The following is a 182757-nucleotide window of genomic DNA, read 5'->3' on the forward strand; positions in this document are numbered from 1 at the left end:
CATAATGGAGCGAAACAGGAGGTAACAAAAGTTAAAATTTAAGGGCGGTGACGCTCAACTAGATAATGTAACAAAAACAATAAACGGTAGCGGTGTTTGATAAGGAGGTGGTTGAAAATCGCCCTCAAATTTTAGCAAAACCGTTAGCGTTCATTAGGTACAGTCAAGGCACATAGTTTACAAAGTTAAAGGCACATGGTTTACACTTTTTAGGTTCTAATTTCAGAGGCCATTAATAAAATGACCTCTGTTAGCATTTAAGGAGTAATCCTCTCATTCCACAACTCATCAAAAGGAACAAGCATATCTTTCCAGTGTTTGAACAAATAAATTTTCGACAAATCCCAGCTTTCCCCCTGACCAGTATCAGGAATATAAGCCAATACAGTTAAAATTCTAGGTTTGATAATAACATCTTCCGGTATAAATTCCACCATAGCCCCGGAAGGTTGAGTATAAGTAGTCATGCCACCGGAAGTCGTTTCAGTGTCAGTAATGGTAGCCCCAACAGTCCAGTAAGCCCATTTGCCAGTCATGTTGGAGCCAAAAAGATCAGTTCCCAGTGGCCAGTAAGCCACCCTCATGTATTTTCTAATACCGTCAACCAAAATTGGAATAGCTTGATTCCCGCCTCGTGGTGTTAATTCAATATCAGTTCCGGCAGCCGATACATTAAAATCAAAATCTTTCAGTAAGAACATATTAACTTTATGCCCGATTTGCAAAGCCGGAATAGACAATTGCCCCAAATAATTTTTATCAATTGTGTATTTGTCAACGGGTATTTCAGGTGTAATATTAATACGCTCTTCCGCTGGGGCAATTGCTTTTTTGTATATGTTATGCAGTACTAATTTTGAAGCATCCGTATTGTTGATGTCATCAGGAATTGGCAATTTGATAACAGACAAAAGAACATCATTAACAGGGTCTAGGCTAGTTAAGTCCGGAAACTTACCAAGTCCAACTTTGTAGGCAAATTTGTCACTAGCATCACTTACAAGACTTGAATAAAAAGCAACATACATGGTTTTGCCTTGAATCATATTAGCCCAAACATTAATAGCCACAGCTGTATTTTTGATTCTAAATGTACGGTCATTACCATAAAGCTTTGCTGGAATATCAGCATGCTGGTTAGGATCAGGATAGATTTTAATTTGCTTTACAACTGAACTGTATTCCGCTTTCATGGTGAAGTCCTGCATAATCTTGATATGACTGTAATTTTCCAAAGCTGGAATCACTCGCAATTTATCATCCAAAATAGGCTCAACGGTTAGGCCATCCGGAGGTGTACCTTCAGTTGAAATTCTTTCTTCGGCTGGGGCAAGGCAATTTTTCCAAAGCTTATAAATTCTGAAATCCTCTGCTTTTACGCTCCCTGCTACTCTTGGAACTTTAAGCGATACCACAAGCAAAGGAAATTGAGTTGCCGTTGCTGGGTCTTCTCGTCTTCTTGCATCAAATCCAAAAGAGTCACCGCCATAAGTAACCCAGCCATTAACAGCTGCATCCTTGTCCGCTGCAATCTTAAAACCATAAGTCCAGCGATAAATCTTACCTGCTTCCGCTCCTGATGTTGTTGCAAGGTCAATGGTCGGGCTACCTACGCCAATGTATTTAATACCGTCGGTAGTTTGAACAGGAATATTTTTCATTAATGCACCGCCATTGTTTTTTAACTGCAATTTTACCCCATCCTTGCCTTCAATTTTTTGAACTTCATAGTCAAAGTCTTCCAGCAAAAAACCGTTTATCAATGGGTTATGATGTTCCGGAATATGCACGAAATTATGAGAGTCTTTTGCAATTGTAACGCCGTCATAATAATCGGCAGTTTTCAAAGAGTGCTTCCAGTGTTCAATGATTTCAGCCGTTGAAGGGTCGAAAGTTCCATCAGCTTTTTTTAAGACTTTCAGCTGGGCAATCACATGTTTTCCAATGTACAAGCTGTTTTCGTCTACTTCCATAAAGTCAGTAGCTTCTGGTTGGTGAACGCAAGTTATTCCATAATCACTTGTCCAGGCATCCTCAAATGTGGAATAAATAACAAAATACTGAATTGTATCTTCTGGGGGTGTTTGTGAGTTCACGTAACAATCTGCCATATTCATGAATTTGTAACCTCCGGATGTATACACAGGAATGAATTTTTTATCGTAGTTTTTCCTGTGATTTGGTTGCAACATGAAGGAAGCGCCCAAGTAAGTTGGAACGAAATAAAAGTCTTCTTCCAGTTTCCAATTGTGCGGTAAAGTTCGCATTGCACGAAAATCTTTTGGAATGGAAGTGTCTAGTTTCTCTTTTTCCAGCAAATCAAAAGTGTCATTTTCCTTATCATACTTGTAAATCGCCCAGCCGCTTGTAATGTTCGGATCGCCGGATGCATCAGTTACTTTGATTTCCTGACCATTTGCAAAGTCTTTCTTTGCAGCATCACGATCAGCAATATTGTCAAATACCAAGTACTGTTGCTTTTTAGCAGGTTTACTTATCCTCATTTTCAATTAGTTTTTTAGTGAATACATTGTAAATCTTGTCACATGAATTGTATCTGTTCTTTTCACACTGGGCATTACCGCCACGTTCAACTTGAATCACCATAGAGCTATCATACTCACTCATGATCCCACCTCTGGCAGTACCGTTGGTAGTGCTTTGAAAAATGCAAAGCCAAATCACATTCGGGTACTTTTCAATCAATCTCATGAAATCCTCCTGAGCAACATTCTTTAATTTTCCCCAGCTGTCCACGGCAATAAAATCATATTTCTTGCAATAGTTTTCCAGCTCTTCGATGCTATTTGAACTACTAACGGCCACATGCTTTTTAGCTTCGGGTGAGATGTAAGAAAGATATTTGCCAAACAATTCAGATTCCGGCGATACCTCCAAAGAAAGAAACAAGCCGTTTAATTTTTCCAGAGCAAAGAGGTTGATCATCTGGCATAACAAACGGGTTTTTCCAGCCCCTTTCTCCCCACGAAGCACAATAGCAAATTGTTTTCTTTCATACCCACCCAGAAACTTACCCAGCTGACCTTTTAAGGTTGAGATATGAGAACTCGGTTTCCAATCGGCCAGACTGGTAAGTGTCTTTTTCTGTGAATGACCCATTAAAGTCAATTGCTTTGCTTTCTGTACTTTCTTGCCCGTAGATTTAGGCTTTTTGGTTTCTACTTTTTTTTTACTCTTTTCTTCTTTGGCTCTGTTACTCATGGATTTTGGCACAAGTTTAGAAAGATCAATTCCATCCAAAAGATAATCGGCAGCATCACAAGCATATCCATAAGCTTCGATAAGGTTCTTGTCCACATCACCTTTAGCCCTGCTCAACCAACCCTTTAGGTAGGTAATCCCATTTTGACGATTGTATTTTAAACCCAATTCAGAACAAATGATCATAGCACCCATTTCGGCAACTAATTCCTCATTTGGATAATCCAAAGTAGCAGAAACGCCCAATTTTCCACGCCCCAAACGTTTTGGATTCATTGTACTGTGTGTAATCTCATGAAATAGGGTAGAGTAATATTCAGCAACTTTCTTGAATTGCTTGATATTTACCATGTGAATGGACTCATTATTAAAATTCAGCGCACTGTGGGTATAGTAACAACGATCAGCCTGATCCGTTAAGATTTTGGGAACACGTTTCTTTTTTACCAGTTCTTTAAGAAAGTTCTCAACGTACTGGTTGAATTCATTGTCTTTAAAAAACACCTGTTTGAAAGCTGGCTTTTTAATTCCTTCGCAATAATCAATATTGACTGCACGATGTAATTTTGGAAGCATCCAGTCCGGTTTACGAGGAGTTTTGTCTTCCTTGTCCTTAAACATTGGAATGTATGAAAGAACAGAAATTACCTTTGATTTATTAAGCAGTTTGCCACCCTTATCTTTCAAAGCTGCCATGGTAATGAAATAAGGGCTTTTCCCTGCATTTCTTTCCATGGTCAGAATGTTTGTACTGTTCTTGTACAAACGACCAGTGATATTTCTAAACCCACTTAGAACAATACCGGATTCACTAAAAACCAAGCCAGCTTTCCAAGGCTTTTCCCACTTGGTAAAAAGGAAGGTTTTAATATCACTGATCAGCTCCACTTTAAATTTTTCTCGGTCATCTTTCCAGCCGTCCAGATTGGATTCAAACAAGCCCTTCAGAATTTCACTAGGCCTGAGTTTTGTAAAGATTTTTGCTTTTCCTTTTGGGGAACCAGCCTTTTTTCGAACCGATTTCCTTGCTGTGCTTTGTAAAATATATCCTAACATGGTTTAATTGAATAGTTTGTTAAAGAATCCTTTCTTTTTCGATTCATCCTTTTTGTTATCCTGTTGTTGATCGCTTTCAGCATCGATAGAGATAACACCGCCTTTTTTGGCATTCAAATCCTTAATCTCAATTGTAGTTTGTTGAGCCGGAAGTTGGTTTTTGGCGTACTTGTAGCCAATGGCCATACCAAAACCAAGTCCGGTAGTAAAAAGAAGGATTGCTGAAAGAACTGTTATTTTTCGTCTAAGCATGATTTTTAATTTGATTGTTTAGAAAACTGCTCACTTGCTATCCCTATTCCAATGGTTCCGGCAAGCAAGACCAATTGTTTAATAAATTCTATGTTTGCCTTTAGCAATCCGCTCATGATAACGGAAACGACAAGCAAGAATAGAATTTGTCTTTTGAAGCTGGGGCGTCCCTTCACATCGGTAAAGGTTGAACGAAGCCAGCTTTTCTTTTGGGATTTTTCCATAGTTGAGTCTGTAGGTTATGATTTTAATATCCGCTTTGATGTCGGCAAGTTCAAGTAACAAGCGTTGCTGAGTTCGATAGTTCTGGATTAATCCGGCAAAGCAAATACAGATCAGAAATACCAAAACAGTATGCTCCTTAGAGAAAAAGCCCTTTATTTCAGGAGTCGTCATTGGTATTTAGTTTTTGGTCAAAAAAAACAGAGAGATACCAACAATGGTCAATAAGCCAAGAGAAACTCCGGCACTCGGTAAATACTCTTTCATGGTATTAAGGCGATTGCTCCACACCTGAGCAAAAGCAGGTTGATTCTGCGCCTCTTTCTTTAAAAACACCTCCCTGTTTTTATGTAGCAATTGAGCCAAATTGCTTTGATCATGTTTGGCAATAGCCGCCAAAGATTTTGCACCTATCACACCATCCACTAGTAAAGATTCTCCCAATTGATTCAAAATTGCTTGAAGTGTTTTCACCGCTCTGCCTTTACCGGAATTCACTGCATAATCAAAAAGCTGATTGGCCAAGGCTTGATCCAAAGCCGAACAATGCAATTTGTCCCAGAACTCACGAGTGTAAAAAGTCTTTACATACTCATTTAGCTTTGGAAAAATCTGATTGGTTTTAAGGTTTCCGTATCTTCTTTGTTTGTCGATATATGGCCACCCAATCCAAGTTGAATGAAACTTTCTGGAAATACCAGCATAAGTCTCACCACCTTTATCTTTTGGGTGGTTCGCATAACCGCCTTCTAAAGCACTGGTTATGCCGTATGAAATATTGAATACCGCCATAAGTCTAAATCGTTACTCCGATTTTGGAAAGAATGGCTTTAGCCTTGATCATTTCCTTATTATCTAATTCATTGTAAAGCTCTGCAACCAGTGTTCTTTTTCTTGGCATACCATACTCACGACCCACCAAAAGCCAATCAGCACTGTTCTTTAAAACAGACAGGTTGCTGTAAATTTGCTCCTCATACGTTCCGGGGTATTCCATAGCATCCAGTAAAGCTTGTGCAATCCCTTTTGCTTTAGCAATCCCAATGGTAGGAGTGATTCCCACCTTGTTAATTTCCTGATCGATTTGACTTTTTACCTTGGTTTCTGCGGCCTTTCTTTCCTCTTCACTTTTTGCCCCCGTAAACCAGCTGATTGTATCTTTCATGCCGGAATACATTTTGTATCCCATAAATAGCACACCAGCAAAGAGTGCTAAGCCCCCAATGTTGACTGCCATTTTTTGGTTCTTGTCAAGGCTTTTGTATTTTTTAGCTCCTGTTTCGGTAACGGTTTTAACAACTGCGGCCTGTGGTAAGATTCCTAACATAGCGCACGATATTTATAAGCTGTTTTCAATAGCTTGTTAATGTCCTTTCCTGATTTTTGGAAATGCTCAATAATTCTTAATGACTGATCATTTAAGGGCTTTCCGAATGTTTCCAAAAGCTCTTCTTTCTCTTTAGGAGAATATGTTTTTTTCTCTTTTTTATCTGGCATGGTTTAAGCGTTTTTAATAACTACAGTGTTGTATTCTTTCAAGGCTTGCAAGTCTCTGTCTTCATGCTGAGAAATAAGGAACAAACCTTGATGCTTTTCAATTTGAGTAGCCAATAATTCAACATCGAAAATGGCTTCTTCTAAAATTCCGTTGATCTCTAAACTTTCATCCATCTTTAGAGGGTATCCAATCTTACTTGAATCATGGTGATAGATGTAGGCAATATCATTTGTGGAGTTGGTAATGATCAAAGATTTTGAAGCCGGAACACTGACCTCTTTTCGGCGTCCGCATTCAACAATCTTTTGAATGTCATCGAATAATCTTATCATGTTTTTTATGGATTTGCTAATAAATAAAAAAGCCCCTTTTGTAAGCTGAACCAGCAGACAAAAGGAGCTTTTATAATCAATTACAAGTGAGTTACAGTTCTACTTCTTACATGTGAAAACCAAAGCCCCTTTAACATCTGCGCCGGAAGTAAATGAGATTACTACACGTACAGCGTTGTTTACAATTGGTTGGTTCATTGAAATTTCCTCACGGCCAGTGCCGATTTTGTAATATTCCAAAGGAACTGAATCAATAAAAGTTTCCTTACCGTCGTGGCTTCTGATTTCAACATCCATGTTATTTGCCCCATGAGCACCCACAAAAGAAACACCAATAATTTCGGTGTAATCTTCAAAGGATACTACCTCATTGGAGGTAGCATCTGGGTCTGCGGCTTGCTTGTTGATGTTGTAAACAAACCTTCGCATTATCCTCTATTTTCCGAAATTTTGTAACCAACAAATGCAACCTCAATTACACAATTTCCGGCAGCATCCAAGATGTTCAGCTCAGGGTTAATTACTTGAGAAGGAGGAATGACAAAGGGGCTAACATGGTAAGCCATTTGATCCGGTTTATCGTCTCCGGCAACTTCTGGTGACATGTGACGAAGCAAAGCTTTCATTTTCTCTTCACCACCAACTTTGATAGACAATTCAGAGTTGAACAAAGCGCCATCAGCCTGAGAGCCGATAGAAAACTCTTGCCTACTCATTTCGCTTTCATTGGCCAATGGAGCACCCAAAGAGGCAGTAGAAATTAAGATTCCGGTCACAAGGAAAGCAGTGCCGCTTGTTAATTTTGCAGAATCAATGTTACGAACACCATCTTTTTCTGCATCCTGTGGTTTGATAAGTTGTTGAATTCCTGATTTGCCGGAAAGTTCCTTTCTCAACCACAACATGTCTTTTTCAATGCGAGCGTTTGCCACATTAAAATTTACTTTTTGGTTTTCCTTAGCGATCATTCTAACCGCTTTCTTTTCTTCTAATGCTTTAATTAATTGCATGATATAGGTTTTAAATATTATTTACCGATTTAATTTGTCTAAGAGGTAAAACTTAGTTTACCTCAGTTGACACAACTTCCTGAACCTCGTCGTCTTCGTATTCTACAAAGTCATCCTTAATTTCTGGGTCACGTAAAGCAGCCAAGGCATTTACTTCGAACTCATTTTCCTCCAATTCAATTGCCTCTTCGTCATAAAGGTCACCTCCTTCCAAAGCAGCCATGGCAGTCGTACCATGAAGAGCCGGAATAAAACCTTTGTCTTCACCTTTGGCAAAAGGAGTCATTGCAGAAAGAGCCCCAGCAGTTGCAAAGCCAGCTGCAATGCTTTTGTAGTTGTTAGGAAGTTTCAATGCACCCACAATACCGACGCCAGCAATACCAGCACCAATGGCAACTTCTTTTATTTTCCTTTTTTTCGGGTCGGTTTCCTCATTTACTTTTAAAGCCTTTTTTCCTGCTACGACTACCATTCTACCAGCCATAACACCGCCCACGGTTTTAGCGGTTTCGATTAAAACCGCAGTAGTTTGATTTTTTCTCATTACTTACTTTTTTTAGAATTATCCTTTTTATCCTGATTAGCACTCCAAAGCAGGCCACCACCAATAAGAACCATTGCACCAATGGCAAAAGGATTCATACCAGCCTTGTTTACCTTTTGATCTGCAAACTCAGCACTTGTAGTAATTGCATTGCCTGAGTTTGAGCTTTGTGCAAAAGGCTTGTTTTGATCCGGTAACCTGTGCTCTTTGCTTGGCAAAGGTGATTTGCTTCCAGAACCCTTGTACTTTCCGTACTCCTTGTTGAAAATCACCAGATTGTTTTCAGCCTTTGCCTTTTTTTGAATCAGCCTTGCCTTTTTCTCTGGGTCAGTTTCATTTTCAATTCGTTTGGATAGGTTGTCAATCCTTTTCTTTTTCAACTTTGTAATAAAGTCACCAAGTCCAAGCGAGCTTAAAAGTTTCAGAATCGGCTTCAAAATCAGCATTGCTTTTGCAAGTATTCCTTTGGAAGCACCAGCGGCAACAACAGGAGCAACACCCAATTCACCTTTTAGCTGAACTTGATTTGCAATATCCTTGTGAATTAGTTTCAAGAAAGCCAGTCGTTCTTTTTCAAATCTGGACATCTTCTTAGGTGTATGCTTTTGCTGAGCAAGCAACAATCTGCGGCGTCTTTCTGCGGCAGCTCTTCTGCGTCTGCGACGTCTTCTGCGTCTACGTCCGTCCAATTCTCCCAAATTTCCATGTAAAGACATGCTAGGTAAATCAGCTTTTTTGGCAGTCTTTTGCCAAGCAGAAGCAAGCACCTTTCTAAGCTTACTTTCCCGACCACCTAAGAAGCGGTATTTTTTAGCAAACTTGGCATAAGCACGTTTTGATTTCTCCCAAGCACTTTTTTCAATTCCTAACTGTTCAGCCTGCGCTAAAGTTAAAAGGCCATAACCCATTTTCAGGGCAAGATTGTTGGCATTTTTAGAGATTCTGGCACGAAGCACGGCACGAATGGCAATGTTGATCGGATTGATCTTCATCATGAACTTCCCGATTTTCTTCAACTTCTTTCTAGCCCAGCGTCCTACGTTGCGAACGCCCTTCTTGATTGCCTTAAAGCCCTTTTTGATTTTACGACGAAGCTTTTTAAAGAGTCCTTCCAGAGTGCCAAGCAAACCAACCGTGTTTCCTTCCTGATCAACTATACCATTCAAAGGAGAAAGGTTTGCAGTTTCCCAACCGGAACCATCCTCTAACTTAATGATGATACCCTCCAAGCTTTCACCATACAAAAGAGCATTTAAAGCACTTTGCATGTGCTTCCAGTAAGAAAGACCAAATCCCAGAGCATGAAATTTTTCAGGCTCTTTTTGGTATTCGCTTAAAGTGGTTGATAGCTGAGCAATTCCCATTTTTTTAAGGGCATTTTCTTCCTGTTGCAGTAGAGCTGAACCAATACCGTTGAGCTCCTGTGTGCTGTCAATCACTTCAATTTCGGCGTCGTATTGTTCGGCGCTATCGTGAAGCGACTGCAAAGCACCTAAACCTTCTACCGTATCAGGACTAGCCCCATAACCTGCTAAAGTTTCAATTTGCATTTGCGTATCTTTTTTAGATGTGTATTGCGCTTCACAATTGAAGCGATGTAATACGGTATCAATGCAAACATGATCAGAAACGATGTACACATGTGAAAAAGGCTTACCCTCATATCCGGCGATTCTGATTGTATAAGGAATTCCCAAACAATACAGAAGAGAACCAATAAAAATACTATGGTCGTCACAATCAGAAGGAGTATTTGGTTTTACCCTGTTCAACCAAATTCTGGCAGGAGTGCTTAATTGTTCAATACCCTTTTTGTCGTTTTTGTACTGTATGTGATTGAATACAAAATCCCAGATAGCCTTAAGAGTTTGAAATCGGGTAGCTTTTTGAAGAAAAGCCGCTAAATCCTTAACCTGTGCATGGTGGTTTTTAATGATTTCACACATGATTCTTACGGTATCTTCCACGCCGCCTTCGGTAAAAGAGCTGGTAAAACTTACTGTTTTGGTATCAATCAAATGAGAAAATTCAACACCAGACCTAACAGGTCTAACACCTTGGCCTATTTCTTCACCTTTTGTAGTTCGGAAAACTACGCCCCTCTGTGGGTGATATGTTTTAAAGACGGTTTCCATGCTTAAAACTTGAAAAGGTTGGTTAATAACGATGCAGGGTTGCTAACTACTTTAGCAACATCTTGCCATGTTTTCGATATGTCGATTTTGATTCTTGGTGCATTAACACCGCTAATTTTCAGATTGTCTACATACAAGGCAAGTTGAGCGCCCTGTAGGTCTTTGGCTTGAACTAGTTTTGCAATATGGTCAAGCTGGATGATGAAGGTGTAAGCAATCGACGTTTTTGAATTGGCCAGTACTTCTTTGTTAGGATATTCAATAGGGGTGTAGCCAAGGCTAATTTTCTGCCCTTTGTTATCCAAAACCAGATTAATTCGGTAGGTGTCAAGAGTAGCTGCAAAAGGAGTACGGTTCGATAACTCAATAGAACCCTTAAGTTTTACAGCCCCTCTTTTGATATCTACACTTACACGGGGAAAGTCCTTTGGAGCAAAGCCAAGCTTTGTACCCAGATAAGTTTGAGTTTTTTCCTCAATCTTATTCACTCCCTTACTTACCAACTCACCTAACTGTTTGCGATAAAATAGAGCAGCTAAAGCGCCGCCGATTAAGATTACATGTCCTGTCTTCATGTTTCAAACATATAGGCTAATATGCTGGAATCCCAGTGTATGCAACACCTTGATACAGTTTGACACATATTGAAACATATTCCATTTTTAAAGGGGAAAGCTAAGTAGTTAAACCAGCTTTTAAACCACTTACACCCCCAGATAAGAGCATAAAAAAAAGGGGTAACCATACAGGCTACCCCTTTAAAATTATATAGCTTACCATTTACGGCAAGTCATCCTCTTCATTCGTGCTGTTTTCAGCCTGCATGTATGCTGCTAAAGAGCCAAATATTTGCATTTGCTCAGCATGACTTTTTGAAAACAGGAAATATAGCATTTGCACTAAGTATTGTTGGGCATCGGTTTCCATTTTTCTGACTTCCTGAATGATCTGTTTTTCAGTAATACTCAATGTTTCTTCCATACCACCAAGGGCACTGTCTTTACTTGGGATTAAGTTATTGGCCAAAGCACCCAAAGCACCTTGAATTGCAGGCATGGCAGTAATGGCATTTACAGTTTCTTTTACTGTGTTTGTGTTGGCATTTTGCAGCTCTCTTTGGTGGGTGTTGTGCAAGTCTTCAATTTTATCCTTTAGCCTTTGGATTTCAAAGTCTTTACTTAGGTTGCTGGTTTCAAGTTGTTTGATCTGGCTTTCATATCCTTCTTTCAGGTTTAAAACCGTATCAAATTTATCCTTTTCAAGCTCCCTTATTTCTGTGAATCCATACAAGGAATTTGGGGTGTTATGGGGTGATACCAGCATGTGCTGGGTGGCTTTTTCAATTTTTCTTTCGTCGGCTCTTCTGTTTTTTGCCCGTCCGGCGCAAGTTTTGGAGCAATACTTGCTGTCAGATCGGCGGCCTATAATTGGTCTTCCGCATTCTAAGCATTCCATACTATCTATTTTGATTAATAACTTAAATTCTAACCACTAAAAAAATCTTAAGTAGTTTATCTGGGGTAAAGTTATTTTAAAAGAGGGTTGGAATTTGTTGCGAAGTGTTTCAAGATGATTCAAGATGAAGCAGGGTAAATGTAGTTTAATATTCTCGTTCTTTCCCCTGAGCTTTCCCCTAAAAAACAAAAGCCCCTGAAAATCAGGAGCTTTATCTGTTTTAGTGCGGAGAGAGAGGGATTCGAACCCCCGGTACGTTGCCGTACAATGGTTTTCAAGACCACCGCATTCGACCACTCTGCCATCTCTCCAGTATTTTTGTGAGCTTTGTTTGCTCTGTCATCTCTTGTGATAACGGGTGCAAATGTATGACAAAATTTATTCGCTACCAAACATTTTTTTGTAATAAATTCGAATTATTTTCGAAAGGCTTGATGTTCAGATAAATTAATTTTTCTAGCCGTGCAGATCCAATTCGTTTAGCATGTAAAGAGAGTGCTCAACAGTCTTAAAAATTTCCGAACAATACTCATTTACTGCCTTCGGACTGCCTGGCATTGCATAAACCAGGGTTTGATCCATTACACCTGCAATTCCCCGACTGACCAGTGCATTTGGCTTTTCCATGCCATATTTTACCCTAATCAGCTCCATAATACCCGGAATTTCTTTGCTAATGTGCTTTTTAACAACTTCTGGCGTTATATCTCGTGGACCAATACCTGTACCGCCAGTTGTAAAAACAATATCGTATTTCTCTTGTTTTGCCTGTTCAAGCAGTTTCGAAAGTTCCTCTTCCTGGTCAGGAATAATGTGTTTATCGATGGAGTAATGACGATTTCTCGATTTGTAGAAATCTTCGCATAGTTTTTCAGCAAGGGGACCACTTTTATCCATATACTCACCTCTTGAAGCTCTGTCGCTAAGGGTAATAATCATGGTTTTAATCACTCGTGGATGGTAAGTGAAAACATCACCAGATTTCAAAGTTCCATCTTTTATCACCCTGCAAAAAATACCTTCTTTGGGCATAACACAATTTCCAACCTCTCTAAAAATATTACAATTGTCGCCATGACATTTTTTCCCAATCTGGGTTACCTCAAGTTCAATTCCTCCATAAGTAAATCGATCGAGTGGGGCAGTGTGGTGTAGTAGAATTCCTTCGGTTGTGATATTTTCTGCAAACTCGCCAAAATTTATTTTTCGCTTCGCTTCTTCCGAAAACTTGTCGATACTCTCCTTAGCCAATAAACTTACCTGCCTGTGCCAATTGCCCGAATGAGCATCTTTATCCACACCTTTCGAATTCAGAAGAATCGATTCCACTGGTTTTTTAATCGTTCCTTTCTTTTCAGAAATGTTTACCGATAATACTTTTACCTCTTTCTTACTCATAGCTAAAAATTATTTCAGGTCAGTTTTTGTTTTGTCCAAAAGTGTAATGCCTTCAATCTTCATGTTTTTGTCAACTGCTTTACACATGTCATAAATGGTTAAAAGGGCTACACTTGCAGCAGTAAGCGCTTCCATTTCTACGCCAGTCTGTCCAATACATTTTACCCTAGTACTGGCAATTACACCATCATCCACTACAGTACATTTTACTTCGGCTTTTGTAATTTGTAAGCTGTGGCACAGGGGAATTAAATCACTTGTTTTTTTAGCGGCCTGAATGCCGGCAATTTCGGCAACGGTAAGAACATCACCTTTTTTTAGGTCGTTTTCTTTTATCAGCCTTATGGTTTCCTGCTCCAACAAGATTTTACCACTTGCTTTGGCTTCCCTAACTTGAGGAGGCTTGTGCCCAACATCCACCATATTGGCTTTTCCTTCTTTATCGATATGACTAAATTTTCCCATGCTAAATTCTTGTTACAGGCGTTTGGTTCTAACCGCCGATCCCGTAAAAACTACCTTTTTTGTTTTTGCTTCCCGTTTCAGGTTTCTGGTTTATCGATTCATTTATGGCTTTTTTTGCACCCAGTTTTTTCAAATCATATTCGCTCTGATTAAACAAGCAGGGTTTAACCTTACCATTCGCTGTTAACCTTATTCGGTTACATTCCTGACAATTGCCTCCTTTACCACCTTCTACTATCGAGAATTCTCCCGTTGCCAAATCCATTTGCCTGATAAATCGAAGGTCAAGACCTTTGTTTTCACAGTACTTTCTCAAAGCTTCCAGGTCATCCAAATCGGAATCGGGCATTCTTACACAATTGATTTTAACTGGCTGAAGTCCTGAATTTATGGCAGCATCAATCCCTTTAAATACATCTTTTATATTGCCAAGGCGAGTAAGAGATTTGTACTTTTCGGCATTCATGGTATCCAGGCTAATATTCACTCTCATCAATCCGGCTTCATGCAATTGTTCGGCATATTTTTCCAGGAGAATACCATTTGTTGTCATGGCCAAATCTTCAATGCCCGGCAATTGAGCAATCTTTTTTACCAATTCAACAATTCCCTTTCTCACCAAAGGTTCCCCTCCGGTTAGTCTCACTTTCGTGATTCCTGTTGCAATGGCCTCTTTCACGAAATCAACAATCTCTTCGAAGCTCAAGACCTCTTCATGTGCAATCAAATCGATCCCATCTTCAGGCATGCAATAGGTACAACGAAGGTTGCAACGGTCGGTTACAGATATTCGTAAGTAATTGATATTTCGTTTATAATTGTCTAACATGAACAAATTCTCCTTCCATAAATTCATCAACTTCTCTTGGAACAGCCATAATACCATTCGCAAAGGTAAATGCATTGATATGTGCCGAACCATGATAATCGATAGGAACAACTCTGTTGTTGGCATTAAAACGAACAGGGATAAACTCCAGCCTGTCAGTTCTCTTGCGTTTGTACGCTTGCGCAATTGGCATACGAACCATTGGAGCATTGTAATCGTGACCCATCAATCTAAAAAGTAGAGGTTTGCCCAGCAATTCGAACTGAACGAATGAAGAAACCGGGTTGCCAGGCATTGCAAAAACATATTGGCCGTTTTTTGCAGCAAAAACAGTATGCTTTCCTGGTTTAACCGCCAATGTATGGAACCAAATATTAAAACCAAGTTCTTTTAAAATTTGTGGTACATAGTCGTAATCGCCTACCGAAACACCTCCCGAGATGATTAAAATATCATTCTCTGCCAGGCATTTTTCCATGGTTTTTTTTGTGGCTTCTTTCGAGTCTTCTATGATTCCATAATAATTACCCTCAATACCCATTTTCTGTAACTGAGCCTGTAATTGCCAGGAATTTACATTTCTGATTTGTGAAGTATCCGGTTTTTGCTGTGGTTCAACCAATTCGCTTCCGGTTGCAAAAGTCGCAACATTTGGCTTTTTGTAAACCAAAGGATTGGTACATCCCACCATTGCCAAAACCGAAACGTGTTGCGATTTTAATCTCGTTCCTTTTTTCAGAACCACTTCATTTTCCTCAATATCTTCACCCTTTATGCAGATGTTAGATTTGGTATTCTCTTTCGTAAATCGAATTTGATTTCCTTCAACCTCTTCGGTATGTTCAACCATGATTACCGTGTCGGCACCTTCAGGAACCATGGCTCCGGTCATGATTTTCGAACATTGTTTCTCACCCACTTTTTGGGTAGGAGCCGATCCTGCTGCAATCACTTCCAACACTTCAAGATCATCATTCAAATTCTCTTTTTTACAAGCATAACCATCCATAGCCGATTTGTTAAATGGCGGAATGGCCATATCCGAGTGCACATCTTCAGCCAATACACGATTTAAACACTCCGAAATATCAATGTGTTCTTTCTCAAGTTTTCGTGTTGCGTGTTTTACAGTTTTTAAAGCTTCGTGAAACGTAATCATATTGCTAATTCTTTATTACCCATTTTTGATTAGAAAATTCGATGTTTTTTGGGTCAAAATTGAATTGTTCACCATCAAATTCAATATTTACATCTGCCAATTTTCTGTAATCAATGGTTTGGGGCTTTAGTTTTTTATTGTTTTTATTCTCTATCATTAAAAATAAACCAGGTTTCAGGATATTTCTTAATCCTCCCGATTCTATAATTACCGGGCCAAGGGATGAAATCATATTATCCAATAAATCCAGTACCTCCTTAAGTTTATCATCTTTGGCCTGTATATAATACACTTCTTTTGCTCCGGCACTTAAAAGTCTATTACTGTCTTTCGATCCTTCCTCTTTGTACTCTTTGATGATTTGGTAATCATCTGTTTTTTTAATAAAAATAGTGTCGGCAGGCAGTTCATGAAAGTGTGGGCATATCTTAATTCCAACTACATCAAATTTCGATTTTAACGATTCGATGAGTCGGCAGGCAAATAAAGTTTTGCCAACATTCTGACCATTTCCGGCCAATAGTATGATATGCTCCCTCTTTTTCGACATAAAAAACCTCCAAATCTGTGCAGAATTGGAGGCGAATGTCTTAGGTTGGATAGAATATGCTATACAATGGCAAAGTATAAGTCTTCCATCTGCAACCTTAATCACAATAAGTCTCCTTTCCAATTTTTGGACTGTATCCTGCGGGAGGCAAATTCGTTTCCCAATTTACCCATCGGTTTATAAATCATACATTTTTAGAATTGCTTAGACTTTATAAACTCGGAGCTAATTTCATTAAGCAAGGTAAAGATATTAATATTAACGAATCTACAAATGTGCATGTATGTCTAATGTAATAAAATTGAAATGCTATCGTTTGCATCAATTCTTGTTTAAGAGCTTGAAATGCTTGCAAAGTGATGCTTTTACATTTCTAATTGTTCAGTTTTTAAATTTCAATACCTTCGAAATTCTGGCTTATTTATATTTAGTTTTATTAAAAAATGACTTTATTTATCTGATTAATCAGTCAAAATCAATGTAGATGGGACAACACAATCACAAGCATAGCCATGATCATGGTCATCTGAAAGGTAGAAATTTAGGAATAGCCATATTATTAAATATTGCCATTACGGTTTCCCAGGTAGTTGGTGGTTTTATCTCGGGTAGTTTGGCCTTGTTATCGGATGCATTGCACAATTTCTCAGACGTATTGGCTTTACTGATTAGTTGGTTTGCCAGCAAATTGTCACAACGAAAACAGACCGCACGTCAGACCTTTGGGTACAAAAGAGCAGAGATTCTGGCTGCCTTAATTAATGCGGTGTCTTTAATCGTAATTGCTTTTTTCCTGCTAAAAGAGGCAGTGATCAGATTGAGAGAACCTCAGGAAATTCAATCTGGTGTAGTGATGATACTTGGAGGGCTTTCGATCGTATTAAATGGCTTAAGTGTATTGCTGGTCATGAAAGATGCCAAAAACAACATCAATATGCGTTCGGCTTACCTTCACTTGCTTACGGATATGGTTTCATCGGTGGCCGTGGTTTTGGGCGGACTGGCCATGTATTTGTGGGAAATTTCGTGGATCGATAGCATTTTAACAATTGCCATTGCATTGTATTTGGTTTATTCGAGTTGGGGATTAATCGTGGAAAGTGTTCGAATCATCATGCAATTTGCGCCCGTGCATGTAAACCTTGAGGAGATCCAGGAAAAGGTAATTGCCATAGAAGAGGTAAATAATATTCACCATGTGCATGTTTGGCAATTGGATGACAAGCAGATCAATTTTGAGGCTCACATTAGTTTTATTCAAGATTTGCCCTTGAGCGAAGTGAATAAAGTATTGCATAAGATTGAGCACCTTCTTCACGATGATTTTGAGATCAATCATGTTACTCTACAACCTGAAATCAATGGATATTGCAAGGATGATAGCCTGGTAAAACAAGAAAAACCGCATTCACATGAATAAGCTGGTTTTGATTAAATATCCCATCAAAACCAGATCAATTGTAACAATATTTTGAATTGAACTCAACTTAATCGAAAGAGCTCATTAAATCCATAGGCTTTTCTAAAAGTGTTTGTGCACCATTTTCCAAAAGCTCTTCCATGTCTCTGAATCCCCAGAGAACGCCTACTGCATGCATGCCTGAATTTTGAGCAGTGGCCATATCAACTCCCGAATCGCCAATGTACATGAGTTCTGAAGGATCAATACCCATTTTTTCGCTAATCAGGATTGCACCTTTTGGATCTGGTTTTCTTGGAATATCACCGCCAGCTCCTAGCACATATTCCAATTTCCAATCCGCCAATAATACTTCTACTACTTTTTGAGTTAACTCATTTGCCTTATTGGAGAATACCGAGATTTTAATTCCTTTTTCGCTTAAAGCATTTAAAAGATCTTTAATACCCGGATATAGACAAGTTTTTACAATGCAGTTTTCATCATAAACGCTCATCATCCTATCAAAACTCTTTTCGATTTCTTCTACACTTCTGTTTTCGAGTGGTAAGGATTTTTCTACCAAACTACGTACACCTCTTCCCACAAAGGTCTTATATGTTGTGTAATCGTGGGTCGGAAAATTATTTTCTTCTAAAACCTGATTCATTGAATCAGCAATGTCTTCGATAGAATTGGCCAATGTGCCATCAAGGTCAAAAATAACTCCTTTAATCATAATTTGAATTTAGATTTTTAGATTCAAGTTCATTACAAAGATATCAATACAATTGAAAGATTGATGTGGATTGCATAGAAAAGCCGGTATGTTTACGATACCGGCTTTATTTTCTATAGCTTATTATTTCACAATTGATCGAAGTTCAGCATTGTAATCGACTAAAATATCGTACCACTCATCCAGCATGTTTTGCCAACTCCCTTTTCCATAAAGCTTTTCAAATTCTTTTTGGAATCCGATGTCTTGCGACCAGGCGTCATAGCTATCGAAATTCCATACAATGCCAACATCAGCACTCTTAGGAGTATGCAAAGGATTATTAAACACAAGAAAGGCAACACCTAAACTCTTCGATGTTTTCATTAACTTTTCGGCAATTGCATTGAACCTGTAATATTGACCCCTTTTTAAATCGATGGCCCAGGCTTCATAGTGCTTCGAATTAATAACCAAATCCATTCCGAAGGAAAGCTTCTCATTAAAATTCCACAAGCTTACCGCTCCATATTTTTCTACCAGTGGATCGATGTTTTTCTCCCAATCTTCATGATGACCATTCTCTTTTTGCGGACGAGTATCCAAAGCTGCGTAAGTGGTTGGTCCCATAATCCAAACGTACCAACCTGCCTTCTCTCCATAATCAACTTTTCTTAATCCGGCTACATAGTCGCCTTTAGGGTGAAACTTATCATTATGAGCCTTAATGGCTTTTTCAAATTTATCAGACATTCCACGTTTTGGCAGAATGTAAACACTTTCTACCACCTGGGTTTTCTTCTCCTCTTTTTCCTGTCCAAAAACGGCAAATGTGCAAAGCAGTGCCAATCCCAGGACTAAAATCCTCTTTTTCATGATAAATATGTTTTTAGTGAATAAGTGCAAATTTACAATAATTATTTGGAATGAGTCTAATTAAGATTTTTTAAACAGGTGATAATCAATGGTGTAGAGAGGTGGATCTTGAAGGGTTTAGATCGAGCTTTTGGTCTTGACCTGAAAAGCAATAATTCCATTAAAAGAAGAGATTGTTGAGATTCTTTGTTTTTCTAAGTATTTGGTAATGAAAAAATATCTATATTTGGAACTCACAACGAAGCGTAGAATTGAATAATGCATAACAGTACAAACATAGCTATGATGAACATGCCAATTATTGGTATGGGCGGTGCTATGGGCATTATTACCACCACAACAACTACAACTACGGGGACCCTTTAGGGGTCTATTTTATTACATATCGCCAAAGGTGGGTATTTACATACTCAAAAGTACAAAAGAATATTTCGCACATGATAATTTAATATGTTGTAAATTCATTCTTGCAATGTTTTATGTGCTTAGTATCAGATAACTATAACCATTATATAATCATTGATGATTGAATCAACATTTGTAGGGAGAGAAGATCATCAAAAGAAAAGAAAAAAATGAAAGTTTTAAAATTTGGAGGAAGCTCGGTAGCCAATGCAGAAAGCTGTAATCGGGTAAGAGAAATCGTAAAAAAGAACCATAAAAGTCGTAAGCAAGTTGTAGTTGTGTCGGCTTTGGGCGGTGTTACCGATGAACTGGAGCGATGTATTGGTCTGGCTGGTCAGAGAAATAAAGAGTACGAAAATGTACTTATGGCTATTAAGGCAAGACATCTGAATATGATTCAGGAATTGGAACTGGCAGCTGAACATGGGGAAAAGGTAAATCGAAAGTTCGATGAAATTTCGGAGGTGTTACAAGGAGTATATTTATTGGAAGACATTTCGGAAAAAGCCCGAAACACAGTTCTGGGCACAGGGGAATTGTTGTCGTCAGAAATGATATCAGAATTTTTTAGTAATTCTGGTATGAACACTGTTTGTTATGATTCAAGAGATTTTATTAAAACCCAGAATGGAAAAGGTGTTTATTTAAATGCGAAGCAAACAAATCAAAACTTACAGAAAGTAAAAAGTTCGGAATTTGATATCGCTGTTTTTCCAGGATTTATTGCTTCTGGTCAGAAGGGAGAAATGACTTTGTTAGGGCGCGGTGGTTCAGATTATACCGCATCCATTTTAGCTGCTGGTTTAGAATGTTCACAACTGGAAATCTGGACCGATGTAAGTGGCATGTATACGGCCGACCCTCGTTTTGTTTCCCAGGCTTCTCCAATCAAAAGAATGTCTTTCCAGGAAGCCATGGAGCTGTCCCATTTTGGTGCCAAGGTGATCTATCCTCCAACCTTAATTCCGGTTGTTCAAAACCAGATTGATGTTAGGATCAAAAACACCTTTGCTCCCGAAGAGGAAGGAACCTTAATAAGTAAAACTCCTGGAGAGGAGCGATCTGTTGTTAGAGGATTGTCTTCGGTTAATAATATTAACCTCTTTACCCTTTCAGGAAATGGTGTAATCGGAATTAGTGGTTTTGCATCCAGGTTTTTTACCAGTTTGGCACAAAGTAAAATTAACGTGGTATTAATTACCCAGGCTTCTTCCGAGCATAGTATTAGTGTAGGAATTCATAGAGATGATACAGAACAGGCAGTTGAAGCACTTCGCGATGAGTTCGAAATGGAAATCAGTATGAATCTTGTGAATGAACCTGCTGTAGAAGAAAATTTATCGATTGTTGCAGTTGTGGGAGAAGACATGGGCTTCACCCCGGGAATTTCTGGAAAAGTGTTTAGTGTTCTTGGCAAAAATGGTGTTAATATACGTGCCATGGCCCAGGGAGGAAACGAAATGAACCTGACTTTCATGGTGCCTACAAGAGATATCAAGAAGGTATTGAATGTGATACATGAAGAATTTTTTGATTCTACCTATAAAAAAGTGAACCTGTACATTGCCGGTGTAGGTAATGTTGGGGGGAAATTACTGGAATTTATCAAAAACCAGTATGAACATTTGCTGGAAGAAAAAGGGCTTCAACTGATTGTAAGAGCCGTTACCAACTCAAGAAAAATGTATTTTGCAGAAGATGAGGATTTGTTGCAGGATTGGGAGAATAAACTCAAGCAATCAGATACAAAAGCCGACCTGAAAGAGTTTGTTCGACTTATGGATCAATCCAATCTTCGAAACAGGATTTTTGTTGATATCACGGCAAGTGAGCAAGTAAGCGAAGTATATGAGAGTATCCTGAACTCTACAGTTGCGATTGTAGCCTGTAATAAAATTGCTGCATCGTCCAATTACGATAACTACAAGAGCATAAAGGCAGCCGCCAAAAAACACAATGTCGAGTTTATGTTCGAAAGTAATGTTGGTGCCGGATTACCAGTGATTAGTACGATAAACAGCCTGGTAAATACAGGTGATGAAATCGTGGGGATAGATGCTGTTGTTTCGGGCAGTTTGAATTTTATCATGAACGAATTTAATAAAGGCCGTTCATTTGTTGAGGCCGTGCGAATGGCAATGGAGCAAGGGTTTACCGAACCCGATCCAAAAATCGATTTGAGCGGAATGGATGTTTTGAGGAAACTGTTGATACTTTCCCGCGAGGCTGGCTATCATTTAGAAGAGGATGAAGTGGAACACCAGCCAATGATACCTGAGTCTTGTCTGCAGGGAAGTTCTGCAGAAGACCTGCTGAAAGACCTTGAGGCCAATAACGATCATTTTGAGGCCTGGCGAAAGGTAATGAAAGAGAAAAATATTAGATATCGATATATCGCTTCATTCAAAGATGGAAGAGCCAATGTAAGTTTGAAAGAGGTAAGTCCTGACCATCCATTTTACGATATTCATGGTAAGGATAATGTGATTTCTTTAAGTACAAAATGGTACGACGATCAGCCTTTAATTATTAAGGGAGCTGGTGCAGGGGCAGAGGTTACGGCATCAGGGATTTTTGGTGATATCATTAGAATTAGCAGAAATTAATTGAGAAGTAAGATGGACAATAATTCAGTAAACTATCCTGAGGATAGTAATCATGAAAATCAGGTAAAAATGTTAGATGAAGTAAAGGTGTTTGCCCCAGGAAGTGTTTCAAACGTAGGCTGTGGCTTCGATATATTAGGATTTGCCATCGATGGTGTTGGCGATGAAATGATCCTTAAAAAGAATGATAAAAACGAGATTGTGATTTTCCCCGTAAATGGATACGAAAATTTACCAACCGACCCCAAAAAGAATGTAGCAGGAGTTGCGATTCAAGCTCTTTTGGACGATTTGGGTAGCGATCAGGGATTTGACATTGAGATTGTAAAAAATATTAAGCCAGGTAGTGGAATTGGATCGAGCGCTGCCAGTGCTGCCGGAGCAGTAGTTGCAGCGAATGAACTATTGGGCAGTCCGTATTCGCGAATGCAATTGGTCGATTTTGCCATGATTGGTGAAGAGGTAGCTTCAGGCGATATTCATGCCGATAATGTGGCTCCTGCAACTTTAGGTGGATTCTGCCTGATTCGTGGATACAATCCTTTGGATGTGATACATATCAATCCTCCAAAAGATTTATGGTGCGTAGTGATTCACCCACAAATTGAGATCAAAACAAAAGAGTCGAGAGAGCTGCTTTCTCCCGAAATCCCGCTGAAAAAGGCAATACGTCAATGGGGAAATGTAGCAGGATTAATGTCTGGATTGTATACCTCCGACTATGAATTAATTGGCAGATCCCTGGAAGACCATATTGTTGAACCACAAAGAAAAGTACTAATTCCCGAATTTGATGAGTTGAAACTCTCTGTGATGGAAGCAGGGGCATTGGGCTGTAGTATTTCAGGATCGGGACCATCGGTTTTTGCCTTAACCAATGGAAAAGAAACAGCCGATGTGGTTGCCGGTGCAATGGATGTGGTATTTAAACGAACCGATCTGGAGTATAAGATTTATGTTTCGAAAGTGAGTGATGAAGGAGTGAAAATTTTGTAAGTGAGAAAGAATGAATTACTATAGTACAAACAACAAAGAGCTTCGATATAGCTTTAAAGAAGCAGTAATCAAAGGTCTTTCGCCGGATAAAGGATTGTTTTTTCCTGTTGCCATTCCAAAATTAGATGAACAGTTCTTCCGTGAATTGCCATGGAAAAGCATCGCTGAAATCGGATTTGAAGTAGCCAAACACTTTGTTGGTGATGATATCAACGAAAGTGATTTGAAAAAGATTTGTGATGAAGTATTTAATTTTCCAATACCTCTGGTAAAAGTAGAAGAGGGAGTGTATAGCCTTGAGCTTTTTCACGGACCAACCTGTGCTTTTAAAGATGTTGGCGCACGTTTTATGAGTCGCTGCCTTAGTGCCTTTGCAAAGCAAAATAAAGAAGAGGTAAGGATATTGGTAGCTACATCCGGAGATACAGGTAGTGCCGTTGCAAATGGATTTTTAGGAGTAGAAGGCGTAAGCGTGATTATTCTGTATCCGAAAGGAAAAGTGAGTAAGATTCAGGAGCAACAACTCACCACAATGGGGCAGAATATTAAAGCCCTGGAGGTTGAAGGAACTTTTGATGACTGCCAGGCTTTGGTTAAAACCGCTTTCGCGGATAAGGATCTGAACCAGAAAATGAATCTTACATCAGCCAACTCCATTAACATTGCACGTTTGTTGCCGCAGAGCTTTTATTATTTCTATGCACTGGGCCAGCTCAATGAAAAAAGCAGAGAGGTAATTGTTTCGGTACCAAGTGGAAATTATGGCAACCTTACCGGTGGATTACTCGCCAAACAAATGGGCTTACCCATAGAAAGTTTTGTTGCGTCAGCCAATAGAAATAAAATTGTGCCCGATTACCTGGATCATGGCAAGTACGAACCCAAAGCATCGGTACAAACCATTTCAAATGCTATGGATGTAGGAGCACCTAGTAATTTTGCCAGGATGATGGAGATTTACCAGGAGAACCATTCCGATATTATTGAAGATATTAAAGGAGCCTGGTTTAGTGATGATGAGACAAAAGAGGTGATGAAAGATGTGTATGAGAGAGAAGCTTATATTCTTGATCCGCATGGAGCAGTAGGCTATTTAGGCTTAAAAAAGTACTTGAATAAAGAGAAACAGGTTGGGATATTTTTAGAGACAGCACACCCGGCAAAATTCAAGGAAACGGTAGAAAGTGTCATAAAAAAGGAGGTAAGTGTACCAAAATACCTGTTAGAATGTCTAAAAAAGAAAAAAAATAGCAGGGTCATTTCTAAATATTTTGATGACTTTAAAAATTTCCTCCTAAATGAATGAAATTAAACAAGAAACCAAGCAATTGAGCTTGGTTTTTTTACGGGAATCTTGCAAGTTGAAATTTAACTTTGTTTGCTTGAATTGAAAAATGTTAAAAATGAGTGATTTTTGTAAAATGCTGAAAATAAACAGTTAATGATATGTTTATTAGAGATCTGATTTAAATGATTCATTTTGCGAAATGTTTGTCGTAAATACAATTTGGTTAAATTGAAATGTAGAATAAATACTTTTATGATTCAATTATATTTTCTGTAGATAAGGTATATTCTAGGGTTTAAAAAATTATAGCCTATTATTATGTACAGATTATAAAAAGTCAAAATTTCTTATTTTTTCCTAAACGAAATTTGCAAACGTCTAGAAATCCTTTATATTTGTATAGAAATCAAATTTAAAAGCATTTTTTAACCCTAAAATTTTATAAAGTTATGAACAAAGCTCAATTAATTGATGCAATTGCTAGCAAGGCTGGTTTAACTAAAGCTGATTCTAAAAAAGCATTAGACGCTTTTATTGAAACTACTACTGAAGCATTAAAAGGCGATGATAGAGTAGCTCTTGTTGGATTCGGTTCATTCTCTGTATCTAAGCGTGACGCTAGAACTGGTAGAAACCCACAAACTGGTAAGCCAATCAATATTCCTGCAAAAAAGGTTATTAAATTTAAGGCTGGTTCAGAATTAGCAGACTCAGTACAATAAATATATTGTAAGTCAGATGAAATTAGGGGGGTAATTATATACCTCCTTTTTTTATACCATAATTTTTACAAATGGATAAGGAATTACTTCAACGATCAATTCAATTTTTAGAAGATTTTACAACAGAGAACAGAATTAATCTGATTGATAAAAATATAGCTGACCGAACCCGATATATCACTGTGGTTTTAGAGAATATTTTTCAACCTCAGAATGCGAGTGCTGTGATTCGTTCTTGCGATTGTTTCGGGATTCAGGATTTACATGTAATTGAAAACACCAATGAGTATACGCTCAACCCTGATGTGGTAATGGGAGCATCCAAATGGGTGGATTTGCACCGTTACAACGAAACAGAGGATAACACCCTGGATACAATAAAGAGCCTAAAAGAGAAAGGATATCGAATTGTTGCAACCACTCCCCACACAAATGATGTTCTTTTGCCAGATTTTGATCTGTCCAAAGGAAAAGCAGCCTTCTTTTTTGGAACAGAGCTTACCGGTTTGTCTGATGTAGTAATGGAACACGCCGATGAATTTGTGAAAATACCCATGTATGGCTTCACCGAAAGCTTTAACATTTCGGTATCGGCGGCTCTTGTATTAAATCACCTGGCAACCGATATAAGAAGAACAAAGGTAAACTGGCAGCTTACAGAACAAGAAAAAATGGAATTGAAGTTGGAATGGCTAAAAAAATCGGTTAAAAAAGGAGATATCTTGCTGAGTGAACAGCATAAACGATGGAAAATAGAATGAAAATAAAGCTTAAATTTTGAGCAAATTAATGGCTGATTAATATTTTCATTAAATATTTCGGAAATGGTAAAAAGATTATTATTTTTGATGAAGACATTATTACAGTAGATAAAGAAAATTTATTCGCTTATACCTGACATTAAAATAAGACCACTATATGAATTGTGTTGTAATAGATGATGATAAGCTTTCTAGAAAAGTTGTAGAGAGCTATATTGAAAGAACAGATTTCCTGACTTTGGGAGCATCTTATCCAAGTGCAATCGATGCAATTAATAATATCAAAAAGAACGAACCCGTTGATTTGATATTTTTGGATATTGAAATGCCGGAAATGAGCGGTATGGAATTCCTAAATAGTTTGAACACAACACCTCAGATTATTATTATTTCATCGAAAGAGCAATATGCTTTGGAGGCATTCGAATACGATGTTACTGATTATTTACTAAAACCAATTAGTTACAGCCGTTTCTTTAAAGCTGTTAACAAGGCAAATAAACGTTATAAAAACAGCGAAGGGTTTATACAGGATAAGAATGAGATCTTTATCAAGAGTAACTCATCGCTTGTTAGACTAAATTATGACGATATTTTGTGGATTGAAGCCCTTGAAAATTATGTGGTTGTAAATACTTACCAGGAAAAATATACGATTCACTTTACCATGAAGGCGATTGAGGAAAAAATGCCAGCGGCACGATTCTCAAGAATTCATCGCTCTTACATAGTAAATCTTAGTAAAATTGAAATGATTGAGGACAATTCGGTAGTAATTGAGACCGATGGAGGACCAAAGTCTATTCCAATTGGAAAATCATATCGCGATAAATTAATGGGAGATATCAATTTAATGACCCGATAGTTTTCTTTTAGCAGGATTTTTGTGAATTTTGTATTCAATAAAAATTCTGCATATGATTACCAATAGACAATTATTTCAACAGCATGTTGCTACAACTTCTGATTTTCCAATTTCCTTGGAAATAGAAAGAGCAGAAGGAATATATATGTACGACCCGGACGGGAAGCCTTATTTGGACCTCGTTTCGGGCGTTTCTGTTAGTAACCTTGGACATGGTCACCCAAAGGTGCGTCAAGCCATAAAAGACCAGGTTGATAAATACATGCACTTAATGGTGTATGGCGAATTTATCGAAAGTCCACAGGTTCAGCTTGCCAAATTGCTTGCCGACAATCTTCCTGAAAATTTAAATTCGGTATACTTCGTAAACTCGGGTAGCGAGGCGAACGAAGGAGCTCTTAAACTAGCTAAAAGATATACCGGAAGATCTGAAATCATTCATTTTACCAGGGCTTATCATGGAAGTACACATGGCGCATTAAGCGTTTTGTGCGACGAGGAAATGAAAAACGCTTTTCGTCCATTGTTGCCAGATGTTAGAATGATTGAATTCGGAAATGACTTGGATTTGGAGCAGATTACCGAGCGTACAGCTTGTGTAATTTTAGAGCCTATCCAATCGGAAGGGGGAATGATTATTCCTTCGAAAGAATACATTCAGGCATTGAGAGCCCGTTGTACAGAAAAAGGTGCTTTGCTTATTTTCGATGAGGTTCAGATGGGTTTTGGCCGAACCGGAAAATTATTCGCTTTTGAACATTTCGATGTCGTACCTGATATTTTATGCCTTGCCAAAGCAATGGGTGGAGGAATGCCAGTTGGAGCCTTTATCTCCGATAAAAAAATACTGGATTCGTTCAAGACTAATCCAATGTTAGGGCACATTACCACTTTTGGAGGGCACCCGGTTTGCTGTGCAGCAGCTAAAGCAGCTTTGGAAGTATTACTTGAGGAAAATCTCATAGATGATGTTCAGCGAAAAGGAGAACTATTTGTTGATCTTTTGAAAGATCATCCTTTGGTAAAAGGTTTCCGTCAGTTAGGACTATTTGTGGCCGTAGTAGTGGAATCAAAAGAAATCATGCTTGAAATTATGAAAGAAGCCCATGAACTGGGAGTGGTGATGGATGCCTTTCTTTTCTGCGATGATGCCTATCGAATTGCACCACCATTGAACATTACGGACGAAGAGATTCATCATGCTTCAAAATTATTAATTCAAGCTATGGATAAGGTAAACCAGTAATATGAAAATTGCCTGCACATTATATTTGCTATTGAGTTTTGTGATCGGTTCATATGCCCAGTTGAGCGAATCTGAAAACAAAATATATGCTCGTTTCGATGCTTTGCTTGAAGCAGAATCGGACTCCACGAAAATTCTAATTAATAAAGGCATTGAACGTGAAATGATCAATGCTTTGTCTCAAGAGGGGAGTTTTGAATATCCATTTGCCAAACTTAAGCATATGGGTAAAATTAGCTCACCCGATGGAAAATTTAGAATTTACAATTGGAACTGTGTTCTCTCTGATGGTTCATATAAATATTATGGACTGATCCAGTATAAGGATCGATCTGACCTAAAAGTGAAGGCACTGCAAGATAGGACAACTGCCAATATGTTTTCATCATACCCTGCCGAAAACTGGCCTGGAGCCTTGTACTATAAAATTATTCCCTTTAAATCGAAGGGAAACTCAAGCTATCTGTTGTTGGCCTGGGATGGTAACAATGTATCCAGCAATAAGAAAATTATTGAGGTTCTTGCTTTCGAAAAATCGGGAATCGTTTTTGGGAAACCAGTTATTTCGTGGCGAGGTAAAATGTTGAACAGGGTAATTTTTGAATATGCCAAACAGGCAAGAATGAGCATCGATTACCAGGAAAAAGACAAAAGACTGGTATTCGATCATTTGGCACCATCTTCACCAAAATACCAAAATCAGTTTGAATATTATGGTCCAGATTTTACCCACGATGCTTTACTGTTGCAAAAAGGAATTTGGGTGTTGGAAGAAAATATAGACGTAAGAAACAAGTAATTATGAGTGATTCATTTATATATCAAACGGAACAATTTGCTGATGTAAAAATTTTGCGATACCAGGTTCCTAATTTTGAGCAGCTTAGTCTACAACAAAAGAAGTTAATCTACTTTTTGGCAGAAGCAGCAAGATGTGGGCGCGATATCCTGTTCGATCAGAACAATAAGTATAATCTTAGAATCAGGCGAACATTGGAAGCCATCATGAAATCATATGATGGAGATCGAAAATCGGAAGACTTTGCAAAGTTTTTGGTCTATACCAAAAGAGTATGGTTCTCTAATGGAATTCATCACCATTATTCGATGGATAAGTTTATGCCTGAATTTGATGAGGAATTTTTTGGTGAAATGTTGGCAAATACCGATCCGGAATTGTTGCCATTAGAGCCGGGAGAGGATGTTGTAAGTTTGATGAACACATTGCTGCCAGTCATTTTTGAAGAGGATATTGAAGCAAAACGAGTGGTCTTAAATCCTGATATGGATTTGATTGCCGACTCGGCAAACAACTATTACGAAGGAGTGAACCAGCAAGAGGTAGAAGATTTTTATTCAAATGCTGATAAGGGAGATCCTGAACGACCATTGTCGATTGGATTAAATTCCAAACTGGTTAAAGAGAATGGAAGCTTATGTGAAAAGGTTTGGAAGATTGGTGGGATGTACTCCTCAGCAATTGAAAAAGTTGTGTTCTGGCTAGAAAAGGCCATTGCTGTAGCAGATAGCGATCTGCAAAAAGAATCGCTCATTAAACTCGTGGAATTCTATAAAACAGGAGATTTAAAAACCTTCGATGAATATTCAATACTTTGGGTGAAGGATTTGGATGCCCATGTTGATGTTGTAAACGGATTTATTGAGGTTTACGGTGATGCACTTGCCTTTAAGGCTAGTTGGGAATCGGTGGTAAATTTTAAAGATATTGAAGCAACCAAACGTACGGAAATCATTTCTGATTATGCGCAATGGTTCGAAGACAATTCACCTGTTGACGATAGATTTAAAAAGGATGAGGTAAAAGGTGTAAGTGCAAAAGTAATTACCGTTGCCATGCTTGGTGGCGATTGTCATCCGGCAACACCAATTGGTATCAATCTTCCAAATGCTGAATGGATTCGTAAAGAGCATGGAAGTAAATCGGTTACCATCGATAATATTACTCATGCTTATCATCAATCGTCGCTTAAAAGTGGCATGTTGGAAGAGTTTGCATATAGCAAAGAAGAAATAACAAGGGCAAAAGAACATGGATACCTGGGAGGAAATTTGCATACCGATTTGCACGAATGTTTGGGACATGGTTCAGGGCAATTACTGGCAGGAGTAGGAATGGATGCTTTAAAAAATTATCATTCTACTTTGGAAGAGGCCAGGGCTGATTTGTTTGCCTTGTACTATATGATGGATCCTAAAATGGTAGAGATTGGATTAATGCCTAATTTGGATGTTGCCAAAGCAGAGTATGACGGATACATCAGAAACGGATTAATGACCCAACTGACCCGAATTGAATTGGGCAAAGACATTGAAGAGTCGCACATGCGAAACCGACAGTTGATTGCCAAATGGGTGTTCGAAAGAGGAGAAGATGCAATAGAGAAGGTGGTGAATGAAAACAAAACTTTCTTTGTAGTGAAAGACTATCAAAAACTGAGAGCGCTGTTTGGTGAATTGCTTGGCGAAGTACAACGCATCAAATCGGAAGGAGATTTTGAAGCTGGTAAAGCATTGGTGGAAGATTACGCTGTAAAAGTGGATGCTGATCTGCATAAAGAAGTAAAAGAGCGGTTCGAGAAACTGAAATTGGCTGCTTATGCAGGTTTTATTAACCCGGATTACCATCCGCTAGTTGAAAATGACGAAATTATAGATGTTGAAATTTCGTATCCAATGAGTTTCGCAGAGCAGATGTTACATTACAGTGAAAAGTACTCATTCCTGCCAAATGTAAATTAAGCTGTGCTTTAACTAAATATTAGGAAATAGATAACAAAATTGAGGTCGAAAAGACCTCTTTTTTTTGTAATTTTATGATCTATGAAAAAAATCCTGACCTTTCTTCTATTGGTGCTGAACTTACAAGGCATCGCACAAGACTATTCCATTGAATTTCAAGACCAAAATATTCCTTCGACATCAACTTTCAGAGCGATACATGTATTCAATGATTCATGCATCTGGCTGGGAGGAACTCATGGCAATTACTGCTTCACCAATAATGGTGGCAAAGAATGGAAGAAAGCTGTTGTGCCAGGAGCTGAAAAATTGGACTTTCGCGATTTGCATGTATTCTCAAAAGACCATGTTGTGCTTATGAGTTGTGGGAATGGATTGGACTCTAGAATTTATGTCACAAAAAATGGGGGAGAAAGCTGGAGTTTAAGCCATCAAAATACATTTGAAAAAGCATTTTACAATGGAATTGATTTTTGGGATGAGCAAAATGGAATTCTCACCAGTGATGCCATTGATTCTAAACCATACATTCTGATTACTGAGAATGCTGGTGAAAGCTGGGATAGATTAAAACCTCAATTTATTCCTGATTTGAAAGAGGGAGAATATGCCTTTGCTGCCAGCGGTACAGGAATTGTTACGCGTGGCGTTGGTGAAGTGTGGATCGCTACAGGAGGAATGCATTCTCGAATTTTTTATTCTGCAGACAAAGGTCAGAATTGGGAAGTTTTCGAAACTCCTATTATTCAAGGTACTTCAACCGAAGGGATCTATTCATTTTTTATTGATGACAAGAACAGAGCAGTTTGTGTGGGTGGCAACTACAAAGAAATAAACGAATGCAAAGGCAATGTGATTCTATCGACAGATTCAGGCAAGTCCTGGAAACTGGCAGATGGAGAAGAAAGTGTTGCTTTTAAAGAATGTGTTCACCAGCTTGAAAAGAATGTATGGATTGCTACCGGACCAAGTGGAACGGCCATTTCTAGAGATAATGGAGAGAATTGGAAAGAAATCGATAAAAGAGCTTTTCATACGATGGATTATGATGCAAAGAGTAAAACAGGTTTTTTGGCTGGAGACCAGGGATTAGTTGTGAAGTTTCACCTAAAAAATAAAGAATTGTAAGAGCCAAAATCCAGGCGCTTATTGAATTTGAAAAAACGATCAAAACAGAATATAATGAAAAGAAAAGTAATGATTGGTATGTTCGGCTTGTTGGTTTCGTTTACAAGCGTTGCGCAAGATATGGATTATACCAAAAAACTGGTAGAAAAATTAAGCTCGAAAGAATTTCACGGACGTGGATATGTGAATAAAGGTGATAGTATTGCTGCAGCATACTTATCGAACGAAATGAAAAGTATAAAGCTAAAGGGCATGACTGAGAATTATTATCAGCCATACTCGATTTCGGTGAATACTTTTGCAAAAAATACCAGTTTATCTCTGGATGGAAAGGAATTACAACCAGCTAGCGAATATGTTGTGAATCCAAATGCAAAGCCAGGAAAAGGAGAAGCTAAATTGACCTGGATTACCAAGGATATTTTAACCAATTCTTATGCGCTTGGTACCTTCATGAAGAAAGATCATTCCAACTCTTTTTTAGCCATCGATTCAACTGGACTGAATAATCCGGAGCTGTATAATTTTGCCCAGGCCATGATGAAAAAGAATGTATTTGATGCAAAAGGTATGGTTCTGATCAATGGAAAATTAAAATATTCTGCAAAGAACAAACTTGTTGATTTTACCACCTTACTGGTTAAAACAGATGTGATTAGTCCTGAGGTAAAAACCATTCAGTACGATATTGAAAGCAAGTTTATTGAAGATTATAAAACACAAAACCTGGTGGGTTATATTCCTGGACAGACAGATACTTGTATCATGTTTACCGCTCACTACGATCATTTGGGCTATTATGGCGACAGTATGTATCCGGGAGCCAACGATAATGCAAGTGGTGTTGCCATGGTGATGAATTTGGCAAAATATTTCAAAGCAAAAAAGAAGAAACCTCACTATACCTTGGTTTTTGCACTATTTAGTGCCGAAGAAGCTGGCTTGTTAGGATCAAGACATTATGTGGCGAACCCGATATTTCCTTTAGAACAAACAAAAATGGTTCTTAATTTCGATATGGTAGCTACAGGAGAAAAAGGAATATTTGTGATCAATGGAAATATGGTTCCTAAAGAGATGGATAAATTTCATGCCATTAATAAGGAAAAAGACTATGTATTCAAGATGTTTGGAACAGGAGAATCTTCTTCTTCCGATCATGCTCCATTTCACGATAAAGGTGTGAAAGCAGTGTTTTTCTATACCCACAGTGATAATGCCGATTATCATGAAACTACGGATACCGCCGACAAATTATCTTACAAACAATTTGAAGGGATCTTTAAATTGGTAAGAGATTACGCGGAGATGAAATAAGTTTTGAATACTGATTTCAGGTGAGAATATCAATTCATATATAGAATAAAACCCCTTAGACTTTTACGCTTAAGGGGTTTTATATTGCTAGATATTTTTTAATTGAAATTCAGGATTAAAAATTAAATTTCAATTTTACTCCTGTATCCCGATGGTGTTTCCCATCGAAGCTCCAAACTACCTCAACATCCAACATTAGGAAAATTTGAGATAATCCGTAGCCAACTTCCCAGTAGTTTTTCTTGTTTTTATGACTTAGGTAGTTCACAAATAGTCTTTCCTGAATGGCAAGAGAATTATTCAAAACAGGCAGACGTTTCAATAAAAAACGATCCGATTCAAATTGAGCATGTGCTTCCAGATAATCTTCATTGGTAGAATGCTGGTAGTAATCCAATAATCTGAATGTACTTAGTCCGCCATCCAACATTACTGTGGGTTTACTGGTGTTGAAATGCTTGAAATCAGAAAAGTGCATCTTGTCTTTTTTCAGAAATGTTCCAGCTTTAACAATGTAGGATAAACGATCGTTAAAACCGGTTTCAATCTCCTGTTTTACCGAAAACTGCAGTAAAGAATAATCCGCATCAGAGTCAAGAACATCCTTAAATCCTTGTTTGTACTTAATTGCAAAGGTTGGTTGCTGGTGAAAGTAAGTCATTCGCTTTACACCTTTCTGAATAAAGTACCTGTGGCGAGGAGTGAACTCCAACGAAGCAGCAAAACTCACACTTTTGCTATCCTGAACCAGTAAAGGATCAACCCCTTCAGGGATATTTGAAGTATAGTCTTTATCGTCAGGATCGGTAATGTAAAAAGAATTGGTATTGAACAATTGTTTTCGATTGGCATATTCTAAAGCAGTAGATAAGCGTAAGCCATTTGCGATATCGGTATTGTGCCAAAGGCTTACAAAATTCTTATCATACAATTTCATGTAATTGTCCTTAAAGTGTAACGAACTTATTGCATTTAGCAACGGATCAATCCCAGTTTGTTCGTTAAAGTCTACAGCCTTGCTGCCCAATTTAAAACCCAGGTAGGAACGTTTTAATCCATTGTAACGATAAACACCGCCCAAAATAAAATCGAGATGTTCGCGCGAAAAGGCATACTTTAATTCGGAGTTCATGTTAAAATAATGGCCAAGTGTATCGCTTTTGGTATACGAAAAAGGAGCTGCGAAGGTAAATCCCTGAACGGTGTTATATGATATTTTATCCAAACTTAACAAGCCCGGGGTTGATAAACGTGAATTCGACTCTTTGTAGCTATAAGTTTTTCCAAAAAGAATGTGCTTGAATTTAAATTTTCTGTTGGCAATTCTTACAGAGTCCTTGTATTCAGGACTATTTCTTACAATTTCGATGGAATCTTTCTTCTCAAAACTGATTTTTTCATCTTCCGAAAGTGGAATTGGTCTCATTTCGGCCCAGTACAAGGAATCTTTGTCTTTTGCATCCTTTGCCATTTTTACCTTCTCAATCTTAATCTCTAAGGGCTCTTTTACTTTCTCCTTTTTCGGTTTTTCGGTGTCTTTCTCCATCAGGCGGGCCAGTTTTCGCATATCGGAATTGTTCATATCGTCTTTCTCCAGCAAATTCTGAATTTCAACCTTGCGTTTCTGTTCTTTCGCCGATAGAATTTTTGATTCTTGCTTTCCCAAACCTGCCACCTGGGCTTCTTCCTGTTTTTTCGAAATATCAAGTTTTTTCAAATAATCATGGTCCAAATCTGGGTTTAAAGTAATCTCATAATCCTTAATCGAGGCTACATACATTCCTTCCAAACCAAAGCCCATGCCTTTAAATTTGATGTGGAAATCGAAACTTACGGGCATCCAGACTTCCTCTTTAACAGGTGCATAAAGCTGGTGCATATGAACATCGGTCATGGGAAGATTAAGTTTTAAATCGGCAGAGTGAATGTTCCAGTAGTTCTCCGCAATATTTAAGTAACCTCTAAATAAATCTTTCCCTTTTCTTTTTGGAGTAACCTTAATTTTGTTGATCATGCGTCCCTGGTCCTCAAAAACAGATTCCAGTTCGAAACGGTATACGGCAAAAGCTGTTTTGTCTAGAGGAGAGATGAATCCTTCATCTTTTGTATTGTATAAATTGGCAGTGATAAACTGCATGGGATCAGCTTGCTCACCCAATCCCGATGAACGAATTGAAATCACTTCCTCTTTCACTTTATCTGGCAATTCGAAATGAATTTTTGAAATATTTTCGGTTACGAAAGTCTTGTTGGGTGTAATGCCTTCCTTAGCCAGTTGCTTTTTTAGTAATCGTGGAACGCTGGTTACTTTGCCCGAACCTTTCAGGTAAACCATATTGTTGTACTGGCTAACCTGTTTTGTGTAGTAATCGCCCATAGCAATGGCTTTACGCATTACGTAGTAGGCTGGATCTTCGCCACTGGCCAATACTTTTACCTCTTTTAACTGATAGGTTTGTGGCGCAAGGGCCACATCCATTGTCAGGTCATTTTCAGTCATTTCAACCACTACTGCTTTGGTCTGATATCCAAGATAACGGTAATGTAGGTTCCATGATCCTTTTGCCAGATCCATATGGTATTCACCATCAACATTAGAGGTTGTACCTGTAGCCAATTCTTGAATATAGATATTGGCAAATGGAATGGGTTTACCTTCCAGATCGGTAATTTTCCCGCTGATTTGTTGAGAATATCCCGATAAGGAAACCAGGAATAAGAGAATAAAGGTGTAGAATTTTGTCATGTTTGGTTTTGTTTAATAAAAGTGTGACGGCTTTGTATTGAATTTAGTTACACATTAATTGTTGTGTTGTGAACAATATGCAGTGTGTTGTGCGGCGTGAATTTATGAAAAGCCTTATTTTTTATTAAACCGTTTAAGAAGTTTTATGTTTTTTTAACAAGGTGACTCCGTCTGATTTTCAGGAAAAAATAATGATGCAAACAGCGAGAAATACCACTCCAACTTGTTTTTTGCAGAAGCATGAATAGTAGAGGGTGTAATTTCTAATCGACTTGAATATTTGTAAGGTTACAAAATGAATTTTTTGCATGTTTTAAACAGATAAACTGACAATTTTCTGCACTTTTTTCACCTTTCCTGTCTTAATGTCATAAATGCAGTATTGGCATAGGCTTTGACTAAAAGGAATCGTGAAATTGAAAATTAATCTTTAAAAACAATATAAATATGTCAACAGGAAAAATTGGTGTTACCAGTAACGATCTGTTTCCAATTATTAAGAAATTTTTGTACTCAGATCACGATATCTTTTTGAGAGAGATTGTATCGAATGCAGTAGATGCAACGCAAAAGTTGAAAACCTTATCTTCAACTGGCGAATTCAAAGGGGAATTAGGTGACCTGACTGTTCGTGTGAACGTGGATAAAGAAGCCAAAACCATTACCATTTCGGATAAGGGTATTGGGATGACCCAGGAAGAAATTGAAAAATATATCAACCAAATTGCTTTTTCGGGAGCCGAAGAGTTTCTTGACAAATACAAGGATCAGGCAAATGCAATTATTGGTCACTTCGGATTAGGTTTCTATTCTTCATTTATGGTATCCGATAAGGTAGATATTGTAACCCTTTCTCACAAAGAAGGTGCAAAAGCTGTAAAATGGAGCTGCGAAGGAAATCCTGAATATACTTTGGAAGAGGTTGAAAAGGCAGAAAGAGGTACCGACATTGTAATGCACATTTCGGAAGAGGAGAAAGACTTTTTGGAAGAAAGCCGCTTACAGGAATTGTTGAACAAGTACTGTAAATTCTTGCCTATCGAGATTGCTTTCGGTAAAAAGAAGGAATGGAAAGATGGCAAGGAAGAGCAGACCGACGAAGACAATGTAATTAATGATACTAATCCTGCATGGACTAAGAAACCAGCTGATTTGAAAGAAGAAGATTATGGTGATTTCTATCGTCAGCTGTACCCAATGGGTGAAGATCCATTGTTCCATATTCACCTGAATGTTGATTACCCTTTCAACCTAACAGGTATTCTTTACTTCCCAAAAATTAAAAACAGCGTAGAGATTCAGAAAAACAAAATCCAATTGTACTGTAACCAGGTTTTCGTAACCGATTCGGTAGAAGGAATTGTACCTGAATTCTTGACCTTACTGCACGGTGTTATCGATTCACCGGATATTCCATTGAACGTTTCTCGTTCTTACCTTCAGTCTGATGGAAATGTGAAGAAAATTTCGAATCACATTACCAAAAAAGTGGCTGACAGCTTAATGGATATCTTCAAGAAAGATCGTACTGAATTTGAAAGCAAGTGGGATGATCTTCGCATGTTCGTTGAATACGGAATGTTAACAGAAGAGAAATTCTTCGACAGAGCTAAAAAATTCTTCTTGATCAAAAATACTGAAGGAAAGTATTTCACTTTGGAAGAGTACGAAGCAATCATTAAGGAGAATCAAACAGATAAAGACAACAACATTATTAACCTTTACGCAACCGATATGGATGCCCAGTTCTCTTATGTTGAGGCTGCCAAAGCAAAAGGGTATGATGTATTGTTGATGGATAGCCAGTTGGATAACCACATTATCAATCACCTGGAACAAAAAGAAACCAACAAGAAATACGTTCGTGTAGATTCTGATGTGGTTGACAAGTTGATCCAGAAGGATGAAGTGAAAGAATCGAAATTATCGGAAGAAGAAAAAACAGATTTAATTCCTGTTTTCAACTCCCAGTTGCCAACCGAAGGTGTGAATTATATGGTGACTTTCGAATCGTTAGGAGAGGAAGCACAGCCATTAATGATTACGCAGGCCGAGTTCATGCGTCGTATGAAAGATATGGCTGCTATGAATGCAGGAATGGGATTCTATGGCGAAATGCCGGATTCGTATAACCTGGTGGTAAATACCGATCACGAATTGGTGGCAACCATCTTAAAAGACAAAGACGCGAAGCTAAACGATAAATTGTCAGAGGTTTCGACAAAACTAACTCCACTTTTTGAAGAAAGAGATGCTTTGGAAGCTTTGAAGAAAGACAAAAAAGAAGAAGAAGTTCCTCAGGAAGAAAAAGATAAAATGGCTGATATTCAGAAGCAAATAACTGAAGTGAATGCCGAAAAAGAAGGCTTACTACAGGAGTTTGGTAAAGACAACCAGTTGGTAAAACAATTGATCGACCTTGCACTTTTGGCCAATAACATGCTAAAAGGAGAGGAACTTGCTAAATTTGTGAAACGTAGCGTTCAGATGATTAAATAATCAAATTCATCATATAAAATGAAAGCCGGACAGTCATGTTCGGCTTTTTTTGTGCATAAAAATCAAAATAAACTTAACTGGTTAAGTAAAAAATGATATATTTGCTTAACCAGTTAAGTAAATATTATGGAGAGAGATTTTTTAAAAGAATTGGAATTTTTGGGTGTTACCGCTCGCCTAAAAAGGTTAAGTGATAACCTGAGCTACAGCATTAAAGACTTGTATCAGCAAAAAGATTTGGATATAGAACCAAGCTGGCATTTGGTTATCCTGTTGTTGAAAAAACAGGAGAGCAGCACCATGTCCGAAATTGCAGATTTGCTTCAACTATCGCAGGCTGCTGCAACCAAAATGTTGAATAAAATGATTCAAAAGGGCTATCTTATTTCGGTAAGGGATGAGAAAGACAATCGAAAGAAAATGATTCAGCTTTCGGATAAGGCCAAGCTAGAACTTCCCAAATTTGAGAAAGTGTGGAATGCAGGCCAGAGTTCAATTCGGGACATATTACAATCCAATACAGATTTTCTTAATAATCTTTCTGATTTTGAAGACAAGCTAAAAGAGAAAAGCTTTCAACAGAGAGCACTGGAACATTTATAAAGAATAAAATCAAAACCCAAAATATTTAAATAATGAGTTTGATAGGAAATACACCCCTGGTAAAACTGCAAAATATTGTAGATAAGGACTGTGCAGATATTTACGTGAAATACGAAGCAGCAAATCCCACAGGAAGCATGAAAGACCGTATGGCTCTTTCGATGATTAATGGTGCCGAAAAGCGCGGGGACTTAAAACCAGGCGGCAGAGTAGTAGAATATACCGGGGGAAGCACCGGCAGTTCTTTGGCCATGGTTTGTGCAATGAGAGGTTACAAGGCTCACTTTGTTTCGTCGAACGGATTTTCGGAAGAAAAACTTCAAACCATGCGAGCTTTTGGAGCTACTGTAGAAATTATACATGCCGAAAATGGAATTCTTACCGCTGATGTTATCAACCAAATGATTGCAAGGGCCAAGGAGCTGATAAACGAACCCAATACTTTCTGGCCCGACCAGGTAAACAACATCGACAACAAATTGGGATATCATGGCATGGCAAAAGAAATGATTCAAGAGCTGGGAAGCGATATCGATGAATTTGTAATGGCCGCAGGTGGTGGAGGCTGTATTTCGGGGAATTCGGAAGTTTTAAAAGAGCAGATCCCGACTTTGCGAACCATTGCCGTTGAACCTTTTTACGTTAGAAACATATCGGGAGGCGATACCAGTGGGAAACACCGTTTGGAAGGAATCGGTTTGTCTTTTGTTCCTACCATTCTGCGAAAAGACTTGATTGATGAAGTGATCCCGGTGAAGGATGAAGATGCCTACCGAATAGCCAACGAACTGGCAAAAAAAGAAGGCATTTTTGGAGGGGTAACCTCGGGAGCTAATGTTTGGGCTGCACTGCAAAGGGCAAAAGAACTGGGTCCCGGTAAAAAGATAGTTACTGTAATTATTGATTCCGGTCTTAGATACCTAAATGGCGATTTGTATAAGTAATAAATTCCAATAAAAAAGCCGACTAACAAAACAGTAGTCGGCTTTCCTAAGCTTATTTCTTCTTGTATTTATTTCTCTTCTTTTGATTTCTTTTTTGAGCTTCCAATTGTTTCAATCGGCCTTTCGAACCCGAAGGTGTTTTCATGTTTTTGGCTTTTTTCTGATGGAAAGCACCTGTATCTCTTCTTACCGTATTTTTTACCTTGATATTGCGGGTTTGTTTCTTTTCATCTTCCAGGAGTTGGGAGGTAATTTCAACATCCATTGGTACCGATTCCAATGAAACAGGTTTGCGGATCAGCTCCTCAATCTTTTCCATTAATTCCTCTTCACCCTCATTTACAAAACTAATTGCCGTACCTTCTTTTTCGGCCCGTCCGGTTCTACCCACACGGTGAACATACTCCACGTAGTTGGTCGGGATGTCGAAGTTGATTACATGACTCACATCTTCAATATCGATACCACGAGCGGCAACATCCGACGATACCATTACCCTTGCTCTTCCTTCTTTAAAAGCATTCAAAGCATTAATACGGGTATTCTGAGCTTTGTTTGAGTGGATAACACTCAACTCCTCGCCCAGGAAATCTTCAAGCCTGTCAACAATTCTGTCGGCATTCTTTTTGGTTTCGGTAAACACCATCACCTTGTTAAATTCCTCTTTGTCTTCCAAAAGGTATTTTAAGAGGTTTACCTTACTTAAAATGTTTGGAACACGATATTGAACCTGGTGAATGTTTTTTACAGTTGTAGCCTGAGGTGCAACTTCAACTCTTTCTGGCAGGAACAAGAAATCGTCCGACATTTTTGCAACTGTATCCGAAAAAGTTGCCGAGAACAACAGGTTTTGATGTTTTTCAGGCAATATATCGAAAATGGCATTCAGCTGAGGCATAAAACCAAGATCCATCATCTTGTCTGCTTCATCAATTACCAAAGTTTTTACCAAGGTCATTTTCAACACACGAGTCATGTAAATATCCATTAAACGACCCGGTGTAGCTACCAAAATGTCAACACCTTCATACACTTTTTCTTTTTGTGTATTGATATTTACACCACCATAAATGCCCAATGCACGAATGTCCATGTAAGGCGTTAACAACTCGATGGTTTCACAAACCTGTAAAACCAATTCTCGGGTTGGCACCACAATTAATGCACGGGGATCCATTCCTTTGGCATAATTCAATTTCATCAATATCGGCATCAAATAAGCCAGAGTCTTTCCTGTACCTGTTTGTGCAATACCAATAATATCTTTTCCCGAACGAACAGGAGCGAATACCTGATGTTGAATTTCAGTAGGTTTTTCAAATCCGGCTTCATCCAAAGCCATTCTGATTTGCTTGCTTAATTTGATATCGTCAAATGAAATCATTGCTCAATTTTTTAAAAAGTTCCGCAAAAATAGGGATTTTTTAGTGAATGAGAGTATTTGTTCTTTAGTAAATGTACGTTTAGTCACACGAACTGGTAAAGAACAGCTTAGTTCCAAATGCTACCAACTTCTTCTTTCAAGAGAGAAATTGTTTTTTCTATTTGAGGATTTTGAATCTGCATGTGCGATTCGATAACTGCTTTGCTCAAGCCTAGAGAAGAATCGTCGGGTAGCAATTGCGAACCTTCAGAATTGATCAATTGCAGAATGCTTTCTTTAGCCGCTTTTATCTCTTTCCATAGCTTGGCAGTAACATATACTTGTTGAGATAAGTTGTGTTCGAATTCAGTTCTGATGGCAGCGATTAATTTTTGTTGCAACTGCTGGTTGCTCATGCCAGCTACATTTTCCCTAACGATTAATGATTCAGGATGTATGCGCTCCAGGAAAATGATCAAGCGTTCGTAAGCTTGCAATCGAATTGGGGTAATTTCCTTCTGATTGTTCAGAAATAACTCCTGTTTTCTTTTTTGATCATCTTTTCTAAAAAAAGCTTTAATTACAAAGTAAGCAGTTGCAAAAACCACTAGCGATGGTAAAATGTATTTTACTATTTCCAGAACACCTGTCATTTTTTTGGGCTTTAATGTTAAAAATTCGATTTTATTACATGTCCTATATGTTTAAAAACAGTATCTTTACATGCTGTAAACAAATGCATGAAAAACCACTGTATTTGTTTGCAGGGGGGACATTTTTTTTAACAAAAGTATTAACCAAATTTTTAAATCCCTAAATTAAATTTAGAATGTTGAAAGTTTCGGACCGTATTGCAGCAATGGAATTGTCTCCAACGCTGGCAATGTCACAGAAAAGTAGAGAAATGAAAGCTCAGGGAATCGATGTGATTAACCTGAGTGTTGGTGAACCTGATTTTGACACCCCTGATCACATCAAGAAAGCTGCACAGCAAGCAATCGATGATAATTATTCACATTATTCACCGGTTCCAGGATTTCTTGAGTTGCGTCAGGCTGTTGTAAATAAGCTAAAACGTGAGAACGATTTAGATTACACGGCAGATCAGATTGTAGTTTCAAACGGAGCGAAACAGTCAATTGCCAATGCTATGATGAGCATTGTGAACAAAGGAGATGAGGTAATCATCCCATCGCCATTTTGGGTAAGCTACAGCGAAATTGTAAAACTTGCCGAAGGAACAAGCATTTATATTCCAACCAGTATTGAGCAGGATTTTAAAATCACTCCTGAGCAATTGGAAAAGGCGATTACTCCTAAGACAAAGGCATTCTTGTTTAGCTCGCCAAGTAATCCGACAGGAAGTTTGTACTCGAAAGAAGAACTACGTGCCCTGGCTGATGTTTTTGCAAAGTATCCGGATATTGTAATCATGTCTGATGAAATTTACGAACACATCAATTATGTGGGAGCCCACGAAAGTATGGCACAGTTTACCGATATGAAAGACCGTGTTGTTGTGATCAATGGTGTTTCGAAAGGATACGCCATGACAGGATGGAGAATAGGCTATATTGCAGCTCCATTATGGATTGCAAAGGCATGTGGTAAACTACAGGGTCAGATGACTTCAGGCGCTTCGTCTATTGCACAAATGGCTTCGGTAGCTGCTCTTGATGGAGATCAGTCGAGTGTTGTATCCATGAGAACAGCCTTTAAAAAGAGAAGAGATTTGGCTCTTGCACAGCTAAAAGAAGTACCTGGCTTCGAGATTCGTGAACCTAAGGGCGCTTTCTACCTGTTTCCGCAGGTGAGCCAACTGTTTGGAAAATCGAACGGAAGTGTATGCATTAATAATGCAACAGATTTAAGTTTGTATTTGTTGGAATCGGCAAATGTTGCAACCGTAACTGGTGAAGCCTTTGGTGCTCCTGAATGTTTGCGTTTATCTTATGCAACCAGCGAAGAACAAATGGCAGAGGCAATTCGCAGAATTAAATCGGCGATTGAGAAATTGAAATAAGATCTTAAGCATATATGATGAAGCCAGTACATTTTGTACTGGCTTTTTTTGTGTCAATAATCAATTGTTAAAAAATCATAAAAAATAAAATGATAGGTAGGGAAAAGCATGAGTGAATAGGTTTACTTATAAACGACAATCATGAAAATCAAAAACTTATCAGGCTTAATTCTTGTCTTACTGACATGTAATTTGTTAAGTGCACAAAATGTTTATCATTCTTATGATAGACCTAAGGAAAGCGATAAAATCGATCTGAAAACCACAAGAGAGGTATCTAAAAGTGACAATTTTGAAGTAGGATTTCACTATGGTCCTGCATGGACATCGGGCCATACTAAGGATTTTGCCAAAAAAGGAAATTCGTTTAGCATGCACCTGGGAGCCAATAATGGCAATGTATATTTCGGCACCGAATTAAGCATTACCAGTTGGAAAAACTACCAGGATGTTCCCGAGGCCAAGGAATTGAACTTTAACGAAACTAATTTTTTGTGGTTGGTTCAAACCAAACTCTTTTTAGGGGAAGGTGATGTGCAGCCTTATATTGGTTGTGGTACCGACCTTATAAGTTTTGGTGAATCAATCCTAACTGCCAATGAAGAAGAGGATGATGGATATTATTCAAGCTACGATGATGAACCTAAAAATTACAATGCCTGGTTTGTTCCGAGTTTTGGGATAAGATGGAAAATGGGGAAGGATGTAAGTGGCAATGTTGGTTTGAGTGCCGACTTATCCGGAAACTACAGTTATACACGTTTACAGCTTGGCCTGGTATTTTAATTTTATGCATATGATTTCTACAAAAACTGTCTTATTACTGATTTTCTTAGCAATATTTTCAATTCCAGCAAAATCGCAGGAGAACTATTACCAATACTCTAAACCCAAAAGTAAAGCAAAAGTAGATCTTGATTTAATCACCGAGTTTGAAATTGGTTTTCATGCAGGACCCAACTGGACCGTTGGTTCGGCTTCTAAAATTGCACAGGCTGGGCATGTGTACAGTTTAAACTTCGGGTGGAACAACAGTAAGTTTTATGGCGGAACAGAATTTAACCTTAAGTTTTGGGATCAGATATTAGATGAAGATAAGGCTGCTGATGTAGACTTCACTCAGAAACAATTCCTATGGCTTGTGCATATGAAATGGTATATAACCAGAGGAGAGGTGCAACCATTTATAGGTATTGGAACCGATTTATTATCCATTGTGAATGAAATTTTCGATTATGACTACGATGATGATGACCGATATCATTACCATAACAGGGATTACAAAAAAGACAGGGTTCTAAACTATAATGCCTGGTTTGTACCAACAGCAGGAGTTCGTTTTAAGCTAAGAAAACACATGTTTGTTGAACTGAGTTCAAGCTTTGATATATCTGATAATTACAATTCGGTAAGGGGACAGGTTGGCTTCATTTTTCAGCCACAGTTTTAATCTCACTTGCATTGTGGCATAAAAAAACTCCCCCAAAGTTGGAGGAGTTCTTATATCTGTTATCGCTTGTGATTACGAATACAATTCTTTTAAGCGTTTGGCCATACCATCGGCTAAAGCTTCACATTGGTCGAAATCTTCTTGTCCAGGAGCACACAATGCTTCAGGAGTAACTTCGATGGTTTCCCATTTGATGTTTTCAGCAAATTTGTTCAATCGCTTCAGGCCACCGCCTCCCCACGATTTAGATCCGAATACACCAAGAACATGATCTTTAACGCCCATGTGCTCTAATTCGTTGATTAATGTTTCCATGGTTGGGAACACATCGCCATTGTATGCACAGCTACCTAAAATTACACCACGGAATCTGAAGATATCATTAATGATGTAAGAAGGGTGAGTTTTAGAAGAATCGTGAATACGGATTTTTTTGATTCCTTTCTTTACCAAATGGCGAGCAATATTATCTGCCATTTTTTCGGTATTACCATACATCGAAGAGTAAACAATTACACAACCTTCGTCGGTTTTGTACTGACTCCACTTGTCGTATTTGGCAACAATATCAGCAATATGAGTTCTCCAGATCGGACCGTGAGTTGCACAGATCATTTTGATCTCAAGACCACCTAATTTTTTCAATGCATTTTGAGTTGGACGACCATATTTTCCAACAATATTTGAATAGTAACGGCTAATTTCTTCTTCCAGGTAATCCAAATCCAGTTCATCATCGAAAATACCACCGTCAAGCGTACCAAAAGCACCAAAGGCATCACCCGAGAATAAGATTCCGTTGTTCGATTCGAATGTTACCATAGTTTCTGGCCAGTGTAACATCGGAACCATATAGAAGTTTAGTTTGTGCTCTCCCAAATCAATGCTGTCGCCTTCTCTTACTTCCATCAAATTGTCTTTTACGCCATAAAAACGCTCCAACATTGGGAAAGTTTTTTTGTTACCAACAATTTTCATTTCAGGATAGCGCTCAACCAGGGAACGGATAGAACCAGAATGATCAGGTTCCATGTGATTAACAATTAGGTAATCAGCTTTACGGCCATCAAGTACTTCCTCAATATTGTCAAGGTACTCGTCCATGGTTCCTTTTTCAACAGTATCAACAATGGCTACCTTCTCATCTACAATTACATATGAGTTATAAGCAACACCCTTTGGCAATGGCCAGTAGTTCTCAAAAATGTGGGTTCTACGGTCATTTGTTCCTACCCAATAAATCTTCTCAGTAATGTTGTTCTTATTGTGCATTTCTTATTGTTTTGAAATATTTTGCATTTTCAGACTTTAAAATCTTTTTGAAAATCGTATTGTTCCGAAAATCAAAAAGTTGAAAGCGTGGCTTTTCTCCTGATATAAAAACAAATAAAGAGAAGCCTTGTTTTCAGGGCACAAAATTAAGAATTAATTTTTTTCTGAAATCAGAAAACTACATGTTATTGAAATAAAAATGACCTATTGTTGTAGAAGTCTGATAAGTTGTTGTCTATTCAGGATTTTAATTTCTCTTCGATGTGTTTCAATTAAACCTTCTTGTTCCATCTCTTTCAAGCTGCGGGCAAAGGAAGGTCGGGTTACCCCGAAAAACTGAGCCATCTCCGATTGTGATTTGGGCAAAGTAACCTGAACCTTATCCGGAGCAGCAAGTTTTAAAATGTAGTTCGCCAATTTTCCTTTAATGGTTTTAAAATTCAGGAACATGAGTTTGTTGGCCAGGAACTGACTTCGATTTGAAATCAGGTTCAGATAATTGATCAGGAACACCTTGTTCTTTTGAAACAAATCGACCACAGATTCTTTTGCCAAAGAGAAGATTTCCACATCCTCATTTGCTGTAACGTTTACCGGAAACTGATTTCTTTGTCCAAATAAAAAGGCAGAGGCAATGGGATAGGGAGCCATAATATCCTCAATTTTAATGCTCTTACCCGAAGGGTCAAGCATTTCTCCTTTCACACTTCCTTTCATTACAATCATTAAATGTTCACAACGATCTTCACGAAAGGCCACCATATCACCTTTTGAGTATTTCTTAATTTTATACTGAGCATCCTGTAAGAGAGATTCCATTTCTGATGGAGAAATGCCTCTAAATACAGGTGATTGAGAGAGCTGTTCAAATAGCATTTTGTTGTTTTCAGTTAATATTTTCTCAATGATACGGGTTTCCTCTTAATCTTCAAAAAATAAAAGAGGCTTTTGTCTTTTTATTGCCTGAAAGTAAATAGGGAGATTGAACTATGCAATCTCCCTATTTTGTCTATACCATCTTTAATAAATTTCGTTTGAAACTGATTACCGATATGATGGTAAGTACTGCTCCAATTCCGAGAAGAATTAACATTTTAGGCAGAATATCGATGAGAGGCAATTGCCTCCAGAAAATATCAAAGAAGCCTTCCATGGCCCAATAATTGACCGAAACTACCGCCAGTTTTTTCATGATAGCAGGCATAAAAAACAATGGCATCATACTTCCTCCAATGGCCGATATCACAAGAATAATAAGGGTTGATAAACTCTCTACCTGTTTTCTGCTTTTGCATATCGAGGCCATAAATATTCCAAAACTTGAACAGGCAATTGCTGCGCAAAGAATCATGAGAATAAGTGCTGGTAGATTGATAAAAATATCCAACCCTAAAACCAACCAGGAATAAAGAAACATTACAGTTAATTGCAAGACAGCCATAAACAGGGTAGATAACATTTTGCCATATAAAATTCCCGAAGGTCTCACCGGTGCGATTAATAAACGTCGGAATGTACCATCTTCTTTTTCTTTTAATAAGGAAGCTCCACTGGCCGATACACTAAAGAGCAACATCATAATAGCGATACCCGCAATGGCTTGTACCAATCCGAGGTTGCCATCCTTTTTCTCTCCAACCAAGGCCGTCATAGGAAGTTCAGAGTTTTCCTCAATTTCCGATTGCTCGTTCGAATTGCTGAACCCATCAAACTGTTCAGCCACCTGCGACTGAATGTCTTCGATTTCAGAATTAGAAAGGTCTGGATTTTTTTCTTTGATCCAGGTATTCACCTTTCCTTTAATGCCTTTTTGCATGGTAATTCCGAAAAGGTTTGACCACAAAGCTTGTTGCAATAAACCCATTTCGATCTCTTTGGCTTCATCGTAGAACAATTCCATTGGGATTTTATTACCTGCCTCAACTGAGTCCTGGAATCCTTTGTACAGGACCAGTACAGCTGTTCTTTTCCCTTTTTTAATCAGGCTTTCGGCTTCAGCAAAGCTTTTAGCTTCCAGTTTTAGCCCTTCTTCGGCATCTAATGTGGTGAAAACCTCATTCGAAAGCTCAGTCTTGTCTTCATCGGTAAATAGCAGGTTAATGGCTTTCGATTTTTCTGATTTTCCAATTCCACCATACATCAATGCGAAAATGGTAATTAAAGCAATTGGGAGCAATAGCGATAAAAATACCGCAGTTTTATCTTTGAAATATTGCTTGATATCTTTTAATGCGATTGTAAACATGTTCTTTGGTTTTGGGTTGAATTAAAATTAGTCGCGCAATGATTTGCCTGTTAACTCCAGAAAGATGCTTTCCAAACTCAAGCTTCTGATATCTACCTTATCGAGCAGAAGTTCCGATTTAGAACAGAGCTGAATTAACTCGGGCAACTCGGCATTGGCCTGCGATGATGACAGAATCAAATGATCTTCATTCAAAAGAAGTTGGCCTTTGTAGCGATCAGTCAGTTGATCTAACTTATTTTTATTGGGATTGGAATATTTCAAATGAATTTCTTCTTTAATAGAAGAGTTGGTTTTTAGCTCATCCAAGCTTCCTTCTGCAATAATTTTTCCTTCATCAATAATTCCAATTCTGTCGCACAAGCGTTCTGCTTCTTCCATATAATGTGTGGTATAAATCATGGTCAGTCCACGGGAATGCAGTTCTTCAATTACCTCAAAAATTAAGTTTCTACTTTGCGGATCGATGCCTACAGTCGGTTCATCCATAAAGACTATTTTAGGATCGTGCAGCAAGGCGGCGGCAATATTAATTCTTCGTTTCATACCGCCAGAGTAGGTTTTTATTTTGTGGTTTTTTCTATCGGCAAGCCCTAAGAATTCCAACAATTCATCGCTCTTTTTTTGCAGGTTTTTACCTTTAATTCCATATAAAGTTCCCCAAAATTTAAGATTCTCCGTAGCAGATAAATCATCGTATAATGCGATTTCCTGTGGCACAACGCCGATCAGTTTTTTACACTCAGCAAGATTTTGATATAGGTTTTTGCCTTCGTAGAAAATTTCACCATTATCGGGTTTTAACAGTGAACTTAGTATGCTAATGGTCGTTGTTTTACCAGCGCCATTGGGGCCCAGCATACCATATAATTCTCCTTTTTCAATTGATAAATTTACATCGGAAAGCGCTGTAAGCTCTTTGTATGATTTTGTGAGGTTTTTTGCAAGAAGCATATCGGTTGTGTATGGTTTATGAAAAACTAATTTACACAACTTAAATAGAAATATAAAATGATTTTATGATTTATCTGAGGAGCGCTACATTTCCTTTTTTGAGCATTTTTTTACCATCATTATAAGTTACTTCGAGCACATAAATATAAACGTCAATATCTTGAAGTTCACCTTTGAAAAAACCATCCCAGCCTACATTGCTACTTTTACTTTCGAATATTTTTTGTCCAAGACGGTTGTAAATCACCAAAGTGGCATCTTTAAAGTTGCTGCCATGAATGAAAAGCTTGTCGTTGTGCCCATCGCCGTTAGGAGAAAAAGCTTTAGGCAGACCTACAAATGGATAATCTTCCAGAAAGCCTACTTCGATAGTATCCTGAGCGGTACAATTGTGTTCGTTGGTTACTTTTACCCAATACTGCCCCTCTGTACTTACCTTTATTTTTTGAGTGATTTCGCCCGTAGACCAGGTATAAAAACAATTTGGTGTACCTGCATCCAAAACAATTCCTTCATTGGGATATGATACCAGATCCTGGCCAAGATTCACGATGGGAACATTTTTCGTGCTTAGATGAATACAGTCCGATTCTGTATTTCCATTTGCATCGCTAACTTCCAGGCAGTATTCACCTTGCTGTTTCAGATAGGTTTCTGGTGCATCGCTATCTATTCCAATCCATTTGTAGCTTAATGGAGCTACCGGATTTCCTTCAAGTTGTACGCTAACATAAACCGAATCGCCTTTGCAAATGCTCTGATCCTCGCCAAGAAAAACACCAAATTTTTGACCTTTTTTATAGTCGATATACAAGGTATCTTTGTTAGAACAACCATATTGATCGGAAACTTCAACAACATATATTCCACCACTTTTGGCTTCAATGCTTTGGCTGATTGCGCCATTGTTCCAAATGTAACTTGCGCCCGGATTTTCAGCATCCAGAATGGCGGTTTCCCCTTCCCAAAGAACCAAATCAGGACCAAGGTCGACAATAGGATTTGGATGATACTGCACACTTGTATTTGCTGTTTTCGAAAAACCATCGGGATCTGTCACTTTTACCCAAAACTCTCCCGGATTTTCTATGGTAATTTCTTCATCTGCCGACCCGGTATTCCATTTAAAAGTATATTCCTGATTGATGGATAGACCAGGACTCAAAGTCATTTTCTCATTGCCACACATGTGAATGACCTCAGGCAGTTCTATTTTGAAAATTTCATCTTTTAACTTGGCTTTAAACTCTTTCTTTGCAGAACAACCATATGCCGATGTTTTAATAACGGAATAGTTGCCCGATTCAGAAATTGTGTTGATGGCTTTTGTACTTCCATCCGACCATAAGTAGGTGCAATTTTCTTCGAAGATATCTATGGTGTGCTCCTTGTCTTCCAGAATAAGCAAATCATCGATAGGAATTGTCGGTGCGTTATGAACTTTTACATCAATCGAGGAATGCACCACTTGATTATCGGCCAAATCGGTTACGGTCAACTCATACTTGCCACTTTCATTTACAGTGATCGATTTGCTGGTTTCTCCATTGCTCCACAGATAAGAATAATTCGATGGCAAATCAATTTCTGGAATCAATTCACAGGATTCCCCTACACAGATATTTTTTACTTCTCCCAGATCAACACGAAAGCTTTTCACAATTTCTATACCTGCATAAATGGTATCGCTGTTGCACCCAAATGCATCTGTTTCGATCAATTTGAAAAATCTGCTGCCTTCATCCTCAGACCATTGAATTTTTAGATCAAGCTTTTTTTTGCTGGCTTCAATTTTACTCTTGTTCTCAACCATTTTTGCACCTTTGGGCAGAATAATATCATAAGAGGAATTTTTACCTATTTGGGCACTATAGTTTTGCGTGGAACTGCTCTTGGCCTTATGAAAATAATCGTCGATTTCAGGACCAGGTAGAGGCAAAAGCTGAATGGTGGCTGAGTTGGCATCATCGGGAATTAGGAGAGGAGTTAAATCTTCCAACCAGGCTTGTTTCAGTTCAATGGTATAATCCTGAATTTTTCCACTTAGGTTTCTTAGGAAGAGTGAAATTTCGTATTCTGAAAATTCTATGGCCTGATTGCTGTTTAGAACCATAGCCGGACTATTATTGATCGAATAACTCACATACCACTTTTTATTTTCAGGACCTTTTATCAGGATATTGATTTCCTGCACAGGCAATATTTCCCCATTGGTTGCTGAGCAATACATCGGCTCATAATCGGCAACAATTTTAACGACATCTCTTTCGTCATCATCATCCTGTGCAAATAAAGAAACAGGCAAAAGTAATGCAATAAAGATGATGGATATCTTCGATAAGAACTGGGGTAATATGTGGTGTAAACTTGCCATAGGCGACAATATTTTCTTATCAACAAGAAAATTTTTCTATAAGTTTTCGATATAAATATACTTCAAAATTATCAATCGACGAAGCTTAGTCAATAATTTAAATTGATTCGTCATTAAAAATAATACGTTAATCCGAATAGTTTGTTTTTAGAATCAATGGAATTTTAGAAAGATTTGACTAAAAAAATGCATAGTGTAACATCGGTTACAATTTATTTTTCTTTGAGCATCTACATTTGCAATAGAAAATCAATAAAAATCGGTTTCACAATGGAGAATCAATATTTTAAGACCACAGATAGTTTGCTTGATATTTGTACACAATATCCTGAAACAGTAAAAATTTTTGTTTCGAACGGATTCAAGCAATTAGAGGATGAAAAGAAAAGAGCTCTTTTTGGAAAATCTCTTTCTTTGGAGATGGCTTTGAAAATGAAGAAGTTGAATGTGGATACTTTTACTGCTTTATTGGTAGAAGGTATTGATTCAAACAGAGGACAGGTTGATGGTGATTTGAATCAGAAAACAAAAGAAAAGAAAGAGGATTCAGTTCATGTACAAGGATTATTACCTTGTCCGGTAAGAGTGCCTCTTGTAGAAGGAATTGATTCATTTATTGCTGATTACGAAAAGAAATACAAAAACGAGATTGTATACGATTTAAAGGCAGCATCGATGGGATTGGATTGGTTAATTGACGATGTAATTAACCAGGAAAATACAGATAACCTGGCCGATATTTTTATCTCTGCTGGTTTCGATTTGTTCTTCGATGAGAAGCTGATGGGGAAATTCAAGAAACAAGGAGTTTTTAAGGATAGCACAGGTTTTGAGCGATTAAACAAGGATTTTGATAATGAGGAGATTTCTCTTAAAGATCCGGAAGGGCACTATTCAATGATTGGAGTTGTACCGGCGGTTTTCCTTGTAAATAAAGATGAATTGGGCGACCGACCAGTGCCTCGCACATGGGCAGATATTTTCAAGCCTGAATTTAAAAGAAGTGTAAGTTTACCAATTAGCGATTTCGACTTGTTCAACTCTATGTTGCTACATATTTATAAAGCATATGGTGAAGAAGGCGTAAGAGGTTTAGGAGCATGTTTGCTTGAAAGTATGCACCCTTCGCAAATGGTAAAATCACATACCAAGAAAAACGAGAAGCCAGCCATTACCATTATGCCTTATTTCTTTACAAAAATGGTGAAACAGGGTGGACCAATGATCGCAGTTTGGCCGGAAGATGGAGCTATTATCAGCCCAATTTTCATGCTTACTAAGAAGGACAGGCTTGAAAAAACACAACCAGTAATTGATTTCTTTGCCTCGGAAGGTGTAGGCGAGATTCTTTCTCACCAGGGATTATTCCCAAGTATCAATCCGAATGTGGATAACAAGCTGCCAAAAGAAAACAAATTTATGTGGTTGGGTTGGGACTATATCAACACCAATGATATTGGTTCTCTGATTACAAAATGCGATGCCATTTTTAAGAAATCGATTCGTGATGAATCCTTTGCCAATATGGGGCCATTGAATTATACGCCTGGCAATTAAAAGAATGCTTAATTAATTTATTATTTTCGATTTAAACAACACAACATATGAACTTAGTTACAGTATCAGGACCTCCTTCATCAGGAAAAACAGCAGTAATTCTTAAAACCATCGATTCTTTCCAGAAACGTGGTTTGGAAGTAGGAGTCGTAAAATTCGATTGTCTTTATACCGACGATGATATTTTATACGAGAAAGCAGGAGTTAAAGTAAAGAAAGGATTGTCTGGATCTCTTTGTCCTGATCATTACTTTGTAAGTAATATCGAAGAGGTAACCCAGTGGGGGATCAAAGAAGGCCTGGATATTTTAATTACCGAAAGTGCGGGATTGTGTAACCGTTGTTCTCCTTACGTGAAAAGTGTTACCGCCGTTTGTGTAATCGATAACCTAAGCGGTATCAATACACCTAAGAAAATTGGTCCAATGTTGAAATCTGCCGATATCGTAATCATTACCAAAGGTGATATTGTTTCGCAGGCCGAACGTGAGGTTTTTGCATCGAGAGTAAATACGGTAAACCCTGGAGCAAGCATTATGCATGTAAACGGATTAACCGGACAGGGAGCTTACGAGTTAAGTACATTGTTGTACGACGAAAAAGTTGAGGTGAAAACATTGGTTGGTGAAAAACTTCGATTCTCAATGCCATCGGCTCTTTGTTCATACTGTTTGGGTGAAACCAGAATTGGTGAAAGTTACCAAATGGGTAATGTTCGAAAAATTGACATGGAAGAGAAAAAGAAAAGAAGCTAGCACTTAAAAACAAACACAGAATGATTACAATTCAAGATATACAACAAAAGACAATAGCCGATTTATTTGAGCAGTATCCTTTTCTTCCTGGATTTTTTGAGGAAAATACCTTGGAAGTAGATGGACAAATCAACGAAAAGTTAGATGATTTTCTGAACATTTTAGATGATGAAGAGGAGAAAGAAAATCGTGCAATGGATAAAGCGCAGGTGATGGAGTCGATGGCCGAATACATTACACAAATGCTGGCCTTTCTTGGCGAAGATGAGGACGAAGGAGTAAACAGCATTACCCTTTTGCCAGGAACCAATAAATCGGGCGAAAAGGAAGAGTTCGAAGAGTTAACCATTAATAAAAGTGAGATTGTTTGTATAGTTGGTCCTACAGGATCGGGAAAAAGTAGATTATTGGCCGATATCGAATGGGTAGCACAGAATGATACGCCAACATCCAGAACCATTTTGGTGAATGGTGAAGAGGGCGATAAAAAATGGCGTGTTACTTCGGGACACAAATTGGTTGCTCAGTTATCGCAGAACATGAACTTCGTAATGGACCTTTCGGTTTATGAGTTTATTGAATTGCATGCACAGAGCCGATTGGTTGAAGATGTGGAAGGTGTAATTCAAAAGATTTTTGAACAGGCAAATAACCTGGCTGGTGAAAAATTCTCACTGGATACGCCTATTACCAGTTTAAGTGGTGGTCAGTCGAGAGCCTTAATGATTGCAGATACAGCTATTCTAAGTAAATCTCCAATTATCTTGATTGATGAAATTGAGAATGCAGGTATCGACCGTAAAAAAGCATTGGAGCTATTGGTAGGAGAAGAAAAAATTGTATTAATGGCAACTCACGATCCAATTTTGGCATTGATGGGCGATCGAAGAATCGTGATCAAAAACGGTGGAATTCATAAGGTAATTGACACCAGTGGAGACGAGCAAAACCTTCTTTCGGAGCTGGAAAGAATGGACAATGTAATTCAGAACATGAGAACCCGTCTTCGCCACGGAGAAATTATCCGACAGGAAGATATCGGATTCTAATAAAATAAGAGTAAAATAATTCAAACGAATAAGGATTCTGGCTGAATGTTGAGAAGGCCATGAACCATTGACTAACTAATCAGGAGGAAATAATTATGCATGACGGATGCGCAGGAAGTTTTGAGAACGGAAAACAAGTAGTTGATAAAATTAGAATGATGGGTTTTGCTCAGCAATTGATGCCAATGCCTATGGAGATTGAGTGTCAGGGTTGTAAAGAAACTTTTACCATGGAAGAGTTCGAAGGACATTGTCCTAAGTGCGACATGGTACACGGTGTAACACCTTGTCACGCATTCGATCCGAATAACATTATGGCTGCTGGTATCGGTTACTAAGAATTGGATTAAAATATTGTCACGGGACTTGAACCGTGCTGAATTCCCAACAGACTGTTCTGTTGGGATTTTTTGTGCCAGGAAATTCGTAAATTAGGTCGCATTATTCATGAACAATTCGAAAAAAAATGAACCTTAATTTAGTAGACCAACTTACATTATTGGCCCTGGATGATGAAAAAGGGAGTTTTGTTGCAGATAGTTTTTCATTTGCCTATGGCCTTGCCGGAGCAATCATTCTGGAACTTTCTTTACAGGACAGAATAGAAATTGTTGGCAAAAAAATAAAAGTAAGATCAAAAGAATCTTGTAATAATGCATTGTTGGATTATTTCCTGGATAAAATGAGTAATTCCAAAAAAGAAAGATCCATTCAAACCTGGGTAGAAAACATTGGGGAAAAAGTTTCATACATCAAAGAAGAAACAGTTGACAAGCTAATTCTGGAAGGCATTTTAAGAAGGGAAGAAAAAAAGATTTTATGGATTTTTTCTGTAGATAAATTCCCGGCTGAAAATGCTAAGCCGGAAAACCTGCTAAGAAAACGCCTGAATCATATTCTGCTAAACGATAAGGACGTAAATATGCATGAAATTATGCTGATTAGTTTAATTGACATGTGTGAGCTAAACAATGAAGTTTATGGCAAGCAGAGAGCCAAAGAGTACAAGAAAAAAATAAAAGCAATAATAGAGAAAGGACAGTTGAGCTCAGAAATTGGAAAGGCAGTAAAAGAAATACACGATGCATTAATGGCTGTTATTGTAGTTTTAATTACCACTACTGCTGTCACAACAAGCATAAGTTCTTAATATTCACTTTATTTATAAGCCTGATTTTCGTAAATTGAATATCAATTCACTAGAATCAGGCTATGAAAACAGAAAATATATCAACAGGAATTAACCTACGGGTAATTTTAATTTTTCTGATAACCTCAATATCAGTTTTATTCTTCCTTTTTTATATTGACGAAGGCTATTATTCAATTGCCTGGATGAGGGAACCATTTGCCTATATCGTATTTATGATTTACCTGATCCCTACTTTTCTGTGTCAATTGCTGATTTATATTGTACTTTTGAGGGTGAATATTGCGACGGGAAGAACTGTTCTGAGTATTATTCTAGGCCTATTTTTAGGAATCTCTTTGGTTGTGTCGGCATTCTATATATTCTAGAAATTTATTACACATTATTCATTGCAAATTGTTCATTATCCACTGCCTCTTCTTATCTTCACAATCCTATTTTAAAGAATGTGAATATGAATAAAGAGCAGATCATAAATCAAACCGAAGAGTTTGTTAAGAAAACATTGGCCAATGCTGAAGGAGGCCACGATTGGTGGCACATTTACCGTGTTTGGAAAACAGCTAAACATTTGGCGCAAGATGAAAAAGTAGATCTGTTTGTAGTAGAACTTGGTGCTTTGCTTCATGATATTGCCGACTCGAAATTTCACAATGGCGATGAAAGTGTTGGACCTAAAAAAGCAAGAGAATTCTTATGCTCTGTTCAGGTTGATGAAGAGGTGATTGTGCATGTTGAGCAAATCATCAGTAACATTTCCTTTAAGGGAGGAAAAGAGGCTCAAAAATTCAAATCGCCAGAATTGGATGTGATACAGGATGCCGACCGTATGGACGCCATTGGAGCAATTGGAATTGCACGAACCTTTAATTATGGCGGACATAAAATGCGTGAAATTTACAATCCGGAAATTGAACCGAATTTAAACATGAGCAAAGAGGAATACAAAAATTCTACAGCTCCTACCATTAATCATTTCTACGAAAAATTACTACTGCTAAAAGATAGAATGAATACACAGGCAGGAAAAGAAATGGCTGAGCAACGACATGAGTTTATGGAAAAGTATCTCAAGCAATTTTATGCTGAATGGGAAGGTGAGTTGTAAAAATAACTGGAATGTCTAAAAAAAATGAGGTAGCATTTGTGCTGCCTTTCTTTTTATCAAGAATAAATAGATATGTAAAATACAAACCACAAAATAATTATCATATTATTTTGATATGCTTTACTTGTTTTATAGTTTTACCAGCGAAACTTTATCCTTTTGATTGACTTAAAGATTGAATGGAAATGACATTTTTCACTTTACAAGATGCTTTAAGTTATAGGAATATTAACCTTTTTAATGATTGTTTCATGATGAGTTTAAGATTGAAAATGAAGTATTGCTTCGCGGTGATGATTCTTGCATTTCTTTTTATTTTAGCCAGTTGTTCAGAATCTAAACAAAAAAATATTCAACCCAATATTATCATATTTCTGGTCGATGATATGGGAATTATGGATACATCACTTCCCTTTCTTACAGACTCATTGGGGCATCCCCAAAAATACCCTCTGAATGAATACTACAGGACACCCAATATGGAAAAACTGGGTGAACAGGGAATCAGGTTTAATAACTTTTATGCCCATTCGGTATGTTCACCTTCGCGCACTACTATAATGACAGGACAGAATTCTGCCCGGCACCGAGTGACCAATTGGATTAACTCTGAAAATAACAACCGGGGAGAATATGGGCCTGCCAATTGGAATTGGAAAGGACTTGATAAATCAATGATAACGCTTCCGAAAGTATTACAGCAAGCGGGTTATAAAACAATTCATGTTGGAAAAGCGCATTTCGGTCCATTTGGGAGTGAAGGAGAAGATCCATTGAACCTGGGCTTCGATGTAAATATTGCAGGCTGTTCTATTGGGAAACCAGGGAGTTACCTTGGAATCGAGGCATTTGGACACAGCGGGGGAAACAAAAAAAGAGCGGTACCGGGATTAGAAAAATACCATGGCAAGGATATTTTTTTAACAGAAGCCTTAACTCGTGAAGCCAATTTGGCAATATCAAAAGCCAAAGAGGAAGGAAAACCGTTCTTCCTGCATATGTCACACTATGCAGTGCATGCTCCATTTTATTCAGACCCACGATTTGCCGAAAACTATAAAGATTCTGGTAAATCAGTTAAAGCTCAGGCTTATGCAACATTAATAGAAGGAGTCGATAAATCTTTAGGAGACATCATTCAGCATGTGAAAGAGCTTGGATTAGGAGAAAACACTCTTATCTTGTTTTTGGGAGATAATGGTTCAGATGCTCCTCTTCCAATTAAGAATAACTATAGTAGCTCACTACCTTTAAAAGGAAAAAAGGCTGAGCACTGGGAAGGAGGGATGCGGGTTCCCTTTATGGCTTCCTGGATAACACCGGATAATGACGAAAATTGTCAAAAAAAAATACCCATTTCGAATAATATTATTCAGGAACAAATGGCCTCTATTATGGATATTTTCCCAAGTCTTTGTTATGCAGCAAATATTGATTTACCAGCAGATTATATCATAGATGGTTTCAATCTTAAAACTCAGTTTGCCGGTACAAAAAACAATAATCGTAATGAACTTTTTCTAAATCATTATCCGCACAAGCATCGTAGTAGTTATTTTAGTAGTTTGGTACAATCGGAATGGAAAGTGGTTTACCATTTTCAACCAGGCGAAAAGCCTGAATATGAATTGTTCAACCTTAAAGTTGATCCGTTTGAAACGAATAACCTGGCAAAGAATGAACCAAAAGAGCTGAGAAGGATGATGAAAGCTTTAGCAACAGAACTGGAAAGAAAAGGTGCACTGCTGCCCCAAAGAGATGAAAAGTTATTGGAGCTGAAAATGCCATGATAAAACAAGAGATTAAGGATAGAATGACGAAATTATTAGCATTGATGCTATTCATGTTTATTGCTATATCTGTAAAGGCAGTGGATGTAAAAGGACAAATAATTACAGGTAAAGACACAATGAATGTAATGCTTAAAATACCTGTAAATATGATTTCTCAAGAGCCTGCATATAAAAAACTTCAAAACAGTGTAAGATATATCACAGAGAACGGACAAAAGAAAAAATTAAAACCAGATATGGCCGATGAAATCAAGTTTAAATTTGGTTTTGATACCATACGAATGGTATCGGTTCCTGATCCGGTTGGAGGAAGTCATAATGGGTACTTTGACTATTATATTTTTCTTAGGATTCTTGTTGATGGGAAAATTAAATTGTATTTGCATCCGTCATCAAAAGTAAGTTTCGGACCTGTTGCCAGCATTTCATCCAATTTTGGTGTAGGGGTAAATACAGTTCAATATGCTAAGATTGAGGGCGGAGTAATCTATTTGAAAAAGGATGACGAAGACTTGAAGTTGGTCGCTAATTTTGGTAGAAATAAAATGAAGAATTATTTTTCTGATTGTCCGGAACTGGTTCAAAAAATTGAATCGAAAGAATTTAAAAGCAAGGATATTATTCAAATCGTTCAGTATTATAATTCTCATTGTACAGATTAATTTTTTTCCATTAGCCAATATTTCACTTCAAATTATTTATCATGAAAATTAAAAACAAACTAATCATCTCACCTTTATTTATCGCATTAGGAATCTTGTCGAAACTTCTCTTAAAAAATGGGTACATCCTTATTGATGAGGAGATCATGAACTTTTTTGCAGGCTTCTTTTTAGGAGTTGGAATAGGATTCTTGATAGAAAGTATATGGTCTAGGTTCAGCAAGAAGAGAGAAGCATAAAAGCAAATGAGGCAATTTTTTGTCTCGTTTTTTATGATTTGAATTTTACTGGGAACTAAACTATATTTGATCTAATCATTAATCTATAAAGCTGGAAATTACAAGATATCACACCATTTCAAGCTAAGCTTAAACGAAATTATAATGTTGAAAACAAGATTACTAAATTGCCTGCTTTTATTGGCTTTTTGCTCGAACAGTATTTTAGGAACGGCACAAGGATTATCAAGTGAAAAAATCGACTCCCTGGCCAATAAAACATTGGAAATGTTTCCGCTTGCCGGATTTGCCGTATCAGTCGTTCATAATGGTGAAGTTGTTCATGCTAAAGGATATGGAGTTCGATCCATTAAAACCCAGGAGCCAGTTGATAAGAATACCTTGTTCGCCATAGCCTCCAACAGTAAATCTTTTACTGCTGCTGCTATGGCCATATTGGTTGATGAGGGAAAGCTGTCGTGGAAAGATAAAGTGGTAGATCACATTCCTGAGTTTACCATGTACAATTCCTATGTACGCGATAATTTTACAGTGGAAGATTTGTTGTGTCACCGAAGTGGTTTAGGACTGGGAGCAGGAGATCTAATGATTTTCCCTGATGGCAGCGACTTTACCGTTGATGATATCCTAGAGAGTTTTCAACATCAGAAACCTGTATCTGCATTTCGTACCAAATACGATTACGACAACTTACTTTACATCGTAGCAGGTGAAATTGTGCAAAGAATTAGCGGCATGAGCTGGTCCGAATTTGTGGAAAATAGAATCATGAAACCACTTCAAATGAAAGCTTCAGCAGGATCATTCAAAAGAATTCAAAATGCCAATAACATTGCATTGCCACACTCTTCGGAATATGGCGATTTGGAAATCGTTGATGCTTATACCAACCCTTTAATGGACGCTGCCGGTGGTATCTACTCCAGTGTGAACGATTTGAGCAAATGGTTGATGATGCACCTAAACAAGGGCAAATATGGTGAAGATCAGGAATTATTTTCCGTGAAAAATCAGAACTACATGTGGAAAGCACACACCATGCTTAACTTTTCAGCCAGGGGAGGTGGAAAATACAAAAACCATTATAAGGCTTACGGTTTAGGTTGGGTAATAGAAGACCATAATGGCTATACCATCATTAGTCATACTGGCGGATTGCCAGGTATGTTATCGAAAACCGTACTCATCCCCGAATTGAATGTGGGAATTGCAGTTTTGACCAATACTTTGCCTGGCGGATATGCTTACCACATGATTCCACAGGCCATTATTGATTCTTACATCGAAGCCGAACCTACCGATTGGAATGCTTTTGCCAAAAAACGATTATCAGGAACTCAACACGAGGTTGATTCTGTGGTAAATGCAGTGTGGAAAACGGTGGATTTTGCAAAAGATAAAACCATTGAGAATTCGGATTACATTGGAATGTATAAAGACAATTGGTTTGGTAAAATGGAGGTGTACGAAAAGGACGGAGAACTTTGGATTCGCTCGCTGCGATCGCCTAAATTAACCGGTCCAATGTACTATTACAAAGCCAATAGCTTTGCTGTAAAATGGGCTTATCGCGATATGAATTGCGATGCCTTTGCCATTTTTGCTTTAGATGAAGAAGGCAAGGCACAAGGCCTTAAAATGAAAGGAATTTCTCCGAATATCGACTTTAGTTTCGACTTTCAGGATCTGGATTTAAAAAGGGTAGATTGAATAAAATGAAAATATCAACATTAAGAGTCACGAGAAATTGTGGCTCTTTTTTTCATTTTATGAGTGCTAAACACCTGTTGACTTTTGCAGATATTCTCCTTACATTATTTCAAATCGAATGGCTTTTCCCAATAATAACCTCTCTTTAGGTAGCAAACACAGTAAGATGAATAACAAACAACCCAAATGTCATGAAAAGCGTCGTTCTAATAACAATTTTAATGCTTTGTTGCATTATGGCCTATACGCAGGTAAACCAGGCAAAGAAAAAAACATATTACAAAACCTGGGTAAAATTATACAACGATAACAAACCTGGCGGACTCCTTTACCAGGTAACTGATACCTCTATTCTTATAACTGATTCTTTCGAATTTGATGAACTGCATTTTGAAGCAACACAAAATTTGAACAACCTGATTTATTACGACATTCGATTTATTGAATTAAAGCGAAAAAAATCGGCAGGACAAGCCGCTTTGATTGGAGCGCTTTCGGGTTTGGTGATCGGTGGAATACTTGGTTTTGCCGATGGAGATGACGATGGAGGAATTATCAGCTTTACGGCAGGAGAAAAAGCCTTAATTGGCGGTGGAATGGGCGCGATTACCGGTGCAGGTTTAGGAGTAATGCTTAGTTCTTTTAAATTCAGAATTCCCATAAATGGAAAAAAGCGACAATTGGATAGAAATCGTAAACGTCTGGAGCGCTTTTCGATTCAAAACCCGTAAAAACGTTTACATGTAAATTTTAGAAATCTCCTGCAAAAGGCAAACAAACTTTACAGAATGAAATTTTGATATGCCTGAAATAATTTAAAAATTAGCAAATGATATTTTTAAAGCAGTATATGGGTACATAAAACACGAAAATGAAGCACCAAAACCTGATCATTCTATTCTTGTTCCTTTTGTGGAATACTTACCAGTTAAATGCACAAAATAAGGTAGCCATAAGCATTGATGATGCGCCAAATACAAGAATCTTTCAAAGCGACCATTACCAATCGCATTTTTTAAACGCGATTGATTCTTTAGAGCTCCCGGTAACGGTATTTATCAACGAGCGATTGATTTACAATAGAGATTCTGTCAATAGGAATTTTGCTTTGCTCAACAGGTGGGTAAGTAGCAAAAATACGATTGTTGGGAATCATACATTTAGTCATCCACGTTATTCTGCGGTTGGATTCGAGAAATTTCGAGAAGATGTTTTGAAAGGAGAAAGTATCATTCGGGAATTGACTAAAAATTACAAAAAGAAGCTGGAACACTTTCGTTTTCCTTACAATGATATGGGAGCCGATTCTCTGCAACATGTTCAGATGGATAGCCTTTTGAGTTCATTAAATTATCGTATTACACCATTTACGATAGAAAGTTCTGATTGGATGTTTAATTGGGTGTATGAATATTATCTAAGGCAGAAGCAATACGAAAAAGCAAAGCATATTGGTGAACTTTATGTATCCAAAACCATAGCGTATTTTCACTTTTACGATTCATTAAGTGTAGAAAAGTACAATCGAAAAGTCAAACAGATCTATCTGTGTCACGATAACAGTATAAACCGTGATTATTTTATTGCGCTTGTTTCAGAATTAAAAGCCCTGGAATACGAGTTCATCAGTTTGGATGAGGCTTTAGAAGATGAAATTTACGCTCAAAAGAATAATTATTACCGAAAATGGGGCATTTCGTGGTTGTACCGTTGGATGGATTCGCAGAAGGAGAGAGTGCGTTGGATGAAAATGGAACCTGATATGAAAGAAATTCAAAATCTTTACAATAACTTGAATCAGAAAAATAAAACGTACTGATTTATTTTTGCCAGCTTAAATCTGTAACTAGCACTTCGTCAATTAAATAGAATAAAAACCAACAGCATGAATACACAAGATCAAAATCAATTCGAAAAAGCAAATGGTCCAAACTATATTGATGGATTTGTACTGCCAATTGCACGAGAGCATTTGATCGATTATAAAACTGTTGCCGAAAAAGTAGCTGACATTTGGAAGGAGCATGGAGCCATTGCCTACTTCGAATATGTAGGTGATGATTTAGAACTCGAGGGAACTAGATCATTTGCTGAGCTTGTAGATGTCGAAGATGATGAAGTAATCATTTTTGGTTGGGTGGTTTTCGCATCGCGTGAAGCACGAAACCTGGCCAATCAAAAAGTAGCAGCCGACCCAAGAATGAACGACCTGATAGCCCCATTGTGCGATCCATCAAGAATGATTTTCGATGCTTCGAGAATGCTGTATGGTGGATTTCAGCCCTTAATTTTTAAATAAAACACCAAGTCTCATCAAAAAAGGTGGATATGGAAGATCTAAACCATAGCATCCTGGTCTTTCTCGACTATTTTTTCCTGGTATTTCATACCATCTATTGCTTGTTTGCTGTGTTTGGATGGATTTGGCGAAAAACAAGATTGTTACATTTGTTAACCTGCTTATTCACTCTATTTTCATGGTTGATTATTGGCATTTGGTATGGTTTGGGCTATTGCTTTTTAACCGATTTACATTGGGAAGTTCGAATGGCCCTTAACGATCCTCCACATTCAAATTCATACATTCATTTTCTAATCAGGGAAACAATTGGCCTTGATTTGTCTGTGTCTTTTGTGAATCAGGCTGTTATCCTTATATTTTCAGCTTGCTTTCTTCTTTCAATATGCTTAAATTTAATAGAGTACAAGAAAAGAAAGCATAAAGGTATGATGTGAAGTAGTACACGAGCAAAATTCTTATGTTTTGATACAGCCAGAATTTTGATCTTTCAAACCACAAATTAACCAGAGCCAAGTCTTTGCTAAGAGCCTAATTCCTTGAGTTTTTGTGAATGAGATTACATGGTATTAATAAGATCAGTTCTAAAATTCCTGTATACATTCAATTCCGATTTGTAATTTCTTTCGAGATCCAATTAAACTTGAATACATGAAAATACTCGCCATAATGCCTTTTTTCCAGGAGCTGTTGATTTTAATGGTAGTGATCTGGGCTTTTTCTGTACTTCTGCGTAAGATTGGAATACCAACAATTATGGGTGAGCTGGTGGCTGGAATTTTAATTGGTCCGGCAGTACTGGGGCTTATAGAGCCAAACGAAATTATCGAAGTGCTTTCACAATTGGGCATATTCTTTATCCTTTTGCATGCGGGTGTAGAAACCAATCCTCGCGAGTTTGTTAGCGCCCTGAAAAAATCTTTTGGCATTGCATTTATTGGCGCTTTATTTCCCTTCATAACTTCTATGAGCATCGCCTTGCTGTTTGGATACTCTCTTAAAACAGCACTTTTTGTTGGTATCAGTTTAACTGCAACTGCGGTGGTGGTAACCTTAAAAATACTACAGGATCTGAACCTTAGCAATACACGTTTGGCAAGGGTAATTGTAGCCTCTTGTATTATTGATGATTTGCTGTCTTTAATCTGTTTCAGTCTGATTTTATCTGTTGTGAAAAGTGAAAATATCAGTGTAACCTCCCTGGTTTTGATTGCTGTAAAATCAACTTTGTTTTTTGTAGTAACTATTGTGGCAGGCTATTATCTATACCCATTGTTTAAACGTCCGTTCCAGCACAGTAGTGGCAAAGGATTTACTTTCTTGCTGATATTGGGATTGGTTTTCGGACTGTTTGCAGAACTGATTGGTCTGCACATGATTTTAGGTGCCTACCTGGCCGGCTTATTCTTTCGCGAAGAGGTGGCTAACAAGGAACTGGTTAAAAAGGTAGAAGATCGATTGTACGCAATTGCCTACTCATTTTTAGGACCTATTTTTTTTATATCTCTTGGCTTTCACATCACCTTCGACGCTTTTACAATTGAGGGGATCTTTTTATTAATGTCGCTGGTTATTGGAGTAATTATTATACAAATTTTTAGTGCTGGTTCAATGGCAAAACTGGCACAATTTTCAACTGTCGAATCTGTTACCATAGGAATTGGAATGACAGGTAGGGCTGAAATGGCTTTTATTCTTGCTGCAATTGGTCAAAAATTGCAAATTCTTGATAATAACCTTTTTTCAATCATTGTATTTTCAACCTTCTTGCTAAACTTCTTTGCAACATTCGGATTAAAATATTGTGCAGGCGTGATTAAACGAACACAAGCGAAACAATTTAAAATGGAGATGTAATGCACCTTTCCTTATTGTTGTTATTCTTCTGATCCGAAGGGGAAAATGCAAGAAATGTGATCGTAAATATGATACACTCATTTTGAATTTTACGAATCAAAAGACTTACTGTCGGCGCTGTAATCAACTTATCAGTAAGAGAAATAGTATCGCTAAAAACGTTTCAGCAGGTATTTGTATCGTAATTGAAACAGAGCCGAACATACAATCAAACTTACGGGAAAGCCAAACCAGATGCCCACAGCACCAAAGCCCCATTCAAATGCCGACAAATAGCTAAATGGCAATGATATCAGGAAATACGAAATAAAAGTGATGATTACAGGTATTCTGGCATCGGCAAAACCTCTCAAACTTCCTGCCAGTACAATCTGAATGCCATCTACCAATTGAAAAATACTACAAACAATTAGCATTTGTGCTGCCAGTTGAATTACTGTGTGGTTTGTTGTAAACATGAGCGGAAGAATATTTCTACCACCAATAAAAATAAGAACTAAAAGGCCGCAGTACAAGTACATAAGATTCATCGCAGTTTTGGTTGCCCTGATAATTCCTTCTTTATTTTTCTCACCCTTGTAATGACTTACGCGTATGGTAGTTCCTGCTCCCAATCCCTGGTAAATCATAAAGCCAAGTGTTGAAAGTGTAATGGCAATTTGGTGAGCTGCCATACCAATTTCGCTCACCCAACCCATCATGATGGCACAGAGTCCGAATGCACTGGCTTCCATAACAATTTGCCCACCTAAAGGAATTCCCAGCTTTACAATTTTAAGGCATTTATTCCAGGAATATGAGCTATTTCGACGAAGTGAATTAAACAGTTGAAATTTTTTATTTTTATAAAAGAGAAACAAAAAGGATATGGCCATAAATACCCTGGATATCAGTGTTCCAACGCCAGCACCGAGGAGTCCTAATTCAGGCAGCCCTAATTTCCCATACATAAACAAGTAGTTGGCAATAACATTAATTGCATTGGCCCAAAGCATGATCTTCATGGCCGTTTTGGTATCTCCAATACCTTCAGCAAACTGCTTAAAACCATAAAATATCATCATAGGTACAACCGAAACGATTAATATGGCCAGGTAATCTTGCGATGCTTGCAGAATACTTTCCGGCTGACCCATAAATGGAATTAGCAGGTACAATATCAGTAAGATAACAGCTAACACAACACCCATGAAGGTGTTAGCAAGTATTCCATTTTTTACCCACGATCCAATGGAACTGTATTTTTTTTCGCCCCAATTTTTACCAATTAAGGGTGTAAGAGCAAATGAATAGCCCATTCCAAATATCAAAACCAGGCTGAATAAAGTATTTGTAAAAGATGCTGCAGCAAAAGGAGTTGTTCCCAACTGACCAATCATGACATTGTCGATTAATCCGACAGTGATTTGTCCTGCCTGGGCAATAATTACAGGTATACTTAGCGAAAGTGTCTTTTTATATTCATCGGAATGTTGTTCCCAAAATTTCATAGCAAGCTCGTGTTGAATGTTCTAATACAATAAACTTGCATCGGATTGTTGAATTGAGCCGATGGGATAATTTTATATTAGAATTGTTGTTTTCGATTTCTGCCTGCAAATATATTTCGGTCAAAAGGCAAATTGCTTTACATTTGTTAAGTCCGAATCAAAAAATGTTTTTATGAGAAATGTGATTGCTGCAATCGATCGGTACTATAAATTGTCGGAGCAGAGCAAAGGATTAATTTTAAAAGAACTGGAAGAATTTCGCCTAAAGAAGGGAGAGGTGCTGATACATGAAAACATTCGCTCTCCCTATTTGTATTTTATTGAAAATGGGGCAGTAAAGAATGATTATATCGATGAAAAGGGGAACAAAAAAGCAGTTTGGTTTGGTTTTGAGGGCAACATCTGTTTTTCGTTGAATTCTTATATCAATATGAATTACATTCATGAAACCACTGAACTGATTGAGGACAGCTTGTTTTACAGGGTAAAAATTAGCCATGTAAAAGCATTGTATCAGCAGCATTGCGACTGGGCCAATTGGGGACGCTGTTTTATTGAAAGTGTTTTTGTAAATACGGTACACGAATTGGATGAGTTTAAATCCTTAACAACAAAAGAAAAATACATTAAATTGATTGAAGGAAACCAAAATGTAAAAGACAGAGTTCCTTTAAAGGATATAGCTTCTTATTTGGGCGTATCGCCTGTAACCATTAGTCGATTAAGAAAAGAATTGGGTGCTTAAAAGCCATTCATTACAAAGAAGATTATTATGAATTCCACCTATCACATATTAAATGGAGATTGCCTGAAAGAGATGTTTCCAAAATCCCTTAAGGGAGAATTGATTGTTGCTCGTGAATGTTTGGTTGATGGTGATGTGGAAGGTGAAAGCCTTGATGATTTACTTGAAGTTCGGGCAAAATTCATTTGCAGTAAATACCCGGTTTTTAGTGAGGAAGAGTATCAGCAGGGAACTTCAATTGAGATTAAAAAGATACTTAAAGCTGCTGAGGAAGATGAAGTGAATTTATGGTTCGAGGATGATTTGTTTTGCCAGGTAAATTTTTGGTTTTGCCTGAATCTTTTGTTTGAAAATGGCAAAATGGAGAAGATTTTTCTCGTTCGTCCAAATCAAGGAAACGAATACAACTTCGGCAAAATGAGTGAACAGGAATTGATTTTAGCTCATGGGAATAAAATTTTGATAGATGCAGACTCATTGAAGCTGATGGCCTACCTCTGGCGACATTATCAAAAACAGGAATGGATAGCTATGCATGAGATTGGTAGAATTGTGCAGAAGCGTTTCCCATTTATTCTGCCAGCTGTAAATGCACAAATTGATCGTTTGTCAAAGGGAAGTTTTGAAGGCAGGCCAAAGGAGAGTTTAAAGAAAATCATGGCTGAATTGCAAACTAATGAATTTGGACCGATTTTCAGAGAATTCTGCAAGCGTGAAGAAATCTATGGGTTTGGCGATTTTCAGGTTCGTTCCTTACTTCAAGAAATAGAAAGAGACTCTTAACTCCTTTATGTCCAGAGTTATTATTATCGATATCGAAAGAAATATTCAAAAAAATATCTTCATCAAACCAAAACATAGCTTTGTCAAGTGCAAACAATTTAAGTGAATCCTTGACTGATAAGTGGCGTATCAATATCCAGACACTGCTACTTAAATTGACTATGAAGAATTGTTGGGAAATAATGAAGTGTGGACGGCAAGAGAATGGAGAGAATGTTGATGAGTTGGGAATATGCCCAGCCGCACTTCCCAACGAATTCGAAGGTGTTCATAATGGCATAGCCTGCGGGCGTTTTTGTTGGACCATCACTGGAACCTTATGCCATGGTAAAGCAAGTGGAACATTCGCACAAAAATTTGTGAGCTGTGTGGAGTGTACATTCTTTAAATACGTGCAGGATGAGGAGGGACGCAACTTTCATGTAACTCCTAAGCAAGCCAAAGAGAACAACAGAAACTACGTACTTCAAAATAACATGCAAAGAGATAAAAAGAAGTAATCTTTCTTTTTATCTCTTTTATTTTGTGTGTAATTTTTATTTCCTGGTAAAAATCCAGGAACCAATTATCGCTGTAAAAGGAGCTACCAGCACTAGTCCAAAACTTCCAACCAGGGTATGCAAAATTTCGCCTGAAACATAGTTTAGGTTCAGGATATTGATCATTGGAGTTCCCTGGGCAATAAACACCATTAACAAGGCTGAAAAACCTCCCGAGTAGGCCAACAGCAAAGTAGTGGTCATGGTTCCAACTACGGCTTTTCCTACTGCAAATCCTGATTTGCGAAGCTCTTTACGGCTGATATTTTGATTGGCCTGGTACACTTCTGCTTGCGATGCTGCAATATCCATCGAAATATCCATCACTGCCCCCGATGAAGAGATGAAAATCCCGGCAAGGAAAATTTCGGTAAGATTTAAATAATTGTAACCCGAGTATAACAGCGTTTCGGAAAAGGGTTTAATGGCTCCATGAATATTAAATAATGTACCAAACAAAATGGCCATGATACAGGTTACTGCAACGCCACTCATTGCCCCCAAAAAGGCGCTTACACCTTTCTTGTTTGTGCCGGCTACCAAAAATATGATTACCGATGTTAGCAGGGCAACAATTGCCAATGATAGTGGGATAGGAGCATAGCCTTTTAGTAAACCCGGAAGAAGGAGTTTCCAAATTGCAATTCCGGCAAATAGAAAGGAGAGCATGGCTTTTATTCCTGTCCAGCCTGCAAATGCCACCAGAAAAATTACAAAAAGAGCCAAAAGGAAAGCCTCCAGCCTAATTCGATAATGATCGACCACCGAAGCGCTGATAATTTGAGAATTGTCTTTATTTAAATTGAGTACTGTAAGGGTTTTGTCTTTTGGCAGAAAGAATTTATCGAACTCCATTCGGCCCACCAATTGATTGAAGGCAGTAAGTTCTTCTCCTTTGAATTTACCATTAAGTATCCTGATTTTCAGACTTTGCGTTCCCGTTTTGATAATGCCCGTTTCTACAATTAAACTGTTATCGGTTTCCAAAACCAAAGCCCTAACCCGTTCAGTATTCTTATCGGTTTGTGTTTCGAAACCATTGGGCAAGAGTACAATTACAGTGCTCAGTATGATAAGCAGAACAATAAGTATAAGGTCTGATTTTTCTGGTAGCTTGAATCTAAACATGTGCTAAAGTTAGAAAGATATTGAATATTTAAAGGGCATTGTATCAGGGAAAAATGCAAAATACAATTAAACTCTTACTTGTAAAAAAGCCCCGCAATTGCGAGGCTTGTAAATTATCTTTTTTCAATCAGTTTAATCAGGTTCTTAGGAACGTCGGTATTGTCGAAAAAGCCTGTAAACAAATCAGCTCCTACACCAATGGAACGAATTGGAATTGGTGCTGCTGTATGCGAGAAGGATGTCCAGCCAATACCAGCTTTTTGCGATAAAATATGACATGCAGTAATCGTAAAAGGATCGTAACTACCATATAGCAAGTAGAACTGATCAGACTTTTTCATTGCCTTGTTATAGTTCATGCTTTTTTCGAATGCATTTTGAAGTTGCTGCATTTCAAACTCGCTTAGTTCTAATCCTTTTTCTGCATCGCCTAATCCGAAATGCTTTTTCACCAAAGCCAAACCGTCGTCCAACTTGTACTTTCCTTCTTTTTTCTTTTTGTACTTGGCAATGATTTCTGAGAAGTTTTCGTATGAAATGTTCTGGTGTTGAAGCAAGGCAAATGCCGATTCGTAATGATTTCCAGCAAATCCCATAGCCATACCACCAGTTTCGTGGTCGCCGGCAACTAGAATCAAAGTCTCCTCAGGATGTTTTTTATAGAAATCGAGAGCTACTGCAACAGCATTGTCGAATTGTAAGACTTCCTGAATTACAGTAGCAGCATCGTTGGCATGACAAGCCCAGTCAATTTTTCCACCTTCTACCATCATGAAGAAGCCTTTTGGGTTATCCAGTAATTCGATTCCTTTTTTGGTAAAATCGGCAAGAGAAATATCCGATTTTCCTTTCTGATCGATAAAGTAAGGAAGCGAATTTCCACCAGCCATTTTTGGAGCGATACTGATAATTTTATCATCCCCCTTTTTAAGGGCTTTGAATTCTTTCACAGTATTGGTAAATCGATAACCTCTCGATTCGGCAATTTTTATCGAATTGCTTTCCTTCTTTTCCAAAACAACATCACCACCCATTCCAAAGTTTGCCATTGTATTTTTTTGATCAATTTTGCCATCACCTTCAGGATGTTTAAAGCCACCTCCCGCAAAGTAATTAAAACCACTTTTGCTTAGGTCAAGACTGATATTGTAATACATGCTTCGGCTTGGTTGGTGAGCGTAAAAAGAGGCAGGAGTTGCGTGATCGATAGAAACCGAAGAAACAATTCCTACTTTATAATCTTTCTCTTTTGCCAATTCTGCAATGGTTTTTAAAGGGGTCTGACGTTTGGCATCCATTCCTACCGTACTAATTGATGTTTTAATACCAGTAGATAAGGCTGTTCCCGCTGCCGCTGATCCTGTAATAAAACGATCGGTAGCATAAGTGGTATAAAAACCTTGCTTCGGTAAAGTGTTCAGCTTTAACTTTTGAATGCCATTTGTGTTATTAATGGCCGCAAGGTATGCCTCGGCAGTATTGGCTTGCGATAGGCCCATTCCATCTCCAATAAAATAGAAGATGTATTTTGGAGCCGATCCCTTGTAATTGTCTCTTTCGCTTGGTTGTGCAAAAACACTGCTAATTCCAAATGCTAACGCTAGAATAAAGCAAATGGTGATTGGTTTTAATCGTATCATGATTTTGGTATAATTTTTTCCAAATCTATAAAAAAAACATTTATCTAAAATGATTTTAAATAGTAAAAATGCTTAAATCTATCTTAGATTTTTATTTCATTTTTTCAATGCTCTGCTGATTCTTTTGGTTGAAGAAATTTTTCCCTTCAGGAGAATACAAGAAGTCCACATAATCTTTAAAATATGCAATTACTTTGTCACGAACTACCTTCATGGTAGAGTTCAGAAGCTTGTTCTCCTCGGTAAATCCTTCGGGAAGAATGGCCACAGCTGTTGGTAACCAGCGGTGTGGGAACATATCTTCATATTTGCCACCTGCTTTGTATTCATTCAATTCGGCTTGCAGCATTTCCAAAGCGGCTTTCTGCCCTTCTTCGCTATCAGCCGAAAGGCTTTGCTCTTTTAATCTTGAAGCGATTGCTGCTTTGTTTGGAACAATTAAAGCGATGGTATAAGGATCCTGATTGTTGTACAAGATACACTGATCCATGAGAGGAGATTGATCAACAAATGCTTCTTCAATTCCTTCGGGACTGAATTTTTCACCATCATTGGCAATCAGCAAAGATTTGAATCGTCCTAAAACATATAGGAAACCATCCTTATCCATATAACCCATATCGCCAGTATGTAACCATCCATCTTTCAGTGTTTCTTCCGAAGCTTTTTCATTTTTCCAGTAACCTTTCATCACGTTACCACCCTTAATTACAATCTCACCTTTTTCTCCAACAGGAAGGGAATCTCCTTCATCATTGCAGATATTCAGATCCATATTGCTTACCAAAAATCCTGAAGAGCCCAGCTTGTGCTTGTGGTGAGCGTTAGATGAGATAATTGGAGATGCTTCCGATAATCCGTATCCCTGGTACATAGGGATGCCAATGGCATAAAAGAATTTCTGCAATTCAATGTCAAGAAGTGCACCACCTCCTACAAAGAATTTTAGATTGCCACCAAAATTTTCCCTGATTTTCGAAAACAATATTTTATCATAGATCATGTACATAGGTTTCAGAAACATGCGGCTTCCTTTTCCTTTGTTCCATCCATGATCGTTGTATTTATAGGCCAGGTTTAAAGCTTTGTTAAACAATCGCTCTACTTTTGGCCCTTTTGCTTTAATTCCTTTTTCGATATTTTTCTTGAAATTCTTTGCCAGTGCAGGTACACTCATTAAAATATGAGGTTTAATTTCCTTGATATTTTTAGGAATATTTTTCAAGGCCTCCATAGGAGAATTTCCTTGTTGCACCGCAGCAATGGATGCTCCCTTAAGCATAAAACTGTATATGCCGGCAGTATGAGCAAAAGAGTGATCCCAAGGCAAAATCAGTAAAGTTCTGTAATGCTCTGGAATATGCATCAAACTCGATGATTGAATAACGTTGCTGGTGTAATTGTTATGCGTTAGAATAATTCCTTTAGGATCGGCAGTTGTACCCGATGTATAGGAAATATTTGCATTGTCATTGGCTTCAATCTTGTTCTGAATTTTTCTTAGCTCTTTTTGATCATCTTCCGATAAGGATTCGCCAAGTTTTAAAATCTCCGAAAGGTAAACCTCTTTCTCTTCCAGTTTTACACTCTCATCAATTACAATCACTTTCTCAAGACTTTCCAGTTCATCCTTTATCAATCTTACTTTTTCGATGTGATTTTTCGAAACAATAACATACCTTGCTTCCGAGTGAATCAATCTAAATTTAAGTTCGTTTTGAGCATCAAGCTTTACCGAAAGAGGAACATTAACTGCACCGGTAAACAAAATTCCAAGCTCAGAAAGAACCCAGGCATTTCGCCCTTCCGATAAAAGTCCAATACGATCGCCTTTCTGAATGCCTGAAGCATACAAACCTGCAGCAAGTTTCAGTACCTGATCATATAAATTGCCATAGGAAAGCGATTCGAATTTTTTGCCATTGTGTTCCCATAAATACGGGTTGTTACCGTATTTTTTTACACTTTCTTCAAAAAGTTGAATGATTGTATTCATCGATATATTGTGTATGTCTGATGTGTAATTTAGTAAGAAAGCCAAAAGTAATTGATTCGTGGTGCCAAAGCAAATTAAACAATTTAAAAATTTATAAAGAATCAATAGAAAATGGCAATTCGTAAAAGCATGTTTAAAAAGCTGATATTTCTTCTTGTTTTTACTTTCGCAAATATCTATTTTGAAGCCGATTAAAAAAAGATGAGACTGGAAAATAGGACCTTATGAGTTCACCCAAAATTAATTCCGAATTGTCTATAAAATAAAAGGAAACAAAAAATAACAAAAAACAACAAAAAACAACAAAAAACAACAAAAAACAACAAAAACTAACCTTAACCCAATGAGTAGTTTAGAAAAATATTTCAAGAAATTTCGTAAAAATACGGTAGGTTATGATGCCTGCTTTTACTCGCCGTATGGTAAGCAGAAGATTGTTTATGCCGATTGGATAGCCAGTGGCAGACTATATGGTCCGCTGGAAAAGAAGATGTTAAAGGAATTTGGGCCTTATGTGGCAAATACACATACCGAGACCAACGAAACAGGAACTTTAATGACTCAATCCTATCATCGAGCGCAGGAGTTGATTAAGAAACACGTAAATGCAGGTCCAGATGATGTAATTATTCACGCAGGATTTGGGATGACGGCTGTAGTGAATAAACTACAGAGAATTTTAGGACTGAAAGGTTGCGGATTAATCGGAAAATATCAGTGCCAAAAGGAGAGAGAAAAGCCGGTCGTGTTTATTACTCACATGGAGCATCATTCAAACCAAACATCATGGTACGAAACCAATGTTGATGTAGTGGTAGTTCCTCCTGGAGAAGGTCTGACTATTAGTCTCGACAACCTACGTGCTGAACTGGAGAAATATAAGGATCGTGAAATGAAAATTGGTTCATTTACAGCCTGTTCGAATGTTACTGGAATTGTAACACCATATCACGAAATGTCAAAAATCATGCACGAATATGGTGGCATCTGTTTAATCGATTTTGCAGCTTCGGCTCCATATGTTGATATTGATATGCACCCTGAAGACCCTATGATGAAACTGGATGGTGTTTTCTTCTCGCCACATAAATTTCTTGGCGGACCAGGTTCATCGGGCGTAATGATTTTTGATTCGAAACTATACAATTGCGAGGTGCCTGATAACCCTGGTGGAGGAACGGTTGACTGGACCAACCCATGGGGAAAATACAAGTTTGTAGACAATATTGAAGCGAGGGAAGATGGTGGAACTCCAGGGTTTTTACAAGCCATTCGCACAGCACTGGCCATTGAGGTTAAAAACCAAATGGGAACCAAAAATATTGCAGACCGCGAGGAAGAGCTTTTGGAGTTGGCATTTACAAAACTAAAGAATGTAAAAGATGTACATATTCTTGCTGATAATGTGCAAAAGCGATTGGGTATTCTATCATTCTACGTAGAATACATTCACTACAATTTATTGGTGAAATTATTGAACGATCGATTTGGAATCCAGGTAAGAGGAGGTTGTGCGTGTGCTGGAACATACGGTCACTACTTGTTGGAGGTAAGCCAGGAACAATCGGATGCCATTACCAATGAAATTACTTCAGGTGATTTATCGCACAAACCAGGTTGGGTACGCTGGTCGTTACATCCTACAACTACCAATAAGGAGGTGCTATACTTTATCGATTCTTTAGAGAAAGTAATTGAAAACTTCGAAGAATGGAAACAAGATTATACCTACAACCGCAAAGTAAATGAGTTCTATTACAGCGGTAATAAAAATGCAAAAAAGCAAATTGAGGTGAACGGATTGTTCAGCTTGTAAAATATTGAATGCTTATCTGATAAATCGTTTTCTTCGATTTCTCGGATAAGCATTTTTTGTGCCCTTTTTTATCCTGTAAAAGCCAATCGATAATTAAATAACTCAGAATAAGATATGCTTATTCAATAGATTAAGCAGAATGATAAATGTACTTCATACAACATCATCAATCATCTTTTACTTTCCAGACTGATTTAGCAATTTATTAACCTCCACATGGCTTTTCAGCTGTAAATATTTTTATATTTTTGGCCCGATTTTAACCAATTGAAAAATAAGGTGTACGATATTATTGGAGACATTCACGGAGAGGCGGAAACACTAAGAAAACTGTTAGTTTCGTTGGGATATACAAAGAAAGGGGAGGGATATTCTCATTCTGAAAGAAAAGCGGTATTTGTAGGCGATTTTTTAGATAGAGGACCAGATAATTTTGCAACATTAGAAATTGTGGAGCGAATGGTAAATGCTGGAAATGCGTATGCAGTTTTGGGCAATCATGAACTCAATGTGATTTCTTACTACACAAAGTACGAGAATGGAGAATATCTGCGCGAGCATAATGCAAAGAACAGAGCAGGAATAAAAAGCTCTTATGAAGAGTTTAAAACGGATAAAGCAAAACGAAAGTATTACCTAAAGTGGCTTCGCACATTGCCGCTATTTCTGGAACTTGATGAGTTTAGGGTTGTACATGCAGCCTGGGACGATAAGGCGGTGGCATTACTAAAGAAGGAAAACCCTGAAAATAGATTAAGCAAAAAATTTCTACGACGTGTTTTTTCGGAACGCGGAGAGCTATTCAAAGCCATGCTGCTCATTTTAAAAGGTCGTGAGTTCAAGATGCCCGAAGATATGATTTTGAAAGATGGACATGGTTTTAAGCGAATGGCGTACAGAATTAAATGGTGGGAGCCAATAAATGGACAAACATTTGAGGAAATTTCTTTGGGGAATAAGTTCAGTTTACCTAATTACACCATACCCCAGGAACTTTGCTTTGATATTCCACTGTATCCATTCAATGAAAAACCAGTATTTTTTGGTCATTACTGTTTAAATGATAAAGCGGGAGTAATTCGTGAGAACTTGTGCTGTGTGGATGGATGCATTGCCGATGGAGGTGTAATGCTTGCTTACAGATGGGAGAGTGGAAAGCTCGATCAAAATAATATTGTGCAGGTGGAAAAGGCAAGGCTAGAAACAATGGTTGAGTAAATAATTGTTGAGCGCAAGTGAAAAAAACAAGATGGATTTTTAGCTAAATTTTATTGATGATGATAAAAGATGTGAAAAGAAATTCTTCCATTTACGGTAGCACACTTATCCATCCTTCACTTTTCTCTTTCAAATATTTTTATATTTTTGATATAGATTAACCAATCAGACGAAGACGTGTACGATATAATAGGAGACATTCACGGAGAGGCGGAAACACTTAAAAAGCTACTAAAATCCTTAGGTTACAACGATAGTGAAGAGGGATTTTTTCATCCCGAAAGGAAAGCTGTTTTTGTTGGAGATTTTGTAGATAGAGGTCCACAAATATTTGAGACCCTTAAAATTGTGAAGAAAATGGTTACATCAAACAATGCCTACGCGGTTGTTGGTAATCATGAACTGAATGTATTGGCTTACTATACCAAAGATGAAGATGGTGCTTATCTTCGCGACCATAATCTGAAGAATAAAACTCAGATCAAGAAAACTTACGAAGAGTTTAAAATTGATAAGGAAAAACGCAAGAAGTATTTAAAATGGCTTAGAACGCTTCCAATTTTCCTGGAGTTGGATGGATTTAGAGTTGTGCATGCCTCATGGGATGATAAGGCAGTTGAACTTATTAGAAGGGAGAACCCGGAAAATAGGTTGAGCAAAAAGTTTTTACGCAGAATTTATTTCGAACGTGGCGAAGTTTTTAACGCTCTGATGCTTTTATTAAAAGGTCGTGAGTTCAATATGCCAGACGATATGGTATTAAAAGATGGATATGGCTTTAAGCGTTCGGCCTACAGAATAAAGTGGTGGGAACCAATGCAAGGAAAAAGCTTTAATGACATATCCTTTGGGAATAAGTTTAAATTGCCATCGTACACCATTCCAATTGAACTGTGCTACGATATTCCTTTGTACCCGGAAAGTGACTTGCCCGTGTTTTTTGGTCATTACTGCTTAAATGAAAAGGCTGGAGTAATCAGGAATAACTTGTGTTGTGTTGATGGTTGCATTGCAAATGGTGGCGTAATGATTGCTTACCGTTGGGACAATAAAAAGCTCGACCAATCGAATTTAATTCGTATCGAAAAAGTTAAAAAGGTAGAAGCTTTCTAAACTTGCTTCTTTTCAGAAATTGGATTGGGTTTTTAGATCGAATTCAGATTTATAGCTTTAATTTTTTGGCGTAGATTAGGAATAGAATGCCAGAAAATGATAGTGGAATTAAAATGAGAAAAACTGCCCAACTCATGGTGTCGAGAAATCCATACAATGCAATGGCAACACTACAAAGTACCATGATGTATCCACCAATTTTAATCTTCCAAAAGGACAATAAAAAACCTGTACCATAGAGCATTGCAAGAGCATAGAAAACAAAAATCCATAATTCTGTATATTCCGATTTGGTATCCAGAATTTCAATAAACTCGGGAACCATAAAGAGCAGAAAGACTCCTGTAATTAGGAATCCAATAATCCTGGCGATAATGAGAAAGAATCGCGAAGGATGGTCCTGATAATTCATTCTTCTTTCCATAGTTTCACGGACTTGCTATGAGAAATAACTATACTACGCTAAGCATAATTAAATGTAAGCAATTGAGCAGATAATGTCAAGAAGAAATATTTAACAAGAAATTATTGGGCAATATGTCCAAACCCTTCATCTTGTATTTTTATAGAATGTTTGTAATTTCGCCAAAGCAAAAAGTAAAAATCTATGGAAAAAATAAAGGTAATTGGTTTCGATGCGGATGATACACTTTGGGTAAATGAACCCTATTTTCGTGAAACCGAAATGAAATTCTGTGAACTGTTAACCAATGGAATGAGCCTAGATGAAGTTACCAAAGAGCTTTTTGCAATTGAAATTGGAAATATTCCATTGTATGGATATGGAACCAAGGCATTTATTTTATCTATGCTCGAAACAGGACTGAAAATTACCAATGGTAATCTATCATCAGAGAAGGTAAAAGCGATTCTTGAACTGGGAAAAGAGCAAATTAATAAACCAGTTGAGCTGATTGATGGAGTAGAAGAAGTTTTAAAAGAATTGTTCGGAAAGTACCGATTGATTGTTGCCACCAAAGGTGATTTGCTCGACCAGGAGAGGAAATTGAAAAAATCAGGATTGCTAAAGTATTTTCACCATATCGAAGTGATGAGCGACAAGCAAGTGGCTGATTACGAAAAACTAATCAAGCACCTTGATATCAGTCCGGAAGAATTTTTAATGGTTGGAAACTCCTTAAAGTCGGATATTATGCCAGTTTTACAATTGGGTTGCAAGGCGGTGCATGTGCCTTTTCATACCACCTGGGAGCACGAGCAGTTGAGCGAAGAAGAGATTGAAAACACAGATTTTCACAAAATCGATTCCATCAAGGAGCTTCTTACTTTCGTGTAATGCTCAGGATTCTTATCCGATCAATTAACATTTGACCATTGTCCTTTTGTGCTTGAATTTTTTTGGCAACACTCATCCCCTTTATTACTTTTCCAAAGGCAGCAAAACCTTGACCATCAGGATTTCTTTTGCCTCCATAATCGAGGGCAGATTGGTCGCCAATACAGATGAAAAATTCGCTAGATGCTGAGCCAGGTTCCAACCTGGCCATAGAAATTACACCATTGGTGTGCAAGATTCCTGTTTCTTTTGTTGTTTCATGCTTTATTCTTGGTAAGGCATCAACGATAGAATCATGAAACAGACCTCCTTGTATTACCTCAATTTTGATCTTACTCTGAGCCTGATTGTCCATTCGAACCACCCTGTAAAAGCAGGCATTATCAAAAACACCTTTGTCTACATTCTGTAAAAAATGAGATGCCGTAATGGGAGCCTTATCTTCAAAAATTTCTAACTCCATATCACCAAAGCTGGTAGAAATAATCACAATCGGATTTTGGGAGCTACAACCAATTATCGTTAGCAATAATGCGATAAGGATAGAACTGCTCTTTTTCATGATCTCGTTGCTTTAAATTAAACCTCTCGATTTTAACTCCAGGTATTTATTCAAACTGTTAATTGTCAAATCTTTTGGATCGGTTAATATGGCATGAATTCCATACTTCTCCAATTCTTTTACAATTAATTTTTTGTCGTAAAGAAACTTCTCACCAATGGTTTTTACGTAGATATCCTCGATACTTTCGCTTGGTTTTTTAATCATTTCCCTAATTTCGGAATTGCTAAAAAAGACCACTACCAGCAAATGATCTTTCGCCAGGCCTTGAAGATAGGGAAGTTGTCTCTTCATAGAGTCCAGACTTTCAAAATTGGTGTAGAGCATCAGTAAACTTCGGCTACGAACATAGTGTTTCACCGATGTATATAAGAGTTCATAATTTGGCTCAGGAAAATCGGTTTCCTGATTGTAAAGCACCTCCATAATTTTTTTCACCTGTGTTCTACGTCCTCCCGCCGGGATATTGGCATGAACATTTTTACCAAAGCAAAGCAAACCGGCCTTATCGTGTTTAATTACAGCCGTATTCGAAATTACCAAACTGGTATTTATGGCATAGTCTAACAAACTAAGTCCGTTAAATGGCATTTTCATGGATCTCCCACAATCAATAATCGAATAAACAGGTTGAGCTTTTTCATCCTGGTATTGATTCACCATAATCTGCGACTTACGGGCCGTAGCTTTCCAGTTAATGGTGCGGTAATCGTCACCTTTTACATATTCACGAATCTGGTCGAATTCCATCTGGTGACCAATTCGTCGAATCTTTTTTACACCAAAATCAGTTAATCGGTTTGATATTGCCATCAACTCGTACTGGCGCATCTGCATGTAAGATGGATAACAAGGAACCATCTGGGAAGTGCCAATTTTATATCTTCTTTTGATCAGATTCAGAAAGGAGCTTACATATACATTTAGCACTCCAAAATGATATTCACCTCGATTTACGGGTCTCAAGTTATAATTAACCTGCTTTTCTTCACCAGGTTTAATAGACAGTAAGTAGTTAAAATCCCTCTTCTGAAACTGAATTGGAATTTCATCAATAAGGGTAACACTTACCGTAAAATTGTAATTGTGTTGAATACTGATTTGAATTGGGTTTTCATCTCCGTTCGATAGTTTTTCAGGGCAAGATCTTTGAGCCTGTACACCTTCTTTAATTCGATAGAGCAGGAAAAAATCGAAACCAATGGCAACAACAAAGAGCAAACAGGATATTTTGGCAATGCCATAAAAGATTGGGAAAAAGAATCCCAATACCGATGTTACGGCAATTGCAGTAATTACCCAATAAAAAATTGAATGTAAGTATATGGATTTTACAAATTTCATTATCGTGGGATTTCGATACCTTCCAAAATGTGTTGAATGATTTCTTTCGCTTTAATTCCTTCCATCTCCTTTTCAGGAGTAAGAATCAATCGGTGATGTAATACAGGAGCAACAATGGTTTTGATATCGTCCGGAGTTACAAAATCGCGACCGCGAATGGCAGCAAATGCTTTAGCTGCGGTCATAACCGAAACGGAAGCCCTTGGCGATGCACCCAGAATAATTCCCGGATGATTACGGGTGTTCTGCACAATTTGAACGATGTATTTTCTTAAATTTTCATTGGTATGAATGGACTGAACCCTTTTCTGCATCTCTTTGATCTGATCAGCAGAAATCACCTTGTTGATCACCTGGGTTTCAGAAGCACCCCTTCTTTCATGCTTTGTTTCAAGGATGTTAAGCTCTTCTTCTTCGCTTGGATATTCAAATTCCACTTTCATCAGGAATCGATCGAGTTGAGCTTCCGGCAAACGGTAAGTTCCTTCCTGTTCAATTGGGTTTTGAGTGGCCAATACCCAAAATGGTTCATCCATTTTATAGCTGGTTCCGTCAATACTTACCTGGTACTCTTCCATTACTTCGAACAAAGCAGCCTGAGTTTTTGCAGGAGCACGGTTAATCTCATCAATCAAAATAATGTTTGAGAAAATAGGTCCCTGGTTGAACTCAAATTCCGATTTGCTCATGTTAAAAATCGTTGTACCCAATACATCAGAAGGCATTAAATCTGGTGTAAACTGAATTCTCGAAAAATCAGAACTAATGGCCTTAGCCAAAAGTTTGGCCGACAGTGTTTTTGCAATTCCAGGAACACCCTCAATTAAAATATGCCCTTTTGAGAATAGGCCCACAAGAAGCAACTCGATATTTTTTTCTTGCCCAACAATTACTTTTTGAATCTCAAATTTAATTTGGTTAATCAACTGATTTAATTCACCTAAATCAATTCTGTTTTCGAACTGTGTATTGTTTTCCATATTCTGATTTATTCTTAGTTACAATTTTTATAGATGTACTCAATTTTTGAATGGAAATCTTCCAATCCTTCCTGAGTTAAATGTGTTAAACTTTCTATAGAACTCGATTGTTCCAGTAGCATTAGCAAGGTTTTTTCAGGTAAACCCGAACGGCTACTTAGTTCTTTGATATTATTTCTCTTAAAATCGATATGATATCTTGATCGAATATATTCTTTGAAATACTTGAATTTTTTAACCGCGATATCTTTATGATTTTTTCGGGTGTAATACAAGGTTCCCAGGGTTTGAATAAAATCAAGAGATGTATTTCGCAGAGGCTTTACAACAGGTACAATTCTTTCTTGTCTTTTTCCTTGAAAAATCAGCAAGAAAATAAGACAGATCAATAAAAGATAAATACCCAATTTCAAAGGGGGATGAGTTAATAAGTACCTAATTGGGGAACTTGTTCTCAATAAACGAGTTGGTTTATAGTATTCATCCCAAACCACTGCATTGTTAGGCAAATAACTAAATGCTCCTGCAATGTAATCGGCATTATTATCGGCCAAAACATTATAGTTTGTAAATGCCAATGGCTGACAGCTAAAGAATACATTTCCTTTGCCAAACTTCTTCTTTACAAACTGAATGTTTTTTTCCTGATCTCTTCCCAACACAACAATACTGTCTTTGTGAAACTGATCGATGGAAATCATATCGAAAGCCTTCTCGAATTTGTAAGTTTTCTTGTAGGCTATTTTTCTGTTTTCGAAGCTCTGAATGCGTTTTGTTTTTTTGAGGTTTTCGAATAGCACAGTAGGCGTAATACTTATTCCAAGCGTGTCTGCCAGGGCAAAACTTATCGAAGATGCTGCAATAAAAATCTGGTTGCCTTCCTCGGCCAGCTTAATCAAGCGATCTACATCCCAATCCTTCATGTCCAGGCTGTTGGTAATGTAAATGTAATTTTTAGGCGGAAGGATAAGCTCCTCCCGCGGATAATTAAAAACCGGAACGCTTTGTACTTCAATTTCCTTGTTTGGAAACAATTCTTCTTTCATCAGATCCATAATCAGGTAGGACCCGAAAGGTCGTTTATCGTCGGCATTAAAATTCTGGGTCCAGTCAATGGGTCTTGGAGCAAAGAGCTCCACAAGAAACAGCAATATTAATATTGCGATAAACGGATAGGTTGATTTTGGAATATTGTACTTCATCTGTTTTTATTCGTTTCTTGTTTGAAAAGATGCATTGAACTGTTCAAAATCCTTACCAATAGAAGCATACTCTTCTTTCACGATTGGGAAATTTCCATACCAAACGGCCTCGTACAAATTGCTCAGTTCGTTGAAAACAGTTTTTACTTTACTATCGTTTATTTCGTTGATGTAATCGTAATTTGTTTTTTCAACTTTCCAATTGATAAAATTGTTTTTGCTTAGCGATTTTAATGTGCTTAAAAACTGGTAACGAACGGCAAGTCGATATTCACCAGAACTTACAGCTTTCTGAATTTGCTCCTCCCAATTTACACTTTCAGGATTCAGTTCATCGGCAAAAGGAATGCTTATCACTTTCTGATGTGGACGAAAAATTCCACTGGCATTGCTTTTGGCAATTACAATTATCAGGAAAATAAGTATTCCAGCTCCAATGATATAGCGCATAAACCATACAGCACCTAGGCCTTTGGATATGATTGAAATCCAACGGGCAAAAAGCAAACGAAGTTTTTCGAAAAAACCTATGTTTTTTACCTCGGAGTATTCGTAATTGAAATCTTTTTGCTGTCGATAACTCTCAATTCTGCCTTGGGAGATCTCCTTTTTATGAATCTCGATTTGCCCTTGATCTAAAATCAAAGTATCTGCCTGGCTGTTATTATCAGCAAGGAGTTTGCTTCCCTGCAGAAACAGAAATGCAAAAATCAATAGTACTATTTTAAACGAACTACTCATCTTTACCAACAGTTTCCAGGTCTTTTAATAATGCCGGGCTCTGTCTTCTTTCAATTAAGTTAAAGTATACCAGTGCGATTGCAGTTAAAGGCAAAATTTGAATTAATGCATATCCCAAAGCCTGAAAAATCGAAAACAGAATTGTGATTGATTTGCTGATTGTCATTGTATCGCCAGTGCTTGCAAATATTGCTGTTACCATAGTATAGATTGTAGATGGCAATTGAAATGCAAAGTTTAAGGCAGAGCTAACCAAACCCATTACAAAAAGGAAAGCAAAAACATTCCACCAGTTGTTTTTAATCAGGTTAAAACAACCACTAATGGCATCGCCTACTGATTCTTCTTCGAAGACGATAATCGGAATCACCAAACTCACACAAATACTAATATAAATTCCAGGAATAACCAGGAGAATTAAACCTAAAACGATAATGATACCTGCTAAAATAAGCGCACCCAGAATTTTCGGAATATCAGCAAGCATCGCCTTTCCAACTTCGTTTAGCTCAAAATTGTTAGCCCCTTTGTCGCGATATAATTTTATATACTCCATCATAAAGGCCATAGTAACGGTATATGATAGCAACAAGAAAAAGTAGGACGCAATGGTTGAATAGATGATAACAGATGATGAATAATCTGTTTCAAATGAGTTGCCACTCGTAATTGGTAGTAAGGTCTCATATTGCAGTAATCCCAAAACAACACCATGTAATAATCCAAAAGGCAAAACATAGTAAAACATTCCTCTTAGTATGTTTTTATAATTGTATTTAATAAAAAGAAATGTGTCGGTGAAGAGTTGTCCAAAATCTCTTACTTTCTCTAGTTTAAAATTTTCTGTAGTCATTGTTGAATAATAGGGTTTATTTGTTTTGATTCTTATACACTTTAATTGGATGAAGCACGAAATACCATATAATAAAGGCAAATGAGCTTAAGATAATGGTCCAGCTTAAAACCATTGGCATATCGGTATGTCGGGTTACATAGCCTTCCAGAAATCCGGCTACAACGAATATTGGAAATATCCCGGCAATGATTTTAACACCCTTGCGAACCCCGATTTGAATGGAGGTTTTTCTGGGTAAGCTACCGGTAAAAATTAAGGAGTTACCCAAAACCATACCTGCCGCACCGGCAATAATAATAACTGATATTTCCAATGCTCCATGGATCCAGATTACCCTTGTGGATTCCCAAAACAGATCGTGCCGAACAAAGAAATAGGTGAAACTTCCCAGCATAACTCCATTCGAAAATAAGATATAACCTGTGCCAAATGCTGTAAAAATTCCAAACACAAAGGCCAAAATCGAAACCCTTACATTGTTTACGGTAATGCCAAGAAACATGGAGGTCTGACCATGTTGCTTGTATACAGCCATAGGATCGTTTTTCTTGATATTGTCAAGAGTCATATTCACATAGTCATCGCCAAGAATTGTACGCACAAAAGCCTGATCGCCGCGCGAAGAAATCACTCCGATTAATACCGATACGAAGAAGATAAGAAAGGCATACAATAATTGCTTTCTTGCTTCAAATAAAGTCAGAGGCAAATCCAATGTCCAAAACTTTTTAAACGCTCCTTTCTTCACCTTTCTGTTCTTGTAAATTTGTTGGTGAACCCGCATACTCAATTGGTTAAGGTATGCTGTGGTTGCCGAATTTGGATAGAAAGTTCTGGAGTATGATAAGTCATCGGTAAGCTGAATGTACAAATTCGCCAAGGTATCTGGATTGCTTGCCGATGGATGGTTGATTAAGTGCTCAAATTTCTCCCATTTATCCTTATTTCGATTAAGGAATACAATTTCTTTCATAGATTTTAGGGCCCGTGTTCTGTGTTAGTTTGCTAAAGTTATTTTAAATAGTTTAATAAACAAATGAAGAATACTGATAATTTAAAGAGGTAAAATATAATGAACAGAATAACAATAAGATAGAATAAGTGTTTAATAATATGCATGTTCAAATTTTTATCTTTTGTTCCTGATCGGTATATTCGTTTTTTATTAAACAGAACTAAGAATGTCAAAAATAGGAATTGAAACCACACAAAATGTACAGTTAAACTTCCCACTTGCAAGTGTTGGTGAAAGAATCGCAGCCTATCTTCTGGATAGTTTATTTATGGGAGTTTTTGCAATGTTTATTTTTATGATCTTTGCTGTATTGGGCGAACCTTACGTATTCATTTTACTCCTGACGATTCCCATATTAGTTTATACCCTGGTGTTCGAAACTTTTATGAACGGTCAAACACCAGGAAAACGAATCATGAAAATAAAAGTTTGTAGAGTAGATGGCGACTCTCCTGCCTTTTGGCACTATTTAATTCGTTGGATGTTTCGATTGGTGGATATCAGTTTAACCAATGGAGTGGCTGCAATACTAACCATTGTTATTGGTGAAAAAGGTCAGCGTATTGGAGATATTTTGGCGAAAACAACCGTTGTGAAAACCAACCACACCGTAAAACTTACTCATACAATTTTATCTGAGGTTCCAGACAACTACCAATTGGTATTTCCCGAATCACGAAAAATTGTGGATAAGGATGTTGAGCTTTTCAAGAAAGTGATTCAGCAGCTGAAAACCATGGATGATCATGTAGAGAAATTAACCTTTGGCTTAAAGGCAAGAGGGAAGGTGATGCAACAGTTGGGCATTAAAACAGAAATGCCACCTGAGCAGTTCTTCCAAACCTTAATCGATGATTTTAACTTTCTGCATAAAAACATATAAATCAGTTCAAATCGGCAAAATTAATTTTTTGTCGATTTTTTTTGCGTCCATTTTTCTATTTCTGCGTCTACACAGTTGAGATTAAAAATTAATGTTGAAAAAGAAAAAGCAAGACTATGAATAATGAATGTTGCGGATCACAATTGTATCATACAGGAGTATGTTGTAACGAAGATGAGGTGAATGCCGAATTGGTAAACCAGGTAATGAATGCACCAGAAGAGAAGCCGTTGAAAGATTGTGCATGCCAAGGACTTGGACCATGTCAATGTCCTCCGGAAAGCAAACAAGAAGATGCATTTGAAGATCGTTTCAAAGACATGAAATATGTGGTTGAAGCATGCGGTTGCGGTGAGGGCTGCGGCTGCTAAACAACTGAAATATATTTGCATTATCTATTCAGGATAACCACTACTAATTAATTTTCACAAGACCATTTATTTATTGCTTCGCACAAGTAGCAATAGGTAGATGGTTTTTTATTTAGAACGAATACAGATAATTGATTTAAAATTTTTATTTTTGCTCTCATTAGTTTAATTTAAGGTTAATGGTAGAGCGCATCTGGAGAACATATCACAAACAACTGCTTTCTTTTATTCAGAAAAGAGTGTCCGATCCTGTCTTGGCCGAAGATATCCTGCAAGAGGTATTTATCAAGATTCACAGCAAGATTGACAGTTTACAGGAAGGCAAAAAGATAAAAGCCTGGCTGTTCCAGATTACCAGGAATACCATTATCGATTATTATCGAAAATCGAATAAAAATGAAGGTTTTGATACTCAGAACCTGGATTTGGAAGATGAGAACAATGCCGAGGCAATGGCGGATATTCAGTCTTGTATTGTACCTATGATAAAATCACTGCCCGACGATTACCGCGATGCCCTATTATTGAGTGAACTCAATGGATTAAGTCAGAAAGAACTTTCCGAAAAACTTCAAATTTCATACTCGGCGGCCAAATCGAGAGTGCAGCGTGGCCGTAGCATGCTAAAAGAGGCATTGAGCCAGTGCTGTAGTTTCGAAAAAGACTCAAAAGGCCGCATTATCGACTATGAAAAGAAGGTATCTAGTTGCGACAATTGCAGGGAAAATTAAAAAGCCATTAGCTATAGAACTAATGGCTTTTGTAGATATTAATATCTGTTATAGAATCGTCTGAGTTCCTGTGTCAGGTCGGTGTAAATTGGTTTGGTAAACTCAACAAACATATCCTGGTGCGGTGGCGGAAGAATTGGCTCATGTTCGCAAATTTCCAACTCTTCTTTGCTTAAGGCTCTCTCGTCACCGTTAAAATGTCCCCATTCGTGAAACCAGTTGAACTGGCCTCCAAAATGCTTATCGTTGATAATTTTTTGATTGCCAAACTCAATGACTTTCAAGGAAAGTAAACCTTTCGAAATTACTTCTCTTTTGTGGATGTGTAATTTGGCTTTTACCTTATTGTATACCTTAATTTTCTCTCCGGTTTTTAGAGTGGTGCTTCCTACCTCAACACTATCGGCACTAACTACTTCTTTCTCGTAATTGGTGTCGTGGGTTTCTCCAACAACAAAATCTTCAAATCCCATTGAAATGATATGATCGGGATATTCAAGTTTTTCCAGTTCGGCTTGTTTGGGTGTGTAGAATCGAACAAATCGTCTCTTAATATTGTGAAAAAGGTATTGCGTAACCTGATCCTGAAAGAATTCAGAACTTAATTTGTATTTCTGAGAATTTACAGGGATGTGTTCGATGATTACCTTCAGTGTAGCCATGAATTCAGCCTCTTCCAATTTGTGTTGCACATCCTTATAGTTGGGTACAAAAGCATTGGCTTTCTGAAAATGATTGTATGCATTGATCCCATCTTGTCGACCCCCTTTTTCCATTGCAAGTAGTCCTGCCTGGTAACATTCGGGTGCTGCCATGCGTTTTGCCTCTTCTAATTCATACTGATATGATTTAGGGTTAGGAATCAAGCGAATCGCTGCCGGACACCTGTTAATATCATTGTACATGCGATTTAGCAATTGGTATTTATCTACCGACTTTGTGTTTTTAAAAGGATCGGCCGAAGCTTGTAAGTTGTTAATTTCTCGCTCGTACCATTGTACAGCCAAAGGATAGCTCGAAAGTAAGGTTTCCTGTGCCTTTACTTTATCAGGATTTGATCTTAATCTGTCAACCGCTTTGCTTACAGCTGTAAAATAATTTCCTTGTTGCAAGGCTTTCTCGCCCGAACTACAAGCCGATAAGCTAACAACAAGTATCAATAAAATGTAGTGTAAAGTTTTTTTCATGTTTGGTGGTTTTTATCAAAGGCAAATTTAGACTAGTACTACGACAATGCCATAAGATTGTTTCTATTTATTTGCCAATTTTGTTTAGAAAACTTAAACAAATAGCGAGCCACTTTTTTCATTGGCATTTTCTGTAATCAAATCTTAACATTCGATTGTGGATGATTACAATTTCTTAACTCCATATAAAATACATTTTATCATTTCGTAAACTTGCCTGTGAAATAACTTAACAAGCCTGGCCTACTTTTGCTTATAATCAAGTTGATAACTTATGGCAAAAAACAAACGAAAGGTTGAAGTTGTAGTATTATCCGATATTCATCTGGGAACAATAGGATGCAGGGCCGAAGAGCTGTTGAAATACCTCAATTCAATACAACCTAAAAAACTAATACTGAATGGTGATATTGTTGATATTTGGCAATTTAAGAAAAGATATTGGCCGAAATCTCACATGCGAATCATCAAACATATTACATCTCTCTTATCGAAAGGTGTTCCGGTTTATTACGTTACAGGAAATCATGATGAACTTTTGAGGAAATTTGAGGGATTTTCGCTGGGTAAGCTACAAATTGTGAATAAACTGATTTTAAATCTGAATGGAAAAAAAGCCTGGATATTTCATGGCGACGTATTTGATGTTACCATGCAATATGCAAAATGGCTAACCAAATTGGGATCGATAGGTTACGATTTGCTAATCATGATTAATTCTGTGGTGAATTACTTTGCAAAACTAATGGGACGAGAAAAAGTTTCTCTATCTCGTAAGATTAAAAATAGTGTAAAATCAGCAGTAAAATACATCAATAGTTTTGAGCAAACAGCTGCCGAAATTGCTATTGATAAAGGTTACGATTATGTGGTTTGCGGCCATATTCATCATCCTGAATACAAAGAAATTAAATCCAAAAATGGTTCGACATGCTACCTGAATTCTGGTGATTGGATCGAAAGTTTAAGTGCTTTGGAGTATCATAAGGGTGAGTGGAGTATTTATGAATATCACCAGGATCAGAATGCCAAAACGGTAGAGCCAGACCTTGAAAGTTATAAGCTGGACGATAGTGAAAAAATCTTCAAAGAAATGCTTGTGGATTTTACATCGATGTCTGAAAAAACACTTTCGGTTTAATAAGGGATAGACTTGTTAAAATGGCAAAATGATTAGAAACTAAGAATTGATTGAAAATTATTAATGAAGATTTTATACGGAATTCAAGGAACGGGAAACGGCCATTTAAGCCGTGCCATAGAATTAATACCTCACTTTCAGAAAGAAGCCGAAGTGGATATTTTAATATCTGGCTTACATCACGATTTGGAATTTCACCATCCTGTTAAATACAAAAAGCAAGGTCTGGGATTTTTCTTTGGTAAAAATGGTGGCATTGATATTTGGAAAACCATCAGGAAATTTAATGTAATTCGTTTTATCAGGGATATCAGAACTTTGCCTGTTGAAGATTACGATCTGGTGATTAGCGATTTCGAGCCTGTTACTTCATGGGCCTGCAAGCTCAGAAAAGTATTTTGTTTGGGTTTGAGCCACCAATCGGCCATGCTAAACTCGAGAACACCAATGCCTGAAAAAATTGAATTCCTGGGTTACCAGGTGTTGAAAAACTATGCGCCTTGCAATCACAATGTAAGTTTTCACTTTAAGGAGTACGGACACAATATGTTTACACCGGTAATCAGGAGAGAAATTCGATTATTGGAGCCTGAAAACAATGGGTATTATCTTGTTTATTTGCCGGCATATTCCGATGAGAAATTGATTTCGGTGCTCTCGCATTTTCCAAATTGTAAATGGGTGGTATTTTCGAAACACAGCAAAAGCAAATACATTTCAGAAAATGTAGAAATCAATCCGGTAAACGGAGAGGCTTTTATTAAAGGTTTAAAAGATTGTGCAGGTGTACTTTGCGGTGCAGGATTTGAAACACCAGCCGAAAGTTTGTTCCTTGGCAAGAAGCTAGCCGTGATTCCAATGAAAAATCAGTTCGAACAAGTTTGTAATGCGCATGCATTAAAGGAATTAGGGATTCCGGTTATCGAAGATTTGGAGGCAGATGGTCCGGCAAAAATTAAGGAGTGGATCAATGGTGGTAAAACAATGGATAAAGTAAACTATCCGGACAATGCCAGGTCGGTGATCGAATTTTTAATGCACCATTATACGGGTCAGCAAAAGCCCGACTAATTTAGTTCAGACTTGTTGTTCATGGGCAATTGTTGTATTTTAATCTGATCACTAGAAAACAACATTATGTCTGAATTTATTAATAACAATGCAGCTCGCATTGATTCGCTTTTTCAATTCTGTCTTGACCTGATTAATGGGGAAAATGGTAAAGATCTAATCGCCACTCACCAGGAAGCGATTGATCATTTGTGTCCCAATGATATTATCCAGGTGGTTCACAGATTGGTTGAGGAAGATTTGTCAATGGATGCGTTAAAAATAGGCATCAACAAATCCTTGAATGTCTTTCACAATGCCATTATGGCTCATGAAAAACCAGGATTGGAAGCCAATCATTTTCTGGGAATTTTAATGAGGGAAAATCGTGAGTTGGAAAAACGACTGGTATCTATCAAGCCATTGGTCAAGTCATTTAACAAAGCTCAGAATGAAGAGGAACTAAAGAAAGATTTGCTGGCAATTCGTGATAAAATTGAAGAGTTTGCAGAATTCGATAAACACTATTCCCGAAAAGAGAACATCTTCTTTCCTTATTTCGAAAATCAGTATCCAGAGTACAAATGTTTGGGTGTAATGTGGTCCATTCACGATGATATCAGGCGCATTCGTAAAGAATTATTGCTGGCTCTTGATTCCAATCAATCCGATTTAAAACGGATTAACAAGTTAATAGGAGATCTGTTCTTTCTGATGTATACCATTATTTTCAGGGAAGAATACCTATTATTTCCTGTGGCATTGAATGCTGTTTCATCCGATATGTGGGATGAAATGAATAAGCAAAGTGTCGAAGTTGGCTTTAGTTTTATCGATCCTCCGGTTTTTTCGCACAAGCAAAAGGGAAAGACATCCAATTCATTTACATTCGAAGGAGAAGAGCTCGATGCAAGCCAATTGGGCAATACATTACTGAATTTTGATACCGGACTAATGACTTTAGATCAGGCGATGATGCTTCTAAACCATCTTCCGGTTGATATTACCATGATTGATGAAAACGACCGCGTTAGATTCTTTTCCAACCCGAAAGATCGATTCTTTACCCGTTCCAAAGCAATTATTGGCAGAACAGTTCAGAATTGTCATCCACCCGAAAGTGTTCATATTGTTGATGAACTGCTGAAAGCTTTTAAATCCGGAGCAAAAGATAGCGAACCTTTCTGGATTCAAATGCAAGGAAGGTTCATCCTAATTCAATATTTCGCTTTGCGCGATGATGAGGGAAATTATAAAGGTTGTATTGAAGTGAGCCAGGATTTAACCGACCTGAAAAAACTGGAAGGAGAGAAGAGGTTGATGGAGTAAAAAGATTTATATTGGATCAAATAGAAAGCCCTGGAAGAGAATCAACCAGGGCTTTATGTATTTTATTGAATGTGATTTTACAATCTGCTCATAAATTTTACCGGATCGATAATGTAGCGAATGTGAAAAGCAGAGCCAATGGTTCCCTCTTCGTCAGCAGCTTCGATTTCGAAACTCAATTTTTTACCATCCACTTTAACCAATTTGGCAGTGCATGTTATTTTTGCACCAAGCTTGCTTGCTTTAATGTGTTTGGTGTCAATTTGAATTCCTACCGAATCCATTCCTTCTTCAAGATCGGCATCGATGCACGCTACTGCAGTTCCTTCCATAAAGGCAACCATTGCAGGCGTTGCGTAAACGTCTAATTTACCAGATCCGTGATATTTTGCTGTATTTTTTTCGCCAACAATCATCTCTTGTGTGGCAGTTAATCCTTCTTGTAAAGCCATCTGTTTTTTTATTTAAAATTCTGATGTAAAATGGAATTCCAGGTTCGGGTAGTTCGATTGTGCCATCTGTAGCATGTAGCCCGAATCGGCAAGGAAAACATCTCTGCCATGTTTGTCTTTAGCCATGTACTGATATTTTGCCTTCTTGAATTCTTTCAACTGTTCTTCATCCTCAGTTTTAATCCAACATGCTTTGTGCAGTTGTATTGGTTCCCAACGACAGGATGCACTGTACTCGTGTAGCAAACGATACTCGATCACTTCGAACTGAAGTGCACCAACAGTTCCGATAACCTTTCTACCATTGAACTGAGAAACAAATAACTGTGCAACACCTTCATCCATTAACTGGTCGATTCCTTTTGCCAATTGTTTGGATTTCATCGGATCGGCATTCTCAATGTATTTAAACAGCTCGGGAGAGAAGCTAGGAATCCCTTTGAAATTGATTTTTTCTCCCTCGGTTAAGGTATCACCAATTTTGAAGTTACCCGTATCGTGCAAACCAATAATATCGCCTGGGAAGGCTTCTTCAACAATTGATTTTTTCTCAGCCATAAATGCTGTTGGGCTCGAGAATTTCAATTTTTTGCCATTTCTAACATGCAGATATGGTTTGTTTCTTTTAAAGGTTCCCGAAACAATCTTCACAAAGGCAATTCTGTCTCGGTGGTTTGGATCCATATTTGCATGGATTTTAAACACAAAACCAGAGAATTTTTCTTCTTCAGGTTCAATCACTCTTTCAACCGTCTGACATGGCAGTGGAGATGGAGCAACCTTAATAAATACATCCAGAAGTTCACGTACACCAAAATTATTCAAGGCAGAACCAAAGAATACTGGTGCAATTTTCGCATCCAGGTAATCCTGAACATCAAATTCAGGATAAACTCCCGATACCAAATCCAACTCTTCTCGAAGTACCTCGGCATCTTCTCCAATGTACTCTTCCAATTTCGGATTGGAGATGTCATCAAAGTCGATACTTTCTTCCACAGTTTGAGTGGCTGGTGTAAACAAGCTTAAATTCTTGTGATAGATATTGTAAACACCCTTAAAGTCAGGCCCCATATTAATTGGCCAGCTTAAAGGATTCACGCTTAGTTGTAGTTCTTTTTCAATTTCATCAAGCAAATCAAAAGCATCCTTACCCAGGCGGTCCATTTTGTTAATGAATACGATAACTGGAGTTTTACGCATTCTACAAACCTTCATTAATTTCCTGGTTTGTGCCTCAACCCCTTTGGCAACGTCAATTACAATAATTACACTATCGCATGCAGTTAAAGTACGGTAGGTATCTTCGGCAAAATCCTGGTGACCTGGTGTATCAAGGATGTTGATTTTATGTCCTTTGTATTCAAATCCCATTACCGATGTAGCAACCGAAATCCCTCTCTGTCGCTCGATTTCCATAAAGTCAGACGTTGCCGTCTTCTTAATCTTGTTCGATTTCACTGCTCCGGCAACATGAATTGCACCACCAAAAAGTAGCAATTTCTCTGTCAATGTCGTTTTACCAGCATCCGGGTGTGAAATAATTCCGAACGTTCGGCGTCTTTTAATCTCTTCTTTGAACCCCATTTATAGAATTGAATTTACTTTCTAAAATTTAGCTTGCAAAAGTAATAATTTAAACCGATAACTTATGTCACAAATGATGCTTAAAACTCGATTTTATCTTCTAAATCGTTAAGCAAGGCAATGAAGTAGTTTTGCAGCATATTTCTTGACTCCAGAAAATTGAATCTTTTTCTTATCTTCACGCTTCCAAATTTTAAAAATACAGTTGCATGAAAAGGATCGGATTACTTTCTGATACACATGGCCACCTCGACGAGGTAGCCTTAAAACATTTAAAAGACTGTGATGAAATTTGGCATGCTGGTGATATCGGAAATATCGAAACTGCAGATCGTCTTGCTCAAATCGCACCTCTGCTTGCCGTCCATGGCAATATTGATGGACAAGATGTTCGTTCGATCTATTCGAAACACCAACGATTTTTTTGTGAAGAGGTTGATGTATGGATCACGCACATAGGAGGATATCCGAAAAGGTATGATGGCAATGTGAAGCCCGAAATTTTTAGGAATCCACCTGCACTTTTTATCTCAGGACACTCTCACATTTTAAAAGTCGTGTATGATAAGGAATTAAACTTACTGCATATTAATCCTGGCGCAGCCGGATTACAGGGATTTCATAAGGTACAGACACTTGTGAAATTTCAGATCGATGGTAAGGAAATTAAAGACCTTCAGGTGGTCGAATTTGGATCAAAGGGAAGATCCATCTAAAGGATAAAATCCAAAACCTGAAAATCAGATTTATTAAGGGGGAATTTTCTTGGTGTACTAAAATTGTGCCAAAGGTGGAAAATTTCATTTTTCTTAAACAAGAAATTCGCCGTCATCTTTTTAAAATACCAAGTTTTTGTTATATTTAGATATCTAAATTTGACTGTATTTAACAGTCTCTTATTGTTTCTGAGAGATGCTAAAATATTGAGATTTAGAAATATCAGCATTCGAGGATATGTATTAAAAATACATATAAAAAGATCGGGAAATCCGAAAATACTAATCCGCATTTCTGGATTTTCCTGCTTCCGATGCTAAAAGACCAAAATTTGAAATAAAAATTAATCAAAAATTCAATTGACATGCTGTTTGATTTTGACTTAATAAAATCTGTTTACGAGAAGATGCCCGAAAGGGTAAACCATGCCAGAAAAGTTCTTGGCAAACCTCTTACTTTGAGTGAAAAAATATTGTACTCTCACCTTTCTGTTGAAGAAAAAGGAGAGAAGTTTAATCGAGGAGAAGATTATGTGAATTTTGCACCAGATCGAGTTGCAATGCAGGATGCTACTGCTCAAATGGCTTTGCTTCAGTTTATGAATGCAGGTAAGGCAAAAGTAGCTGTTCCTTCTACGGTTCATTGCGATCACTTGATTCAGGCATCAATTGGCGCAGAAAAAGATTTGGCAGAAGCCAAAGATCAAAATAATGAAGTATACAACTTCCTTGAATCAGTATCGAATAAATATGGTATTGGTTTCTGGAAACCAGGAGCAGGTATTATTCACCAGGTGGTATTGGAAAATTATGCATTCCCTGGCGGGATGATGATTGGTACCGATTCGCACACTGTAAATGCAGGTGGTTTGGGTATGGTAGCCATTGGAGTTGGTGGAGCCGATGCAGTAGATGTAATGGCCGGAATGCCCTGGGAACTGAAAATGCCTAAATTGATTGGGGTAAAACTTACTGGTAAGTTAAGTGGTTGGGTTTCTCCAAAAGATGTAATTCTGAAAGTAGCAGGTATTCTAACAGTAAAAGGTGGAACAGGTGCCATTGTTGAGTATTTTGGCGAAGGTGCCGATGCCATGTCATGTACAGGTAAAGGAACCATTTGTAATATGGGTGCTGAGATTGGAGCGACAACTTCAATTTTTGGTTACGACCAGAACATGAGCAACTATTTACGTCATACCGAACGTGCACAGGTTGCCGATTTGGCCGATGAGGTTATGGACTACCTGAGATCGGATGAAGAGGTGTATCAAAATCCTGAAAAATACTACGATCAGTTAATCGAAATTAACCTTTCGGAGATTCAGCCATATATTAATGGTCCGTTTACGCCTGATTTGGCTCACGAATTATCAAGTTTTGCAAAAGCTGTTAAGGAGAACGATTATCCTCAGACTTTGGAAGTTGGTTTGATTGGATCTTGTACCAATTCATCTTACGAAGATTTATCGAGAGCTGCATCACTAGCCAAGCAGGCAAAAGATAAAAACCTGAAAGTTAAAGCAGAATTTGTGGTAACACCTGGTTCGGAGCTGGTAAGATATACAACCGAAAGAGATGGAATCCTGAAAGAGTTTGAAGATATTGGAGGTGTGATTATGGCGAACGCTTGTGGCCCTTGTATAGGTCAATGGAAACGCCACACCGATGATCCAACAAGAAAGAACTCAATTATTACCTCTTTCAACAGAAATTTTGCCAAGCGTAACGATGGAAATCCAAATACACATGGATTTGTAGCTTCTCCAGAATTGGTAACAGCTATGGCCATTGCTGGTGATTTGTGTTTCAATCCAATGACCGATAAATTAATTAACGAAGATGGAGTGGAGGTCATGTTAGACGAACCAACAGGATTGGAATTCCCACCAAATGGTTTCGACATGAAGGATTCGGGTTACCTGGCTCCTCAGGCTAATGGTTCTGAGGTGACTGTTGATGTAAAATCAGACTCGGAACGCCTTCAGTTACTTGCTCCATTTGGAGAATGGAATGGTAAAGATTACAAAGGCCTAAAGCTTTTAATTAAAGCCAAAGGAAAATGTACTACCGACCACATTTCGATGGCAGGACCTTGGTTAAGATTCCGTGGACATTTGGACAACATTTCGAACAATATGCTGATTGGAGCTGTTAATTACTTTAACGAAGAGACCAATTCTATTTTTAATCCTGTAAACGGTGAATACAATGAAGTGCCTGCAACAGCACGAGCATTAAAAGCCGAAGGAATTGGATCTATCGTTGTTGGTGATGAAAACTATGGGGAAGGATCATCAAGAGAGCACGCAGCAATGGAGCCACGTCACTTAGGAGTAAAGGCAGTGATTGTAAGATCATTTGCCCGAATCCATGAAACTAATCTGAAAAAACAAGGAATGTTGGCTTTAACATTTGCCGATAAGGCTGATTACGATAAAATTCAGGAGAAAGACCAGGTTGATATTATCGGTTTAACCGAATTTACTCCTGGAAAACCATTGAATCTTGTTGTGACTCATGAAGATGGTAGTACAGATAATATTGTGGCTAACCATTCTTATAATGATGTACAGATAGAATGGTTTAAAGCTGGAAGTGCTTTGAATTTGATCAGAAAACAGAACAACTAAAACAATAAACATTGCGTAACCCTGGAATCAATCACCCCGCTTGGTTCCAACTCTAAAGTTTAGACTATATGAAGAAAACATTAAAACAAACTTTGTCTGAAAAGATTGAAGAACACAGACCAAGGACAAAACGCCTGTTAAAAGAGTATGGAGATGTGGTTGTAGATAATGTAACCGTATCCCAGGTGATTGGAGGAATGAGGGGATTGAAATCACTTGTTACTGATATTTCTTATCTGGACCCTGAAGAAGGAATTAGATACAGAGGATATACATTGGGAGAAGTAATTGATAGCTTACCAAAACCTAAAGGCGGAAGTATGCCTTATGTTGAGGGATTGTTTTACCTGCTTTTAACTGGAGATTTTCCAAACCAGGAAGAGGTAATGCAAGTGGTTGACGAATTTAGCAAGAGAAGAATTGTACCAAGATATGTATACGAGGTAATTGATTCTTTCCCATGTTGTAGCCATCCAATGGCCATTTTCTCGACCGCTATTCTTACTTTGAATCGCGAATCGGTTTTCAATCGACAATATCATGCTGGATTGAATAAGAAAGACTATTGGGAAGCTACTTATGAGGATGCTTTGAACCTTTTGGCAAAATTGCCAGAGATTGCTTCTTACATTTACAATAAGCTTTACCGTCAGGGACCAAGAATTCAATCGAATCCAAATTTGGATATGGGTGGTAATTTCGCTCATATGATGGGAATCGACAAGCCTTACGATGATGTTTCTAGGTTGCATTTTATCATTCACAGTGATCACGAAAGTGGTAATGTAAGTGCACATACAGGGCATTTGGTGGCAAGTTCGCTGTCTGATATCTATTTGTCGATCTCAGCAATGATTAACGGTTTGGCTGGACCATTACATGGATTGGCCAACCAGGAAGTGCTAAGATGGTTGCAGGATGTAATGGACAAAATGGGTAATAAAGTACCAACCGAAGATGAGATGAAACAATTCGTTTGGGATACGCTTAATTCAGGTCAGGTGATTCCTGGTTTCGGTCATGCGGTACTTCGTAAAACAGATCCTCGTTACATGCTTCAGCGTGAGTTTAGTTTGAAAAATTTACCAGATGATCCAATTTTTAAATATGCCGATTTGTTGTATAATGTTGTACCACCAATTTTGAAAGAGCATGGTAAGGCGAAGAATCCTTGGCCAAATGTCGATGCACAATCGGGTGTAATCCAATGGCATTATGGAGTAACAGAATACGACTTTTATACGGTATTGTTTGGAATTGGACGAGCAATTGGTATTTGTGCCAATATTATTTGGGACAGAGCTTTAGGTTACCCGCTTGAAAGACCAAAATCGATTACTACTGATATGCTTGAAAAAATTGCAGGCATTAAAAAAGAAGTAGTGGAAGCTGAAAAAAGTTAAACGATTATAATGATTAAAGAAAGCTGATTTCGAGTATTCGATTTCAGCTTTTTTTGTTTGCAGAAGGATGTATATAAAAAGAAACTGTAAAAAAGTCTGGTGACAACTTTTTTACAGTTTCGAAGCAAAAACTAACAATATGGAAAAGTTCCAATAAATACTTTTTAAATGGAATGGGAAAAATACTTCAAATCCTACTAAACTCTAACCCTTTACCTAAACTACGTAGGATCTGAAGTATATTCGCAGTTGAAAATTAAACTACACTCTCTTCACTCTCACAATAATTGTATGGCTGTTATTGTGATTTCCCTTTCACATTACAAATATGGCTTCTTTTATCATGGGAAAATAGATTGGATTTACCCAAACTGCAGTGTTTATATACTCAAAAAGCAATGGGTATTTTACGCCATATCTCACATAAAAACATTAAAAGTTTAGTATGCTAGGATGGGGGTAAGAAAAAAGCCAATCTTTATCGATTGGCTTTCTGTTATTTATGATTCTGTTTTAATCAGAACACTTTTAATCTCTGTTTCGAGCTTTTCCAGATCTTGTGACACCTGGTTTTTCATATCCTGGTACTTGTCTGAAAACTTTTGCGAAAGACCTTTGTAGTAATCTACACCACTTAGAAGATTTTTCTTAAACCCTTCCAGCGATTTGATTTGCTTCGGAATTGGATTCTTAATATCAGATACCTGTTCTTTCAGGTAATCGTAATACAAATTCAATTCTTTAATAAACATGTGAGGTCTGTCCTTGCGCTCAATTAAATTGGTACGATTGTAAATATGATCAATCATCTCCTTAAGTTTCACCTTTTTGGTAAAGTATGCAAGGTTTGGCCCCGGACAAATCGATACGCCATCACCATCTTTTTTCGTATCAATATCATTTACCAAATAGGATGCTGTCGACAAGCCCTTACACAAACAAGTTTTTTGAAGTAAAAGGTTGATCTCTTTTTCAAGTTCCTCTTTTGGAAGGTTCTGCTCTCTTAAATGAGCCAGTTTCAATTTTTGATACTGACGAGATGCGGTACAAATCGGTTCTTTCGTGAACTCCGTGTTTGCTATCATGTAGCGTTTTGTGCACGGACTACCAGGTTTGTTTTGTTTTAATCGATCCCATACATCGGCATCTCGGGTATTGCTGTTCAAATTGTTAAAACGAACACCAAGCGGAGAGGCATGACTTAAGGATAGATCTTCTTCATCAGCTTTCTCAAGCAATGAGAGTGTTTTTTCATCCACATCACAAGCTTCAGGAACCATCAGGAATGGTGATCCCCAACCAATGGAGTCCAGGTTGTACTGTTGCATCAGGAACTCGTGCTCTTCTGCTGTGCCAACACCACCCTGGGCTGTAACCTTAATGCTTAGAGGTTCAGAAGGAACTATCTTTCCTTTTTCTTTTAGCGAATCTAACAGAATAGGATTCAGACTGTCTCTTAGTTCATCTCTTTTTTCTTTGAATTCCTGCAGAATTGGACCCATAAGAAAACCATCGGTGGCAAATGCATGTCCACCACAGTTTAGTCCAGATTCAATTCGATACTCCGAAATCCAGATTCCTTTTTTGGCAAGAAAACGTCCCTGAATTAAAGCCGATCTGTAATCGCTTACTTTCAGAACGATTTTTTTCTTGATGTATCCGTTTTCATCCGGATAGAAATCATCGAACTGCTCAAGGTAGCCATACAAACGTGGGTTCATTCCTGCTGAAAGGACCATGGAGCTCTCCAGGTTACTCATCGCAAATCCGCGAAGAGCTGCATGGGCATCATTGAATTCAACTGGTAAATCTTCACCTTCGTATTGGTTTCCCTTGTCTAATTTGGTCATGATATTTACATCAATCGACCCAAGAGGAAGGTTATTGCTTAACCATTCTTTTGCTTCTTTCACATAAGGATTGTCAGCAAATTTTTCTTTAAACTCTTTCTTTACTTCCGAAAAGTCTGGAAGCAATTCAAGGTATTCTTCAATCTCTTTTCCTTTATCCTGAATGGATTCTTTAAGATTTTCAAACTTCTCCTTCACCAAATTATCTAATAAATTCAGATAAGATGTAATTCTTTCTGCACGAAAATCTTTGGTCTTTTCTGTAATGGGCTTAAAAGGAAGGCTTAACTTCTTACAGTACATTTCCCGCATTTTTTCAACGAGAACATCATCTACAATCGATACCACTGAAGAAATTCCCAAATGAGCCACTTTAACAGGCGTATCCACTGTAAATCCTGTCCCCATAACAGGAATGTGGAAACTATGTCCTAAAATTTTACTCATGAATTGTTTTTATTGATTTAATGATACTATATCAATGCAATAGATTGATTTTTTTATCGTGTGGCAAGTTAGATCAAATAGCCATCAAATCAAAGACAATTCTAGAGAATTTGCTTTATATTAAAGTCTGGATTGATAAAAGTTGAATAAGGATTAATCTGGTGTTTTTCAAAAAAATAATTAAACTCTAAAATAGTTGGAATTGCTGGGATTTATTCTCCTGATCGATTCCTTCGATACGAAGCAGTATTGCTTTGTTTTCTAAACCGCCTGCATAGCCTGTCAGTTTTCCGTTTTTACCAATTACCCTGTGACATGGCACAACAATTGGAATGGGATTTTTGGAATTGGCCATTCCAACTGCCCTGCATGCATTTGGTTTCTCAATCTTGTTTGCAATGTCCTGGTACGATCTCAACTCTCCAAATGGGATTTGTTCCAATTGCTTCCAGATCTGTTTTTGAAAAACGGTTCCATCGGGGTCCAGATTCAAGCTGAAGCTTGTCCGTTTCTTCTCAAAGTATTCGTTGAGTTGAGTTTTAACCTGTACCAGTTTCGATGCTTCCTGCTGCCAATCATCCGAAATGTTTTCCAGGTCAATATGTTCTTCAAACAAAATCTTCTTTAAGCCTTTATCGCTTGTCAGAAGCAGAAGTTTACCAATAGGAGAGGAGATAATATCGTAATACAACATGCGCGAAATTTAAGAATATTAATTGCTCGTTAAGCCTTTAATTACAACAGATGAGATAAAACATCCAAAGAGTGGAGGCATATAAGATATGGTGCCTACATTCGATTTTTTATTTCTGCTCTCATCCAAAATTACGGCATCTTTCGATACATCTTCAGGCGAGAAAACAACCTGTACACCTTTGTACACGCCCAATTTATGTAGGCGTTTACGAAGCATACGTGCCAATTTGCAATTGTAAGATTTAGAGATATCGGCAATCTGAATTTTACTTGGGTCCATTTTTCCTCCTGCACCCATAGCGCTTACGATTTTCAGGTTATTTTGCAGGCTGTGATAGATTAAAAATATTTTTGGCGCCAAGGTGTCAATTGCATCCACCACATAATCGTAATCATCCTCTTTCAGGACTTCAATCATTCTTTCGTCTTTCAGGTATTCATTCAGAATTCTTAGTTCCATATTAGGATTGATATCCAAAAGTCGAGCACCCATGATTTCCGCTTTGTCTTTATTTACATTAGATGTTGTAGCCGGCAATTGCCTGTTTATATTCGATGTATCAATTGTATCTCCATCCACAATGGTCATTTTTCCAACTCCGGCTCTGCAAATCTGCTCTGCTGCATAGGCACCAACACCACCCAAACCAACTACCAGTACATGTGAATTTTTTAGTTTTTCAAGTTTCTCACTGCCCATTAACAAATGGGTTCTGCTCAACCATTCTTCACTCATAATCTTAAAAACACTTAATATAGTTTAATAGCATTTGCTTTTTCAATGCTTCAATTTCAATTTTTTTTATTGTTGCAGCCTTTGTATAAATTTCCTTTACGGATATTTCTTTATCATCGGTTTCCAGGAAGATTTTATCCAGCGGAAGCTGTTCAAACACCCTTTGAAGTTTTTCATTTCGAAGTAGGGCTTCTCCAAACGTAAGGTAAAATCCATGCTTCAGGAATGTTTCGGCTAGCTGTAAGTTTTTATTAAAGCCATGAAATATCCAGGAAGTTCCCGTGTCATGATTTTTTTTGATTCTCAGGATTTCCTCATGTGCTTTAACACAATGTATAATCACTGGTTTTTGTAGAATCATTGCTGCCTGAAGCTGATCGAGAAATACTTTTTCCTGTATATCCATAGGAGTTGTAATTGCTTTGTCAAGACCAATTTCACCTATGGCAGAAGGATTTACATTTGAGATGCATTCTTCAAGATGTTTCTTTGCCGAATCAAATTGTAACTTTTCAATATCCCAGGGATGAATACCTATCGAAAAAGCTTGATCTGCTTTTAAGTTCGCTTGAGAATCATTTGTATCAATATTAAGTACAGAAATGATTTCCTGATCAGCAATTAACTGGTGTGTATGAATATCTATGTAAGGAATTGATGACATTAGCATGATTTAATAAGCCCAAAAATACGAATATTGAATGGTAAGCCAAATTTCTATGTTTGGCTTTGCAAATCTTTCTTTTTATAATCGTTTCATATCTCGAATCTTGGAAATAACAAAGATGAAATTTCGTCAAAATTATTTGAAAAAAACACTGAAACCCTTGCTTAATGGCAGATTCTTGTTTACTTTGCAAATAGAAACAGAACGTTCTTTACATAGAAGATAAAAGCATTCCGCATTAATTAGCGATTGTTAAACTCAACAGTTATCACATACCGAGAAAGCAACATGCTTGCAAAAGCAGGCCCCAACCTTCGGGTTGCTTCGGCACAGGGGAAACTTGACCAAGCAGGCACTCAAATCCTGTCGTACAGGAGTTTAAAATCCCAATAATTAATGCGGTTTTTTTATGCCCTTTTGTGTAATCGTACTAAAATGTATTGCTTTCTACTTGTTTTAGCATATAAGTTGTGCCCGTCTCTTCAAACTTGGGTTCCAAAACTTCCCAACAAATTAGTTTTACAAGAATTCTTTCGGCTTTATATCGGCTAATTTTTGCCAGTTTGAAAAATTGATTCAGGCTAATACTCTCATTATTTTTTAGGTAATCCAGGAGCATTTTCTCAGTTTCGGTGTAAACCAAATATGTTCCGGTAGGTTTCGATTTGCGTTTCCAAACCTCCAGAAGAATTCTATTGGCCAGTTTGTTTTCATCATCTTTGCGCAAATAGGCCAGCCATTTCCCATCTTCACTTTGGGCATAGTGGGGCATATCCTCTGAGGGCTGAATGGTGATTTCCAGTACATTTTTTCCATTCACTGTCCACACCTTACTCTCAAATTCGATTTTTGGTTTGGAGTACATTTCGGCAGCGGCTTGAATCATATGGAACTCCTCATTTACCTGCGCTCCCGCAATTTTACCATTGTCTTTCACACCAATCAGCAGTCTGCCACCATCGGTATTGGCAAAAGCCGATAACGATTTGGCAATTTTTCGTGAATCGGTAATGCAGAATTTAAAATCCTGCTGCTGATGCTCTCCTTCACGAATCAGTTTTTCTATATAGTGAACCATAATCAAAAACTTTAACGGTTCGTAATATCTCTTATCTCTATTCGAAAATTATCCGAAAATAATTTTCATTTCGCAACGTTGACAGTTAAATTCCAGCCTGTAGCGGTTTCTATTATCCACCAAAAATAGTGCCTGATTTTGCTTCTTACCAGTTTTGGTTTCCTTATGGCACATCCCAAATTCATGTCGTAAACAATGTTTGGTGGTCATGATGGCTTTTCCTGAATGATTTTTTTGCAGCTCAAAGCCTTTCTCAATTTTTTCAACCCCACATTTGTGATAAAATTCTTCTGCCTTGCAGTTTACCACATTACCCATATATGAAAGTTGCTTTGCAGGATATGGAGGATGTGCAATCAATGGTCTGCTTTCTTCTACTTTTGAAGTTTCTATCCTGGTTTGAGTCAATTGTTCCAGGCATTGTCTGCGCAAATCATTCAATACTTTTGCCTGTATAAATGGAACCTGCTCTGTATTGATATCAACCTGATTGATTTCATAAATGGAATCGCCACTTTTCTGAAGCTGTTTTTGAATGTTATTGAAAGCAAGTTCTTCATTTTTAGCAGCCTCGAAGTGCTCATTAATTTGAATGCTTGCAGACATTTCATCTTCATCTATTGCCGTAAGATTCAGGCCTCCATCGAAAATATCCAGAAAGAACTCTACACCAATCTTTCTAATTGATTTATCTTTTTTCAAAAGCTTCGCAAACTCATGATCGTTATTACGAAAAAGAGCAACTCCTTTTTGCAGCATACTCATATCATTAGGGAATACCTTATTCCCTTGTACACCATTTACCTGAAATCCTTTTAATAACTTGTTCTTATTGAAGAAGCAAAGCCCATCTCCATTGTGCAGTTTGAATTTGCTATCTACAACAATATGGTCCTTTTTAACTTCCCTGATTTTGCCAATTTCTTTCCCCATAGATTTTGGCGTATAGAAATTCGCAATCTCCGGAATTCTTCCAGTGAAGAAATAGGAGGTATAGCCTCGGTTGAATGTAATCTCAGGATCGGCTTTAAAACCCGGCTTTACTGAGCCAGATGAGGCAGCTTCGAATTCTCTTTTCTTATAAAAGATTCGATCTAAAGATTTGCGGTAGTAGTTCGTTACATTTTTTAGGTATGAACTGTCTTTTAAACGTCCTTCTATTTTTAAAGAACAAATACCAGCATCAACAATCTCTTCCAGGTGATCCGACAGATTCAAATCTTTTAAGGAAAGCAGGTGTTTGTCTTTGGCAATTACTTTTCCTTCCTCGTCTACCAAATCATATCTCATGCGACAAGCCTGGCTGCATTCACCACGATTGGCCGAACGTCCACCAATGGCATGCGAAAAGTAACACTGTCCGCTTAATGAAACACAAAGTGCCCCGTGCACAAAATACTCCAGTTCTACATTGGTGTGTTTTCTAATATTTTTAATCTCTTCAAGTGATAGCTCTCTTGCCAGGATAATTCTCTTGAAACCAACTTTTTCCAGAAACTGAATTCTGTCCAAATCGTAATTGTGAGTTTGTGTGCTGGCATGCAGTTCGATTGGTGGCAGATCCATTTCCAATATTCCCATATCCTGAACAATCAAAGCATCGGCCCCCAAATCATACAATTTATGAATCAGTTGTTCTGCCTCTTTTAATTCGTGGTCGTACAGAATGGTATTCATGGTAATAAATACCTTGGCCCAGTATTGGTGTGCATACTCAATCAGTTTACCAATATCTTCCAAAGTATTCCCGGCAGCAGATCGTGCACCAAACTTCGGTGCTCCTATATATACGGCATCGGCTCCATAATTAATTGCAGCAATTCCTGTTTCCAGGTTTTTTGCAGGAGCCAATAGTTCAATTTTCTTCATTGTTTCGCTAATTTCAAACGAAGATACAAAGCAATGTTGAAAGCGCTCAACAATCTTCATGCTTATTTGTTTCTTCTAGTAAAATACTTCTCTTAGAAATTCATTTTAAGGATTTTTTAAGAAAACTTTTTTCAGACGCATCGTTCTTATTTATATCTTGTATAAATAAAAATAATAAAAGAATATGACTAAAAATACATTGCTCAGCAATTTCTCTATGGGAGATTTACAGCTGAAAAACAGAATGGTAATGGCTCCAATGACCAGGAACAGGGCCGGTGAAGGTAATGTGCCAACACCTTTAATGGCGGAGTACTACAAGCAGCGCTCTGGTGCAGGTCTTATCATTACCGAAGCCAGCCAAATATCTCCGCAAGGAATGGGATACCCGGCTACTCCAGGAATTCATACCTCGCAGCAAGTTGATGGATGGAAATTAATCACCAACGCGGTTCATGATCAAGGTGGAAAAATCTTTATCCAGCTTTGGCATGTGGGAAGAATTTCTCATCCCGATTTTCATGGAGGAGATTTGCCTGTGGCTCCATCGGCCATTCAACCGGCCGGACAAGCCTTCACTTATGAGGGGCTGAAAGACTTTGTCAAGCCAAGGGCATTGGAAAATATTGAAATCAAGGCAATTGTGAATGATTACAAGCAAGCAGCTCAAAATGCCAAAGATGCAGGTTTCGATGGCATCGAATTACATGCAGCCAATGGTTATTTAATTGATCAGTTCCTGGTCGACAGAACCAATCAGCGAGATGATGAATATGGTGGGAGTGTTGAGAACCGTGCTCGCTTCCTTTTTGAAGTGCTTGATGCTGTGAATGAAGTTTGGCCAAAGAATAGAATTGGTATTCGATTATCGCCCAGCGGTTTGTTTAACGATATGGGTGACTCTAACCCAATGAGCATATTCACTTATGTGATTGAGAAATTAAATGCCTACGAACTGGCCTATTTGCATTTGATTGAACCGCTGATGCCAATCGATGAACATCCGCAATTAATACCGAATGTAATAGATGTTTACGGAGACTTGTACAGCGGAGTAAGAATGGCCAATGGTGGTTTTACAAAAGATTCGGGTAACCTGGCCATTGCTGATGAGAAAACAGAACTGGTTTCCTACGGCGTTCCGTACCTGGCCAATCCTGATCTTGAAAAGAGATTTGAATTGAATGCAGAGCTCAATACTGCCAAGCAGGATACATTTTATGGTGGCAATGAAGTGGGATATACCGATTATCCTTCTTTATAATCAGAGATATAAGGAGGCAGCGTCATGAATTTGACGCTGCTTTTTCTTTTAATTGCTTTAGCGCCTTGTCAAAAGTTTGAATGAGTTCTTCAATGGGCTCTATGCCAACCGAAATTCGAATCATTTTCCAATTGATATTTTTCTCCTGTAAAAACTGTCGTCCTTCACTTGTGCTTATCAAGTCATAATGAGCAAGGTAAAAATAAGGCATCACCAATGTAAACTCAGTTCCTAAACTCGGACCTTTTGCTAACTCCAGTGCATCGTAAAATGCTTCTATACCAGTATTGAATTCGATGGAGATCAGACCAGCATAATTTTCTTCTTTTTTCTCAAGTTTTGTATAGTTGGCCTTGTTAGTGGCATTGTGCGACCAATTAACCTTTGAAATTAAAGGGTGGGTTTCGAAATACAACGCCAACTGAACTGTATTGCTTCTGATGCGTTCCACTCGCTCTTTGAATCCATTAATCTCAAATGCCAGTCGTTCCGCATCTTTGATATACATTGGATTCTGAAAAGCTAAAAGATCCAAATTATTTCGATTGACCCACTTCGATAAAGGGTTGGGAACAACTACTCCAGACATCACATCTGCCATTCCTGAGGCAAACTTTGTGAGACTCTCCACCGCATAATCGCAGTGAGCCAGGTAGTTTAAGTTGATACAAGTTCCAATGGTACCATCAACCACCAAAGGAATATCCAGTTTTCTTAATTTTTCATAGATCAGGGGAAGATCGGGCGTATTTAAAATCGGATTTGTGGGCATTTCAGTAAATATGGCTGCAATTTGTCCGTTATTTTGGCCCACATATTTTAGTAACGATTCGGTATCAAATACAGATACTATTTCGAATTTTTCATCAGCATATTTTGATAAAATTTGCATGGTATCGGTGTACAACCATCCAAACTGAATAAAAATGGGTGCATTGCGAGAAGCTTGAACCTTTTGCAATGATCGAAAGAGTGAATATATGGCATTCATACCACAGGAAAAGAGGTAAACTGCATCTGATTTTGAGATTTCGAATGACTCCCGAACCACCTTTTTGATGTGATTTTCGGGCTCAATGCGAAAGCTGACTTCAGGGCTTAACTCAGACAGCTCCGAATGATCGTACAGAAACTGTTCCAGCTGGCGAGTAAAACTTTTGTAGCCGGTGTGCTGAACAAATGCCTTCACTTCATCAACTTTATTCTTGTTTATCGCGACAGCAAAGAGATTTCCCAGCGAGTACTCTTTAAAATCTATCAGCTTACAGTTTTGAATCATTTCATTTTTGGCAATGGCATTTGGAAGCAGGACAATTTCCTGCTGAAGGGGAATGGAAAAATGAGAACGAAACAGTTTGATGGCTTTGACTTCCAAAGGATGCTGAAAAAACCTTGGATAACCCGATTCCATGCATTCCCGCCAATTGTTTTGATTTTCCTCGTAGGATATAACATCAGAGATTCGTGGTAAACTAACCGATATGGCATGAATGTTATCCGGTGGAATTGACTTGCCACATTCGATATTTCCATAGATGTTCTGCTTCATAGTTTTTCTCCAGTCCTTAGTTTTTGTTATGTATGGATCAATGGATTAAAAATAATAAAAGATGTGTAAATCTTAAAAGGAGAGTGAAAAATATCACCATTCAACATCCAATAGTAAATTTGTCCCATAAAAAAAGAGCCGGTTAAGGCTCTTCAGTTTAATGGTTTATCTCGATGGAATATTCAGCAGTGAAAGTATCCTGAGGACTTAGCCTTTGCAATAATTCTTTACTTGAAAATTCCCGATTCGTATCGGCGCGATCTGCAATTCCTATCCAAGGTTCAATGCATACATATGGCGCATGTGCTTTGGCCCATAATCCCAGGTATGGAAATCCATCGAATTTTACCTTCAGTTCAAAATCTGATTTTTTACATTTTAAACTGACTGATGAGGATTTTAAATTCTTTAATATTAGTGCATCATTGGCAAAGATTTCTGGGTGGAGCTTAATGATTTTCGAATCGTTTAGAATCTGTTTGCCTTCTGAAGCGATTAAGCCACCATCTGATAAGTTCCAGGTGTTTAGAGTTTCCTTTTGGTCAAATTCCAGATAATAGTCAGTGTAATCTTCTCCCTCATGCAATTGACAGTTGAATGCAGGATGTCCACCAAGGTTGAATAGCATTTCACCTTCGCCAGTATTGCTTATTTCATGAACTAATTTTAGTTTATTGCCTGCGAGTATGAAATGGATCTTAAACTCAAATTCAAATGGATAAACTTTCCTGGTGTTCTCGTTCGATTGCAGTATAAATATCAGGCGATCTTCTTTCTGTTCAAAGAGTTTTACATCGGTATTGTTGCGAATAAAACCATGTTTCGGCATGGCGTATTCTTTTCCTTCATGGATAAAAGCATTGTCCTTTAAACAACCAATAATTGGGAATAGGTTAGGAGCGTGGCTACCCCAAATATCAGGATTTGCCTGCCAAATGTATTCACTTCCATTTAGCATGGATTCTATGCTGCAAAGTTCTGCTCCTTTTTCCAGAACTGTAACTTTTAGGTGATCATTTTGGATTGTATATTTCATTTAAGATCAGTTTTTAATGGTAATTCTTTTTTCTTTAATTGCTCAAGCCGCAAAGGCTCATCCTTTTTCCATTGATGAAAAAGGATGCAAAATCCCGATAGCTATCGTGGACTAGAGCCTGTAAGCTCAAACTACTTATTGCTAATAAACTTTAAGTGCGGCGGGAGGATCTTCGAACAAAGTTCTCAGCTATCCCGTCTTACTAAAACTTTATTACGCAAAAGCATCTTGACCTTCCAATGCTCACATGGCCGTAACAATACAGTAGGCATTCATAATTTATCAATTCTTTGTAAAAACGTTTAAATAAACCTGTTACATTTTGCACAGAAAGGAATTAATTTTATTGTAGCTGTATTGGTTTGCAATTTGGCAATATAAAAAAAGCTGCTAGTAAAACTAACAGCATATATTTTAATTTGAAAGTGTTTTTTAGATCATTTCAACATCTTCCTTTTTTAGCCAGCCTTTATTCCCATCACTTAGCTGAATATTCAACCAGTCGCCAAGTTGTTCCGTTACTTTTACCTTGGTGCCTTCATGTAAAAGGAAAAGTTCTGTTCCACTTACATCAGGGGATCCCTTAATGGTAACGCTTGGGCTAAAGATAATTGCGTATTCACGATTTGTAATTTCATCGGTTTTAATAGAAGCGAAAGAGTAGCTTAAAACACTAAGTAATAAACAAACTCCCGCAAAGAAGAAGCCAAGCTTTTTTAAACCAACTTTATTGCTGTACAAATAGAAACATGCAAAAAGCAGACAAAGGAAGAACAATCCAATTGATAGGTATGACCATAAATCTGCGGAAACAGCATTTCTAATGCCCGAAACCCATCTTTTAACGAACAACTCAGGTAGCACTTCCAGTTTGTCTAAAACATGTGCCTGAGCCATTTTTAAATTGTACTGAATGTCTTCATCTTCCGGAGAAAGTAACTTTGCTCTTTCATAGTTTAAAATGGCAGGAGCAATCTCACCCGTTTTGTAGTATGAATTGGCAAGGTTAAAGTAGATCTCAGGAGCTTCGATATGGGTTTCCAGAACGAACTCGTACGATTTAATAGCCTTTTCGTATTCTCCTTTTTGGTAAAATTCATTTGCTTCACGAATTGGATTGTCCTGAGCCTGGGCTGCAGAAACAACAAGTAAAGCAATTAGGATATATAGTAATTTCTTCATTTCTCTTCGAATTAATTAGATGCTCTTTTCCAATTTGGTAATTGTATCCATTGTTTTTTTATACAATTCATCCATTTCAGATGATCCGGTAGAAGGAGCATAGCGTGCAAATTCACATGTGTCCAGAATGTTTAGGAAGTTCTGGGTCAGCTCTTGATCCACATTCTTTCCATGCAGAATTTCTGTAATATTTTCCTTGTTCAAATTGGCCAGCGGAAGGTTTAACTTATCGGAAGTATAACCCCAAATCGCTTTTAGAATCTCGTCGTAAAATTCCTCTTTCTTCTGAGCTTTTAGACTTGCCGAAGCCGCTTTCAACCTCTTCATGGCTACACGATTGGCACGTTTGTTTTTTACGCGTGCTACATCAGCATTCTCTCTGATTCTTTTTCTGTTGAAAACAAATGCGAGAATAAAAACCAAAAATGGTACTAAGTAAGCAAGATAAAAATTAGTAGTTCCAAAGAAAATTTGACCTTTCAATCTTGGTGTAAAGTCGTTGGTTTTAATAAAACGAATGTCTTTGCCAATGAATTTCACATCTTCTTTCGAAAAGGAACTGATCACTGCACTGCTTGCATCGCCACTTCCTTTTCCAACTTTAATATCGAATTTTGGAGTTGATCGGGTACGATAAATACCAGCTTTCGGATCAAAGTAACTAAAGTCAACCGGAGGGATTTCATAATTTCCACCGTGACGAGGAATAATTAAATACTCGAAGGTAGTTGAGCCAGTCATCCCTTTTGCAGTACTCTTAATGTCTTGTTTGGTAGTTGGATCATACACTTCAAAATCTGCAGGGAAATCGAATTCCGGAGGATTAATCAGCTTTAAGTTACCATTACCAGATACTTTTACCTTAAGTGCTATCGCATCGTTTGCCTGAACCGAGTCTTTGTCGATGGTAGTTGTCAATCTGAAACTTCCCACTGCACCATCGAAACTGGCAGGTTTGTTTGCCGGAAACTCCTTTACTCGAATGGTAACTGGTTTACTTTTTCGTGGCACCCTAATGTCCTGGTAATTGTCAAAGAAATCGTCGAAGAAGCCCCTGTTGCCACTTGCCGATCTGCGCTGACGAATGATACATTCCAATTCGAAGGGATCGATGGTAATATTACCCGTATGCTGCGGAAATAAAATTAATTTACGAATGGTGCCAACATTATAAATTGTGCCATTTACATTTTCTCTTTGCAATGAGATTTGTCCCGGCGTTGGTATTTCCTGACTTAAAAATCCATTGAAGGAAGGAAATTTAGAATCGCCAAAACCTGCAATGTTTAGCCTGGTATAAACTTTAATTGTTGCAACAACATGTTCGCCCATGTATACGCTCTTGCGATCAACATTCACCTTTACAAACAAATTGGCTTGAGTAATTTTTGTTGCTGTAGCCTGGTTTGATTGTCCGCTCTGGGTGTTTTGAGGTTTTTCGTTTGCTTTCACCACTTCGATGCTTACCGAATTGGAGTTAAACTCATAACCTTTTACCTTTATTTTGGCTGGATTTACAGTAAACTTTCCTTCTTTTTCTGCCAATAACACGTATGTATATGTGTATTTGGTCGCCGAAGTCCATTTCCCGTTAATGTATTGTGAGCTCGAATTTCGAGAAGTCGATGGGCCCATCAGTACTCTAAAACCTGTAAGTGAAGGAAGCTGAATGTCTTTGGCTTTTTCGTTTACCGTGTAAACCAATCGAAATTGTTCGCCAACTTCAACTACACGAGGTGCTGCTGCCGTAAATTTAACTTCTTCTGCAAATGAGTTGGAAGTTATGAATAGTGTCGCTAATAGTAAGAAAAATATTTTCTTCATCCGTAATATTCTGTTTTTCAGATGTATTTCTTTTGTTTGTTCTTTGGGTTATTTATCGCACAAATGTACTGATAAATCGCCATTATAGGTCAAGATTTAAAAATCAATTACCAATCCTTTTTGATTTTCGTTTTTTTCGCCTTCATGGCTTTAGCCTTGGCTTTCTGAACCTTTTCCTGAACTTTCTTCTCATCGTTTTCCAAAGCTTCTAACAGGCGCTGAGCATCTTCCTTCGAAATTTTTGGCTGCTGTTGCTGCTGTTTATCCTTATCACCTTTGTCTTGCTGATCTTTGTTCTGATCCTGGTCCTTTTTATCCTGATTTTTCTTGTCTTGATCCTTTTTGTCTTGATCTTTTTTATCTTGATCCTTCTTGTCCTGATCCTTCTTGTCCTGGTCTTTTTTATCCTGATCTTTCTGGTCCTGGTTTTGATCCTTATTCTGATCTTGTTTTTTCTGCTCTTCTTCCTGTTTCTTTTTCATTTGGCGAGCATATTCCAGGTTGTATTTGGTCTCCTGCGAATTTGGATTGTAACGCAACGATTGCTTGTAAGCCTCAATACTCTCATCAATCTTTTTACTCTCCAGCAAGGTATTTCCCATATTGTGGAAGAGGTGGCCCAGTTTTTCAGGATCTTTCTCGTTCACAGCCAAAGTTTGGAATTGCTTTAAAGCTTCCTCATACTTTTTCTGCTTGTACAATGCATCACCCAGGTTAAATCCGGCTTCGTAAGAGTTTACTTTCTTATCGAGAGCTTTGCGATACTCAACCTCCGAATTTTCAAATTTCTCTCCCTCAAACAGTTCATTCCCCGAGCGAATAAACTTTCTTTCCTTTTGGGCAAATGCCTCCATGCTTAGAAGACAAATCATGCAAATGAATAACAATAGTACTTTTTTCATAAGTTGGGATTTGTATCGTTCTACTTCGATGGATTAAATATATTAATGTCTTTTAAATGACGGTTCTTACGTTCCAATACAAGGAATTCAATGAACAAGAGCAACAAGCCAATGGCCAAAAAGATTTGAAACTTCTCGTCGTAAGCTGTATAAACCCTTGCTTCCAGTTCGGTTTTATCCATTTTATTAATCTCTCTGAATAAAACGTTTAAACCCGTTGTTGTGTTGTTGGCAATTACGGCTTTTCCACCTCCGGCGGTAGCAATTTCCTCAACCATCTGCTGATCCAGTTTCGAAATCACAATGTTTCCATCGTCATCGCGTCTGAAATCGCTCGATCCGGCTCTTACCGGAATAGGAGCACCCTCGGGCAATCCCATGGCAATGGTATGAACGGCAATGCCCATTTCTTTGGCCATACTTGCCGCAGATACTGCATCGTCTTCATGGTTTTCACCATCGGTAATTACAATTATGGCCTTGCTTGCTTCGCTATCGGGAGTAAAACTTCGGGTTGCCAAGCTAATAGCCGAACCAATTGCAGTTCCCTGTATAGGGACGATATCGGTACTTATCGACGACAAAAAAAGTTTTGCCGAAGCATAATCGGTTGTAATTGGCAACTGGGTATAGGCTTCACCAGCAAATACAATCAAGCCCACCTTATCGTTGTTAAGCTTGTCAACCATTTTCGAAATGGCACGTTTGGCACGTTCCAGTCGGTTGGGTTGAATGTCCTGGGCCATCATCGAGTTGGAAACATCCAAAGCAATGATTACCTCAACACCTTTTCTCTGTATTTTTTGAAGCTTTGAGCCAAATTGTGGACCTGCTACTCCAATAATGATAAAGCTTAAGGCCAATATCAGTATTGAAAATTTATAAACAGGTCGGGTAAAAGAAGCATAGGGCATCAACTGGGAGATAATATTCATCTCACCAAATTTTTGCAGCGCCTTCTTCTTTATAACATGGCTTACCCAGTACAATACCACCAATACGGGTATCAGTACGAATAAGTATAGAAATTCAGGATGATCGAAACGAAACTGATCCATTTATCAACGATTTTCGGTTTATCAAATAATTACAATTAAGGAATGTTCCTTAAAACAGAATTGCGTAATGCAATTTCTAACAGCAAAAACAATGCCCCAAGCATGGCAAAAAGCAAGAACTCTTCGCTTTTGGTGCTGTATTGTTTTACTTCAATTTTACTCTTTTCAAGCTGGTCAATTTCAGCATAAATAGCTTTCAGCTTGTTGTTGTCGGTAGCACGGAAATATTGTCCGCCAGTCATTTCTGCAATCTCTTTTAGTACCGACTCGTCAAATTTCACCGGCATGTTTCTCATGCTGATTCCAAAAGCAGTTTGCACAGGATATGGCGCAGTTCCTCTGGTTCCAATACCAATGGTATATACACGAATGCCAAAAGATTTTGCCAGCTCTGCCGCTGTTAATGGTGCTATCTCACCTCGGTTGTTGTCACCATCGGTAAGCAGAATTACCACTCTCGATTTTGATTCGCTGTCTTTCAATCGGTTCACAGCATTGGCCAAACCAAGTCCTATTGCAGTACCATCTTCAATCATTCCGCTCTGAATATCCTTAAACAGGTTAATCAGTACGGCATGGTCGGTTGTCAATGGACACTGCGTGAAACTCTCACCACTAAAAATTACCAAACCGATTTTATCTTCCGGGCGACCGGTAATAAATTGGGTTGCCACTTCTTTGGCAGCTTCCAGGCGATCGGGCTCAAAGTCACGAGCCAACATACTGCTCGAAATATCCAGCGACATTACAATATCGATTCCTTCGGTAATGGTATCCTGGAATTTATTGCTCGACTGCGGACGAGCCAGTGCTATAACGATAAATGCTATTGCCAAAACACGAAATACAATCAGCGCATGGCGCAAATAGTATTTATAGGTTTTGGGAGCAGCATTAAAACTTTTTACAGTAGAAACCTGAATACTTGCATGTGCATTTTTGTCCTTCAGAATGTACCATGCAATTAATGGCACCAAAAGTAACAACAGGTAGAAATATTCCGGATTTGCAAATTGTATAGAACTCATAGTCTATTGTTTCAATGTTTACTTGTTATCCTCAGATTTTTCTTCTTGTTCCGATTCTTCGCTTTTCTCTTCTTCCTTCTCGATCAAAATTGTCGATTCAACAATTTGGTAAGCATATTTCATGCTTCTTTCGTTTTCGTTAGGAAGCGGTTGGAATTTTGCGAATTTTGCCAAATCGGCACGTTCAAGAACCTCTCTAAGGGTAGCATGCCATTCATTATTTACTTCAACCGAACTCACAGCATCAAGAATCTCATCGGTAGTCGATTCCTGAGTCGACATGTTGTATCTCTCATCAAGATAAGTTCGAATGGTATCGGTAATATCAGAATGGAACTGTTTTACTTTTCCTCCTTGCCACAGCTTTTGCTGTTTAATTTCGTCCAGTTTTTTCAGCGCGGTAACATGGGCTGGTTCAATGGGTTTCGAAACGGCAAACAATGGCTGATCCTTTTGGCGGAATCTGAAATACCAGATCAAAAATACGATCAGGGCAAGTACCAGCAAGCTACTCAAAATCCAGGGAGCAAGCTCTGCAAAGGAAATTGGTGTTTGAATTGGCATCACGATATCGAAATTTCCCTTTGTGGTATCGATTTGCATGGTTTTAACCCCCAATAACAAGGTATCGGTGCGCAGAATCTGGTTTACGCTGCCATACACCTGAAACTCGAAAGGTTTCAGTTTGTACACACCACCATCGAAAGAGGTAATCGTGTAGTTTTTATCCACCTTAATGGTTCCATCATCATTGGCAGTTGTATCCTGCGGAAATTGTTTGATAATTTCCACTCCATTTACAATGCTATCCGAAAAAACCGGGAATCCAATTTTCAAGCCTTTCGGCTGATCAACCGAAAGTTTCAGATTGATCTGATCGCCAATTACAATGACATTGGTATCTAGTTTTACCCCGTAATTTATTCCTCCATCGTTCTGAGCAATAGAAGGCTGAGAAACAAGTACAGATGCAAACAACAATGTTAAAGCAAAAGCCTTTGTTAGGAATGTAATATGTTTTTTTATTTGATTTGCCATAGTTCTCAGTTACCTGATTTTAAAATGGTATTAATGTCCTCGGCGTTGGAATAAATTAATCAGCGATCTTACGTAATCCTGATCGGTTCTGATGTTTGCCACATCAACTCCCGAACGCTTAAAAACTTCGGTGGTATTTTCTTCTTGCTTGCGCCACCACCCGGCGTATCTGTCGCGAACCTTTTTGTTCGATGTATCTACCCAGGAATATTCTCCCGTTTCGGCATCTTTAATTTTTATCAGGCCAATGGAAGGAAGTTCCATTTCGCGCTGATCGTAAATTTTAAGCGCCACCACATCGTGCTTTTTGTTCGCAATGGTCAAGGCATTTTCGAAGTCATTATCGATAAAGTCTGATATCACGAAAGTGGTACATCTTTTTTTAATGGCATTGGTAAGGTAACGCAATGCATTGCTGATATTGGTACTTCTGTGTTCAGGCTGAAAATCGATTAACTCGCGAATAATTCTCAGAATATGTGTTTTCCCTTTTTTAGGAGGGATAAATTTCTCGATGGTATCCGAAAAGAAAATCACACCAATTTTATCGTTGTTCTGAATGGCCGAGAAAGCCAAAACAGCTGCAATTTCGGTAATCTGATTTTTCTTCAGCTTCGACATCGTACCAAACTCCCGGCTACCACTTACATCAATCATCAGCATTACAGTAAGCTCACGTTCCTCTTCGAACAACTTTACGTAAGGATGATTGTAGCGCGCCGTAACATTCCAGTCGATGTTTCGGATATCGTCTCCATACTGATATTCGCGAACCTCGGCGAAAGTCATACCTCGACCCTTAAAGGCAGAGTGATATTCCCCTGCAAAAATATTGCGGGAAAGTCCCCTGGTTTTGATCTCGATTTGCCTTACGCGTTTTAATAATTCACTAGTTTCCATAGTTCAATTAAGAATGAATAATTATTAATTGCTAATTACTAATTGATAATTGGTACTACGGTACTTCAACAGTATTTAGGATTTCGCTAATGATATTTTCGCTGGTAATGTTATTTGCTTCTGCTTCGTAAGTCAAACCAATTCTGTGGCGCAATACGTCGTGGCAAACGGCACGAATATCTTCAGGAATTACGTAACCTCTGCGCTTGATGAATGCATAAGCCTTAGCAGCGGATGCCAAAGAGATACTTGCACGTGGCGATCCACCAAATGCGATCATATCCTTGTATTTCTCCAATCCGTAATCGGCTGGGAAACGTGTAGCGAAAATAATATCTACAATGTATTTTTCAATCTTCTCATCCATATAAACATCTTTCACCACATCGCGTGCTTTAATGATATCTTCTGGCTTTAAGATTTGTGATGCTTTTGGGAATGCCTTCAAAAGATTCTGACGCATGATTAATTGCTCTTCCTCTTTTTTAGGATAGTTGATTACCACTTTCAGCATAAAACGGTCAACCTGTGCTTCAGGAAGCGGGTAGGTACCTTCTTGCTCAATCGGGTTTTGGGTTGCCATTACAAGGAATGGTTCCTCCAATTTATAGGTATTGTCCCCAATTGTGATCTGACGTTCCTGCATGGCCTCAAGCAAAGCAGCCTGAACCTTGGCAGGAGCACGGTTGATCTCATCGGCAAGGATGAAGTTGGCAAAGATTGGTCCTTTCTTCACTACGAATTCCTCTTTCTTCTGGCTGTAGATCATTGTACCCAATAAATCGGCAGGCAAAAGGTCCGGAGTAAACTGAATACGACTGAAATCAGCATCGATAGTAGTTGAAAGTGTGTTAATGGCAAGTGTTTTTGCCAAACCAGGAACCCCTTCCAGTAAGATGTGACCATTGGAAAGCATACCAATTAAAAGGCTTTCAACCAGGTGTTTCTGACCAACAATAACTTTGTTCATCTCCATAGAAATCATATCCACAAAAGAACTTTCTCTTTGGATACGTTCATTTAGCTCTTTGATATCAACAGTTTGGATCATAGAAATATTTATTTTTTACTTTAATTTTTACATAAAATGCTTCGGTTTCCCGAAAAACCTCTACAAAGATAAATTTTTGATGATTTTATAAAAGGTCGAGGCAGTTAAAAAGTGTTAATGCTTTTAAAGCAGCGAGTTTCATGCTTCAAGAATCAAGCTTCAAAAATGGAGCATGGGCTTTTCAGGTTTGGCTCTCTTTCACTCTTGCAGTTTATTATTATTTTTGTGGCAGACATAGAAAAACACTACGATTTGAACAAGCGATATTTTATCAGGTTAAGCTATAAAGGCACCAATTACCATGGATGGCAAATACAGCCCAACGCCATTACTGTGCAGGAGGTATTGAACAAAGCCCTGTCGACCCTATTAAATGCTGAAATTAATGTGGTGGGATGCGGTAGAACCGATACCGGTGTTCATGCCAGCGACTTTTATGCCCATTTCGATGTAGATGAGCAAGTGAGTTTTGATTGTGATAAACTGAGTTTTCGTTTGAATCGTTTTCTTCCACATGATATTGCCATAAAACAAACTTTCCAGGTAAATACCGAGGCACATACCCGTTTTGATGCCACTGCAAGAACTTACCACTATTTTATCAGCAAGGAGAAGAATCCTTTCCGATTGGAATCGCACTGGAAAGTGCCTTACGAGCTTGACGTACAAAAAATGAATGAGGCGGCTCAAATTCTATTCGAATACGAAGATTTTACCAGTTTTAGTAAACTGCACACCGATGTAAAAACCAATAATTGTAAAATCTACCATGCAGAATGGAAAGAGTCTGATGATGAATTGGTATTTACGGTAAAGGCCGATCGTTTTCTTCGCAATATGGTTCGTGCCATTGTGGGTACTCTTGTTGAAGTAGGGCGAGGTAAAATAAATGTAAACGATTTTCGTAAGGTAATCGAAAGTAAAAACCGCTCCAATGCGGGTACTTCTGTTCCTGGACATGGCTTGTTTTTGGCAGAGATTGATTACCCGGAGTCGATTAGGGAGATTTAGTTTTATTCCTCTTGATTTTGCCTGTTTTTGAGGGGCTTTTGCCACGAAATTAAAATCATATTCTTAGAAGTGGTAGCCCTCAAGCCGGACGGGCTATTCTTTTGTCATTATCACAAAAGAATCAAAAAGACTAGACAACAAAAATTTTGTTACCCATTACGATTCGAATTCTAAACAGAATAATATTCACTCGTACCTCGTTCATGGAATTCTGTTCTTAACGACTTCTTCATCTATGGGTGCCCAACAAATTTTTGAATGTCGTTGGGACAATGCAAACTTTTATCTTGAGATTTTGCCTGAAAGGCAATTTTCTTTCTTGCCCAGGGCAAATGAGCGAAGCGAGTGTCACCCTGGGTAAAGTCGACCACCGAAAATCGTCGCAACTGGCTGCTTTTATTATTGTGCTTATTTGCATGCGACAGAAGCATCAAAAGTCTAAAAGTCGAAAAGTCTTGAAGAGAAAAACTGCCAAGATTTGATGCTTCCGCTAATTCAGGACTGCTCACTGCAGAAAGCTTATTATTCATTATTAATTGATCATTGTTAATTGCCAATGCTTACTTTTTAGCAAAGGTGTACTATTCTTTATTTAGATTGATATATATCAACGATAAATTAAATATATATTAAAGTATTAAATAATGCATATGAAAAAATGATATGATATATATCAAAACAACGAAAGGTCATTATTCTTTTCCCTGGAAATAAGCTGAAATAATCTAACTCTTAGGCATTAGTTTTTACACAAACCCAAATCTGTCTTACGAAATTTGTTTTTTCATTTTTGCGAACACTACAATGGTCGGATACTTTGAAGCCTGCTTTATCAATAGCTTCACTAATGTTGGTGGTAGATACAATCACCATTTGATTGGCAATTTTGGCCGATGATTCGATGATATGAGCAATGGTATTTTCGTCGGCATAGCTAAACAAATTGTAGGGCAAATCGATAATGGCAGCATCGTAACGTTTTTCGATGTCTTTGATATCAGAACGATAAACGGTGGTTTCGTAATTGAAATGTGCCAGGTTTGCGCGCGCTTGTCGACAAACTTTCCAGTTGATATCGCAGCCTTCGATGTGCTTTCCTGCATAACATGCTTCCAGCATAATGGTGCCAACACCGCAACAAGCATCAAGTAATTTGCTTTCGTTGCCGGATTTTCCAGCCATATTTACCAGGGCTTTTGCAATATTAATGTTGATGGAATTGCTGTATGAGAATGGTTTTTTGTTATGCTTTTCCCATGAAAAATCGTTCTTAAGTAACGTGCCAAAATACCAGGTGTTTTCGTGAAAACAAATGGCATAGGTGGTTTTGGGTTTGTAATATTCAGGAATCCCATCGATGTTGTAGCCTACATCTCTCAGCTTGTCCAGCCTGTCCTTGTAACGGGTTCGGTCACCATTAAGCACTACATATTCTACTTTGAATTCGTCTACGCAGATCTTTTCAGATTTGATTTTCTCAATCAAATCCAGGTAGTTTTCGGAAGATAGGTGTACATCCAATCTTTTCCTGATGAAAGCACTGCAGGAAGGTTCGACCTTTACATCCGAAATTAGCACTTTGTCTTTCTCTTCCTGCTTGAACAAATATTTGGATTCGAGTTTACAAAGTTCACTTTCGTGATGATCGTAGATATAAGTATATATGTAATTGCTTGTTTGCATCTTCGCTATCAATAGTCTAAATGTTGGCCGGGTATCTTAGAATTTTCCTCCCTGATTTTACAGGCTGAACCTATTTTATACAACGCCCCGAAATTATCAAAACCGCATTAATTAACAAAAACAAACCTGCTTAAAGTGAGAATCAGTTTTAAACCATTTGTAAGATTGGTAGTCATAGCATCAGAACGTAAAATAAATTGTACATCATGAAGAAATTGCTATTGACCTTTGCCTGTTTGCTACTGGTTTTCGGAAGCAGTCTGTTTGCCCAGGATTTCCAGGGAAAAGCCTATTACGAAAGTAAAACCACCATTGATATGGATTTTGGTGGAAGACAGATTCCTGAAGATCGAAAGAAGATGATACTGGAACGTATGAAACAGATGAGCGAGAGAACCTACATTTTAAGTTTTAACCGAACAGAATCGATCTACAAACAAGAAGAGAAGTTGGAGCAGCCCGGAATGGGACAGGGCCGCGGAGGAATGCGCATGGGCATGATGATGGGCGGTGGTGAAGACTACTATAAGAATGTAAAGTCGGGAAAATATGCCGTATCGAAAGATTTATTTGGCAAGATATTTTTGGTGAACGACAGTTTGCCAAAGCTGGAATGGCAAATGCAGGCCGAAACCAAAAAGATTGGGAATTATACAGCTTATAAGGCAACTGCAATAAAGCATGTGGTTGAGCCAAATATGCGTGCTGTTTTTCAACGACCGGGCCGAGGACAGGAAAATGAAAATAAGGAGTCAGAGATGATTGAGAAAGAGATCGAAATCGTAGCCTGGTATTGTCCGGAGATTCCTGTGAACCAAGGGCCGGGAGAGTATTGGGGCTTGCCGGGTTTAATCATGGAATTGAACGATGGTAGAACAAGTATCCTATGCTCAAAAATTGTATTGAACCCCAAAGAGAAGATAGAAATTAAAGAGCCAGGCAAAGGAAAAGAAGTGAGCCAGGCTGAATATGATGAGATATCTCGCAAGAAAATGAAAGAGATGCGCGAGAATTTCAGAAGCATGCGTCCGGTTAGGGGAGGAAGATAATCTATCAGTGAACAGTTATCAGTGAAAACTGAATTCGCTGAAAGCCTTAAAATAGAAGAACCCACTACCTCATTTTAAATCGAAAGTAAATTGAATATCATGAAGAAATACTTTTTCATATTGCTAATGCTATGCGCTGGCCTGAGCAGTTTTGCGCAGGAAGATGTAAACCTAAAGGGTATTGTGACCGACGACTCGGGCAAAGCCATCGAAATGGCAAATGTTATTGCGGTGAATACGGAAACCAACTTGTTGGAATCGTACTGTGTTACCAATCATAGCGGTTTGTATAAGGTGAAACTAAAATCGGGTTCGGTATACAATATCAAAATCAGTTTTATTGGTTTTGGAGCCAAAGAATTTCGATACGAGGCTACAGAGGAAGATGGAAATCAGGATGTAAGCATGTCGGAAGAAAACAGCCTGTTGAACGAGGTAGATGTAACTTATACCATGCCTGTAATGGTAAAAGGTGATACCATTGTTTACGATACCGATTCGTTTACCACGGGTACCGAGCGCAAACTAAAGGATGTTCTGGTTTCGCTTCCAGGTGTTGAAATGAATGATGACGGACAAATAGAAGTGGAAGGAAAACAGGTACAGAAAGTAATGGTAGAAGGAAAGGATTTTTTTGATGGAGATTCGAAGATTGCAGCAGATAATATCCCTGCCGATGCCGTAAGCAAGGTTGAGGTGTTGAGAAATTTCAATGATATTGGCCAGATGCAAGGTTTAACCAACGATGAAGACAATATCGCCCTAAATATCCGCCTGAAGAAAGGAAAAGATAAATTTTGGTTCGGAGAAATTACTGCGGGTGCTGGTCCCGATGAAAAGTATTTGGCTCATCCAAAACTGTTTTATTACAGTCCGAAATTCAGTTTAAACCTGATTACCGATGCCAATAATATTGGAGAAGTGCCATTTACACGAAGAGATTTCATGAATTTTAGCGGGGGATTTAGAAATTTTAATCCAGGTGGAGGAAGCTCAATTGGTGTTGGTTCTAATTCGCTAGGCATTTCGACCGCGCAAAACAACAGGGCAAAAGATATCGATACCAAATTTGCCGCCTTGAATTTTAGCTACGAATTAAAGGATAACTGGGATATTGGTGGTTTTGGAATCTATTCCTATACGGGAACTTTGATGGAGACTGAGCAGGTTACGACCTACGAGTTGGAAGACAATCAATCGCAGGTTGAGAAAAGTATCAGCAAAAATGATCAGGAGGTAAACCTTGGCTTGTTCAAATTCAACTCGGTTTACAAACCCAATGCAAATTTTCAGTTCGATTACGATATTTTCGTGAAACAATCGGATGATGACGAGGAGGAAGAAGTGTTGTCGACCGTGAATGATGAATCGGACAGAATATACCAGCTGAAGCAACAGAAGCCACTTACTTTACAGCAAAGTGCAAACATATATTACACGGCCAGCGAAAAACATATTTTTGCTTTCGAGGGACAACATCTGTATCAGAACGAAGATCCTTATTACAATTCTGTGCGCGATGAGTTTGCCTTTACAAGCCTATTTCCGGTTGATAACTCGGTAAGCCTGTACAATATAAGCCAGGACAAGCGTATTATTACCAATAAGCTGGATGCGAAACTGGATTATTACCTGGTTACCGGCGATAAGAGCAACTTACAGTTTACGCTTGGAACAACTCAAAATCACCAGAATTACGATACTGGAATTTTCCAGACACTAGACGATAATAGCAAACTGGAAATGGAAGGAGAAGAGTTTGAGAACGATGTGAAGTTTAATGTTTCGGACCTGTTTTTCGGATTTCATTACAAACTGAAAGCAGGGATGTTTACCTTTAATCCTGGTGTAACCATTCACCAGTACGAAACCAAAAGTACGCAGCACAGCAAGAAGGTGAAGGATAACTTAACTTCGGTATTGCCTGATATTTATGTGAACATGCAGTTGAAAAAATCGGAGAACTTGCGATTCAACTATCGAATTACCAGGACCTTTACCGATGTGTCGAAATATGCCGAAGCCTTTGTGCTGAATAATTACAATTCGGTGTACAGTGGGAATCCTGAATTGGAGAGCTCGTTAAAACACAATGTCTCCCTGAATTTCTTCAGTTTTAACATGTTTAACTTCACACACATGTTTGCCAATATTAGTTATACCAAGAGTATCGAGGGATTTAAGAACAATGTAATTCCAATGGGCATTAACCAGGTGAGTTCAACTATTAATTCCGATTTATCAGATGAATCATTGAGTGTGAATACACGTTATCAGCGTACTTTTAAGAATTTTAAAGTTTCGGCAAAGGCAAATGTTTCCTGGAGCGAGAGCAACAACCTTGTGAATTCTGAACCAACAAAATCCGAATCGATTAATCAGAATTATACAGGTTCTATCGGTACCAATTTTAAGAATGCACCCAACATTGAATTGGGCTACAAATACAGCATTAACCAGTACGACAGGGGAGCCATTAGTTCTACTTACTATACCAAGCGTCCGTTTGCCAGTTTGGATATGGCATTCTTGAAGAATTTTACCCTTACCGCCGAGTACGATTTTTATTCGTATACCGATAGGGAAAAGACCATAGAAAATGAATACAGCTTTTTGGAAGCAGATTTATTGTACCGTAAGAAGGACAGCAAATGGGAGTTTGGTATTAAGGGCAAGAATTTGCTGAACAATGATTCATTGGATCGAAACAGCGAGAATAACTTCTCCTTTACAAGTTCGACCTACTACATTCAACCTAGATATGTGTTGTTTACTGTGAAGTATGATATTTAATTACGAATTTAAAATTACGAATTACGATTGCATATTTCCATGTCGTAATTCGTAATTGTATTCTATTTTGCGTTCCAGATTTCCCAGTTTTTTTCCGCCTGCAGATGAAGCATTTTCAAACCATTGTGCGTTTTTGCTCCCTGTTCTGCACCTTTTTTCATGAACAAGGTTTCGGCCGGATTGTACACCAAATCGTACAAGAAGTGCTTTTCGCCAAGGTGTTTGTAAGGAATACACGGACAAGTATCTTCTTTTGGAAATGTTCCCAGTGGAGAACAATTGATAATTAGTTTAAAGTACTGGATAATTTCCTTTGTCAATTGATCGTAGGTAAACTGATTGGGTTGAGCTTTTCTGCTCACAAATCGGTATTCAATGCCTAAATCTTCTAAACCACCGGCAATGGCTTTAGATGCACCACCGGTACCAAGAATCAAGGCTTTCGGACGCTTTTCGCCAATAAACTCTTTTAAAGATTCCTGGAAACCATAAATATCGGTGTTGAAACCTTTAAGCCTGGTGTGTTCCCCATTTTTGATAATCTGAACAGAATTTACTGCACCTAGTTTTTCAGCCAATGGGTCTATCTCATCCAAAAAGGGAATGACTTCTTCCTTGTAAGGAATGGTAACACAAAAGCCTTTCAGTTCGGTCTTTTCTTTCAAAGTTTTAGGCAGTTCCTGAATTGAAGGGAGCTCGAAATTCAGAAACTCTGCTTCTACTTGCAATTGATCAAATTTCTCCTCAAAATACTTTTTCGAAAAGGAATGTCCCAAAGGATATCCAAGAATGCCGTATGTGTTCATTGTGCTTTGTTAGGTTAGTGCTTGTTGATTATTTTGACTTTTCGGGAGCGTATTTCTCCATAATCCAAATTAGTAAGAATCCTGCAACTGCCAAAATCAAAGCAATGTAAACTTGTGAATCCTGGTTGAATAATGTCTCAAATTTTCCAGGAAGGATATTGTTTTGATCCAATGGTTTCTCAACACCATGTCGATCGATATAGCTTGAAACGGTCTCTTTCCAGGGCCATACTTTGTTCAGTGATCCAATCATAAAGCCTGAAAGCAATGCTATGGTCATGTTGTGGTACTTTCGCAGCAACCAGCTCAAAAGATGAGAGAAGCTTAAAATTCCAATTCCTGCACCCATTGCTACTACTGCAATTACATCAATTTTAAAGCTGCTCAGGGCGCTTAAAATATGATTGTACGATCCCAAAAGAACCAGGATAAATGCTCCCGAAATTCCCGGAAGAATCATGGCACAAATGGCCAGTGCGCCAGAAATAAACATGAACCAATAACTTGTCGGACTTTCGGCTGGGGCAATTTCTGTAATCATGTAAGAAATGGCGGTCCCAATAATCAGGGCAAGGATGGTTCTTATTTTCCATTCGGTAATTTTCTTGGCTATGACAATTGCCGAAGCTACAATCAGGCCGAAAAAGAAGGACCATATTAGAATGGGCTGTTGTTCCAGAAGGTATCTTACCAGTTTGGCCAGGGAAAGGATGCTAATTGCAATTCCCGAAATCAATGCCAAAAGGAAGTTGCCATTGATGGCTTTCCAAAAATCTTTCAACTTAAATTGAAAAAGAAGCTTTACCGAACTTAGGTTAACCGATTTAATGGTATTGATTAACTCTTCGTAAATTCCGGTAATAAAAGCGATGGTTCCACCCGAAACTCCAGGTACCACATCAGCAGCTCCCATTCCCATTCCTTTTAGGGCAATAAGAACATAATCTTTAATTTTTCTAGACATAATTGTGTAAGCTTGAAAGTAAGTCTGAATGTATTTTTTTAAGCGGAATAGGCCGCAATAATCTTCTTGAAAGTTGAATTGTCTTCCAATTCAGGAAACTGAAGATAGATCTCCTTTAGGTTGTCGATATCGATATCAGAAGCCTTTTTGATGTAATGCTCGGTAGCATTTAAATCGCCTGAAAGCATGTAGTATGCTGCCAGGTTATTGATGATTTGTGGAGAATCCGGATTGTACCCAAGGCTTTCCAATAGTACATCAATGGCAGTTTCTACTTTTTCGTTCTGGTGATAAAATTCGGCCAGTGTAATCGAGAAGGTAGGATCGTACGGATCCAAATCGATGGCTTCACGAAATGCTCTAACAGCTCGTTGCGGTGTTTCAGACCTTGAGTAGGCCGATGCCAGTGCGAACCAGTAATCAGGATTGGTATCATCCAACTTCTTGGCTTTTTCGAGGTATACCAAACTTTCATCAATCTTATCCTGGTACATTAAAATCAATCCCATTCCAAACCATGGGTCTGGCAATTCTTCATTGGTTTTAATGGCTGTTTCGTAGTAGTTCAATGCCTGGTCGTACTCATTTAATTTTTCGAAGCACTCACCAATATAGGAGTAGGTTGATGCATGATCGTCCTCAAACTCCAGGTATTCGATATAGTATTTTATGGCTTCTTCAAATTTACCAGAATTGGCCAGTGCGTTGGCCATATTAAAATAGGCCTTGCTGTGTTGCGGATTTATAGCTAATGCAAAATCGTAAGCTTCCATTGCTTTTTCGAAGTTCGAAAGTCGATTGTATACAATTCCGATATTGTACCAGGCATTGTCCGAAAAAGGATTGATGTCGAGGAATTTGGTGTAGGTTTCGATGCTTTGTTCATCGAGGCCTAATTTTTCGTAACAATATCCCAATTCAAAAAGAACTTCCGAATCATCTGCGTTAAGTCTTAAAGCTTCCTCGAGGTAACCAATTGCCAAATCGAATTGTCCAAGTTGTTCAAAGGCCATGGCGATTCTAAAGAGTAAATCTTCCCTGTTTTCATGATCTTTTGTAAGCGCTTCGTCGAATTGTTTTTTGGCACTTTTATGCTTGCCCATCAGGTTATAGATATTGCCTTTTAAAAGCCAAATTTCTTTGTTCGACGATTCGATTCCCTGAACTTTGTTGAGGATGGCAAGTGCTTCGAGGTGTTGTCCACGATTGATCAGAACCTGGGCTCTTTTAATTTGGATGGATATGGCAGAAGGGTGCTGTTTTCTGGCAATGTTAGTTACTTTAACAGCATCGCTAAGTTTATTTTTTTCGATATAATGATCTATGATGCTTTCAAATTCATGCACATCAAAGTAATAAAGCTCATTCGCTTGTATCATTTCTTCATATCTACTTACAATTGTAAGTACATCACCATCAAGATAGTTTTCTGTATTATCTATCATTTACCAAATTAAAATGATTACTGCATTGCAAAAGTAGGATTTATTTTAAGATTATCAAGTTTCAAGATATTAACAAAGCGGGTGTTTTTATCAATGAAAATCTCGTTTTAACCTAAAATAAAAGGCCTTGCAATGCAAGACCTTTGTTGGTTATAAGTTTCTGTGTTCTATTCTTAATAGGTCGAAAACTGTTTTTACCGGGTTAAAGGTAATAATCGGAACCTCTACAAATATGGTGTTCCAGTCCGACATAGCACCATTCCACAAGCCTGGTAATTCCATGGCTTTTAGATCGCGGCCATTATTCGATTTCTCGGATATGAAACCCGTTTGTGGATCGATAAACTGATGCAGGTCAAACTTTTTGCCTTCGAAATCTTTGGTACCGCAAATCAAATCAACCGGGTTAAAGTGAGTTGCTCTTTCCAGGATGTTCTTTTGTCTTACATCCGATTTATCGATCTGCGAACCTTCAACAATTTGCAATGAAACCGAACCATCGGTGTTGCGAGCCCAGAAAGGACCACCACCGGGTTCGCCTTCGTTTTTCACCATACCGCAAACGCGAATTGGTCGGTTGAACTTCTCTAAAAGGTATTTTTTTACTTTTTCGGGCTGATCTTTCTTCAAACTTGCAGGTGGAGTTGTGCACAACTTTTCTTCAAGGAAAGTCATCATCTCGTTCAGGCTTTCTTCAGAAATATCCTGATCGGCTTTCAATAATTTGATGTAATCGAAAATGATAGACTGATTTTCCAGTAATACTCCGGCCAAAACCTTTTTAAACTTGTAGGTGGTTTCTTTCAAGCGGTCAGGAACCACATTGTCGATGTTCTTTACGAAAACAATATCAGCATCAAGCTCATTCAGGTTTTCGATTAGCGCACCATGACCACCCGGACGGAATAGGATTGAGCCATCTTCGTTTCGGAAAGGTTCGTTATTGATGTCAACCGCTAATGTGTCGGTTGAAGATTTTTGTACAGAATAGGAAACATCTAATTTACCTTCATACTTCTCTTCGAAAGTGGTGCAGGTTTTATTGAAACGTTCGTTAAATAAGTCTTTATGATCTTCCGATACGGTCAAATGGATTTTAGAATTTCCATCTTTGTCTTTGGCATAATTTAATGCTTCAACCAAATGCTCTTCGAAAGATGTTCTTGAGTAATGCTTGTACCTGTGGAATTTCAATAATCCTTTAGGCAGGTTGCCATAGTTAAGACCTTTGCTGTTCAGAAGCATCGATAAAATTTCTTTGAACTGATTCTTATCAGTCATTTTATCCAAATCTAAACCTTCTTCGGTGATTGCATTTTTCAAATCGCCATAGAAAGCAAAATCTTCCAGCCTGTCGAAGAAATTGAACATGGTTTCAGGTCCTTTGTTGCAAAGGAATTTTAAATACTCATCTTCGGTATCCTGATAGGTATTCAGAAAATCGTAAAGGTGTTTGAACATTCTTGATGCAGCACCAGATGCAGGAACAAATTTTAGGAGTGAGAGATTTTTTGAATGCGTATTGTATACTTCTTCGTAAATCTCAAGTTCTTCATCTTGAATTTTGGTGATACCGTCTTCGATTGTAGCCGGTTTTTTCAATTTCATCTTTGGAAACCCATTCTTGAAGTCGTTGATTTGCTTTTCAATTGTTTCTTTGGAGATTCCTTTCGATTCAAATTGAGATAGATCTTGTTCTGAAAACATGGTTAAAGTTTTATTAAAGTGTCCGAAGCAAGATAAAGAATACTTTCAAAAAATGAAAAGACATGGCACTTTAATAAAGAAAAAAATTATGCAATACAGCATTTTTACAAAATCGCAATAGAATTGAAACATGGCAAGTAGTATCGACATAAAACTGCAAAAGGAGCTGTAACTATATCAGTTTAATCGTGATTAAATTAAATTTCTATTTGTATTTTTACCGCCTAAATATTCTGTACATGACTAAAACTGCTTATCCTTGGGGACACGAAGGACGTTATAATGATTTTCCCTCTTATTTTAAATCCCGATTTTCTGAACGCATTCAAAAAGTATCTATCGATGCAGGTTTTACTTGCCCTAATCGTGATGGAAGCAAAGGAGTAGGAGGTTGCACCTATTGCAATAACAATAGTTTTAATCCTGAATATTGTAGTCCTAGAAAATCGGTAACCGAACAGGTTGAAGAAGGGATAGCTTTCTTCAATTCAAAATACAAAGCACAAAAATACCTTGCTTACTTCCAGGCCTATTCGAATACCTACGGACATATCGATCAAATTAAGAGTTTGTACCAGGAGGCTTTATCGCACGAAAAAGTAATTGGTCTTGTAATTGGAACACGTCCCGATTGCGTAAGTGATGAGGTTTTGGATTACCTGGAAGAATTGGCAAAGAACTACTATATCGGTATTGAATATGGTGTTGAGTCGGCCAATGATGAGGCTTTACTGGCAATCAATCGTGGTCATACTTACCGGGAAGCCGAGCAGTGTATTCTGAGGACTGCCAATCGTGGCATTCATATTGGCGCCCATTTGGTGAATGGTTTGCCTTACGATAGCAAGGAAGAGATGCTTGAGCATGCCATTCGACTATCGAAGTTGCCGATTGAAAGCTTGAAGTTACACCAGCTTCAGATTTTGAACCATACCCAAATGGCTAAGGAGTATGAGAAAGATCCCGAAAGGTTCTACCTTTTCGAATTCGAAGAATACCTCGATTTTATTGTAGATGTAATAGAAAGGGTGAGCCCGGATGTGATGCTGGAACGCTTTATCAACCAGGCGCCTCCGGGTTGGTTGATTGCTCCCAAGTGGGGAATTAAGAACTACCAGTTCGTAAACAAACTGAATAACCTTCTGAAAGAACGAAATACCTGGCAAGGTAGATTGTTTGAGGAATAGTTTGTCGCTCTTTCATGAGGTAAATGGTATGAATAAGCACACAAGAAATTCCTCTACAATACTATTGTTGGCATTGAATTAGGAGTAGGAGAATATTGGTTTGAAAAATAATCTTTCTGCGCTTTACTGAATTTGCTTCAGCACATCAGAACCTTTTTTGTAGCCCATTTTTACCGAGGTTTTGATGTCTTTTACCGCTCCATTTTTATCCCCGTTTTTTAGTTTGGCGATTCCTCGGGCATAGTAAGCTCTGTCGAGTTTTTTATCGATGGTAATGGCTTTGTTGTAAAATTTAATGGCATCGGTAAAATCTCCGGTGCAATCTAATGATACGGCTTTGTTGTAATAAACTCCTGATGAATTAAGGCCAATCTTAATGGAATGATTGTAATCGGCAATGGCACCCTTGTAATCCTCGATATAATATTTACAAATGCCTCGGTAATGGTAAGCCTTTAAATTTCGTGGGTTGATATTTAAAACGTGAGAATAATCTTTAATCGCCTGTTTGTAGTTTTTCTGATTTTCGTACAGAATGGCTCTGTTCAGGTAAGCTTCTTCCTCGAATTTTTGTTTGCCTATTACCACATTTAAATCCTTAATGGCTACCCGGTTGTTATTCAGGTAAGAATATGCAATTGCCCGATTGAAATAGGCCGGCAGATAATTTTTATCCTCTTTTATGATTGCTGTGAAATGTTTCACTGCAGACTCATATTTTTTTTCTGCCAACAATTCAATCCCTTTTTCGTTTTGTCGGTCTTGTTTTGACTTTTCGCAATTGGTAAACAAGAAAACAATACCCACTAACAAGAAAAATTTAAAAGACGTTTGGTAAAAAAGTTTCATAGATCGAGCTTAGAGTTTGAACACCTAATGTACAATTATATCATTTAATATTAAAACAATAGGAAATTAATGTCAATAGAATTATTATCAATTGTGTTTATTGTTTGTTAAACTACCTAAATAACTTGGTGAGCAAATCTTTTTTTCCCATTTTAATTAACTCCTGCTTAATGGCATCGCGGTATTCCTTTTTGTACCAAAACAAAAATTTTCTTTGCGATAATTTCTCTTTTTTGCTTTTGGCGGTATACACTTTTTTCAAAGTATAAGGATGATAACCCGAATAGTAAATTACCGTTGCAACAGTCATTGGTGTTGGGGTGAAATCCTGTACCTGTTCCAATTTAAAATCCAATTCTTTGGTTTTAATGGCCAGGTCTGCCATATCGCTTCCATGACTGCCCGGGTGACTCGATATAAAGTAAGGAATTAACTGTTGGTTCATGCCTTCTTTTTTATTGATTTCGTCGAACACTTTTTTCAACTCATAGAACAATTTGAAAGAAGGTTTACGCATCATCTCCAATACTTCATCGGATGTATGTTCAGGTGCTACCTTTAATCTTCCCGATACATGATTTTTGATCAGTTCAACTGCATAGGCTTTGTTTGACTTGTTGGCCTCTTCGTCTTTGGTTTTGTGCAGCATTAAGTCATATCGAACACCACTGCCCACAAAAGATTTCTTTACGCCTGGCACTTTATCCACCTTCTTGTAGATATCAAGCATTGGCTGATGATTGGTATTCAGGTTCGGACAAACATCAGGATGAATACAGGAAGGGCGTCGGCAGGTTTTACAAATCGACTCAAAAATTCCTTTCATCTGATACATATTGGCCGATGGTCCACCTAAATCGGATAAGTAGCCTTTAAAATCGGGCATTTTGGTAATTTGCTCAACCTCTCTCAGGATTGATTTTTCTGAACGGTTGGCAATGAATTTTCCCTGGTGAGCCGAAATGGTACAGAAAGAGCAACCTCCAAAGCATCCGCGGTGCATGTTCACCGAGAATTTAATCATTTCGAATGACGGAATGTGCTTGTTTTTGTATCGTGGATGCGGCAATCTTGTATATGGCAAATCGTAAATTTCATCCATTTCCTTTTCGTTCATTACCGGGTATGGTGGATTTACAACAATCTGCTGATCTTTATAGTTTTGTGTCAGCTTCTTTGCCATCATGGCATTCGATTCCATTTCGATGTAACGGAAGTTGCTGGCGAATTTCTTTTTATCAGCCAAACAATCCTCGTGTGAGAATAAATCCTGGCTTTGCCATTGCTTTTTCGTGGCGTATTTCTCATCCTGGTTTACAATGAAGGATGTCTGCGGAATATTGGTAAGAGAATAAAAAGGAACTCCACGTTTCATCAATCGGATGATTTCCTTTAGCGGTTTTTCTCCCATTCCATAAACCAGCAGGTCGGCACCACTATCCAAAAGGATGCTTGGTTTTAACTGATCTTCCCAATAGTCGTAATGGGTTAATCGACGCAGCGAAGCCTCAATGCCTCCAACAAGAATAGGTGTTTCGGGGTATAGTTTTTTAAGAATCTGCGTGTAAACAACAGTTGGCTTATCGGGACGAAATCCATGTTTTCCTCCTGGTGTATAGGCATCATCATGACGCAATCGGCGATTGGCAGTGTAATGGTTCACCATGGAATCCATATTTCCTGCAGTAACACCAAAAAACAAACGTGGCTGACCTAACTTTTTAAAGTCACGCAAATCGTCGCGCCAGTTTGGTTGAGGCACAATGGCTACTTTTAACCCTTCGTGCTCGATAATTCTTCCAATTACCGAAGCGCCAAAAGATGGATGATCCACGTAGGCATCACCACTGAAAAGTATTACATCCAGTTCATCCCATCCTCTTTCTTTCACTTCCTTGGCCGATGTAGGTAGCCATGTGTTATATCTTGTTGTTTCTTTATTCGCCATATGTCTTGAAATTACTGCAAAGATAGGATTATTTAAAAACATTTTAAAGAAGAAAAGAGCTTATCGATAAAGCGCCTTGTAACTTATTTGCATTGCATTTATATTTGCACAACATAAAACATGAATATGACATACTTTTCTTATCATACCCATTCGTCCTTTTGCGATGGAAAGGAAAATCCGGAAGACTACGTAAAAGAAGGGATTAAGAAAGGGATGAGAGCCATAGGTTTTTCATCTCACGCTCCACTTTCTGTAGCTGTTGTCTGGGCGATGAAAGCTTCCAATTTGAATGCATACATTCGGGAAATTAATCAGCTGAAAGAACAATATAAAGACGAATTGGATGTTTATCTATCATTGGAACTGGACTATATTCCTGGAATTAGTAAAGATTTTTCGGAATGGAGTAGGATGGCAGGATTGGATTATACCATTGGTTCGGTTCATTTGGTAAAGGCAGAAAAAGAGGATGACTTTTGGTTTATCGATGGTCCGGATACCAACTATTCGGAAGGTTTGGAGCGCTTGTTTCAAGGGGATATTCAAAAGGCAGTTTCGGCCTATTATCATCAGGTAATTGAAATGATAGAGACCCAAAAGCCCGATGTGATTGGTCATATCGACAAGATTAAAATGAACAACAAGGGAAGGTTTTTTAGTGAAGAGGAAGCCTGGTATGTTGAATTGTTGCACAAAACCCTCGATGCTGTTGAAAAGTCGGGATCAATTGTTGAGGTAAATACTCGAGGTGTTTATAAAAAGAAATCGCAGAAATTATTCCCTGGTGATTATTTTTTGATGGAATGCTGCAAAAGGGGAATTCCAATTACAATAAGTACTGATGCGCATCAGCCAAAAGAATTATTAGAACATTTTGAGGAGTGCCGAAAAAGTTTGAAACAGATAGGCTTTGAGCAGATTACTGTTTTTCATAAGGGAGAATGGATAAAAGAAAGCATTTAAATAGTAGGAAACTGGTATGATTTAACCAAATATCCATGTTGACATATCAGAATTAATGCTATTTTTACTCAGTTCAAAAAAAAGCGATCGAATGAAGTTCGAAAGCTAGAGATTGAAAGGACAACCAAAACAAAACTAAAGTAGAAAAGAAATCTCTGTGTATTGATGAGATTATCCCTCGGAAGAGGACTTTTTGGAAAAAATTGATTTATGAAATTAGTCGATCCTAAAGATTTACTAAAGGCCAGCGAAAGCTTGAATTGGTTTGGCGGAGAAAGTTTCGCCAAATTTTTAATGTACATCTTAAAGCTGAACAAGCTTAACAAATTGTATTCTGACAATTGCTGTAAAGATGGAATTGAATTTATCGATGCATTAATTGATGAGCTGGGTATTAAGTTTGAATTTGATGAAGAAGAATTAAAGCGTATTCCAAAAGAGGGCGCTTTTATTACCATATCGAACCATCCGTTTGGTGGGATCGACGGAATTATCCTGATAAAATTATTGAGTCTTGTTCGCCCTGATTTTAAAGCTATGGCGAATTTCCTGCTAAAGAAAGTGGAGCCAATACAGGATTATTTCCTGGGTGTGAATCCTTTTGAAGACAGAAAAGGAGCAGCTTCGAGTACCGGGGGCTTGAAAGAGGCATTGCGCCATTTGAGCGATGGCAAACCTTTGGGGATTTTTCCGGCAGGAGAGGTGTCGACCTACCAGTCGGCCACTCACAATATTACCGATAAGCAATGGATGCCTTCCATTTTGAAATTAATTAAGAAGGCTGACGTTCCGGTGGTTCCGATATATTTCCAGGGAAACAATAGTTTGATTTTCCATTTGTTGGGAATGATTCATCCGAGTTTGAGAACGGTAAAGCTGCCTTCTGAGCTGCTGAACAAGAAAAATAAGGTGGTTCGCATCCGTATTGGTAACCCGATATCACAAAAAGATCAGAAAGGTTTCACCGATATCAACCAGTACGGAAGGTTTCTTCGTGCCAAGACTTACATGCTTGGAACCCCGATTGAAGTAAAGAAATTTTATCGCTTTAAGCGCAAAAAAACAAAACAGGTAAAGGCCGAGGAGATTATTCCTGCGGTTGATCCTACTTTGATACGAAAGGAGGTAGAAGGACTGGCAGATGAATACATGTTGTTCAAGAGCCGAACCTATGGTGTGTATTGTGCACCATCGTCGAAATTGCCAAATATTCTGAATGAAATTGGACGTTTGCGAGAAATTACTTTCCGCGAGGTTGGAGAGGGTACCAATCAGAGTATCGATATCGACGAATTCGATTTGTATTATCACCAGCTCTTTATCTGGGACGAGGAAAATCATAAAATTGTTGGCGCTTACCGTGTTGGTAAGGGGCACGAAATCCTGCCTGGATATGGCTTAAAAGGTTTCTACCTGCAAAGTCTTTTTAGAATGGGCAAGAAGTTTCAGCCGATATTGAACCAGTCGCTTGAATTGGGTCGTTCCTTTATTGTGAAGGAATATCAGCGTAAGCCAATGCCTTTGTTCCTGTTATGGAAAGGAATTTTGTATTTCTTGCTGAAAAACCCTGAATCTCGCTATTTAATTGGTCCGGTAAGTATTAGTAACAAGTATTCGAATTTGTCGAAAGATTTGATTATTAAGTTTATTATGGCCAATTACTTCGATTATGAGTTGGGCCAGCACATTAAATCGCGAAAGCAGTTTAAAGTGAAAACAACCGATTTGGATATTGATATTTTGTTGGAAACGGCCAAGAACGATATCAATAAACTGGACAAGCTGATAGGTGATTTTGAGATTACTAACGATAAATTGCCGGTTTTGCTGAAGAAGTATATTTCGCTGAATGCCAAGATTATCGGCTTTAATATCGACCCGAATTTTAACGATTGTCTGGACGGTTTAATTGTAATTGATCTGTTCGATGTTCCTATGAAGGTGATTGAATCTTTATCGAAAGAAATTAACGATGATACAATTCTTCAAAGATTTTCTTCGGATGATATGGAATTTTAACAGATTTATTACGAACTTTGCGACTCAATTTTGTTAACTGAAAAAGACGATTAGTTGGACTTTCAATATTTATTTAAAGGGATTGTTGTGGGGTTAATGGTGTCGATACCTTTGGGTCCGATAGGCGTGTTAATCATTCAAAAAACGATACAGAAGGGAAAATTGGCCGGGTTCGTTTCGGGACTTGGTGCTGCAGTGGCCGATATGTTTTATGCTACGGTTGCTGCATTTGGTTTGGGTATTGTAATTAATTTTATCAAAGCCCAGGAGTTTTACCTGCAACTAATCGGAAGTATTTTCCTGGTGTATGTGGGAATGAGAATTTTCCTGACCAATCCTGTAAAGCAAATCCGAGGAGCTCATAAACCGGGCAAAAAAGGGATGCTTGGCGATTTTCTATCCATCTTTTTCCTGACCGCATCCAATCCTATTGCAGTATTTGTATTTGTGGCGGTATTTGCCGGGGCTTCAATTTTTGGATCGAATCCAACCCTGCGCATCGAATTGTTCCTGATTTTGGGTGTATTATTGGGCGGTGCACTTTGGTGGTATACGCTTTCAACCATTATCAATGTATTCAGAAGCAAATTTCGTTTAAAACAGTTGTTCTGGATCAATAAGATTTCGGGAATTGTAATTGCAATTCTTGGTTTCCTTGCCTTTTTGGCTTGTTTCGAGCCTATTAAATCTTTTTTGCATTCGTAAGTTCGGCTTCAGGCCGTAAGCTGCTCGCATCAAGCCTTGTCAGCTGACATTCTTGTTTGGCGTTTTGGCAAGGCGGGAATTTGGGGTTTTGTGAATTTGTGAATTCGTGATTTTGTGATTTCGTGAATGAGTGAATGAGTGAATTCGTGAGTGTGTAATTTCGTGAATTCGTGAGTTTGTAATTTTGTGAGTTTGTGATTTTGTAATTTTGTGAGTTTGTGATTTTGTGAATGAGCAATTAGCAATGAGTAATTAACAATGATCAATTAATAATAATTGTTCAGTGGTCAGTTGTCTTGAATTAGTGGAATCTTCAAACCTTGGTAGTTCTTTTTCTCTTCAAGACTTTATGCCAGACCCTTTGGTAGCTGTCCCGAAAGGTAGCTGAGCGGAGTCGAAGCTTTTTCCATCGCATCAAACCATCCGCAATGTCAAAAGTCACCATATGCGACGATTCCTATTATTCGTTTTTACCCAGGGCGTCATTCGCTTCGCTCATTTGCCCTGGGCTATAAATACCACGCCCTTACAGGGCTAAAGAGTCAAATTTAGCAGTTCCTTCACTTTTCAAGACATTTTCGTGTGAATGAGCAATGATCCATGAGTAATTAACAATGAGCAATGAATAATAATTGTTCAGTGGTTAGCAGTTATGAATTAGTGGAATCTTCAAACCTTGGTAGTTCTTTTTCTCTTCAAAACTCATAGGTAGCTGTCCCTAAAGGTAGCTGAGCGGAGTCGAAGCTTTTCCGTCGCATGAAACCATCCACAATGTCAAAAGTCACCAGATGCGATAATTACCACTGTTTGCTTTATCCCAGGGCGTCATTCGCTTCGCTCATTTGCCCTGGGCTATAATAATACGCCCTTTCAGGGCTAAAAAATCAAATTTAGCAGTTCCTATACTTTTCAGGACTCTTCCCGACTATTCGACCTTTAGACTCTTCGACTTTAGACTTTTCGACTTTCTATCGTATGGTTACCATAGTTGCTCCCCAGCCATACTCTTTAAAGGAAGCATCTTGCTGGTAGTGTTTTTTGTATTTTCGGCGAAGTTCGTCGTGTACTTTCTTTTTGAGAGTGCCGTTGCCAATGCCGTGAATGAATACAATTCGTTTGCCTTTTGTGCTTTGATATTGACGCATTACCTCGTGAAACTTGTTCAGTTGAAATTCGAGAATATCGGCATTGGAAAGACCAGTTACCGAATCGATTAATGCATTGATGTGCAGGTCAACTTCAATGATATCGTCTTTGCCTTTAATACTTGCCGGCTTACTTTTTAGCTTGCCTGAAGATTCCTTTTCACGCATTACCTTCTTGAACTCTTTTTGAGAGAGTTCATCCAGTTTGTGTTCCAGATCTTCACCAGTTAGTTTGTGAAGGATTACATCCTGATGAAAGTATGGGGTCTCTTTGTAGCTGCTAGATTTGTAGAACTTTACAGGCTGAATTTTAAGATTTCTCTCAAGTGGTTTTTTGATATCTGATTCTCCAGGCTTATAGAATAGGATTTGAAAGAAACAGCTCGACAACTCATTCAATTCCTTCAAATCATATTCGTTTAGTAATATTTTTGTTTTTGGATCAAGATTTCCAGCAGTCTGACCTTCCATCTTATTGCCTTTTTGATCGTAAAATCCGTAAAGCAAAATATGATTGGTATCGTTAATCAGGTACAATTCAAGAGGGCTTTCGGTAGGGTTGTAGCCTTCTCTTGGAGCAAAGGCAATGTACACATCTTCTTTCTCGATAGTAAGTTTTTGACTTGGTTTACTTACTGCACCATTTTCTTGTGAAATTTGGGCTGTTTGTTGTGGACTTGACTGTTCGCCCGAAGCCGATTCTACTACCACAAGATTTTTCTTTAAGCTTGGAATTTCGAATTCATCTTCTTCGTTCAACACCATTACTGTTTTTGCATCCAGTATTTTGGTTACAATTCCACCACCTATATCGTTCAGAAAACGGACTTTATCGCCTATATTGATTTGCATTTGATCTGATTTTTTTAATTCCCGACAAAGTTAGCTATTTTTGCCGATCAAAATGAATTGCTGCACAATAATGTGTGGCCGACAGATAAAGGAAGATGGAGATTAATACAGAAAATAAATCATTAGAGACACAACAAATTGAAATTGCAAATTTCACTTACGAATTGCCTGATCATCGAATTGCAAAACACCCTTTGGAGAATCGCGATTTTTCGAAGCTTTTGGTGTATCGCAATGCCAAGATTGATGAAAGAGTGTTTCGTGACTTGCCTAATGAAATTGAGCCGGGAACAAAAATGGTGTACAACAATACCAAAGTAATTCAGGCGCGATTGATCTTCCATAAGGAAACGGGTGCCAGGGTTGAAATTTTTTGCCTTGAACCCTTAAATCCTGCCGATTACAATTTGGCGTTCCAGGCTACAGGAAAATCTACATGGAAATGTATTGTTGGAAATTCAAAGAAGTGGAAGTCGGGTGTGCTGAGCATGTCGTTTTTTGTTGAAGACAAAGAGTATAAATTACAGGCCGAGAGAGTTCAGTTGTTGGATGGTGCACAGGAAATTCAGTTCAGCTGGAATCATGATGATCTGAGTTTTAGCGAAGTGTTGGAACAAACTGGAAAAATTCCAATACCTCCCTACTTGAACCGAGATACAGAAGATGGTGATTTGGTGAGATATCAGACTGTTTACTCAAAATATGAAGGTTCTGTGGCAGCGCCAACTGCCGGATTGCATTTTACCGATAAAGTTTTTTCAGAGCTTGATTCAAGAGGGATTCAGCGAGAAGAGCTAACCCTTCATGTTGGAGCTGGTACTTTTAAGCCAGTAAAATCGGAACAAATTGGCGACCATGAAATGCATACGGAACACATTCAGGTTACTGCCGAGAGTTTGAAGAGTATAGCTGCTGGTGAAAATGGAGTGATTGCGGTGGGAACCACATCGGTGCGAACCCTGGAAAGTTTGTACTGGATGGGCGTAAAAATTCTGTCGAATTCCGATGATCCAAAATTGTTAAAGCAATGGGAAGCCTACGAACTTCCTAAGCATTTTAGTGTTGTGGAATCTTTCCATGCCATTTGTGATTATATGGAGGAAAATGAGTTAAGTTTTTTCAATGCTGCAACCCAAATTATCATTGCTCCTGGCTACGATTTTAAAGTGATCAAAGGTTTGGTAACCAACTTCCATCAACCACAAAGTACCTTGCTATTGCTTATTTCTGCCTTGGTTGGAGAAGATTGGAGAAACATCTACCAATATGCACTTGACAATGACTTCCGTTTTTTGAGTTATGGGGATAGTTCGCTGTTGATGAGAAAAGGCTAAAAGTCTAAAGTCGAAAAGTCTAAAAGTCGAGCTTCGACTCCGCTCAGCTACCTAAGAGTCTAGCTTCTAATACTTCTGAAGCCTTTTGGGACTGCTACCTCTCGGGACAGCTATATGCGAATCTATGGTTACCGAGTAAGGCATTCACTCATTCACACGAAAATGTCTTAAAGAGTGAAAGAGCTGCTAAATTTTATTCTTTAGCCCTGAAAGGGCGTATTATTCTAGCCCAGGGCAAATGAGTGAAACGAGTGGCGCCCTGGGTATATACGAATGATGGTAGTCGTCGCAACTGGCGGCTTTTTTTAGTGTGTTTTGCTGCATGCGACGGAAAGGAAAGTCTAAAAGTTCAAGAGTCCAAAAGTCGAAGAGTCAAAAAGTCGAAAGGTCTAAAAGTCAAATAGACTAAAAGTCGCACTTCCACTAATTCATGACAACTGACCACTGAACAATTATTATTCATTGCTCATTGTTAATTACTCATTCACACGAAAATGTCTTGAAAAGTGAAGGAGCTGCTAAATTTTATTCTTTAGCCCTGAAAGGGCGTATTATTCTAGCCCAGGGCAAATGAGTGAAACGAGTGGCGCCCTGGGTAAATACGAATGATGGTAGTCGTCGCAACTGGAGGCTTTTTTTAGTGTGTTTTGCTGCATGCGACGGAAAGGAAAGTCCAAAAGTCCAAAAGTCCAAAAGTCCAAAAGTCCAAAAGTCGAAGAGTCGAAAGGTCTAAAAGTCAAATAGTCTAAAAGTCAAATAGTCTAAAAGTCGCACTTCGACTAATTCAGGACTGCTGACCGCTGAACAATTATTATTAATTGATCATTGTTAATTGCTAATTGCTAATTGATCATTCATCTCCAGTCGAAATCTCAAAGAGACCAATACAATCTTGCCTCATATCAAGTATCCAAATGCCGAAAAATCCAATTGGTTTTTCTCCAAAAAAGCATTATTTTTATTTATGTTCATCCCAAACATGATAAAATATGGCCACCAAAATTCAGCTAAGTATCTTATTGTTATTTTTTTCCTTTGTATTGCAAGCGCAGAGCCGTTTTCAGAGGCGAGGAGAGAAAGCCTTTGATAAAGCTCAGTACCCGGAAGCAATTGCATACCTTAAAAATGTGAAGGAGAAAAATCCTTCCATCAACCGAAAAATTGCAGAGTCCTACTATTTTCTTGGCGATTACAAGGAGGCAGAGTCCTATTATCAGAAAATTTATGATAGTGAGAAAACTGCTGATGATTTACTGGCCTTGTCGCAAATTTACCTGAACGCGGGAAACTACGAAGCTGCCATTCTGTTTAGCGAGAGAGCAGCGACTGCAGGAATGGACAGAGATTTGATTGACCGAAGGGTTGATGCCATCCAAAAACTCAATAATGGGGAAGAGAATCCCGGGATGCGATTGCGCCCGCTCTCAGAGCAACCCAAGTCAAAGAGTCTGGGAGTGAATGTGCTGGCCAATAAAATTGTGTTTTCGAACCTGGGAACTAAAAATGCCAAGGGAGATAAAACCTACCAATTGTTTTATAGTGAGCTTGGGCAGCAGGAATTTTTATCTGTAAAAGAATTTGCAGCCAAACTGGATATGGGAGTTGATGTTGGAGGAGTAAGTTTCTCTTCAGATGAGAAGTTGATGTACTACACACGTTGGTACACCAAAAAGGGGCGACAGTTTATGGAGATTATCGAAGCTGAATTTAAAAACGGAAAATGGAAAGCCAGTGCAGTATTGCCTTTTAACAGTCGAAAATATTCTTGTGCTTATCCTTTTTTGAGTCGGGATGGTAAAAGCATCTACTTTGCTTCCGATATGCCGGGTGGACAAGGTGGAATGGACCTCTATGTGAGTCACAAAAGAGGAAAATCCTGGGGTGTGCCGGTGAATTTAGGAAAGGAGATCAATACCAGGCAAAATGAAATTTATCCTCGCATCCTGAATGATGGGAAACTATGGTTCGCTTCAGATGGGCAGGTGGGTTATGGAATGTTGGATTTGTTCCAAGCTTCGAAGACTGCCGAAGGAAAATGGGGTGATATTGAAAACGCAGGGAAACCCCTGAATTCTTCATACAACGATTTTAGCATTCAGGACAGTCCGGAACTCAATCAGCTCATCTTTGTTTCGGACAGAAACAAGAAAGGAATTCGCGATCGAATTTATTCGCTGGGAGCTGATAAAAAAGTAAAAGTGGAACTACTGGTGAAAGATGATCAGGATCAAAATCCAATATCAAGGGCCAATATCAGTGTAAAACGAGTGTTAGACAACCAGGATATTGCTGTGGATGAAGCAGCCGTGGGGAACTATCAGTTTGATGTATCATACTACGAGTTGGGTAAAGGGATACTTTATGAAATTGAGGCTGCGAAAGAGGGATACGAATCATCTGACATGAAATTTTACCCAACAGAATCGAATTTGAATGTAGAGCTTTTGCTTTTGAGAATGAAGGTAAGTGTAGAAGAGAGTTTTGCCAAAGAACTAACAGCCATACATTATCCTGATCAAAGAATGATTTTTCGAAAAATTCACTTCGAATCGGGTGTTCCGTACTTGAATAGCAATGCCAAACAGGTGTTGAAAAAATTGGCCGATTTCTGGAAAATCTATCCCGACCTGGGGATTGTTATCAATGCCCACAGCGATTCGAGAGGAAATGCAGAAACAAACAAAGTATTATCGCTCAAGCGAGCTAAAAAGGCGGTTGAATACCTGCTGGCCCTGGGTGTAGAGCAATCTAAAATATCCTACAATGCATATGGTGAACAGTTTATCATTAATGGTTGTGTGGACGGGGTAGCGTGCAGCGAAGAGAAACACAAGGAAAACAGGCGATTGGAGTTGTTGTTTGTGGTGAAGTAAGGTCTAAAAGTCCAAAAGTCTAAAAGTCAAATGGTCGAAAGGTCGAAAGGTCGAAAGGTCGAATAGTCGAATAGTCCAAAAGTCGAGCTTCGACTCCGCTCAGCTACCTATGAGTCGAGCTTCGACTACTCCTGAAACCTTTCGGGGCAGCTACCTTTCGGGACAGCTACCTTTCGGGATAGCTACCTACGAATCTATGGCTAGCCAGTAACTCATTCACTCATTCACAAGAAAATGTCCTGAAAAGTAAAAGAGCTGCTAAATTTGATTCTTTAGCCCTGTAAGGGCGTGGTATTTATAGCCCAGGGCAAATGAGCGCAGCGAGTGGCGCCCTGGGATAAAGCAAACAGTGATAATTGTCGCAACTGGTGGCTTTAATTATTGTACTTTGCTGCATGCGACGGAAAAAGCTTCGACTCCGCTCAGCTACCTTTCGGGACAGCTACCTAAGAGTTTTGAAGAGAAAAAGAACTACCAAGACTTGTAGATTCCACTAATTCATAACTGCTGACCACTGAACAATTATTATTAATTACTCATTACTCATTACTCATTGTTCCTTCATGAAACCCCAAATTCCCACGCCGTTAAAAGCCCAACCATCAAATATCAGCTGCCAAAGCTTAGGGTTTGCGACTTGAAGCTACAAACTAACCGTTCTTTCCAGGCCATTCATCAAAGCCAGTGTGCTCTGCATATAATTATTCTTTGTTAATAGAAAATCATAATTGATAATCACTCGGATTTTATTATATTTACTACGTATAATGCGTCCAATTTATCTCTTATACTCTATTCTATCGTAAACTATGAGAAACATTTACTTCATCATTTGCTTTGTATTGTCCGTTGGAACAATAGGCTATTTCTCCCCATTTTTAGATTTGAATTTTGGCTCATCATCGGCAGGAAGTACTTCTTATGCTGTTGAGATTGCACAGTTCAAATATCCGGTTTACACCGATTATTTTGAAAAACTGGAAGGAGTAATTGAGCTAAGTGGAGATGGTGTTTTTCACTATGTTTCAGGCATTACCAAATCGAAAAAAGAAGCTGAGGATTTAAGTGAGAAAATCAGAGGAATGGGATATGAGGAGGCCAAAGTAATTGACCTGCTCGAAGAATTCTCGGAAGAGGATCTGGCAGGGGTTGTGGATCTCGAAGCACAGGACCAAAAAGTACAGCAAAAAGAGAGTGCAAAGCAAGCCATCGCAAAATTAAGCGATATCGATAATGCTTATTTCTATACCATCCTGTTAAAAGAATCGAAAGAAATTTTAACTGCTGATCAGTTTGCACCCTTGAAACCAAAGGCTCACAAACAAGGAGATCAGTTCTACTACCTGTACGGACGATTCGAAGATGTTGGGAATGCACAAAAATACCTGGAGGATAAGATTCGTAAGGATTATGCATCGGCCCAGTTGGTTGTAATCAACAAGGGTACTTTAATGCATGCCTCAAAAGCTAAGCCGGCAAGTGCGACTACAGCTTCTGCTTCCAATAATATGGGACGCAAAATGCGTGGCAAAGAGTATGTAGACTACTACTATGAGTTGTCGACTACAAGTTTTGCAAAAACACCGCTTTACTACATCGAAGTAGGACCTTATAATGATAAAACAGAGGCCGACGAAGCGGTTCGAAAGCTTCATGACTTGGGCTTCACGAAAGCAGGAATCAAAGATCCGAGCAAGGAAAAACGATCGGTTACCAAGCCCGATGCTGCTGCCGATGCCCATTATACCATCCAGATTTTCGCCGGCCGAAACAAAGTAAAGACCGAGCGATTCAAAATCGATGGCGTAAGCCAGTCTTACGACCAGAACGACAAGTTGTACCGCTATTTTGTAGGCGATTACGACAACTACTGGGTGTGTCGCCGCGAATTACGAGAAGTCCGCAAGCAGGGTTTTAGAGATGCGTTTATTGTGAAGTTGTGATTTTGTGAGTTTGTGAATTCGTGAATTTGTAATTTTGTGAATTTGTAATTTTGTGAGTTTGTGAATGAGTGAATGCGTTACTGGCTAGCCATAGATTCGTAGGTAGCTGCTCCGAAATGCTTCGGGAGTAATCGAAGCTCAACTCTTAGGTAGCTGTCCCGAAAGGTAGCTGAGCGGAGTCGAAGCTTTCCCATCGCATGAAACCATCCACAATATTAAAAGCCACCAGTTGCGATGATTAACATCATTTGTTTTTACCCAGGGTGCCACTCGTTTTGCTCATTTGCCCTGGGCTAGAATAATATGCCCTTTCAGGGCTAAAGGTAAAAATTAGCAGTTTCTCTACTTTTCCAGACTTTTAGACTATTTGACTTTTCGACTATATGACTTTTGGACTTTCTTTTCCGTCGCATGCAGCAAAGCACAATAATAAAAGCCACCAGTTTTTACCCAGGGCGCCACTCGTTTCACTCATTTGCCCTGGGCTATAAATACCACGCCCTTACAGGGCTGAAGAATAAAACTTAGCACTTCCTTCACTCTTCAAGACTTTTCCAGACTCGTAGGTAGCTGTTCCGAAAGGTTTCAGGAGTAGTCGAAGCTCAACTCATAGGTAGCTGAGCGGAGTCGAAGCTCGACTTTTAGACCCTTCGACTTTTCGACTGCAAACAAAAAAAACCACCCCAATAAATTGAGGTGGTATTCTTAATTACTAATTGTTCATTACTAATTAAAAAAGGCAAACCTATAAGCCGGGTCCTGTCCTCTTCGAAAAGAGTTTCTATCATTTATCTCGGACATTTGTTGCCAAATGCCTCTAGCAATCTACCCCCCGACATCGGCCGAGTAAGCCTACAGCTGACGGTATACTTGATCTTGCAACACATAAGGTACACGGCTACCCATGTCACCACAGGTACCGGTGAGCTCTTACCTCACCTTTTCACCCTTACCCCAATAAATCAGGGCGGTTATTTTCTGCTCTACTACTAAGGTCTTTCAACCTTCTTCCAGTTAAGAAGTATGTTACTCTGTGTTGCCCGGACTTTCCTCTCTTTCTTGCGAAACAGCGATAGAACGGTCTGCCGGCGCGAAGATAGTAAATTATAATGAACAATTATCAATTAACAATGAGCAATGAACAATTAATAATGAGTGAATGAGTGAATGAGTGAATGGGTAACTGGCTAGCCATAGATTCGTAGGTAGCTGCTCCAAAATGCTTCGGGAGTAGTCGAAGCTCAACTCTTAGGTAGCTGTCCCGAAAGGTAGCTGAGCGGAGTCGAAGCTTTCCCGTCGCATGCAGCAAAGCACAATAATAAAAGCCACCAGTTGCGACGATTCCAAGCTTTGTCTTATCCCAGGGTGACATTCGCTGTGCTCATTTGCCCTGGACTGAAGTAGTATGCCCTTTCAGGGCGAAGCATAAAGCTTTAGTAGTTCCTGCACTTTTCAAGACATTTTCGTGTGAATGGGTGAATGAGTGAATGAGTGAATGAGTGAATGCGTTACTGGCTAGCCATAGATTCGTAGGTTGCTTCCCCAAAGGACTTCGGGAGTAGTCGAAGCTCAACTCTTAGGTAGCTGAGCGGAGTCGAAGCTCGACTTTTTTAACCTACCAGACCCTACAAGAAGGCATAAAAGTTTGTTTTTGTTTCCGATTTACGAATGGAAATTATTGGAATCCGAGAAAAGGAAGCTTAAAAAGACAATTTTAGTGTAGAATTATTTATTCAGTTTGGCAAAAAAAGCATCCTGTAATCGTCAGAAGTACAGCCTATTAAAGATAATTATTGAAATTTTATTAGGGTGATTGTAAAATAAAACGGTGTAATTGTAAAATAAATTTGATGAAAGCGACGCAACCGTTTGCACAATCTCTAATCTAATAGCTGACAGGACTATCTATGATAAAATACGAATAAATTAGTGTGAAATAACGGTTAGGTTTGATGAAAAAAAAAACTTGACACATTTGACACTTGCATTTCGTAAAATAAGCGCTTATTTTTGTCAAGCTAACTTTATGTGTCTTAAACACACACTACACTACTATAAATTGTTTATTATGACTTTACCGAAAATTAACATTTTTGACAAGACAACACCACGCTGGATTGTGTTCGTGATTGACTTGGCTATAAGTTTGGTTTCGATTTCTGCTGCTTATCTTTTGCGTTATAATTTCGATTTTACGAATGTGAATTTAAATTCTGCAAAGGTAATTATTCCTCTCTTTGTTGTCTTCAGGGCATTAACTTTTTTGTATGGAGGAACCTATACCGGAATTGTTCGCTACACGAGCTCGAAGGATGCAGAAAGAATATTTGTAGTAGTTTCCATTGGTTCAGCACTTTTTACATTGCTGAATGTGTTGAGCTTCGTTGCAAGAGATGGAATGTTTATCGTTCCTTTTTCCATAGTAATTATTGAATATATTGCTGTGGTCTTTCTAATGACCAGTAGTCGTATCATATTTAAAGCCATTTATAATAGGTACCTTACCCGATCCAAAATTCGTGAGAATGTATTGATTTACGGTAGCGATGAATTTGGTATCATGGCAAAGCATGCTTTGGATAGCAGTAGCGATGTGAATAGCTTTGTTGTAGCTTTTATTGACCACAACAATAAGAAAGTGGGAAGTAAGCTGGAAAATGTAAAAATATATAGCACTTCTGATCTGGAAGAGTTAATCCAGAAAGAAGAGGTAGATAAAGTAATTATTGCCAAGAAGGATTTAACTGCCGCTCAGAAAAGTGAAGTGGTTGAGAAGTGCCTTGAATTCAATGTGAAAGTTTGGGAGGTGCCAAAGTTTGAGAGTTGGGTGAATGGTGAGTTGAGCGTGAAGCAGATTCGTGCCATTAAAATTGAAGACTTGCTGGAGCGTGATCCAATTAAACTGGATTGGGATCAAATCAACGAGCAGGTAAATAACAAAACGGTATTGGTAACAGGTGCTGCAGGTTCCATTGGATCTGAGATGGTACGACAAGTAGCACGTTTTTCTCCAAAGTGTATTGTTTTGTTCGACCAAGCTGAGTCTCCACTATATGATATAGAATTGTCCTTAAAAGAAGAATTGAACTTCTTCAATGCAGAAATTGTGATTGGTGATATTCGAGACAAGGAGAGAACCCAAAGAATGTTTGAGGTTTATAAACCCGACTTGGTATATCATGCTGCAGCATACAAGCATGTACCAATGATGGAAAATAATCCTTCTGAGGCGATCAAAACTAATGTGTTGGGAACTAAAAATATTGCAGATCTGTCCTTGGAGTTTGGTATTGAGCGTTTTGTAATGGTATCAACGGATAAAGCCGTGAACCCAACCAATGTGATGGGGGCTTCCAAGCGTATTGCTGAGATTTACACCCAGACTTTGAATCGTCCTGGTGTGAAAACACACTTTATTACCACTCGTTTTGGAAATGTATTGGGGTCTAATGGTTCTGTTATCCCTAGATTTAAAGCACAGATTGATAAAGGAGGTCCTGTTACGGTAACGCATCCTGAAATTACGAGATATTTTATGACCATTCCAGAGGCTTGTCAGTTGGTGATGCAGGCAGGTGCAATTGGTTCAGGAGGTAAGATTTTCATCTTCGATATGGGAAGATCGGTGAAGATTGCTGATTTGGCCTACAAGATGATTAAGTTGAGTGGTTTGAAGTTGGGTACAGATATACAGGTTCAGTTTTCAGGCTTGCGACCAGGAGAAAAGTTGTACGAGGAGCTGTTGAATGTGAAAGAAAATACTGTGCCTACTAAGCATCCACGAATTATGGTTGCTAAAGTGAGAGAATATGAGCAGGTGGAAGTGCAATTGTTGATTGAGCAGTTCTACTCCATACTTGATTCAAATGATAACTTTAAGATTGTAGCTCATATGAAAAGCATTGTTCCTGAATTTAAATCGATGAATTCGATATACGAACAATTGGATAAAAACTATGTTTCCAAGACTAAGTTAGTCGGGGAGCAAGGTGTTTCTAAAGAGATCAAAGAATTGTTGAATTAATAAGATAAATTCTATCATTATAAAAGCTGTTTTGTGATTGGCAAAACAGCTTTTCTTTTGATTATCAGCCTGTAATACTGGCTTATTAAAACTTGGCACATTTGGCAGCTTTTGATTTGAAATATTCTTGTTAGTATTGCACGGCAAAAAGTGTTCGAAAGTCGAATAGTCTAAAGGTCTAAAGGGCGAGCTTCGACTCCGCTCAGCTACCTAGGAGTTGAGTTTGGGCTGGAGGAGAATTTTTTCTTGCAAGTCTTGAAGCTGGTGGCTGAATGCTGAGTGCTGAATACTGTTTATGGCAATTTGTGGGGCGTGTTTAGTGTTTGACTTTTGTGTGAAAAATATGTTAGTAAAATAAACAATAAAACAGTCGTGAAAATTAGGGATTTGTACGGCAGTTTTTTATTTTTGCGCAACCGTGAAAAACTTTGATCATGTAAAAGTGGGGTTTTGTCAAAGCTAAGCGGTATGGAAAGAATAATAAGAGAAAAACCAAAGCATATCTAATAGATTAAAATTATGATTCGATTGTTTCGAAAAAGTTTTTGGTTGGTTTTTGTATTCACAATGAGCGTGCAGGCTATTGTGGCCCAAAATACAAATATCAATCCTGCTACTGTAAATGTAAATGAATTAAGCGACGCACAGATTGAAAGAATTATTTCCGAAATGGAAAAGAATGGCATGAGCCTGGAAGAGGCCATGGCTTTGGCGCGCGCGCGAGGTGCTTCGCAGGTGCAAATCGACCAGATGATTCAACGCATCAACGAGTACAAGATGAAGCAACAGTTTGGCGATTCATCAGATGCCAATAAAGATCTTGCGGCAGAAATTGCTCCAGAAGAAGAGATGTCTGAAAAAGTTGAATTCGAAGCCACAGAAAAGAACCAGGAAATTTTTGGTTTTCACTTTTTCAATTCAGAAAATTTAAGTTTTGCGCCAAATGTGGATGTGCCGGTTTCAGACTCCTATGCTTTGGGTGTTGGAGATGAGGTGAGTATATCTGTTTATGGTGCATCTCAGCAAACCTACCTCTTAATGGTTCAAAAAAATGGTTCCGTGATTATTCCTGATTTGGGTCCTGTCAATGTATATGGAATGAGCTTTGCTGAAGCCTCTAAAAAAATCAAATCAAGACTGACTTCCATTTACAATGGAATGAGTGGGGATCAGCCCAATACCTTTGCAGATGTTAGTTTGGGTGCCTTAAAAGGAGTAAAGGTGAATGTAATTGGTGAGGTGAATCTGCCGGGAACTTACTCCTTACCTGCTACCGCATCAGTATTCAATGCATTGTACCTGGCGGGTGGACCCAACGAAAATGGATCATTCCGTGTGATCGATTTGATTCGTGATGGCAAAGTAATCAATTCGGTAGATGTGTATGCCTACCTGGTTGATGGCAAAACACAAAGCAATGTGCAGTTACGAGACCAGGATGTGGTAATGGTTCGTCCCTATGTAAACCGCATTAAAATGGCTGGTGAGTTCAAACGTACTGGTTTGTTCGAGGCGAAAGAGGGTGAATTGGTAGCCGATATCCTGCGTTATGCAGGTGGTTTTACCGATAAGGCTTATACCCACCGTTTGGATTTGTACAGAAACAATAGCCGTACTCTAAGTTTTGTAGATGTATCGGCTGATAAATACAAGGAAGTAATCTTGATGAATGGTGATTCCATTCTGGCAGGTGCAGTAACAGAACGATTTGAAAATCGCATCAGCATTGCCGGTGCAGTTTATCGCCCTGGCGATTATCAGCTGTACGACGGGATGAAGCTTTCCGAGCTGATCGCAAAAGCAGAAGGTTTGAAAGAAGAAGCCTTTATGGAGCGTGGTGTAATTACGCGCAAACAAAAAGATCTGAGTTTGGAAGCCATTTCCTTTTCGGTTCGCGATGTAGTGAATGGAAAGGCAGATGTGGAATTGCAACGAGAAGATCGTGTGCAGATTTCATCCATTTTTGACTTGCGTGAAGCACGTACGGTTGAAATTGTAGGAGAAGTTCAGTTTCCTGGAACTTATGCCTGGGCAGAGAACATGAAAATTGCCGACCTGATTTTCCAGGCTGGTGGTTTCCTTGAGAATGCAGAGGTGAGCAGTGTTGAGGTGAGTCGTGTATTGGACTATGACGAAACCAAGGAGCTAACCAAATCATTACTACACACCTTTCAATATGGATTGGATAGAAACCTGAAGCTGGATGCAGAAGGTGCTGCCTTTACTTTGAACGCCTTCGATAAGGTCTACATTCGTCGTGCACCTGGTTACCGTCCACAATCTACCATCAGCATACAAGGAGAGGTGAAATATGCCGGAGATTATGGAATTACCCGTAAGGATGAAAAAATCTCAGATCTGATCCGAAGGGCAGGAGGCATCACCACAGAAGCCTACATCAAAGGAGCTTCTTTACGCAGAAGAATTGAATTGTCTGATGCAGAATACCAGGCCAAATTAGCCATTGCCCTACAAGATACCACCATGAATGCAGAAGATGTAGAAAGGGTGCAATATCAAATTGTAGGAATTGATTTGCCAAAGATTATGGCTCAACCCGGGTGTATAGAAGATATACATGTATTAGAAGGTGATCAATTGATGGTGCCATCCAAATTGGAGACGGTTATGGTGTCAGGTTCGGTTTTGAATCCTGTCGCTCATACTTTTACCACTAAGAAAAAAGCAAAAGAATACATTTTGGCCTCGGGTGGTTTTGCGCAGAGAGCGAAAAAAGGAAAAGTATATGTTTTGTATGCCAATGGAACAACCGCTGCTACTAAAGGAGGATTATTTGGAAGACGTTTTCCAAAAATTGAACCTGGCTGTGAAATCATTGTGCCTGAAAAACCAGAGGTGGATAAGGCGGCCAATGCAAGTAAATGGTTGGCATTTACTTCTACTTTGGCAAGTTTGATAACGGCAATTGCTGTTGCTACGAGATAAATGTGTAAATATAATTTGAGAATAGCTTAATACAATGCAAGAAGATAGTAATAATATTAATAATCGCACAGAGAGTGAAATTGATTTAATACAGCTTGCTAAAACCATTTGGGAAGGCAAAAAGACTGTGTTTAAAATTACGATCATTTTTATGTTTGTAGGCTTATTTATGGCCGTTTTTTCTCCAAAAGAATACACCGCTTTGTCTACAATGGTTCCGCAGTCTGCAGAAGGAAATGGAAAGATTGGTGGGAATTTAGGAGGTTTAGCAGCTATGGCTGGAATTAACTTGGGAAGCATGGGAGGTGGATCAACAATCCCACCTACCCTGTATCCTAAAATTGTAAGAAGTATTCCTTTTCAGAAGGAGTTGATGAAAACCCCTCTTTCGATTGAAGGGCAAAGTGAAAGGGTAACGTTTGCTCATTATTACGAAGAAATATACAGCCCAGGATTATTAGGCTACATCAAAAAATACACTATTGGATTACCAGGTCTATTTTTAAAAGCGATCCGTGGTAAACAAACAGTGACTAGTGACTTAATAATAAGTGACCAGAATTTACTTTCCATCACACATGATGAAAAGAAACTCATCAATATTCTTTCGGCACAATTGTCAATAGAAGTGAACGAGAAAGATGGCTACATTACCATTTCGGCTCGTATGCCGCAAGCAAAAGCTGCCGCTCAAATGGTACAAAAAGCACAGCTGCTTTTGCAGGATGCAATAACGGATTTCAAAATTCAGAAAGCAAAAGATCAATTGGTTTTTGTAGAAGAAAGATATATTGAGATTAAGTTGGAGGCGAATCTTGCGCAGCAAAAATTGGCTCAATTTCTAGATCGAAACAAAAATGTGAGTAAGGCGACGGCACAGACGGAACTTGAACGATTAACCGCGGAATACAATTTGGTGTATGGTCTCTATTCAGAATTGGCAAAACAACTGGAAACTCAAAAAATACAGGTGAAAGAAGATACCCCTGTTTTTACGGTAATTGAACCGGTATCTGTGCCAATTGAAAAATCAAAACCAAAACGTGCTATGATTTTCATTATCTGGACTTTTTTTGGTGGGATTTTAGGTCTAGGAATTGTCCTTGGAAAAGTAGTTATATCCAGCATAAGAAGTGAATGGAAGGAAGAGTAAATAAAAAAATAGAAACTATACTGTGATTTGAGAGGCTTGCTCCGTGTATAGTTAAAGGGTGTTTTTTACAACTGTTAATAATTGCTAAAGTAAAAGTTTTATTAATGACAATTTAACTATTGATAGATTACTGTTTGAGGTAAAGAATTATAAAAAAAGATATAGAATTAAGGTTAAAAATGGAAAATATAAAAATTGCTATTATTGGTTTAGGTTATGTAGGATTGCCTTTAGCAGTTGAGTTTGCTAAGAAGTATCCTGTTGTTGGTTTTGATATTGATGCTAATCGTGTTTTTGAATTAAATAAGGGGCATGATGCGACTTTAGAGGTTGAAGATGATAATTTACAATCTGTATTGAAAGATGAAAAATGGAATGGATTGTATTTATCTGCATCACTTGAGGATATCAATGATGCTAATTATTATATTGTCACTGTTCCTACTCCAATAACAGAAGATAAACGACCAGATATGACACCTTTGATAAATGCGAGTCAAACAGTGGGGAAGGTTATTTCGAAAGGTGATATTGTCATTTATGAATCAACTGTTTATCCAGGTGCTACAGAGGAAGTATGCTTGCCCGTAGTCGAAGAAGTTTCTGGATTAAAATTTAACGAGGATTTCTTTGCCGGTTATTCTCCTGAAAGAATCAATCCTGGAGATAAGGTAAATACATTGTTAACCATTAAGAAGGTTACATCTGGCTCGACACCCGAAATTGCAGAAGATGTTGATAAACTATATAATGCAATACTTTTAAATGGGACTCACAAGGCATCGTCTCTTAAGGTAGCGGAAGCTTCTAAAGTAATTGAAAATGCTCAGCGAGATTTAAATATATCTTTTGTTAATGAGTTGGCTTTGATTTTTGATCGAATAGGTATTGATACCAATGAGGTTATTGAAGCTGCAGGTTCGAAATGGAATTTTTTGAAGTTTAAGCCAGGTTTGGTTGGAGGACACTGTATTAGTGTTGATCCTTATTATTTGAAGTGGAAAGCAGAGCAGCTGGGGTATCAACCAGATGTGATTAGTTCTGGACGTAAGGTTAATGATGTGATGGGACAATTTGTTGCCCACAAGGTTATTAAACTCATGATTGAGAAGGGGCACAGGATTAAAGGAAGTAAAATATTAGTATTAGGATTTACATTTAAAGAAAATTGTCCTGATATCAGAAATACGAAAATAGTTGATGTTATAGATGAGTTGAAAGAATTTGGGACTAACGTTAAGATCTGTGACCCTTGGGCTGATGAGCAGGAGGTAAATCATGAATATGGATTTGATGTTGAAAACAATATTGATACAGTAATGACAGAAAAATATGATGCTGTTATATTAGCTGTTTCGCATAAGGAGTTTTTAAGTCTGAATATGGATGAATTAAAAAATGGCCACGATGCGGTGATTTACGATATTAAAGGCTGTTGGGATAAAGATCTTGTAGATGGAAGATTGTAGGAGTTTAATTATTAATCAGATTTTAAAGAGAAGTTAATGAAATATAATAGGAATATATTAATCACTGGAGGAGCAGGTTTTATAGGCTCGCATCTCGTTCGCTTGTTAGTCAATAAATACCCTAACTATCGAATGATTAATATGGATGTGCTGACCTATGCAGGTAATTTAGCCAACCTTAAGGATGTGGAAGAAAAGGAGAATTATGAGTTTGTAAAATGTGATATTTGTGATTTTGAAAGAGTGCAGAAAATCTTTCAGGATTACCAAATCAATAGTGTAATTCATTTGGCCGCAGAGTCACATGTAGACCGCTCTATTAGAGATCCATTTTCTTTTGCGCAAACAAACGTAATGGGTACTTTGTCCTTGTTGCAGGCAGCTAAGCATGCTTGGGATGGGGATTTCGATAACAAGCTATTCTACCATGTTTCAACCGATGAAGTATATGGTTCATTGGGCGAAGATGGTTTTTTTGTTGAAGCTACGCCATACGATCCACATTCACCATATTCTGCCTCAAAAGCTTCTTCAGATCACTTTGTAAGAGCTTTCCATGATACTTATGGTTTGCCAACTGTAATTTCGAATTGCTCAAACAACTATGGATCATATCAATTCCCGGAAAAATTGATTCCTTTGTTTATCAACAATATCTGTAACAACAAGCCGCTTCCGGTTTACGGTAAAGGTGAAAATGTAAGAGACTGGTTGTACGTTGATGATCATGCTCGCGCCATTGATGTAATTTTCCATGAAGGAAAATTGGGAAACACCTATAACATTGGAGGTTTCAATGAGTGGAAAAACATTGATTTGATTAAAGTGATGATTAAGACAGTTGATCGTTTGTTAGGTAGAGAAGAGGGATCTTCAGAAAAATTGATCACATACGTAACCGATAGAGCTGGTCACGACTTACGATATGCTATTGATTCAACCAAATTAAAGGAAGAGTTGGGTTGGGAACCATCCCTTCAATTTGAAGAAGGAATAGAAAAGACAGTAAAATGGTATCTCGAAAATACTGAATGGTTGGAAAATATTACTTCCGGAGATTATCAAGATTATTATAACGAAATGTATAAAGCCAAGTAAGATGAAGGGAATTATATTAGCAGGAGGTAGTGGTACACGATTGTATCCCATCACTAAAGGTGTATCGAAGCAATTATTGCCTATTTATGATAAGCCTATGATTAATTATCCATTGTCAGTTTTGATGTTGGCAGGTATTAGGGAAATTTTGATTATTTCTACTCCACAAGATTTACCTGGATTTGAAAGACTTTTGGGTGATGGATCGGATTATGGAATCAAATTGTCTTATGCTGAGCAACCTTCTCCAGATGGTTTAGCACAAGCTTTTATTATCGGCGAAGAGTTTATCGGAAATGATGATGTTTGTTTGGTGCTTGGGGATAATATTTTCTACGGAGATGGGCTTTCAAAGATGCTTGCTAATTCACGTAGAAATGTTGAGCAGGAAAGAAAATCAACAGTGTTTGGGTATTATGTAAGTGATCCGGAAAGGTATGGAGTTGCTGCTTTCGACAAAGAAGGAAATGTAACATCAATTGAAGAAAAACCAGAGAAGCCATTATCAAACTACGCAGTTGTGGGATTATATTTTTATCCAAATTCAGTTGTTGAGATTGCCAAAAATATTAAACCATCTCATCGTGGTGAATTAGAGATAACAACAGTAAATCAGGAGTATTTAATGCAAGGTAATTTGAAAGTTGAATTGATGGGGAGAGGTTATGCCTGGTTAGATACAGGAACTCATGAATCCTTGCTTGATGCCGGACGATTTGTTGAAACCATTGAAAAACGACAGGGCTTAAAAGTGGCTTGTTTAGAGGAGGTAGCATATCTAAAGGAGTATATTACAAAAGAACAATTACTAAAATTGGCTGAACCATTGAAGAAAAATGAATATGGTCAATATTTAATATCCATAGCAGATGAGCAATTTAACTAATTGTTGGAGGTTAGTTAAATTAGTTTTACTACATGTAAGTTGGTAAGCTAATACCCTGAAATGCGAATTATCAATTTAAATGTTTTTTAATCTATGCAGGGTATTGGTAAATCTTAGTGATATTGAGATAAAATCGAATTTCAAAACTTATGAATCGGAAGCACTCATGTTGAAATAGGGTCAGATTGTTTATGGTTTTGATTTGGAAAATATAATTCATTTGGTAGCAGTGAGGGTATGATACTGTAAATAGATGATACATATGTGCTTAATGGCAAGTTTAGTGCGATTCGTATTATATTAGTTTGTAATAGAAGGCCACTATTATTTGAGAATAAATACTTGTCTTATAAACTAGTATTGTTATAAATAGTAAGTTCATCTCGAAAAATTCATAATTGATATGAAAACAAGTTTATATACTAAAGTTGGAAAGGTTGTAAAAAAAATATTCGGTATTGAGGACTTTTCACTTTTCAGAAAGAATGTTCATAAAAGATTAGGAATGATATTCTATCACAAAAAGTATACAGCTGATGATATTATCACTGTCATGAAAGAAATGGGGATGAAAAGGGGAAGTTTAGTTTGTATTCATGCATCGATGAAAGAATTTTACAATTATAGTGGTACGACGGAAGAGTTAATCGATAAAATTCTTGAAACGATTGGCGGATCTGGCACTTTAGTTATGCCTGCATTCCCAGATGTAAGATTATTTTCCGATACATATATATTTGATCCAATAAATGATAAGACAGGAGCAGGATATCTAGCTGAGGTTTTTAGAAAATATAAAGGAGTACAAAGGAGTATTAATGTTCAAAGTTCAGTTTGTGCTATAGGGCCATTAACAGACTATTTGTGCAATGATCATCATAAATCCAGAGATTGTTGGGATACTAGCTCTCCTTGGTATCGACTATGTGAGAAAGATGGATTAATATTTAATTTAGGTATGCCACGTAATTACATTTCAACATTTGAACACTGTGTGGAAAGTATATTACAATATGAACATCCATATTGGGCACAGTTCTTCACAAAAGAAAAAGTTTACAAATATTATGATGAGGACAAGAATGTACAAATGTACAAAAGTATAACTAGTGAAATTGAAAGAAGGCCACATGAACCAACAATATTTAAGTGGTTAACTAAGAATGATTGGGCACATTCAAAAATTTCTAATCTTGAGATAAAAGTTTTTTACTCAAAGAGCTGTCTTAATAAAATGTTGAATTTAGGGCGTTTAGGGGTTAGTTTGTATTGGGTGCCTTCTAGTAAAAAATATATATTCTAGTAAAGAGACTGTAATATGCTTGCAAAAATAGAGACAATATTAAACTCTTCTCTAATTAAGAATACTTTGAAATTATCTTCTAGTAGTGTCGTGTTAATGTTAATACCATTTATTGTTACGCCGATACTTTCAAGGCTATATACACCAGAGGATTATGGAGTATGGGGTATTTTTTCCAGTGTGCTTTACATTGTGAATTCCTTCATATTCCTCTCATACGAAAACACTATAGTTAAATCTTCTGATGATAAAGAATTACCTATTTTAATTGTATTGTGCTTTATAATTTCATTATCCATTACATGTCTAGTCACTTTTGTTTTTGTCTCTGGTAAAACGATAGGCATTCCATTTTTTGTTAATTTTCATAGTGTCCCATTACTTGCAACGATGTTACTTATTACTGCGACCTATAATATCTTTAATAGTATTGCTAACAGGAATAAGAGATATGGGGCAATGTCAGTGTCGAATATAATTAATGGATCATCGCAAGCAGCAATTAGGGTTTTTCTTGGGAAATTTCCTATTATTTCTTTTGGTTTAATTGTTGGCAATATCATTTCTCAACTTATAGCTACCATTTATTTTATTTTTCCTTTACGCGGATTTTTTAAAAGTTACTCAACCAGTAGAATTAAAGTTGCAAGTATAAAAGATCTAGCAACTAAGTATAAGAAATTTCCTTTGTATGAAGCACCGGCAAGATTTATTGAATTTGCAGTATTAAACCTCACAATTATCATATTGTCAAATTATTTCGGTAAAGATGAAATTGGTCATTTTTCCATGGTAATTCAATTTATTTTATTACCCATAAATGTATTTGGTTCAGCAATGGGTAGTGTATATTATAGAGAACTATCTGAAAATTTTAAAGATCCAGTAGCAATAACATCAATAACTCAAAAAGTGGCAAAAATCACTTTTTTGATTTCATTACTTCCAATACTGTTTCTGACTTTTGGGGGAGATAAACTGCTTGTTTTCATATTAGGTGATAAATGGATACAAGCAGGTAGTATGGCTCTTATTATGTCAGTGTTTTCGGTTCCAGTCATACTGGTACAATCACTTCTTCCGGCTTTTAAGACTCTTGATAGACAAGAAATTCGATTTAAATTGAATTTGCTCAATTTTGCTCTAGCAATAGGAGCTCTAATTGTAGCTGCCATTTATTATGACAACATAAATGTGGTCTTGATAATATATTCAATTTTTTATGCCCTGGTTCAGTTTTTAATTTACGCTAAAATATTAAAGATTACGAATCTTCGTTTGAATGCAGTATCTAAATATTTTGTCCTATGTATATTCATATGTTATTTATTATTACTGATTAGAATTTTTTATTCTGGCTTACTAACTTATTAATTTAGGATTTTTATTACACTTTCTACAAGGTTTACTTATAATCAGTTCATGAATAGATTTTTTAAAATAGTATTTTGTGGTAATAGTACATTAAAAAATGTGTTATTTGGGGCGCTGTATATATTTATTTTTTCCTATGTATGGAAATACTATTGTGTTACTGTATGGCATGCATATTTCTATTTGGATGTTCCTCACTCCTTTATCTACGATTGTTTTGGATATGCTATTGCTCTGATTCCTATTCTTTTCTATAAAGGAATTCGAAATGTGTCATCATGGTTATCCTTGATTCTGTATTATTTTGGATATGTTCCTATTGTTTTAGGTTTGTTGTTTAATTTTAAAGAAGTTAATGACTACCACGTTATAGAGTATTGGATGGTTCTATGTATTGCAATGAGTATGTATTTTTATTCAGATAGGATACGAATTAAAATAAAACATCCAAGCAGAAAGATTCCAATTAAGGTTATTTGGTTTTTCGCAATAATAATTTTATTGTTGCAATTTGCAGTGTATCATAATAATATGAGAATAGTTAGTTTTACCTCTGTTTATCAGCTCCGTGCAGAAAATGCAGAAGTTGGAAATGCTTTTATGGGTTACATTAACTCATGGTCGGGTAGTTTTATTTTTCCTCTCATTTTTGTCTATGGTTTATTTAAAAAGGATAAAAAATTTATTGTTTTTGGCGCACTATCGTTTTTATTTCTGTATAGTATTTTTGGAGCCAAATCCGACTTCCTTGCACCTTTAATATTATTTGGATTTTATAAGTTCTTTTTATGGCAATATAAAATGAACATTAATTTGTTAAGTATTTTAACAATCAGTTTAGGTTTACTTACCCTGCTATTATTGTGTAATCTCGAAAATGAGATTGTTTATGTATTAGCAGCTGTTTTCTTGATGAGAACAATGACAATTTCGGGTATTCTTTTCGTTGGATACTACATGCCTTTCTTTCAGAGTCATCCATATACCTTCTTTTCGCATGTTAATATTATAAATGCTATTACAAATTCAAACCCTTATGCAGGTGAGGCTATTGGCAAAGTGGTCACGGAAGGAGGGATGAATGCTAATGCAGTATTTTGGGCAATGGATGGTGTCACCGCTATGGGGGTGACAGGAGTTGCGATTGTAAGTTTTTTATTTTTATTATTTCTTATTTTAATTAATAGCCTGGCAACAGCGGAGAATAGAAATTTTTTGTGCATATTATTTTTAATACCGATGGTGGCTTTATTGAACACATCCTTTTTTTCATTTCTTTTATCGGAAGGGGTTTTTCTTATAATACTAACAATTTTGTTTGTAAATCTTAAGTACGATAAAAATTAGATAAATTTTAAAAAAAATGAGCAGAAATATAATAAATCCACTTATGAAGAAATGTGCAATAATTGGAGCATCGGGATATATTGGTAAACATCTTAGTTTCTATATGAAAAATCTAGGAATTAATGTTGAACTATACGATATTGTCGATTCACCTGGATATATCAAAATTGATTTAACGTCAAAAGAGTCTATCTCAAAAGTTAATTTGGATGTGGATTATCTTTTTCTGTTTTCTGGATTAACTGGTACACACGCAGGATTTACCGATTACGAGAAATTTATTGAAATAAACGAACTAGGTTTGCTAAATTTATTGGATACCATTCGAAACTCACCTTATCGCCCAAAGGTTATATTTCCATCGACTAGATTAGTTTATAAAGGCATTGACAAACCACTGAAAGAAGAAGATACCAAAGAAACTAAAACAATCTACGCTGTTAATAAATTAGCTTGTGAAGGTTTACTTGATGCATACAGAAATAGTTTTGGAATTCCTTATACTGTATTTCGTTTATGTGTTCCTTATGGCAATTTAATTTCTACAGACTATTCGTTTGGTACTGTTGGCTTCTTTATTAAGCAAGTAAAATCCGGTAATAATATATCTCTATATGGGGGTGGAGAGATAAAGCGCACGTTTACACACATTGAAGATGTGTGCTATCAAATTGTACATGGAGCTTTCGCCGAAAAATCAGTCGGTCGGATTTATAATATTGGTGGGGAAACCCTTTCTCTAAAGGATGCGGCTGTTACAATTGCTAATAAGTTTAATCAAGAAGTGGCGGCAGTACCTTGGCCTGATAGCGACTTGAGAATTGAGAGTGGTCATACCTATTTTGACGATGGAAAGATACAATCTCTAATTGAGATGCCACCTTATAAAAAGTTATTTGACTTTGCAAAAGATTTATAATTAAGATATTATATGAAAACACGTAACGTAGAAGATACTCAATTTGATTTTTTGGTGTCAGCTCTTCATCATGGTTCGTTCATTTCTACTTCAGACATTTTAGCGTGGATGAAGGAACAGAATGAAAGAGTGAATAGTGAAATTACGCAGATACCTATTTCTAAACTGAAGGATTGGACATATAAGGATGATAGAATACGTCATAAGAGTGGTAAATTCTATAGTATTGACGGAATTAACATTAAAACTAATTATGGGATCACTCCAGAATGGGATCAACCTATCATAAATCAACCGGAAATTGGATTTCTTGGCTTTATTGTGAAGAAGTTTAATGGTGTAGTTCATTTCTTGATGCAAGCTAAAATTGAACCTGGAAATTTGAATATTGTTCAGTTATCGCCAACACTACAGGCAACCAGAAGTAATTATACGAGGGTTCATAATGGTGTAGCACCAAACTATCTGGAGTATTTTACTGGAAAAATGCCAGTTACCAAACTCGTAGATCAACTACAGTCAGAACAGGGAGCCCGTTTTCTTCAGAAGCGAAACCGAAATATCATTATTGAGGTTGCAGAGAATGAAGATATTGAAGTAAAAGAGAATTTTATATGGGTTACTCTTGGTCAGATAAAGGAATTGTTGAGATATCCGAATATAATTAATATGGATACTCGAACAGTGATCTCTTGTATTAAATTTGGCAACTATTCGGAATCGACCCTAAGATTGCTTTCAGTTTTTCAAAATCATAATAAATTACTTACCTCAAAATCAGAATCATTTCTCTATTCGGTTTTAAGCGCTACTAATCATCTTCACGATACACAGGACATTATTCAATGGATTTCAGCTTTAAAATTCAAATATGAATTGGAAGTTTCAAAAATTGGAATATCTGAAATGACATGTTGGAATTATGATGGTGATACTATTCATCATGAAGACAATAAATATTTTGATGTTATTGGTGTTAATGTGCAGATTGGGAATCGTGAAGTTGTTGCATGGGATCAGCCTATGGTTCGTTCGGCCCAAGAGGGTGTAATGGGATTTCTTGTTAAAAAAATTAACGGAATCTATCATTTTCTTGTACAGGCAAAGTTAGAGTCAGGGAATTTCGATATTGTGGAAATGGCACCAACAGTCCAATGTCTAACAGGAAATTATCGCACAGGTGAGAACGAATATAGTATTCCTTATCTTGAATATTTCTTAGGAGCAAAGACTGAAAATATTTGGTATTCGACACATCAGAGTGAGGAAGGAGGGCGATTTTTCCAAGAGCAGAACTTGAATTTGATAGTAGAAGTAGGAGATGAATTCCCAATAGATGTTGAAGAAAACTATTGCTGGATGACACTAAATCAAATGCTTTCTTTTGTTACATACAACAACTATTTGAACATTGCAGCCCGCAGTTTATTGTCGGCTATTAGTTTTTATTAATTATGATACGTATTGGTATAATCTGTCCTTCCGAAATAGCTTTTAGAAGGTTCATGCCTGCATTGAAAAAGGCAAATGGTAAATTTGAGTTTGTTGGTATTGCGGTAGCCAGTCCAGAAGAATGGTTCGGAAATTTGTATGGCATAAGCAATAATGCTATTACAGAGCAACAAAGAAGTGAAAGGGAAAAAGCAGAATCTTTCATTGAGATTTATGGAGGTAGAATCTTTAATAGTTATAAATCAATATTGGAGTCTGAGTCCATTGACGCCATTTATATCCCTCTACCACCTGCGTTGCATTACAAGTGGGCCAAAATGGCTTTGAGGTATGGTAAACATGTTTTTGTGGAGAAACCATCTACTACATGTGCTGAAGAAACAGCAGACTTGATCAAGATTGCAAAAGAAAAAGGATTGACTCTCCATGAAAATTACATGTTCGTCTATCATAGGCAGTTGAGAGAAATCCAAGACGTTGTTGAGAGTGGTGAGATTGGAGATATCCGCCTATATAGGATCTCATTTGGATTTCCTCGTAGGGCACCTAATGATTTTCGTTACATAAAGTCATTAGGTGGAGGCGCATTACTTGATGCAGGTGGTTATACAATTAAATATGCAACATATTTGATAGGGCAAACAGCTAAACTTACTACAGCTCAGGTTAACTACATAGATGAATTTGAAGTAGATATGTTTGGTTCTGCTACTATGGTAAATCATGAAGGTGTCACAGCACAATTGGCATTTGGTATGGATAACGATTATAAATGCGAAATTGAAATATGGGGAAGTAATGGAACAATAACATCTAACCGCATATTAACAGCACCTCCAAATTTTGTTCCGAGTTATACGTTAAAGAAAAATCAGGAATTAGAGACCCGTGATTTGTCATCAGATGATACTTTTGAAAAATCTATTGAGTGTTTTTATCAATGTATAAATGATGAATCAAAAAGAGTTGATAATTATCTTATAATTCAAAGGCAGGCAGATTTAATATCACAGTTTAAAAAATTAGCAGTATATCAAGGTGAACAAGACGAAAGATGACAATAGCCTTTGGAATAAAGATGTACAGCATTTTATGAATTAAAAAGATTTATGGCAAAAAAGAAAATTTGTATTTTTGGAGGGGGGTCAATGTATAGGTTGCCAATATATAATGTAATGGCAAAAGAACTGGATTGTGATTTCTATATTTGTGAAGATGATCCTTCAAAAGGCATAAAAACATATGATTATTCTCAATTGATCAATTATCGAGATTCTCTTCTACCCCGTTCTATAGTTGGTAATTTTTATTGGCTGAAAAATGCGGTTAGTCTTATCAATAAACCGTATGATTTATATATTGTGGGAGGGCCATTTTGCTTGTCGTATTGGGTGCTGATTTTACTGACAAAATTTAGTAGAAAAAATGTTGCTTCTTGGTCTCATGGTATCTATGGTCGAGAAAAAAAACTTAGGAAACTAATTAAAACCTGGTACTATAAGCTGTGTGACATTAATTTTGTTTACAATGAAAGGGCTATAAAATTAATGACAGAATGTGGGGTACAGAAAAAAAAGATAATTAGTGTTGGTAATTCTCTAGATACAGATGAAGATTTGCGTGTCCGTAAGTCATTAATAAAGAGTGATATATTTAGGGAGTATTTCAATAATGATTTTCCGACGCTAATTTTTGTCGGAAGGGTAACAAAAGAAAAGCGCCTGGACATGATTATTGATAGCATGAAGATTTTAAATGCTAAGGGCGTATACCTTAATTTCGTAGTTGTAGGAAAAGATATTGATGGGGTTAATTTAAATGATCTTGTGAAGTTAAATGGACTTGAAAAATATGTGTATTTATATGGACCTTGCTACGATAATACAATCTTGGGAAATCTTTTTTATAATGCCGATGTATGCGTTTCACCTGGAAATGTTGGATTAACAGCAATTAGTGCAATGACTTTTGGCTGTCCTGTAATTACACATGGCGATTTTAGTTATCAAGGACCTGAATTCGAGGCAATCAATCCAAATTTCACTGGAGATTTCTTTAGGCAAGGTGATGTGGAAGATCTTGCAAACGTGATTCAAAAATGGCTTGATAATACAAATTCAAAAAAACGTGAAGAAATAAGGATAAATACTTTCAGTGAAGTGGATAACCGCTGGAATATTTATAGTGAAGTGCAGGCTTTTAAACAATCACTAACTTCTTTTTATAATAATTTGTAATACTTATTCCTAGTTATAAAATTTAACTGAAATAAATTGCGATATGAATTGTTAGCCTGTCTGAAGTAGCTTAAAATTATTGTAACAGAAATCTAAACACTATATACTATCGATTAATGATAAATAAAGACAAGAAAATATTGATTATATCAGCATGGCTACCAGGGGGAGGTGTTGAAACGGTAATTTCAAACTTTAGTAGGATAATGTCCGCCAAAGGATATGAAATTAAAGTTGTATCATTATCTGATTATTTAGAATGGAATTGGTTCGAAAACAAGGAGTTTACTATTTCCTTTTACCCTGTATTTAAAAAGGAAAATGAAATTAATATATTTAATGCAATATCAAATTTCAGAAAAGTATATAAAATTTTACAAAAGGAAATTAAAGAATACTCACCTTCAAATATTTTAATTACTCATACTCTTTTAGGGTTATTTGTAAGGAAGTTAAAAAGTCATTTTGATACTAGTATATATTATTGGCCAATGAATACTGTTTTCAATACCAATACACAAGGGAACAAAATGTTTAATCATATTTATAGCTTCCTCAAAAGGAAATATGTATGGTATATGGTGAAGCCTTTTGATGGGGCGATTTGCATTAGTAGCCAGATTCAGGAACAATTATCTTATATAGATGAAACACCAGCATTTCTTACCTTTGCTCCGGTAAATCAAAGAACCCAAATTGCACTAAATGAATCTCCTGGCTCACCGCACTTTATTTTTATTGGACGTATCGATCAGAGGAAAAACTTATGCTTTTTGTTAGAGTCGTTAGCGCAAATAAAATTAGATAATTGGAAGTTAGACATTGTTGGAGAGGGGCCAGAAAAAGAAAGGGCATTTGAATTATCTAAAAGTTTAGGAATACAAGATAATATAAACTGGATTGGGTTGAGATTTCCACCATTTAGTGAAAAACCCAGTTACACTTCTATAATAATGACTTCATTATCTGAGGGATTTCCCATGGTAATAATTGATGCATTATTATCCGGTATACCAGTAATTTGCCCATCTCATTTATCGATATATAATGACGCAATTTTAGAAAGTGAAAATGGCTATGGATACGAAGAAAATTCTCATGAATCCTTGAAACATGTTATTGAGAAAATATATTATCAAAGAGAAGTTTATAATGGGAAGCATATTTCTGAACAATGCCTAAATAATTTTGGAGATAATGAATTCTTTAAGCGATTCCTGGAAATTCTCAATTAATAATAAAAATCAAAGTTTAATTAGAATTCCATATTTAAAGAAATAGGAAACAAAAATGAGAAAAAAAGATATTTTACACATTTATGCAGGTTCTGCGGGTAGTGCTGGAAGTTATATAAGAGAGTTATTTTTGGGATTACAGCCTAATTTTGATCAAGAGCTTGTTGTCAATTATTATTATCCTCTTTCATATGGAGAGGCAAAAAGGCGTTTTTATCGCTTTTCTGAGCTTTCATCTCCTTTTAAGTATAAGAACAGAAAAATTCGATTGATAATTAGATATTTTGAGTTGTTGTTTACTTTATTATATTCATATATTTATTTAATTCGCTATAAAGTTTCTTTTCTAAACTATAACCTGACGTCTGATCTATTTGTTGAGTACCTATTTTTAAAAATTGTTAAGGTAACCACAAAAACTAGTGTACTTATTACTTGTCATGATGTTGTTCCTTTTGGCACGGATGACGAAGTTGGCTTAAAAAAGAAGATATTAAGAAAAAAAATGTTCTTTGATTTAGCTGATTTCTTGATTGTACACAATGAATCTTCAAGGAATGATTTACAAAAACATTTTCAAATAGCTGATAAGGTTATTCAGTATCCTTTTCCAATAATGAGTTTGAAGAATGATGATCTTTTAAAGAAGAAAACCGATGGAATTATAAAATTTGGGATGATAGGTCATATTCGAAATGAAAAAGGATTAGATATATTAATCGATGCTTGGCGTCATTTTTATAAAACAGATAAAAATGTTGAGCTTATAATTGCAGGGAATTTTGCAACGTCAGATGCCTATAATCTTAGTACTTTTAATGATTTATCAATTAAGGTAATCCCTTCATTCCTAAGTGATGACCGGTACAAGCAATTAATTGAAGAATTAGATGTAGTTATTTTACCGTACAAGAGAGGAACAAATAGTGGAATTCCATCTAGTGTTATATCTTTAGATTCGTTGTTGATTACATCTGATATACCTATGTTTAAATGTAATCCGTTAATCCCTGAAGGTTTCCAATTTGAATCCCTGAATGCTATTAGTTTAGCAGAGAAGATGGATTGGTTGTGTTCATTGACAGAAGAGGAAAGACAATCTTATAGAACTAAAAACACGAATCAATTAATGAATTACCGTAGTTTATTTATTGAAACAACGAATCAAGTTTACGCAAACCTTATTAATAATACTAAAGATGTTTAAAAATAAAACACTTCTAATTACAGGTGGTACCGGTTCTTTTGGCAACGCCGTATTAAACCGCTTCTTAGATTCAGATATTAAAGAAATTCGAATTTTTTCCAGAGATGAGAAAAAGCAAGATGATATGCGCCACAACTTACAAAATCCGAAAGTAAAATTTTACATCGGAGATGTAAGAGATCGTCGTTCTGTTGATTTGGCCATGATAGGTGTTGACTATGTCTTTGCAGCTGCTGCACTTAAGCAAGTTCCATCTTGTGAATTTTTTCCAATGCAGGCAGTTAAAACCAATGTGGATGGTACTGACAATGTGATTCAGTCAGCGATTGCACATGGAGTAGAAAATGTAGTTGTACTCTCAACAGATAAAGCGGCTTATCCAATCAATGCAATGGGTATAAGCAAGGCCATGATGGAAAAGGTGGCCATTGCTCATGGTAGAGCACTGGGTACTGAGGCTAAAACTACCATTTGCTGTACTCGTTATGGGAATGTAATGGCAAGTAGAGGTTCTGTGATTCCATTGTGGGTAGATCAAATCAAAGCTGGTAATCCTATAACCATTACAGATCCTAACATGACTCGTTTCATGATGACTTTGGATGATGCTGTTGATTTGGTAATATATGCATTTCAAAACGGTGAAAATGGAGATCTGTTCGTTCAGAAAGCTCCTGCTGCAACTTTATCTGTATTGGCCGAATCATTGAAACAATTGTATCAGACAGATACTGAAGTGAAAACCATTGGTACTCGTCACGGAGAGAAATTGTATGAAACTTTAGTAACAAGAGAAGAGATGGCAAAAGCCATTGATATGGGAGATTATTTCAGAATACCTTGTGACACAAGAGATTTGAACTACGATAAATATTTCAAGGAAGGTGACGAAGAATTGTCCAAAATTGAAGATTATCACTCTCACAATACCAATCCACTGGATGTGGAAGGAATGAAGAAATTGTTGTTGAAATTGGATTTCATTCGTGAGGATGTATTGGTAGGAAAAGATGAACCTGTTAATATGTAATATTTTAAGATATGAAGATATTAGTAACAGGCGCCAAAGGATTTATAGGTAAAAACTTAGTTGCTCAGCTAAGAAATATTCAAGAAGGAAAGGACAAAACTTACACACTTGATCCGAACTTTGAAATATTAGTGTGCGATATTGATACAGATGACAAACTATTGGATGAATATTGTAAGGAAGCAACATTCATTTACAACCTTGCAGGAATCAATCGTCCGGAAAATGAATCTGAGTTTATGGAGGGGAATTGCGATTTTGCCAGCCAACTCTTAAATTCATTAAAAAAACATAAGAATACTTGTCCGGTGATGATTTCATCATCTACTCAGGCTATTTTGGATAATGTTTATGGAAAGTCGAAAAAGGCTGGTGAGGACGTAATATTTCAATATGCTAAGGAAACAGGTGCTAAAGTTCTAGTATACCGTTTTCCAAATGTATTTGGGAAATGGTGTAAGCCGAATTACAATTCTGCTGTGGCAACCTTTTGTCACAACATAGCACATGGTTTGGATATTACAGTTTCAGATAGATCTTACCAAATGACTTTGGTATATATTGATGATGTGCTTAAAGAATTAATTCATGCTTTGGAGGGGAAAGAAAATAGAGATGGTGAATTTTGTGCTGTTCCTGTAACTCATCCAATCAGCCTGGGAGAGATTGTTGATTTGCTTTATTCATTTAAGAGTAGTCGTAAAGATCTGTCAGTGGCAAAAATGAATGATTCTTTTGCCAAAAAGCTATACTCCACCTATTTAAGCTATTTGCCTACTGAAGAATTTTCTTATCCATTGAAAATGAATGTGGATAATCGAGGGTCATTTACTGAAATGTTAAGAAGCGAGGATAGGGGGCAGGTATCTGTGAATATATCAAAACCAGGAATCGTAAAGGGTAACCATTGGCATCATACTAAAAATGAAAAATTTTTGGTAGTTAGTGGTCAAGGAGTGATTCGCTTCCGAAAAATCGATGAAGAAAAAATTCACGAATATTTTGTTTCAGGTGACAAATTGGAGGTTGTAGATATACCAGTTGGATATACACACAACATTGAAAACTTAGGAGAAAACGATATGGTTACCGTAATGTGGGTGAATGAACCATTTGATCCTGACGCTCCTGATACTTTTTACCTGGAGGTGTAAACAAGTAATCATCACCCAATTTTTTTCCGCAAAAAATAAATCGAATGAATAAATTAAAAGTTGTAACAGTAGTAGGAACCCGTCCGGAAATTATCCGTTTATCAAGGGTGTTGTTAAAATTAGATGCTACTGAAAGTATCGATCATATATTAGTGCATACGGGTCAGAATTATGACTACGAGTTAAACGAAGTCTTTTTCCAGGACCTGGGCTTAAGAAAGCCTGATTATTTTTTGAACGCCGCTGGTGGGAATGCAACGGTTACTGCAGGTAAAATTTTGATGAATATCGATCCTGTTTTGGAAGAGATCCAACCAGATGCTTTCTTGGTACTGGGAGATACAAACTCTTGTCTATGTGCCATAGCCGCAAAGAAACGTAAAATTCCTATATTCCATATGGAAGCTGGGAACCGTTGTTTTGATCAACGTGTTCCAGAAGAAACCAATCGCAAGATTGTAGACCATGTGGCAGACATTAACTTAACCTATAGCTCTATTGCCAGAGAATACTTGTTAAGAGAGGGATTGTCGGCAGATAGAGTAATTAAAACAGGTTCACCAATCTATGAAGTAGTTCATGCCTATAAAGAAAAAATTGAAGGATCTGATGTCCTATCTAGGTTGGATTTAAAAGAGGGAGAATATTTCCTGGTGTCGGCACATAGGGAAGAGAATATCAACTCAGATAACTTTTCTAATTTGGTGAAAAGTTTGAATGCAGTGGCTGATAAATATCAAATGCCAGTTATTGTTTCGACCCACCCACGTACTCGTAACAGAATAAACGAAACGGGTGTTGAGTTTAATTCATTGATTCAATTGATGAAACCTTTAGGATTTCATGATTATAACCATTTGCAAATGAAAGCAAAGACTGTACTTTCTGATAGTGGTACCATTTCCGAAGAATCTTCTATCATGAACTTTCCAGCTTTAAATATCCGTGAGGCTCATGAACGCCCTGAGGCAATGGAAGAGGCTTCAGTAATGATGGTAGGATTGAATCCGGAAAGAATTATGCAAGGATTAGTAGTTCTTGATTCTCAAAAAAGAGGAATGGATCGCAATCTGAGACCTGTATATGATTACTCGATGCCGAATGTTTCAGATAAAGTGGTTAGAATAATCATGTCTTATACAGACTATGTGAATCGTGTAGTATGGTCTAAGTAGTTGGTATTATGAGAGTCTTGTTTGTGTCCCAGTATTTTTATCCAGAATCTTTTAAAGGAAACGATGTTGCATTTGATTTGGTTCAAAAAGGTCATGATGTAACAGTTCTAACAGGTAAACCTAATTATCCCAAGGGTGATTTTTACGATGGATATAGCTTCTTTTCTTCGGATAGTGAAGTGATTAATGGAGTTAATGTTATTCGAGTTCCATTGTTCCCTAGAAAAAATGGTAATGGATTTTATTTAGCACTAAATTATTTCTCGTTTGTCTTTTTTAGTTTTTTATATTTTTTATTTAAGTTAAGAAACGAATATGATGTAATTTTTGTTCAGCAGCTTTCTCCTGTTTTTTCGGCTTTACCGGGCGTTTGGATGAAGAAAAGGTACAATATTCCTTTAGTTGTATGGGTTTTGGACCTTTGGCCAGAGAGTATTCAAGCAGCGAGTAATATAAAATCAAAATTCGTAATTAGCTGGATTACCAAAATTGTGGAAAGGATCTATAGAGCATCAGATCATATTTTAATTAGCTCTAAGAATTTTGAGAACTCAATTAAAGATAAATGTCCACCAGATAAGAAAATTAGTTATTTTCCCAATTGGGCAGAAGATGTTTTCATACAGAAGATAGATAATAATCCTAATGATATTAAACTTCCTTCTGGTTTCAATGTCGTTTTTGCAGGAAATATTGGAGAAGCTCAAGATTTTGAAAATGTTTTAAAGGCTGCTAAATTAACAAAAGATCAGGGAATTAATTGGGTTCTCGTTGGTGATGGTCGTAAGGTAGATTGGATAAAAAAGAAAATTATAAGTGAAAACTTATCCAATGTTTACTTGTTAGGTAGATACCCATTAGATAAAATGCCTTTATTTTTTAAAAAAGCAGATGTTTTGTTAGTATCTCTAAAGGATGAGCCTATTTTTGGTCTTACTGTACCTGCAAAGATTCAAGCTTATATGGCATCTGGTTGTATTGTGCTAGCTATGCTCAATGGTGAGGCTGCAGAATTAATTGAAGAAGCGGAGTGTGGTTTTGCGGTTTCGGCAGGGGATTATTATGCGCTATCTAAAAAGGCAATTTATTTGAACTCTCTTTCGGAAAACCAAAGGAAGGAGATGAAAAAGAGTGCTTTGAATTATTATTCTTCAAACTTTGAAAAGAGAAGACTTTTAAAGGAGTTGGAAGAATTGCTTAAATCTTATAACAATTAAAACCTGATGATATATTTGTTGTTGATTACTATATTATTTATAATAATAAGTGTTTATTTTAAAATAGCTGATAAGTTTAATATCATAGATAAACCGAATGAAAGAAGCTCTCATACATCCATTACTATAAGAGGAGGAGGTATTATCTTTTACTTTGGAGCATTATCTTTTTTTATATACTCAGGGTTTCAATATCCTTGGTTCTTTTTAGGTTTAAGTTTCATAACCTTAATAAGTTTCTTGGATGATGTGCTGACCTTGTCGAATAAATTGCGTTTGTCCTTTCACTTGGTTTCCATGGGGCTGTTATTTTATCAATTGGACTTGTTTGAACTTTCATGGTATTGGATTGTGTTTGCTTTTATTCTATTTATTGGCATTACCAATGCCTATAACTTTATGGATGGGATCAATGGAATTACAGGAGCATATAGTTTGGCAGTTCTTGGAGGATTATGGTTGATTAATAATTACCATATGAATTTTATTGAAAATGATTTGATTTATTGTACAGGCTTGAGTCTTTTGGTTTTTAATTTTTACAATTTCAGAAAAAAAGCAAAGTGCTTTGCTGGTGATGTTGGATCAATAGCTATCGCATTCATCCTACTATTTATGATTGGAAAATTGTTATTATTAGAACCTTCTCTTGTTCCAGTTTTATTACTGGGTGTTTATGGAGTTGATTCTGTTTTGACTATAATCCATAGATTGATTTTGAAGGAAAATATTTTTCAGGCTCATAGAAAACATTTATATCAGATATTAGCCAATGAAGCAAAGGTTCCACATGTAATTGTTTCTGCTTCCTATGCAGTTCTTCAAATGGGAATTAATTGTTTTGCGCTTTATTTATTGTATATAGATTATCCTGTTATGTATGTAGGGCTGTTGGTTGTTGGTTTGCTGATTATCCTTGCTTTGGTTTATGTTTTGATAAAAAGGAAGTATTATCATTTGCACCAATTGGCATAATTTCTTGAAAGAAAAGAAATTAAATTCTATGAACTTTTAAGCTGAAATTTATCATTGTGAAAAATATCAATCAAGAACTTTTAGAGCAAGTTAGTATCGCGGCAAAGGATAACCCACGCAAACGCATGAATTTTAATTTTCATGCCAATGGTGAGGAGTTGTTGCAAAGAATGTTAAATGCCTTGGAACCTGAAACTTATCTGCGTCCGCATCGTCATACCTCACAAGTCGAAATTTTTCTTTTGTTACGAGGTAAAATTACGGTTTTATTATTTAACGATGTTGGTGAAATCACTACAGTTAAACATCTTGATCCATTAGAAGGGGAATATGGAGTGGAAATTCCTGCCGGAGTTTGGCATACTATTTTGGTGGAAGAGGAAGGATCGGTCATTTATGAAATAAAGGAAGGTCCATATGTTCCGAATATAGGTGTTGAGTTCGCTACATGGGCTCCTGAGGTTCATAATACAGAATCAAGCATTGCATATATAAAAGCATTAAGAGGTGAAATTGCAGGTCTAATAAATAATAGGAAATAGCATATTTCTAAGAGGTGAAAAAAATATAAGTAATTAATATGAGTTTTAATAACTACATTATAATCATGGCCGGTGGCGTAGGCTCCCGATTCTGGCCCATGAGTACCGAAGAGAAACCAAAGCAATTTTTGGATGTGTTAGGTATTGGCAAGAGTCTACTACAACAAACAGTCGCTCGTTTTAAAACGATAGCTCCTGCTGAGAACATTCTGATTGTTACATCAGCCAAATACAAAGATTTGGTTACGGAGCAATGTCCCGAATTATTGGAAAGTAACATTCTATTGGAGCCATGTATGCGAAATACTGCTCCATGTATAGCCTATGCTGCCTATAAAATAAAAGGATTGAACCCTAACGCGAATATTGTGGTGGCACCTTCAGATCATTTAATAACCAATGAAGGGGAGTTTATCCGTATTATTGAGAATGGCTTGGAATTTACCTCTTCAAAGGATGCTTTGCTGACTTTGGGTATTCAGCCTCATCGTCCTGAAACCGGATATGGTTACATACAGGCAAGTATTAATGTTAAAGCAAGTACTCAAATTGGAACGGAAGGGGAATCTTACGAAACCATGCCTGCTAGTGAGGAGAAAGAAGGTGTTTGCAAGGTGGAAGCTTTTAAAGAGAAGCCTAACCTGGAAACAGCCAAAGAATATTTGGCTGCAGGTAACTACTTCTGGAACTCAGGAATCTTCCTTTGGTCTTTAAAAAGCATCTTGGATGCTTTTGAATCTTGTCTTCCTGAGGTAGCAGAACTGTTTCAAAAAGGAGCAGAGGTGTACAATACGGAAAAAGAACAGGCATTTATTAATGATATGTTTCCAACCTGTACAAACATTTCCATTGACTATGGAGTAATGGAAAAGGCCAGTAATATTTTCGTACATCCAGCCGATTTCGGTTGGTCTGATTTGGGAACCTGGGGATCTTTATGGGAAAAGAGAGAAAAATGCGAACAGGGAAATACAGTTGTAGGAGAGCAAGTGCATTTGTTTGAAGCTGACAACTGTATTGTCAACATGCCTACAAATAAAAAGGTTGTGATTCAAGGTTTACAGGACTATATTGTTGTAGAAGAAAATGATGTTTTGTTGATTTGTAAAAAAGAAGAGGAGCAACGCATAAAGGAATTCCGAGCTGCGGTAATAAAATAAATAATGATCGGCGTACCAACCCTCAAGTATGTTAGCACTTTTGGGGCCGATAGAAAAAAGAGGAAGCTGTCCTAATAAGACAGCTTTTTTTATGTAGATCAAATGAAGATTTGAATACATGCTGAAAACAAAGAGGCTGTCCATATATGGACAGCCTCTTTATTCTTGGACATTGTTTTCTTTAGAAACAAAAATCCAAAACCTTAGCAGCATTTTCCTGGTCACCATTTTCCAGAAGATCCTGGGCCATTTTGATCAATTGATTGTCGGCTGCTCCATTTTTTATAGCTTCCGCTATTTCCTTTGGTAAATTTTCCATATTAATAACATTGTAATAGTAGTGTGCTTAAAGCATCACAAATGTATAAAAATAATTTATATTGTCAAGCTGTCAAGTTTGCCAAGTTTTTTGTTTTGTGTTAGATAATGTGGTTTTTGTGGTCGAAAACGTTTGTTTTATCTAAAGTCAAAAAGTCAAGCTTCGACTCCGCTCAGCTACCTAAGAGTCGAGCTTCGACTACTCCCGAAGTATTTCGGGATAGCTACCTATTGGTTCAATAGTTCAAAAGTTACTCATTTAATCATTTGCAAATTCACAAAATCACGAATTCACAAATCTTCTCAAAAACAATAATCCAAAACCAGTGATGCTTGTTCTTTCTCACCCTGTTCCAGTAGTTCCTTTGCCAATTTAATAATTTCGTTTTCTTCCATGCCATTTTGTATGGCTTTTGCGATTTCTGTTGGTAAATGTTCCATTCTTGTAATTTGTAGTGTGTATTATTAGAACGTTTTGGTGGCAAAAAACCCTACCGAAATAATTAGTAATTAATAATGAGTAATGAGGGAATGTGTGAATGTGTGATTTTGTGAATGTGTGATTTTGTGAATTTGTGAATGAGAAGTAAGCTTTCAGCGGTTAGCAATCAACTATCAATGCTAAATTTAAAGCTTAAAGTTCTTTGGCTCTTCCAGACTTTATACCAGACTTTCCGACCTTTAGGCTTTTAGACAATTGGACTTTAATAATGAGTGAATGAGTGAATGAGTGAATGAGTGAATGAGTGAATGGGTGAATGGGTGATTTTGTGAATGAGAAGTAAGCTTTCAGTGGTTAGCAATCAACTATTAATGCTAAGTTCAAAGCTTGGTAGTTCTTTTTCTCTTCAAGACTCTTCAAGACTCATCCTGACTCTTCAAGACTTTATGCCAGACTCTTTGGTAGCAGTCCTGAAAGGTAGCAGTCCCGAGAGTATTCGGGAGTAGTCCAAGCTTTCTTACCGTCCCATGAAACGATACACAATAATGAAATTTTGGAGATGCGACGATTTTTTTGGTTTCCTTTAACCCAGGGCGTCATTCGCTTCGCTCATTTGCCCTGGGCTGAACTAATACGCCCTTTCAGGGCTACTTCTTCAAGTTCTGGCAGATCTTTTTTCTCTTCAAGACTTTATGCCAGACTCTTTGGTAGCAGTCTCGAAAGGTAGCTGAGCGGAGTCGAAGCTGGACTTTCCAACCCTAATTCTCTTTTTTTTCATAATTACTGCTAAATTTGTGGCCATAAAATAAATTACGCACTCTCAATACTAATTGGGATGCATCGTTCGTTAATAGCGAAATCAAATCACAATAAAATGAAGAAAACAATACTACTTGGACTTGCAATACTATGCTCTGCTGGGATTTTTGCCCAGAAAAAATCCTTGAATTATGAAGTGTCGGCCTCGGCCTATTTGTCGTCCGAAGACAATTTGCCATTCTGGTTGGTGAGCAATCAAAATGGGAGAGTGCCCAATGAGAATGCATTGGTGACTGACTTTTCCTTGCACAACAGCTTTTCAAAGAAAGATGCCAAGCAGTTGGATTATGAGTTTGGATTGACCGCAACAGGATCCATTGCCGATGAAACAGATGTGATCCTTTCACAGGCTTACGCACGCTTTTCCTGGAAGAAAGTATTGTTATCGGTCGGATCGCGTTATGAAGATGCTCAGTTCGGAAATCTTTCTGCTACCAATGGGAATTTGTTTTTATCGAACAATGCACGCGCCATTCCAAGAATTTCGGTGGGTTCGCATGGCTATTGGAAAGTGCCATTTGCAGAAGACTGGCTGGCTGTAAAAGGGATGTATTCGGAAGGAATTATGTTCGATGATCGCTATGTAGACAATACAAGGGTTCATTATAAGAATGCCTACATTCGTTTGGGTGGTGATCGCAGATTCAACCTGGAAGTTGGTTTCCAGCATTATGCCCAGTGGGGGGGAACTTCTTCTAATCCAGAAATTGGAGAATTGCCATCTGATTTGGAAAATTATGCAAGGATGACGATTGGAAAGGGAACTGCTGAAGATGAAGTATATGGAGAATGGGAAAATTCCTATGGAAATCACTTGGGAGGATGGGATATCCATTTGTATTATAAAACGGAGGAAGTTGAATGGGAATTATACCGCCAGACCATGTTCGAAGATCATTCAGGAATTTACATTACTCGTCCTGATGGAGTAACAGGTTTGTACGCTAAATTTAAGGGAGATAAAAATTGGATAACAGCTGCCATGTATGAGAATTATTATACCAAGTATCAATCAGGTAGCACTCCAGGAGGAGTAACTAATCCTGATGGAGGATTATATACAGGACGGGACAATTATTTCAATAACTACATTTATAAATCAGGCTGGACCCACCATGGTCGCACTTTGGGTTTGCCATTTTTTATTCCTGCTGCCGAAAATGAGGATGGACACACTTTGGGGGTAATCAATAACCGCATTGTGGCACATCATTTTGGAGTAAAAGGTTATCTTTTCAATAAAATTCCTTACCGCACTTTGTTGACCTACTCTCAAAACTGGGGAAGGTATTCAGCACCATTGGCAGGCGGAATGAAAGAACAGGTTTCGGCCCTGTTGGAGCTGCATTTGCCAGAGAAAACTTTGCCTGTAGAGCTGAGCTTTTCCATCTCTATGGACCAGGGGGAGTTGTACAAGGACAATGTGGGGTGTTTCTTGAGGATTTATAAGAAAGGAATTTTTTAATAATGAGTAATTATTAATGAGTAATGAATAATAATTGTTCAGTGGTCAGTAGTTTTGAATTCGTGGAAACTTCAAAGCTTGGTAGTTCTTTTCTCTTCAAGACTTTTAGGTAGCTATCCCAAAAGGTTTCAGGAGTAATCGAAGCTGGACTCTTAGGTAGCTGAGCGGAGTCGAAGCTCGACCCTTGGACTTTTAGACCTTTAGACTTTTCGACTTTCCTTTCCGTCGCATGCAGCGAAACACAATATTAAAAGCCACTAGTTGCGACGATTAACCTCATTCGTTATTACCCAGGGTGACATTCGCTTTGCTCATTTGCCCTGGGCTGAAGTAGTATGCCCTTTCAGGGCGAAAGATAGCATTCAGAATTCATTTTCAAGCTTTAAGTCTTGGTAGCGACCTGGTCCACCCTTTTAGGGGGAATTTAGGGGGGTGAATAGCAATAAACAATTAGCAATTAACAATGATCAATGAGTAATAAGTGCTCAGTGTTCAGCAGTCATGAATTAGTCGAAGCTGGACTCTTAGGTAGCTGAGCGGAGTCGAAGCTCGACTTTTCCACCTTTTTTATCGAATCTTAGAATTAATATGTTATATTTATGCTTTGATCGGGTCTTTAATTAATTATGTATGATCTGGTCGAGCTGATAATTACAACTTAAACCCCCTTCTAATAACAAATTAGCAATGAAGAAACATCGTATTCTTATCGTTGATGACATTCCCGAAAATATTAAAGTTCTACAGGCAATTCTATCCAATCCATCTTATGAGATTCAATATGCAATGAATGGAAAAGATGCATTGATGCTTTGTGTTGCAGACAGTTTCGATTTGATATTGCTGGATATCATGATGCCTGAAATGGATGGGTATGAAGTTTGTAAATATTTGAAGTCGAAGGATAAAACCAAGGATATTCCAGTGATTTTCCTGACGGCAAAAATCGATAGTGATGATATTGTTAAAGGTTTTGAGACTGGTGCACAGGATTATGTGACCAAACCTTTTAACCCACAAGAGCTAATTGCACGTGTGAACACACACCTTGAACTGAAGCACAAGAATGAGTCATTAAAGTTCATGAATTTGCAGCTGGAAGAGCGTGTGGCAGCCCGCACAATGGAGTTGCAAGATGCGAACAATGGTTTAAAAGAGGCCAATCTTCAGCTATCGAAACTGGAAGATGCCAAGAATGACTTTCTTTCTCTAATGTCGACCGAGCTGCGCGAACCATTAAATGGAATCGTGGGTTTTGCCGATATGCTGGAGTTTTCGATCAAGAATAAGACCAATCTGAAATACGTTCGTTTTATCAAGCAGGCTTGTGAAAAGCTGATTGGGGTTTCGGATATCGCCCTATTGCTTTCTGCTTTGCGATTCGATCGTTATGAAATGAAAGTGGTTGGCTTGCCGGTTCATGAAGTAGTAAAATCGAGTACCGATAAGTTACGAGGTCTGATTACTGAGCGTAAAGTCAAACTGAAAATAGATATTCCTAAAAACTACATCGTACGTGGTGACGAGAGATTGCTGGAGATCTGCATGGAAAAGATCCTCGAAAATGCAATTACAAACACACCACCTCGCTCCGAAGTCTACGTAGGAGCTGAGCTCATGGGACAAAAAATTAAGGTCTTCGTAAAGGATACTGGAACCCACTTTGCCGAGGGCGAAGTGAACTACACCTTCCGCTTCTTCGACCTTGAAAAAACCGAACGCACCGAAGAATTCAAACGATTCACTCCAGGACTGGTTGTCGTTAAACTGGTAATGGACCTACACAAAGCAAAAGTCGATGTGGAGAACCTGCAGGAAGGCGGGGTGAGTGTTTCGTTTTTACTTCCAGAGTATTAGCATGTTGGTGGTAAGTACTGATTGAAACCTCTTTTGGCCGAATTGTCAATAAGAACTTCTACATCTCTTTGTTGTTGATTCTAGTAGTTTATACCGGGTCCTTCGACTCCGCTCAGGAACCCTTGGCTATGCAATTCGGATGCCTCTCTGCGAACCTCTGCGATTTAATCAGCGAATATCTGCGAGAAGTTATTGTACCTTTAAAACCATTGATGAGCCTGAATTCAATATGAACTTCTACATCTCTTAATTGTTGATTCTAGTAGTTTATACCGGGTYCTTCGACTMCGCTCAGGAACCCTTGGCTATGCAATTCGGATGCCTCTCTGCGAACCTCTGCGATTTAATCAGCGAATATCTGCGAGAAGTTATTGGATCTTTAAAACCATTGATGAGCCTGAATTCAATATGAACTTCTACATCTCTTAATTGTTGATTCTAGTAGTTTATRCCGGGTCCTTCGACTCCGCTCAGGAACCCTTGGTTGTGCAATTCGGATGCCACTCTGCGAAACTCTGCGAATTAATCAGCGAATATCTGCGAGAAGTTATTGKACCTTTAAAACCATTGATGAGCCTGAATTCAATATGAACTTCTACATCTCTTAATTGTTGATTCTAGTAGTTTATACCGGGTCCTTCGACTCCGCTCAGGAACCCTTGGTTGTGCAATTCKGATGCCACTCTGC

The 182757-nt window shown here is 37.7% G+C and carries 156 protein-coding genes, 1 tRNA gene, 1 other RNA gene and 1 riboswitch; of the genes, 85 read left to right on the forward strand and 73 right to left on the reverse strand.

Going from position 1 to position 182757, the window contains the following annotated elements:
* Positions 1-257 precede the first annotated feature (257 nt).
* The 20 genes from ELS83_RS04640 to ELS83_RS04735 all read right to left on the reverse strand — a co-directional run bounded on the left by ELS83_RS04640 (position 258) and on the right by ELS83_RS04735 (position 16127).
* Positions 258-2504 carry a hypothetical protein gene (locus tag ELS83_RS04640; protein WP_171594368.1) on the reverse strand — a complete coding sequence of 749 codons (2247 nt, stop codon included), beginning with the start codon at positions 2502-2504 and terminating at the stop codon, positions 258-260.
* Positions 2491-4278 carry a zincin-like metallopeptidase domain-containing protein gene (locus tag ELS83_RS04645; protein WP_171594369.1) on the reverse strand — a complete coding sequence of 596 codons (1788 nt, stop codon included), beginning with the start codon at positions 4276-4278 and terminating at the stop codon, positions 2491-2493. Before ELS83_RS04645 ends, ELS83_RS04640 begins: the two co-directional genes overlap by 14 nt.
* A gap of 3 nt (positions 4279-4281) precedes the next feature.
* Positions 4282-4530, reverse strand: coding sequence for a hypothetical protein (locus ELS83_RS04650; protein ID WP_171594370.1), 249 nt, complete (start codon positions 4528-4530; stop codon positions 4282-4284).
* Positions 4531-4608: 78 nt separating this feature from the next.
* Complete coding sequence (locus ELS83_RS04655; protein ID WP_171594371.1) at positions 4609-4926, reverse strand: hypothetical protein; 318 nt, start codon at positions 4924-4926, stop codon at positions 4609-4611.
* 6 nt (positions 4927-4932) lie between these two features.
* The gene (locus ELS83_RS04660; RefSeq protein WP_171594372.1) at positions 4933-5544 is read right to left on the reverse strand and encodes a glycoside hydrolase family 108 protein; all 612 of its coding nucleotides are present in this window, start codon (positions 5542-5544) and stop codon (positions 4933-4935) included.
* Between the two features lie 4 nt (positions 5545-5548).
* Positions 5549-6079, reverse strand: coding sequence for a hypothetical protein (locus ELS83_RS04665; protein WP_171594373.1), 531 nt, complete (start codon positions 6077-6079; stop codon positions 5549-5551).
* The gene (locus ELS83_RS04670) at positions 6073-6249 is read right to left on the reverse strand and encodes a hypothetical protein (protein WP_171594374.1); all 177 of its coding nucleotides are present in this window, start codon (positions 6247-6249) and stop codon (positions 6073-6075) included. The genes ELS83_RS04665 and ELS83_RS04670 overlap by 7 nt, the downstream gene beginning before the upstream one ends.
* 3 nt (positions 6250-6252) lie before the next feature.
* Entirely contained in the window at positions 6253-6582 is a 330-nt protein-coding gene (locus tag ELS83_RS04675; RefSeq protein ID WP_171594375.1) for a hypothetical protein, read from the reverse strand.
* A 99-nt stretch (positions 6583-6681) separates the two neighbouring features.
* Positions 6682-7011, reverse strand: coding sequence for a hypothetical protein (locus tag ELS83_RS04680; RefSeq protein ID WP_171594376.1), 330 nt, complete (start codon positions 7009-7011; stop codon positions 6682-6684).
* Complete coding sequence (locus tag ELS83_RS04685; RefSeq protein WP_171594377.1) at positions 7011-7592, reverse strand: hypothetical protein; 582 nt, start codon at positions 7590-7592, stop codon at positions 7011-7013. Before ELS83_RS04685 ends, ELS83_RS04680 begins: the two co-directional genes overlap by 1 nt.
* A gap of 52 nt (positions 7593-7644) precedes the next feature.
* Positions 7645-8136 carry a hypothetical protein gene (locus ELS83_RS04690; RefSeq protein ID WP_171594378.1) on the reverse strand — a complete coding sequence of 164 codons (492 nt, stop codon included), beginning with the start codon at positions 8134-8136 and terminating at the stop codon, positions 7645-7647.
* Positions 8136-10271 (reverse strand): transglutaminase-like domain-containing protein, encoded by a 2136-nt coding sequence (locus ELS83_RS04695; RefSeq protein WP_171594379.1) that lies wholly within the window; start codon positions 10269-10271, stop codon positions 8136-8138. Before ELS83_RS04695 ends, ELS83_RS04690 begins: the two co-directional genes overlap by 1 nt.
* A gap of 2 nt (positions 10272-10273) precedes the next feature.
* On the reverse strand, positions 10274-10846 hold the full coding sequence (locus tag ELS83_RS04700) for a hypothetical protein (protein ID WP_171594380.1): 573 nt from the start codon (positions 10844-10846) through the stop codon (positions 10274-10276).
* 205 nt (positions 10847-11051) lie between these two features.
* Positions 11052-11726, reverse strand: a complete 675-nt coding sequence (locus tag ELS83_RS04705; RefSeq protein ID WP_171594381.1) for a hypothetical protein — start codon at positions 11724-11726, stop codon at positions 11052-11054.
* A gap of 226 nt (positions 11727-11952) precedes the next feature.
* Positions 11953-12037 (reverse strand) — tRNA-Ser (locus tag ELS83_RS04710).
* Positions 12038-12182: 145 nt separating this feature from the next.
* Positions 12183-13124, reverse strand: a complete 942-nt coding sequence (locus ELS83_RS04715; protein ID WP_171594382.1) for an MOSC domain-containing protein — start codon at positions 13122-13124, stop codon at positions 12183-12185.
* A gap of 9 nt (positions 13125-13133) precedes the next feature.
* Positions 13134-13589 carry a cyclic pyranopterin monophosphate synthase MoaC gene (moaC, locus tag ELS83_RS04720; protein WP_171594383.1) on the reverse strand — a complete coding sequence of 152 codons (456 nt, stop codon included), beginning with the start codon at positions 13587-13589 and terminating at the stop codon, positions 13134-13136.
* 28 nt (positions 13590-13617) lie between these two features.
* Entirely contained in the window at positions 13618-14445 is an 828-nt protein-coding gene (locus ELS83_RS04725; RefSeq protein WP_216616377.1) for a GTP 3',8-cyclase MoaA, read from the reverse strand.
* Positions 14402-15577 carry a molybdopterin molybdotransferase MoeA gene (locus ELS83_RS04730; protein ID WP_171594384.1) on the reverse strand — a complete coding sequence of 392 codons (1176 nt, stop codon included), beginning with the start codon at positions 15575-15577 and terminating at the stop codon, positions 14402-14404. Before ELS83_RS04730 ends, ELS83_RS04725 begins: the two co-directional genes overlap by 44 nt.
* Positions 15578-15581: 4 nt before the next feature.
* Positions 15582-16127: a P-loop NTPase family protein gene (locus ELS83_RS04735; protein ID WP_171594385.1), complete on the reverse strand. Its 546-nt coding sequence runs from the start codon at positions 16125-16127 to the stop codon at positions 15582-15584.
* Between the two features lie 96 nt (positions 16128-16223).
* Positions 16224-16364: riboswitch (molybdenum cofactor riboswitch) on the reverse strand.
* Positions 16365-16611: 247 nt separating this feature from the next.
* Here ELS83_RS04735 and ELS83_RS04740 point away from each other — a divergent pair.
* A complete protein-coding gene (locus ELS83_RS04740; RefSeq protein WP_171594386.1) occupies positions 16612-17547 on the forward strand; it encodes a cation diffusion facilitator family transporter in 936 nt (311 codons plus the stop codon).
* A gap of 67 nt (positions 17548-17614) precedes the next feature.
* Here the strand turns inward: ELS83_RS04740 and ELS83_RS04745 are convergent, their stop codons facing one another.
* A complete protein-coding gene (locus tag ELS83_RS04745; protein ID WP_216616378.1) occupies positions 17615-18265 on the reverse strand; it encodes an HAD family hydrolase in 651 nt (216 codons plus the stop codon).
* Positions 18266-18388: 123 nt separating this feature from the next.
* A complete protein-coding gene (locus ELS83_RS04750; protein WP_171594387.1) occupies positions 18389-19120 on the reverse strand; it encodes a hypothetical protein in 732 nt (243 codons plus the stop codon).
* A gap of 575 nt (positions 19121-19695) precedes the next feature.
* Here ELS83_RS04750 and thrA point away from each other — a divergent pair.
* The 11 genes from thrA to ELS83_RS04805 all read left to right on the forward strand — a co-directional run bounded on the left by thrA (position 19696) and on the right by ELS83_RS04805 (position 33214).
* Entirely contained in the window at positions 19696-22131 is a 2436-nt protein-coding gene (gene thrA / locus ELS83_RS04755) for a bifunctional aspartate kinase/homoserine dehydrogenase I (RefSeq protein WP_171594388.1), read from the forward strand.
* A gap of 12 nt (positions 22132-22143) precedes the next feature.
* Positions 22144-23127: a homoserine kinase gene (locus ELS83_RS04760; protein ID WP_249414405.1), complete on the forward strand. Its 984-nt coding sequence runs from the start codon at positions 22144-22146 to the stop codon at positions 23125-23127.
* Positions 23128-23137: 10 nt separating this feature from the next.
* Positions 23138-24433 (forward strand): threonine synthase, encoded by a 1296-nt coding sequence (gene thrC, locus ELS83_RS04765; protein WP_171594389.1) that lies wholly within the window; start codon positions 23138-23140, stop codon positions 24431-24433.
* 431 nt (positions 24434-24864) lie between these two features.
* A complete protein-coding gene (locus ELS83_RS04770) occupies positions 24865-25137 on the forward strand; it encodes an HU family DNA-binding protein (RefSeq protein ID WP_054717818.1) in 273 nt (90 codons plus the stop codon).
* A 71-nt stretch (positions 25138-25208) separates the two neighbouring features.
* On the forward strand, positions 25209-25898 hold the full coding sequence (locus ELS83_RS04775) for a TrmH family RNA methyltransferase (protein ID WP_171594390.1): 690 nt from the start codon (positions 25209-25211) through the stop codon (positions 25896-25898).
* 157 nt (positions 25899-26055) lie between these two features.
* Positions 26056-26763: a LytR/AlgR family response regulator transcription factor gene (locus tag ELS83_RS04780; RefSeq protein ID WP_171594391.1), complete on the forward strand. Its 708-nt coding sequence runs from the start codon at positions 26056-26058 to the stop codon at positions 26761-26763.
* A gap of 52 nt (positions 26764-26815) precedes the next feature.
* Positions 26816-28009: an aspartate aminotransferase family protein gene (locus tag ELS83_RS04785; RefSeq protein WP_216616379.1), complete on the forward strand. Its 1194-nt coding sequence runs from the start codon at positions 26816-26818 to the stop codon at positions 28007-28009.
* A 1-nt stretch (position 28010) separates the two neighbouring features.
* The gene (locus ELS83_RS04790; protein ID WP_171594392.1) at positions 28011-28808 is read left to right on the forward strand and encodes a hypothetical protein; all 798 of its coding nucleotides are present in this window, start codon (positions 28011-28013) and stop codon (positions 28806-28808) included.
* A gap of 2 nt (positions 28809-28810) precedes the next feature.
* Positions 28811-30769 (forward strand): dipeptidyl-peptidase 3 family protein, encoded by a 1959-nt coding sequence (locus ELS83_RS04795; RefSeq protein ID WP_171594393.1) that lies wholly within the window; start codon positions 28811-28813, stop codon positions 30767-30769.
* An 81-nt stretch (positions 30770-30850) separates the two neighbouring features.
* On the forward strand, positions 30851-31897 hold the full coding sequence (locus tag ELS83_RS04800) for a WD40/YVTN/BNR-like repeat-containing protein (protein WP_171594394.1): 1047 nt from the start codon (positions 30851-30853) through the stop codon (positions 31895-31897).
* 54 nt (positions 31898-31951) lie between these two features.
* Entirely contained in the window at positions 31952-33214 is a 1263-nt protein-coding gene (locus ELS83_RS04805; RefSeq protein WP_171594395.1) for a M28 family metallopeptidase, read from the forward strand.
* A gap of 115 nt (positions 33215-33329) precedes the next feature.
* On the opposite strand, the gene ELS83_RS04810 is transcribed toward ELS83_RS04805, so the two are convergent.
* Positions 33330-35960, reverse strand: a complete 2631-nt coding sequence (locus tag ELS83_RS04810; protein WP_171594396.1) for a DUF5686 and carboxypeptidase regulatory-like domain-containing protein — start codon at positions 35958-35960, stop codon at positions 33330-33332.
* Positions 35961-36407: 447 nt separating this feature from the next.
* Here ELS83_RS04810 and htpG point away from each other — a divergent pair, with 447 nt between their 5' ends.
* The 3 genes from htpG to ELS83_RS04825 all read left to right on the forward strand — a co-directional run bounded on the left by htpG (position 36408) and on the right by ELS83_RS04825 (position 40006).
* A complete protein-coding gene (gene htpG, locus ELS83_RS04815; protein WP_171594397.1) occupies positions 36408-38459 on the forward strand; it encodes a molecular chaperone HtpG in 2052 nt (683 codons plus the stop codon).
* Between the two features lie 126 nt (positions 38460-38585).
* The gene (locus ELS83_RS04820) at positions 38586-39062 is read left to right on the forward strand and encodes a MarR family winged helix-turn-helix transcriptional regulator (protein ID WP_171594398.1); all 477 of its coding nucleotides are present in this window, start codon (positions 38586-38588) and stop codon (positions 39060-39062) included.
* A 32-nt stretch (positions 39063-39094) separates the two neighbouring features.
* Entirely contained in the window at positions 39095-40006 is a 912-nt protein-coding gene (locus tag ELS83_RS04825) for a PLP-dependent cysteine synthase family protein (RefSeq protein ID WP_171594399.1), read from the forward strand.
* A gap of 52 nt (positions 40007-40058) precedes the next feature.
* Here the strand turns inward: ELS83_RS04825 and ELS83_RS04830 are convergent, their stop codons facing one another.
* Both ELS83_RS04830 and ELS83_RS04835 read right to left on the reverse strand, forming a co-directional pair.
* On the reverse strand, positions 40059-41390 hold the full coding sequence (locus ELS83_RS04830) for a DEAD/DEAH box helicase (RefSeq protein ID WP_216616380.1): 1332 nt from the start codon (positions 41388-41390) through the stop codon (positions 40059-40061).
* A 107-nt stretch (positions 41391-41497) separates the two neighbouring features.
* The gene (locus ELS83_RS04835; protein WP_171594400.1) at positions 41498-42022 is read right to left on the reverse strand and encodes a DUF7935 family protein; all 525 of its coding nucleotides are present in this window, start codon (positions 42020-42022) and stop codon (positions 41498-41500) included.
* Between the two features lie 176 nt (positions 42023-42198).
* Here ELS83_RS04835 and ELS83_RS04840 point away from each other — a divergent pair, with 176 nt between their 5' ends.
* From ELS83_RS04840 to ELS83_RS04850, 3 genes are all read left to right on the forward strand, one after another.
* Entirely contained in the window at positions 42199-43392 is a 1194-nt protein-coding gene (locus ELS83_RS04840; protein ID WP_171594401.1) for a pyridoxal phosphate-dependent aminotransferase, read from the forward strand.
* Positions 43393-43533: 141 nt separating this feature from the next.
* Positions 43534-44178, forward strand: coding sequence for a hypothetical protein (locus tag ELS83_RS04845; RefSeq protein WP_171594402.1), 645 nt, complete (start codon positions 43534-43536; stop codon positions 44176-44178).
* A 10-nt stretch (positions 44179-44188) separates the two neighbouring features.
* Positions 44189-44842 (forward strand): hypothetical protein, encoded by a 654-nt coding sequence (locus ELS83_RS04850; protein ID WP_171594403.1) that lies wholly within the window; start codon positions 44189-44191, stop codon positions 44840-44842.
* A gap of 72 nt (positions 44843-44914) precedes the next feature.
* Here ELS83_RS04850 and ELS83_RS04855 read toward each other — a convergent pair whose 3' ends face one another.
* The 5 genes from ELS83_RS04855 to ELS83_RS04875 all read right to left on the reverse strand — a co-directional run bounded on the left by ELS83_RS04855 (position 44915) and on the right by ELS83_RS04875 (position 51687).
* Positions 44915-46114 carry an FprA family A-type flavoprotein gene (locus tag ELS83_RS04855; RefSeq protein ID WP_171594404.1) on the reverse strand — a complete coding sequence of 400 codons (1200 nt, stop codon included), beginning with the start codon at positions 46112-46114 and terminating at the stop codon, positions 44915-44917.
* Positions 46115-46318: 204 nt separating this feature from the next.
* Positions 46319-46990: a Crp/Fnr family transcriptional regulator gene (locus ELS83_RS04860; RefSeq protein WP_171594405.1), complete on the reverse strand. Its 672-nt coding sequence runs from the start codon at positions 46988-46990 to the stop codon at positions 46319-46321.
* Positions 46991-47123: 133 nt separating this feature from the next.
* The gene (locus ELS83_RS04865) at positions 47124-48359 is read right to left on the reverse strand and encodes an ABC transporter permease (protein WP_171594406.1); all 1236 of its coding nucleotides are present in this window, start codon (positions 48357-48359) and stop codon (positions 47124-47126) included.
* Positions 48360-48386: 27 nt separating this feature from the next.
* Positions 48387-49313 (reverse strand): ABC transporter ATP-binding protein, encoded by a 927-nt coding sequence (locus ELS83_RS04870; protein WP_171594407.1) that lies wholly within the window; start codon positions 49311-49313, stop codon positions 48387-48389.
* Positions 49314-49383: 70 nt separating this feature from the next.
* Positions 49384-51687: a T9SS type B sorting domain-containing protein gene (locus ELS83_RS04875; protein ID WP_171594408.1), complete on the reverse strand. Its 2304-nt coding sequence runs from the start codon at positions 51685-51687 to the stop codon at positions 49384-49386.
* Positions 51688-51957: 270 nt separating this feature from the next.
* Between ELS83_RS04875 and ELS83_RS04880 the strand changes: the two genes are divergently transcribed.
* The 16 genes from ELS83_RS04880 to ELS83_RS04955 all read left to right on the forward strand — a co-directional run bounded on the left by ELS83_RS04880 (position 51958) and on the right by ELS83_RS04955 (position 65866).
* Positions 51958-53244 (forward strand): ABC transporter substrate-binding protein, encoded by a 1287-nt coding sequence (locus ELS83_RS04880; RefSeq protein WP_171594409.1) that lies wholly within the window; start codon positions 51958-51960, stop codon positions 53242-53244.
* A gap of 47 nt (positions 53245-53291) precedes the next feature.
* Positions 53292-53999, forward strand: coding sequence for a GTP-binding protein (locus ELS83_RS04885; RefSeq protein WP_171594410.1), 708 nt, complete (start codon positions 53292-53294; stop codon positions 53997-53999).
* 20 nt (positions 54000-54019) lie between these two features.
* Positions 54020-55048: an ATP-binding cassette domain-containing protein gene (locus ELS83_RS04890; protein ID WP_171594411.1), complete on the forward strand. Its 1029-nt coding sequence runs from the start codon at positions 54020-54022 to the stop codon at positions 55046-55048.
* A gap of 95 nt (positions 55049-55143) precedes the next feature.
* Positions 55144-55386, forward strand: a complete 243-nt coding sequence (locus tag ELS83_RS04895; protein WP_171594412.1) for a hypothetical protein — start codon at positions 55144-55146, stop codon at positions 55384-55386.
* Positions 55387-55514: 128 nt separating this feature from the next.
* Entirely contained in the window at positions 55515-56198 is a 684-nt protein-coding gene (locus ELS83_RS04900; RefSeq protein ID WP_171594413.1) for a GOLPH3/VPS74 family protein, read from the forward strand.
* 62 nt (positions 56199-56260) lie between these two features.
* Positions 56261-56566, forward strand: coding sequence for a hypothetical protein (locus ELS83_RS04905; protein ID WP_171594414.1), 306 nt, complete (start codon positions 56261-56263; stop codon positions 56564-56566).
* Positions 56567-56652: 86 nt separating this feature from the next.
* Complete coding sequence (locus ELS83_RS04910; RefSeq protein ID WP_171594415.1) at positions 56653-57306, forward strand: HD domain-containing protein; 654 nt, start codon at positions 56653-56655, stop codon at positions 57304-57306.
* Positions 57307-57557: 251 nt separating this feature from the next.
* Entirely contained in the window at positions 57558-59096 is a 1539-nt protein-coding gene (locus ELS83_RS04915) for a sulfatase-like hydrolase/transferase (protein ID WP_216616381.1), read from the forward strand.
* Positions 59097-59119: 23 nt separating this feature from the next.
* Positions 59120-59761, forward strand: a complete 642-nt coding sequence (locus ELS83_RS04920; RefSeq protein WP_171594416.1) for a hypothetical protein — start codon at positions 59120-59122, stop codon at positions 59759-59761.
* Between the two features lie 41 nt (positions 59762-59802).
* On the forward strand, positions 59803-60000 hold the full coding sequence (locus ELS83_RS04925) for a hypothetical protein (protein WP_171594417.1): 198 nt from the start codon (positions 59803-59805) through the stop codon (positions 59998-60000).
* Between the two features lie 144 nt (positions 60001-60144).
* Positions 60145-61710, forward strand: coding sequence for a serine hydrolase (locus ELS83_RS04930; protein ID WP_171594418.1), 1566 nt, complete (start codon positions 60145-60147; stop codon positions 61708-61710).
* A gap of 191 nt (positions 61711-61901) precedes the next feature.
* Positions 61902-62441 carry a glycine zipper family protein gene (locus ELS83_RS04935; protein ID WP_171594419.1) on the forward strand — a complete coding sequence of 180 codons (540 nt, stop codon included), beginning with the start codon at positions 61902-61904 and terminating at the stop codon, positions 62439-62441.
* A 140-nt stretch (positions 62442-62581) separates the two neighbouring features.
* Entirely contained in the window at positions 62582-63529 is a 948-nt protein-coding gene (locus ELS83_RS04940; protein WP_171594420.1) for a polysaccharide deacetylase family protein, read from the forward strand.
* A 66-nt stretch (positions 63530-63595) separates the two neighbouring features.
* Entirely contained in the window at positions 63596-64009 is a 414-nt protein-coding gene (locus ELS83_RS04945; protein ID WP_171594421.1) for a DUF1428 domain-containing protein, read from the forward strand.
* 29 nt (positions 64010-64038) lie between these two features.
* Positions 64039-64446 carry a DUF2784 domain-containing protein gene (locus tag ELS83_RS04950; protein WP_171594422.1) on the forward strand — a complete coding sequence of 136 codons (408 nt, stop codon included), beginning with the start codon at positions 64039-64041 and terminating at the stop codon, positions 64444-64446.
* 214 nt (positions 64447-64660) lie between these two features.
* On the forward strand, positions 64661-65866 hold the full coding sequence (locus ELS83_RS04955) for a cation:proton antiporter (RefSeq protein WP_171594423.1): 1206 nt from the start codon (positions 64661-64663) through the stop codon (positions 65864-65866).
* A gap of 152 nt (positions 65867-66018) precedes the next feature.
* Here ELS83_RS04955 and ELS83_RS04960 read toward each other — a convergent pair whose 3' ends face one another.
* On the reverse strand, positions 66019-67356 hold the full coding sequence (locus ELS83_RS04960; RefSeq protein ID WP_171594424.1) for an MATE family efflux transporter: 1338 nt from the start codon (positions 67354-67356) through the stop codon (positions 66019-66021).
* Between the two features lie 172 nt (positions 67357-67528).
* Here ELS83_RS04960 and ELS83_RS04965 point away from each other — a divergent pair, with 172 nt between their 5' ends.
* The 3 genes from ELS83_RS04965 (at position 67529) to ELS83_RS04975 (ending at position 69384) form a co-directional block, all read left to right on the forward strand.
* On the forward strand, positions 67529-68101 hold the full coding sequence (locus tag ELS83_RS04965; protein ID WP_171594425.1) for a Crp/Fnr family transcriptional regulator: 573 nt from the start codon (positions 67529-67531) through the stop codon (positions 68099-68101).
* Positions 68102-68128: 27 nt separating this feature from the next.
* Entirely contained in the window at positions 68129-68884 is a 756-nt protein-coding gene (locus ELS83_RS04970) for a DUF1835 domain-containing protein (RefSeq protein ID WP_171594426.1), read from the forward strand.
* Positions 68885-69045: 161 nt separating this feature from the next.
* On the forward strand, positions 69046-69384 hold the full coding sequence (locus ELS83_RS04975) for a two-CW domain-containing protein (RefSeq protein WP_216616383.1): 339 nt from the start codon (positions 69046-69048) through the stop codon (positions 69382-69384).
* A 36-nt stretch (positions 69385-69420) separates the two neighbouring features.
* On the opposite strand, the gene ELS83_RS04980 is transcribed toward ELS83_RS04975, so the two are convergent.
* The 3 genes from ELS83_RS04980 to ELS83_RS04990 form a co-directional block, all read right to left on the reverse strand.
* A complete protein-coding gene (locus tag ELS83_RS04980) occupies positions 69421-70551 on the reverse strand; it encodes a YibE/F family protein (protein WP_171594427.1) in 1131 nt (376 codons plus the stop codon).
* Between the two features lie 113 nt (positions 70552-70664).
* Positions 70665-72191, reverse strand: a complete 1527-nt coding sequence (locus ELS83_RS04985; protein WP_171594428.1) for an alkaline phosphatase — start codon at positions 72189-72191, stop codon at positions 70665-70667.
* Between the two features lie 91 nt (positions 72192-72282).
* The gene (locus ELS83_RS04990; protein WP_171594429.1) at positions 72283-74187 is read right to left on the reverse strand and encodes an AMP-dependent synthetase/ligase; all 1905 of its coding nucleotides are present in this window, start codon (positions 74185-74187) and stop codon (positions 72283-72285) included.
* A gap of 343 nt (positions 74188-74530) precedes the next feature.
* On the opposite strand from ELS83_RS04990, the gene ELS83_RS04995 reads away from it, so the two are divergent.
* The 3 genes from ELS83_RS04995 to ELS83_RS05005 all read left to right on the forward strand — a co-directional run bounded on the left by ELS83_RS04995 (position 74531) and on the right by ELS83_RS05005 (position 78334).
* Positions 74531-76003, forward strand: a complete 1473-nt coding sequence (locus tag ELS83_RS04995; RefSeq protein WP_171594430.1) for an aminotransferase class V-fold PLP-dependent enzyme — start codon at positions 74531-74533, stop codon at positions 76001-76003.
* Between the two features lie 267 nt (positions 76004-76270).
* Entirely contained in the window at positions 76271-77221 is a 951-nt protein-coding gene (locus tag ELS83_RS05000) for a metallophosphoesterase (protein WP_171594431.1), read from the forward strand.
* 177 nt (positions 77222-77398) lie between these two features.
* Positions 77399-78334 carry a metallophosphoesterase gene (locus tag ELS83_RS05005; protein ID WP_171594432.1) on the forward strand — a complete coding sequence of 312 codons (936 nt, stop codon included), beginning with the start codon at positions 77399-77401 and terminating at the stop codon, positions 78332-78334.
* 49 nt (positions 78335-78383) lie between these two features.
* Here ELS83_RS05005 and ELS83_RS05010 read toward each other — a convergent pair whose 3' ends face one another.
* Positions 78384-78758, reverse strand: coding sequence for a DUF7670 domain-containing protein (locus tag ELS83_RS05010; RefSeq protein ID WP_171594433.1), 375 nt, complete (start codon positions 78756-78758; stop codon positions 78384-78386).
* A gap of 183 nt (positions 78759-78941) precedes the next feature.
* Between ELS83_RS05010 and ELS83_RS05015 the strand changes: the two genes are divergently transcribed.
* Complete coding sequence (locus tag ELS83_RS05015; protein ID WP_171594434.1) at positions 78942-79631, forward strand: HAD family hydrolase; 690 nt, start codon at positions 78942-78944, stop codon at positions 79629-79631.
* On the opposite strand, the gene ELS83_RS05020 is transcribed toward ELS83_RS05015, so the two are convergent.
* The 7 genes from ELS83_RS05020 to ELS83_RS05050 are packed head-to-tail and all read right to left on the reverse strand — an operon-like array spanning position 79618 to position 86289.
* On the reverse strand, positions 79618-80193 hold the full coding sequence (locus ELS83_RS05020; RefSeq protein WP_171594435.1) for a peptidylprolyl isomerase: 576 nt from the start codon (positions 80191-80193) through the stop codon (positions 79618-79620). The genes ELS83_RS05015 and ELS83_RS05020 overlap by 14 nt on opposite strands.
* A gap of 12 nt (positions 80194-80205) precedes the next feature.
* Positions 80206-81537 (reverse strand): DUF58 domain-containing protein, encoded by a 1332-nt coding sequence (locus ELS83_RS05025; protein ID WP_171594436.1) that lies wholly within the window; start codon positions 81535-81537, stop codon positions 80206-80208.
* Positions 81537-82517 carry an AAA family ATPase gene (locus tag ELS83_RS05030; RefSeq protein WP_171594437.1) on the reverse strand — a complete coding sequence of 327 codons (981 nt, stop codon included), beginning with the start codon at positions 82515-82517 and terminating at the stop codon, positions 81537-81539. The genes ELS83_RS05025 and ELS83_RS05030 overlap by 1 nt, the downstream gene beginning before the upstream one ends.
* Before the next feature lie 14 nt (positions 82518-82531).
* Positions 82532-83719, reverse strand: coding sequence for a DUF4350 domain-containing protein (locus tag ELS83_RS05035; protein WP_171594438.1), 1188 nt, complete (start codon positions 83717-83719; stop codon positions 82532-82534).
* A gap of 6 nt (positions 83720-83725) precedes the next feature.
* On the reverse strand, positions 83726-84460 hold the full coding sequence (locus ELS83_RS05040; RefSeq protein WP_171594439.1) for a hypothetical protein: 735 nt from the start codon (positions 84458-84460) through the stop codon (positions 83726-83728).
* Positions 84453-85313, reverse strand: coding sequence for a hypothetical protein (locus ELS83_RS05045; RefSeq protein ID WP_171594440.1), 861 nt, complete (start codon positions 85311-85313; stop codon positions 84453-84455). The genes ELS83_RS05040 and ELS83_RS05045 overlap by 8 nt, the downstream gene beginning before the upstream one ends.
* 16 nt (positions 85314-85329) lie before the next feature.
* Positions 85330-86289 carry a stage II sporulation protein M gene (locus ELS83_RS05050; protein ID WP_171594441.1) on the reverse strand — a complete coding sequence of 320 codons (960 nt, stop codon included), beginning with the start codon at positions 86287-86289 and terminating at the stop codon, positions 85330-85332.
* 208 nt (positions 86290-86497) lie between these two features.
* Between ELS83_RS05050 and ELS83_RS05055 the strand changes: the two genes are divergently transcribed.
* From ELS83_RS05055 to sigZ, 3 genes are all read left to right on the forward strand, one after another.
* A complete protein-coding gene (locus ELS83_RS05055) occupies positions 86498-87214 on the forward strand; it encodes an RDD family protein (protein WP_171594442.1) in 717 nt (238 codons plus the stop codon).
* A 116-nt stretch (positions 87215-87330) separates the two neighbouring features.
* On the forward strand, positions 87331-87585 hold the full coding sequence (locus tag ELS83_RS05060; RefSeq protein ID WP_171594443.1) for a hypothetical protein: 255 nt from the start codon (positions 87331-87333) through the stop codon (positions 87583-87585).
* A 179-nt stretch (positions 87586-87764) separates the two neighbouring features.
* The gene (gene sigZ, locus ELS83_RS05065; RefSeq protein WP_171594444.1) at positions 87765-88316 is read left to right on the forward strand and encodes an RNA polymerase sigma factor SigZ; all 552 of its coding nucleotides are present in this window, start codon (positions 87765-87767) and stop codon (positions 88314-88316) included.
* Between the two features lie 38 nt (positions 88317-88354).
* Here sigZ and ELS83_RS05070 read toward each other — a convergent pair whose 3' ends face one another.
* Positions 88355-89503 (reverse strand): hypothetical protein, encoded by a 1149-nt coding sequence (locus ELS83_RS05070; RefSeq protein ID WP_171594445.1) that lies wholly within the window; start codon positions 89501-89503, stop codon positions 88355-88357.
* Positions 89504-89777: 274 nt separating this feature from the next.
* On the opposite strand from ELS83_RS05070, the gene ELS83_RS05075 reads away from it, so the two are divergent.
* From ELS83_RS05075 to ELS83_RS05085, 3 genes are all read left to right on the forward strand, one after another.
* Positions 89778-90644, forward strand: a complete 867-nt coding sequence (locus tag ELS83_RS05075; RefSeq protein WP_171594446.1) for a UDP-2,3-diacylglucosamine diphosphatase — start codon at positions 89778-89780, stop codon at positions 90642-90644.
* Between the two features lie 63 nt (positions 90645-90707).
* Positions 90708-91715, forward strand: a complete 1008-nt coding sequence (locus ELS83_RS05080; protein WP_171594447.1) for a glycosyltransferase family protein — start codon at positions 90708-90710, stop codon at positions 91713-91715.
* A gap of 66 nt (positions 91716-91781) precedes the next feature.
* A complete protein-coding gene (locus ELS83_RS05085) occupies positions 91782-93023 on the forward strand; it encodes a DUF438 domain-containing protein (RefSeq protein WP_171594448.1) in 1242 nt (413 codons plus the stop codon).
* 77 nt (positions 93024-93100) lie between these two features.
* Here ELS83_RS05085 and ELS83_RS05090 read toward each other — a convergent pair whose 3' ends face one another.
* Positions 93101-93475, reverse strand: a complete 375-nt coding sequence (locus tag ELS83_RS05090) for a thioesterase family protein (protein WP_171594449.1) — start codon at positions 93473-93475, stop codon at positions 93101-93103.
* 12 nt (positions 93476-93487) lie between these two features.
* Positions 93488-95062 (reverse strand): peptide chain release factor 3, encoded by a 1575-nt coding sequence (locus ELS83_RS05095; RefSeq protein WP_171594450.1) that lies wholly within the window; start codon positions 95060-95062, stop codon positions 93488-93490.
* A 209-nt stretch (positions 95063-95271) separates the two neighbouring features.
* Here ELS83_RS05095 and ELS83_RS05100 point away from each other — a divergent pair, with 209 nt between their 5' ends.
* From ELS83_RS05100 to ELS83_RS05110, 3 genes are all read left to right on the forward strand, one after another.
* Positions 95272-95778 (forward strand): metallophosphoesterase family protein, encoded by a 507-nt coding sequence (locus tag ELS83_RS05100; protein WP_171594451.1) that lies wholly within the window; start codon positions 95272-95274, stop codon positions 95776-95778.
* Positions 95779-96143: 365 nt separating this feature from the next.
* Complete coding sequence (locus ELS83_RS05105; RefSeq protein WP_171594452.1) at positions 96144-98408, forward strand: aconitate hydratase; 2265 nt, start codon at positions 96144-96146, stop codon at positions 98406-98408.
* 68 nt (positions 98409-98476) lie between these two features.
* Entirely contained in the window at positions 98477-99811 is a 1335-nt protein-coding gene (locus ELS83_RS05110; protein WP_171594453.1) for a citrate (Si)-synthase, read from the forward strand.
* A 500-nt stretch (positions 99812-100311) separates the two neighbouring features.
* Here ELS83_RS05110 and ELS83_RS05115 read toward each other — a convergent pair whose 3' ends face one another.
* The 6 genes from ELS83_RS05115 to ELS83_RS05140 all read right to left on the reverse strand — a co-directional run bounded on the left by ELS83_RS05115 (position 100312) and on the right by ELS83_RS05140 (position 107154).
* Entirely contained in the window at positions 100312-102108 is a 1797-nt protein-coding gene (locus tag ELS83_RS05115) for a hypothetical protein (protein WP_171594454.1), read from the reverse strand.
* Between the two features lie 187 nt (positions 102109-102295).
* Positions 102296-102802: a methylated-DNA--[protein]-cysteine S-methyltransferase gene (locus tag ELS83_RS05120; protein WP_216616385.1), complete on the reverse strand. Its 507-nt coding sequence runs from the start codon at positions 102800-102802 to the stop codon at positions 102296-102298.
* 18 nt (positions 102803-102820) lie between these two features.
* Positions 102821-103540 (reverse strand): tRNA threonylcarbamoyladenosine dehydratase, encoded by a 720-nt coding sequence (locus tag ELS83_RS05125; protein WP_171594455.1) that lies wholly within the window; start codon positions 103538-103540, stop codon positions 102821-102823.
* 4 nt (positions 103541-103544) lie between these two features.
* Positions 103545-104210: a TatD family hydrolase gene (locus ELS83_RS05130; RefSeq protein WP_171594456.1), complete on the reverse strand. Its 666-nt coding sequence runs from the start codon at positions 104208-104210 to the stop codon at positions 103545-103547.
* A gap of 427 nt (positions 104211-104637) precedes the next feature.
* Positions 104638-105285, reverse strand: a complete 648-nt coding sequence (locus tag ELS83_RS05135) for an AlbA family DNA-binding domain-containing protein (RefSeq protein ID WP_171594457.1) — start codon at positions 105283-105285, stop codon at positions 104638-104640.
* 48 nt (positions 105286-105333) lie between these two features.
* On the reverse strand, positions 105334-107154 hold the full coding sequence (locus ELS83_RS05140; protein ID WP_171594458.1) for a peptidase U32 family protein: 1821 nt from the start codon (positions 107152-107154) through the stop codon (positions 105334-105336).
* A gap of 184 nt (positions 107155-107338) precedes the next feature.
* On the opposite strand from ELS83_RS05140, the gene ELS83_RS05145 reads away from it, so the two are divergent.
* Positions 107339-108418 (forward strand): alkene reductase, encoded by a 1080-nt coding sequence (locus tag ELS83_RS05145; protein WP_171594459.1) that lies wholly within the window; start codon positions 107339-107341, stop codon positions 108416-108418.
* A 22-nt stretch (positions 108419-108440) separates the two neighbouring features.
* On the opposite strand, the gene ELS83_RS05150 is transcribed toward ELS83_RS05145, so the two are convergent.
* The 10 genes from ELS83_RS05150 to ELS83_RS05195 form a co-directional block, all read right to left on the reverse strand.
* Positions 108441-109967 (reverse strand): PLP-dependent transferase, encoded by a 1527-nt coding sequence (locus ELS83_RS05150; protein ID WP_171594460.1) that lies wholly within the window; start codon positions 109965-109967, stop codon positions 108441-108443.
* 157 nt (positions 109968-110124) lie between these two features.
* The gene (locus ELS83_RS05155; RefSeq protein ID WP_171594461.1) at positions 110125-111003 is read right to left on the reverse strand and encodes an aldose 1-epimerase family protein; all 879 of its coding nucleotides are present in this window, start codon (positions 111001-111003) and stop codon (positions 110125-110127) included.
* 432 nt (positions 111004-111435) lie between these two features.
* Positions 111436-112185: a tetratricopeptide repeat protein gene (locus tag ELS83_RS05160; RefSeq protein ID WP_171594462.1), complete on the reverse strand. Its 750-nt coding sequence runs from the start codon at positions 112183-112185 to the stop codon at positions 111436-111438.
* 15 nt (positions 112186-112200) lie between these two features.
* Positions 112201-114009, reverse strand: coding sequence for a BatD family protein (locus ELS83_RS05165; RefSeq protein WP_171594463.1), 1809 nt, complete (start codon positions 114007-114009; stop codon positions 112201-112203).
* Positions 114010-114116: 107 nt separating this feature from the next.
* Positions 114117-114911, reverse strand: a complete 795-nt coding sequence (locus ELS83_RS05170; RefSeq protein WP_171594464.1) for a tetratricopeptide repeat protein — start codon at positions 114909-114911, stop codon at positions 114117-114119.
* Positions 114912-114931: 20 nt separating this feature from the next.
* Positions 114932-115969 (reverse strand): VWA domain-containing protein, encoded by a 1038-nt coding sequence (locus tag ELS83_RS05175; protein WP_171594465.1) that lies wholly within the window; start codon positions 115967-115969, stop codon positions 114932-114934.
* A gap of 35 nt (positions 115970-116004) precedes the next feature.
* Positions 116005-116997, reverse strand: a complete 993-nt coding sequence (locus ELS83_RS05180) for a vWA domain-containing protein (protein ID WP_216616387.1) — start codon at positions 116995-116997, stop codon at positions 116005-116007.
* A gap of 18 nt (positions 116998-117015) precedes the next feature.
* Positions 117016-118035: a DUF4381 domain-containing protein gene (locus ELS83_RS05185; RefSeq protein WP_171594466.1), complete on the reverse strand. Its 1020-nt coding sequence runs from the start codon at positions 118033-118035 to the stop codon at positions 117016-117018.
* Positions 118036-118065: 30 nt separating this feature from the next.
* On the reverse strand, positions 118066-118935 hold the full coding sequence (locus ELS83_RS05190) for a DUF58 domain-containing protein (protein ID WP_171594467.1): 870 nt from the start codon (positions 118933-118935) through the stop codon (positions 118066-118068).
* A gap of 55 nt (positions 118936-118990) precedes the next feature.
* On the reverse strand, positions 118991-119986 hold the full coding sequence (locus ELS83_RS05195; RefSeq protein ID WP_171594468.1) for an AAA family ATPase: 996 nt from the start codon (positions 119984-119986) through the stop codon (positions 118991-118993).
* Positions 119987-120211: 225 nt separating this feature from the next.
* On the opposite strand from ELS83_RS05195, the gene truA reads away from it, so the two are divergent.
* Positions 120212-120997, forward strand: coding sequence for a tRNA pseudouridine(38-40) synthase TruA (gene truA, locus ELS83_RS05200; RefSeq protein WP_346728148.1), 786 nt, complete (start codon positions 120212-120214; stop codon positions 120995-120997).
* 233 nt (positions 120998-121230) lie between these two features.
* Here the strand turns inward: truA and ELS83_RS05205 are convergent, their stop codons facing one another.
* Positions 121231-121554, reverse strand: a complete 324-nt coding sequence (locus ELS83_RS05205; protein WP_171594469.1) for a hypothetical protein — start codon at positions 121552-121554, stop codon at positions 121231-121233.
* 175 nt (positions 121555-121729) lie between these two features.
* Positions 121730-122680: a TRM11 family SAM-dependent methyltransferase gene (locus tag ELS83_RS05210; protein ID WP_171594470.1), complete on the reverse strand. Its 951-nt coding sequence runs from the start codon at positions 122678-122680 to the stop codon at positions 121730-121732.
* Positions 122681-122886: 206 nt separating this feature from the next.
* Between ELS83_RS05210 and ELS83_RS05215 the strand changes: the two genes are divergently transcribed.
* Together ELS83_RS05215 and ELS83_RS05220 are read left to right on the forward strand one after the other, a co-directional pair.
* Entirely contained in the window at positions 122887-123729 is an 843-nt protein-coding gene (locus ELS83_RS05215; RefSeq protein ID WP_171594471.1) for a GLPGLI family protein, read from the forward strand.
* A gap of 99 nt (positions 123730-123828) precedes the next feature.
* Positions 123829-126522 (forward strand): TonB-dependent receptor, encoded by a 2694-nt coding sequence (locus tag ELS83_RS05220; RefSeq protein WP_171594472.1) that lies wholly within the window; start codon positions 123829-123831, stop codon positions 126520-126522.
* Positions 126523-126584: 62 nt separating this feature from the next.
* Here ELS83_RS05220 and ELS83_RS05225 read toward each other — a convergent pair whose 3' ends face one another.
* The 4 genes from ELS83_RS05225 to ELS83_RS05240 form a co-directional block, all read right to left on the reverse strand.
* Positions 126585-127328: a shikimate dehydrogenase family protein gene (locus tag ELS83_RS05225; RefSeq protein ID WP_171594473.1), complete on the reverse strand. Its 744-nt coding sequence runs from the start codon at positions 127326-127328 to the stop codon at positions 126585-126587.
* Positions 127329-127356: 28 nt separating this feature from the next.
* Positions 127357-128292: a polyprenyl-phosphate transporter gene (locus tag ELS83_RS05230; protein ID WP_171594474.1), complete on the reverse strand. Its 936-nt coding sequence runs from the start codon at positions 128290-128292 to the stop codon at positions 127357-127359.
* 38 nt (positions 128293-128330) lie between these two features.
* Positions 128331-129737 carry a tetratricopeptide repeat protein gene (locus ELS83_RS05235; RefSeq protein WP_171594475.1) on the reverse strand — a complete coding sequence of 469 codons (1407 nt, stop codon included), beginning with the start codon at positions 129735-129737 and terminating at the stop codon, positions 128331-128333.
* A 150-nt stretch (positions 129738-129887) separates the two neighbouring features.
* On the reverse strand, positions 129888-131444 hold the full coding sequence (locus ELS83_RS05240) for a DUF4301 family protein (RefSeq protein ID WP_171594476.1): 1557 nt from the start codon (positions 131442-131444) through the stop codon (positions 129888-129890).
* Positions 131445-131683: 239 nt separating this feature from the next.
* Here ELS83_RS05240 and mnmL point away from each other — a divergent pair, with 239 nt between their 5' ends.
* The gene (mnmL, locus tag ELS83_RS05245; protein ID WP_171594477.1) at positions 131684-132631 is read left to right on the forward strand and encodes a tRNA modification radical SAM protein MnmL/YtqA; all 948 of its coding nucleotides are present in this window, start codon (positions 131684-131686) and stop codon (positions 132629-132631) included.
* Positions 132632-132754: 123 nt separating this feature from the next.
* On the opposite strand, the gene ELS83_RS05250 is transcribed toward mnmL, so the two are convergent.
* Together ELS83_RS05250 and ELS83_RS05255 are read right to left on the reverse strand one after the other, a co-directional pair.
* On the reverse strand, positions 132755-133480 hold the full coding sequence (locus ELS83_RS05250) for a tetratricopeptide repeat protein (RefSeq protein WP_171594478.1): 726 nt from the start codon (positions 133478-133480) through the stop codon (positions 132755-132757).
* Positions 133481-133592: 112 nt separating this feature from the next.
* The gene (locus ELS83_RS05255) at positions 133593-135428 is read right to left on the reverse strand and encodes a YgiQ family radical SAM protein (RefSeq protein ID WP_171594479.1); all 1836 of its coding nucleotides are present in this window, start codon (positions 135426-135428) and stop codon (positions 133593-133595) included.
* Between the two features lie 120 nt (positions 135429-135548).
* On the opposite strand from ELS83_RS05255, the gene ELS83_RS05260 reads away from it, so the two are divergent.
* The 3 genes from ELS83_RS05260 (at position 135549) to ELS83_RS05270 (ending at position 139118) form a co-directional block, all read left to right on the forward strand.
* Positions 135549-136394 carry a histidinol-phosphatase gene (locus ELS83_RS05260; RefSeq protein WP_171594480.1) on the forward strand — a complete coding sequence of 282 codons (846 nt, stop codon included), beginning with the start codon at positions 135549-135551 and terminating at the stop codon, positions 136392-136394.
* 210 nt (positions 136395-136604) lie between these two features.
* Positions 136605-138413 carry a bifunctional lysophospholipid acyltransferase family protein/GNAT family N-acetyltransferase gene (locus ELS83_RS05265; RefSeq protein WP_171594481.1) on the forward strand — a complete coding sequence of 603 codons (1809 nt, stop codon included), beginning with the start codon at positions 136605-136607 and terminating at the stop codon, positions 138411-138413.
* 54 nt (positions 138414-138467) lie between these two features.
* Positions 138468-139118, forward strand: coding sequence for a LysE family translocator (locus ELS83_RS05270; RefSeq protein ID WP_216616389.1), 651 nt, complete (start codon positions 138468-138470; stop codon positions 139116-139118).
* Positions 139119-140086: 968 nt separating this feature from the next.
* On the opposite strand, the gene ELS83_RS05275 is transcribed toward ELS83_RS05270, so the two are convergent.
* On the reverse strand, positions 140087-141115 hold the full coding sequence (locus tag ELS83_RS05275; RefSeq protein WP_171594482.1) for a Smr/MutS family protein: 1029 nt from the start codon (positions 141113-141115) through the stop codon (positions 140087-140089).
* A gap of 95 nt (positions 141116-141210) precedes the next feature.
* Between ELS83_RS05275 and ELS83_RS05280 the strand changes: the two genes are divergently transcribed.
* The 3 genes from ELS83_RS05280 to ELS83_RS05290 all read left to right on the forward strand — a co-directional run bounded on the left by ELS83_RS05280 (position 141211) and on the right by ELS83_RS05290 (position 147265).
* Positions 141211-142449 (forward strand): S-adenosylmethionine:tRNA ribosyltransferase-isomerase, encoded by a 1239-nt coding sequence (locus tag ELS83_RS05280; protein WP_171594483.1) that lies wholly within the window; start codon positions 141211-141213, stop codon positions 142447-142449.
* Between the two features lie 989 nt (positions 142450-143438).
* Positions 143439-145322, forward strand: a complete 1884-nt coding sequence (locus tag ELS83_RS05285; protein ID WP_171594484.1) for an OmpA family protein — start codon at positions 143439-143441, stop codon at positions 145320-145322.
* A gap of 809 nt (positions 145323-146131) precedes the next feature.
* Positions 146132-147265 carry an SPOR domain-containing protein gene (locus ELS83_RS05290; RefSeq protein ID WP_171594485.1) on the forward strand — a complete coding sequence of 378 codons (1134 nt, stop codon included), beginning with the start codon at positions 146132-146134 and terminating at the stop codon, positions 147263-147265.
* A 732-nt stretch (positions 147266-147997) separates the two neighbouring features.
* Here ELS83_RS05290 and rnpB read toward each other — a convergent pair.
* Positions 147998-148354, reverse strand: an RNA gene (gene rnpB / locus ELS83_RS05295) — RNase P RNA component class A.
* A 979-nt stretch (positions 148355-149333) separates the two neighbouring features.
* Here rnpB and ELS83_RS05300 point away from each other — a divergent pair.
* The 22 genes from ELS83_RS05300 to ELS83_RS05405 all read left to right on the forward strand — a co-directional run bounded on the left by ELS83_RS05300 (position 149334) and on the right by ELS83_RS05405 (position 177168).
* Positions 149334-151289, forward strand: a complete 1956-nt coding sequence (locus ELS83_RS05300; RefSeq protein ID WP_171594486.1) for a polysaccharide biosynthesis protein — start codon at positions 149334-149336, stop codon at positions 151287-151289.
* Between the two features lie 519 nt (positions 151290-151808).
* Complete coding sequence (locus tag ELS83_RS05305) at positions 151809-154235, forward strand: SLBB domain-containing protein (protein ID WP_171594487.1); 2427 nt, start codon at positions 151809-151811, stop codon at positions 154233-154235.
* Positions 154236-154269: 34 nt separating this feature from the next.
* Positions 154270-155388 (forward strand): Wzz/FepE/Etk N-terminal domain-containing protein, encoded by a 1119-nt coding sequence (locus tag ELS83_RS05310; RefSeq protein WP_171594488.1) that lies wholly within the window; start codon positions 154270-154272, stop codon positions 155386-155388.
* Positions 155389-155567: 179 nt separating this feature from the next.
* Complete coding sequence (locus ELS83_RS05315; RefSeq protein WP_171594489.1) at positions 155568-156857, forward strand: nucleotide sugar dehydrogenase; 1290 nt, start codon at positions 155568-155570, stop codon at positions 156855-156857.
* 36 nt (positions 156858-156893) lie between these two features.
* Positions 156894-157955 carry a dTDP-glucose 4,6-dehydratase gene (rfbB, locus tag ELS83_RS05320; RefSeq protein WP_171594490.1) on the forward strand — a complete coding sequence of 354 codons (1062 nt, stop codon included), beginning with the start codon at positions 156894-156896 and terminating at the stop codon, positions 157953-157955.
* A gap of 1 nt (position 157956) precedes the next feature.
* Positions 157957-158841, forward strand: coding sequence for a glucose-1-phosphate thymidylyltransferase RfbA (rfbA, locus tag ELS83_RS05325; protein WP_171594491.1), 885 nt, complete (start codon positions 157957-157959; stop codon positions 158839-158841).
* A 403-nt stretch (positions 158842-159244) separates the two neighbouring features.
* Entirely contained in the window at positions 159245-160144 is a 900-nt protein-coding gene (locus ELS83_RS05330) for an AAC(3) family N-acetyltransferase (protein WP_171594492.1), read from the forward strand.
* Between the two features lie 15 nt (positions 160145-160159).
* Positions 160160-161518 carry an oligosaccharide flippase family protein gene (locus ELS83_RS05335; protein WP_171594493.1) on the forward strand — a complete coding sequence of 453 codons (1359 nt, stop codon included), beginning with the start codon at positions 160160-160162 and terminating at the stop codon, positions 161516-161518.
* A gap of 48 nt (positions 161519-161566) precedes the next feature.
* Positions 161567-162865 (forward strand): hypothetical protein, encoded by a 1299-nt coding sequence (locus ELS83_RS05340; protein ID WP_171594494.1) that lies wholly within the window; start codon positions 161567-161569, stop codon positions 162863-162865.
* Positions 162866-162881: 16 nt separating this feature from the next.
* A complete protein-coding gene (locus ELS83_RS05345; RefSeq protein ID WP_216616390.1) occupies positions 162882-163784 on the forward strand; it encodes an NAD-dependent epimerase/dehydratase family protein in 903 nt (300 codons plus the stop codon).
* Positions 163785-163796: 12 nt separating this feature from the next.
* On the forward strand, positions 163797-165236 hold the full coding sequence (locus tag ELS83_RS05350; protein ID WP_171594495.1) for an NDP-hexose 2,3-dehydratase family protein: 1440 nt from the start codon (positions 163797-163799) through the stop codon (positions 165234-165236).
* 2 nt (positions 165237-165238) lie between these two features.
* Complete coding sequence (locus ELS83_RS05355) at positions 165239-166294, forward strand: Gfo/Idh/MocA family protein (protein ID WP_171594496.1); 1056 nt, start codon at positions 165239-165241, stop codon at positions 166292-166294.
* 51 nt (positions 166295-166345) lie between these two features.
* Positions 166346-167473, forward strand: a complete 1128-nt coding sequence (locus ELS83_RS05360) for a glycosyltransferase (protein ID WP_171594497.1) — start codon at positions 166346-166348, stop codon at positions 167471-167473.
* Positions 167474-167589: 116 nt separating this feature from the next.
* Positions 167590-168708, forward strand: a complete 1119-nt coding sequence (locus ELS83_RS05365) for a glycosyltransferase (RefSeq protein ID WP_171594498.1) — start codon at positions 167590-167592, stop codon at positions 168706-168708.
* Positions 168709-168763: 55 nt separating this feature from the next.
* Positions 168764-169915 (forward strand): glycosyltransferase, encoded by a 1152-nt coding sequence (locus ELS83_RS05370; protein WP_171594499.1) that lies wholly within the window; start codon positions 168764-168766, stop codon positions 169913-169915.
* Positions 169908-170945, forward strand: a complete 1038-nt coding sequence (locus tag ELS83_RS05375) for a polysaccharide biosynthesis protein (protein WP_171594500.1) — start codon at positions 169908-169910, stop codon at positions 170943-170945. Before ELS83_RS05370 ends, ELS83_RS05375 begins: the two co-directional genes overlap by 8 nt.
* Before the next feature lie 11 nt (positions 170946-170956).
* Positions 170957-172099 carry a capsular polysaccharide biosynthesis protein CapF gene (locus tag ELS83_RS05380; protein ID WP_171594501.1) on the forward strand — a complete coding sequence of 381 codons (1143 nt, stop codon included), beginning with the start codon at positions 170957-170959 and terminating at the stop codon, positions 172097-172099.
* Between the two features lie 44 nt (positions 172100-172143).
* On the forward strand, positions 172144-173274 hold the full coding sequence (wecB, locus tag ELS83_RS05385) for a non-hydrolyzing UDP-N-acetylglucosamine 2-epimerase (protein WP_171594502.1): 1131 nt from the start codon (positions 172144-172146) through the stop codon (positions 173272-173274).
* Positions 173275-173282: 8 nt separating this feature from the next.
* A complete protein-coding gene (locus tag ELS83_RS05390) occupies positions 173283-174491 on the forward strand; it encodes a glycosyltransferase family 4 protein (protein WP_171594503.1) in 1209 nt (402 codons plus the stop codon).
* A gap of 21 nt (positions 174492-174512) precedes the next feature.
* The gene (locus ELS83_RS05395) at positions 174513-175466 is read left to right on the forward strand and encodes an MraY family glycosyltransferase (RefSeq protein WP_216616391.1); all 954 of its coding nucleotides are present in this window, start codon (positions 174513-174515) and stop codon (positions 175464-175466) included.
* Positions 175467-175522: 56 nt separating this feature from the next.
* Complete coding sequence (locus ELS83_RS05400; RefSeq protein ID WP_171594505.1) at positions 175523-176008, forward strand: WbuC family cupin fold metalloprotein; 486 nt, start codon at positions 175523-175525, stop codon at positions 176006-176008.
* Positions 176009-176046: 38 nt separating this feature from the next.
* Positions 176047-177168 (forward strand): mannose-1-phosphate guanylyltransferase, encoded by a 1122-nt coding sequence (locus ELS83_RS05405; protein WP_171594506.1) that lies wholly within the window; start codon positions 176047-176049, stop codon positions 177166-177168.
* A 181-nt stretch (positions 177169-177349) separates the two neighbouring features.
* Here ELS83_RS05405 and ELS83_RS05410 read toward each other — a convergent pair whose 3' ends face one another.
* Both ELS83_RS05410 and ELS83_RS05415 read right to left on the reverse strand, forming a co-directional pair.
* On the reverse strand, positions 177350-177487 hold the full coding sequence (locus ELS83_RS05410) for a hypothetical protein (RefSeq protein ID WP_157471414.1): 138 nt from the start codon (positions 177485-177487) through the stop codon (positions 177350-177352).
* Positions 177488-177789: 302 nt separating this feature from the next.
* The gene (locus ELS83_RS05415; protein WP_171594507.1) at positions 177790-177927 is read right to left on the reverse strand and encodes a hypothetical protein; all 138 of its coding nucleotides are present in this window, start codon (positions 177925-177927) and stop codon (positions 177790-177792) included.
* Between the two features lie 875 nt (positions 177928-178802).
* On the opposite strand from ELS83_RS05415, the gene ELS83_RS05420 reads away from it, so the two are divergent.
* On the forward strand, positions 178803-180212 hold the full coding sequence (locus ELS83_RS05420) for a capsule assembly Wzi family protein (protein WP_171594508.1): 1410 nt from the start codon (positions 178803-178805) through the stop codon (positions 180210-180212).
* A gap of 687 nt (positions 180213-180899) precedes the next feature.
* Positions 180900-182069 carry a hybrid sensor histidine kinase/response regulator gene (locus ELS83_RS22430; RefSeq protein ID WP_171594509.1) on the forward strand — a complete coding sequence of 390 codons (1170 nt, stop codon included), beginning with the start codon at positions 180900-180902 and terminating at the stop codon, positions 182067-182069.
* Positions 182070-182757 lie beyond the last annotated feature (688 nt).

Source organism: Marinifilum caeruleilacunae (genome assembly GCF_013141825.1).
GTDB classification, from domain to species: Bacteria; Bacteroidota; Bacteroidia; order Bacteroidales; family Marinifilaceae; genus Marinifilum; species Marinifilum caeruleilacunae.

What these genes read in the sequence shown, in the direction of transcription:
- ELS83_RS05310 (WP_171594488.1), top strand. Translation starts at nt 154,270, where the DNA reads ATGCAAGAAGATAGTAATAATATTAATAATCGCACAGAGAGTGAAATT.
- ELS83_RS05035 (WP_171594438.1), bottom strand. Translation starts at nt 83,719, where the DNA reads ATGAAGTACAATATTCCAAAATCAACCTATCCGTTTATCGCAATATTA.
- ELS83_RS04745 (WP_216616378.1), bottom strand. Translation starts at nt 18,265, where the DNA reads ATGATTAAAGGAGTTATTTTTGACCTTGATGGCACATTGGCCAATTCT.
- ELS83_RS05380 (WP_171594501.1), top strand. Translation starts at nt 170,957, where the DNA reads ATGAAGATATTAGTAACAGGCGCCAAAGGATTTATAGGTAAAAACTTA.
- ELS83_RS05210 (WP_171594470.1), bottom strand. Translation starts at nt 122,680, where the DNA reads ATGCAAACAAGCAATTACATATATACTTATATCTACGATCATCACGAA.
- ELS83_RS05365 (WP_171594498.1), top strand. Translation starts at nt 167,590, where the DNA reads ATGATAAATAAAGACAAGAAAATATTGATTATATCAGCATGGCTACCA.
- ELS83_RS05020 (WP_171594435.1), bottom strand. Translation starts at nt 80,193, where the DNA reads ATGAAAAAGAGCAGTTCTATCCTTATCGCATTATTGCTAACGATAATT.
- ELS83_RS04835 (WP_171594400.1), bottom strand. Translation starts at nt 42,022, where the DNA reads ATGACAGGTGTTCTGGAAATAGTAAAATACATTTTACCATCGCTAGTG.
- ELS83_RS05335 (WP_171594493.1), top strand. Translation starts at nt 160,160, where the DNA reads ATGCTTGCAAAAATAGAGACAATATTAAACTCTTCTCTAATTAAGAAT.
- ELS83_RS04690 (WP_171594378.1), bottom strand. Translation starts at nt 8,136, where the DNA reads ATGAGAAAAAATCAAACTACTGCGGTTTTAATCGAAACCGCTAAAACC.
- ELS83_RS04660 (WP_171594372.1), bottom strand. Translation starts at nt 5,544, where the DNA reads ATGGCGGTATTCAATATTTCATACGGCATAACCAGTGCTTTAGAAGGC.
- ELS83_RS04780 (WP_171594391.1), top strand. Translation starts at nt 26,056, where the DNA reads ATGAATTGTGTTGTAATAGATGATGATAAGCTTTCTAGAAAAGTTGTA.
- moaC (WP_171594383.1), bottom strand. Translation starts at nt 13,589, where the DNA reads ATGGGAAAATTTAGTCATATCGATAAAGAAGGAAAAGCCAATATGGTG.
- ELS83_RS04910 (WP_171594415.1), top strand. Translation starts at nt 56,653, where the DNA reads ATGAATAAAGAGCAGATCATAAATCAAACCGAAGAGTTTGTTAAGAAA.
- ELS83_RS05195 (WP_171594468.1), bottom strand. Translation starts at nt 119,986, where the DNA reads ATGATCCAAACTGTTGATATCAAAGAGCTAAATGAACGTATCCAAAGA.
- ELS83_RS04955 (WP_171594423.1), top strand. Translation starts at nt 64,661, where the DNA reads ATGAAAATACTCGCCATAATGCCTTTTTTCCAGGAGCTGTTGATTTTA.
- ELS83_RS05170 (WP_171594464.1), bottom strand. Translation starts at nt 114,911, where the DNA reads ATGAAAAAAGTACTATTGTTATTCATTTGCATGATTTGTCTTCTAAGC.
- ELS83_RS05155 (WP_171594461.1), bottom strand. Translation starts at nt 111,003, where the DNA reads ATGAAATATACAATCCAAAATGATCACCTAAAAGTTACAGTTCTGGAA.
- ELS83_RS05240 (WP_171594476.1), bottom strand. Translation starts at nt 131,444, where the DNA reads ATGTTTTCAGAACAAGATCTATCTCAATTTGAATCGAAAGGAATCTCC.
- ELS83_RS04740 (WP_171594386.1), top strand. Translation starts at nt 16,612, where the DNA reads ATGGGACAACACAATCACAAGCATAGCCATGATCATGGTCATCTGAAA.
- ELS83_RS05355 (WP_171594496.1), top strand. Translation starts at nt 165,239, where the DNA reads ATGATACGTATTGGTATAATCTGTCCTTCCGAAATAGCTTTTAGAAGG.
- ELS83_RS04970 (WP_171594426.1), top strand. Translation starts at nt 68,129, where the DNA reads ATGAATTCCACCTATCACATATTAAATGGAGATTGCCTGAAAGAGATG.
- ELS83_RS04990 (WP_171594429.1), bottom strand. Translation starts at nt 74,187, where the DNA reads ATGAATACAATCATTCAACTTTTTGAAGAAAGTGTAAAAAAATACGGT.
- ELS83_RS04850 (WP_171594403.1), top strand. Translation starts at nt 44,189, where the DNA reads ATGATTTCTACAAAAACTGTCTTATTACTGATTTTCTTAGCAATATTT.
- ELS83_RS05265 (WP_171594481.1), top strand. Translation starts at nt 136,605, where the DNA reads ATGAAATTAGTCGATCCTAAAGATTTACTAAAGGCCAGCGAAAGCTTG.
- ELS83_RS05115 (WP_171594454.1), bottom strand. Translation starts at nt 102,108, where the DNA reads ATGAGTAAAATTTTAGGACATAGTTTCCACATTCCTGTTATGGGGACA.
- ELS83_RS04700 (WP_171594380.1), bottom strand. Translation starts at nt 10,846, where the DNA reads ATGAAGACAGGACATGTAATCTTAATCGGCGGCGCTTTAGCTGCTCTA.
- wecB (WP_171594502.1), top strand. Translation starts at nt 172,144, where the DNA reads ATGAATAAATTAAAAGTTGTAACAGTAGTAGGAACCCGTCCGGAAATT.
- ELS83_RS05215 (WP_171594471.1), top strand. Translation starts at nt 122,887, where the DNA reads ATGAAGAAATTGCTATTGACCTTTGCCTGTTTGCTACTGGTTTTCGGA.
- ELS83_RS05110 (WP_171594453.1), top strand. Translation starts at nt 98,477, where the DNA reads ATGAAGAAAACATTAAAACAAACTTTGTCTGAAAAGATTGAAGAACAC.
- ELS83_RS04905 (WP_171594414.1), top strand. Translation starts at nt 56,261, where the DNA reads ATGAAAACAGAAAATATATCAACAGGAATTAACCTACGGGTAATTTTA.
- ELS83_RS05075 (WP_171594446.1), top strand. Translation starts at nt 89,778, where the DNA reads ATGGCAAAAAACAAACGAAAGGTTGAAGTTGTAGTATTATCCGATATT.
- ELS83_RS04920 (WP_171594416.1), top strand. Translation starts at nt 59,120, where the DNA reads ATGACGAAATTATTAGCATTGATGCTATTCATGTTTATTGCTATATCT.
- ELS83_RS05375 (WP_171594500.1), top strand. Translation starts at nt 169,908, where the DNA reads ATGTTTAAAAATAAAACACTTCTAATTACAGGTGGTACCGGTTCTTTT.
- ELS83_RS04975 (WP_216616383.1), top strand. Translation starts at nt 69,046, where the DNA reads ATGAAGAATTGTTGGGAAATAATGAAGTGTGGACGGCAAGAGAATGGA.
- ELS83_RS04915 (WP_216616381.1), top strand. Translation starts at nt 57,558, where the DNA reads ATGATGAGTTTAAGATTGAAAATGAAGTATTGCTTCGCGGTGATGATT.
- ELS83_RS04810 (WP_171594396.1), bottom strand. Translation starts at nt 35,960, where the DNA reads ATGACAAAATTCTACACCTTTATTCTCTTATTCCTGGTTTCCTTATCG.
- ELS83_RS04820 (WP_171594398.1), top strand. Translation starts at nt 38,586, where the DNA reads ATGGAGAGAGATTTTTTAAAAGAATTGGAATTTTTGGGTGTTACCGCT.
- ELS83_RS05125 (WP_171594455.1), bottom strand. Translation starts at nt 103,540, where the DNA reads ATGAGTGAAGAATGGTTGAGCAGAACCCATTTGTTAATGGGCAGTGAG.
- ELS83_RS04940 (WP_171594420.1), top strand. Translation starts at nt 62,582, where the DNA reads ATGAAGCACCAAAACCTGATCATTCTATTCTTGTTCCTTTTGTGGAAT.
- ELS83_RS05420 (WP_171594508.1), top strand. Translation starts at nt 178,803, where the DNA reads ATGAAGAAAACAATACTACTTGGACTTGCAATACTATGCTCTGCTGGG.
- ELS83_RS05135 (WP_171594457.1), bottom strand. Translation starts at nt 105,285, where the DNA reads ATGGTTCACTATATAGAAAAACTGATTCGTGAAGGAGAGCATCAGCAG.
- ELS83_RS05145 (WP_171594459.1), top strand. Translation starts at nt 107,339, where the DNA reads ATGACTAAAAATACATTGCTCAGCAATTTCTCTATGGGAGATTTACAG.
- ELS83_RS05045 (WP_171594440.1), bottom strand. Translation starts at nt 85,313, where the DNA reads ATGACTACAGAAAATTTTAAACTAGAGAAAGTAAGAGATTTTGGACAA.
- ELS83_RS05225 (WP_171594473.1), bottom strand. Translation starts at nt 127,328, where the DNA reads ATGAACACATACGGCATTCTTGGATATCCTTTGGGACATTCCTTTTCG.
- ELS83_RS04875 (WP_171594408.1), bottom strand. Translation starts at nt 51,687, where the DNA reads ATGGCAAGTTTACACCACATATTACCCCAGTTCTTATCGAAGATATCC.
- ELS83_RS05360 (WP_171594497.1), top strand. Translation starts at nt 166,346, where the DNA reads ATGGCAAAAAAGAAAATTTGTATTTTTGGAGGGGGGTCAATGTATAGG.
- ELS83_RS05175 (WP_171594465.1), bottom strand. Translation starts at nt 115,969, where the DNA reads ATGGATCAGTTTCGTTTCGATCATCCTGAATTTCTATACTTATTCGTA.
- ELS83_RS04930 (WP_171594418.1), top strand. Translation starts at nt 60,145, where the DNA reads ATGTTGAAAACAAGATTACTAAATTGCCTGCTTTTATTGGCTTTTTGC.
- ELS83_RS05190 (WP_171594467.1), bottom strand. Translation starts at nt 118,935, where the DNA reads ATGGAAACTAGTGAATTATTAAAACGCGTAAGGCAAATCGAGATCAAA.
- ELS83_RS05290 (WP_171594485.1), top strand. Translation starts at nt 146,132, where the DNA reads ATGAGAAACATTTACTTCATCATTTGCTTTGTATTGTCCGTTGGAACA.
- ELS83_RS05350 (WP_171594495.1), top strand. Translation starts at nt 163,797, where the DNA reads ATGAAAACACGTAACGTAGAAGATACTCAATTTGATTTTTTGGTGTCA.
- ELS83_RS05055 (WP_171594442.1), top strand. Translation starts at nt 86,498, where the DNA reads ATGTCAAAAATAGGAATTGAAACCACACAAAATGTACAGTTAAACTTC.
- ELS83_RS05025 (WP_171594436.1), bottom strand. Translation starts at nt 81,537, where the DNA reads ATGAAATTTGTAAAATCCATATACTTACATTCAATTTTTTATTGGGTA.
- ELS83_RS05050 (WP_171594441.1), bottom strand. Translation starts at nt 86,289, where the DNA reads ATGAAAGAAATTGTATTCCTTAATCGAAATAAGGATAAATGGGAGAAA.
- ELS83_RS04885 (WP_171594410.1), top strand. Translation starts at nt 53,292, where the DNA reads ATGAACTTAGTTACAGTATCAGGACCTCCTTCATCAGGAAAAACAGCA.
- ELS83_RS05340 (WP_171594494.1), top strand. Translation starts at nt 161,567, where the DNA reads ATGAATAGATTTTTTAAAATAGTATTTTGTGGTAATAGTACATTAAAA.
- ELS83_RS05345 (WP_216616390.1), top strand. Translation starts at nt 162,882, where the DNA reads ATGAGCAGAAATATAATAAATCCACTTATGAAGAAATGTGCAATAATT.
- ELS83_RS05100 (WP_171594451.1), top strand. Translation starts at nt 95,272, where the DNA reads ATGAAAAGGATCGGATTACTTTCTGATACACATGGCCACCTCGACGAG.
- ELS83_RS05330 (WP_171594492.1), top strand. Translation starts at nt 159,245, where the DNA reads ATGAAAACAAGTTTATATACTAAAGTTGGAAAGGTTGTAAAAAAAATA.
- ELS83_RS04650 (WP_171594370.1), bottom strand. Translation starts at nt 4,530, where the DNA reads ATGCTTAGACGAAAAATAACAGTTCTTTCAGCAATCCTTCTTTTTACT.
- ELS83_RS04840 (WP_171594401.1), top strand. Translation starts at nt 42,199, where the DNA reads ATGTTGAAAGTTTCGGACCGTATTGCAGCAATGGAATTGTCTCCAACG.
- sigZ (WP_171594444.1), top strand. Translation starts at nt 87,765, where the DNA reads ATGGTAGAGCGCATCTGGAGAACATATCACAAACAACTGCTTTCTTTT.
- ELS83_RS04995 (WP_171594430.1), top strand. Translation starts at nt 74,531, where the DNA reads ATGAGTAGTTTAGAAAAATATTTCAAGAAATTTCGTAAAAATACGGTA.
- ELS83_RS04705 (WP_171594381.1), bottom strand. Translation starts at nt 11,726, where the DNA reads ATGGAATGCTTAGAATGCGGAAGACCAATTATAGGCCGCCGATCTGAC.
- ELS83_RS04645 (WP_171594369.1), bottom strand. Translation starts at nt 4,278, where the DNA reads ATGTTAGGATATATTTTACAAAGCACAGCAAGGAAATCGGTTCGAAAA.
- ELS83_RS04865 (WP_171594406.1), bottom strand. Translation starts at nt 48,359, where the DNA reads ATGTTTACAATCGCATTAAAAGATATCAAGCAATATTTCAAAGATAAA.
- ELS83_RS04775 (WP_171594390.1), top strand. Translation starts at nt 25,209, where the DNA reads ATGGATAAGGAATTACTTCAACGATCAATTCAATTTTTAGAAGATTTT.
- htpG (WP_171594397.1), top strand. Translation starts at nt 36,408, where the DNA reads ATGTCAACAGGAAAAATTGGTGTTACCAGTAACGATCTGTTTCCAATT.
- ELS83_RS04935 (WP_171594419.1), top strand. Translation starts at nt 61,902, where the DNA reads ATGAAAAGCGTCGTTCTAATAACAATTTTAATGCTTTGTTGCATTATG.
- ELS83_RS04845 (WP_171594402.1), top strand. Translation starts at nt 43,534, where the DNA reads ATGAAAATCAAAAACTTATCAGGCTTAATTCTTGTCTTACTGACATGT.
- ELS83_RS05410 (WP_157471414.1), bottom strand. Translation starts at nt 177,487, where the DNA reads ATGGAAAATTTACCAAAGGAAATAGCGGAAGCTATAAAAAATGGAGCA.
- ELS83_RS05405 (WP_171594506.1), top strand. Translation starts at nt 176,047, where the DNA reads ATGAGTTTTAATAACTACATTATAATCATGGCCGGTGGCGTAGGCTCC.
- rfbB (WP_171594490.1), top strand. Translation starts at nt 156,894, where the DNA reads ATGAAATATAATAGGAATATATTAATCACTGGAGGAGCAGGTTTTATA.
- ELS83_RS04880 (WP_171594409.1), top strand. Translation starts at nt 51,958, where the DNA reads ATGGAGAATCAATATTTTAAGACCACAGATAGTTTGCTTGATATTTGT.
- ELS83_RS04900 (WP_171594413.1), top strand. Translation starts at nt 55,515, where the DNA reads ATGAACCTTAATTTAGTAGACCAACTTACATTATTGGCCCTGGATGAT.
- ELS83_RS05090 (WP_171594449.1), bottom strand. Translation starts at nt 93,475, where the DNA reads ATGGCTTTACAAGAAGGATTAACTGCCACACAAGAGATGATTGTTGGC.
- ELS83_RS05060 (WP_171594443.1), top strand. Translation starts at nt 87,331, where the DNA reads ATGAATAATGAATGTTGCGGATCACAATTGTATCATACAGGAGTATGT.
- ELS83_RS04680 (WP_171594376.1), bottom strand. Translation starts at nt 7,011, where the DNA reads ATGCGAAGGTTTGTTTACAACATCAACAAGCAAGCCGCAGACCCAGAT.
- rfbA (WP_171594491.1), top strand. Translation starts at nt 157,957, where the DNA reads ATGAAGGGAATTATATTAGCAGGAGGTAGTGGTACACGATTGTATCCC.
- ELS83_RS05070 (WP_171594445.1), bottom strand. Translation starts at nt 89,503, where the DNA reads ATGAAAAAAACTTTACACTACATTTTATTGATACTTGTTGTTAGCTTA.
- ELS83_RS05120 (WP_216616385.1), bottom strand. Translation starts at nt 102,802, where the DNA reads ATGTTGTATTACGATATTATCTCCTCTCCTATTGGTAAACTTCTGCTT.
- ELS83_RS04715 (WP_171594382.1), bottom strand. Translation starts at nt 13,124, where the DNA reads ATGAGTAAGAAAGAGGTAAAAGTATTATCGGTAAACATTTCTGAAAAG.
- ELS83_RS04760 (WP_249414405.1), top strand. Translation starts at nt 22,144, where the DNA reads ATGGACAATAATTCAGTAAACTATCCTGAGGATAGTAATCATGAAAAT.
- ELS83_RS05080 (WP_171594447.1), top strand. Translation starts at nt 90,708, where the DNA reads ATGAAGATTTTATACGGAATTCAAGGAACGGGAAACGGCCATTTAAGC.
- ELS83_RS05370 (WP_171594499.1), top strand. Translation starts at nt 168,764, where the DNA reads ATGAGAAAAAAAGATATTTTACACATTTATGCAGGTTCTGCGGGTAGT.
- ELS83_RS04670 (WP_171594374.1), bottom strand. Translation starts at nt 6,249, where the DNA reads ATGCCAGATAAAAAAGAGAAAAAAACATATTCTCCTAAAGAGAAAGAA.
- ELS83_RS04860 (WP_171594405.1), bottom strand. Translation starts at nt 46,990, where the DNA reads ATGCTATTTGAACAGCTCTCTCAATCACCTGTATTTAGAGGCATTTCT.
- ELS83_RS05415 (WP_171594507.1), bottom strand. Translation starts at nt 177,927, where the DNA reads ATGGAACATTTACCAACAGAAATCGCAAAAGCCATACAAAATGGCATG.
- ELS83_RS22430 (WP_171594509.1), top strand. Translation starts at nt 180,900, where the DNA reads ATGAAGAAACATCGTATTCTTATCGTTGATGACATTCCCGAAAATATT.
- ELS83_RS04685 (WP_171594377.1), bottom strand. Translation starts at nt 7,592, where the DNA reads ATGCAATTAATTAAAGCATTAGAAGAAAAGAAAGCGGTTAGAATGATC.
- ELS83_RS05160 (WP_171594462.1), bottom strand. Translation starts at nt 112,185, where the DNA reads ATGAAGAAATTACTATATATCCTAATTGCTTTACTTGTTGTTTCTGCA.
- ELS83_RS05230 (WP_171594474.1), bottom strand. Translation starts at nt 128,292, where the DNA reads ATGTCTAGAAAAATTAAAGATTATGTTCTTATTGCCCTAAAAGGAATG.
- ELS83_RS04800 (WP_171594394.1), top strand. Translation starts at nt 30,851, where the DNA reads ATGAAAAAAATCCTGACCTTTCTTCTATTGGTGCTGAACTTACAAGGC.
- ELS83_RS05305 (WP_171594487.1), top strand. Translation starts at nt 151,809, where the DNA reads ATGATTCGATTGTTTCGAAAAAGTTTTTGGTTGGTTTTTGTATTCACA.
- ELS83_RS04925 (WP_171594417.1), top strand. Translation starts at nt 59,803, where the DNA reads ATGAAAATTAAAAACAAACTAATCATCTCACCTTTATTTATCGCATTA.
- ELS83_RS05220 (WP_171594472.1), top strand. Translation starts at nt 123,829, where the DNA reads ATGAAGAAATACTTTTTCATATTGCTAATGCTATGCGCTGGCCTGAGC.
- ELS83_RS05280 (WP_171594483.1), top strand. Translation starts at nt 141,211, where the DNA reads ATGGAGATTAATACAGAAAATAAATCATTAGAGACACAACAAATTGAA.
- ELS83_RS04730 (WP_171594384.1), bottom strand. Translation starts at nt 15,577, where the DNA reads ATGATTACGTTTCACGAAGCTTTAAAAACTGTAAAACACGCAACACGA.
- ELS83_RS04675 (WP_171594375.1), bottom strand. Translation starts at nt 6,582, where the DNA reads ATGATAAGATTATTCGATGACATTCAAAAGATTGTTGAATGCGGACGC.
- ELS83_RS05315 (WP_171594489.1), top strand. Translation starts at nt 155,568, where the DNA reads ATGGAAAATATAAAAATTGCTATTATTGGTTTAGGTTATGTAGGATTG.
- ELS83_RS05275 (WP_171594482.1), bottom strand. Translation starts at nt 141,115, where the DNA reads ATGCAAATCAATATAGGCGATAAAGTCCGTTTTCTGAACGATATAGGT.
- ELS83_RS04795 (WP_171594393.1), top strand. Translation starts at nt 28,811, where the DNA reads ATGAGTGATTCATTTATATATCAAACGGAACAATTTGCTGATGTAAAA.
- ELS83_RS04945 (WP_171594421.1), top strand. Translation starts at nt 63,596, where the DNA reads ATGAATACACAAGATCAAAATCAATTCGAAAAAGCAAATGGTCCAAAC.
- ELS83_RS05095 (WP_171594450.1), bottom strand. Translation starts at nt 95,062, where the DNA reads ATGGGGTTCAAAGAAGAGATTAAAAGACGCCGAACGTTCGGAATTATT.
- ELS83_RS04950 (WP_171594422.1), top strand. Translation starts at nt 64,039, where the DNA reads ATGGAAGATCTAAACCATAGCATCCTGGTCTTTCTCGACTATTTTTTC.
- ELS83_RS04830 (WP_216616380.1), bottom strand. Translation starts at nt 41,390, where the DNA reads ATGATTTCATTTGACGATATCAAATTAAGCAAGCAAATCAGAATGGCT.
- ELS83_RS04790 (WP_171594392.1), top strand. Translation starts at nt 28,011, where the DNA reads ATGAAAATTGCCTGCACATTATATTTGCTATTGAGTTTTGTGATCGGT.
- ELS83_RS05185 (WP_171594466.1), bottom strand. Translation starts at nt 118,035, where the DNA reads ATGGCAAATCAAATAAAAAAACATATTACATTCCTAACAAAGGCTTTT.
- ELS83_RS05250 (WP_171594478.1), bottom strand. Translation starts at nt 133,480, where the DNA reads ATGAAACTTTTTTACCAAACGTCTTTTAAATTTTTCTTGTTAGTGGGT.
- ELS83_RS04855 (WP_171594404.1), bottom strand. Translation starts at nt 46,114, where the DNA reads ATGCACAATAAGAACAACATTACTGAGAAGATTTATTGGGTAGGAACA.
- ELS83_RS05235 (WP_171594475.1), bottom strand. Translation starts at nt 129,737, where the DNA reads ATGATAGATAATACAGAAAACTATCTTGATGGTGATGTACTTACAATT.
- ELS83_RS04695 (WP_171594379.1), bottom strand. Translation starts at nt 10,271, where the DNA reads ATGGAAACCGTCTTTAAAACATATCACCCACAGAGGGGCGTAGTTTTC.
- ELS83_RS05040 (WP_171594439.1), bottom strand. Translation starts at nt 84,460, where the DNA reads ATGAGTAGTTCGTTTAAAATAGTACTATTGATTTTTGCATTTCTGTTT.
- ELS83_RS05255 (WP_171594479.1), bottom strand. Translation starts at nt 135,428, where the DNA reads ATGGCGAATAAAGAAACAACAAGATATAACACATGGCTACCTACATCG.
- ELS83_RS05180 (WP_216616387.1), bottom strand. Translation starts at nt 116,997, where the DNA reads ATGAGTTCTATACAATTTGCAAATCCGGAATATTTCTACCTGTTGTTA.
- ELS83_RS05165 (WP_171594463.1), bottom strand. Translation starts at nt 114,009, where the DNA reads ATGAAGAAAATATTTTTCTTACTATTAGCGACACTATTCATAACTTCC.
- ELS83_RS05150 (WP_171594460.1), bottom strand. Translation starts at nt 109,967, where the DNA reads ATGAAGCAGAACATCTATGGAAATATCGAATGTGGCAAGTCAATTCCA.
- ELS83_RS04985 (WP_171594428.1), bottom strand. Translation starts at nt 72,191, where the DNA reads ATGATACGATTAAAACCAATCACCATTTGCTTTATTCTAGCGTTAGCA.
- ELS83_RS04980 (WP_171594427.1), bottom strand. Translation starts at nt 70,551, where the DNA reads ATGTTTAGATTCAAGCTACCAGAAAAATCAGACCTTATACTTATTGTT.
- ELS83_RS05015 (WP_171594434.1), top strand. Translation starts at nt 78,942, where the DNA reads ATGGAAAAAATAAAGGTAATTGGTTTCGATGCGGATGATACACTTTGG.
- ELS83_RS04665 (WP_171594373.1), bottom strand. Translation starts at nt 6,079, where the DNA reads ATGTTAGGAATCTTACCACAGGCCGCAGTTGTTAAAACCGTTACCGAA.
- ELS83_RS05390 (WP_171594503.1), top strand. Translation starts at nt 173,283, where the DNA reads ATGAGAGTCTTGTTTGTGTCCCAGTATTTTTATCCAGAATCTTTTAAA.
- mnmL (WP_171594477.1), top strand. Translation starts at nt 131,684, where the DNA reads ATGACTAAAACTGCTTATCCTTGGGGACACGAAGGACGTTATAATGAT.
- ELS83_RS05030 (WP_171594437.1), bottom strand. Translation starts at nt 82,517, where the DNA reads ATGGAAAACAATACACAGTTCGAAAACAGAATTGATTTAGGTGAATTA.
- ELS83_RS04770 (WP_054717818.1), top strand. Translation starts at nt 24,865, where the DNA reads ATGAACAAAGCTCAATTAATTGATGCAATTGCTAGCAAGGCTGGTTTA.
- ELS83_RS04805 (WP_171594395.1), top strand. Translation starts at nt 31,952, where the DNA reads ATGAAAAGAAAAGTAATGATTGGTATGTTCGGCTTGTTGGTTTCGTTT.
- ELS83_RS05130 (WP_171594456.1), bottom strand. Translation starts at nt 104,210, where the DNA reads ATGCTAATGTCATCAATTCCTTACATAGATATTCATACACACCAGTTA.
- ELS83_RS05260 (WP_171594480.1), top strand. Translation starts at nt 135,549, where the DNA reads ATGAATATGACATACTTTTCTTATCATACCCATTCGTCCTTTTGCGAT.
- ELS83_RS04870 (WP_171594407.1), bottom strand. Translation starts at nt 49,313, where the DNA reads ATGCTTCTTGCAAAAAACCTCACAAAATCATACAAAGAGCTTACAGCG.
- thrC (WP_171594389.1), top strand. Translation starts at nt 23,138, where the DNA reads ATGAATTACTATAGTACAAACAACAAAGAGCTTCGATATAGCTTTAAA.
- ELS83_RS05010 (WP_171594433.1), bottom strand. Translation starts at nt 78,758, where the DNA reads ATGGAAAGAAGAATGAATTATCAGGACCATCCTTCGCGATTCTTTCTC.
- ELS83_RS04960 (WP_171594424.1), bottom strand. Translation starts at nt 67,356, where the DNA reads ATGAAATTTTGGGAACAACATTCCGATGAATATAAAAAGACACTTTCG.
- ELS83_RS04890 (WP_171594411.1), top strand. Translation starts at nt 54,020, where the DNA reads ATGATTACAATTCAAGATATACAACAAAAGACAATAGCCGATTTATTT.
- ELS83_RS05140 (WP_171594458.1), bottom strand. Translation starts at nt 107,154, where the DNA reads ATGAAGAAAATTGAACTATTGGCTCCTGCAAAAAACCTGGAAACAGGA.
- ELS83_RS04725 (WP_216616377.1), bottom strand. Translation starts at nt 14,445, where the DNA reads ATGAATTTATGGAAGGAGAATTTGTTCATGTTAGACAATTATAAACGA.
- ELS83_RS05105 (WP_171594452.1), top strand. Translation starts at nt 96,144, where the DNA reads ATGCTGTTTGATTTTGACTTAATAAAATCTGTTTACGAGAAGATGCCC.
- ELS83_RS04785 (WP_216616379.1), top strand. Translation starts at nt 26,816, where the DNA reads ATGATTACCAATAGACAATTATTTCAACAGCATGTTGCTACAACTTCT.
- ELS83_RS04750 (WP_171594387.1), bottom strand. Translation starts at nt 19,120, where the DNA reads ATGAAAAAGAGGATTTTAGTCCTGGGATTGGCACTGCTTTGCACATTT.
- ELS83_RS04965 (WP_171594425.1), top strand. Translation starts at nt 67,529, where the DNA reads ATGAGAAATGTGATTGCTGCAATCGATCGGTACTATAAATTGTCGGAG.
- ELS83_RS04735 (WP_171594385.1), bottom strand. Translation starts at nt 16,127, where the DNA reads ATGTCGAAAAAGAGGGAGCATATCATACTATTGGCCGGAAATGGTCAG.
- thrA (WP_171594388.1), top strand. Translation starts at nt 19,696, where the DNA reads ATGAAAGTTTTAAAATTTGGAGGAAGCTCGGTAGCCAATGCAGAAAGC.
- ELS83_RS04895 (WP_171594412.1), top strand. Translation starts at nt 55,144, where the DNA reads ATGCATGACGGATGCGCAGGAAGTTTTGAGAACGGAAAACAAGTAGTT.
- ELS83_RS04825 (WP_171594399.1), top strand. Translation starts at nt 39,095, where the DNA reads ATGAGTTTGATAGGAAATACACCCCTGGTAAAACTGCAAAATATTGTA.
- ELS83_RS04655 (WP_171594371.1), bottom strand. Translation starts at nt 4,926, where the DNA reads ATGACGACTCCTGAAATAAAGGGCTTTTTCTCTAAGGAGCATACTGTT.
- ELS83_RS05085 (WP_171594448.1), top strand. Translation starts at nt 91,782, where the DNA reads ATGTCTGAATTTATTAATAACAATGCAGCTCGCATTGATTCGCTTTTT.
- ELS83_RS05285 (WP_171594484.1), top strand. Translation starts at nt 143,439, where the DNA reads ATGGCCACCAAAATTCAGCTAAGTATCTTATTGTTATTTTTTTCCTTT.
- ELS83_RS05300 (WP_171594486.1), top strand. Translation starts at nt 149,334, where the DNA reads ATGACTTTACCGAAAATTAACATTTTTGACAAGACAACACCACGCTGG.
- ELS83_RS04640 (WP_171594368.1), bottom strand. Translation starts at nt 2,504, where the DNA reads ATGAGGATAAGTAAACCTGCTAAAAAGCAACAGTACTTGGTATTTGAC.